Source organism: Streptomyces sp. NPDC000345 (assembly GCF_042898825.1).
Classification (GTDB): domain Bacteria; phylum Actinomycetota; class Actinomycetes; order Streptomycetales; family Streptomycetaceae; genus Streptomyces.
Genome location: NZ_JBIAZE010000002.1, coordinates 1 through 230,686, shown reverse-complemented (window position 1 = coordinate 230,686; position 230,686 = coordinate 1). Strand labels below are relative to the sequence as shown.

Annotated in this window: 165 protein-coding genes and 4 pseudogenes (1 of these 169 cut by a window edge); 89 read left to right on the top strand and 80 right to left on the bottom strand. The window is 72.7% G+C overall.

Annotation, left to right across the window (positions count from 1 at the left end; all coding sequences use genetic code 11):
* The 4 genes from ACFY30_RS05515 to ACFY30_RS05500 all read right to left on the bottom strand — a co-directional run.
* A protein-coding gene (locus ACFY30_RS05515) for an SNF2-related protein (protein WP_390843847.1) crosses the window boundary here: on the bottom strand, positions 1–2,768 show its 5' portion. The gene continues 73 nt to the left of window position 1, outside the view; only the first 2,768 of its 2,841 coding nucleotides appear in the window; its start codon is at positions 2,766–2,768; its stop codon lies off the left edge, out of view.
* An 85-nt stretch (positions 2,769–2,853) separates the two neighbouring features.
* Positions 2,854–3,447: a sugar kinase gene (locus ACFY30_RS05510; RefSeq protein WP_390843846.1), complete on the bottom strand. Its 594-nt coding sequence runs from the start codon at positions 3,445–3,447 to the stop codon at positions 2,854–2,856.
* A 97-nt stretch (positions 3,448–3,544) separates the two neighbouring features.
* Positions 3,545–4,693, bottom strand: coding sequence for an ROK family glucokinase (locus ACFY30_RS05505; protein ID WP_390658869.1), 1,149 nt, complete (start codon positions 4,691–4,693; stop codon positions 3,545–3,547).
* Positions 4,694–4,932: 239 nt separating this feature from the next.
* Positions 4,933–5,682, bottom strand: a complete 750-nt coding sequence (locus tag ACFY30_RS05500) for a GntR family transcriptional regulator (protein ID WP_390658995.1) — start codon at positions 5,680–5,682, stop codon at positions 4,933–4,935.
* Positions 5,683–5,799: 117 nt separating this feature from the next.
* Between ACFY30_RS05500 and ACFY30_RS05495 the strand changes: the two genes are divergently transcribed.
* Complete coding sequence (locus ACFY30_RS05495; protein WP_390843845.1) at positions 5,800–6,804, top strand: Gfo/Idh/MocA family oxidoreductase; 1,005 nt, start codon at positions 5,800–5,802, stop codon at positions 6,802–6,804.
* 322 nt (positions 6,805–7,126) lie between these two features.
* Here ACFY30_RS05495 and ACFY30_RS05490 read toward each other — a convergent pair whose 3' ends face one another.
* Together ACFY30_RS05490 and ACFY30_RS05485 are read right to left on the bottom strand one after the other, a co-directional pair.
* On the bottom strand, positions 7,127–7,798 hold the full coding sequence (locus ACFY30_RS05490; protein ID WP_390843844.1) for a response regulator: 672 nt from the start codon (positions 7,796–7,798) through the stop codon (positions 7,127–7,129).
* 89 nt (positions 7,799–7,887) lie between these two features.
* On the bottom strand, positions 7,888–9,165 hold the full coding sequence (locus ACFY30_RS05485; RefSeq protein ID WP_390843843.1) for a histidine kinase: 1,278 nt from the start codon (positions 9,163–9,165) through the stop codon (positions 7,888–7,890).
* A gap of 200 nt (positions 9,166–9,365) precedes the next feature.
* On the opposite strand from ACFY30_RS05485, the gene ACFY30_RS05480 reads away from it, so the two are divergent.
* Positions 9,366–9,566, top strand: a complete 201-nt coding sequence (locus tag ACFY30_RS05480; protein WP_390843842.1) for a hypothetical protein — start codon at positions 9,366–9,368, stop codon at positions 9,564–9,566.
* Between the two features lie 68 nt (positions 9,567–9,634).
* Here the strand turns inward: ACFY30_RS05480 and ACFY30_RS05475 are convergent, their stop codons facing one another.
* From ACFY30_RS05475 to allB, 5 genes are all read right to left on the bottom strand, one after another.
* Positions 9,635–10,021 (bottom strand): ribonuclease domain-containing protein, encoded by a 387-nt coding sequence (locus tag ACFY30_RS05475; RefSeq protein ID WP_390843841.1) that lies wholly within the window; start codon positions 10,019–10,021, stop codon positions 9,635–9,637.
* Between the two features lie 96 nt (positions 10,022–10,117).
* Positions 10,118–10,744, bottom strand: coding sequence for a dihydrofolate reductase family protein (locus tag ACFY30_RS05470; protein ID WP_390843840.1), 627 nt, complete (start codon positions 10,742–10,744; stop codon positions 10,118–10,120).
* An 83-nt stretch (positions 10,745–10,827) separates the two neighbouring features.
* Positions 10,828–11,649, bottom strand: a complete 822-nt coding sequence (locus ACFY30_RS05465) for an AIM24 family protein (RefSeq protein ID WP_390843839.1) — start codon at positions 11,647–11,649, stop codon at positions 10,828–10,830.
* Positions 11,650–11,747: 98 nt separating this feature from the next.
* Positions 11,748–12,863 (bottom strand): allantoicase, encoded by a 1,116-nt coding sequence (gene alc / locus ACFY30_RS05460; protein ID WP_390843838.1) that lies wholly within the window; start codon positions 12,861–12,863, stop codon positions 11,748–11,750.
* A gap of 49 nt (positions 12,864–12,912) precedes the next feature.
* Entirely contained in the window at positions 12,913–14,253 is a 1,341-nt protein-coding gene (allB, locus tag ACFY30_RS05455; RefSeq protein WP_390843837.1) for an allantoinase AllB, read from the bottom strand.
* Between the two features lie 278 nt (positions 14,254–14,531).
* Between allB and ACFY30_RS05450 the strand changes: the two genes are divergently transcribed.
* Positions 14,532–15,329, top strand: a complete 798-nt coding sequence (locus tag ACFY30_RS05450; protein ID WP_390843836.1) for an IclR family transcriptional regulator — start codon at positions 14,532–14,534, stop codon at positions 15,327–15,329.
* 183 nt (positions 15,330–15,512) lie between these two features.
* On the opposite strand, the gene ACFY30_RS05445 is transcribed toward ACFY30_RS05450, so the two are convergent.
* Positions 15,513–15,827, bottom strand: coding sequence for a DUF5955 family protein (locus ACFY30_RS05445; protein ID WP_390843835.1), 315 nt, complete (start codon positions 15,825–15,827; stop codon positions 15,513–15,515).
* A gap of 183 nt (positions 15,828–16,010) precedes the next feature.
* Here ACFY30_RS05445 and ACFY30_RS05440 point away from each other — a divergent pair, with 183 nt between their 5' ends.
* A complete protein-coding gene (locus ACFY30_RS05440; RefSeq protein WP_390843834.1) occupies positions 16,011–16,610 on the top strand; it encodes an NTP transferase domain-containing protein in 600 nt (199 codons plus the stop codon).
* Positions 16,611–16,781: 171 nt separating this feature from the next.
* A complete protein-coding gene (gene aceB, locus ACFY30_RS05435) occupies positions 16,782–18,407 on the top strand; it encodes a malate synthase A (RefSeq protein WP_390843833.1) in 1,626 nt (541 codons plus the stop codon).
* A 3-nt stretch (positions 18,408–18,410) separates the two neighbouring features.
* Here the strand turns inward: aceB and ACFY30_RS05430 are convergent, their stop codons facing one another.
* From ACFY30_RS05430 to ACFY30_RS05420, 3 genes are read right to left on the bottom strand one after another with little or no spacing between them, the layout of a single operon-like run.
* Positions 18,411–18,719: a SelT/SelW/SelH family protein gene (locus tag ACFY30_RS05430; RefSeq protein ID WP_390843832.1), complete on the bottom strand. Its 309-nt coding sequence runs from the start codon at positions 18,717–18,719 to the stop codon at positions 18,411–18,413.
* Positions 18,716–19,630: a HipA family kinase gene (locus ACFY30_RS05425; RefSeq protein ID WP_390843831.1), complete on the bottom strand. Its 915-nt coding sequence runs from the start codon at positions 19,628–19,630 to the stop codon at positions 18,716–18,718. The genes ACFY30_RS05430 and ACFY30_RS05425 overlap by 4 nt, the downstream gene beginning before the upstream one ends.
* 50 nt (positions 19,631–19,680) lie before the next feature.
* On the bottom strand, positions 19,681–21,321 hold the full coding sequence (locus tag ACFY30_RS05420; RefSeq protein WP_390844191.1) for an IucA/IucC family protein: 1,641 nt from the start codon (positions 21,319–21,321) through the stop codon (positions 19,681–19,683).
* 95 nt (positions 21,322–21,416) lie between these two features.
* Between ACFY30_RS05420 and ACFY30_RS05415 the strand changes: the two genes are divergently transcribed.
* Both ACFY30_RS05415 and ACFY30_RS05410 read left to right on the top strand, forming a co-directional pair.
* Positions 21,417–22,931, top strand: coding sequence for an IucA/IucC family protein (locus tag ACFY30_RS05415; RefSeq protein ID WP_390843830.1), 1,515 nt, complete (start codon positions 21,417–21,419; stop codon positions 22,929–22,931).
* Positions 22,932–23,006: 75 nt separating this feature from the next.
* Positions 23,007–23,252, top strand: a pseudogene (locus ACFY30_RS05410) (transposase family protein); the annotation flags it as partial.
* Between the two features lie 394 nt (positions 23,253–23,646).
* Here the strand turns inward: ACFY30_RS05410 and ACFY30_RS05405 are convergent.
* Positions 23,647–24,222, bottom strand: coding sequence for a response regulator transcription factor (locus ACFY30_RS05405; protein WP_390843829.1), 576 nt, complete (start codon positions 24,220–24,222; stop codon positions 23,647–23,649).
* Between the two features lie 290 nt (positions 24,223–24,512).
* Here ACFY30_RS05405 and ACFY30_RS05400 point away from each other — a divergent pair, with 290 nt between their 5' ends.
* Positions 24,513–25,028 carry a hypothetical protein gene (locus ACFY30_RS05400; RefSeq protein ID WP_390843827.1) on the top strand — a complete coding sequence of 172 codons (516 nt, stop codon included), beginning with the start codon at positions 24,513–24,515 and terminating at the stop codon, positions 25,026–25,028.
* 19 nt (positions 25,029–25,047) lie between these two features.
* On the opposite strand, the gene ACFY30_RS05395 is transcribed toward ACFY30_RS05400, so the two are convergent.
* The 7 genes and pseudogenes from ACFY30_RS05395 to ACFY30_RS05365 all read right to left on the bottom strand — a co-directional run bounded on the left by ACFY30_RS05395 (position 25,048) and on the right by ACFY30_RS05365 (position 63,687).
* On the bottom strand, positions 25,048–27,129 hold the full coding sequence (locus ACFY30_RS05395; RefSeq protein WP_390843826.1) for a HelD family protein: 2,082 nt from the start codon (positions 27,127–27,129) through the stop codon (positions 25,048–25,050).
* Positions 27,130–27,212: 83 nt separating this feature from the next.
* Positions 27,213–28,781, bottom strand: coding sequence for an MFS transporter (locus ACFY30_RS05390; RefSeq protein ID WP_390843825.1), 1,569 nt, complete (start codon positions 28,779–28,781; stop codon positions 27,213–27,215).
* A gap of 334 nt (positions 28,782–29,115) precedes the next feature.
* A pseudogene (locus ACFY30_RS05385) lies at positions 29,116–40,521 on the bottom strand (SDR family NAD(P)-dependent oxidoreductase); the annotation flags it as partial.
* Between the two features lie 17 nt (positions 40,522–40,538).
* Entirely contained in the window at positions 40,539–59,135 is an 18,597-nt protein-coding gene (locus ACFY30_RS05380; protein WP_390843824.1) for an SDR family NAD(P)-dependent oxidoreductase, read from the bottom strand.
* Positions 59,136–59,241: 106 nt separating this feature from the next.
* Complete coding sequence (locus tag ACFY30_RS05375) at positions 59,242–60,762, bottom strand: long-chain fatty acid--CoA ligase (RefSeq protein ID WP_390843823.1); 1,521 nt, start codon at positions 60,760–60,762, stop codon at positions 59,242–59,244.
* A 17-nt stretch (positions 60,763–60,779) separates the two neighbouring features.
* Positions 60,780–62,048, bottom strand: coding sequence for a 5-aminolevulinate synthase (hemA, locus tag ACFY30_RS05370; RefSeq protein ID WP_390843822.1), 1,269 nt, complete (start codon positions 62,046–62,048; stop codon positions 60,780–60,782).
* A 55-nt stretch (positions 62,049–62,103) separates the two neighbouring features.
* Positions 62,104–63,687, bottom strand: coding sequence for a class I adenylate-forming enzyme family protein (locus ACFY30_RS05365; protein ID WP_390843821.1), 1,584 nt, complete (start codon positions 63,685–63,687; stop codon positions 62,104–62,106).
* Between the two features lie 424 nt (positions 63,688–64,111).
* Here ACFY30_RS05365 and ACFY30_RS05360 point away from each other — a divergent pair, with 424 nt between their 5' ends.
* The gene (locus ACFY30_RS05360; protein WP_390843820.1) at positions 64,112–65,374 is read left to right on the top strand and encodes a VWA domain-containing protein; all 1,263 of its coding nucleotides are present in this window, start codon (positions 64,112–64,114) and stop codon (positions 65,372–65,374) included.
* Positions 65,374–66,177 carry a hypothetical protein gene (locus ACFY30_RS05355; RefSeq protein WP_390843819.1) on the top strand — a complete coding sequence of 268 codons (804 nt, stop codon included), beginning with the start codon at positions 65,374–65,376 and terminating at the stop codon, positions 66,175–66,177. The genes ACFY30_RS05360 and ACFY30_RS05355 overlap by 1 nt, the downstream gene beginning before the upstream one ends.
* A 60-nt stretch (positions 66,178–66,237) precedes the next feature.
* On the opposite strand, the gene ACFY30_RS05350 is transcribed toward ACFY30_RS05355, so the two are convergent.
* Positions 66,238–66,864 carry a winged helix-turn-helix transcriptional regulator gene (locus tag ACFY30_RS05350; RefSeq protein ID WP_390843818.1) on the bottom strand — a complete coding sequence of 209 codons (627 nt, stop codon included), beginning with the start codon at positions 66,862–66,864 and terminating at the stop codon, positions 66,238–66,240.
* 86 nt (positions 66,865–66,950) lie between these two features.
* Between ACFY30_RS05350 and ACFY30_RS05345 the strand changes: the two genes are divergently transcribed.
* The 4 genes from ACFY30_RS05345 to ACFY30_RS05330 all read left to right on the top strand — a co-directional run bounded on the left by ACFY30_RS05345 (position 66,951) and on the right by ACFY30_RS05330 (position 70,253).
* Positions 66,951–68,159, top strand: coding sequence for a pyridoxal phosphate-dependent aminotransferase (locus tag ACFY30_RS05345; protein WP_390843817.1), 1,209 nt, complete (start codon positions 66,951–66,953; stop codon positions 68,157–68,159).
* 229 nt (positions 68,160–68,388) lie between these two features.
* The gene (locus ACFY30_RS05340; protein ID WP_390843816.1) at positions 68,389–69,099 is read left to right on the top strand and encodes a hypothetical protein; all 711 of its coding nucleotides are present in this window, start codon (positions 68,389–68,391) and stop codon (positions 69,097–69,099) included.
* A 58-nt stretch (positions 69,100–69,157) separates the two neighbouring features.
* A complete protein-coding gene (locus ACFY30_RS05335; RefSeq protein WP_390843815.1) occupies positions 69,158–69,580 on the top strand; it encodes an acyl-CoA thioesterase in 423 nt (140 codons plus the stop codon).
* A gap of 73 nt (positions 69,581–69,653) precedes the next feature.
* Positions 69,654–70,253, top strand: a complete 600-nt coding sequence (locus ACFY30_RS05330) for an exonuclease (RefSeq protein WP_390843814.1) — start codon at positions 69,654–69,656, stop codon at positions 70,251–70,253.
* Positions 70,254–70,384: 131 nt separating this feature from the next.
* Here the strand turns inward: ACFY30_RS05330 and ACFY30_RS05325 are convergent, their stop codons facing one another.
* The 6 genes from ACFY30_RS05325 to ACFY30_RS05300 form a co-directional block, all read right to left on the bottom strand.
* Complete coding sequence (locus ACFY30_RS05325) at positions 70,385–71,758, bottom strand: 8-oxoguanine deaminase (protein ID WP_390843813.1); 1,374 nt, start codon at positions 71,756–71,758, stop codon at positions 70,385–70,387.
* A gap of 27 nt (positions 71,759–71,785) precedes the next feature.
* Positions 71,786–72,688: a factor-independent urate hydroxylase gene (pucL, locus tag ACFY30_RS05320; RefSeq protein ID WP_390843812.1), complete on the bottom strand. Its 903-nt coding sequence runs from the start codon at positions 72,686–72,688 to the stop codon at positions 71,786–71,788.
* A gap of 4 nt (positions 72,689–72,692) precedes the next feature.
* Complete coding sequence (gene uraH / locus ACFY30_RS05315; protein ID WP_390843811.1) at positions 72,693–73,088, bottom strand: hydroxyisourate hydrolase; 396 nt, start codon at positions 73,086–73,088, stop codon at positions 72,693–72,695.
* Between the two features lie 7 nt (positions 73,089–73,095).
* Positions 73,096–73,605: a 2-oxo-4-hydroxy-4-carboxy-5-ureidoimidazoline decarboxylase gene (uraD, locus tag ACFY30_RS05310; RefSeq protein ID WP_390843810.1), complete on the bottom strand. Its 510-nt coding sequence runs from the start codon at positions 73,603–73,605 to the stop codon at positions 73,096–73,098.
* A 144-nt stretch (positions 73,606–73,749) separates the two neighbouring features.
* On the bottom strand, positions 73,750–74,118 hold the full coding sequence (locus ACFY30_RS05305; RefSeq protein WP_390658906.1) for a helix-turn-helix domain-containing protein: 369 nt from the start codon (positions 74,116–74,118) through the stop codon (positions 73,750–73,752).
* The gene (locus ACFY30_RS05300; RefSeq protein ID WP_390843809.1) at positions 74,115–74,378 is read right to left on the bottom strand and encodes a hypothetical protein; all 264 of its coding nucleotides are present in this window, start codon (positions 74,376–74,378) and stop codon (positions 74,115–74,117) included. Before ACFY30_RS05300 ends, ACFY30_RS05305 begins: the two co-directional genes overlap by 4 nt.
* A gap of 279 nt (positions 74,379–74,657) precedes the next feature.
* Here ACFY30_RS05300 and ACFY30_RS05295 point away from each other — a divergent pair, with 279 nt between their 5' ends.
* From ACFY30_RS05295 to ACFY30_RS05280, 4 genes are all read left to right on the top strand, one after another.
* Positions 74,658–75,506, top strand: a complete 849-nt coding sequence (locus tag ACFY30_RS05295; RefSeq protein ID WP_390843808.1) for a TIM barrel protein — start codon at positions 74,658–74,660, stop codon at positions 75,504–75,506.
* Positions 75,503–76,396, top strand: a complete 894-nt coding sequence (locus ACFY30_RS05290) for a 2-hydroxy-3-oxopropionate reductase (RefSeq protein WP_390843807.1) — start codon at positions 75,503–75,505, stop codon at positions 76,394–76,396. The genes ACFY30_RS05295 and ACFY30_RS05290 overlap by 4 nt, the downstream gene beginning before the upstream one ends.
* Before the next feature lie 221 nt (positions 76,397–76,617).
* The gene (locus ACFY30_RS05285; RefSeq protein ID WP_390843806.1) at positions 76,618–76,863 is read left to right on the top strand and encodes a hypothetical protein; all 246 of its coding nucleotides are present in this window, start codon (positions 76,618–76,620) and stop codon (positions 76,861–76,863) included.
* A 133-nt stretch (positions 76,864–76,996) separates the two neighbouring features.
* Positions 76,997–77,632 carry a TIGR04222 domain-containing membrane protein gene (locus ACFY30_RS05280; RefSeq protein ID WP_390843805.1) on the top strand — a complete coding sequence of 212 codons (636 nt, stop codon included), beginning with the start codon at positions 76,997–76,999 and terminating at the stop codon, positions 77,630–77,632.
* 72 nt (positions 77,633–77,704) lie between these two features.
* On the opposite strand, the gene gcl is transcribed toward ACFY30_RS05280, so the two are convergent.
* Entirely contained in the window at positions 77,705–79,489 is a 1,785-nt protein-coding gene (gene gcl / locus ACFY30_RS05275) for a glyoxylate carboligase (RefSeq protein WP_390843804.1), read from the bottom strand.
* A 177-nt stretch (positions 79,490–79,666) separates the two neighbouring features.
* Between gcl and ACFY30_RS05270 the strand changes: the two genes are divergently transcribed.
* Positions 79,667–80,437, top strand: coding sequence for a hypothetical protein (locus tag ACFY30_RS05270; RefSeq protein WP_390843803.1), 771 nt, complete (start codon positions 79,667–79,669; stop codon positions 80,435–80,437).
* On the opposite strand, the gene ACFY30_RS05265 is transcribed toward ACFY30_RS05270, so the two are convergent.
* A complete protein-coding gene (locus ACFY30_RS05265) occupies positions 80,428–82,932 on the bottom strand; it encodes a SpoIIE family protein phosphatase (RefSeq protein WP_390843802.1) in 2,505 nt (834 codons plus the stop codon). The two genes, ACFY30_RS05270 and ACFY30_RS05265, sit on opposite strands and share 10 nt — an antisense overlap.
* A 237-nt stretch (positions 82,933–83,169) precedes the next feature.
* On the opposite strand from ACFY30_RS05265, the gene ACFY30_RS05260 reads away from it, so the two are divergent.
* The gene (locus ACFY30_RS05260) at positions 83,170–85,632 is read left to right on the top strand and encodes a SpoIIE family protein phosphatase (RefSeq protein ID WP_390843801.1); all 2,463 of its coding nucleotides are present in this window, start codon (positions 83,170–83,172) and stop codon (positions 85,630–85,632) included.
* Positions 85,633–85,708: 76 nt separating this feature from the next.
* Here ACFY30_RS05260 and ACFY30_RS05255 read toward each other — a convergent pair whose 3' ends face one another.
* Both ACFY30_RS05255 and ACFY30_RS05250 read right to left on the bottom strand, forming a co-directional pair.
* Positions 85,709–87,310, bottom strand: coding sequence for an AMP-binding protein (locus tag ACFY30_RS05255; RefSeq protein WP_390844190.1), 1,602 nt, complete (start codon positions 87,308–87,310; stop codon positions 85,709–85,711).
* 8 nt (positions 87,311–87,318) lie between these two features.
* Positions 87,319–88,989 (bottom strand): AMP-binding protein, encoded by a 1,671-nt coding sequence (locus tag ACFY30_RS05250; RefSeq protein ID WP_390843800.1) that lies wholly within the window; start codon positions 88,987–88,989, stop codon positions 87,319–87,321.
* A gap of 125 nt (positions 88,990–89,114) precedes the next feature.
* Here ACFY30_RS05250 and ACFY30_RS05245 point away from each other — a divergent pair, with 125 nt between their 5' ends.
* From ACFY30_RS05245 to ACFY30_RS05235, 3 genes are all read left to right on the top strand, one after another.
* Entirely contained in the window at positions 89,115–89,939 is an 825-nt protein-coding gene (locus ACFY30_RS05245; protein WP_390843799.1) for a response regulator transcription factor, read from the top strand.
* A gap of 270 nt (positions 89,940–90,209) precedes the next feature.
* The gene (locus tag ACFY30_RS05240; protein ID WP_390843798.1) at positions 90,210–93,026 is read left to right on the top strand and encodes an ATP-binding protein; all 2,817 of its coding nucleotides are present in this window, start codon (positions 90,210–90,212) and stop codon (positions 93,024–93,026) included.
* 237 nt (positions 93,027–93,263) lie between these two features.
* Positions 93,264–94,055: a S1 family peptidase gene (locus tag ACFY30_RS05235; protein ID WP_390658919.1), complete on the top strand. Its 792-nt coding sequence runs from the start codon at positions 93,264–93,266 to the stop codon at positions 94,053–94,055.
* A gap of 137 nt (positions 94,056–94,192) precedes the next feature.
* Here the strand turns inward: ACFY30_RS05235 and ACFY30_RS05230 are convergent, their stop codons facing one another.
* The gene (locus tag ACFY30_RS05230; protein WP_390843797.1) at positions 94,193–95,311 is read right to left on the bottom strand and encodes a winged helix DNA-binding domain-containing protein; all 1,119 of its coding nucleotides are present in this window, start codon (positions 95,309–95,311) and stop codon (positions 94,193–94,195) included.
* Positions 95,312–95,504: 193 nt separating this feature from the next.
* On the opposite strand from ACFY30_RS05230, the gene ACFY30_RS05225 reads away from it, so the two are divergent.
* The 22 genes from ACFY30_RS05225 to ACFY30_RS05120 all read left to right on the top strand — a co-directional run bounded on the left by ACFY30_RS05225 (position 95,505) and on the right by ACFY30_RS05120 (position 124,765).
* Positions 95,505–96,641 carry a magnesium and cobalt transport protein CorA gene (locus ACFY30_RS05225; protein WP_390843796.1) on the top strand — a complete coding sequence of 379 codons (1,137 nt, stop codon included), beginning with the start codon at positions 95,505–95,507 and terminating at the stop codon, positions 96,639–96,641.
* A gap of 522 nt (positions 96,642–97,163) precedes the next feature.
* Positions 97,164–98,642 carry a sugar transferase gene (locus tag ACFY30_RS05220; RefSeq protein WP_390843795.1) on the top strand — a complete coding sequence of 493 codons (1,479 nt, stop codon included), beginning with the start codon at positions 97,164–97,166 and terminating at the stop codon, positions 98,640–98,642.
* 73 nt (positions 98,643–98,715) lie between these two features.
* Positions 98,716–100,041, top strand: a complete 1,326-nt coding sequence (locus ACFY30_RS05215; RefSeq protein ID WP_390843794.1) for a nucleotide sugar dehydrogenase — start codon at positions 98,716–98,718, stop codon at positions 100,039–100,041.
* Position 100,042: 1 nt separating this feature from the next.
* Positions 100,043–101,299 (top strand): glycosyltransferase family 4 protein, encoded by a 1,257-nt coding sequence (locus ACFY30_RS05210; protein ID WP_390843793.1) that lies wholly within the window; start codon positions 100,043–100,045, stop codon positions 101,297–101,299.
* Positions 101,289–102,665: a Wzz/FepE/Etk N-terminal domain-containing protein gene (locus ACFY30_RS05205; RefSeq protein ID WP_390843792.1), complete on the top strand. Its 1,377-nt coding sequence runs from the start codon at positions 101,289–101,291 to the stop codon at positions 102,663–102,665. Before ACFY30_RS05210 ends, ACFY30_RS05205 begins: the two co-directional genes overlap by 11 nt.
* The gene (locus ACFY30_RS05200; protein WP_390843791.1) at positions 102,662–104,209 is read left to right on the top strand and encodes a Wzz/FepE/Etk N-terminal domain-containing protein; all 1,548 of its coding nucleotides are present in this window, start codon (positions 102,662–102,664) and stop codon (positions 104,207–104,209) included. The genes ACFY30_RS05205 and ACFY30_RS05200 overlap by 4 nt, the downstream gene beginning before the upstream one ends.
* Positions 104,210–104,212: 3 nt before the next feature.
* Positions 104,213–106,138, top strand: a complete 1,926-nt coding sequence (asnB, locus tag ACFY30_RS05195; RefSeq protein WP_390843790.1) for an asparagine synthase (glutamine-hydrolyzing) — start codon at positions 104,213–104,215, stop codon at positions 106,136–106,138.
* A 26-nt stretch (positions 106,139–106,164) separates the two neighbouring features.
* Entirely contained in the window at positions 106,165–108,360 is a 2,196-nt protein-coding gene (locus ACFY30_RS05190; RefSeq protein ID WP_390843789.1) for a bi-domain-containing oxidoreductase, read from the top strand.
* Entirely contained in the window at positions 108,360–110,336 is a 1,977-nt protein-coding gene (locus tag ACFY30_RS05185) for an alginate lyase family protein (RefSeq protein WP_390843788.1), read from the top strand. The genes ACFY30_RS05190 and ACFY30_RS05185 overlap by 1 nt, the downstream gene beginning before the upstream one ends.
* Positions 110,337–110,344: 8 nt before the next feature.
* Positions 110,345–111,871: a right-handed parallel beta-helix repeat-containing protein gene (locus ACFY30_RS05180; protein WP_390843787.1), complete on the top strand. Its 1,527-nt coding sequence runs from the start codon at positions 110,345–110,347 to the stop codon at positions 111,869–111,871.
* Positions 111,868–113,115, top strand: a complete 1,248-nt coding sequence (locus ACFY30_RS05175) for an O-antigen ligase domain-containing protein (RefSeq protein ID WP_390843786.1) — start codon at positions 111,868–111,870, stop codon at positions 113,113–113,115. Before ACFY30_RS05180 ends, ACFY30_RS05175 begins: the two co-directional genes overlap by 4 nt.
* 2 nt (positions 113,116–113,117) lie before the next feature.
* On the top strand, positions 113,118–114,368 hold the full coding sequence (locus ACFY30_RS05170) for a glycosyltransferase (protein ID WP_390843785.1): 1,251 nt from the start codon (positions 113,118–113,120) through the stop codon (positions 114,366–114,368).
* Positions 114,365–115,600, top strand: coding sequence for a methyltransferase domain-containing protein (locus ACFY30_RS05165; RefSeq protein ID WP_390843784.1), 1,236 nt, complete (start codon positions 114,365–114,367; stop codon positions 115,598–115,600). The genes ACFY30_RS05170 and ACFY30_RS05165 overlap by 4 nt, the downstream gene beginning before the upstream one ends.
* Positions 115,597–116,403: a glucose-1-phosphate cytidylyltransferase gene (locus ACFY30_RS05160; protein ID WP_390843783.1), complete on the top strand. Its 807-nt coding sequence runs from the start codon at positions 115,597–115,599 to the stop codon at positions 116,401–116,403. The genes ACFY30_RS05165 and ACFY30_RS05160 overlap by 4 nt, the downstream gene beginning before the upstream one ends.
* On the top strand, positions 116,400–117,047 hold the full coding sequence (locus ACFY30_RS05155) for a PIG-L deacetylase family protein (protein ID WP_390843782.1): 648 nt from the start codon (positions 116,400–116,402) through the stop codon (positions 117,045–117,047). Before ACFY30_RS05160 ends, ACFY30_RS05155 begins: the two co-directional genes overlap by 4 nt.
* A gap of 3 nt (positions 117,048–117,050) precedes the next feature.
* Positions 117,051–118,076 carry an NAD-dependent epimerase/dehydratase family protein gene (locus tag ACFY30_RS05150; RefSeq protein ID WP_390843781.1) on the top strand — a complete coding sequence of 342 codons (1,026 nt, stop codon included), beginning with the start codon at positions 117,051–117,053 and terminating at the stop codon, positions 118,074–118,076.
* Positions 118,064–119,347, top strand: coding sequence for a DUF4910 domain-containing protein (locus ACFY30_RS05145; protein ID WP_390843780.1), 1,284 nt, complete (start codon positions 118,064–118,066; stop codon positions 119,345–119,347). Before ACFY30_RS05150 ends, ACFY30_RS05145 begins: the two co-directional genes overlap by 13 nt.
* Positions 119,348–119,352: 5 nt before the next feature.
* Complete coding sequence (locus ACFY30_RS05140) at positions 119,353–120,663, top strand: hypothetical protein (RefSeq protein ID WP_390843779.1); 1,311 nt, start codon at positions 119,353–119,355, stop codon at positions 120,661–120,663.
* Entirely contained in the window at positions 120,660–121,616 is a 957-nt protein-coding gene (locus ACFY30_RS05135) for a glycosyltransferase family 2 protein (protein ID WP_390843778.1), read from the top strand. Before ACFY30_RS05140 ends, ACFY30_RS05135 begins: the two co-directional genes overlap by 4 nt.
* A complete protein-coding gene (locus ACFY30_RS05130; RefSeq protein ID WP_390843777.1) occupies positions 121,613–122,857 on the top strand; it encodes a polysaccharide pyruvyl transferase family protein in 1,245 nt (414 codons plus the stop codon). Before ACFY30_RS05135 ends, ACFY30_RS05130 begins: the two co-directional genes overlap by 4 nt.
* Positions 122,854–123,423 (top strand): dTDP-4-dehydrorhamnose 3,5-epimerase family protein, encoded by a 570-nt coding sequence (locus ACFY30_RS05125; protein WP_390843776.1) that lies wholly within the window; start codon positions 122,854–122,856, stop codon positions 123,421–123,423. Before ACFY30_RS05130 ends, ACFY30_RS05125 begins: the two co-directional genes overlap by 4 nt.
* Positions 123,424–123,430: 7 nt before the next feature.
* Positions 123,431–124,765 (top strand): glutamate-1-semialdehyde 2,1-aminomutase, encoded by a 1,335-nt coding sequence (locus ACFY30_RS05120; protein ID WP_390843775.1) that lies wholly within the window; start codon positions 123,431–123,433, stop codon positions 124,763–124,765.
* A gap of 7 nt (positions 124,766–124,772) precedes the next feature.
* Here ACFY30_RS05120 and ACFY30_RS05115 read toward each other — a convergent pair whose 3' ends face one another.
* From ACFY30_RS05115 to ACFY30_RS05105, 3 genes are all read right to left on the bottom strand, one after another.
* Positions 124,773–125,456: a phosphatase PAP2 family protein gene (locus ACFY30_RS05115; RefSeq protein WP_390844189.1), complete on the bottom strand. Its 684-nt coding sequence runs from the start codon at positions 125,454–125,456 to the stop codon at positions 124,773–124,775.
* Between the two features lie 259 nt (positions 125,457–125,715).
* Complete coding sequence (locus tag ACFY30_RS05110; RefSeq protein WP_390843774.1) at positions 125,716–126,183, bottom strand: hypothetical protein; 468 nt, start codon at positions 126,181–126,183, stop codon at positions 125,716–125,718.
* 97 nt (positions 126,184–126,280) lie between these two features.
* On the bottom strand, positions 126,281–126,643 hold the full coding sequence (locus ACFY30_RS05105) for an STAS domain-containing protein (RefSeq protein WP_390843773.1): 363 nt from the start codon (positions 126,641–126,643) through the stop codon (positions 126,281–126,283).
* A 240-nt stretch (positions 126,644–126,883) separates the two neighbouring features.
* Between ACFY30_RS05105 and ACFY30_RS05100 the strand changes: the two genes are divergently transcribed.
* Entirely contained in the window at positions 126,884–128,107 is a 1,224-nt protein-coding gene (locus tag ACFY30_RS05100) for a PP2C family protein-serine/threonine phosphatase (RefSeq protein WP_390843772.1), read from the top strand.
* 49 nt (positions 128,108–128,156) lie between these two features.
* Here the strand turns inward: ACFY30_RS05100 and ACFY30_RS05095 are convergent, their stop codons facing one another.
* The 3 genes from ACFY30_RS05095 to ACFY30_RS05085 form a co-directional block, all read right to left on the bottom strand.
* Positions 128,157–130,514, bottom strand: coding sequence for a S9 family peptidase (locus ACFY30_RS05095; RefSeq protein WP_390843771.1), 2,358 nt, complete (start codon positions 130,512–130,514; stop codon positions 128,157–128,159).
* Complete coding sequence (locus ACFY30_RS05090) at positions 130,511–132,295, bottom strand: N-acetylglutaminylglutamine amidotransferase (RefSeq protein WP_390843770.1); 1,785 nt, start codon at positions 132,293–132,295, stop codon at positions 130,511–130,513. The genes ACFY30_RS05095 and ACFY30_RS05090 overlap by 4 nt, the downstream gene beginning before the upstream one ends.
* Positions 132,296–132,392: 97 nt before the next feature.
* On the bottom strand, positions 132,393–133,577 hold the full coding sequence (locus tag ACFY30_RS05085; protein WP_390843769.1) for a glutamate--cysteine ligase: 1,185 nt from the start codon (positions 133,575–133,577) through the stop codon (positions 132,393–132,395).
* A 260-nt stretch (positions 133,578–133,837) separates the two neighbouring features.
* On the opposite strand from ACFY30_RS05085, the gene ACFY30_RS05080 reads away from it, so the two are divergent.
* On the top strand, positions 133,838–134,410 hold the full coding sequence (locus tag ACFY30_RS05080) for a MarR family winged helix-turn-helix transcriptional regulator (protein WP_390843768.1): 573 nt from the start codon (positions 133,838–133,840) through the stop codon (positions 134,408–134,410).
* Between the two features lie 82 nt (positions 134,411–134,492).
* Here the strand turns inward: ACFY30_RS05080 and ACFY30_RS05075 are convergent, their stop codons facing one another.
* From ACFY30_RS05075 to ACFY30_RS05050, 6 genes are all read right to left on the bottom strand, one after another.
* Positions 134,493–135,338 (bottom strand): fumarylacetoacetate hydrolase family protein, encoded by an 846-nt coding sequence (locus ACFY30_RS05075; RefSeq protein ID WP_390843767.1) that lies wholly within the window; start codon positions 135,336–135,338, stop codon positions 134,493–134,495.
* 11 nt (positions 135,339–135,349) lie between these two features.
* Positions 135,350–136,282: a 3,4-dihydroxyphenylacetate 2,3-dioxygenase gene (locus tag ACFY30_RS05070; protein ID WP_390843766.1), complete on the bottom strand. Its 933-nt coding sequence runs from the start codon at positions 136,280–136,282 to the stop codon at positions 135,350–135,352.
* Positions 136,275–137,735 carry an aldehyde dehydrogenase gene (locus ACFY30_RS05065; RefSeq protein WP_390843765.1) on the bottom strand — a complete coding sequence of 487 codons (1,461 nt, stop codon included), beginning with the start codon at positions 137,733–137,735 and terminating at the stop codon, positions 136,275–136,277. Before ACFY30_RS05065 ends, ACFY30_RS05070 begins: the two co-directional genes overlap by 8 nt.
* A 96-nt stretch (positions 137,736–137,831) precedes the next feature.
* Positions 137,832–138,644 (bottom strand): acetoacetate decarboxylase family protein, encoded by an 813-nt coding sequence (locus ACFY30_RS05060; RefSeq protein WP_390843764.1) that lies wholly within the window; start codon positions 138,642–138,644, stop codon positions 137,832–137,834.
* Between the two features lie 11 nt (positions 138,645–138,655).
* Positions 138,656–139,864: an NAD(P)/FAD-dependent oxidoreductase gene (locus ACFY30_RS05055; protein WP_390843763.1), complete on the bottom strand. Its 1,209-nt coding sequence runs from the start codon at positions 139,862–139,864 to the stop codon at positions 138,656–138,658.
* A 5-nt stretch (positions 139,865–139,869) separates the two neighbouring features.
* The gene (locus ACFY30_RS05050; RefSeq protein ID WP_390658956.1) at positions 139,870–140,058 is read right to left on the bottom strand and encodes a ferredoxin; all 189 of its coding nucleotides are present in this window, start codon (positions 140,056–140,058) and stop codon (positions 139,870–139,872) included.
* 292 nt (positions 140,059–140,350) lie between these two features.
* Here ACFY30_RS05050 and ACFY30_RS05045 point away from each other — a divergent pair, with 292 nt between their 5' ends.
* Together ACFY30_RS05045 and ACFY30_RS05040 are read left to right on the top strand one after the other, a co-directional pair.
* Positions 140,351–141,706, top strand: a complete 1,356-nt coding sequence (locus ACFY30_RS05045; protein WP_390843762.1) for a glutamine synthetase family protein — start codon at positions 140,351–140,353, stop codon at positions 141,704–141,706.
* Positions 141,707–141,762: 56 nt separating this feature from the next.
* Positions 141,763–143,070 carry a cytochrome P450 gene (locus tag ACFY30_RS05040; RefSeq protein ID WP_390843761.1) on the top strand — a complete coding sequence of 436 codons (1,308 nt, stop codon included), beginning with the start codon at positions 141,763–141,765 and terminating at the stop codon, positions 143,068–143,070.
* A gap of 70 nt (positions 143,071–143,140) precedes the next feature.
* Here ACFY30_RS05040 and ACFY30_RS05035 read toward each other — a convergent pair whose 3' ends face one another.
* Positions 143,141–143,941, bottom strand: a complete 801-nt coding sequence (locus tag ACFY30_RS05035; protein ID WP_390843760.1) for a VOC family protein — start codon at positions 143,939–143,941, stop codon at positions 143,141–143,143.
* Between the two features lie 73 nt (positions 143,942–144,014).
* The gene (locus ACFY30_RS05030) at positions 144,015–146,189 is read right to left on the bottom strand and encodes a SpoIIE family protein phosphatase (protein WP_390843759.1); all 2,175 of its coding nucleotides are present in this window, start codon (positions 146,187–146,189) and stop codon (positions 144,015–144,017) included.
* Positions 146,190–146,320: 131 nt separating this feature from the next.
* Between ACFY30_RS05030 and ACFY30_RS05025 the strand changes: the two genes are divergently transcribed.
* A complete protein-coding gene (locus ACFY30_RS05025; protein WP_390843758.1) occupies positions 146,321–147,001 on the top strand; it encodes a TetR/AcrR family transcriptional regulator in 681 nt (226 codons plus the stop codon).
* A 10-nt stretch (positions 147,002–147,011) separates the two neighbouring features.
* On the opposite strand, the gene ACFY30_RS05020 is transcribed toward ACFY30_RS05025, so the two are convergent.
* Both ACFY30_RS05020 and ACFY30_RS05015 read right to left on the bottom strand, forming a co-directional pair.
* The gene (locus ACFY30_RS05020; RefSeq protein ID WP_390843757.1) at positions 147,012–147,647 is read right to left on the bottom strand and encodes a TetR/AcrR family transcriptional regulator; all 636 of its coding nucleotides are present in this window, start codon (positions 147,645–147,647) and stop codon (positions 147,012–147,014) included.
* Positions 147,648–147,906: 259 nt separating this feature from the next.
* Positions 147,907–148,548: a superoxide dismutase gene (locus ACFY30_RS05015; protein WP_390843756.1), complete on the bottom strand. Its 642-nt coding sequence runs from the start codon at positions 148,546–148,548 to the stop codon at positions 147,907–147,909.
* Positions 148,549–148,649: 101 nt separating this feature from the next.
* On the opposite strand from ACFY30_RS05015, the gene ACFY30_RS05010 reads away from it, so the two are divergent.
* Positions 148,650–149,294 carry a precorrin-8X methylmutase gene (locus ACFY30_RS05010; RefSeq protein WP_390843755.1) on the top strand — a complete coding sequence of 215 codons (645 nt, stop codon included), beginning with the start codon at positions 148,650–148,652 and terminating at the stop codon, positions 149,292–149,294.
* A gap of 40 nt (positions 149,295–149,334) precedes the next feature.
* Here the strand turns inward: ACFY30_RS05010 and ACFY30_RS05005 are convergent, their stop codons facing one another.
* The 3 genes from ACFY30_RS05005 to ACFY30_RS04995 form a co-directional block, all read right to left on the bottom strand.
* Positions 149,335–150,111, bottom strand: coding sequence for a cobalt-precorrin-6A reductase (locus ACFY30_RS05005; protein ID WP_390843754.1), 777 nt, complete (start codon positions 150,109–150,111; stop codon positions 149,335–149,337).
* A gap of 233 nt (positions 150,112–150,344) precedes the next feature.
* Positions 150,345–150,800 carry a (2Fe-2S)-binding protein gene (locus ACFY30_RS05000; RefSeq protein ID WP_390843753.1) on the bottom strand — a complete coding sequence of 152 codons (456 nt, stop codon included), beginning with the start codon at positions 150,798–150,800 and terminating at the stop codon, positions 150,345–150,347.
* 68 nt (positions 150,801–150,868) lie between these two features.
* Positions 150,869–152,941, bottom strand: coding sequence for a molybdopterin cofactor-binding domain-containing protein (locus tag ACFY30_RS04995; RefSeq protein WP_390844188.1), 2,073 nt, complete (start codon positions 152,939–152,941; stop codon positions 150,869–150,871).
* 249 nt (positions 152,942–153,190) lie between these two features.
* Between ACFY30_RS04995 and ACFY30_RS04990 the strand changes: the two genes are divergently transcribed.
* The 4 genes from ACFY30_RS04990 (at position 153,191) to ACFY30_RS04975 (ending at position 157,633) form a co-directional block, all read left to right on the top strand.
* Positions 153,191–154,699, top strand: a complete 1,509-nt coding sequence (locus tag ACFY30_RS04990) for a family 43 glycosylhydrolase (RefSeq protein WP_390844187.1) — start codon at positions 153,191–153,193, stop codon at positions 154,697–154,699.
* A 41-nt stretch (positions 154,700–154,740) separates the two neighbouring features.
* Positions 154,741–156,189, top strand: coding sequence for a family 43 glycosylhydrolase (locus ACFY30_RS04985; protein ID WP_390843752.1), 1,449 nt, complete (start codon positions 154,741–154,743; stop codon positions 156,187–156,189).
* 63 nt (positions 156,190–156,252) lie between these two features.
* Positions 156,253–157,044, top strand: a complete 792-nt coding sequence (locus ACFY30_RS04980) for a polysaccharide deacetylase family protein (protein ID WP_390843751.1) — start codon at positions 156,253–156,255, stop codon at positions 157,042–157,044.
* 148 nt (positions 157,045–157,192) lie between these two features.
* Positions 157,193–157,633, top strand: a complete 441-nt coding sequence (locus tag ACFY30_RS04975; RefSeq protein WP_390843750.1) for an SRPBCC family protein — start codon at positions 157,193–157,195, stop codon at positions 157,631–157,633.
* Between the two features lie 23 nt (positions 157,634–157,656).
* On the opposite strand, the gene ACFY30_RS04970 is transcribed toward ACFY30_RS04975, so the two are convergent.
* The 5 genes from ACFY30_RS04970 to ACFY30_RS04950 all read right to left on the bottom strand — a co-directional run bounded on the left by ACFY30_RS04970 (position 157,657) and on the right by ACFY30_RS04950 (position 164,372).
* Complete coding sequence (locus tag ACFY30_RS04970) at positions 157,657–158,808, bottom strand: XdhC family protein (protein WP_390843749.1); 1,152 nt, start codon at positions 158,806–158,808, stop codon at positions 157,657–157,659.
* 51 nt (positions 158,809–158,859) lie between these two features.
* Complete coding sequence (locus ACFY30_RS04965) at positions 158,860–160,317, bottom strand: NCS2 family permease (protein ID WP_390843748.1); 1,458 nt, start codon at positions 160,315–160,317, stop codon at positions 158,860–158,862.
* Between the two features lie 181 nt (positions 160,318–160,498).
* Positions 160,499–162,907, bottom strand: coding sequence for a xanthine dehydrogenase family protein molybdopterin-binding subunit (locus ACFY30_RS04960; protein ID WP_390843747.1), 2,409 nt, complete (start codon positions 162,905–162,907; stop codon positions 160,499–160,501).
* A 5-nt stretch (positions 162,908–162,912) separates the two neighbouring features.
* Positions 162,913–163,482 (bottom strand): (2Fe-2S)-binding protein, encoded by a 570-nt coding sequence (locus tag ACFY30_RS04955; RefSeq protein ID WP_390843746.1) that lies wholly within the window; start codon positions 163,480–163,482, stop codon positions 162,913–162,915.
* The gene (locus ACFY30_RS04950; protein ID WP_390843745.1) at positions 163,482–164,372 is read right to left on the bottom strand and encodes an FAD binding domain-containing protein; all 891 of its coding nucleotides are present in this window, start codon (positions 164,370–164,372) and stop codon (positions 163,482–163,484) included. The genes ACFY30_RS04955 and ACFY30_RS04950 overlap by 1 nt, the downstream gene beginning before the upstream one ends.
* A gap of 301 nt (positions 164,373–164,673) precedes the next feature.
* Between ACFY30_RS04950 and ACFY30_RS04945 the strand changes: the two genes are divergently transcribed.
* The gene (locus tag ACFY30_RS04945; protein ID WP_390843744.1) at positions 164,674–166,365 is read left to right on the top strand and encodes a PucR family transcriptional regulator; all 1,692 of its coding nucleotides are present in this window, start codon (positions 164,674–164,676) and stop codon (positions 166,363–166,365) included.
* Between the two features lie 152 nt (positions 166,366–166,517).
* Positions 166,518–167,291 carry a hypothetical protein gene (locus ACFY30_RS04940; RefSeq protein ID WP_390843743.1) on the top strand — a complete coding sequence of 258 codons (774 nt, stop codon included), beginning with the start codon at positions 166,518–166,520 and terminating at the stop codon, positions 167,289–167,291.
* A gap of 1 nt (position 167,292) precedes the next feature.
* Here the strand turns inward: ACFY30_RS04940 and ACFY30_RS04935 are convergent, their stop codons facing one another.
* Both ACFY30_RS04935 and ACFY30_RS04930 read right to left on the bottom strand, forming a co-directional pair.
* Complete coding sequence (locus ACFY30_RS04935) at positions 167,293–168,129, bottom strand: hypothetical protein (protein WP_390843742.1); 837 nt, start codon at positions 168,127–168,129, stop codon at positions 167,293–167,295.
* A gap of 401 nt (positions 168,130–168,530) precedes the next feature.
* Positions 168,531–169,340, bottom strand: a complete 810-nt coding sequence (locus ACFY30_RS04930) for a GntR family transcriptional regulator (RefSeq protein WP_390843741.1) — start codon at positions 169,338–169,340, stop codon at positions 168,531–168,533.
* A 192-nt stretch (positions 169,341–169,532) separates the two neighbouring features.
* On the opposite strand from ACFY30_RS04930, the gene ACFY30_RS04925 reads away from it, so the two are divergent.
* Positions 169,533–170,381 (top strand): (2Fe-2S)-binding protein, encoded by an 849-nt coding sequence (locus ACFY30_RS04925; protein WP_390843740.1) that lies wholly within the window; start codon positions 169,533–169,535, stop codon positions 170,379–170,381.
* 313 nt (positions 170,382–170,694) lie between these two features.
* On the top strand, positions 170,695–171,759 hold the full coding sequence (locus ACFY30_RS04920) for a DUF2637 domain-containing protein (RefSeq protein WP_390843739.1): 1,065 nt from the start codon (positions 170,695–170,697) through the stop codon (positions 171,757–171,759).
* Between the two features lie 74 nt (positions 171,760–171,833).
* On the opposite strand, the gene ACFY30_RS04915 is transcribed toward ACFY30_RS04920, so the two are convergent.
* The 3 genes from ACFY30_RS04915 to ACFY30_RS04905 form a co-directional block, all read right to left on the bottom strand.
* Entirely contained in the window at positions 171,834–172,313 is a 480-nt protein-coding gene (locus ACFY30_RS04915; protein ID WP_390843738.1) for an ATP-binding protein, read from the bottom strand.
* A 459-nt stretch (positions 172,314–172,772) separates the two neighbouring features.
* Positions 172,773–174,515, bottom strand: a complete 1,743-nt coding sequence (locus ACFY30_RS04910) for a pyruvate dehydrogenase (protein ID WP_390843737.1) — start codon at positions 174,513–174,515, stop codon at positions 172,773–172,775.
* A 62-nt stretch (positions 174,516–174,577) separates the two neighbouring features.
* Complete coding sequence (locus ACFY30_RS04905; RefSeq protein ID WP_390843736.1) at positions 174,578–176,374, bottom strand: protein phosphatase 2C domain-containing protein; 1,797 nt, start codon at positions 176,372–176,374, stop codon at positions 174,578–174,580.
* 410 nt (positions 176,375–176,784) lie between these two features.
* Between ACFY30_RS04905 and ACFY30_RS04900 the strand changes: the two genes are divergently transcribed.
* Both ACFY30_RS04900 and ACFY30_RS04895 read left to right on the top strand, forming a co-directional pair.
* The gene (locus ACFY30_RS04900) at positions 176,785–177,768 is read left to right on the top strand and encodes a helix-turn-helix domain-containing protein (protein ID WP_390843735.1); all 984 of its coding nucleotides are present in this window, start codon (positions 176,785–176,787) and stop codon (positions 177,766–177,768) included.
* A 60-nt stretch (positions 177,769–177,828) separates the two neighbouring features.
* Positions 177,829–178,311: a DUF456 domain-containing protein gene (locus ACFY30_RS04895; protein ID WP_390843734.1), complete on the top strand. Its 483-nt coding sequence runs from the start codon at positions 177,829–177,831 to the stop codon at positions 178,309–178,311.
* Between the two features lie 138 nt (positions 178,312–178,449).
* Here ACFY30_RS04895 and ACFY30_RS04890 read toward each other — a convergent pair whose 3' ends face one another.
* The 6 genes from ACFY30_RS04890 to ACFY30_RS04865 form a co-directional block, all read right to left on the bottom strand.
* On the bottom strand, positions 178,450–179,187 hold the full coding sequence (locus ACFY30_RS04890; protein WP_390843733.1) for a class I SAM-dependent methyltransferase: 738 nt from the start codon (positions 179,185–179,187) through the stop codon (positions 178,450–178,452).
* Positions 179,188–179,402: 215 nt separating this feature from the next.
* A complete protein-coding gene (locus ACFY30_RS04885) occupies positions 179,403–179,912 on the bottom strand; it encodes a methylated-DNA--[protein]-cysteine S-methyltransferase (protein WP_390843732.1) in 510 nt (169 codons plus the stop codon).
* Positions 179,909–181,306, bottom strand: coding sequence for a DNA-3-methyladenine glycosylase 2 family protein (locus tag ACFY30_RS04880; protein ID WP_390843731.1), 1,398 nt, complete (start codon positions 181,304–181,306; stop codon positions 179,909–179,911). Before ACFY30_RS04880 ends, ACFY30_RS04885 begins: the two co-directional genes overlap by 4 nt.
* A 114-nt stretch (positions 181,307–181,420) precedes the next feature.
* Entirely contained in the window at positions 181,421–182,554 is a 1,134-nt protein-coding gene (rsgA, locus tag ACFY30_RS04875; RefSeq protein WP_390843730.1) for a ribosome small subunit-dependent GTPase A, read from the bottom strand.
* 544 nt (positions 182,555–183,098) lie between these two features.
* Positions 183,099–184,577 (bottom strand): cellulose-binding domain-containing protein, encoded by a 1,479-nt coding sequence (locus ACFY30_RS04870; RefSeq protein ID WP_390843729.1) that lies wholly within the window; start codon positions 184,575–184,577, stop codon positions 183,099–183,101.
* A 226-nt stretch (positions 184,578–184,803) separates the two neighbouring features.
* Entirely contained in the window at positions 184,804–186,123 is a 1,320-nt protein-coding gene (locus ACFY30_RS04865; RefSeq protein WP_390843728.1) for a radical SAM protein, read from the bottom strand.
* A gap of 170 nt (positions 186,124–186,293) precedes the next feature.
* Here ACFY30_RS04865 and ACFY30_RS04860 point away from each other — a divergent pair, with 170 nt between their 5' ends.
* The 10 genes from ACFY30_RS04860 to ACFY30_RS04815 all read left to right on the top strand — a co-directional run bounded on the left by ACFY30_RS04860 (position 186,294) and on the right by ACFY30_RS04815 (position 199,351).
* Positions 186,294–187,583, top strand: a complete 1,290-nt coding sequence (locus ACFY30_RS04860; RefSeq protein WP_390843727.1) for an FAD-binding protein — start codon at positions 186,294–186,296, stop codon at positions 187,581–187,583.
* A 135-nt stretch (positions 187,584–187,718) separates the two neighbouring features.
* Positions 187,719–188,966, top strand: coding sequence for an ROK family protein (locus tag ACFY30_RS04855; RefSeq protein WP_390843726.1), 1,248 nt, complete (start codon positions 187,719–187,721; stop codon positions 188,964–188,966).
* 531 nt (positions 188,967–189,497) lie between these two features.
* On the top strand, positions 189,498–190,757 hold the full coding sequence (locus tag ACFY30_RS04850) for an ABC transporter substrate-binding protein (RefSeq protein WP_390843725.1): 1,260 nt from the start codon (positions 189,498–189,500) through the stop codon (positions 190,755–190,757).
* Positions 190,758–190,777: 20 nt separating this feature from the next.
* Positions 190,778–191,743: a carbohydrate ABC transporter permease gene (locus ACFY30_RS04845; protein WP_390662507.1), complete on the top strand. Its 966-nt coding sequence runs from the start codon at positions 190,778–190,780 to the stop codon at positions 191,741–191,743.
* A 29-nt stretch (positions 191,744–191,772) separates the two neighbouring features.
* Positions 191,773–192,636: a carbohydrate ABC transporter permease gene (locus ACFY30_RS04840; RefSeq protein WP_390844185.1), complete on the top strand. Its 864-nt coding sequence runs from the start codon at positions 191,773–191,775 to the stop codon at positions 192,634–192,636.
* Positions 192,637–192,648: 12 nt separating this feature from the next.
* On the top strand, positions 192,649–195,534 hold the full coding sequence (locus ACFY30_RS04835) for a glycoside hydrolase family 2 TIM barrel-domain containing protein (protein ID WP_390843724.1): 2,886 nt from the start codon (positions 192,649–192,651) through the stop codon (positions 195,532–195,534).
* Positions 195,535–195,673: 139 nt separating this feature from the next.
* The gene (locus ACFY30_RS04830) at positions 195,674–196,669 is read left to right on the top strand and encodes an ATP-binding cassette domain-containing protein (RefSeq protein ID WP_390843723.1); all 996 of its coding nucleotides are present in this window, start codon (positions 195,674–195,676) and stop codon (positions 196,667–196,669) included.
* Positions 196,670–196,674: 5 nt separating this feature from the next.
* Complete coding sequence (locus ACFY30_RS04825; RefSeq protein WP_390844184.1) at positions 196,675–197,472, top strand: ABC transporter permease; 798 nt, start codon at positions 196,675–196,677, stop codon at positions 197,470–197,472.
* Position 197,473: 1 nt separating this feature from the next.
* The gene (locus tag ACFY30_RS04820) at positions 197,474–198,280 is read left to right on the top strand and encodes an ABC transporter permease (RefSeq protein WP_390843722.1); all 807 of its coding nucleotides are present in this window, start codon (positions 197,474–197,476) and stop codon (positions 198,278–198,280) included.
* A 480-nt stretch (positions 198,281–198,760) separates the two neighbouring features.
* Positions 198,761–199,351, top strand: coding sequence for a WHG domain-containing protein (locus ACFY30_RS04815; protein WP_390843721.1), 591 nt, complete (start codon positions 198,761–198,763; stop codon positions 199,349–199,351).
* Positions 199,352–199,429: 78 nt separating this feature from the next.
* Here ACFY30_RS04815 and ACFY30_RS04810 read toward each other — a convergent pair.
* Together ACFY30_RS04810 and ACFY30_RS04805 are read right to left on the bottom strand one after the other, a co-directional pair.
* Positions 199,430–199,770 (bottom strand): annotated as a pseudogene (locus ACFY30_RS04810) (isocitrate lyase/phosphoenolpyruvate mutase family protein); the annotation flags it as partial.
* Between the two features lie 111 nt (positions 199,771–199,881).
* Positions 199,882–200,262 carry a VOC family protein gene (locus ACFY30_RS04805; protein ID WP_390843720.1) on the bottom strand — a complete coding sequence of 127 codons (381 nt, stop codon included), beginning with the start codon at positions 200,260–200,262 and terminating at the stop codon, positions 199,882–199,884.
* Positions 200,263–200,392: 130 nt separating this feature from the next.
* On the opposite strand from ACFY30_RS04805, the gene ACFY30_RS04800 reads away from it, so the two are divergent.
* Positions 200,393–201,784 carry a hypothetical protein gene (locus tag ACFY30_RS04800; protein WP_390843719.1) on the top strand — a complete coding sequence of 464 codons (1,392 nt, stop codon included), beginning with the start codon at positions 200,393–200,395 and terminating at the stop codon, positions 201,782–201,784.
* 82 nt (positions 201,785–201,866) lie between these two features.
* On the opposite strand, the gene ACFY30_RS04795 is transcribed toward ACFY30_RS04800, so the two are convergent.
* The gene (locus tag ACFY30_RS04795; protein ID WP_390843718.1) at positions 201,867–203,642 is read right to left on the bottom strand and encodes a DUF2264 domain-containing protein; all 1,776 of its coding nucleotides are present in this window, start codon (positions 203,640–203,642) and stop codon (positions 201,867–201,869) included.
* 142 nt (positions 203,643–203,784) lie between these two features.
* Positions 203,785–204,834, bottom strand: a complete 1,050-nt coding sequence (locus ACFY30_RS04790) for a rhamnogalacturonan acetylesterase (protein ID WP_390843716.1) — start codon at positions 204,832–204,834, stop codon at positions 203,785–203,787.
* A 191-nt stretch (positions 204,835–205,025) separates the two neighbouring features.
* On the opposite strand from ACFY30_RS04790, the gene ACFY30_RS04785 reads away from it, so the two are divergent.
* Entirely contained in the window at positions 205,026–206,705 is a 1,680-nt protein-coding gene (locus ACFY30_RS04785; RefSeq protein ID WP_390843715.1) for a rhamnogalacturonan lyase B N-terminal domain-containing protein, read from the top strand.
* 7 nt (positions 206,706–206,712) lie between these two features.
* On the opposite strand, the gene ACFY30_RS04780 is transcribed toward ACFY30_RS04785, so the two are convergent.
* Complete coding sequence (locus tag ACFY30_RS04780; protein ID WP_390843714.1) at positions 206,713–208,125, bottom strand: RICIN domain-containing protein; 1,413 nt, start codon at positions 208,123–208,125, stop codon at positions 206,713–206,715.
* A 387-nt stretch (positions 208,126–208,512) separates the two neighbouring features.
* Here ACFY30_RS04780 and ACFY30_RS04775 point away from each other — a divergent pair, with 387 nt between their 5' ends.
* The gene (locus tag ACFY30_RS04775; protein ID WP_390843713.1) at positions 208,513–210,639 is read left to right on the top strand and encodes an autotransporter; all 2,127 of its coding nucleotides are present in this window, start codon (positions 208,513–208,515) and stop codon (positions 210,637–210,639) included.
* A gap of 139 nt (positions 210,640–210,778) precedes the next feature.
* Complete coding sequence (mmuM, locus tag ACFY30_RS04770; RefSeq protein WP_390843712.1) at positions 210,779–211,717, top strand: homocysteine S-methyltransferase; 939 nt, start codon at positions 210,779–210,781, stop codon at positions 211,715–211,717.
* A gap of 21 nt (positions 211,718–211,738) precedes the next feature.
* Here the strand turns inward: mmuM and ACFY30_RS04765 are convergent, their stop codons facing one another.
* Positions 211,739–213,439, bottom strand: coding sequence for a carboxylesterase/lipase family protein (locus tag ACFY30_RS04765; protein WP_390844183.1), 1,701 nt, complete (start codon positions 213,437–213,439; stop codon positions 211,739–211,741).
* A gap of 289 nt (positions 213,440–213,728) precedes the next feature.
* Between ACFY30_RS04765 and ACFY30_RS04760 the strand changes: the two genes are divergently transcribed.
* Together ACFY30_RS04760 and ACFY30_RS04755 are read left to right on the top strand one after the other, a co-directional pair.
* On the top strand, positions 213,729–214,742 hold the full coding sequence (locus ACFY30_RS04760; RefSeq protein ID WP_390843711.1) for a hydroxyacid dehydrogenase: 1,014 nt from the start codon (positions 213,729–213,731) through the stop codon (positions 214,740–214,742).
* A gap of 422 nt (positions 214,743–215,164) precedes the next feature.
* A complete protein-coding gene (locus ACFY30_RS04755; protein WP_390843709.1) occupies positions 215,165–216,208 on the top strand; it encodes a LacI family DNA-binding transcriptional regulator in 1,044 nt (347 codons plus the stop codon).
* Between the two features lie 96 nt (positions 216,209–216,304).
* Here ACFY30_RS04755 and ACFY30_RS04750 read toward each other — a convergent pair whose 3' ends face one another.
* Both ACFY30_RS04750 and ACFY30_RS04745 read right to left on the bottom strand, forming a co-directional pair.
* Positions 216,305–216,964: a ThuA domain-containing protein gene (locus ACFY30_RS04750; RefSeq protein WP_390843708.1), complete on the bottom strand. Its 660-nt coding sequence runs from the start codon at positions 216,962–216,964 to the stop codon at positions 216,305–216,307.
* A gap of 234 nt (positions 216,965–217,198) precedes the next feature.
* Positions 217,199–217,825, bottom strand: a complete 627-nt coding sequence (locus ACFY30_RS04745; RefSeq protein ID WP_390843707.1) for a hypothetical protein — start codon at positions 217,823–217,825, stop codon at positions 217,199–217,201.
* A gap of 72 nt (positions 217,826–217,897) precedes the next feature.
* Between ACFY30_RS04745 and ACFY30_RS04740 the strand changes: the two genes are divergently transcribed.
* Both ACFY30_RS04740 and ACFY30_RS04735 read left to right on the top strand, forming a co-directional pair.
* Positions 217,898–218,530, top strand: a complete 633-nt coding sequence (locus ACFY30_RS04740; protein ID WP_390843706.1) for a VOC family protein — start codon at positions 217,898–217,900, stop codon at positions 218,528–218,530.
* A gap of 97 nt (positions 218,531–218,627) precedes the next feature.
* A complete protein-coding gene (locus tag ACFY30_RS04735; RefSeq protein ID WP_390843705.1) occupies positions 218,628–219,026 on the top strand; it encodes a VOC family protein in 399 nt (132 codons plus the stop codon).
* On the opposite strand, the gene ACFY30_RS04730 is transcribed toward ACFY30_RS04735, so the two are convergent.
* Together ACFY30_RS04730 and ACFY30_RS04725 are read right to left on the bottom strand one after the other, a co-directional pair.
* Positions 219,012–219,689, bottom strand: a complete 678-nt coding sequence (locus tag ACFY30_RS04730) for a helix-turn-helix domain-containing protein (RefSeq protein WP_390843704.1) — start codon at positions 219,687–219,689, stop codon at positions 219,012–219,014. The genes ACFY30_RS04735 and ACFY30_RS04730 overlap by 15 nt on opposite strands.
* A gap of 622 nt (positions 219,690–220,311) precedes the next feature.
* Positions 220,312–221,490, bottom strand: a complete 1,179-nt coding sequence (locus ACFY30_RS04725; RefSeq protein ID WP_390843703.1) for a YihY/virulence factor BrkB family protein — start codon at positions 221,488–221,490, stop codon at positions 220,312–220,314.
* Between the two features lie 123 nt (positions 221,491–221,613).
* Between ACFY30_RS04725 and ACFY30_RS04720 the strand changes: the two genes are divergently transcribed.
* From ACFY30_RS04720 to ACFY30_RS04675, 10 genes and pseudogenes are all read left to right on the top strand, one after another.
* On the top strand, positions 221,614–223,248 hold the full coding sequence (locus tag ACFY30_RS04720; protein WP_390843702.1) for an acyl-CoA dehydrogenase family protein: 1,635 nt from the start codon (positions 221,614–221,616) through the stop codon (positions 223,246–223,248).
* A gap of 287 nt (positions 223,249–223,535) precedes the next feature.
* Positions 223,536–224,828 carry a GAF domain-containing protein gene (locus ACFY30_RS04715; RefSeq protein ID WP_390843701.1) on the top strand — a complete coding sequence of 431 codons (1,293 nt, stop codon included), beginning with the start codon at positions 223,536–223,538 and terminating at the stop codon, positions 224,826–224,828.
* A 223-nt stretch (positions 224,829–225,051) separates the two neighbouring features.
* Positions 225,052–226,347 (top strand): hypothetical protein, encoded by a 1,296-nt coding sequence (locus tag ACFY30_RS04710; protein ID WP_390843700.1) that lies wholly within the window; start codon positions 225,052–225,054, stop codon positions 226,345–226,347.
* Between the two features lie 72 nt (positions 226,348–226,419).
* Positions 226,420–226,992: a GNAT family N-acetyltransferase gene (locus ACFY30_RS04705; RefSeq protein WP_390843699.1), complete on the top strand. Its 573-nt coding sequence runs from the start codon at positions 226,420–226,422 to the stop codon at positions 226,990–226,992.
* A gap of 151 nt (positions 226,993–227,143) precedes the next feature.
* Entirely contained in the window at positions 227,144–227,227 is an 84-nt protein-coding gene (locus ACFY30_RS04700) for a putative leader peptide (RefSeq protein ID WP_309486338.1), read from the top strand.
* A gap of 168 nt (positions 227,228–227,395) precedes the next feature.
* Positions 227,396–229,093 (top strand): nitrite/sulfite reductase, encoded by a 1,698-nt coding sequence (locus ACFY30_RS04695; RefSeq protein WP_390843698.1) that lies wholly within the window; start codon positions 227,396–227,398, stop codon positions 229,091–229,093.
* Complete coding sequence (locus ACFY30_RS04690) at positions 229,090–229,269, top strand: hypothetical protein (RefSeq protein WP_390662536.1); 180 nt, start codon at positions 229,090–229,092, stop codon at positions 229,267–229,269. The genes ACFY30_RS04695 and ACFY30_RS04690 overlap by 4 nt, the downstream gene beginning before the upstream one ends.
* Positions 229,266–229,976 carry a phosphoadenylyl-sulfate reductase gene (locus tag ACFY30_RS04685; RefSeq protein WP_390843697.1) on the top strand — a complete coding sequence of 237 codons (711 nt, stop codon included), beginning with the start codon at positions 229,266–229,268 and terminating at the stop codon, positions 229,974–229,976. The genes ACFY30_RS04690 and ACFY30_RS04685 overlap by 4 nt, the downstream gene beginning before the upstream one ends.
* Before the next feature lie 29 nt (positions 229,977–230,005).
* Positions 230,006–230,542 carry an adenylyl-sulfate kinase gene (gene cysC, locus ACFY30_RS04680; protein WP_390662538.1) on the top strand — a complete coding sequence of 179 codons (537 nt, stop codon included), beginning with the start codon at positions 230,006–230,008 and terminating at the stop codon, positions 230,540–230,542.
* Positions 230,539–230,686 (top strand): annotated as a pseudogene (locus ACFY30_RS04675) (sulfate adenylyltransferase small subunit); the annotation flags it as partial. The gene cysC and the pseudogene ACFY30_RS04675, both read left to right, overlap by 4 nt.

The following is a 230,686-nucleotide window of genomic DNA, read 5'->3' as shown; positions in this document are numbered from 1 at the left end:
GATCCGAGGACGGCGTCGGCCAGGGCGCGCTTGGATTCCAGCATCTCGGCGATGCGGTCCTCGACCGTGCCCTCGGTGATGAGGCGGTGGACCTGGACGGGCTGGGTCTGGCCGATGCGGTAGGCGCGGTCGGTGGCCTGCTCCTCCACGGCCGGGTTCCACCAGCGGTCGAAGTGGACGACGTGGCCCGCGCGGGTGAGGTTCAGGCCGGTGCCGGCGGCCTTGAGGGAGAGGACGAGGACCGGGGTGGCACCGCTCTGGAAACGGTCCACCATCCGTTCGCGCTCCGGGACCGGTGTGCCGCCGTGCAGCAGGTCCACCGGGATCGCACGGGTGGCGAGATGGGCGGTGATCAGCCGGGCCATGCCGACGTACTGGGTGAAGACGAGCGCCGAGCCGTCCTCGGCGAGGAGGGTGTCCAACAGCTCGTCGAGAAGGGCGAGTTTGCCGGAGCGGGTGGCGAGCCGGTCGCCGACGGCGGCGGTCTCCTCCTTCAGGTACAGGGCGGGGTGGTCGCAGATCTGTTTCAGCGCGCCCAGCAGCTTCAGCACCAGGCCCCGGCGGGCGATGCCCTGCGCCGTCTCGATGGCGAGCAGCGACTCGCGCACCACCGCCTCGTAGAGGGCGGCCTGTTCACGGGTGAGCGGCACCGGATGGTCGGTCTCGGTCTTGGGCGGCAGTTCGGGCACGATACCGGGGTCCGACTTCCTGCGGCGCAACAGGAAGGGGCGGACCAGGCGGGCGAGGCGCTCCACCGCCTCGCCGTTCTCGACGTGCTCGCCGTTCTCCACGGCGCGCGCGTGGCGGGCGCGGAAGGACTTCAGCGGGCCGAGGAGTCCGGGGGTCGTCCAGTCCAGCAGGGCCCACAGTTCGGAGAGGTTGTTCTCGACGGGGGTGCCGGTCAGCGCCACGCGCGCGGGGGACGGGATCGTACGCAGCGCCTTCGCGGTCGCCGAGTAGGGGTTCTTCACGTGCTGGGCCTCGTCGGCGACGACCATGCCCCACGGCTGTGCGGCCAGCGTCGCCGCGGCGGAGCGCATGGTGCCGTACGTGGTGAGGACGAAACCGCCGGTCAGGCCGTCCAGGCTGCGGTCGGGGCCGTGGAAGCGGCGGACGGGGACGCCGGGCGCGAAGCGGGTGATCTCACGCTGCCAGTTGCCCAGGAGGGAGGCCGGGCAGACCACCAGGGTCGGTTCGGTGCGGGCCCGCTTGAGGTGGAGGGCGATGACGGTGATCGTCTTGCCGAGGCCCATGTCGTCGGCGAGGCAGCCGCCGAGGCCGAGCGAGGTCATGAGGTCCAGCCAGGCCAGGCCCCGGAGCTGGTAGTCGCGGAGGGTGGCCCGCAGGCCGGCGGGGGGTGCGGCGGGGCACACCCCGGCCGTGAGGCGGTCGCGCAGGGCGGCCAGGGCGCCGACGGGGACCGCCTCGACGGTCTCGCCGTCGACCTCGGCGGTGCCGGTGAGGGCGACGGACAGGGCGTCCACCGGGTCCAGCAGGCCCAGTTCGCGCTTGCGGGCCTTGCGGACCAGGGCCGGGTCGACGAGGACCCACTGGTCGCGCAGCCGCACCACCGGGCGGTGGGCCTCGGCCAGCGCGTCCATCTCGGCCTCGCTGAGCGGGTCGCCGCCGAGCGCCAACTGCCAGCGGAACTGCAGCAGTTCCTCGCTCTCGAAGAAGCCGGTGCCGTCGGTCGCCGAACCGGGGGCGGCCCGGACCACAGCGGTCGCGGTCAGGTCCTGCGCCAGGTCCCTGGGCCAGTGCACGGCGACTCCGGCCGCCGCGAGCCGGGTCGCCGCGACGCCGAGCAGGTCGCTCAGCTCGTCCTCGGACAGGGCCAGCACGTCGGGCGCGTCCTGTTCGGCGAGCCGGGCCAGCGGCGGCCACACGCGTGCCGCGCGCCGCACGGCGAGGGCCGCGTCCACCCGCGCGCGCGGGCCGAACGCCGCGTCCGCCTCGCCCGCCCACAGGGCCGCCGCGTCGGTCACCAGGGTGGGGTCGGCGAGGCTGTGCACCTGGACGATCGCGGCACCCGCGCCGCGCACCCGCCCGCCGTCGTCGGACACGTCGAACATGTCGAACGCCGACAGGTCGAGGCGGAGCGAGATCCGCACGCCCGCGTCCATGCCGGCGGCGACCTCCGCCGCCCAGTCGTGCCCGCCGGGCAGCCGCTGGGGGCGGCGGTCGGCGAAGGGCTTGCCGGCGGCGTACGGCGCGGCGGGGGTGCGCGGCAGCGTGTCCGCCACGGCGTCCAGGAAGGCGCGCATCAGGGCCTCCGGCCGGGGCAGCCGGAGCGGGCCTGGACCGGGCAGCGGGACGGCGTGTCCCTCGTGGGGCAGGGCGGCGGCGACCGCGCGCAGGTGCGCGATGTCCTCCGGGTCCAGGGGACCGGCCCGCCAGGCGTCGTGGCCGGACCGGGTCAGGCCGGGCAGCAGGCGGCCACGGGCGGTGAGCCCCAGCGCGTGCAGCGCGGCCGCGCCCCAGCAGGCGGTGGCGGGGTGGGCGGCGGGGTCGCGCCGGGCGCGCACGAGCAGCGGGAGCGCCCGGTCGAGGGGCAGCACGAGGGCGGGGGCCTGCCGACGGCGGACGGAGGCGCCGTGCGGGCGGACGACGGTCAGCTCCGTGGCCTCGGCGGCCGGCGGATCGGGGAGCGGGGCGTCCTGCGGGTCCCAGAAGGCGACGCGGCCCTCGCGCGGGACGGGGGCGGGCAGGAAGACGGCGGCGAGACGCAGCGGGACGCCCGCCTGTTCCACCGCGGCCCTGTCGCTCATACGTCCTGTCCACCTCCCGCCCGCATGCCGGATCAGTCGTCTTCGACTCTACGGGCGGGGTCTGACAATCGGTCCCGGCGGCCGGTCAGGGAACCGTGCGCGAGACGACGTAGACGAAGGGGTACGTCGGGTTGCCGTAGTTCACGACGACGTCCAGGGTCGGCGTCGGGTTCTTCTTCTCGCGCACGATGCCGGCGAACTCGCCCTCGCGGGAGCCGGGGCCCCTGAACCGCCAGCCCGTGACGTCCTGGTCGCGGGCGCTGATGGTGATGTCGCCCTTCCGCAGGTCGTCGCGGCTGACGCCGATCTGCGCGAGGAACTGGTCCAGGCCGGCGTGCGTGGTCTGGAACTGCACGTAGAGCCGGCTGGTCTTCCAGTTGTTGGTCTCGTAGTAGGCGACCTGGTTGGACGGGTGCGGGACCGGCACCTGGTAGAGGCGGCGCTGCACCTTCGAGGGCCAGCCCTCGGTCAGGCCGGTCGCCGAGTACTTCGCCTCCTTGTCCTTGCCGCTGTCGCGGCTCTGGTTGGCGGAGATCACCAGGTAGCCGGCCGGAACGCCGATGAGCAGCACGATGATCAGCAGGGTGAGCGCCCGGCGCCGGATCACATGACGGCGGTCCTCCGGCGGCCGGGGCGGCTCGTCGGGGGGTGCGGCCTGGCGGGGCAGCGAGGCGGTCATCCGGCGTCCCGGGCCGTGCGGAGCGGTGCGGTCATGCGGTGTCCCTGGTCGTGCGGGCCGTACTGGTCGTGCGGGGTGGTGCGGGGTGGTGCGGGGGTCATGCCGTGTCCTGGGTGCGGCGGGCCGCCTCGGTGAACCGCTCGAACCTCTCGAAGCGCTCGACACGGCGCCGCTTGGCGCGCCGGAAGCGGCGGGCGACCAGGCGGGCGAGGTCGGCGGCGCCGACCATGCCGGCCTCGGGGCCGAGCTGGGCGCGGACGATCCGGGCCTCGGGGCGGTAGCCGCGCCCGGTGAGCTGGCGCTTGAACGCGTCCCGCGCGGGGGCGATCAGCAGGTCGTCGGCGGCCGACACTCCGCCGCCGATCACGAAGCAGGACGGGTCGAGGGCGGCGGCGAGGTTGGCGATGCCGACGCCGAGCCACTGCCCGATGTCCTGGAGCAGCTCGATGCACATCGCGTCGCCCTCGCGGGCCAGCTCGGTGATCATCGGGCCGGTGATGTCACCGATCTGCCCCTTGACGTGCTCGATGATCCCGTACGCCACGGGGGAGTCGGCGGCGGCCAGCTCCTTGGCCTCCCTGACCAGGGCGTTTCCTGAGCTGTACTGCTCCCAGCAGCCGCGGTTGCCGCACGGGCAGCGGTGGCCGCCGGGCACCACCTGCATATGTCCGAACTCGCCCGCGACCCCGTACTTGCCACGCTTGACCTGGCCGTCCTCCAGGATCGCGCCGCCGATGCCGGTACCCAGCGTGATCATGACCAGGTGGTCCTCGCCGCGGCCCGCGCCGAAGCGCCACTCCGCCCAGGCGGCGGTGTTGGCGTCGTTGTCGACGAGGACGGGCACGGAGAGCCGGCCCGAGAGGCGGTCCCTGAGCGGCTCGTTGCGCCAGGACAGATGGGGCGCGAACAGGACGCGGTTGCGGTCGGCGTCCACCCAGCCGGCCGCGCCGATGCCGACGGCGTGCACGTCGTGCCGGTCGGACAGGTCCAGGACCAGCTCGACGATCGTGTCCTCGACGACCTTCGGGCTCTTGGACTTGTCCGGCGTCTCGGTGCGGACCTTCTCCAGGATGTTGCCGTCGGCGTCGACGACACCCGCCATCACCTTGGTGCCGCCGATGTCGATGCCCACCGTCGGCACGCGGGGTGCCGTGAGGTGCGAGCGGCGCTCCCTGGTGCCCACTGTCCGCAGGGCGGGGGCGCGCCGGGAGCCGATGGGGGCGCTGAAGTTGCCGTAGGTGCTCATCGCCGCCGATTCTGCCTCACCGCCGCGTCGTACGCCGAGCGGGGCATCAACGGGGCGGTTCCGGACCAATGCCGCCCGCGGGGGCGTCGGACGGGTCCCGCCCACGCGGCGGGGCCGCGGTCCGGCCCAGCCGCACGCCGCCGAGGGCGGCCGTGCCGTGGCGGAAATCGCACCCTTGTTTGTCCGCACAATACGACCGGAACGGCCGGGTCGGCAGCCCTCGGACCGTACGGCGGCCCTCAGGACCGTACGAGCAGCTGGAACTCGAACGAGTAGCGGGAGGGGCGGTAGATGTGGTCGCCGAATTCCACTGCCCGGCCGGTGTCGTCGAAGGTCGTGCGCTGCATCGTGAGCAGGGGGGCGCCCTCGTCCTCGGCGAGCCGCTCGGCCTCGGCGGGCGTGGCGGCGCGGGCGCCGATGGACTGGCGGGCGCTGTGCAGGGTGATCCCGGCGGCCCGCATCAGGCGGTACAGGCCGGTGGCCTCCAGCTGCCCGGTGTCCAGGTCGAGGAGGCCGGAGGGAAGGTGGTTGCACAGGTAGGCCATCGGCTCGCCGTGCGCGAGCCGCAGCCGCTCCACCCGGTGCACGTCACTGCCCTCGGCGACCGAGAGGGCGGCGGCGACCTCGGCGGACGCGGGGACGACCGTGTTGACCAGGACCGTCGTCGCGGGACGCTGCCCGGCCGCCTCCAGGTCGTCGTAGAGACTGCTCAGCTCCAGCGGACGCTTGACCTGGCTGTGCACGACCTGTGTGCCGACGCCCCGGCGGCGCACCAGCAGGCCCTTGTCGACGAGCGACTGGATCGCCTGGCGCACGGTCGGACGGGACAGACCGAGCCGCGCGGCGAGCTCGATCTCGTTGCCCAGGAGGCTGCCGGGGGTGAGCGATCCGTGCTCGATCGCGGCCTCCAGCTGCTGCGACAGCTGGAAGTACAACGGCACCGGGGAGCTGCGGTCCACACGGAGTTCGAGCTGCGCGGTCGGGTCCACTTCTGGTTTCGGCACCCGCCGAGCGTAGCTCCGTGCGCTGTTGACGGGAAGTTGTGTAGTTCGGTTGTCCGGACATACGCATTGACATCGTGCGGCCTGCGACGTCACTTTGTTTTCATGCGCATCGGGGTCATCGGGACGGGCCGCATAGGCACCATTCATGCGAACACACTCAGCCGTCACCGCGAGGTCGGATCCCTGATCCTGACGGACGCGGACCCCGCGCGGGCCCAGGAGCTCGCGCTGCGGCTGGGCGAGACGGCCGCCCCCGGGGTGGACGAGATCTTCCGCTGGGGCGTGGACGCGGTGGTGATCACCACGGCGACCTCGGCCCACGCCGAACTGATCGGTCGGGCAGCACGCTCGGGCCTTCCGGTCTTCTGCGAGAAACCCATCGCCCTGGACCTGGCGGGGACCTTACAGGCGATCGCCGAGGTCGAGGCCGCGGGAACGATCCTTCAGATGGGGTTCCAGCGCCGCTTCGACGCGGGCTACTCGGGGGCCCGGGAGGCCGTACGGTCCGGCCGGCTCGGGCGGCTGCACACCGTGCGGGCGCTGACCTCCGACCAGTCGCCGCCGCCCGCCGCCTGGCTGCCGGTGTCCGGCGGGATCTACCGGGACGCCCTCATCCACGACTTCGACTGCCTGCGCTGGGTGACCGGGCGCGAGGTGCGGGAGGTGTACGCCACCGGATCCGACGCCGGTCCCGCGATGTTCCGGGCGGCGGGGGACGTCGACACCGCGGCGGCGGTCCTCACCCTCGACGACGGCACCCTCGCCACCGCCACGGCGACCCGGCTGAACGGCGCCGGCTACGACGTCCGCATGGAGCTGGCCGGCGAGCTCGACCAGATCGTGGTCGGCCTGGACGACCGTACGCCGATCGCCTCCACCGAGCCCACCGGTCCCCCGGCCGCGGACAAGCCCTGGGGCGGCTTCCTGGAGCGCTTCGGGCCCGCGTACGAGGCGGAACTGGTCGCGTTCGTGGAAGTGGTCCGGGGCGAGCGCGCCAACCCCTGCGACGGACGCGAGGCGCTGCAGGCCTTCCGGATCGCGGAGGCGTGCGACATCTCGCGCCGGGAGCGCAGGGCGGTGTCGCTGGCGGAGATCCGGGGGGAGTGAGGCGCCACGACGCGACGTCACGGCACCACCGGGTCCGGCCGCGCCACCCGCGGCAGCGCCGCGACCCACCGGCGGCCCACGGGCCGTCCCCGTCGGCGGCCCGCGACGAGCTGCGGGACGCCGACGTGGTCCACGCCGGCGGCGACGCTCTCATACGGAACGTGATCCCGATCCGGCCGGCGTCCCTGGACGGCCGGGGGCCGGCGAGTGCGGCGCCGCGCCCGCGCGTACCCGAACTGCTCGTCCAGGGGGTGTCTCGGAAGTCCCGTGCGGTGCCCGGGGTGTCCGGTGCGTGCTGTGCGGGACTTTCGAGCCACCCCCCTTAGCGCCCGCCCTCGTCGAGAAGCCCCGCGTCGTACGCGAGAAGGGCGATCTGCACACGGTTGTTGAGGCCGAGCCGGGCCAGGACGCGGGAGACGTGGGCCTTGACGGTGGCGACGCTCATGAAGAGCGTGGCGGCGATCTCGGCGTTGGTCAGGCCCCGGCCGACGGCGACGGCGACCTCGCGTTCGCGCTCCCCCAGGGCGGCGAGCAGTTCGCGCGCGCGGGTGCGCCGGGTGTCGGCGGCCGAGCCCGCCGCGTGGTCCATCAGCTGCCGGGTGACGGCGGGCGACAGTACGGGGTCGCCCGCCGCGACCCGGCGCACCGCGTCCAGGATCTCGGCGGGCGGGGTGTCCTTGAGGACGAATCCGGCGGCGCCCGCGCGCAGGGCGCCCAGCACCTGCTCGTCGGCGTGGAAGGTGGTGAGGACCACGACCTGGGGGGCGTCCTGGCGGCGGCGCAGCCGCTCGGTGGCGGTCAGTCCGTCCACGGCCGGCATCCGGATGTCCATGAGGACGACGTCGGGGCGGGTGCGGTCGACGAGTGCCTCGGCCTGAGAGCCGTCGGCGGCCTCTCCGACGATCTCGATGTCGTCGGCGCCGCCCATCATGAGGGACAGACCGGCGCGCACCAGGGGATCGTCGTCGACGAGGAGGAGTCTGATCGCAGTCATGGCGTTACGTAATCACGCTCGTCGGTACGGGAGTTGTCCGAGGGGCGGCACGGCAGTCGTCCGGCCGGCGGCTCGGGGGCCGGCCGCCGTCAGGCCGTCGCGGGCCACGGCAGCCACCCCCGCACCTCGAACCCCCCGTCGTCCCGGGGACCGTGCTCCAGCCGTCCGCCCGCCAGGGACGCCCGTTCGGTCAGGCCGATGAGTCCCTGGCCGGAGCCGGGCACGGGCGGGACGTCACCCTCGGGGGCGGGGTTGCGCACGATCACGGTGAGGCCCTCGCCGGGGCCGCCCGCGACGGTCACCTCGGCCTCGGCGCCGGGTGCGTGCTTGCGGGCGTTGGTGAGGCACTCCTGGGTGATGCGGTAGGCGGTGCGGCCGACGGAGGCGGGCACGGCGGCCGGGTCGGTGACGCGCCGGTCGAGGGTCACCTTCATGCCGGCCTGGCGGGACTCGGCGACCAGCGTGTCCAGGGCGGCCAGCGTCGGCTGCGGGCGGCCGTCGTCGGGTTCGCCGGCCCGCAGGACACCGATGATCTCGCGCAGGTCCTGCAGGGCCTCGTGGGCGCTCTCCCGGATGACCCCGGCCGCCCGCGCGATCTCCTCGCGGGGCGCGTCCGGGCGGAACTCCAGTGCGCCGGCGTGCACGCTGAGCAGGGTCAGCCGGTGCGCGAGCACGTCGTGCATCTCGCGCGCGATGGCCTCGCGGGCCAGCCGCTGCGCCTGCTCGGCCCGCAGCCGCGCCTCCGTCTCGGCCCGCCGGGCCCGGTCGCGCAGGCTGAGCATCAACTGCCGCTTGGACCGCACGAACATGCCCCAGCCGATGACCGCGAGGGTGAGGAGCACGGTGAACAGCACGGCGGCCGGGTAGTCCAGGTCGGGTTCCGGGCGCAGCCAGAAGAACACGGGGACCAGTGCGAGGCCGATGCCGCCGGCCCAGGCCACGGAGCGGAAGGGCCGGTGCACGGCGAGAGTGAACAGGGCGACCAGGCCGGCCCCGCCCGCCGTGTTCGACAGGAAGCCGACGGGGATCATCGCCACGGCGAGCCCGAGCGGCCAGCGGCGGCGCAGCCAGACCGCGGCACAGGCGAGCGCGCCGAGGAACTGGTCGGCGACGGCGACCACGTGCGGGAGGTCCGGGTCGTCGCCCAGGCCGTCGGCGGCCACCAGACCGGTGACGACGGCCAGCAGGAAGCAGGTGAAGTCGACGACCCAGTCACGCGCGGTGCGCCGGGGCCGCCGCCCGGACCGCTCGGTGTCCGGGTCGAGCTCGGCGGCCAGCGCGGACGGCAGCAGCCACCGGCGGCGCACGACCCCGGGCGCGGTGTGGAGCGCGTCCGGGGTCCGTACCGCGCCGTCGTCTGCCCTCATGACCGGTCAATCTACGCAGCGCGGGGCCGGGCCGCCCCGTCCCCGGCAAGATCGGCTGCCGACGGATCGCAACCGCCTACGAAAGTCACGCCGCCGTCGACTTTCGGCGCACCCGGCCGGGCGTGGCCGAGCCTTCGGTCGGACGTGCCTCGCCCCGCGGCCGATGTGCGTGGGGGGTCCGCAGGGCGAGGGTCCTCATCATGAAGGAACTGCTGGAGGTACTCGGTTTCCTCGCCCTCGTGCAGGGCGTGCTGGGCCTGGTGCACGAGTTCGCCCACTGGCGGGTGGGACTCGTGCAGCGGATCGGCTTCCTCGACGGCTACGAGGTCTACGCGAGCGTCGCACTGGTGGTACTGGCGTTCGCGCTGTTCGCCGCCGCGGAGAGCCGGAAGTCCGGCTGAGCGCGGGCCGGACCTCCGGCAGGCCGCACCTTTCCTCGGTCGACCTGAACGTCGTGGGGGGGGACGACTCAGCAGTCGTAGTCGATCAGGTCGAAGGTGGCGTAGTGGTCGGCCGTGTAGTAGTCCTCGTCGGTCTGCCGGCCGGTGACCACGCGGCGGGCGCCGCGCGTGGAGGAGCCCGGCGTCTTCACGGTGTACTCGTGGTAATAGCCCGTGGACTGAGCGGGCAGGACGCCTTCCCGGTTCTGGAAGACGGCCCCGTCCTGCGAGTACGGGAACGGCCCGCCCTGCTCGATCAGCTCGAGCGTGTCGTACGCCTGGGAGGGCAGATCGCTGTAGCAGACGCTGCCGACCGCGGCGTGCGCCGTCGTGGCGGAGACGGTGCCGCCCACGAGCAGGGCGGACAGGACGGCGGCCGAAGCGCCGATGCGGGTGATCCGTGGGGGGAATCTCATGCCCTCATGATGACGCGCGTAGACCATGGCATGTCAATGACAACTCCGAGGATTTTCCCGTCAAGTCCGTTGAGTTTTCGGGAATTTAACCCGCCGCTAGCCGTTGTCCGGGAGCTCGTACGAGCCGTAGCGCGGACGGCCTTCCAGGGCGTACGTCTGGAGGGAGACGCCGGCCGCGGTGACCCGGCCGCCCGTGTGGCGGAAGGCGGTCGGCACGGCGCCGTCGGCGAAGAAGCGGCGGCCGGTGCCGAGCACCACCGGGAAGCTCAGCAGGTGGAGCGTGTCGACGAGGTCGAGGGCCAGCAGGGACTGGGCGAGAGCGCCGCTGCCGTGCATCTGGAGCTCGCCGTCGGTGCTCTCCTTCAGGGCGGTGACCTCCTTGGCGAGGTCACCGCCGACGACCGTGGTGCCGGCCCACCCCGGGTCGGTGAGGGTCGTGGAGGCGACGTACTTCGGCAGCGCGTTCAGCCTGCCGGCGACGGGGTCGCCGGGGTCGGTCACCTTCGGCCAGTACGAGGCGAAGATGTCGTACGTCCGGCGGCCGAGGAGGAACGCGCCGGCCCGGTCGAAGACCTCGGTGATGAAGGCGCCGAAGTCGTCGTCGCCGTACGGAAAGCTCCAGCCGCCGTGCTCGAAGCCGTCGCGGGTGTCCTCCTGGGGGCCGCCGGGCGCCTGGTAGACGCCGTCGAGGGTGACGAAGATCGTGGAGACGAGCTTGCCCATGGCGGGTGCCTGCTTTCTTGCGCGGGGTCCGTTGTCATCACCTCAGACCCCGCCGGCGCCCGCAACTCATCGGTGGGCCCGCCTCAGCCCACGTTCGTCGAGAACAGTCCGCCCGTCGGGCCCTGCTTGTCGCCGCCCTGGGCCTTCTTCAGGGCGTTGGCGAGGCTCTCGATGGTGAGCGACTGCAGGATGACCCGGCCGCTGCCCTCCAGGGTGGCGAGGGACAGACCCTCGCCGCCGAACACGGCGTTCATGATCCCCTGGCGGTTGAGGCCGCCGACCCGCTGGACGCCGTACCGGATGCCCTCCTCGAAGGCGACCACGCAACCGGTGTCGACCTCGATGCGGCCGCCGAAGTCCGCCGGATCGAGGTCGATGAAGTTGCCCGCGCCGGCGATGATGACCGTGCCGTGCCCGGTGAACTTCTCCAGGACGAAGCCCTCACCGCCCTTCATGCCGGTGCGGCCGCCCTGGAAGGCGATGCCGAACTCGACGGTGGACTCCGCGGCCACGAAAGCGTCCTTCTCGGCGAACCACGCGCGCGTGCCGTTCAGCTCCAGGGCGCGCATCTCGCCCGGGAGCACGCCCGCGAAGCCGACCGTGCCCTCGCCGCCCTGCGCGGTGAAGTACTGGAACGCCAGCGACTCGCCCGCGAGGGCGCGCTGGCCGACCTGCATGGCGGTGCCCATGGCCTGGCGCAGCATGCCGCCCATGCCGCCGCCACCGCCGCCGCCCTGGGGCTGCCGGCCACCGCCGTCCGACGGGCCGCCCAGCCGGGTCTCCATGGTCACGTTCGTCGTCTTGAACAGGAACTTCCCCGCCTCGCAGTACACGGTCTGGCCGGGGCCCAGGTTGACGACCGCCATCTGCATGGCGTTGCCGACGATTTCTTGCTGAAGGGTCACACGGGGAGAACGCGGGAGGTGGAGCGAAGAGTTCCGCCCGCCGGGCGCGAGTCGACCGAACGCCGCTCCTTCACCCACGGAGATCCATCAGAAGGGCCCTAACCGCCCAGTTCCTGGTGGCGGGCCGCCAGCCTCCTCGCCCCCTCCTCCGTCAGGGAGCCGTACAGACGCACGCGCGAGATGCCGCCGTCCGGGTAGATGTCCACGCGCGCGTGCGTGCCGACGGCCGGGGCGGGGAGGACGAAGCGGTGGTCGGTGTCGGGCTGGAGGCGGGTGGGCGGAAGGATCTGCGTCCACTCGCCCTCCTCGCCGTCGCGCACGGAGACCGAGGCCCAGCCCGCGCTGTTGCCCTTCAGATACGCCGTGTCGATCTCCAGGGCGCGGATGCGGGACTGGGCCACCAACCGGTAGCGGATCCAGTCGTTGCCCCGGTCGCGGCGCCGGCGGGTCTCCCAGCCGTCGTCCATCTGGCGGGACCGGCCGGGCCGAAGGGTGTTCGCCGGCGGTGAGTAGAAGCGGTCCGAGGCGTCCTCGGCCCGGCCGCCGTTCTCCAGGGCGACGACGTCGAAGGTGCCGAGCGCCTCCAGCCACTGCGGGTCCGGTACGACCTCGCCGTACACGCGCAGACGGGCGATCCCGCCGTCGGGGTGCTGGTTGAGGCGCAGGTGGGTGAAGCGCTGTTCGACGGCTATGGAGAAACCGTTCGCCGCGTGGCCGCCGACCGGGGTGGGCGCAACCAGCGTCGTCCACTTCACGTCGTCGCCCAGCAGTTCCTCAGGGGAGGGGGTGCCCGGGACGGACGTGCCCTCGACCGAGACGGCCTGCGGGTAGTTGCCCCGGAAGTGGGCGGTGTCGACCACGATCCCGCGGATCACGCCGGGGGCACCGAGGCGGACCAGCGCCCAGTCGTGGTCGTCGGCGGCCGGCCAGGGGTGGTCGGCGGAGACCCCGCGGCGGCGGCGGGTCTCCCAGCCGTCCATGATCTTGCCCTTGTGCCCGAAGTGCTCGGGGTCGAACTCGGCGCGATGGGGCAGCAGCAGGTTCTCGCGCTCGGCGAAGAACTCGTCGTTGGCGGCGATGACGGCGGCACCGAGCCGCCGGTCGGCGAGGTCGGCGTGGTGCGTGAACGGGAAGTCGGCGGTGCGGTAGTCCGCGTACGGGTCGCCGCCGCCGTAGGGGTTCGCGTCGCCGGTGAAGCCAGGTGTCGCTGCCACGGTGATCAGGTCTTCCTCTCGGGAGTCGGCCGGTGCGGGTGCGCGGGGATCAGGGGGTGCGCGTGAGGAGCGCGCCCTTCGGTTCGGTGAACTCGCCGTCCGCGACGACGCGTTCGCCGCGCAGCCAGGTGGACTTCACGACGCCGTGGAGGGTCCGGCCGGCGTACGCGGTGACGCGGTTGCGGTGCTGGAGGGCCGCCGGGTCGACGGTGAAGGTCTCGTCGGGGGCCAGGACGGCGAAGTCGGCGTCGCGGCCCGCCTCGATGGCGCCCTTGCGGGCGTCCAGGCCGACGAGTCGCGCCGTGTGCGTGGACATCCAGCGGACCACGTCCTCCAGGCCGTGGCCCCGCCTGCGGGCCTCCGTCCAGACGGCCGCCAGGCTCAGCTGGAGGCCGGAGATGCCACCCCAGGCGGTGGCGAAGTCGCCGGTCTTCAGGTCCGCGGTCGACGGTGAGTGGTCGGTCACCACACAGTCGATGGTGCCGTCGGCCAGCGCCTGCCAGAGCAGGTCCTGGTTGGCGGCCTCGCGGATGGGCGGGCAGCACTTGAACTCGCTGGCGCCGTCCGGGACCTCCTCGGCGGTGAGGGTGAGGTAGTGGGGGCAGGTCTCGACGGTGATGCGGACACCCTCCGCCTTGGCCGCCGCGATCAGGGGCAGCGCGTCGCTGGAGGAGAGGTGCAGGACGTGCACACGCGCGTGGAGCCGCTTCGCCTGGGCGACGAGCGCGGCGACGGCCGTGTCCTCGGCCAGCCGCGGACGGCTGGCGAGGAAGTCGGCGTACCGGGGGCCGCCCCGCTGCGGGGCCGCGTCGAGGTGGTGCGGGTCCTCGGCGTGCACGATCAGCAGCCCGTCGAAGCCGGCGATCTCCGCCAGGGACCGGGCCAGTCCGTCCTGGTCCAGGTGCGGGAACTCGTCCACGCCGGACGGGGAGAGGAACGCCTTGAAGCCGAAGACGCCGGCGTCGTGCAGCGGGCGCAGGTCCTTGACGTTGTCGGGCAGGGCGCCGCCCCAGAAGCCGACGTCGATGTGCGCCTTGCCGGCGGCGACCTCCTGTTTCGTCCTCAGGTGGGCGACGGTCGTGGTCGGCGGAAGGGAGTTGAGCGGCATGTCGACGAGGGTGGTGATGCCGCCGGCCGCCGCCGCGCGCGTGGCGGTCCAGAAGCCCTCCCAGTGCGTGCGGCCGGGGTCGTTGACGTGCACATGGGTGTCGACCAGGCCGGGCAGCAGGACGTGATCGCCGAGGTCCTCCAGGCGGGCGCCCGCGGGGACGGGGGCGTCGTGCGGCAGGACAGCGGTGATCCTCCCGGCGGACACGGCGACCGACGCGGCGCGTGTCCCTTCGGGAGTGATGACGCGCGTCGAGCGCAGCACCAGTTCAGCGTCGGACACCCGGACCCCTCTCTCGCCGTTCACTTCCGCGCAACGGGATTCGCTGCCGTGAAACTTCCACGTAACGGAATTCAACGTTCTGTTGAAGGAGTCTCACTCTCCCGGCTGACGTCCGTCAAGGCCACACCCCCAGGATGCGCCCCCGCCCGGCACTCTGGACGTTTCCACAGTACGGAATCGAGATTCCGAAATGCAGAACGTAGCTACGTACAAGCGAGGAGTCAACCGGCCCCCGGGTAGGCTTCAGCTCTTCCCGCCGGTTTCGAAAGGAACGCGCCGTGCCGACGTCGAGCGCCAGCACCCCCGACTCCGCCAAGTCCGCAGGCGGCGGGGTCCAGTCCCTCGAGCGCGCCTTCGACCTGCTCGAGCGGATGGCGGACGCGGGCGGCGAGGTCGGCCTCAGCGAGCTGTCCGCGAGCAGCGGGCTGCCGCTGCCCACCATCCACCGCCTGATGCGCACCCTGGTGGCCTGCGGGTACGTCCGCCAGCAGGCCAACCGCCGCTACGCGCTGGGACCGCGGCTGATCCGGCTCGGCGAGTCCGCGTCCCGGCTGCTGGGCACCTGGGCGCGGCCGTACCTGGCCCGGCTGGTCGAGGAGACCGGCGAGACGGCGAACATGGCGCTGCTCGACGGGGACGAGATCGTGTACGTGGCACAGGTGCCGTCCAAGCACTCGATGCGGATGTTCACCGAGGTCGGCCGCAGGGTGCTGCCGCACTCCACGGGCGTGGGCAAGGCGCTGCTCGCGGGCTTCCCGGACGCCGAGGTGCGCGCCCTGCTGGCGCGTACCGGCATGCCGGCCGCCACCGAGAAGACGATCACCACGCCGGAGGGCTTCCTCGCGGCGCTGGCGGACGTGCGGCGCGCGGGCTACGCGGTCGACGACAACGAGCAGGAGATCGGGGTGCGCTGCCTCGCGGTCTCCGTCCCCGGCTCCCCCACCGCGGCGGCCATCTCCATCTCCGGCCCGGCCGGCCGTGTCACCGACGCGGCGACGGAGAAGATCGTGCCCGTGCTCCAGCAGGTGGCGGGCGAACTGTCGGAGGCGCTGACCAGCTCGGGTCCGACGGCCTAGCCGGGACGAGCCGCTCACGCGGGGAGCGGGCCGGCGGCGGGTGCTCCGGACGGCCCCCACACGGTGCGACGCCGCACGGGAGCAAGGTCTGCGAACCGGTCCGCGAGCCCGGGAGGCCGGGAGTCGGCCCCCGGCGCGCGACGAGCGAGGGGGAGGGGGCTGCGCCGTCCGCGCGGCCGTGTCTCAGCGGTGCGGTGGTTCGCCGAACAGGTCCACCGCCTCGCGCACCTGCGACAGGCCTCGCGCCAGTGCGCTGACCGAGCCGATCGCCCCCGCGATCAGCAGCAGGGAGCGGCGCAGACGCGGTATCTCGGGCGTGCCCGCGGCGGCCATGGCGTCCAGGGCGGCCAGTTCCTCCTCCGCGATGTCCCGGTCCGGGAACTCCGCGGGGTGTGCGGCGAGTTCCCGGCGCAGACGGGACACGGCGGAGCGCAGCTCCACCACCCGCGAGTCCTTGTCGCTGCCGGTCACAGCCCTCTGCTCCACGCTCCGCAACACAGTCCTCCCCCTCGCACCCCGTTGTGCGCGTGCATGTTCCCGCGCCGGGCGTCGGTCGGGCGCCCGGTCGGTGCGGGCGCCCAGTTAACGCCACCTCGGACCGTGCGCGCCAGTCCGCTGCGTCACCGAGTTGCTGCGCAGCGTGATCCAGTCGCTGTCGGCGCCATGCGGTATGCAGGATCCATGACGCACAGGGAGGACGAGGTGGCCGGTCTGCTGCTCGCGGCCGGCGGCGGACGGCGGCTCGGCGGGCGGCCGAAGGCGCTGCTGACGCACCGGGGACGGCCGCTGGTGGAACACGCGGTGGGGGTGCTGCGGGCGGCGGGCTGCACGCGCGTGCACGTGGTCCTGGGGGCCGCCGCCGACGCCGTACGGGAGCGGGCGCGGCTCGACGGGTGCGTGGTCGTGGAGAACCCGGACTGGGAGGAGGGCATGGGCACCTCGCTGCGGGCCGGACTCGCCTCGCTCGCCGGGACGGGGGCGCGGGCGGCGCTCGTTTCGCTGGTCGACCAGCCGGGCATCGGCCCGGAGGCGGCGGCCCGCACACGTGCCGCCTTCGAGGACGAGGAGTCGCTCGCGGCCGCCTCCTACGACGGTGTCCGCGGACATCCGGTCCTGTTCGGCGCCGCCCACTGGGCGGGCGTCGCGGCGAGCGCGAGCGGTGACCAGGGGGCGCGCGCCTATCTGAAGGCACGCGCGGCCGCGCTCACCCTCGTCGAGTGCGGTGACGTGGCCCGGCCCTACGACATCGACACGGAGGCCGATCTGAGCCATCTGGAGTGAGGAGGAGCGCCGCGCGCCCCCCTTTCGCCTCGGTTACCCCGGCCGCCCCGCGACCGCCTCGACCCGGAGAATCTCGACATCAACAAAACATTGAACTTCCACGATGAGGAAACTAGTATCCAATTCCGCAAGGGCACCCGGTGCCACGCTCGCTGAAGGAAGTGACAGCTGATGTCCGCACCAGCGCCGTCCCCGCTGGCCGTCGTCGACGCCGAGCCCCTGCCGCGGCAGGAGGAGGTCCTCACCGAGGCCGCCCTCGCCTTCGTGGCCGAGCTGCACCGGCGGTTCACCCCCCGGCGTGACGAGCTCCTCGCCCGCCGCGCGGAGCGCCGCGCCGAGATCGCCCGCACCTCCTCGCTCGACTTCCTCCCGGAGACCGCCGCGATCCGCGCCGACGACTCCTGGAGGGTGGCCCCCTCCCCCGCGGCCCTGGACGACCGCCGGGTGGAGATCACCGGCCCCACCGACCGCAAGATGACCATCAACGCCCTCAACTCGGGCGCGAAGGTCTGGCTCGCGGACTTCGAGGACGCCTCGGCACCGACCTGGGAGAACGTGGTCCACGGTCAGCTCAACCTGATCGACGCGTACACCCGCAGCATCGACTTCACCGACCCGGGGTCCGGCAAGTCCTACGCCCTGCGCCCCGACGAGGAGCTGGCGACGGTCGTCATGCGGCCGCGCGGCTGGCACCTGAACGAGCGGCACCTGGTCGACGCCGACGGCACCCCCGTCCCGGGCGCCCTCGTCGACTTCGGCCTGTACTTCTTCCACAACGCCCGGCGGCTGCTGGAGCTCGGCAAGGGCCCGTACTTCTACCTCCCGAAGACGGAGTCGCACCTCGAGGCCCGCCTGTGGAACGACGTGTTCGTCTTCGCGCAGGACCACGTCGGCATCCCCCAGGGCACCGTCCGGGCGACCGTCCTGATCGAGACGATCACGGCCGCGTACGAGATGGAGGAGATCCTCTACGAACTCCGCGAGCACGCCTCGGGGCTGAACGCGGGCCGCTGGGACTACCTGTTCTCCATCGTGAAGAACTTCCGTGACGGCGGCCCCCGTTTCGTGCTGCCGGACCGCAACGCCGTGACGATGACCGCCCCGTTCATGCGCGCGTACACCGAACTCCTCGTCCGCACCTGCCACAAGCGCGGCGCGCACGCCATCGGCGGCATGGCGGCGTTCATCCCCTCCCGGCGGGACGCGGAGGTCAACAGGGTGGCCTTCGAGAAGGTCCGCGCCGACAAGGACCGGGAGGCGGGCGACGGTTTCGACGGCTCCTGGGTCGCCCACCCCGACCTGGTCCCCATCGCGATGGAGTCCTTCGACAAGGTGCTCGGCGACCGGCCGCACCAGAAGGACCGCCTCCGCGAGGACGTCCATGTCGAGGCGGCCGACCTGATCGCCGTCGACTCGCTGGACGCCAGGCCGACGTACCAGGGACTCGTCAACGCCGTACAGGTCGGCATCCGCTACATCGAGGCCTGGCTGCGCGGGCTCGGCGCGGTCGCCATCTTCAACCTGATGGAGGACGCGGCCACCGCCGAGATCTCCCGCTCGCAGATCTGGCAGTGGATCAACGCCGGCGTCGAGTTCGAGAACGGCGAGAAGGCGACCCCGGAACTGACCCGCAAGGTCGCCGCCGAGGAGCTGCGGAACATCCGCGCCGAGCTGGGCGAGGAGGCGTTCGCCGCCGGCCACTGGCAGCAGGCCCACGATCTGCTCCTGGAGGTCGCGCTCGACGAGGACTACGCCGACTTCCTCACCCTGCCCGCCTACGAGCAGCTCAGGGGCTGACGCTCACTCAGGCCTGTCCGAGTGGCCCAGGGACTTCCCCGGGGCCACCCGGTCGCGTACGAGGCGCTTGACCGCCGTCGGTTCCGGGAAGCCCTGCTCGCGACGGTCCCAGACCACCTCGTCGCCCACCCGGACGACGAACACCCCGCCCTTGCCGGGCTTCAGCGACAGCTCCGTCAGCTCGGCCTCGAAGGTCGTGAGCAGTTCCTGTGCCAGCCAGGCGGCACGCGGCAGCCAGCGGCACTGGGTGCAGTACTCGATCTCGACCCGCCGCGGGTCGCGCGCGTCGGCCGCCGACGAGGGCTCCGTCATCCGAGGTGCACCGACCAATCCTGTTCCGCGGCCGGCTTGCCGTGCAGGTCGGGGACCCGCTTGAGCCAGCTCGGCCGTCCTTGTTCCGTCCTCGCCGCGCGCAGGGCCTCCTCGGCGGCGAGCTCCTCCCGGCTGGGGAAGTCGGTGGGCAGCCAGGCCGCGGAGGCCGCCGCGCGCGCGTGGAGGTGGTCCACGTACGTCTCACGGACCGCGTCCGGCGTCGCGAAGCCCTCCTCGCCGGCCAGCCACGCGTCCGGGACCTCGGCCACGATGTCCCGCAGCAGTCCCCGTGTCACCTTCGGCGCCAGTTCCCCGTCGGCGGCGCGCACGTCCGGGCCGTAGTGGCCGAGGGCGTGGTGGCGGAAGTCGTAGGCCCTGGCGGGGTCGGCGCCGTCCCAGCGGTGGTGGAAGACGAGCGCGGCGCCGTGGTCGATGAGCCACAGCCGCGGCGGCACGGTCCCGAGGGTGGGCCAGATCATCAGGTTGGAGCTGTGGACCGTGCGGTCGACGTTCGCGGTCAGGGCGTCCAGCCAGACGATCTTCCCGGCCTCCAGCGGGTCCACCCGGAAGGACCGGGCCACCTCGGGCGTGAAGTCCTTCGCCCCCGGCAGCAAGTCCATGCCGAGGTTGAGGCCCGCGCTCGCGCTGTGCAGGTCCCGCACCTCCTGGTGCGGCTCGTGGTCGGCGACGGCCGGGTCGAAGTGCACGAACACCAGCTCGGGGAACCTCAGTCCGAGCGCACGGGCCAGCTCCCCGACGATCACCTCGGCGACCAGCGCCTTGCGGCCCTGCGCGGAGCCGGTGAACTTCACGACGTACGTGCCCAGGTCGTCGGCCTCGACGACCCCGGGGACGGAGCCGCCGGACCGCAGCGGGTTCACGTATCGGACGGCAGTCACTTCGCGCAGCACACCGGCCAGCGTAATTCAGATCATGTACGTACGGATCGCGCCCGGGCGGATCACGCCGGGGCGTCCCGTCCGCGGGCCAGCGGGTTCGGCAGCGGCAGGTAGCGGGCGTCGGCACCGTCCGCGCCGGTCCAGCGCAGCAGCAGGTTGGTCTTGCCGGGCAGGGCGGGCGCCGCGAGCAGGTCGCGCACCTCGGGCAGGTCGTGGCGGGCCAGTTCGCGGCGGGCGGCCGGCCAGGGGTCGAAGCCGGGGTGCCGTTCGGCGAGGACGGCGGCGATCTCGGTGAGGTGGTTGACGACCAGGCAGTACACCAGCCGCTCCCAGCCGGCGGCCCGCTCCACGTCCGCCGCGAGCTTCACGCCCTCGGCGTCCCGGAACACCGCCTGCACCGGCATGCCGTCCTCGTCGACGGCGACCAGCGTGTTCTGCAGATGCGCCTCGAGCACGACGCCGTGGTCGGCGAACACCGCGAGGACCGGAGGCACGACAGCCCTCAGATACGCCTCCCACCAGGCAGCCGGGTCCAGCGGACCCCCGGCCGCCGCACCACCCGTCGAGCGGACCGCCACGCCACTGGTCGCCCGGGCCGCCGCACCGCCCCCTGCCGGCCGCAGGGCCCCGTCGAGCGGGCTGCCCTCGAAGCCCTCCACCAGACCCGCGGCGAGCAGCGGGGTGGCACCGGGCAGGACATGGCCGTCGAGGCCGTCACGGACCAGGACGGCCAGTTCCTCGAACGCGAAGGACGCGGTGCGGTAGCCGCGGTCGCTGAGCCAGGCCGCCGGGCCGTCGAGCGCGGCGAATGCCCGGGTGACCGCCGCGTCGGTGCGGCGCAGTTTCAGCAGGTCGTGGCGCCACAGCCGGCGGACGTCGTTGGTGATGCGCACATCGAGGCTGAACTTCAGGAACAGGTCACGGCCGGGCGCGTACAGGGTGCGCACGGCGGCCGTGGGCCAGGCCGTGAAGCCTGCCGTGCCGAGCCGGACGAGACGGCCGTCGGCGAACGCCGGGGCCAGCGCCGGGGCAGCCAGGTCGAGCTGCCAGGGGTGGGCGGGCAGCAGCCGGTAGCCCGGCGGGGCCGCGCCCAGCGCGTCCAGCGCGGAGGTGTCGCCCTCCTCGACGACCAGGTCCTCGCGCACGCCCAGCAGGGCCGGCGGGAACGCGGCGTACGCCTCGGGGGCGTACGGCAGCCAGCCGGCTACGGGGCCGCCGCCGCGCGCCTTGGGGGCGGGGTGGTGCGGGTGGCCGGTGACGAGGGACTGCTCGGAGCGCCGGTAGCGGCCGGGGGGCGGGGTCGCACGCGCGCGTGCCGCGAGCAGCGCGGCGACCGCGTCCCTGCTGTCGATGATCTCGGCGGGCAGTTCGTGGTTGGACAGGCCGGTGTGGCGGCGCAGCTCCTCCGCGACCAGCTTGACCAGTTCGGTGTGGCCGAGCGGCTGCCAGACGCCGGACGAGCGGACCTCGGGCCCGGCGGGCCGCCGGGTGCCGCGCACCCGCAGCAGCCGCCCGGTACCGGGCAGCCGGTACTGCGCCCACCCGTCCGGCGCGGAGGCCCCCGGCAGCGGCTCGGCCACCTCCCGCAGGAGACAGTTGAGCAACGGCGCGACCGCGCAGGCGTCGGCCATGGCGTCGTCCACGGCTGCGTCGGCGGGCGTCGCGGTCTCGGCGGGCGGGGGGATGAGATCCACGCGATCCACTCGTTCCCTACGGTTCTTCTGGGCGGAGACGATCAGTATCGCTGTCGTCACGGCCCCTCCGTGACTGACGTACCCGCACCCCGAGGAGCCCACCCGTGCACCGACCCCCCAGCGCCGAGTCCGAGGTGGCGGCCGAACTGGCCGCGCTGCGCCCCGCTCTCGGACCCCGGTTCGCCGCCGCGCTGCCCGGCGCCCGGGCGGCCGTGCTGACCCGGCTGTGGCGGGCCCTCGCCCACGAACCGCTGCCCTGGATCGTCCGCCGGGAGTCCGGCCGGGAGGGCCTCACCCTGCGGCTGGCGGACGGCCGCCGGCTGCACGGCCCGCGGGCCGACCCGTACGCGACCGCGGGGTACGTGAGCGAGGTACGGCTGGACCGGGTGGCGTACGACGATCCGGCGCGGCTGATGACGGAGCTCGCGGTGCCGCACGGCGGGGGTTTCGCCGCCGAACTCGGGCACAGCGCAGCCTCGCTGGCGCTCTCCCGGGCCGCGCAGGAGCCCGTCTCCCCGGAGCCGGCGTGGCCGGCGCACGACTGGGAGTGGGAGCAGCGGGTCGTCGACGGGCACCCGTATCACCCCAACTGCCGTTCCCGGCCCGGCTTCTCGGTCGCCGAGCAGCTGGCGTACGGGCCGGAGCACCGCCCGTCGGTGCGGCTGGGACTCTTTCCGGTGCCGGCCGGGGAGTGCCTGGTGTCGGGCGCGTGGCCCGAGGACCTGCGGGACGGGGAGCGGCTGCTGATCCCGGTGCATCCGTGGCAGGCGGCGCATGTGCTGAAGCGGTCGTGCGAGCGGGGGGTGACGGCGCGTCCGCTGATGTCGCTGCGCACCCTGGCGATTCCCGGCGGACCGCATGTGAAGACCGCGCTGAGTGCCCGGCTGACGTCCTCGGTGCGGGACATCTCCGTGGCGTCCGTCGCCTCCTCGGCGGCCCTGTCGGACTTCGCGGAGACCCTCGCCGCGCGCACGGACGGTCTGCTGCACGTCACCCGCACCCTGGGCGCGGCGACCCCCGACTCGCCGGAGCTCGCGGCGGTGCTGCGGGAGTCGCCCGCGGTGTACGCGGGCCCGGGCGAGCACGTCGTCCCGGTGGCCGCCCTCGCCGGCACCGGCCTGCCCGGCTCCCCCGCCTGGTCGGCCGGGTTCGCGCGGCTCGCCCTGACCGTCGGCCTGCGTCTGCTGGAGCTGGGGGTGGCCCTGGAGGCGCACGGTCAGAACCTCCTCGTCGTCCTGTCGGCGTCGGGCACCCCGCTGCGGCTGGTCTACCGCGACCTCGCCGACATCCGTGTCGCCCCGTCCCGTCTGGCCCGGCACGGCGTGCCGCTGCCGGACGGCCTGCCGGCGCGCATCCTCACGGACGACGTGACGGCCCTGCGGCGCAAGCTGTACGGCTCGCTGGTGGCGGGGTCGCTGGCGGCCACCACGGGGAGCCGTACGGCGCTGCGGGCGGCGCTGGAGACGGCCGTACGGGAGCTGCCGCGCACCGCCGATCTGGCGGCACTGTGCGAGCGGCCGCTGCCGGCGAAGGCACTGACGCTGATGCGGCTGTCGCCCGGAGCGGCCGGGGACCAGTGGGCCGAACTGCCCAACCCGCTCGCGCCGGACGCGGACTGACGTCGCTTCCGCTGCGAGGCCGTCCAGGATCGGCGCGCACTCCTACACCTGGGTCGACAGGTGCCGGCCGCCGCACGAGGCGTCCCGATCCTCGCCGACCGGGCCTGCATCGGAGCCGGTTCGTGGGTGACGACACCCCTCAGACGCCCACCGGGTGTGAGCTCACGCCGACCCGGCGATGCGTCAACCGGGCACTGTTCCGCGACACGGGCACCGGTCGAGCGCGGCGTCGCACGGCTGAAGTCCTGGCTCGTCTTCCGCAGATCCCGGTGCAGCCCAGATCGAATGTCGTCAATTGCCGCGGCCGCCCTCACTCTGAAACCGAAGGAATGCCAACTGCGGAACCGGGCCGACAAGTCGGCCGAGCCGGAAGAGCAGTGGAGCGCGGACAGGATCAGTGGCGAAAGGTCGAGTATTGTTCGAGGTATTCGCCGCAATCCGGGTGCGGCCGACACGGAAGGGAAACAAGGCAGCCCGACCCCAGGAGGCTTATTCCCATCCGGAATCAATGACCCCAGGGGGAAATTCAGCACCGCAATTCACAGACTCAAGGGCTGGGGCATTCGCGAACACCCCAGCCCTCTGCAGCTCGCTCGTCAAGCAGGGGCAGGCCGAGACGGATAGAGGACAGCCCACCCCATGGCACAGTCGACCAAGAAGTTTAATTCTGGACCAGCTATGCCGACGGACAGAACTTCGCCAATCGGTCGACACCTCACATAACGAGGAGCCCCGACTCCATGGCCCGAACGACCGCAAGAGTCCGATTTGGGCAGTTGAGCTTGGCCAAAATGATCCCGACCGTGCGCTTGACTCCATGTTCGGAGATACTCAGCGATCGAGCGACTTGTCGGTTACTCAGCCCCTCGGCAATCAGGCGCAGCACCTGGTGTTCACGCGCCGTCAGTGAAATCATCGACGCGCGCTTCGAGGTGGTGTCATCACCGCCCTGGTCAGACGCCGTCACGGACCGTCGCGCCAGCGTCGCCGACACATGGAATCGTCCGGCCTTCACGTCGACGATCGCTTCACGCAGGGACGCGGGGCACAGATCCGCCCAGTCCAGGAAACCGCTTGCACGATCGGCCCAGGATTGCTCCACAACGTCTGCCGAATCCACCAGGATCAGTACACGCGCGTTCTGCATGCTCAGCTTTTCAGCGATCTCGCCAGGTACAGACTCCAAAGCATTGCTGTCTGAAATGACCAGCCGACCGTTGCAGAAGGTCGAGAGACCTTCGGCGTCCGTGACGGATTTAACTGTCAACTGGATGTCGAGCGAACGAAGCATTCCCTCGATACTGTACCGACGAATGTCGTCTTCGATTATCAGCGCTATCCCGGTCTGCGACAGGGATCGTCCAGCCCGCAGGGAGGCTCGTCCGCCAGATATGTCAGGCGCCAAGTCGCCTGTCCGACTGCCGTAGTTTTCATGACTTTCACCGCTAGAAACCGGTTGCCAAATTAACCTGTTTTTCACGCTGGCCATATCAGCGATCCCCCGTTACTCATATCAGGCCCCCCATTTCCTCACGTTGAAACCTGGAAGGTCCGCCCCCTGATAGATGAGCATGGCACGGAGTGACGGGAACTGTCCACCCCGGACCAGCCGCCACGCTCGATCGACAGGGCATCTCTGAAGAGAAATTTCAAGTAAAGATTCCGCCCAGGCCCGCGGAACTGTTTGCCGCGTTCGATGGCCCTGACCTGATCGCGTATGCCGGGTTCATCCCGACGATCCGGTCGAAGTACCGGCAGGCCCGGGCCCGGCAGACCGCGGAGGCGACGATCCGTAAGGAGGCCGTGGCGAAAATCCGGCCTGCCGGCCTGATCAATGACGTGCCGGAGAAGGTGGTGGCCGCCGGGCTGGAACATGAGCGCTGCCGAGCGGGCGGGGCTGCCGCGGCTACCGCGGCTGCCGGCCGAGCGCGACGGCGACGGCACGACGCGGTACGACCGGTTGAAGCAGGGCGACGCTTCGGTCCGCCCGAGGGCAACGACCCGAAGCTCGACGTCGGCTTCACCCTGGCGCGCGAAGGGGATCCGAACGTCGTCGGCTTGGAGCGGGCCGCGCGATGCCGGCGGCGCCCGCGGTGAGGACGCGGGCGCCGGGTCGTCAGGCGGGCTGGACGGTGATGGTGCAGAGGCGCTTGGTGGCCCGGGTCAGGGCCACGTACAAGTCCCGTTCCCCACCGGGGCGGGCCGTGATGATTTCCTCGGGGTTCACGACGACGACCCCGTCGAATTCCAGGCCTCGTGCTTCGGACGCCGGCAGGACGCGTGCGACCTGAGCGATGCCCTGGGCCGTCAGCTCGCTCACCCTGGTGTCCGCGCAGATCACTCCCAGCAGCTCGCCCGGGTGCGCGGTGCTCTGGGCGCGGAGTTCCTGGACGACGGCGGTGACCAAAGCGCCTGGAGGCGTGGTCACGGTGCGAGGGCTCTCACCGCTTCGCAGTGACCGTGTGGGCTTCTGGTCCGGAGCGATCCGCGTGAGCAGGTCCCGGACGCTCTCCAGGATCTCCTGCGTGGTGCGGTAACTGACGGTCAGGTTGTGCAGTTTGAACCGCGGTCCGACGTGGGGGCTCAGTGCTTCCTTCCAGTCGCGTGCTGTCGCGACCGGGCCTGACTGGGCGAAGTCACCCACCAGCGTCATCGCCCTTGCCGGGCAGCGGCGGACGATCATCCGCCACTGCATGGCGGTCAGTTCCTGCGCCTCGTCGACGACGACGTGCCCGTACGTCCGCCGAGGGGGGCCGTCGACCAGGCTCGCCGCCTCGTCCAGCAACGGCACGTCGGCATCGGTCCACGGGTCGTCCGGACCGCGCAGCAGAAGGGACCGCTCCTGCTCGGTCAGGCGGGGCAGGCGCTCGGCGAGAGCGCCGGCGTCCGTCAGGAGCGCCGTCACGAGGTCACCGGGTACCAGCCGCGGCCACAACACCTCGACGGCTCGGTCGACGGCGACGTCGTCGAGGAGATCGGCTCGGACGGCGTCCAGGTCCAGCTCGTGGACCGGCCCCGGGTCGGCCGCACCTTCGGCACGGCGCTGGGCGACTCCCGTGAACCGGTCGAGGTTCAGGCCCGTCATCCTTTCGGCATCGGCGTCGATCTGCTCCAGGAGGTCGCCCATGTCCCGTTGCATCGCGTCGGTGACGGCGTCGACCAAGAGCTCCTTGAACACCTGGCGCGCGGGGTTGTGCCCCGATACGGCTGCCAGGGCGGCATCGCGTGCCGTGGCGACTTCCTCGGCGGAAAGGTGAACGAGTTCCTGTCCGACCCGCACGGTGAAGTCACCGGCGGGGGCCTGGTGGACGCCCACCAGGCCGGCCAGGGCGTCGGCGAGGTCGGACCTGCCCTTGAGACGCGCCGTGTCGAACGGGCTGACCGCGTCCGTGGACACTCCGGCCAGTTCCTGGCAGGTCGCCAGAACGACGTCGTTCTCTCCGAGCGAGGGAAGGACCTGGGAGATGTAGTCGAGGAAGCGGGCGTTCGGGCCCACCACCAGGACACCCTCCTCCGTGGCGCGCGGGAACGCGTACAGGACATAGGCGGCCCGGTGCAGGGCGACCACCGTCTTGCCGGTGCCGGGCCCGCCCTGCACCACGGTCACCCCGCGGTGGGCGGAGCGGACGATCTCGTCCTGCTCGGCCTGCAGGGTCGCGACGGCCGCGTGCATCCTGCCCGTACGCCGTGCCGACAGAGCCTCGGTCAACGGGCCGTCCCCCACGACGTCCTCGTCGGTCGGGGCGGTCCCGTCCAGCACTTCGTCGCTCACCGAGACGACCGTGCGCTCCTCGAGGCGCAGGTGCCGGCGCCGCCGCAGGTCCATCGGGTGGACCGGTGTCGCCTCGTAGAAGGGCCGCGCCGCGTTCGCGCGCCAGTCCACGAGCAGAGGCAGGTCGTCCTCCTCCGTGTGCAGTCCGATCCGCCCGATGCGCAGGGCCGTGCCGTCCGTCCAGTCGATGCGCCCGAAGACCAGCCCCTTTTCGGCGCCCTCCAGCCGGCCGATTTCCTTGGCCAGACGCTCGGCGGCGTTTTCTCTCTCGTATGCCTCACCGGCGCTGTCCGCCGGGGCCTTCAGCACACTCGCCCGATGTGCTCGCGCCTCGGAAAGTCGCTCGGTGAGCAGCTCGTACAAGGAGGAGACATAATCCTGCTCCAATTCAACCGCACGCACACCGGGATCATTGGTTTTCGACAACAGGGGTCTCCTTCCTCATGGGCGAGCCCGCCCTTGGACGCCGGCGGCGATGTTTTGCCACGCGCGGAAAAAAATGGGGACGATCAGGCGACGCGAGCGGCGGGGGCCTCTTCGTGGTCCGGCTCCGGTGTCGGGCTCTTCTTCTTTCCGGCAGCAGGCAAGGTGATCAGCAGCACGGCCGCTCCGAGGAGTGCGATGGCCGCGATCCAGCCCGCGCCGACGTGCATGGCATGGATGAACGCGTCATCGGCGGCCCGCGCAAGAGAGGGCCGGTGCATGCTGGTGGCGACGTGGCGGGCCTGTTCGGCGGAGACTCGCGCCTGATCCTGCACCGGACCGGGTGCACCCTCCAGCGAGGGTTCGATCGCATGTCGGTACGTGATCGACATGATCGTGCCGCCCACCGCGATTCCGATCACGCTGCCGGTTTGTCGCACGGTGTTGGTGACGGCCGATCCGGCACCGGCCTGTTCCAACGGCAGGTCGCTGATCAATGCGGCCGTGACGGGGCCGATCACCATGCCGACCGAGAAACCCTGTATCAGCAACAGGATCTCGATCCCTACGAGAGGAGTGTCGAGTCCGAGCAACCCGTACCCGCCCATGGTCAGCGCGGCCACGGTCAGCGCCGGCACGGTGACGAGGCGCAGCGGCAGGCGGCGGACCAGGCGCGCGGCGAGGGGCGCCCCCGCGAGCGCGCCGACCGCGGTCGGGATATTGGCCAGCCCCGCCTTCATCGGCGAAAAGCCGAGCGCACCCTGCAGGTAGAACGCGTTGTAGAAGGTGATGGCGGCCACGCCGAAGAGCAGCAGTCCGAGCGCCACGTTGCCGCCACCGAACGCGCGTTGCGCGAACAGCCGCGGATCAAAGCTGGGCGCCTTGAGGCGCAGTTCGACGAGTACGAAGACGGCCAGCAGAACCAGACCGACGACGATCGGCGCCCACACGTCGGTACGGCTCCACTCCGCCACCTGCCCCGCCCGGATCAGCCCGTAGGCCAACGCCACGAGCCCACTGATCGACAGCGACATTCCAGCGGGGTCCAGCGGTCGCCGGGTGGGGCTGCGGAAATTCGGAACCAGCACGGCGAGCCCGATCAACGCCAAGGCCGCGACCGGAACATTGATCAGGAAGACCGAGCCCCACCAGAAATGATCGAGCAGGGACCCCGCCAGCACCGGGCCGGCAGCCATTCCGACACCGGCCGACGTCGAGAAGATGCCGATCGCGGCAGCGCGCGCGGGGCCGGTGAAGGTCCACATGAGGATGGCCATCATGGCGGGCGTGATCAGCGCGCTGCCCACCCCCATCGCAGCTCGAGCCGCGATCAGCCGGCCCGCGTCGCTCGCGTACGCCGCCCACAGCGAGGACCCGGCGAAGATCACCAACCCACTGGAGAACACAGTCCGGTGACCGAACCGATCGCCCAGCGCCCCTGCGGTGAACATCAATGTGGCGAAGGCCAGCGTGTACGCACCCGTCGCCCATTGCAGCTCACCGGGATCGGCCCCCAGACCACGGACCGGGTCCGCGAGGGTCTCCAGCGTGGTACTGAGAACGGTATTTTCTATCCAAATCAGCAGTGAGCACAGCATGAGAATGGCAAGAATCAACTGCTGCCTGGACTTGGGCAGCGTTGGGGGCGCGGTCATGAACACCTTCGGATATCGACGGGCGGGACCTTGACCGAGTGGAATATAAGCAAGCCCCACAACACTGTCAAGCTCGGAGTTCCTTGCCAAAAACTATTGCAGCCGAACGAACTATATGCCTCTGCCGGATTTGCAGACCGAGGAATTTTGTGCCTCTGGCGAATTTGCGATTCGACGGAATTTACTTCCGGAGGGTTGCGGCCGAGCGGATTTCCTGCCTCCAGTGAGCCGGCGCACCGCGTCGCCCGTGACAAGCCCGAGCGCGCCACGCGGGTGGCCGGGCTTGTCCAGGGCTGTCCTGTGTCCTCGCGCCTCGCGTCCGACGGTTCGCACATCAACGGCCGCTGAGCGAATCGAGCCAACGCCGGAGGTGCGCGGCGGTCTCTGCCGCCCGTTCCTCGATGATGGAGAAGTGATCGGCCTCGATGTACTCGGCCGGTCCACGGTGCAGCCAGTCGGGGACGGGGTCGACGTCCCCGAAGCTGCTCAGCGTCACGGTGGCCCGCAGATCCAGCGTCGGCGCGGCGATCGGCTCGGCCTCCCGCTCGGGATAGGTCCGCACGTAGCCGCCCATGGAGACCAGGCCGTGGTCGTCGACGGGGGTCAGTGCGTTGTCCCGGGACAGGATCTGCCCCAGCGCGTCGGTGAGCACGAGGCGGTTGAGTTCGTGCTCTTCCGGGGAGTAGGTGTCGATCATCGCGACGCCCGCGAGCTCGCCGCCGTCGGCTTCGATCCGCCGGGCGACCGCGTGGGCGAGCGCACCACCGGCCGAATAGCCGATGAGCGCCACCGGGCCTCGCTCGAGTTCCGTCGCGACGGCCGCGGCGAGGCTCTCGATCGCCGCCGCCCATGTCGCCGGCAGGTCGTCGCCCGCGCGCATGCCGGGCAGCCGCAACGCACCGACCTGCCGATCACCGCCCAGTTCGCGGGCCAGGCGGGCGAACTGGTGCGGGCCCGATCCCGCCAGGAACGAGGGGATGCAGACCAGTGCCGGTGCCGCGGCGCCGCGCGCCAGGAGCCGCACATCCGGGCGGTGTTCGGCGGCCTCACCGACGGAGTACGTGGTCATCAGAGCCGAGCTCGCGGTCAGCAGGGGCATCGCCCCTGCCAGCTCACCGCGGCGATGCGCCGCCGACACCAGGTCGGTGATCGTGCCGCGCACGCCGGCCGGTGCCTGCTCGACCAGGCCGGTGTCGGATTCCTCGGTCAGCGATCGCACCAGTTTCGCCACGTCGGCGGCGGTCGGGTGGTCGAAGACCAGCGTCGACGGCAGCGTCAGCCCGGTCAGCCGGGCGAGCCGGTTGCGGAATTCGACGGCAGCGAGGGAGTCGAAACCGAGCTCGGTGAACGGCGCGTCCGGGTCGATCGCGTCGCCGGACAGGTGGCCGAGGACCGCCGAGGCGACGTTGCGCACCTCGCGCAGGATCACATCGTCGCGGTCGGCGTCGGGCAGTGCGGCCAGCTGCCGCGCCAGGCCGACACCGGCACTCGCGGCGGCCGGGGGAACCCGGATCATGCCGCGCAGTACCGCGGGGAGTGTGCCGCCGCGCGCCAGGTCGGTGAGCGCCGCCGTGTCCAGCAGGGCCGTCGTCGGTGTCGCCCGGTCGGTCGCGAGCGCGTTGTCGAACAGCGCCGTCCCGGACTCCGGGTCGATCGGGATCAGGCCCAGCCTGGCCCGGATCTGGCGGGCGTACTGCTCGGCGCCGTCCCCGTCGAGTATCCCTGCCATGCCGACGGTCCACAGTCCCCAGGCCAGTGAGTGCGCGGGCAGGCCCCCGCTGCGCCGCACGCGTGCCAGCGCGTCCAGGACGCTGTTCGCGGCGGCGTAGTTGCCCTGCCCCTGTCCGCCGAGCAACGGTGCCGCGGACGAGAACAGCACGAACGCCGACAGATCCAGATCGCGGGTCAGCTCGTGCAGGTGCAGTGCCGCATCGGCCTTCGGTGCCAGCACCCGTGTCGTCTGCGCGGCGGTGAGGGTGTCGAGCGTGCCGTCGTCCAGGACACCCGCCGCATGGATGACGGCGGTCAGCGGGGCGTCGGTGTCGATGTCGGCCAGCAGGGCCTGGACCGCGGTGCGTTCGGTGACGTCGCACGCCACGACCCGGACGTGGGCGCCGAGGTCGGTCAGCTCGGCGACCAGTTCGGCGGCGCCGTCCGCGGCGGCACCGCGCCGCGATGCCAGCAGCAGCCGTCGTGCGTCGTGCGCCACGACCAGATGCCGGGCGACGATCGCGCCGATGCCGCCGGTGCCGCCGGTGATGAGCACCGTGCCGTGGTCGAACGCCGGCACGCCCGCATCGGTGGGGGGCAGCTGCTGCAGTCGCGGTGCCAGGAGCCGGCCCTCGCGAACCGCCAGGTGCGGTTCGTCCTGGGCCAGGGCGTCGGCGAGCGACTTGACCGGCAGGGCGTCGCCGTCGTGGTCGATGAGCAGGAACCGGCCCGGGTGCTCGGACTGTGCGCTGCGCACCAGGCCCGCCACGGCGGCTCCGACCAGATCGGGTTCCTCCCCGGGCAGTCCGGCGGCCGTGTGGGTCACGATCGCGAGCCGGCCGGGGTGTTCGTTGGCCATCCAGCCCTGCAACAGTGCGAGCGTCGTCAGCACGCCGGCGTGTACGTCCGCCGCGCCGGCACCGGTTCCGCGGGGCGCCGACCAGACCACCGTGTCGGGAACATCCCGCAGCACGGCGAGTTCGGCGAGATCGGCACAGCATGTCGGGGGCTCAGGGGCCTCGACGGCCGCCGGGTCGCCGAGCACGACGATGCGCCCGGTGTCCGCCCCGGGGACGGCTGGCACGGCGACCCACTCGAGGTCGAACAACGGTGCCGCGCCGCGCAGCCGGGCCAGCGCCCGCCGCTCGATCGGGCGGGACCGCACCGACTCCACGCTCAGCACGAGGGCACCGGTCGCGTCGACCGCCTCCACGCAGAAGGTGTCCGGTGCGACGCGGGCGATGCGGGCACGCAGGGCACCCACGCCGGACTGTGCCAGCTGGACGCCGTCGAAGGCGAAAGGCAGCGTCACCCGGCCGTCGGTCCCGCCCCCGGCGGGCCGGCCGACAGCCGCGTGGAACACGGCGTCCAGCAGTGCCGGATGCAGTCCGAAGGCGGTGGCGCGCGCCGCGGTGTCGGTGTCGAGCGCCAGGTCGGCGAAGACTTCCTCCCCACGCGACCACGCGGCGCGCACACCCTGGAACACCGGGCCGTATCCGAAGCCGAGGTCGCCGAGCGCGCGGTACACCTGCTGCCCGTCGACCGGATCGCCCGCAACCGGAGGCCACACCTGGGACCAGCCCGGCGTCGCGGTCGGCGCGGCGGGCGTGAGCAGGCCACGGGCATGCTGCACCCAGGCGTCGGCGGCACGGGCGTGGATGGCCACGGTCCGGTGCCCGTCGGCGTCGGGTTCGCCCACGGCGAGCTGAATGTCCGCGGCACCGTCGGCCGGGAGCACCAGCGGCTCCGCGAGCACCAGTTCCGCCAGGCGCGGCACGCCGAGCCGGGCGCCGGCGGCCAGAGCCAGTTCCACGAATCCGGTGCCGGGCATCAGGACCGCGCCGAAGACGGCGTGGTCGGCGAGCCATGGGTGTGTGCGCAGCGAGAGCCTGCCGGTGAACAGCCACTCGTCCCTGCCGGCGAGCTGCATCTGGGCGTGCAGCAGCGGATGGTCGGCGGAGTCGGCACCGGCGAGCGGCGCGGCCGGCTCCGCGGGCAGCAGCCAGAATCGTTCGTGCTGGAAGGGATAGGTGGGCAACGTGATCCGTGCCTGCGGTCGGGCTCCGAAGTAGTCCGCCCACCGCACCGGCCGGCCCGCGCAGTGCGCGGTGGCCAGGGCGGCGACCAGCTGCTCGGGTTCGGCGACTGTGCGACGGGACGCCGCGACCACCGATGCGCGCGCCGCGAGGTCCGTCGCCACGGTGGCGCGGGTCAGGGTCGTCAGCACCGCGTCCGGGCCCAGCTCGACGAACAGGCCCACACCCGAATCGAGCAGTGACTGCACCGCCGGGGCGAAGCGCACTGCCTCGCGCACCTGCCGTACCCAATACTCGGGCGTGCCCACCGAATCGTCGGCGAAGGCGCCGGTGACCGTGGAGCACAGAGGTATGCGTGGCTCGTGATACGTCAGGCCCGCGGCGATCTCCGCGAACTCGGTCAGCATCGGATCCATCAGGGCGGAGTGGAACGCGTGGCTCACCCGCAGCCTGCTGGTCTTGACGCCTTCGGCCACCCCTCTCGACTCGAGCGCCGAGACCGCCTCGGTGTCCCCGGAGAAGACCACCGCATCGGGAGCGTTCACCGCGGCCAGCGAGACCGCGGCGGCCGCCGGACCGGCGTTGACCGCGGCCAGCAGCTCCACGGCCCGCCCCTCCGGCACCGCGGCGGCCAGCATGCTGCCGCCTGTCGGCAGCGCCCCCATCAATCGGCCCCGGGCCGCAACGAGTGTGCACGCGTCCGACAACGACCACACACCGGCCGCATACGCCGCGGCGAGCTCGCCGATCGAATGCCCGGCCACCACATCCGGCGTCACGCCCAACGACTCGACGAGGCGATACATCGCCACCTCGAACGCGAACAACGCGGGCTGGGTGTACTCGGTGCGGTCCAGCAGAGTCTCGTCAGCCGCGCCGAACATCACATCCCGCAGCGAATGCCCCAGGTGTGCGTCGAATTCCGCGCACACCTCGTCGAGCGCGGCCGCGAAAGCCGGGAACGCCCGGTACAGCCCAGCGCCCATCCCGGTCCGCTGTGCGCCCTGACCGGTGAACAGGAACGCTGTCGTGCCCGTCTGTCCCGCGCCGTCGGCGATGCCCGGTCCCGGCTCGTCGGCTGCCAGGCGTGCCAAGGCCGCCAGCAGCGTCTCCCGGTCCGAGCCCACGACGGCGGCGCGCTGCTCGAGCCGCGCGCGGTGCAGTGCCAGCGTCACCGCGACGTCGGTCAGGTCGAGCTCCGGACGTTCGCTCAGCGTGTCGTACAGACGGCGCGCCTGGGTCCGCAGCGCGGCGGGCGTCCGCGCGGACAGCAGCAGCGGCAGGGCCGGCGGGCGCGGTGGACCGACCGGCCGCGGCGGGACCGCGGGCGCCTCTTCGAGGATCACGTGCGCGTTGGTCCCGCTGATCCCGAACGACGACACTCCCGCCCGGCGCGGGCGCTCCCCGGCCGGCCAGGGCTCGGCCTCGGTCAGGATCCGTACCGCGCCCGCCGACCACTCCACGTGCGGCGACGGCTCGTCGACATGCAGGGTGGGCGGCAACGTCTCGTGCCGCAGCGCCTGCACCATCTTGATCACACCGCCGACACCGGCAGCCGCCTGCGCGTGCCCGATGTTCGACTTCAACGACCCGATCCGCAGCGGCTCGGCGCGATCCTGTCCGTAGGCGTTGATCAGCGCCTGCGCCTCGATCGGGTCACCCAGCGTGGTGCCGGTGCCGTGCGCCTCCACCGCGTCCACCTCGGCCGCGGCCACCCCTGCGTTGACCAGTGCCTGCGCGATCACCCGCTCCTGGGACGGACCGTTCGGCGCGGTCAGGCCGTTGCTCGCGCCGTCCTGGTTGATGGCGCTGCCGCGGATCACGGCCAGCACCGGGCGCCCGTCGCGCTGCGCGTCGGACAACCGCTCGAGGGCGAGCACGCCGACGCCCTCGGCCCACGAGACACCGTCCGCGGCACTCGAGAACGCCTTGCAGCGCCCATCCGGTGACAGCGCCCGCTGCCGGGAGAACTCCTGGAACAGCATCGGAGTCGACATGACCGTCACCCCGCTGGCCAGGACCAGCGACGTCTCCCCGGCGCGCAGTGCCTGCACCGCCAGATGCAGGGCCACCAGCGACGACGAACATGCCGTGTCCACCGTCACCGCGGGCCCTTCCAGACCGAGGGCGTAGGACACCCGGCCGGAGACGACGCTGCCGCCCGATCCGGTCGCCAGATAGCCTTCCGCGGCACCGTCGGCGGCCTCGCGCGCCGTGTAGCCGTAGTCCTGGTACATGACGCCCGCGTACACCCCGGTGTCGCTGCCCCGCAGTGAGGTCGGATCGATACCGGCGTCCTCGAGCGCTTCCCAGGACGCCTCGAGCAGCAGCCGCTGCTGCGGGTCCATCGCCGCTGCCTCACGGGGGCCGATGCCGAAGAAGGCGGCATCGAAGTCACCCGCGGCATGCAGGAATCCGCCTTCTCGGGTGTAGATCTTGCCGGGTTTGCCGGGGTCGGTGTCGTACAGGTGGTCGACGTCCCAGCCGCGATCGCCCGGGATCGGGGTGATCGCGTCGACGCGCCCGGCGATCAGTTCCCAGAGCTGGTCGGGATTCTCGACGCCGCCGGGATACCGGCAGCTCATGCCGACGATCGCGATCGGCTCGTCGGCCCTGGCCCTGGCCCTGGACCTGGTCGCGGCGGGGCGCGACCGCGTCGGCGCCGAACCGTCGACCCGGGTACGCAGGAAGCCCGCGACGGCGGCGGTGGTCGGATAGTCGAACACCAGCGTGGACGGAAGCTGAACGCCGGTGGCGGCGGTCACCTTGTTGCGGAACTCGACTCCGCCGAGCGAGTCGAAGCCCAGTTCGGTGAACGGTGTTCCGGGGTCGACGGCGTCGGCGGACTCGTGGCCGAGGACCGCGGCGGCGATCGCGCGGACCTCGTCGCGGATCAGCGCCTCCCACCGGTCGGCGGGGGCGTCGAGCAACCGCCGGCGCAACGGGCTGTCGGCGATCCGGCCGCGCGACGGTACGTGGATCAGGCCGCGCAGCACCGCGGGCAGCGTGCCGAGCCGGCCCAGCGCGGTGAGGGCGGGTGTGTCGAGCAGCGCGGTCATCAGCATCGGTTCGCCGGTGGTCAACGCATCGTCGAACATCTGCATGCCGGTGTCCGGCTCGATCGGGGACAGACCGAGACGCGTGCGGATCTGACGTGCCAGATGTTCGGCACCCGGGTCGTTCAATGCCTCGGCCATGCCGCGCTTCCACAGCCCCCAGGCCAGCGAGTGCGCGGGCAGACCGGCGCTGCGGCGCACCTGGGCGAGCGCGTCCATCGCCGCGTTCGCGGCCGCGTAGTTGCCCTGGCCCTGCCCGCCGAGCAGCGGCCCGGCGGAGGAGAACAGCACGAACGCCGACAGGTCCATGTCGCGGGTGAGCTCGTGCAGATGCCAGGCGGCATCGGCCTTCGGGGCGAGCACCCGGTCCACCTGCTCGGCGGTCAGGGTTTCGACGGTGCCGTCGTCGACCACGCCCGCGGTGTGCACGACAGCGGTCACCGGTTCGTGCGCGGGTACGGATTCCAGCAGCGCCGCGACGTCGGCGCGATCGCCGACATCGCAGGCGGCGACGCGTACCTCGGCGCCCAGCGCGGTCAGTTCGGTGACCAGCTCCGCGACACCCGGCGCGGCGGAGCCGCGGCGCGAGACGAGCAGCAGTCTGCGCACCCCGTGCCGGGTGACCAGGTGGCGTGCGGTGACGGCGCCCAGTCCGCCCGCGCCGCCGGTGATCAGGACCGTGCCGTCGCCGAAGGGCTCGCCGGTCGGTTCGACGGTGGCCGCACGGATCAGCCGCGGTGCCACCGTGGCGCCGTCGCGGATCGCGAGCTGTGGTTCGTCCGTGGCGACTGCGGCGGCGATCCGCCGGTGCGGGTCCGCGGGGTCGTTGTCGTCGAGGTCGACGTTCACGATGCGCCCCGGATGTTCCGATTGAGCGCTGCGTACCAGGCCGCGGACGGCCGCTGCCGCGGGGTCCGGCGTCTCACCGGGCAGACCCGCTCCGTTGCGGGTCAGCACGATCAGCGTCGAGTCGGCGCAGCCCGGTTCGGCGAGCCAGTCGCGCAGCACCGCGAGGGCCTCGTGCACGGCGGTGCGGATGGTCGCGGGGACGTCGTCGCCGTGCGCCGGCGCCGTTTCGGGAGACCAGACGACAGCCGCGCCGGTGTGGCCCCCGCCTGCCGCGAACGCCGCGACGTCCTCGAACGTCTCCGCGCAGCCTGCGACGGGCCGCCCCAGTGCGACCAGTTGCCGGTCCGGCACCGCAGGCGCCGTCACCGGCGTCCAGTCGATCGCGTAGAGCGGGCTGCGGGCGCCGGCGAGGGCGCTCGCGTCCGCGGGGCGGGCGAGCACGGCGTCGATCGACAGCACCGCGGCGCCGGTGGCGTCGCAGGCGTCGACGCGCACCTTCCCGGAACCCGAACGGACGATGCGGGCGCGGACCGCGGTGGCGCCGCGCCGGAACACACGGAGGCCGCCGAAGGAGAACGGAAGCGGCAGCCTGCCGTCCGGGAGGTCGTCGGCGAGCACATCGATGGCGGCGTGGAAGGTCGCGTCCAGCAGCGCCGGATGGACCCCGAAGCCCGCCGCCCGGCCCGCTGTCGTCTCGTCCAGGATCACCTCGGCGAACACGTCGTCACCACTGGTCCAGGCGGCGCGCACGCCCTGGAAGCCCGGGCCGTAGCCGAATCCCAGGTCGGCGAGCCGGTCGTACAGACGCGTTCCTTCGATCGGCGTGCCGTCGGCCGGCGGCCAGTCGGGGTCGGTCCAGGCCGGCGTCACGCCGTCGGCGGGGGCGAGGGTGCCGGTGGCGTGCAGCGTCCAGTCCGGCTCGCCCGGATGGGACGGCGCGGTGCCGGTGACGGCGCGCGCGTGGATGGACAGGCGTCGACGGCCGGTGTGGTCGGGCTCGGCCACCGAGACCTGCACGTCCACGGCAGCGGCGCCGTCGAACAGCAGCGGCGTCTCCAGGACGAGTTCGTCCACGACGGGCAGTTCCAGGCGGCTGCCCGCGGCCAACGCGAGATCCACGAACCCGGTGCCGGGCAGAAGCACCGCTCCGAAGGCCGTGTGGTCGGCGATCCACGGCTGGTCGGTGGTGGAAAGCCTGCCGCTGAACAGCCATTCGTCGCGACCGGCGAGCGGCGCGGCGACGCGCAGCATCGGATGATCGAGCGCGGACAGGCCGGCACGGCCCATGTCACCGAGCGCATCGTCGTCGGGCCGCACCCAGTAGCGGCGATGCTGGAAGGCGTAGACCGGCAGGTCGAGGTGGGTGACCGGCCTTCCTGGTGACAGCGGCGCCCAGTCGACGGTGACGCCCGAGCAATGGGCGGCGGCGAGCAGCCGCAGGAACTGGTCGACCTCGTCGACGCCGCGCCGTGACGCGGCCGCGACCAGCGAGCGGGACGCCACCTCGTCGGTCAGTGTGTGGCGGGTCAGCGCCGCCAGCACCGCGTCCGGCCCCACCTCGACGAACCGGCGCACGCCGGAGTCGACGAGCGACTGCACGGCCGGGGCGAACCGCACGGCCTCGCGCACCTGCCGCACCCAGTACTGCGGCGTCAGCAGTTCGGGACCGGCCGGCGCGCCGGACACCGTGGAGCACACATCCATGCGTGGCTCCCGGTACGTCACCGATCCGGCGACCTGCTCGTACTCGGCAAGCATCGGCTCCATCAACGCCGAATGGAAGGCGTGACTGACCGTCAGCCGGGTCGTCTTCACGCCCTCGTCCGCCAGCCGGTCCTCCAGTGCGGCGATCGCCGCCGTCTCTCCCGAGAACACCACCGCCGCAGGCGCGTTCACGGCCGCCAACGAGACCGTCCCGGCCGCGAGCAGTTCCAGCGCCCGCTCCTCCGACACCGCGGCGGCGAGCATCGCTCCCCCGGTCGGCAGCGCGCCCATCAGCCGGCCACGGGCGGCGACGAGCCGGCACGCGTCGGCCAGCGACCACACCCCGGCCACATAGGCCGCGGCCAGCTCACCGATCGAATGCCCGACCACCACATCCGGGGTCACGCCGAACGACTCCAAGAGGCGGTACAGCGCCACCTCGAGCGCGAACAGCGCGGGCTGCGTGAACTCCGTCCGGTCGAGCAGGGCCATGCGCTCGGTGTCGCCGACGCCGTTCCCGGCACCACCGGTCTCGCCGAACATGACCTCGCGCAGCGACACCCCCAGCAGGGCGTCGAATTCCGCGCACACCTCGTCGAGGGCGGCGGCGAACTCGGGGAACGCGGCGGCCAGCCCGGCGCCCATGCCGATACGCTGGGCGCCCTGACCGGTGAACAGGAAGGCCGTCTCGCCGGCGGTGGCGACACCTGACACGACCTGCGGGGATGCCGAACCCGCGGCCAGGGCCGTGAGACCGGCGAGCAGAGCGGACCGGTCGGCGCCGAGCACCGCGCCGCGCCGGCCCAGCTGAGCGCGCGCGGTGGTCAGGACGGCGGCGACATCGGCGTCATCCGCCTCGGGGTGGTCGGCGAGCCAGGCCAGCAGCCGGCCCGCCTGTGCCTGGAGCGCGGTCTCCGACTTGGCCGACAGCAACCACGGTGCCGGCAGCGCCGGTCGGCCCGGCTCCGGCTGCTGTACATCGGCATCCGGTCCGGTCACCGGATGGGCGGCGCGGTCGCGCGGCGCCTCTTCGAGGATCACGTGGGCGTTGGTCCCGCTGATCCCGAAGGACGACACACCCGCCCGACGCGGACGATCGAGCTCCGGCCACCGCTGAGCCCGCGTCAGCAGTCTCACCGTGCCCGCCGACCAGTCGACCTCGGGGGTCGGCTCGTCCACGTGCAACGTCGAGGGCATGACCCCCTCGCGCATCGCCATGACCATCTTGATCACGCCCGCGACACCCGCCGCGGCCTGCGTGTGACCGATGTTCGACTTGACCGAACCCAACCACAACGGGTTGTCGTCCCCACGGGCCTGGCCGTAGGCGGACAGCAGCGCCCGCGCCTCGATCGGATCACCCAGTCGCGTACCCGTACCGTGCGCCTCCACGGCATCCACCTCGGACGCCGACAGCCGCGCGTTGGCCAGCGCGGCCCGTATGACCCGCTCCTGCGCAGGCCCGTTCGGCGCGGTCAGCTGGCTGCTCGCACCGTCCTGGTTCACCGCGGAGCCACGCATCACCGCCAGCACCCGATGCCCGCTGCGCTCGGCGTCCGACAGCCGCTCCAGCACCAGCACGCCGACGCCCTCGGCCCAGCCCGTGCCGTCCGCCGACGACGAGAACGCCTTGCACCGCCCGTCCGGCGACAACCCGCGCTGCCGGGAGAACTCCACGAACGTGCCGGGTGTCGCCATCACCGTCACACCACCGGCGAGCGCCATCGAGCACTCACCCTGACGCAGTGCCTGAGCGGCGAGGTGAAGCGCGACGAGCGAGGACGAACACGCGGTGTCGACCGTCACCGCCGGCCCCTCCAGGCCGAACGTGTAGGACAGACGACCCGACGCGACGCTGCCCGCGCTTCCGGTCAGCATGTAGCCCTCGAAGCCCTCGGGCGCGTTGGGGCGGGAGCCGTAGTCGTCGTACATGACGCCCATGTACACCCCGGTACGGGTGCCCCTCAGCCCGGTCGGGGCGATGCCCGCGTGTTCGAAGGCCTCCCAGCCGGTCTCCAGCAGCAACCGCTGCTGGGGGTCCATCGCCGCCGCCTCGCGAGGGCTGATGCCGAAGAACTCGGCGTCGAACCGGTCCGCCTCGTACAGGAAGCCGCCTTCGCGGATGTACGAGGTCCCCAGGTGGTCGGGGTCCGGGTGGTACAGGTTCTCCAGGTCCCAGCCGCGGCCGTCCGGGAAGGGACCGACCGCGTCACGTTCGGCGCTCAGCAGCTCCCACAGGTCGTCCGGGGAGGCGACACCGCCCGGGAGCCGGCATGCCATGCCCACGATCGCGATCGGCTCGTGTGCGCGCTCCTCCAGGTCCTGCACACGCTGACGGCTCTCCCGCAGATCGACCGTTGCCCGCTTGAGGTAGTCGCGAAGTTTCTGCTCGTTGTTCATGTCTACCTGCCGAGTTCGTTGTCAAGTGCTGCGAAGAGTTCGTCGTCGGTCGCCAGGTCGAGGTCGGCGCCGTCGGGGCCGCCGTCCACCGTCCGAAGCAGGCCGCGCAGTCGCGCGGCGTACGTTCCTGCCGGTCCGTCGCCGTCCGACGGGCCGGCGGCCGAGAGCGCGGCCTCAAGTGCGTCCAGGGCCGCCTGGACCGGGTCTGCCGCTTCGCCGACCAGCTCGCCCCGCAGGTGTTCGGCGACGGCCTGAGTGGTCGGGTGGTCGAAGACGAGCGTGCTGGGCAACCGCAGTTCGGTGACGGTGTTCAGCCTGTTGCGCAGTTCGACCGCGGTGAGGGAGTCGAAGCCCAGGTCCAGCAGTCCGCGCTGGACGTCGATCGTCCGCGGGGCCGGGTGGGCCAGGACGATGCCGACCTGTTCCCTGACGAGGTCGAGCAGCAGCTGCTGCTGCTCCTCCACGTCCAGGCCCGTGAGCCGCTGCGCCAGCGGGATCTCCGCCGGAGCGGAGGCACGCCGGCCGGCGCGGCCCTCGGTGCGCACCAGGCCCCGGTACAGCTCGGGCAGTGCGTCCCCGAGGCTCCGCAGTGCCGCGAGGTCGAGTGCCACCGGTGCGAGCACCGGTCGGGTCGCCGCCGCGACGTCCGCTCGTGACGCCTCGGCTCCGGCCAGGGCCGTGTCGAGGGCCGCGAGTGCCCGGTCGGCCGGCATCGGCAGGATCCCGTTGCGTGCGAGCCGGGCCCGGTCGGCGCGGTCGAGGTCGTTCGCCATGCCGTCCTGCCACATACCCCAGGCGAGGGACACGGCGGGCAGGCCCTCGGCGCGCCGGTGTTCGGCGAGGGCGTCCAGGAAGGTGTTGCCGGCGGCGTAGCCGGCCTGTCCGCCGTTGCCCACCAGGCCGGCGACGGACGAGAAGAGGACGAAGTCCGTCAGCTCCAGTCCGGCGGTCAGCTCGTGCAGGTTCCAGGCGGCTGCCACCTTCGGCCGCAGGACCCGGGAGAGGCTCTCCGGGCTGGTGGCCTCCAGCGTGGCGTCCTCGACGACTCCGGCCGCGTGCACGACCGCGGTGAGCGGGTGCTCCTCCGGGATCGAGGCGAGCAGCCCGGCCAGCGCGTCACGGTCGGCCGCGTCGCATGCCGCGACCCGTACGTCGGCGCCGAGCGCCGTCAGTTCGGCGACCAGGTCCTGCGCCCCGCCTCGCCGGCTGGTGAGCAGCAGGCGACGGGCGCCGCGGGCGGTCACCAGGTGCCGGGCGACCTGGGCTCCGAGGGCGCCGGTGCCACCGGTGATCAGCACCGTGTGCTCCGGGTCGAACGCGTCGTCGGCGTCCGGGGTCCGGACCGGGTACGGGACCTTGGCGAGCCGGGTCACGCAGGCCTGTCCCTCGTGCAGTTCGAGCTGCGGTCGGGGGTCGGCCAGGGCCGCGGCCAGCAGCTCGCGGCCGGCCGGCAGGCCGTCCGTGATCACGTGCTGGAAACGTCCCGGGTGTTCCGACGCGGCGGTCCGCATCAGCCCGGAGAGCGCGCTGTGCGCCAGTTCGCCGGTGCTGACCACGGCGAGCCGCGCTCCGGCCGACGCGTCGGCGGCGAGCCACTGCCGCAGTACCGCCAGCACCTCCTCCGTGACCCGGCCGGTCTCCTGCGGAGTGGCCGGGCGTACCGGAAGGACGACCACGTCGGGTGCGGCCGCGCCGTCCGCCGTCGAGGCGGCCAGGTCGGCGAGGTCGGCGTGGTGGTCGGCGACGAGTCCGAGGTCGGCCTCGCCGAGGACCACGATGGTCGTGTCGCCACCGGTGGCGAGTTCCACCGCGGCCCGCTCCACCGCGTACAGGTGCTGGTCGGAGGAGCGGGTCAGCGCGGTCCCCGCCGGCAGGGCCCGCAGAGCGAGCGATGCGACGCCGGCGACCGGCGCGCCCGTCTCGTCGGCGATGCCGACCGCGACCGTTCCGTCCGGGCCGGGCGACAGCTTGACCCGCAGGGTGCCGGTCCGGGACCCGGTCAGCTGGACGCCGCCGAAGGAGAAGGGCAGCCGTAGTTCGGCCGACTCCTCCAGGAGCAGTGCGTGCAGCGCGGCGTCGAACAGTGCCGGGTGCAGGGCGAATCCATCGGGGTCGACGGACAGCCGCACCTCGGCGTAGAGGTCCTCGCCCGAGCGCCATGCCGCCCGGAGGCCCTGGAAGGCGGGGCCGTAGCCGTAGCCCCGGTCGGCGAGGCGGTCGTACAGGTCCTCGACCGGCTGGGGTTCGGCGCCGGCCGGAGGCCAGGACGCGAGGTCGGGTTCGGGGCCGCCGGGAACGGCGGCCACCACGGTTCCGGTGGCGTGCCGGTTCCAGACGTCGCCTTCCCGGTCCCCGCGCGAGTGGACGGCGACGGGCCTGCGGCCGTCCGGGTCGGGGCCGCCGACGGTGATCTGGAGCTGGAGCGCGCCCTCGTCGGGAAGGACCAGGGGTGCCTGGAGGGCGAGTTCCTCCAGCCGCTCGCAGCCGAGCGCGGCGCCCGCGTGGAGGGCGAGCTCCACCAGGGCCGTGCCCGGGACCAGCAGGGTGCCGGCGACGGCATGGTCGGCGAACCAGGGGTGGCTGCGGGCCGAGATCCGCCCGGTGAACAGGACACCGTCGGAGTCGGCGAGCAAAACCGCGGCCCCGAGCAGCGGGTGCCGTGCGGAGTCGAGTCCGGCCGAGGCGACGTCGCCGCCGCCGGGCCCCTCCGCGAGCCAGTAGCGCCGACGCTGGAAGGGGTAGGTCGGCAGATCCGCGGCCGGTCCGGCGTTCTCGCCGAACAGTGCGCGCCAGTCCACCGGCACGCCCCGTACGTGGGCGTGGGCCAGGGCGGTGACGGCGGTGTGCGGCTCGGGGCGCCCGCCGCGCACCACCGGGACCAGGAGCGATCCCGCGTCGAGGAAGTCCTGCCCCATCGCGCTGAGCACGCCGTCCGGGCCGAGCTCCAGGAAGGTCCGTACGCCTTCGGCCTCCAGGGCGCGTGCCGCGTCCAGGAACCGCACGGGCCGGCGGACGTGCCGGACCCAGTACTCGGGCGTGGTCAGTTCTTCGGCGCCGGCCAACTGCCCGGTCAGGGTGGAGACGATCGGGAGGGTGGGCGCGGTGAACGTGAGCCCCTTCGCGACCGTCTGGAATTCGTCCAGCATCGCGTCCATGTGCGGGGAGTGGAAGGCATGGCTGACGCGCAGCCGCTTGGTCTTGCGTCCCTGGGCGGAGAGTTCGGCCCCGATGGCCTCGACGGCTTCCGCGTCGCCCGAGAGCACCACGGAGGTGGGGCCGTTGACGGCGGCGATGTCCAGCAGGTCCTCCCGTCCGGCGAGCAGCGGCAGCACCTCCTGCTCCGCGGCCTGCACGGCGAGCATCGCGCCGCCGCCGGGCAGTGCCTGCATCAGCCGGCCGCGGGCCGCGACGAGCTGCGCCGCGTCCGCCAGTGAGAGGACGCCGGCGACGTGCGCGGCGGCCAGCTCACCGATGGAGTGGCCCGCGAGGAAGTCCGGCCGTACGCCCCAGCTTTCGAGGAGCCGGAAGAGCGCGACCTCGGTCGCGAACAGGGCGGCCTGCGTGAAGCCGGTCCGGTCCAGCGGCGCCGGGTCAGCGCCGAAGAGGACGTCGAGCAGCGGCGCTTCCAGCCACGGGTCGAGCTCTTCGCATACGGCGTCCAGGGCCTCGGCATAGGCGGGGTAGGCGGTGTACAGCTCCCGGCCCATGCCGAGTCGCTGGCTGCCCTGACCGGTGAAGAGGAAGGCAGTACGGCCGTCCACGGGTGTGCCCCGCACGGTCAGTGCCGCGCATCCGTCGACCGCTTCGGTGGCGGTGGAGGCCACCACCACGGCGCGGTGCGGCAGTCCGGCTCGTCCGACGGCCAAGGTGCGGCCCGTCGATGCCAGGTCCGGCCGCGCGGTGCCGGCGAGGGCCGCCCCCACCTGGTCGGCCTGCGCCAGCAGGGCCGCGTCGTTGTGCGCGGACAGCAGCAGCGGAACGACCGGCATCGGCTCGGCCGGCGGGACCGTCCCCTCGGCCGGCGGCTGCTCCACGATGACGTGGGCGTTGGTACCGCTGATACCGAAGGAGGACACGCCTGCCCGGCGCGGCCGCTCGGACTCGGGCCACGGCACCGCCTCGGTGAGCAGTTCCACCTCGCCGGCGGACCAGTCCACGTGCGGGCTGGGCTCGTCGATGTGGAGGCTTCTGGGGAGCACCCCGTGCTGCATCGCCATGACCATCTTGATGACGCCGGCCACACCGGCGGCGGCCTGGGAGTGTCCGATGTTGGACTTCAGAGAGCCCATCAGGAGGGGCGACGTACGCTCCTGCCCGTAGGTGGCGAGCACGGCCCGGGCCTCGATCGGGTCGCCCAGCGTGGTGCCGGTGCCGTGGGCCTCCAGCGCGTCGACGTCCGCGGTGGTCAGGCCCGCGTTGGTCAGGGCTTGGCGGATCACCCGCTCCTGGGAAAGGCCGTTGGGGGCGGTGAGGCCGTTGCTCGCACCGTCCTGGTTGACGGCGGTTGCGCGGATCACACCGAGGATCCGGCGGCCGTTGCGCCGGGCGTCGGAGAGCCGCTCCAGCAGGAGGATTCCGGCGCCTTCGGCCCAGGCCGCCCCGTCCGCCTGCGCGGAGAAGGACTTGCACCGGCCGTCCGGTGCCAGGCCACGCTGCCGGCTGAACTCGACGAACAGGGTGGGCGCGGCCAGTACGGTCACACCGCCGGCCAGGGCCAGCCCGCATTCGCCGTTCCGCAGCGCCTGCGCGGCGAGGTGGACGGAGACGAGCGAGGAGGAGCAGGCGGTGTCGACGGTGATCGCCGGTCCCTGCAGGCCGAAGGTGTAGGCGACGCGGCCGGAGGCGACACTGACCGTGCTGCCGACCGCCAGGTAGCCCTCCAGGGCCTCGGGGGCGTCCTTCAGGCGTGCCGCGTAGTCGTTGGCCATGACACCGGCGAACACACCGGTCTGGCTGCCCTTGAGGGAGGTCGGGTCGATGCCCGCGCGCTCGAAGGCCTCCCAGCAGATTTCCAGCAGCAGGCGCTGCTGCGGGTCGATGGCGGTGGCCTCCCGGGCGCTCACCCCGAAGAGCTCGGGGTCGAACCGCGGAGCCTCGTAGAGGAATCCGCCGTGCCGGGTGTACGAGGTGCCCGCGTGGTCGGGGTCCGCGTCGAACAGGCCGTCCAGGTCCCAGCCGCGGTCGTCCGGGAACGGGCCGATGGCGTCCCGTTCGTCGGACAGCAGCGCCCACAGCTCCTCCGGGGAGCTGACCTCGCCCGGGTAGCGGCACGCCATCGCGACGATCGCGATCGGCTCGTCGGAGGCGCCGGCGACCGGTCCGGCCTCGGCCACCGCGGCGGCCGGGCCGAGCAGTTCGGTCCGCAGGAAGCCGGCCAGCTCGACCGTGCTCGGGTAGTCGAACACCAGCGTCGCGGGCAGCTTCAGACCTGCGGCCGCGTTCAGCCGGTTGCGCAGTTCCACCGCCTTGAGCGAGTCGAAGCCCAGCTCGCTGAAGGCCCGGTCGGGCGCGACCTGGTCGGCGTCGGTGTGCCCCAGTACGGAGGCCACCACGCCGCGGACCAGTTCCAGCAGCGCGCGCTCCTGGTCCTGGAGGGCCAGGGGCGCCAGGCGTTCCCGGAGGGAGTTCCCGCCCGCCCGCTCGCCGACGGCGGCGCGCCGCGCCGGGCGCACCAGGCCGTGGAAGAGCGCGGGCAGGGTGCCGTCCTCGCTCTGTGCGCGCAGTCCGGTGTAGTCGAGCAGCGCCGGAACGAGCACCGGCCGACGGGTCGCGAGGGCCGCGTCGAACAGCGCCAGCCCCTGCTCGCTGCCGATGGGGGCGATGCCGCCCCGGGACATGCGGGCGAGGTCGGCGTCGGTCAGGTGACCGGTCATCCCGCTGCCCTCGGCCCACAGGCCCCAGGCCAGCGACGTACCGGGCAGGCCCAGGGCCTGGCGGTGGTGCGCGAGGGCGTCCAGATAGGTGTTGGCCGCAGCGTAGTTGGCCTGTCCCGCGGTGCCGACCGTACCGGCCAGCGAGGAGAACAGGACGAACGCGTCCAGTTCCAGGTCGGCCGTCAGCTCGTGCAGGTGCCGGGCGGCATCGACCTTGGGGCTCAGTACGGTGTCGAGCTGCTCGGCCGTGAGGGCGTGCAGCGTGCCGTCGTCGAGGACGCCGGCGGTGTGCAGGACCGCGGTGAGCGGGTGCTCCGAGGGGATCGCGTCCAGCATCGCGGCGACCGCCCTGCGGTCGGCCGTGTCACAGGCGACCACGGACACGTCGGCTCCGTGGGCCGTGAGTTCGGCCTCCAGCGCCGGCATGCCCGCCGCGTCCCGGCCGCGGCGGCTCGCCAGCAGCAGGTGCCGTACGCCGTGTTCGGCGACGAGGTGGCGGGCGAACAGCCGGCCCAGGGTGCCGGTGGCGCCCGTGACGAGCACGGTGCCCTCGGGGTTCAGGGCGGGCACGGTGTCGCCCGCCGCCGTGGGCGACTTGACCAGCCGCGGTACGAGCAGTGCCCCGTCGCGCAGGCTCACCTGGGCGTCCGGTACGGCCAGCGCACGGCCGAGCTCGGCCTCGGAGACGTCCCAGTCCGTCAGGTCCAGCAGGCCGAACCGGTCGGGGTTCTCGGCCATGGCGGTACGCACCAGCCCCCAGACGGGAGCCGAGCCGAGTCCGGCCTCCGTGCGGGCGGTGATCGCGTCACGGGTCGCGAAGACCAGGCGTGAGTCGGCGAACCGTTCCTCGGCGAGCCACTCCTGGGCCAGCCGCAGAGCCCGGTGTGCCACGGCGCGGGGGCCGTCCTCGCCGGGGAAGGGGACCACGACGAGCGGCGGGGTTCCGACCATGCCGGCGAGGTCCGAGTAGCTGCCCAGAGGGGCGGGCAGACCGTGGCCGGCGTCGTCGAGGACGGCCCATCCGGCGGCCGGGGCGGCCTCCGGGGCGGTCGTCCACTCCATCTGGAGCAGCGGCCGGCGGGGGGTGCCCGAGCCGGCCAGCTGCGCGGGGTCCACGGCCCGCAGGCCGAGCGTCCCCACCGACGCGATCGGGGCGCCGCTCGCGTCGGCGAGGGACAGGGCGGCACCCGAGCCCTGCGGGGTGATCCGTACACGCAGCACGCTGGCGTTCACCGCGTGCAGCCGGACGCCGGTCCAGGCGAACGGCAGCGCCAGGCGGCCGTCCTCCGCGAGCGCCAGCGGGTGCAGGGCGGCGTCGAGGAGGGCCGGGTGGATCCCGAACTCGCCCGGGGGGACGTCCTTCGGGAGCGCGACCTCGGCGAACATCTCCCGGCCGGCGCGCCACAGCGCCCGCAGGCCCTGGAAGGCGGGTCCGTACTGGAAGCCCCGCTCGGCGAGCGTGTCGTACGCCGCCGTCAGGTCGACCGGCTCGGCGCCGGCCGGGGGCCAGGCGGTGTCGGCCGGTGCGGCCGCACGCCCTTCCGCGTGACCCAGTACGCCGGTGGCGTGCAGGGTCCACGGGTGGATCGCGGCGTCGTCGGACTCGGGTTCCGGGCGGGAGTGGACCGACAGCGCGCGCCGGCCCTCCTCGTCCGGAGCGTCGACCACGACCTGGAGCTGTACTCCGCCGCGGCCGGCCAGCACCAGCGGTGCCTGGAGGGTCAGCTCGTCGAGCTGGTCGAGGCGCGTGTGGTCACCCGCCCGGATGGCGAGGTCGACGAAGGCGGTGCCGGGGAGCAGCACGGTGCCGGCCACGGCGTGGTCCGCCAGCCAGGGCTGCGTGTTCAGGGCGATCCTGCCGCTGAGGACCAGCTTGTCCTGGTCGGCCGTCCAGAGCGCGGCGCCGATGAGCGGGTGCCGCTCGGCGGCCATGCCGAGCCCGCCAGCGTCCCCGGCCGTCGCCGGGCCCTCCAGCCAGTGGCGCCGGCGCTGGAAGGGGTAGGTCGGCAGGTCGACGACCGCACCGGGTCCGCCGACCACGGCGGTCCAGTCGAGTGGGGCGCCCGAGACGTGGGCCTGCGCCGCGGAGGCGAGGAAGTCGTCGAGTCCACCCTCGTCACGGTGGAGCGAGGGCACGGTGACGGCACTGTCGTACGACGTGTCGTCGATCGTCTCCTGGAGCGCGACGGTCAGCACCGGGTGGGCGCTGGCCTCGATGAAGACGCGGTGGCCCTGGTCGAGCAGGGTCCGGGTGGCCTCCTCCAGCTGGACGGTGCGGCGGAGGTTGCGGAACCAGTACGAGCCGTCGAGCTCCGTGCCGTCCAGCGGCTGCCCGGTGACGGTGGAGAGGAAGGGCACCTTGACGGCGCGCGGGGTGAGCGAGGACAGGGCGTCGAGAAGTTCGTCCCGCAGGCTTTCGACGTGCGCGGAGTGGGAGGCGTAGTCGACCGGGATGCGCTTGGCGCGCACGTTGTTGTCCTTGCAGTGGGCGACCAGCTCCTCGAGAGCGGTCCCCCCTCCGGCGACCACCACGGAACGCGGGCCGTTGTGTGCGGCGATGTCGATCGCGCCGTCCCAGCGGGTGATGAGCTTGCGGACCTCGTCGGCCGGCAGAGCCACCGACACCATCCCGCCCGTACCCGCCAGCTTCACGATCGCCCGGCTGCGCAACGCCACGACCTTCGCCGCGTCGTCCAGCGACAACGCCCCCGACACCACGGCCGCCGCGATCTCACCCTGCGAGTGACCGACCACCGCATCCGGCTCGACACCCACCGAACGCCACAGTGCCGCCAGCGACACCATCACCGCCCACAACGCCGGCTGCACCACATCCACCCGGTCGAAACCGGGCGCACCCTCCGCACCACGCAGGACCTCCAGCAGCGACCAGCGCGTGAACGGCACCAGCGCCCGCTCACACTCCACCAGCCGCGCGGCGAACACCGGAGAGGACTCGAACAGTTCCAGAGCCATGCCCTGCCACTGCGAACCCTGACCCGGGAACACGAACACCGTCTTACCCGCACCACCCGGGCCCGTGACCGCGCCCTGCACCAGGTTCGGCGCGGACCCGCCCGAGGCCAGCGCCTCGAGACCCGCCAACAGCTCGTCCCGGCCGGCGCCGGAAACCGTCGCCCGGAAGGGGAGGTGCGGGACCCGGGTCGCGAGAGCCGAAGCCACCCGCGCCGGGTCGGCGATCTCCGAGGCCAGCAGCTCGCGCAGCTGGCCGGCACGCGCCGCCAGGGCCGCCTCGCTCTTCGCCGAGACCACCAGCGGAAGCCCCGCCACCACCGGCTCACCGGCCACGACCGGCTCCGGGCCCTGCTCCAGGACCACATGCGCGTTCGTACCGCTGATACCGAACGAGGACACGGCCGCGCGACGCGGACGCGCCACCTCCGGCCACGGCCGACGCTCGGTGACCAGCTCCACCGCACCCGTCGACCAGTCGACGTGCGGTGTCGGCTCGTCCACGTGCAGCGTCGGCGGAAGCTCCCCGTTGCGCATCGCCATCAGCATCTTGATGATGCCCGCGACACCCGCGGCGGCCTGCGTGTGACCGATGTTCGACTTGATCGATCCCAGACGCAGCGGCTCTTCGCGGTCCTGGCCGTAGGTGGCCAGCAGCGCGTTGGCCTCGATCGGGTCACCGAGCCGGGTACCGGTGCCATGCGCCTCGACCGCGTCCACCTCGTGCGGAGCGAGGCGGGCGTTGGCGAGGGCCTGGCGGATGACGCGTTCCTGCGAGGGCCCGTTGGGGGCGGTGAGGCCGTTGCTCGCACCGTCCTGGTTGACCGCGGAACCACGGATCACACCAAGGATCTCGTGCCCGAGCCGCTGAGCGTCCGACAGCCGCTCCAGCACCAGCATGCCCGCGCCCTCGGCCCAGCCCGTGCCGTCCGCCGAAGCGGCGAACGACTTGCAGGTCCCGTCCGGCGACAGACCACGCTGACGCGAGAACTCGACGAAGGTCGTCGGCGTGGACATCACGGTGACACCGCCGGCCAGTGCCATCGAGCACTCGCCCTGGCGCAGCGCCTGAGCGGCCAGGTGCACCGCCACCAGCGACGAGGAACACGCCGTGTCCAGCGTCACCGCCGGCCCCTCGAAACCGAACGTGTAAGCCACCCGGCCCGACAGGACACTCGAGATCGTGCCCGTCAGCAGATGCCCCTCGAAGCCCTCCGGAGCACTCCCGAGCCGCGACCCGTAGTCGTTGTACATCACACCCGCGTAGACACCGGTCGAGGAGCCGCGCAGCGAGGCGGGGTCGACTCCCGCACGCTCCAGCGCCTCCCAGGCGACCTCCAGCAGCACACGCTGCTGCGGGTCGGTCGCGGTCGCCTCACGCGGACTGAGACCGAAGAACTCGGCATCGAACTCGGCGGCCTCGTAGAGGAATCCGCCCTTGCGCGTGTACGACTTGCCGGTCTTGTCGGGGTCCGGGTCGAAGAGGCCTTCCACGTCCCAGCCGCGGTCGGACGGGAACTCGTCGACCGCGTCCCGGCCCTCCGCCACGAGCCGCCACAGGCCCTCCGGCGAGGAGACCCCGCCCGGGTAGCGGCACCCCATACCGACCACGGCGATCGGCTCGTCCGGTCCCGGGGCGTGGGCGGCCACCGACGGGACGAGGGCCGTTCCGCTCGCGTCGAGCCGGTCCAGCAGGAAGTCCGCCACCGCCTGGGGCGACGGGTGGTCGAACACGAGGGTGGTGGGCAGGCGCAGCCCGGTCACCGAGTTGAGCCGGTTGCGCAGTTCGACACCCGTGAGGGAGTCGAAGCCGATGTCCATGAAGGCCTTGGCCGGGTCGATGCCGGCGTCGGCCCCGTGCCCGAGGACCAGCCCCACGCTCTCCCGTACGGTCCGGAGTACGGCCTGCGCCCGCTCCTCGGCGGCCAGCGCGATCAGCCCCTGGACCCACGACGAGTCGGCGCCGCGGGCGGCGCCGGCCGCCTGCCGTCGGCGGACGCGCACCAGACCGGTGAACAGCTCGGGGAGCGTGTTCTCCGCGGCCCGGGCGCGCAGGGCGCCCAGGTCGAGTTCGGCGGGGACCAGCAGCGGCTCCGCCGAGGCGAGCACCGCGTCGAACAGATCGAGACCCAGGTCCGCGGTCAGCGGGACGATTCCGCTCCGCTTCCACCGCGCGGCGTCGGCGTCGGCGAGGGTTGCGGCCATGCCGTCGGCGCTGTCCCACAGGCTCCACGCGAGGGAGGTGGCGGGCAGGTTCCGGGCGCGGCGGTGCTGCGCGAGGGCGTCGAGGAAGGTGTTCGCGGCCGCGTAGTTGGCCTGGCCGGCGTTGCCCATGAGACCCGCGATGGACGAGAACATGACGAACGAGGCGAGGCCGTGGGACTGGGTGAGGCGGTGGAGGTTCCAGGCCGCGTCCACCTTCGGACGCATCACCCGCTCCAGCTGACCGGCCGACAGCGAGGCGACCGTCGTGTCGTCCAGGACACCCGCCGTATGCACCACGGCAGTCAGCGGACGCTCGACCGCGACCTCGTCCAGCAGACCCGCCAGCGCGTCGAAGTCCGACACGTCGCAGGCCGCCACCCGAGCCCGCGCGCCCGACTCCGCCAGCTCCGCCACGAACTCGGCGGCCCCCGGGGTCTCACCACCGCGACGCGACACCAGCAGCAGGTGCCGCGCACCGTGATGCGTCACCAGCCGGCGCGCCACCAGACGGCCCAGCGTACCCAGAGCGCCGGTCACCAGGACCGTGCCCTCCGGATCCAGATCCTCCACCGCACCCGCCACGACACCCGCGGCGCGTGTCAGACGCGGCACGAGCAGCTCGCCGCCCCGCACCGCCACCTCAGGCTCACCCGATGCCAGCACGGCAGGAAGCAGCTCCAGACCGCCCTCGTCCACGTGGGCGAGGACCAGTCGGTCGGGCTGTTCGGTCTGCGCGGTACGGATCAGGCCCACGAGCGGGGCCGTGTGCAGCGCGCCGTCCGGGACGACGAGCACGAGGCGGCTGTCCGCGAACTGCGGGGCGGCCAGCCATTCCCGCACCGCCTCCAGCCCGCGCGCCGCCGTGGCGTGGGTCCGGTCGAGTACGTCACCGGTGGTGTCCTCGACGAGCTCCTGCTCGCCGATCACCACGAACTCCGGTACGGCGGATCCGGCGTCGAGCGCGGCGCCGAGCGCGGCGAGGTCGGCGTGGGGCGCCTCACCCAGCCGGACCCACCGCAGGCCGGCGACCGGCTCGGCCGCCGGGACGGGCTCCCAGGCCACCCGGTACAGGGACTCCACGGCCGGGCCGGCAACGGCGAGCTGATCGCGGGCGATCGGCCGCAGGGCGACCGACTCGACGGCCGCCACCGGAGCGCCGGCGCCGTCGGCGAGAGCGAGACGGGCGGTGTCCTGGCCGGTACGGGTCCAGCGGACGCGCAACACCGTGGCACCGACCGCGTGCAGCACGAAGCCCGAGAAGGAGAACGGCAGACGGATCGTGCCGTCGTCCAGCGCCGGGGCCGCGTCCTCCAGCACGAGCACGAGCGGGTGCAGAACCGCGTCGAGGACGGCGGGGTGCACACCGAAGCGCGCGGCTTCGGTGTGGAGCCGGTCGGGCAGGGCGACCTCGGCGAAGAGGTCGTCACCGGCGCGCCAGGCGGCGCGCAGGCCGTGGAAGGCCGGCCCGTAGCCGTAGCCCAGGTCGCCGAGGCGGTCGTAGACGCCCTCCAGCGGGATGGGGGTGCCACCGGCCGGGGGCCACTGGTCCAGGGAAACGCCCGGCGAGGGGACGGCGGACGTGAGCAGGCCGGCCGCGTGGGGGGTCCACTGCTCTTCGCCGGTCCGCGAGTACACGGTGAACCGACGATCGCCGCGCGCGTCGGCCCGGTCGACGGTCAGCCGCAGCTGAGCGCCCGTCTCCTCCGAGAGGAACAGGGGTGTCTGGAGGGTGAGTTCCTCGACGGTGGTGCAACCCAGCTGCTCGGCCGCGGTGCCCGCGAGCTCCAGGAACGCCGTCCCCGGGACCAGGACCGTCCCACCGATCGTGTGATCGGCCAGCCACGGATGCGAGGACAACGACACCGAAGCCGAGAACTGCACCGCATCACCATCGGGCTCCGTGATCACCGCAGCCAGCAACGGATGATCCACAGCCGTCAGCCCCAGACCCGCCGCGTCACCGGAACGCGGGGCATCCAGCCAGAAACGCTCCCGCTGGAAGGCGTACGTCGGCAGCTCCACCACACCGGAACCCGGCAGGACCCGCTCCCAGTCCACGGCCACACCCTGTGCGTGCACAGCGCCCAGGGCGGCGAGGAGGGAACGCTTCTCGGCACGGTCCTTGCGCAGCACCGGAACGACGACGACGCCGTCGGTGTCGGCCAGGCACTCGCCCGTCAGATGCGCGAGCGTCCCGTCGGGACCCAGCTCCACGAACGCCGTCACACCGAGGCCGGCCAGCGTGGCGATGCCGTCGGCGAAACGCACCGCCGAACGGGCCTGAACAGCCCAGTACTCGGCAGTGAACTCCTCGACCACCTCACCGGTGACATTCGAAACGACCGGGATCCGGGGAGCCGAGTGGGTCAGGGTCCGGGCGACCTCGGTGAGCTCCGCCAGCATTCCGTCCAGGTGCGCGGAGTGGAAAGCGTGGCTCACTTTCAGCCGCGTCGCCTTCACACCCTCCCCGCGAGCCAGCTCCAGGACGTCGAGCACTGCCGTCTCGTCACCCGAGATCACGGTGCCGGCAGGGCTGTTGTACCCGGCCACATCCACACCGGAACGGCCCTCGAGCCACCCGACGACGCGCGCTTCACCCGCGTTCAGGGCAACCATCGCCCCGCCCTCGGCAACACCCTCCATCAGACGCGCCCGCGCACACACCAGACGCGCGGCGTCCTCGAGCGACAGGACACCCGCCACATGGGCCGCCGCCAGCTCGCCCACCGAATGACCCACCAGATAGTCCGGGGTCACCCCGTAATGAGACAGCAGACGGAACAGGGCCACCTCGACCGCGAACAACGCCGGCTGGGTGAACACCGTCCGCTGGAGCAGCTCCGGCTCGCCCTCGATCACCCCGGCGAGCGAACGGTCCAAGTGGACGTCCAGCGCCCCGACAACCTCGTCGAACGCGGCCGCGAACACCGGCTCGGCCGCATGCAGCTCACGGCCCATGCCCACACGCTGACTGCCCTGCCCGGAGAACAGGAACGCCACCGGACCGGCCGAGACGGCCTCGCCCGGGGTCAGCGCCCGCAGAGCGTCGAGGAGTTCCTCACGGGTCTCCCCCACGACCACCGCACGGTGATCGAAACGGGCACGCGACACGGCCAGCGAACGGCCCACGGCCACGACGTCCAGCTCTGGCCGCTCCTCCAGGAACGACACCAGCCGATCCGCCTGCTCCGACAGAGCGGCCCCCGACCTGCCCGACACCACCCACGGCACCGGCCCCGGCACCGACAGCTCCGCCACCGGAGCTTCGATCTCCGTGACCTGCTCGACGATGAGGTGGGCGTTGGTACCGCTGATGCCGAAGGACGAGATGCCCGCCCGGCGCGGACGATCGAGCTCCGGCCACTGCTGGGCCTGCGTCAGCAGTTCCACCGCGCCGGCCGACCAATCGACGTGCGAGGTCGGCTCGTCCACGTGCAGTGTCGCCGGGAGCACCCCGTGACGCATGGCCATGACCATCTTGATCACGCCCGCGACACCCGCCGCGGCCTGCGTGTGACCGATGTTCGACTTCAGCGAGCCGAGCCGGAGCGGCTCCGCGCGGTCCTGGCCGTAGGTGGCCAGCAGCGCCTGCGCCTCGATCGGGTCGCCGAGCCTGGTGCCCGTGCCGTGCGCCTCCACCGCGTCCACCTCGGACGCCGACAGGCGGGCGTTGGCCAGCGCGGCGCGGATGACCCGCTCCTGCGAAGGCCCGTTCGGGGCCGCCAGACCGTTGCTCGCACCATCCTGGTTCACGGCGGACCCACGGATCACCGCGAGCACCTGGTGCCCGTTGCGCTCCGCGTCCGACAGCCGCTCCAGCACCAGCAGACCCACGCCCTCGGCCCAGCCCGTACCGTCCGCCGACGACGAGAACGCCTTGCAGCGCCCGTCCGGCGACAGCCCGCGCTGCCGGGAGAACTCCACGAACATGCCGGGCGTGGCCATGACGGTCACACCGCCGGCGACGGCCACGGAGGACTCGCCCTGGCGCAGCGACTGCGCGGCGAGGTGGAGCGCGACGAGCGAGGACGAACAGGCGGTGTCGACCGTGACCGCCGGGCCCTCGAGACCGAAGGTGTAGGCCAGTCGGCCCGAGGCCACACTGGCGGTGTTGCCCGTCAGCAGGTAGCCGTCGTATCCGCCGGACGGCTCGTGCAGCCGCGGCCCGTACTCCTGTGCCGTCGCGCCCACGTACACACCGGTGCGGGTGCCGCGCAGCGCGGCGGGGTCGATGCCCGCCTGCTCGAAGGCCTCCCAGGCCGTCTCCAGCAGCAGCCGCTGCTGGGGCTCCATCGCCGCCGCCTCGCGGGGACTGATGCCGAAGAACTCGGCATCGAACCGGTCCGCGTCGTGCAGGAAACCACCTTGGGTGGCGTAGGTCGTGCCGGGGCTGTCCGGATCGGGGGTGAAGAGCGCATCGAGGTCCCAGCCCCGGTTGGTCGGGAATCCGCCGACCGCGTCGGCCTCGCTGCTGACCAGACGCCACAGGTCCTCGGGAGAGGCGACCCCTCCCGGCAGCCGGCATGCCATGCCCACGATGGCGATCGGCTCGTCAACGGCTGTGGCCTCGTCGTCGTCGTCATCCCGGCCCTGGTCCAGGCCGAGGAGCTGACCACTGAGGTGTTCGGCGAGTACGGCCGGGGTCGGGTGGTTGAAAAGGAGGCCGGAGGGCAGCGACAGCCCGGTGGCCCTGTTCAGCGCGTTCCGGAGCTCGACGGAGGAGACGGAGTCGAAGCCCAGGTCCTTGAAGGTCGTGTCGATGTCCACGTCGCGCGCCGATCCGTGGCCGAGCACCGCTGCCACGTGCGCACGCACCAGCTCCAGCTCGTCGCCGCGCGGCGCGGACCGCTTCGGACCGCTCCGCTGCGCCGCGGCGGTCCGGACCTGGACCGGCCCGGTCGCCGGACCTTCCAGCCAGAAGCGCTCACGCTGGAAGGCGTACGTGGGCAGATCCACCAGACCGGAACCCGGCAGGAAGCGCTCCCAGTCCACCTCCACACCGCCTGCGTGCGCCTCTGCGACCGAGGTCAGGAAACGATCCTGTCCACCGTCGTCGCGCCGCAGCGATCCGACGACGACAGTGCCGCCGACGCCGGCCTCGTCGGCCGTGTCGCCGAGGGCCGAGGTGAGCACCGGGTGGGCACTGACCTCGATGAAGACGTGATGCCCGTCGCCGAGCAGAGCACGGGTGGCCTCTTCCAGCCGGACGGTCCGGCGGAGGTTGCGGAACCAGTACCCGCCGTCCAACTCCTCACCGTTCAGCGGCTGCCCGGTGACGGTGGAGAAGAACCTGATGTCACCGGTACGCGGCGTGACGTCGGCCAACAGCTCCCGCAGCTCGTCCTTCAGCAGGTCGACGTGGGCGGAGTGGGAGGCGTAGTCGACCGCAACGGCGCGGGCGCGGTATCCCTCGGCCTCACTGTGGGCGACGAGGTCGGCCAGGGCCTCCGGGTCGCCGGAAACGACCGTGCTCGCGGGGCCGTTGTGTGCGGCGATGTCGATCGCGCCGTCCCAGCGGGTGATGAGCTCGCGGACCTCGTCGGCCGGCAGAGCCACCGACACCATCCCGCCCGTACCCGCCAGCTTCACGATCGCCCGGCTGCGCAACGCCACGACCTTCGCCGCGTCGTCCAGCGACAACGCCCCCGACACCACGGCCGCCGCGATCTCACCCTGCGAGTGACCGACCACCGCATCCGGCTCGACACCCACCGAACGCCACAGTGCCGCCAGCGACACCATCACCGCCCACAACGCCGGCTGCACCACATCCACCCGGTCGAAACCGGGCGCACCCTCCGCACCACGCAGGACCTCCAGCAGCGACCAGCGCGTGAACGGCACCAGCGCCCGCTCACACTCCACCAGCCGCGCGGCGAACACCGGAGAGGACTCGAACAGTTCCAGAGCCATGCCCTGCCACTGCGAACCCTGACCCGGGAACACGAACACCGTCTTACCCGCACCACCCGGGCCCGCACGACCCGTCACCACACCAGCCGCAGGCACACCCGCGGCCAACGCCCGAACACCCGCCAGCAGTTCCTCGCGCGTCTCCCCCACAACCACGGCACGGTGATCGAAACGAGCACGGGACACCGCGAGCGAGCGACCCACCGCCGCGGCATCCAGCCCCGGCCGCTCCTCCAGGAACGACACGAGCCGCCCTGCCTGACCGGCCACAGCCTCAGCCGACCTGCCCGACACCACCCACGGCACCGCACCCGAGCCGGACGCGGCGCCAGGCGGCTCCTGCGCCGCGGCCGACTCGGTGCGCCAGTCCGACAGCACGACGTGGCAGTTCGTACCGCCCACACCGAAGGAGCTGACACCTGCGTAGAGCGGCTCGTCCGGCCGCGGCCATGCCTCGACGCCGCGCTGTACGGCGAGCTTCAACTCGTCGAACGGAATGTCCGGGTTGGGGGTTTCGAAGTTCAGGCTCGGCACGAGCTCGCGGTGACGGATGCAGAGCGCCGCCTTCAGCAGGCCCACGATGCCGGCGGCACCCTCGAGGTGTCCGACGTTGGTCTTCACCGATCCGACCCGCAGCTCGGCTCCGTCCACGCGGCCGTCACCGAGCACCGCGCCCAGAGCCGACGCCTCGATCGGGTCGCCCAGCCTGGTACCCGTGCCGTGCAGTTCGACGTACTGCACCTGCTCCGCGGGCACGTTGGCACGCTTGTACGCCTGCCGCAGGACATCGCGCTGGCCGGCCGGGCTCGGGACGGTGAGACCCTCGGTGGTCCCGTCGTTGTTCATCGCGCTGCCGCGCAGCACGCAGTAGACCGGGTCGCCGTCTGCCACGGCGGCGTGCAGCGGCTTGAGCACGACGAACGCGCCACCCTCACCGCGTACATATCCGTTCGCCCGCGCGTCGAAAGTGAAGCTGAGGCCGTCCGGTGACAGTGCGCCGAACCGTTCGGCGCTGGTGGTGCTGTCCGGCACCAGGTTGAGGTTGACACCGCCGGCGACGGCCATGGTGGACTCGCCGCGGCGCAGGCTCTCGACTGCCAGGTGCACGGCGACCAGTGAGGAGGACTGGCCGGTGTCCACGGCCGCACTCGGTCCGTGCAGGCCCAGGGTGTAGGAGATCCGGTTGGCAATGACGCCGCGGTTGAGACCGGTCAGGGTGTGGCGGGTGATGCCTTCGCCCCCGTGCCGGCGCGTGAGGGCGGCATAGTCGTCGGCGATGACGCCAACGAAGACACCGGTCCGGCTGTCGGCAAGATCGGAGGGGAGGATCCTGGCGTCCTCCAGTGCCTCCCAGGCGAGCTCGAGCATCAGCCGCTGCTGCGGATCCATCGACGACGCCTCACGCGGACTGATGCCGAAGAAGCCTGCGTCAAAGCCGCTGACGTCCTGGAGATAGCCTCCCGGCCGGGAGGGCAGTTCGGGGCGGCCTGCCGGGGGCGCGCCGATCGCACTGCGGCCGTCGCGCAGCAGCTGCCACAGGTGCGCGGGGTTCTCCGCGTGCGGCAGTCGGCAGGACATACCGACGATGGCGATCGCCTCGGTCGATATCGACGTGTCAGCTTGGAATTCAACCATGGTCGAGTACGCCCTACCTATTGTTACGTACGATGCCTGAGCGGGGGCATAGCACCCGCAGCCGTGCCGCGGGTGCTATGCCGATGTGATTCTGTTTCGGGTGCGGTTACGAGCTGACGGCCGGCTCGTATTTCGAGACGAGCATCCGTTTGAGAACTTTTCCGCTGGTTCCCAGTGGGAGAGCGTCGGTGAACTCGACTCGCCGGGGGTACTTATATGCGGCGAGACGCTGTTTGCCCCATTCGATGATCTCGTCATCCGATCCAGCGGTGACGTCCTCCGGCCGGGCAGGCACGACAATCGCCCAGACCTCCTCACCGAGTTCAGGGTGCGGAACACCGATGACCGCCACCTGCGCCACGGCCGGATGCCCGACGAGGATCTCCTCGATTTCGCGCGGATAGACGTTGTAGCCGCCGCGAAGAATCAAGTCCTTCTTACGGCCCACGACCGAAAGGTAGCCGTCGGCGTCCAGCCTGCCGAGATCGCCGGTGAGGAACCAGCCGTCGGTCAACACCTCGGCGGTGATGTCCGGGCGACCGAGATATCCGGCCATGACGTTCGGACCGCGCACCACGATCTCGCCCACCTCACCGGCCGGCAGGAGATCGATCCGGTCGGCATTCGGCCGGGCTATACCGACGGTGATGCCGGTGATCGGAACACCGACTGTTCCGGACCGAAAAGTCACGCCCGGATAGTGATATGCGACGCTGCAGGAGGTCTCGGTCATCCCGTAGCCCTCGTACACAGGACATCCGAACGTGCTGCGGACCTCTTCGAGGGTCCTGACCGGAAGCGCCGATCCCCCGCTGTACACGCGGTCGAGTCGAGGAACCTGCTCTCCCCGGGCCACGGCGTCGAGCAACTTGACATACATGGTCGGCACGCCCATGAACACCGTGCAGCGGTGTTCCGTCATCAGCGCCAGGGCCTCCCGCCCGGAGAACCTCGGCATCATGACGATGGATATACCGGCGCGGAAGCCGGTCAGCATGCCGCAGATCTGGCCGAAGCCGTGCGACAGCGGCAGACACCCGAGCAGTACGTCGTCACTCCGGAACATGTACGGAGTGGTGACCATCCTCTCGACGTTGTACAGAATGTTCCGGTGGGTGAGCATCACCCCTTTCGGCTCACCCGTCGTACCGGACGTGTAGAACACGACCGCGACGTCGTCGGGTTCCCGCACCGCGCAGTCGTCGATCGGCGCCGTGTCCTGTGCCGCGCTCTCCAGGTCGACAGTGCCCGCGGGGCCCGGGCCGACGGTGAGGAGCACCGTGCCGAGCGGCTCCGCCGCCTCTCTCGCCTGGGCGAGCAAGGAGGCGGCGCACACCAGAAATCGGGCGTCGGCGTCGGTCAGTACGTGATCGATCTCCGACGCGGTCGACATGACGTTCAGCGGGACCGCGACGGCGCCGGCCGCCAGCACGCCGAAGTACACGACGGGAAACCGCGGGGTGTCGACCAGGAGCATGGCGACCCGGTCTCCCGGCCGTACCCCGTTGGCTCGCAGCACGGCGGCGTAGCGACGTGCCTGTTCCCACAGCCACCCGTAGGTGACGTGCTCGGACTCGTGGATCACGGCCGAGTGGTCGGGTCGCCGCGCCGCCGTGTCGGCGAGCACGCCTGCAACGGACATGGTCATCCGGCGGTGCGGGCGCCGCGACCGCGGAGATCGGACGTGGACCGGTCCCGGGCGCTCGCGGTCGGGATGTTCAGTTCCTTCCAGATCCCGTGAAGGGCGTCGGCGAAGGTCTCGACATCCTTGTGGTCGTGCACGGCGGACGGAGCGATCCGCAGGATCTCCTCGCCGTGGGGCACGCTGGGGGCGTTGATGGACTGGACGTAGATCCCGTGCTGCTCGAACAGCAGCTGGGACGCCCGCTTGCACAGATCGTCATCACCGACGAAGGCCGCGACGATATGGGAGTCCGTCGAGATGAACGGGATGTCGGCCGCGGTCAGAAGGCTGTGCAGAAGCCGCGCGTTCTCCGAGAGAGCCTTTCGCTCGACATCCGAGGACCGCAGGTACTGAACCGACGCCAGCGCAGCGGCCGCGACCGCCGGCGGCGGCGAGGTGGTGAAGACGAACGAGCGCGAATAGGTCCGCACCGCGTCCACGAGGGCCGCCGGCCCCGCGATGTAGCCGCCGACCGTCCCGTACCCCTTCGCCAAGGTACCCATCACGACCGTGAACCGGTCGGCGATGCCTTCCCGCGCGGCGATGCCGGCGCCCTGCGGGCCGTACATGCCGACCGCGTGGACCTCGTCGATGAAGGTCGTGGCACCGTACTTGTCCGCGATGTCGGCAATCTCGGCGAGCGGCGCGACGTTGCCCGACATGGAATAGACCGATTCCACGACGATGAGCTTCGGGCAGTCGGCGGGAGCCGCCGCGATCAGTTCTTCCAGGTGGGCGACGTCGTTGTGCCTGAAGATGTGCTTCTTCGCGCCACTGTGCCGGAGACCGTCGATGATCGAGGCGTGGTTCTTCGCATCGGAAAACACGACGGTGTCTTTCGGCAGCCCCGCCAGCACGCTGAGGGATCCCTCGTTGGCCGTGTATCCCGATGTGAAAAGGAGAGCGGATTCCTTGCCGTGCAGATCCGCCAGCTCATTTTCGAGAAGGACGTGATAATGGTTGGTTCCACCGATGTTCCGGGAACCTCCGGAGCCTACGCCATGGGTATCTATCGCGGCTTGCATGGCCGCGATGGCCTGACGGTTCTGGCCCATTCCCAGATAGTCGTTGCTGCACCAGACGCTCACTTCCGAATCCACCCCGTCGCGCCGCGCAGTGGCCATGGGGTAATCACCGGAACGACGGCCGATCTCCAGGAACTCACGCCTGCTTCCAGCAAGATCGTCAGCGGATGTCCCACTCAGGTACGATGCCAGGTGAACGTTCATTCACTCGCCTTCTCGACGTAGCAGTTGGATTGACCTGCGAACCGAAAGGTCCACGCTAGGAATATTGCGACCTCAGAAGCACCTTGTCGGGCTTGCCGTTGCTGTTCATCGGCAGGGCGCTCAGGACGTGTATCTTCTCGGGAACGTGAATCGGAGAAAGCGCCTCGGCGATCCTCGCGCGGATGCCTTCCACTTCGACCACCTCAGCCGGATCGCATTCGATCGCGGCGTGGATGTGATCGCTTCCATCCTCGTCCTGCACGCCGTAGACGGCGGCGTGCAGGACACCCGGGTGGGAAAGAATTTCCGCCTCGAGAACGATGGGATGAACCTTGACGCCGCCGACCTTGATGACGTGGGCCACCCGGCCCAGGAGAGTCAGATAACCTCGCTCGTCGAGACGACCGATGTCTCCGGTGAAATACCAGCCGTCACGAAGAACTTGTGCGGTCAATTCCGGGTTGCCGTTGTAGCCGTCCATCATCTGAGGCGAGCGGACCCGAACCTCGCCGATCTCCCCCGCCGCCAACTGCGCGCCCGAATTCGAGTTGCAGACGACGACCTCCACCTCGGGGAAGGGCCGACCGACAGTGGCCGCGAGTTCTGGGTCGCCGTGCTCCTGAGGCGTCAGGATCGTGATCCGACCGCTCTCACTCGTGGCATATCCCTGCGCCAGAACAGGGCCGAAAAGCTGAAAAGCCTGTGCGATTCTCGCGGGTGCCGCGGGGCTTCCGCCGTAGACGATCCGCTTCAGCGAGGACAGGCCCGCGGCTTCCACAGCGGCAGTGTCACGGATTCCTCGGCCGGCCAGATGGTCGATGAGTTGGAACACGTGATTCGTTGCCATGAACGTCCACGAGACCTCCTTCTCCGCGGAGACGGTGTCCACGAATTTCTCCGCATCGAAGCTCTCATGGAGATGGAGCGCTCCGCCCAGGGCGAAGACTGCGTCCACCATCGCGGCAACGCCATGGCTCAGAGGGGTCGACACCAGGATCGACGCACAGTCGTATTCACGGCCGACGCCCATCCATGCACGCATCGTGGCTTCCCACGCGCGGCCCGACAACCGGATGCCCTTGGGCCGGCCCGTGCTGCCGCTCGTGAAGCCGATGAAGGCCAGCGCCTGCGGATCCCATGACACGGCGTCCGGGGCATCGGCGCCATCGACCCGGCCGACCTCACTGCGTTCCCCATCCTGACCTCGCGTCACGGGGATCCCGCTGCCATCGGCGAGCTCTGTCGCGCGCTCCGAACTCTCGGCATCGGCATAGACGGTCACGGCTTCGGTTTCGCGCAGGATCTGAATCTGGTGATCCAGCGGAAGGACCGTTGTCCTGGTACCAGGATTGGTGGTTCGCAGATAGCACACGGCGCCGCCGAGCAGATGTGTCGCGTACCGCACGGTCAGCATCTCAGGACTGTTGGGCGCGACGAGAATCGCCACCACATCCCCCTTGCCCACTCCGCGGTTGCGCAGCGCAAGGAATGCCTCCGTCACGGACCGGATCAGGTCGCCACCTGAGAAGGCTTCGCCACGCCAATGAACGACATCCCGATCCGGCGTGGCTGCGAGCAGCGAGAGGATCTCCGAGACATAGCTTCGACTTGCGCTCCACCAATGCTCAGGCAGGCTCATGGGACCTTCCTTCGACCTTGCCAACTATCACGACGTCATCCAATTGGGCATTCAATCTTCACCATGCGATTGCAGTAGGCGGTAGATCGTTCGACTGGCTACAACGGAGTGTCGGAAGGCATCCCGATCGGGGTAGCCGTTCGGGGCACGCACCGGAGGGCCGCCCAGGGCGTCGGCGTTCTCGATGGGGTGACCGTGTGCGGGGTGGCCGTCCGCACGGTGTCGGTGTCGCGCCCCTCCCCACCATGAGCTGTGGACGCCTGCGGTGTGTCGTCACCTGGCTCGCCCAGCAGCGGCCCGAAGCAGTGGGGGGATGCCGGAGTCCGGGTGGGTGGGCTTCAAGGGGGCGGGGTCCGCGGGCCGTTCGCCGTCCGTTGCCCACCCCGTTTTGTGGCGGGACACCCCTGATCAATAGGATCCGCCGATGATCAGAACACAACGGCTGGCGGCGGGCGTCTGCGCCCTGCTCGCCGCGTTCACGGCCGGGCTCGCGTTCCCGGCCGGGGCGGTCGCCGACGAGACCACCGCCCTCGCGCCCAAGGTCGACCTGGTCCTCGACGTCAGCGGCTCGATGCGGACGAAGGACATCGACGGCGGGACGCGCATGGCCGCGGCCAAGCAGGCGTTCAACGAGGTGCTGGACGCGACCCCGGAGAACGTCCTCCTCGGCATCCGCACCCTCGGCGCCGACTACCCCGGCGACGACCAGAAGACGGGCTGCAAGGACACCGCGCAGCTCTACCCGGTCGGCCCGCTGGACCGCACCGAGGCCAAGACGGCCGTGGCGACCCTGTCCCCCACCGGCTGGACCCCGATCGGCCCCGCCCTGCTGAAGGCGGCCGACGACCTCGACGGCGGCACCGGCTCCAAGCGGATCGTGCTGATCAGCGACGGCGAGGACACCTGCGCGCCGCTCGACCCGTGCGAGGTGGCCCGGGAGATAGCCGCCAAGGGCATCGGCCTGACCATCGACACCCTCGGCCTGGTGCCCAACACGAAGATGCGGCAGCAGCTGAGCTGCATCGCCGAGGCGACCGGCGGGACGTACACCTCGGTCGAGCACACGGAGGAACTCACCGACAAGGTCAACCAGTTGGTGGACCGCGCGGCCGACCCGGTGGTGACGCCGGTCGCCACGGACGGTGCGGACTCCTGCGCGAAGGCGCCCACCCTCAAGTCGGGCCTGTACACCGACCGCGAGGAGTTCGGCCAGGAGCGCTGGTACCGGGTGGACGTCGAGCCGGGCCAGGAGCTGCGGGCTTCGGTGAGCGTGGCGGCGGACCGGACGATGAACCCCGACTACGGGGTGCTGCTCCGGGCGGTCACGGTGCACGGCCGGGAGATCGTGCGCGGCGAGTCGGCGGGCAACGGCCGCACCGACGTCATCTCGACCGGTCTGCGCTACCCGAAGGCGGAGAGCGACGACGAGGAGGCACCGGCCGAGACCGTCTGCCTCCAGGTGACGAACGCGTTCTCGGCGGCCTCCGGGGTGAAGACCACGCCGGGCATGCCCGTGGAGCTGACCGTGGACGTGGTCGACGGTCCGTCGCAGGCGAGCGACGTGGCCTCCTTCGGCCTCGGGCGCGGCTGGTGGCTGCTCGGCCTCCTGGTGCTGGCCGGTTTCCTCGCGGGTCTGGTCTGGGGCTGGCTGTCGCGCTGGCGTGTCGCGGTCTGGAGGACCAACTGATGCGGATCACACGAGTGTTGAGCACCGCGCTGCTGGCGCTGGGCCTTGCGGCCGGACCGGCCGCCGCCGACTCCTCGCCCTCCGCGAGTCCGTCCGGGGACAGCTCCGCGCCGACCTCCGCGGGCACGTCGTTCCGTACGGCGGTGGAGGTCGAGCAGGGGCGGACGGCGACGGCGAGCGCCTCCACGGGTGACTATCTGTACTGGTCGTTCCCGGCCGACACCGGCCAGCGGCCCACCGTCAGGACGACGGTGAAGCTGCCCGGCGCGCACGCGGCGCAGACGTGGCAGATCGACGTGTACGACGGCCTGCGGCGCCGTCAGGCCTGCCAGTACGGCGCCCAGACCCGCACCGCCGCCCAGGGCGCCTCCTCCGTGGAGCTGGCCTGTGTGCTGCGCACGGTCCGCGCCTGGTCCGAGCCGTGGGCGAACGACCCCCTGCCGGGCACGTACTACGTCCGGCTGACGGCCACCGGCCTCGGCGCCGCCGACCTGGGTCAGCCGGTGAGCGCGGAACTGCGGGTGGACTCCAAGGACATCGGCGGCTCGGCGGCGGTGGACGGCTCGCTGGCGAAGCCGCTCGTCCCCGGGATCGCGGTCACGTCGGAGGCGGAGGACGACGACACGTCGGCGTCGGCCGTGCTGTCGAGCATCGAGCCGGACGACGGCTGGGCGTCCGGCTGGTGGTCCGACCGCTGGGTGTGGAGCGCGTTCGGCGCGGTGCTGGCGGCGCTGGCCGGGATCGGCGGTTACACGCTGACGCGCGGGTCGGGACGTCCGCGGCAGGTGCCACCGGGCGCCTGACCCTCCCCGACGCCCCGTCACAAGGCCCACCACCGCCCGGTGGTGGGCCTTGCGTGTGGGTCACGCCTCGCGCAGTGCCTTCGCGAGCGTCCCGTCGCCGCTGACGTCGATCCGCCCGGCGCGCACCGCGTCCGCCACGCTCAGCTCCCCCCGGGACAGGGCCGCGCTGGTGCCGGCGTCCAGTGCGAGCCGCGCGTCGGGTTCCCGGGGGGCGGGGCCGTCGCCGTAGACCGGCCCGTCCTGCGCGCCGACCAGGACATGGAAGTGCCCTTCTTCCAGGCGGACTTCGACGAGGCCCTCGCCCTCCAGCGCGCGCAGCAACGGCAGCGCGAACCAGTGGGCGCGGACGGCGTCGGTGGGGCGGCGCTCGCCGAGCTCGCCCTCGCCCCACCTGCCCAGCGCCTGCAGCACCGGCAGCAACTCCCGCCCGCGTCGGGTGAGTTCGTAGACGTAGGCCGCGCCCGGCGGAGGCATGCGCCGCCGGGTGGCCAGCCCGTCCCGCTCCATGTCCCTCAGCCGCCCGGCGAGTACATCCGTGCTGACGCCCGGCAGGTCGGCGTGCAGGTCCGTGTAGCGGCGCGGGCCCGCGAGCAGTTCCCGGACGATCAGCAGGGTCCAGCGGTCCCCGACGGCGTCGAGCGCGCGAGCGGCGGAGCAGTACTGGTCGTAGCTTCGACGAGGTGACATGCGACGCAGTCTAGACATGTCGTTGGACTTTCCAAGCTTGAACTTGGTAAAACCAAGCAACACCACAACCGGAGGGGCGAGCGCGCATGGAGTTCCGGCAGTCGAACAAGCTCAGCGAGGTCTGCTACGAGATCCGCGGGCCGGTGGTCGAGCATGCGAACGCGCTCGAGAAGGCGGGCCACAGCGTGCTGCGCCTGAACACCGGCAACCCGGCGCTCTTCGGCTTCGAGGCCCCGGAGGAGATCCTCCAGGACATGATCCGGATGCTGCCGCAGGCGCACGGCTACACCGACTCGCGCGGCATCCTCTCCGCCCGCCGTGCCGTGGCCCAGCGCTACCAGACCCTGGGCCTGGAGGTCGGCGTGGACGACGTCTTCCTCGGCAACGGCATCTCCGAGCTGATCTCGATGGCCGTGCAGGCCCTGGTCGAGGACGGCGACGAGATCCTGATCCCCGCTCCCGACTTCCCCCTCTGGACGGCGGTGACCACCCTCGCGGGCGGCAAGGCGGTGCACTACCTCTGCGACGAGCAGGCGGACTGGTATCCCGACCTGGACGACATGGCCTCGAAGATCACGGACCGCACCAAGGCCGTCGTGATCATCAACCCGAACAACCCCACGGGCGCGGTGTACCCGAAGGAGATCGTCGAGGGCATCCTCGACCTGGCCCGCCGGCACGGTCTGATGGTCTTCGCCGACGAGATCTACGACCAGATCCTGTACGACGACGCCGTGCACCACTCGGCCGCCGCGCTCGCCCCCGATCTGGTGGTCCTGACCTTCTGCGGGCTGTCGAAGACGTACCGGGTGGCGGGCTTCCGCTCCGGCTGGCTGGTCGTGACCGGTCCGAAGCAGCACGCGAAGGACTACCTGGAGGGCCTCACCATGCTGGCCTCCATGCGGCTGTGCGCCAACGCGCCCGCCCAGTACGCCATCCAGGCCGCGCTCGGCGGCCGCCAGTCCATCCGGGACCTCACCGCACCGGGCGGCAGGCTCCACGAGCAGCGCGACGTGGCCTGGGAGAAGCTCAACGAGATCCCGGGCGTGTCCTGCGTGAAGCCCAAGGGCGCGCTGTACGCGTTCCCCCGCATCGATCCCAAGGTGCACCCGATCCACGACGACGAGAAGTTCGTCCTGGACCTGCTGCTGCGCGAGAAGATCCAGGTCGTCCAGGGCACCGGCTTCAACTGGCCCGCCCCCGACCACTTCCGCATCCTCACGCTCCCCCACGCGGACGACCTGGAGGCGGCGATCGGGCGCATCGGGCGGTTCCTGAGCGGATACCGGCAGTAGTCGTCCCGGCCTGCGGTGGGGGTGCCCCGCCGGGCCGGGGTCGACGCCGCGCTCCGCGACACCGACGGGTGCGGGGTGCCGGCGGCTCGGCGGGAGCGCTGTTCCAGCTCGCCACGGGCCCCCTGGGCCGGCTGCGCACCGAGCACGGACGACCGGTGATCGCCGCCCGGAATGTCAGACCCGGGTCGTAGCCTTCGAGTGGGCCGGCACCACTCGGAGGGAGCACGCAGTGACACGACCGCCCACCGCCGCGCAGCGGCGGGTGATCGACGCCGCCGAACCCGTCACCGGGCGGCTCAGGGGCACCGAGGCGCAGCTCGCGGCGCTGGTGAAGCGGGGGCTCGCGTTCCGCCATCCGCGGCCGCCGCACGACCACTTCCTGACACCGGCGGGGCACCGGATACGGGAGGCGGAGGCGCGGGCGGAGCCCGAGGCCGCGCCCGCGCCCGAGCCGCCCGGGGGGAGGAGCGACGCCGGGGTGTTCGCCGCGCGGGTCGGCGGCGAGGAGGACGCCGGCGCGGGCGGGCCCGCCCGTGCGCGTGAGGTGCACAGTGCCTGGCAGGGGCTGCTGGAGCTGCGCCGGATGACCAATCCGGACGGCTCCGTGGACCGGCCGTGCGGCTGGGAGCGCACGCACCTCGTACAGGCCGCCGCGCTGGCCCTGGAAGCGGCGGGACACCGTCCGGCGGGCCCGGACACGGCGGCCTTCGGGCCGGGCGCCGGGACCTCGGGAGCGGGGAGCGCGGGTCGCGGGCCGGACCCCGGCGGTTACCGGGTGCGGGCGACCCCGCAGCCGGAGGCGGTCGCCGTGCGCGGGCCGGACGACGCGACGCTGCGGGCCTGTGCGGCGACACTGGAGAAGGCGGGCTGGCAGGTGGGCGAGCACACCGATCCCCGGACCAGAGCGCGCTATCTGCTGGCTTCCCCACGCCGGGTGTGAGGACATGCCAAGATCGGTGCCCGGGGCATCGTTCCCTCGTCGTCGAGAAGGGGAAGCAGTGAGCGAGCCGTTTTCCGTCCGGGTCACCGTCCGCGGGTACGAGACGGACGTGCAGGGCCACGTCAACCAGAGCGTGTACATCAACTACGCGGAGCACGCCCGCTGGTCGCTGCTGCACGCGGCGGGCATCACCCAGAGCGGCCTCAACGCCCGCGGGGTGGGCCCGGTCGCCCTGGAGACGACCATCCGCTACCGACGTGAGCTGGTCGCCGGCGACGAGGTCGACGTGACGTGCGTCTTCGAGTGGGGCGGCGGCAAGACGTTCCGGATCGAGCAGACCATCAGCAAGACGGACGGCACGGTCGCGGCCGAGCTGACGGCGATCGGCGGACTGCTGGACCTCAAGGAGCGGCGGATGGTGGCGAACCCCCAGGACTGGTTCAAGGAACTGGCCTCGGACCCCAGCCTGTTCGGGCTGTAGTCACACCGCTTCGGTCGCACGGAGGCCGAATTCGGATGCGGAGCGCACCGCGGACCTGCGATGCTGCGGCCCCATGGCCACCCGACGCATCCGACCCAGCCTCTACATCTCCGTGGACGTCGAGGCCGACGGACCGATCCCCGGACCGTACTCCCTGCTGAGCCTGGGCGCGGCGGTGGCCGGCCGGCAGGACGCCGACGGGTTCACCGCTGCGGACCCCGCCCGGCACACCTTCTACCGTGAGCTGCGGCCGATCAGCGAGGACTTCGTCCCCGAGGCACTGGCCGTGAGCGGGCTCGACCGGCGGCGACTGGCGGAGGAGGGACTCGACCCCGCCCTGGCGCTGGCGCAGTTCAGCCGCTGGGTACGCGAGGTCAGCGGCGACGCCCAGCCGGTGATGTGCGGCTATCCGGCGTCGTACGACTGGATGTTCCTCTACTGGTACCTGATCCGCTTCACCGGCGGGAGCCCGTTCGGCCACTCGGGCTGTCTGGACATGAAGACGCTGTACGCCGGCAAGGCGGGCGTCCCGCTGCGGGCGGTCGGAAAGCGCTCGATGCCGCCCGAGCTGCTGCCCGGCCGCCGCCACACGCACCACGCCCTCGACGACGCGGTGGAGCAGGCCGAACTGTTCGCCAACCTCATGCGGTGGCCGGGACCCGGGTCGGTCTGACCCGGTCGGGAGCCTTGGGCCTCACCGGGGCACGCGGGTGCGGTGCGTGCCCCGGTGACGGTCGCCATGAGCCCCGCCGGGGTCATGGCTCCGGCCGAGGGCCGTCCCCCTCGGCCGGAGGTCCGGGCGGGTCAGCTCAGTCCGGCGATCCGGGCGAGCCGCCGGGCCTCCTCCCGTGTCGAGCGCGCGATCGCGTCCTCGTCCGCGGTCAGCAGGCGGCCGTCCCGCACGATCTGACGGCCGTTCACGAAGGAGGCGGTGACCGGGGCGGCCGCGCCGAAGACCAGGGCGGTGACCGGGTCGGCGATGGAGGCGTGGGCCAGGGTGTCCAGCCGCCACAGCACCAGGTCGGCGAGCTTGCCCGGCTCCAGCGAGCCGATCTCGCGGGCCCGGCCCAGGACCTGGGCGCCGCCGAACGTGCCCAGCCGCAGTGCCTGACGGGCGTTCAGGGCGGCCTCGCGGTGGGCGCCGAGGCGGTTGACGAGCAGCGCGTTGCGCAGTTCGGTGTGCAGCTCGCCGGACTCGTTGGACGCCGTGCCGTCCACGCCGAGGCCGACCGGGACACCGGCCGCCAGCATGTCGGGGACGCGGGCGATGCCGGCGGCCAGACGGGCGTTGGAGGACGGGCAGTGGGCGACGCCCGTCCTCGTACGGGCGAAGGCCTCGATGTCGGAGTCGCTCATGTGGACGCAGTGCGCCATCCACACGTCCTCCCCGAGCCAGCCGGTGGACTCGAAGTAGTCGGTCGGGCCCATGCCGAACAGCTCGTGGCAGAACTTCTCCTCCTCCACCGTCTCCGAGCCGTGGGTGTGCAGGCGCACCCCGAGCCGACGCGCCAGTTCCGCGCCCTCCCGCATGAGTTCGGTGGAGACGGAGAACGGCGAGCAGGGGGCGACGGCCACCTGGGTCATCGCGTCGAAGGAGCTGTCGTGATGTCGCCCGACGGTCTCCTCGGTGGCGGCGAGCGCGTCGTCGAGGGTCTCGACCGCGAAGTCCGGCGGCAGACCACCGTCCTTCTCGCTGCGGTCCATCGAGCCACGGGCCAGGGTGAAGCGGACACCCATGTCGCGGGCGGCGCCGATGATCGCGCCGGAGAGGTCACCGGACCCCTCGGGGAAGACGTAGTGGTGGTCCATGGCGGTGGTGACACCGCCCCGGGCCATCATCGCGAGCGAGCCCTGGGCGGCCGCCCGGACCATGGGTTCGTCGATGCGCGCCCAGGTCGGGTAGAGCGCGACGAGCCAGTCGAAGAGGTTGTGGTCGGTGGCCAGGCCGCGGGTGATCCACTGGTAGAAGTGGTGGTGGGTGTTGACCAGGCCGGGGGTGACCAGGTGCCCGGTGGCGTCGACGCGCCGGACGACGTCCTCGAGTCCCTCCGGCGCCGTGCCCGCGCCGACCGCCTCGATGCGGTTGCCGGCGAGGACGACGTACCCTCGGGCGTACTCGGTGTCCCGCGCGTCCACGGTCGCGATCGCCGCGTTCTCGATGACGATGCGCTGGGTCATGGTGGGTCCTTCGCTTTCGTGTCCGCGTCAGAGGTTGCTGAGGTCGACCGGGATCCTCGCCTCGCAGCCGTCCCGCAGGATCGTGGCCTCGATCAGCCCGTAGGGGCGGTCGGCGGCGTAGTAGACGGCCCCGTCGGGGGTGGCGTTCTTCAGCCCGAACGGCTCCAGGTCGACGAGGAAGTGGTGCTTGTTGGGGAGCGAGAAGCGGACCTCGTCGATCTCGCCGCGGTGGTCGATGATCCGCGAACCCATCTGGTACAGCGTCTGCTGCAGCGACAGCGAGTACGTCTCGGCGAACGCCTGGAGCGTGTGCCTGCGCGTCTGCGCGTAGGACTCGTCCCAGTCGGGCGTCTCCTGGGCGTCGTCGGACCAGTTGAAGCGCCAGCGGCCGGAGACCTGCGTGGCGAGGATGCGGTCGTACGCCTCGGGGAGCGTCGTGTACTTGTCCTTGACGTAGCCCCAGAACTCGGAGTCGGTGGAGTTCATCACGACCAGGTCCTTGAGACCGGAGACCACCTCCCACGACGTGCCGTCGAAGGTGATCTGCGCCAGGCGGGTCTCCTGGCCCGCGCGGACGAACGAGTGCGCGCCCTCCCCGGAGTGCTCGATGCGCTCCCAGGCGTACTCCTCGATGCGGATGCGGGCCCGGTGGATGGCGTCCTGGCTGGTGACGAAGTGCCGGGCGAGGTGGATGCCGAACTGCTCGGCGGACTCGATGCCGTGCTCCTTGGCGAACGCGTACACCGTGTTCTTGGTGGTGTCGGTCGGCAGGACGCTGGCGTTGGAGCCGGAGTAGTGGACCTCGTCCATGTCGCCGCTCAGCGACACCGACACGTTGAGGTCCTTGATGTGGTGGGTGGCGCCGTCCCGCGTGATCTTCACGACTCGGTTCTCGGCCTTGCCGTACTGGTTCTGTCCCAGGATGGGCATGGAGCTAGCTCCCTCGGTATACGGAGTAGCCGAACGGGTTGAGCAGCAGCGGTACGTGGTAGTGCTCGCCCGGTACGACGGCGAACGTGACCGCCACCTCCGGGAAGAACACCCCGGGACCGCCGTCCCGGTTCGCGGGGGCGTCCTGCCGCGCCTCGGCTCGCTCGTTCTCGAAGTACGCCTCGACCGCGAAGTCGAGCCGTACGTGGGTGGTCCCCTCCGGCAGCGCCGGGAGGTCCTTGCACCGGCCGTCCGCGTCGGTCGCGGAGCCGCCGAGCGCCCGCCAGTCCGCGTCCCGGCCGGGGCGGGCCGCGAGCCGGACGGCGACGCCCGGGGCGGGGCGGCCGACGCTGGTGTCCAGGATGTGGGTGGACACGGAAGCGGTGGTGCTGGTGTGCATGCTGCTCTCAGTCCTCTTCGACGAGCCGGGCCAGACGGATACGGTTGATCTTGCCGAGCTCGGTGCGGACGATCTCCCGTTCCCGCTCCGGCGCGTTGCCGAGTCGTTCCTTCACGGCGTCGCGCATCTGCTCGCCGGTGCGGCCGGTGGCGCAGATCAGGAAGACATGACCGAACTTCTCCTGGTAGGCCAGGTTGAGTTCGAGCATCTCCGCCCTGAGCTCCTCGGGGGCGCCGGCCATGCCGCGCTGCTCGCGGGCCGAGACCGGGTCGCCGGGCCGGGGGCGGCCGATCGGCGGATGCCCGGCCACCGCCTCGTCCAGGTCGGCCTCGCTCAGCCCGGCCAGGGCGGCGTCACCGGCGGTGTACAGCTCGTCGGCGGTGGCGTACGGACGGGCCGCGAGCAGCCGGTTCGCCCAGGTCGTGGAGGCGCACGCGTCGAGGAGGGCGGCGCGGGCCGCGGACTCCTCGAGCTGGTTGAACCGGGCCAGGCCCGGGGACGGGGAAGTCGAAGTCACGGGAGCCTCCGTGGCCGCGGGAACGGCCGTCATGCCGAACGGACTGCGCTCAGCTAACGCCTCCTCGCAACATCACGTCAACACTTTGTTGAAAATTCCGGGTTACGAAGCCCCGGCCGGCCCCACCCGCGCCCCGAGGGCCGGTCAGGCCTCTTTCTCCCGGTTGAGATAGTTGTAGACCGTGAAGCGGCTGACCCCGAGCGCGCTCGCGACGGTCTCCACGCCGTGCCGTACGGAGAAGGCGCCGCGCGCCTCGAGTATCCGGACGACCTCCTGCTTGGCCTTGCGGTCCAGATCGGCGAGCGGCTTGCCCTTCTTGCGCTCCATGGCGGCCAGGATGTGGTCGAGGGAGTCGGCGAGCTGGGGCAGGCGTACGGCGACGACGTCGGCGCCCTCCCAGGCGAGGACCACGTCGTCGGGTCCGGCCTCGTCGGGCGGGACCATCTCGCCGCCCATCGCGTCGACCAGCGGCTTCACTGCCGCGATGAAGGGCTCGTCGCCGGTGCCGGTCACGCCCCCTCCCCCGTGCCGCCGTCGCCGACGACGTTGACCTGGAGGGAGATCCGGGTGGCGCCCGCACCGAGGGACTTGCGCAGCAGGGCGTCCACGGCGGCGAGCACCTCGTCCGCGCGCCCCTCCGCGGTGTTGCCGAACGGCCCGACGTCGACCGAGTCCAGGTCGGCCGCCTCGATCACCTCACGGGCCACCAGCGCGTGCGGGGGCGCCTCGTCCAGGTCGAAGGGCTCGGTGGTGAACTCCACTTTCAGTCGCATCGCGCCCCACACCTCTCCGACCCGCACAGTGTCACGGCCCTCGACGGGAGGGCGAGCCGGGCACCCGGCACCCGGGACCCCGACCCTAACGGACCGCGGGGGCGAGCAGCAGGGCCTCACGGACACCACGGGACACCCCCCGCCCCCGCTCCGCACCTCCCGGCGCCCCTCCACCCTTGACAAGCCGCGACCGCGACGACAATCTTCCAACAAGCAGAAAATAACTTCCACAATGCGGAATGCCGTAACGCACTCGACGCGGAAGGGAGCGCGGCACCCATGGGATTCGAAGACCGGCGCTTCGACGTCAACCTGTCGATCCTCTTCACGGAACTCCCGCTCCTGGAGCGCCCGGCGGCCGCCGCCGCGGCCGGCTTCACCGCGGTCGAGCTGTGGTGGCCGTGGACCGACACGCCCACCCCCGAGCGGTCCGCGCTGCACGCCCTGAAGCGCGCGATCGAGGACGCGGGCGTACGGCTCACGGGCCTGAACTTCTACGCCGGAGAGCTCCCCGGCCCGGACCGCGGCGCCCTGTCGCTGCCCGGCGAGGAGTCGCGGCGGTTCCGCGCCAACGTCGACGTGGCCGCCGGCTTCGCCGCGTCCCTGGGCTGCACGGCGCTCAACGCCCTCTACGGCAACCGCGTCGACGGCGTCGACCCGGCCGAGCAGGACGCGCTGGCGCTGGAGAACCTGGTGCTCGCGGCCCGTGCCGCCGACCGGATCGGCGCGGTCCTGCTGATCGAGGCGCTGAACAAGGCCGAGTCGCCGCGGTATCCCCTGGTGAGCGCGCCCGCGGCGGTCGGGATCGCCGACCGGGTCAACGCGGCGACAGGACTCGGCAACGCGCGGTTCCTGATGGACCTCTACCACCTGTCGATGAACGGCGAGGACCTGCCGCGGGTGATCGAGACCTACGCGGCGAGGACCGGCCACGTCCAGATCGCCGACAACCCCGGCCGCGGCGCGCCCGGCACGGGCTCGCTGCCGCTGGAGGACCTGCTCGACCGGCTGCGCGAGGCCGGATACGACGGCTGGGTCGGCCTGGAGTACCGGCCGGGCGACCGTCCGAGCGCCGAGGCCTTCGACTGGCTGCCCCGCCGACCCCCGTACCGAGAGGCACCCCGATGACCCACACGCGTCCCAGGATCGCCTGGATAGGCCTCGGCATCATGGGCTCCCCCATGTCCGAGAACCTGCTCGAGGCGGGATACGACGTCACCGGCCACACCCTGGAGCAGGCCAAGCTGGACCGGCTGGCCGCCGCCGGCGGCACCGCGGCCGGGTCCGTCGCGGAGGCGGTCGCCGGTGCCGACGTGATCATCACGATGGTGCCCGCCTCCCCGCAGGTCGAGGCGATCGCGTACGGCCCGGACGGCATCCTGGACAACGCCCGCTCCGGCGCCCTGCTGATCGACATGTCCTCGATCACCCCGCAGACCTCGATCGACCTGGCGAGGGCGGGCCGGGACCGGGGCATCCGGGTCCTGGACGCGCCGGTGTCCGGCGGTGAGGCCGGGGCCGTCGAGGCCGTGCTGTCCATCATGGTCGGCGGCGAGCAGGCCGACTTCGACGCCGCGAGGCCGCTCTTCGAGGTGCTCGGCAAGACCGTCGTACGGTGCGGGCCGCACGGCTCCGGCCAGACGGTGAAGGCCGCCAACCAGCTCGTCGTCGCCCTGAACATCCAGGCGTGCGCCGAGGCCGTGGTCTTCCTGGAGAAGTCGGGCGTGGACCTCGAAGCCGCGCTGGACGTCCTCGGCGGCGGCCTGGCGGGCTCGACGGTCCTGGCACGGAAGAAGGAAAACTTCCTGCGGCGCGACTTCGCGCCGGGCTTCCGCGTCGACCTGCACCACAAGGACCTGGGCATCGTCACGGACGCCGCCCGCGCCGTCGGCGCGGCCCTGCCGGCCGGTGCCGTGGTGGCGCAGCTGGTCGCGTCCCTGCGCGCCCAGGGCGACGGCGGCCTGGACCACTCGGCGCTGCTGCGGGCGGTGGAGCGCCTCTCGGGCGCCCGGGTCTGACCCCCGATACCCCAGGCGGCGCCGTCGCTGACATCTCCGTCGCGCCCGGAGCGACGGCGCCGCCCGGCCCCGCGACCTCCTGAACGGCCCGCGACCTCCTGAACGGCCCACGGCGGCCGGACGGCCCCGGGCGGCCCTTCCCGACGTGAGGGAAGGCCCGTCCGGCCCGTCGCGTCCGCCCTCGGCATGCGGACGGGGCCCGGCGGCAGGACGCTGAAGGCATGGCACATCCAACGGAGCATCCGCACGTCGTGGTGCATCCGCCGGCTCTCGACGGATCCCGCCGGGTCACCGAGGGCGACGAGACCCTGGGCATCGCCACGCACGCGGACGACGTCAGCGAGATCCTGCGGCTGGCCGACCTGTACGTGACCGACCTCGCGGAGAGCGACTTCATCGAGTGGCAGGGGGGCGGGCCGGACGACTGGCCGGGGCTGTCGGAGCAGCACGGACAGCAGGAGGCGTAGGCGGGGTACGCCAACCTCAAATCAACCTCTGAACATGGTGCAGCAGGCTTCGACCGGGGCCGGGCCAGGGCACATTGTGGTCACGCGGGGCCCGTCGGCACGGGGGCGGCGGGCCCCGCCACAGGGGGTCGCCATGGGAGTGGACGGATCGGTCCCGCTGCAGCCGTACGAGATCGCACTGCTGCGCGGCGGCCCTCGCGCCGCCGTCACGGTGGCCGTCGTCGACCTGCATCTGCGGGGCGTCGTGGAAGCGGGCCGGCCCGGCAGACTGCGGACCTCGGGAGCGTCCGAGGACGCTCCCGGGCAGGGCGGCCCGCCTCCCCGGTCCGGGGAGAGCGCCCTGGCGCCCCTGGCCGAGGCGGTCCGCGCGGAACTGGTCCGGCCCGCCGGCCCGGCGGAGCTGATGAACCGGCCGGCGGTGCGCCGGGCCCTCGCCGACCTGGCGGCCGCTCTGCGGTCCGCCCGTCTCCTGCGGGCCCTTCCGCCGCACCGGAGCCGGGCCGGGCGGCGGGCACTGCAGACCCTGCTCGCCGGGCACCCGCTCCCGGCGAGCGGGAAGGGCGTTGCGGCGGACGAGGCGGTGCTGGCCGTGGCCCTGCACGGCGAGGCGGCGCTGAGCCTGCTCGTGCCGCGGTTCGCGCTGCGGGCGGGGCTGGTCCCCGGCACCGAGGTGACGGACCAGGGGTTCCACCGCAACGCTCCGCGCGGGGGCGGCACGGGCGGGTACTTCCACTGCGGTGGAGCCGCCTCCTGCGGCGGCTCGTACTGAACACGCGGCTCGTACCGAACACGCCGAAGGGGCGGCCCGTCCCCGGACGGACCGCCCCGCGCCCGGGCCGGGTCAGACCTTCAGCGCCCTGATCGACGTCGGCGCGTGCCCCGGTTCGGTGGCGACGTCCTCGAACTCCACGACGGCGCCGATGTCGTTGGTGACGCTCATCGCGATGTCGGTGACGCGTTCCAGGATCGCCTCGACGACGACCGGCACCCGGAACTCGGCGGCGAGTTTCCTGGCCTCCTCGAAGGCGGCGCCGAGCGCGTTCGGGTCGGTCACCCGGATCGCCTTGCAGCCGAGGCCTTCGGCGACCTTGACGTGGTCGACGCCGTAGCCGCCCAGTTCCGGCGCGTTGATGTTCTCGAAGTCCAGCCCGACCTGGAAGTCGATGCCGAACGCCCGCTGCGCCTGGCGGATCAGGCCCAGGTAGGAGTTGTTGACGAGGACATGGATGTACGGGATCTTGTGCTGCGCGCCGACCGCCAGTTCCTCGATCATGAACTGGAAGTCGTAGTCGCCGGAGAGGGCGACGACCTGCGCCTGCGGGTCGGCGCTGGCGACGCCGAGCGCCGCCGGGATCGTCCAGCCCAGCGGACCGGCCTGACCGCAGTTGATCCAGTGGCGTGGCCGGTGGACGTGCAGCAGCTGAGCGCCGGCGATCTGCGAGAGGCCGATGGCGGTGACGTACCGGGTCTCGGGGCCGAAGGCCCTGTTCATCTCCTCGTACACCCGCTGCGGCTTGATCGGGATGTCGTCGAAGTGCGTACGGCGCTGGAGGGTGGCCCGCTTCTCCTGGGTGGCCGCCGCCCAGGCGGAACGGTCGGGGAGCCCGCCGTCCGCCGTGCGCTCCCTGGCCACCTCGACGAACAGTTCCAGGGCCGCCCTGGCGTCCGAGGCGATGCCGTAGTCGGGGGCGAAGATCCTGCCGATCTGGGTGGGCTCGATGTCGACGTGCACGAAGGTGCGGCCCTTCGTGTAGACGTCGAGGCGGCCGGTGTGGCGGTTGGCCCAGCGGTTGCCGATGCCGAGGACGAAGTCGGACTCCAGGAAGGTGGCGTTGCCGTAGCGGTGCGAGGTCTGCAGGCCGACCATGCCGGCGTTCAGCTCGTGGCCGTCGGGGATCGCGCCCCAGCCCATCAGGGTCGGGACGACCGGAGTCCCCGTCAGCTCGGCGAACTCCACGAGGAGGCGGCAGGCGTCGGCGCCGATGACACCGCCGCCCGCCACGATCAGCGGGCGCTCGGCGGCGGCCAGCATGCCGAACGCCTTCTCGATCTGGGCGCGGGTCGCCGCGGGCTTGTGGACGGGCAGGGGGGCGTACGTGTCCGGGTCGAACTCGATCTCCGTCAGCTGGACGTCGACCGGCAGGTCGATCAGCACCGGGCCCGGCCGGCCCGAGCGCATCAGATGGAAGGCCTGCTGGAAGACACCGGGGACCTGGGCCGCCTCCAGGACGGTGACCGCCATCTTCGTCACCGGCCTGGCGATCGAGGCGATGTCGACGGCCTGGAAGTCCTCCTTGTGGATCACGGCGGTCGGTGCCTGGCCCGTGATGCACAGGATCGGGACGGAGTCGCCGATGGCGGAGTACAGCCCGGTGATCATGTCGGTGCCGGCCGGACCGGACGTGCCGACGCAGACCCCGATGTTGCCCGGACGGGTGCGGGTGTAGCCCTCGGCCATGTGCGAGGCGCCCTCGACATGGCGGGCGAGGGTGTGGTGGATGCCGCCGGAGGCCTTGAGCGCCGCGTAGAACGGGTTGATCGCCGCGCCGGGGACCCCGAACGCGGCGCTGACGCCCTCGCGCCTGAGGATCTCAACTGCCGCGCGGGCAGAGGTCATTCGAGCCATCGAGTACTCCTGCTCCGACTGTCGGATTCGCTCTCCCGGCGCGCCCCGCGGCGAGAACTGCTTCCCTGAACTTCCGTATTGTGGAAAGTTTTTTCTGCTATCTGGAAGCAATGTAAGAGGGTGCGCGAAGGTCGTCAAGAGACGGACAAGCGGGGGCCGAAGGAGGACGATGGGGCCATGTCCGAGAGCGTGCCGGTGCGCTGCCCGGCCTGCCGGTCCGAGCGCCGCTACACCGCGCCGTCCTACCTGTGCGCGTGCGGCGCACCCGTCGCACCCTCGCTCGACCCGGGGGCGGCGCCCACGGCCGTCGTGCACCGGACCTGGGACGAGGACTGGGTCACCCTGCGCTGCGGGACCTGCGGCCGCCACGGCCAGTGGCCGCACCCGGAGCTCGGCTGCCCCTGCGGGACCGTGCTGCGGCTCCCGGTGGCCGGGCCGCCGGATCGCGCCCGCGCGCCGGAAGGGTCCGCGAAGCCGCTCACGGGCACGGCACCGGCAGAGCCACCGGCGCCCCCACCGGCGCCGGCCTCGGCACCCGCCCCGACGGCCGGCCGCCCCGCCTTCCGGTCCGTGGCCGTGCGTACCGCGCTGGACGCGGTCACCGCCGCCGCGCTCTATCTGCGCTGGCTCGGCTACGGCGACGTCCGCAGGGCCGATCAGCGCCCCACCTCCGGCATCGGTCTCGCCGCCCGCGGACTGCTGGCGCAGGTGGACCCGAGCGTGCGCCCGGCCGCACTGCGGGACGTGGAGTGCCTGTGGCTGACGGCGATGACGCACTGCGCGGACTGCGCGTACTTCTCCCTCGCCGGGTACGGCGAGGAGGCCCGCGCCGGTGCCGAGCGGCTGCGGGTCCCGTTGTTCGTACTGGACCTCACGGGCATCCCGCGGCCGGTGAACGCGGCGGCCGCCGCCCTCGACGCCGAGGGCGCCGTGGATCGTCAGGCATGACGCGGGTGCGCCCGGCCGGCGCGTGAGGCGGGCACACCGATCATGAGCAGGGTCACGTCGTCGTCATGGGCGGCCGGGTCCGGAATGAGGGTGCCGATCAGCCGGGCCGCCGCCCGGTCGAGGAGCGCGGGGTCGGCGGGGGCGTCCTTCAGCACGACGTCGAGGGTGTCCGTGAGGACGTCGATCTGGGCGTCGATGTCGGTGCCGGGCCTTTCGACCAGCCCGTCGGTGTAGAGGACGAGGGTGCTGCCCGGCGGCAGCGGGTGGGTCGTCTCCTCGAACGGCACCTGGGCGCCGTGCGGGTCGTTGACGCCCAGCGGCACGGCGACCGGTGCCCGCAACCGGCCGGCGGGTCCGTCGGGGGGCCGGACGATGACGGGCGGGTGCCCGGCCGAGCACAGGGTGACCTCGTACGCGTCCTGGTCGATCACCAGGTAGACGCAGGTGACGAGCTGGTCCGCCAGGTCGGCGACGAACACGTCCAGCCCCGCCATGAGCCGGCCGGGCGTCGCGCCCGTGCGGGCCAGCGCGTGCGAGGCGGCACGCAGCTGCCCCATGACGGCCGCCGCCTCCAGCCCCCGTCCCATCACGTCGCCGATGACGACGCCGGTGCGGCGCCCGCCGAGAGGGATGACGTCGAACCAGTCGCCGCCGACCCCCGGGTCCTGGACGGAGGCCAGGTACCGGTGGGCGCTGGGCAGGTACGGGAGGAGGGGCGGCTCGCCCATGAGGCTGTGCTGCAGGGTGTAGGCGATGCGCCGTTGCTGCTCGTAGCGCTCGGCGCGTTCGGCCTCGGCCCGTCTGCGGTCGGTGATGTCCCGGACGGTCAGGAACACGAGGGTTTCCTCCTCGGCCCGCAGGCTGCTGACGCTCACCTCGACGGGGAACTCACCGCCGTCGCACCGCAGTCCGTACAGGTTCCTGTCCAGGACCGTCGGCTTCGGCTCGGGCAGGCGCAGGTAGGCGTCGAGCAGGGCGCCGTGCCGCCGGCGCCGGGCGGCGGGCACCAGGTCGACGACCCCGGTGCCGACGAGGCCACCCGGCGCACACCCGAACAGTCGCTCGACCTGCGCGTTGGCCATGACGATGACACCGCGGCCGTCCGTGATCAGGGTGGCGTCGGGTGCGGATTCCAGCAGCGCGAGGAACCGCCGATGGGCCCGCCGGACCTCACGCTCGGCCGCGACCCGTTCGGTGACGTCGAGGACCACGCCGCACACGGCGTAGGGCCTGCCGTGCCCGTCGTTGAGCGGGAACAGGCTGCTGAGCACGTCCCGGGGACCTCCCGGCAGGGCGAGGATCTCCTCCTGCCTCTGCACCGGGGTGCCGGCCGCCAGCATGGCGAGGTCGGCGGCCCGCGCCTGACGCGCGAGGCCGGGAGGCATGACGTCCTGGTCGCGGCGGCCCAGCACCCTTTCACGGGACAGCCCCGTGATCTCCTCGAACGTCGTGTTGACCGCCAGGAAGCGTCCGTCCAGGTCCTTGATGAAGACCACCGCGGGCGTGTGGTCCATGAAGGCCTGCACCAGTTCGTTCTGCCGCACCTGCCATTCGGCACGGGCATGCGCCACCTCGACATGGCGGCCCACGGCGAGGGTGGTGAAGACGACCCCGGTGAACACCGCCACGTGCCCGAAGACCAGCAGCGCGGTGCCCAGCCGCGACCCGAACAGCCCCGCGTCCTCGCCCGCCAGGACGCCCCAGCCCAGCAGCGGTGGCACGACCACCACGGTGGCGATCAGCCAACGGCCCAGCGCGCCCGTGGTGCCCGCGTTCAGCAGCAGTCCCGCGGGACCTTCGCCCGGCCGGGCCAGGAAGGCGGCCGTGCCCAGCAGCACCAGAGCGAGCGCGGTGTGCAGGGCCATACCCGTGTAGGCGCCGAACCGCTCCAGTTGGGGCACCGCGTAGGCGGCCCCGTACAGCCGCAGCATCCCGAGGGCCCCGACGGCCAGGGCGGGGATCTGGCTGATCCAGGCAGGGACGCGGGACGAACTGGCGCACAGCGACGCCAGGGCCCCGAGCGTCAGTGCCGCGGCCGTGTTGGGGGCCATCAGTCCGGGCGTTCCCGTCGCCCTTGCGGCGGTGTCGTCGACGAAGAGGAGCTCGTCGATGCCCAGACCCGCCCCGGTCGCGTACTCCACGAGGGCGAGCCCGCCGATCAGGAGGGCCAGGGCCGCCGCCGCACGGGCCGCGACGACCGTCCGGGGACGGACCCGGCCGGCGCCCGCCACGCACAGGGAGAGCCCCAGCGCCACCACGGCCACGGCGGTGTTCGGTTTCATGGCCACCGGATCACCGGGCAGCACGCTCTTCAGCGCGTCGACGTCGAGGATCCATCCGGACAGGCTCACCGCGCCCAGCAGGGCGGCCAGCAGGGCCGCGGTCCTGGCCGCCGCGCGGGCGGCGGCCAGGACCGGCACGTGGAACGGCAGGCCCTCGGCCTGCACCGCTCCCCGTGCGCCAGGCAGCCCGGGCGCCTGCGGCTCTGTCGTCACCGCGTTCTCATCCTTGTCGACCAGCATTGTTCGGCACTTTTCAGCTTAAGTGCGGTGAAAGGTACATGTCCGGGCAGGCGTGCCCCCTGGACGCCTCCGCGTCCAGGACGCGCGATCGCGGCCGAAGAACGGTAGAAGTGGTGTGGAGGGGGTCGACGGGGCGAGACCGGTCGCTTCGGACGACCCGGCCCCGGTGTCGTCCACCCGGGCCGCGGTGTCCCCCAGGCAGAACGGGCGATGATCGACATGCACCATGCCACCCCGCTCGACAGCGACTCCGGCGCCCCGGATCCGGCGGCGACGGCCACGGCCGTCATCGACGCCCAGGGGATGGTGACGGGGTGGAGCACGGGTGCCGAGCGCCTGCTCGGCTACCCCCGTCAGGAGGCGGTCGGGAGCCCCGTCGCCCGCCTGCTCGGCGCGGACGCGAGCGGCGAGGGAGGCTTTGGCGCTGCTCTCGGCGGGCGGAGCGCGACGACCCTGCTCCGGCACCGGGACGGCCGCCACGTGGAGGTGCGGCTGCGGGCGTATCCGTGGCTGGACGGTGAAGGCAACGCTCAGCAACTCGTCGTGGCGACGCCGCCGGAGCGTCCGCGTCCCGGCCGGGCGACGCCGCCGGCGCACCCGGGCACCGACCCGGCCACCGATCGGGAGGCCTTCGCGCAGTGCCATCTGCCCGTGATGGTGTACGACGCCGGGCTTCGGGCCGTACGGGCGAGCGCCGGCGCCGAACGCGAGCTCGGCCTGCGCGAGGAGCAGATGAGCGGCCGGCGGGTCACCGACCTCCTGCCGCCCCACATCTGCCACGCGGTCGAGGACGGCATGAGCCGCGTGTTCGCGACGGGCGAGACCGAGCAGTTCCTCGTGCGGGGCAGGTCGCGGCCCGCGGCCCCCGAGAGGGTCTGGTCCATCACCGTGTCCCCGCTCCGGAGCCGGGCCGGGCAGGTGGGGCACCTGGAGCTGTCCGCACTCGACGTCACCGAGCAGTACCTGGCCCGGGAGCGGCTCGCACTGCTCAACGACGTCAGCGCGCAGGTGGGCAGCACCCTGGACGTGATGCGCACGGCCCAGGAGATGGCCGACGCGACGGTGGGCCGGCTCGCCGACTTCGTCACCATCGACCTGCTGGACTCCCTGTTCCGCGGTGTCGAGCCGACGCCGTCCCCGACGGGCGCCGTCACCCTGCGCCGGGCGGCACAGCAGTCCGTCCTGCCGGGGGTGCCCGAGGCGTTGATCCGGCCCGGCGACGCGGACGACTACCCCGAGTCGACGCCCCCCGCCCGCTGTCTGGCCACGGGCAGATCCTCGCTGCACCGCACGACGGACGAAACGGTGAGGGCCTGGCGGCAGGCCGACCCCGGGCGGGCGGAAGTGGTCCGGGCGTTCGGAATCCACTCGGTGATGGCCATTCCGCTGCGCGCCCGCGGCATCACCCTCGGCGTGGCGGTCCTCGTCAGGCACCGGCGCGAGGAGCCCTTCACCCGGGACGACCTGCTGCTGGCCGAGGAGATCGCCGCGCGAGCCGCCGTGGCCGTGGACAACGCCCGCCGCTACACCCTCGAACGGGACACCGCGCTGGCCCTGCAACGCAGCCTGCTGCCCCGCCGGCCCGCCGCCCAGCAGGCGGTCGAGGTGGCTCATCGCTATCTGCCGGCCCGCACCCGGGCGGGACTGGGGGGCGACTGGTTCGACGTGATCCCCCTGTCGGGCGCCAGGGTCGCGCTCGTCGTGGGCGACGTGGTGGGCCACGGGCTGCGGGCCTCGGCCACCATGGGACGTCTGCGGACCGCGGTGCGCACCCTGGCCGACGTGGATCTTCCCGCCGACGAACTCCTCACCCAGCTCGACGACCTGGTCACCCACCTGGCGGCCGAGGAGGAGGCCCCCGGAGCGCACGAGCCCGATCTCGAGGTCTCCACCGACGTCGTCGCCACCTGCCTGTACGTGGTCTACGATCCCGTCTCGCGCCGGTGCACGGCCGCCACCGCGGGCCACCCGCCGCCCGCCGTCGTCAGGCCCGACGGGACGGTGGACTTCGCCGGCGTTCCTCCCGGCCCTCCGCTGGGTGTGGGCGGGCTGCCCTTCGAGACCCTGGAGTGGGAACTGCCCGCGGGCAGCATCCTCGCCCTGTACACGGACGGTCTCGTCCAGGGCGAGGAGCACGATCTGGGCGGTGGCCTCGCGCTGCTGCGCCGGTGCCTGGAGCGGCCCGCCCGGTCGCTGGAGGCCACCTGCGACGATCTGGTCCGGACGCTGCTCCCCGCGCAGCCCCAGGACGACATCGCCCTGCTCCTGGCCCGCACCCGGGCCCTCGACGCGCGCCACGTCGCCACCTGGGACCTGCCCTCCGACCCCGCCGCGGTGGCCGACGCCCGCGCGGAGGTGCTGGCCCGGCTGACCGCGTGGCAGCTGCACGAGGTGGCCTTCACGGCCGAACTGGTGGTGAGCGAACTCGTCACGAACGCGATCCGTTACGGGCAACCGCCCGTACGGCTGCGGCTGATCCGCGGGGCCGCGCTCATCTGCGAGGTGTCCGACAGCAGCAGCACCGCCCCGCACATGCGACGGGCCCGCACCTTCGACGAGGGCGGACGCGGTCTGCTGCTCGTCGCCCAGTTCGCGCAGCGCTGGGGCGCCCGCCATCACGCCGACGGGAAGACCATCTGGGCGGAGATCGAACTTCCCGGCCCCCGGGCATGAACGTCTCCCGGGGACCGGCGGGGTGGGGGGAATCAGCCCTCGCGGTCATCACCGGAGAGCGCCGGCACGGGTGTCCTCAAGCGCCGTACCTCTCCCGCAGCTCGATCTTGCGCACCTTCCCGGAGACCGTCATCGGGAACGCCTCCAGCACCTGGAGCCTGCTGGGGATCTTGTAGTGCGCGAGCCGCCCCTCGCAGTGAGCGCGCAGTTCCTCCAGCGTGAGCGGGTCCGCCGCGTCGCGCGGGATCACACAGGCGAGGACCTCCTCGCCGTACCGCTCGTGCGGGACGCCGACGACCTGGACGTCCTGGATCTTGGGGTGGCCGTGGAGGAACTCCTCGACCTCGCGCGGGTAGACGTTCTCCCCGCCCCGGATGATCACGTCCTTGATACGGCCGACGATCTCCAGGTATCCGTCCTCGCGCATCACCGCCAGGTCCCCGGTGTGCATCCAGCGTCCCGCGTCGATCGCCTCGGCGGTCCTCTCCGGCTCGTTCCAGTAGCCGAGCATCACGCTGTAGCCGCGGGTGCACAGCTCGCCCGCGGCGCCCCGGGGCCGGGTCACCCCGGTCACCGGGTCGACGATCTTCACCTCGATGTGCGGCAGCACCCGCCCGACCGTGGCCGTGCGGTGCTCCAGGTCGTCGTCGCGGCGGGTCTGGGTGGAGACCGGCGAGGTCTCGGTCATGCCGTAACAGATCGACACCTCGGCCATGTTCATCTCGGCGACGACCCGCTTCATCACCTCCACCGGGCAGGGCGAGCCCGCCATGATGCCGGTGCGCAGGGAGGAGAGGTCGTACGTCGCGAAGTCCGGCAGGTTCAGCTCCGCGATGAACATGGTCGGCACGCCGTACAGGGACGTGCACCGCTCCTGCTGCACCGCCTCCAGCGTGGCCCTCGGCTCGAAGGAGGGGGCCGGGATCACCATGCAGGCGCCGTGGGAGGTGGCCGCGAGGTTGCCCATCACCATGCCGAAACAGTGGTAGAAGGGCACCGGGATGCAGATCCGGTCCTGCTCGCTGTAGGCGATCATCTCGCCCACGAAGTAGCCGTTGTTGAGGACGTTGTGGTGGGAGAGGGTCGCGCCCTTGGGGAAGCCCGTGGTGCCCGAGGTGTACTGGATGTTGATCGGGTCGTCACAGGACAACTCGGCCGCGCGCAGCCGCAGTTCCTCCCGCAGTCCGGGGATGGCGCGCGCGACCAGCGCGTCCCAGCTCGGGTCGCCGATGAACACGGTCTCCCGCAACCGGGGGCAGGAGCCGCGCACTTGGGCGACCATCGCCCGGTAGTCGCTCGTCTTGTGGCCGGCCGAGGCGAACAGGACGGAGATCCCCGCCTGGTTGAGGACGTACTCCACCTCGTGGGTGCGGTACGCCGGGTTGATGTTCACCATGATCGCGCCGATGCGGGCGGTGGCGTACTGGACGAGCACCCACTCGGCGCAGTTGACGGCCCAGATGCCCACCCGGTCGCCCTTGGCGACCCCGCTCGCGAGCAGCGCGCCCGCCAACCGGTCGACGTCCTCGACGAGTTCGGCGTACGTCCAGCGTCTGCCGGACGGTACGTCGACGAGCGCCTCACGGCCCGGCCAGAGCCCCGCCGCCCGGTCCAGGTTGGTGCCGATGGTGTCGCCGAGCAGCGGGGTCTCGCTCGTGCCGTGCGTGTAGGAGTTCACCGGAGCGATCACCGGAAGTCCTCCTCGCGGTACTCGTCCGCCGAACCCGCCGCCGTGGCCTCGCGCAGCTCGATCCGGCGGATCTTGCCGGAGACGGTCTTGGGCAGCGGGGCGAACTCCAGCCGCCGGATCCGCTTGTACGGCGCCAGGACCTGGCGGGAGTGCTCGAACAGCACCTTCGCCGTGTCCGCACCCGGCTCCCAGCCCCGCGCCAGCACCACATACGCCTTGGGCACCGCGAGGCGCAGCTCGTCCGGTGCGGGCACCACGGCCGCCTCGGCCACCGCCTCGTGCTCCAGCAGCGCGCTCTCCAGCTCGAACGGGCTGATCTTGTAGTCGGAGGCCTTGAAGACGTCGTCGGCGCGGCCGACGTAGGTGAGGTAGCCGTCCTCGTCGCGGGAGCCGATGTCGCCGGTGCGGTAGTAGCCGCCGGCCATCGCCTCCGCCGTACGGTCGGCGTCCCCGTGGTAGCCGGCCATCAGCCCCACCGGCCGCACCGACAGATCCAGCGCGATCTCCCCCTCCCGCGCGCCCGGCGCGCCCGAGACCGGGTCCAGCAGCTCCACCCGGTACCCCGGGCTCGGCCGCCCCATCGAACCGCTCTTCAGCGGCTGCCCGGGGCTGTTGGAGACCTGCACGGCCGTCTCCGTCTGTCCGAAGCCGTCCCGGATGGTCACCCCCCACGCGCGCCGGACCTGCTCGATCACCTCGGGATTCAGCGGCTCCCCCGCCGCGACGACCTCCCTCGGCGGGACGCGCAGCTGGGTCAGGTCGGCCTGGATGAGCATCCGCCACACCGTCGGCGGCGCGCAGAAGGAGGTGACACCCGCCCGGTCCATCTCCGCCATCAGCCGCCCCGCGTCGAAGCGCGTGTAGTTGTGGATGAACACGGTCGCCTCCGCGTTCCACGGCGCGAACAGGTTCGACCAGGCGTGCTTGGCCCAGCCCGGCGAGGAGATGTTCAGATGCACGTCCCCCGGCCTCAGCCCGATCCAGTACATCGTCGCCAGGTGCCCGACCGGGTACGACGTGTGGGTGTGCTCGACCAGCTTGGGACGGGCGGTCGTGCCGGAGGTGAAGTAGAGCATCAGGGGGTCGTCGGCGACGGTGGGGCCGTCGGGGGTGAAGCCGGCGGGCGCGTCGCGCGCGTCCTCGTAGCGCTGCCAGCCCCCGGGCGCCCCGCCCACCGCGATCCGGGTGTAGTCGCCGGGGACCTCCGCGAACTTGCCGGCGTCCTCGGACCGCACGAGGACGTGCCGGACCCGGCCGCGCTCCACGCGGTCGTGCAGGTCGGCGGGGCCGAGCAGCGGGGTGGCGGGGATGACCACGGCGCGCAGCTTCATCGCGGCCAGGGCGGTCTCCCACAGCTCGGCCTGGTTGCCGAGCATGACGAGGATCCGGTCCTCGGCGGCCACGCCGCGCTCGCGCAGCCAGTTCGCGACGCGGTCGGAGCGCTCGGAGAGCTCGGCGAAGGTCAGCCGGGTCTGCGAGCCGTCCTCCTCCACGATGTGCAGCGCCGTGCGCTCGTTCCCGTCGGCGATGGCGTCGAACCAGTCGAGGGCCCAGTTGAAGTGGTCGGGGCGGGGCCACTCGAAGCCCTCGTAGGCGGCCGTGTAGTCCTCACGGTGTTCCAGCAGGAAGTCCCGGGCCCTGCGGAACAGCTCCGTCGCCGTCGTCATCTGCGTCCTCCTCGGTGCCGGACCATTGCCGGGCGGCTCTCTGACATCGTGTAATCCGTGATGCAGGTCTCACTACCCCCGAACGGGGGGAGTGCGGGCACCCGGCCACCGGAAAGGGCGAGGACGTGGCAGCAGATCCTGCCGGGACGGCGGAGATTCGCGGTGCGCTGGCGCGGCTGCGGCGTGCGACGGGGCTGCCGGTCGTCTTCGGCGGCCTGGTGGAGCCGGGGCGGGCCCGGATGCGGATCAGCGAGTTCAGCGGCGCGGCCACCCTCGCGCTCAGCGGGCTCACGGTGACCTCGGGCAACGGCCTCGGCGGCAAGGCGGTCGCGTTGGGCCGCCCGTGCGCGGTGACCGACTACTCCCTCTCCCGGCAGATCAGCCACGAGTACGACGCGGCCGTCGCCGAGGAGGGTCTGCGCTCGGTGCTGGCGATCCCGGTGGTGGTGCGGCGCCGGGTGCGCGGTGTGCTCTACGGCGCCCTGCGCACCGCGCAGCCGCTGGGCGACCGTACGCTGAACGCGGCCGTGGACGTGGCGCGGGACGTGGAGCAGGCGCTGGTCGTCGAGGACGAGGCGCGCGGCCTGCTGTCGGCGCGGCCCGCCCGCGAACCCGGCCCCGGGCCCGGCTGGGAGCAGGTGCGCGAGGCGCACGCCGCCCTGCGGGCGCTGGCCACGAGGATCGGGGATCCGGTGTTGCGCGCGGAGCTGCTGGAGGCCTGCGGCATGCTGACCCCGGCTCCCGCGCAGCCGCGGGTCACGCTCGCGCCGCGGGAGCTGGACGTGCTGGCGTGCGTGGCGGCGGGGGCGACGAACGCGGTGGCGGCCGAGCGGCTGGGCCTGCGCCCGGAGACGGTCAAGGGGTACCTGCGGTCGGCGATGCGCAGACTGGGCGCGCACACCCGCGGGGAGGCGGTGGCGGCGGCCCGCCGGGCGGGATTGCTGCCGTGAGCGGACGCGAGACGGTTCCTGTCGGTAACACGACCGTGGAAAAGTACTCGCACGCCCGTCGCGACGCCCGCCGCGGCACCGGGCGCGGCGGGCGGAGGGACCGCTCGGATCCAGCCAGGGAGGGGCCACCACGACAACCAGCCATTCATCCGCCGCCGCAATGAATTTGCCTATGCATCAGGTTGTTATATCCCTCACCACGCCGTCCCTCCGAATTTCAAAGGGACATTGCCTAGAATTTGGCCCGGACACGACACTTGGAGGGGAGCGGTGACCGTGCGACGGGACTTCAAGGAGCCTGCCAGATGCCGCCCCGACCTGGTCATCGGCAGGGAGGAGCTGTTCGGCTCGGCCCGTGACCAGCTGGTCCGCGGCGGCAGTGTGCTGCTCCACGGCCCCGCCGGAATAGGAAAGTCGACCGTGCTGCGGGCATTGGCCGCGGATTACGGCGACGCGGCGCGCACCGTGTTGCGCTGCTCGGCGACCGAGTCCGAATCCCACCTCCCCTTCCTGGCCCTGGCCGACCTGTTCGGTCTGGTCCTGGACGAGATCTCGGACAAGCTGCCGACGGCCCAGCGCACGGCCCTGGAGTCGGCGCTCACAGGCCGCGGCGAGTCGACCCTGCAGCGCGACGGTCTCGCCCTGCGCCTCGCCGTGCTGTCCGCCCTGCGCGCGCTGGCCGCCTCCGGCCCCGTCCTGCTCGTCGCCGACGACCTCCAGTGGCTGGACTCGGCCAGCGCCGAGCTCCTCGGCTTCGCCGCCCGCCGCCTCGGTGACACCCCCGTGCAGCTGCTGTGCGCGGTCCGCACCGAGGGCCAGGAGTACGACCGCCATCTACGCGCGTCCCCGCCGGACACCCTCGCCGTCCGGCTGAACCCGCTCTCCCGCGCCCAGGTCTCCGTGCTGCTCGACCACCGCGGCTACACGGACCTGCCCCGCTCCACGGTCCGGGAGATCCACCGCACCAGCGGCGGCAACCCGCTGTTCGCCCTGGAGATCGGGCGCGCCCTCGGCGAGAACCCGACCCCGCCGCGCCCCGGCGAGCCGCTGCCGGTGCCGACCTCGCTGCGCGCCCTGGTGCTCAGCCGCCTCGACATGCTCTCCGACGAGGCCCGCCGCACCCTCCTGGTGGCCAGCGCGGGCGCCCGCCCCACGCTGGCCCTGCTGCACGCGGCCGGCCGGGAGAACGCCGAGGCCGAGACCGCCCAGGCCGCCGAGCTCGGGCTGCTGGCGACCGAGCCCGAGGGTCCCGCCGTACGGTTCGCGCATCCGCTGATCTCGGCGGCTCTGTACGCGGAGGCGCCCGCCCAGGAGCGGCGGGCCGCGCACGCCGCGCTGTCCACCGCGGCCTCCGACCCGATCGAACGGGCCCGCAACCTCGCCCTGGCGACCACCGGAACCGACCCGGAGGTGGCCGCCCGGCTCGCCGAGGCCGCGGCCCTCGCCCGCGACCGCGGCGCCCCCTCCGTCGCCGCCGCGCTCGGGCTGCTCGCCGCCCGGCACACCCCGCCGGACGGCATCCCCGCCCCGGACGAGCACCGTCTGCAGGCCGCCGAGGACGCGATCACCGCCGGTGAGGTGGACCTCGCCCGGGACATCGCGCGCGAGGTGCTGACCCGGGCCACCGTGCCCGCCGACCGGATCCGTGCCTGGGAGGTGGTCATCGAGGCCGCCGGGCAGGCCCTCGGCGACGTCGACGCCGTCTTCCCGCAGGCCCTCGCCGACGCCGGCGACGACCCCCGGCTGCTCGCCCTGGTCCACTACCACCTCGCCTGGCGCAAGCTGATCGTCGAGGGCGACTTCTCCGAGGCCCGCCAGGAGGCCGCGCACGCGGCGGAGCTGGCCGCCCGCGGCGGCGACCGGCGCACCGAGCTGATGGCGCTCTCCTTCCAGGCCTCCACCGAGACCCTGATGGGCCATCCGAACGCGCCCACCACCATCAAGCGGGCCCTGAAGGAGCCTCAGGACCCGTATGTGGCATGCCATCACAACGGCGTCGGGGCGGCCCGGTTCCGCTGGCTGCTGATGAGCGACCAGCTGCCGGAGGCCCGTGCCACCATCACCGCGCTGCTGCGCGAGGTGCGCCGGCGCGGCATGGTCGAGAGCGAGGTGCACTTCCAGCGCTTCCTCGCCGAGACCGAACTGCGCTCCGGGCACTGCGGGCGCGCCCTCGACCTGGCCCGGGAGAGCCTGCGGCTGGCCCGCGACTCCGGCATCGGTCTCGGCGCCTCCGCGATGCTCGCCTCCCTCGCCGAGGCCTCCGGCGGTGACGTGGACCGGGCCCTGGCCCTCGCCCGGGAGGCGGCGGAACGCGCCGAGGAGGACGGCGACCAGATGTACCTCTCGCGGGCGCTGGCCGCGCTGGGCCACGCCCAGCTGGTGGCCGGGGACGCCGCGGGCGCGGTCGGCTCGCTGCGCCGGGTGCGGGAGCTGGAGGTGGGCCTGCGCATCACCGACCCCGCGCGCGGCCGCTGGCACGGCGACCTCGCCGAGGCCCTGGTCCGGGTGGGCGAGCCCGGCGAGGCGCAGGACGTCATCGACGTCGCCCGTGCGCACGCGCTGCGGCTCGGCCGGGAGAGCGTGCTCGCCGTACTGGACCGGGCGGAGGCCCTGGTCCGGGCGGCGCACGGCGACCAGGAGGGGGCGCTTGCCCGGCTGACGTCCGTTCAGGACCGGCTGGCCAAACTGGGGTACGGCCTGGAGGAGGCGCGGGCCGCGTTCGCGCTGGCCCGGCTGCGCACCGGACGGCCCGGTCCCACGTCGTACGACGAGGCGGCGCGGCTGTTCCGGCGGTGCCGGGCGCTGCCCTGGCTGCGGCAGGTCGACGCGGCGGCCGCCGAAGGTGCCGCCGGGCCGGCCCCGGTCGCCGCGCAGGCTCCCGTGTCCGACGCCCTGGAGGGCCTGGCCTCGATGGAGCGTCAGGTCGCCGCGCTGGTCATGGAGGGCGCGACCAACCGGGAGATCGCCGCACGGCTGTTCATCAGCGTCAAGACGGTCGAGGCGACCCTCACCCGTGTCTACCGCAAGCTGGGGATCCGCTCCCGGGTGGACATCGTCCGCCTGGCGGCGGGGCGCCACGCGAAGTGAGCCAAGCGGGGGTTAACTGCCGTACGCGGGTTGACGGAGGGCCCGCCGCGGGTTGACCGAGGGTTTTCCCTGCCCCAACGCCCCTAGGGGGTTCCCTCATTGGGAGGTGGGTGTTCCCGCACCTAGCGTTTGGGATGTGCCGCTCGCCCGGGCACACGGGGGTCGGTCCCGCGACCCCCGTGCACAACCCCCCACACCCGCGCGACCCCCCACCGGCAAATCCCCACGAGGAGACGCATGTTCGGGCTCAACCGTGCCAAGAAGGCCGCGGCCGTCGTCGCGGCCACCGCTGCCGCGGCGGCGACGGCTCTGCTCAGCGCCCCCACCGCTGTCGCAGCACCGCAGCCCATCGTCGGCGGCACGACGACCACCACGACCTCCTACCCGTTCATGATGCAGATCACGGACGCCTCGCAGAACCAGTTCTGCGGCGGCACCCTCGTCTCGGCGACCAAGGTGGTCACGGCGGCCCACTGCATGGTCGGAGAGACCACCAGCAGTGTGCGGGTCGTCGGCGGCCGCACCTACCTGAACGGCACCAACGGCACGGTCAGCCGGGTGAGCAAGATCTGGATCAACCCGGACTACACGGACGCCACCAACGGTGACGACGTGGCCGTCCTGACCCTGGCGACCTCGATGCCGTACACCACGGCGTCGTACGTCTCCTCGTCCCAGACCAGCGTGTACGCGGCCGGCACCACGGCCCGCATCCTCGGCTGGGGCACCACCTCGGAGAACGGCAGCTCCTCCAACCAGCTGCGGACCGCGACCGTCCCGATCGTGTCCGACTCCAGCTGCAAGAGCTCCTACGGTTCGGACTTCGTCCAGACCGACATGGTTTGCGCCGGATACACGTCCGGTGGCGTAGACACCTGCCAGGGCGACAGCGGCGGTCCCCTGCTCATCGGGGGCGTCCTGGCAGGGATCACTTCCTGGGGGGAGGGATGCGCGGAGGCCGGTTACCCGGGTGTGTACACCCGGCTGACCACCTTCTCCTCCCTCGTGACCGCGCAGGTCAACTCGTAGTGACCGCGTGACCCGTCAGAAGTCCTGAGCACCCCTCAGGTGAAGAACCAGGGGGCGCTGCGAGCCTCCACGAGCGGCCCGCAGCGCCCCCTTTCCACGTCCCGCGGCCGTCCGGCGGCGTCTGCCGCCGGACGGCCTCACGGCGTCTGCCGCCGTACGACGGTGCCGAACCGGATGTCGTACGACGCGCCCGGGTGCATCGCGCGCAGCATCCGCTCCCCCTCCGCGGCCACGTCCTCCCGCCGCTCCTCGGTGAGGCGGTCGAAGGGCTCGACGACGAGCGTGTCCTCCTCCAGTTTCCACACGCCCGCCAGGAAGCCGTCGACGAGGAGGGTGCGGCGGGCCTGGTTGCCCTGCCAGGCGCGGCCCCGGTACGCGGGCGGCACGAGGCGGGTGCGGTCGGCGTGGGAGAGGAGGAGGTTGTCGAACTCCGGCAGGAAGCGCGGCGGGGCCGGCGTCGCGGGGTCGGGGCGCGGGGCGTCGGGGAGGTCGAAGAGTTCGGTGCCGTGCTCGTCCCGGAAGGTGAGGAGTCCGGGGCGCAGGCGCTCGAAGGCCTCGCGCAGCCGGGTGAGTCCGGCCCAGGTCTGCATGTCCCGCACGGAGGCCGGTCCGAAGGCGGCGAGGTAGCGCAGGACGACGGCGTCCGGGGCGGGGGCCGGTTCCGCGGGCCGGCCGAGCCAGTGCTCGGCGGTGGTGAGGGCGACCTGTCCGCTCCTCCCCCACAGCCCGCGCGGGGTGACCTGGACCAGGGGCAGCCGGCACCGCGCGGCCACGGCCAGGGACTGCGGGTCGGCGTCGGGCCACTCGGCGGACAGTGCCTCGCGCAGCTGCTTCATGGTGCGCGGCTCGGCCTCCACGAGGTCCCGGGCGAGGGCGGCGAGCCGGTCGAGGTCGACGCCGGCGAGCCCGGCGCGGAAGAGCGTCAGCTCACGGTCACGGGCGGGCTGCACGAGCGGCCGCAGGACGAGGCAGTCGTCGGCGGTGTGGGTGTGGATGGTGGAGCGCATCGTGACGATCCGGACCGCCTCGCGGTCCGCCATCAGCGTCGACAACCGCTCGGGCACGAAGCCGTCGAGGCGGGCGGCGAGCGCGTAGTAGGGCGGTTTGACGTTCTGGGCCTGCAGTCCCAGCAGGTGCTCCACCGCCGCCTTCACCGGCAGCGCGGCGGGCCTGAGGAGCAGCTGCCGGTCGAGGGTCGCGCGGTTGAGGGCGCGGGGGGAGAGCACGGGGGTGGCCGCGGACGTCGTCTTCGTCATGGAGGGCAACCTAGTGCCGCGACAGGCACCGTTCGCCCCGTCGCGGCCCTGGCGAGTGACCAGGACGGGTTCCTTCCGCCACCGGCACGGGGCCATCGGTGAGGCGGCCACTCAGGAGGCGGTGGGGCCGGGATGTCCCGCGTCGTGATCACACGGACGTAGGCTCGGACCACGAGACCGAGAGGCAGCCGCGATGCCCGATCACCCCCGTTCCCGGAAGTCCGTCTGGCGCCGCACCGCGCCCCCGCCGGAGCAGGCCCGCCCCGGCGCCTCCGCACCGGCACCGGAGCCGGCCGGGGCCGGCGAGGTCGCGAGCGTCGTCCAGGCGGTGCTGTACCGCGACGGCGTCCGCGTCTACACCCCGTCCGGCCTCGCGGAGACCTACCGGGCGCTGCGCGAGCGGCCGGACGGTATGGCGTGGATCGGCCTGGCCCGCCCCACCGAGGGCGAACTGCACTCCCTGGCCGCCGAGTTCGACCTGCATCCGCTGGCCGTCGAGGACGCGAAGGAGGCCCACCAGCGCCCCAAGCTGGAACGTTACGGCGACACGCTCTTCGTCGTGCTGCGCGCCGCCCGCTACCTCGACGCGCCCGAGGAGATCGACTTCGGCGAGCTGCACGTGTTCGTGGGGCCCGACTTCGTCATCACGGTCCGCCACGGCGCGGCACCGGACCTGTCGGCGGTCCGCCGCCGTATGGAGGACAGCCCGGACCTGCTGAAGCTCGGCCCCGAGGCGGTCCTGTACGCCATCCTCGACGCGGTCGTCGACGGCTACCTGCCGGTCGTCTCGGGTGTCCAGAACGACATCGACGAGATCGAGACGGAGGTCTTCCGCGGGGACCCCGAGGTCTCCCGCCGCATCTACGAACTCTCCCGCGAGATGGTCGAGTTCCAGCGTGCCACCCGCCCCCTGGTCGGCATGCTGCACGGTCTGATGGCCGGTTTCTCCAAGTACGGCACGGACGAGGAACTCCAGCGCTACCTGCGCGACGTCGCCGACCACGTCACCCACACCAGCGAGCGCGTCGACGGTTTCCGCCAGGCCCTCACCGAGATCCTCACCGTGAACGCGACCCTGGTCACCCAGCAGCAGAACGCGGAGATGCGGGCGCTGGCGGAGGCGGGGTTCCAGCAGAACGAGGAGATCAAGAAGATCTCCTCCTGGGCGGCGATCCTGTTCGCTCCGACGCTGGTCGGGACGATCTACGGGATGAACTTCGTGCACATGCCCGAGTTGCACTGGGTGTTCGGATACCCCTTCGCCATCGCCCTCATGGCCGTGGTGTGCACCAGCCTGTACTTCATCTTCAAGCGGCGGGACTGGCTCTGAGCACGGCCGGCAGAAGCGGGTGCCGGGGACCGGAAGCGGCGGCCGCGGGCGCCCGGCCCAGGGCGGGGCGATCACGAACAGGTGGATCCAGCCGAAAAAAAGCTTGAGCACAAATTACACACAATCCTCTCTTCATACCGGCCCTGATGGTCTAGATTGACCATGCTTCAGCTGAGGCGACCAGTAATCATCTATAGGTCCGGTGCTGCGGAACGCCAGCAGTCGCGTCTCCGACGCCGGGCGTGGGGGTGATCAGTTCTTGGAGCCCGGGGGGGCCTTGGGTGCGGGGAGCATCCGAGGTTGTGACGGGTTCCGGCGCTCCTCGAGTGTCCGGCAGGACGTACGAGTCCATTGCCGCCAGGGCGGGTTCTTCCAGCAGCCCTGAAACAGCCGGGATGTCATGCGCGGGAGGCGGGGGCCTGCCGCAGGGAGGAACAGCGCGGCGCGGGGGGCGGGGGCCTCCCGAGGGGAGGAACAGTGTTGGGCGAACACGTCGAACCACTGGGGAACCTGGGGGGTTCTGTGCGGCAAGGGGGACTGGTCAGCACGTTTTTCTCGGCGCCCGAGCATCTGGCAAACGGCGCGGGCGGCCGGCCCGCGATCGACTGGGAGCAGCGGTACCGACGTGCCGTGATCACCAGCGACACCGTGGCAACCGCCTTCGTGGTGGCGGGGATCGGCAACTTCTTCGGGGCCCGGGACGCGGCCAACTGGCATGAGAAGTGGGGCATTCTCGCGTTCGGCACCGAGCTGCTGGTGCTGGGGGCACTCGCGGTGAGCCGGTCGTGGGCTCCGGCCGTGCTCGGCCAGGGCGCCGAGGAGTTCCGCCGGCTCGGACGCTCGCTGTTCACGGCGACCGTCGTCCTGGCCCTCGGCGGGATCGCCCTCACCTCGCGCAACATCAAGCTCTGGATCTTCGTCGCGATCCCCGCGATCGCGGTCGTCACCATGACCGTGCGGTATCTGCTGCGGCTCTCGCTGCACAAACAGCGCAAGGACGGACAGTGTCTGCGACCGGTGCTCGCCGCCGGCAGCCCGGACACCGTGCAGGACCTGATCACCCGTACCCGCAAGTTCCCGCACCTCGGCTGGCGGGTGGACGCGGTGTGCACGACGGACGGTCCCGGGCTCGACGGTGACCTGCTGGACGGGGTGCCGGTCGTCGGCCGGCTGTCGGACGTCGCCAAGCACGTCCACGGCGACGGCTACCGTGTCGTCGCGGTCACACCGGACGCGCACTGGTCACCGGAGCGGCTGCAACGGCTGGCCTGGAACCTCGAAGGCACCGACACCGAGATGGTCGTGGCACCCGTGCTGATGGAGGTGGCCGGCCCGCGGCTGCACGTCGACGCGGTGCTCGGGATCCCGCTGCTGCGGGTCAGCATGCCGACCTTCACCGGGGGCCGCCGGGCGGTCAAAGGGGTCGTCGACCGGACGGGAGCAGCGATCCTGCTGATGCTGTTCGCGCCGCTGATGGTGCTGGTCGGGCTGCTCGTCCTGGTGGACAGCCGGGGCGGGGCGTTCTACCGCCAGCGCAGGGTCGGCAAGGACGGCCGCGAGTTCACCATGCTCAAGTTCCGCACCATGGTCGCCGGGGCCGACCGGGCACGTGCCGAGCTGGCCGACCGCAACGAGGGCGCCGGCCCGCTGTTCAAGCTGCGCCGGGATCCGCGGGTGACCCGCGTGGGATCGGTGCTGCGCCGGTACTCGCTCGACGAACTCCCGCAGCTTTTCAACGTGCTCACCGGATCGATGTCGCTCGTCGGTCCGCGGCCTCCGCTGCCGGAGGAGTGCGCCGCGTACGGCCCGGACATCCGGCGGCGGCTGCTGGTCAAGCCCGGACTCACCGGCCTGTGGCAGATCAGCGGACGCAGCGACCTGTCGTGGGAGGAGGCGGTCCGGCTGGACCTGCGGTACGTCGAGGACTGGTCGCTCGCCCTGGACACAGTGATCTTGTGGAAGACGCTGCGTGCGGTGCTCTACGGGCAGGGCGCCTACTGATGCGCGGGGGGCGTCGCCCGGCCGGGCGCGCGGACCGCAGGCCACAAGGCCTGCCTGGGGGGAGGAACGGGTCATGAGAGTCAGCGTTTTCGGGCTCGGCTACGTGGGCTGCGTGTCGGCCGCGTGCCTGGCCAGCATGGGCCACGAGGTCGTCGGCGTCGACGTGAACCAGGTGAAGGTCGACCTGGTCAACGACGGCAAGGCCCCGGTGGTCGAGGAGCGGATCGGCGAGCTCATCGCCGAGGTCGTGCGGAGCGGAGCGTTGCGGGCGACCGCCGACGTCCGCGAGGCGGTCATGGACAGCGAGATCTCGCTGGTCTGCGTGGGCACGCCCTCGGAGCCCAACGGCAGCCTGTGCACCACGTACCTGGAGCGGGTCACCGAGCAGATCGGCGCCGTGCTGGCCGAGGGGGCCAAGCAGGGGGGCCGGCACACCGTCGTGTTCCGCAGCACCATGCTTCCCGGCACCTGTCTGAACCTGCTGGTGCCGATCCTGGAGAAGTACGTCGGCGGCATGGCCGGGGTGGATGTCGGCGTCGCGGTCAACCCGGAGTTCCTGCGCGAGGGCACGAGCGTGCGGGACTTCTTCGACCCGCCCAAGACCGTTATCGGCGAACTCGACCCGGCGAGCGGCGACGCGGTGTCGGCGCTGTACGAGGGCCTGCCCGGCGAGGTGTTCCGGGTGCCGGTCCCGACGGCCGAGGCGATCAAGTACGCGGACAACGCGTTCCACGGTCTCAAGATCGGCTTCGCGAACGAGCTGGGCGCGGTGTGCCAGGCGCTCGGGGTCGACTCGCACCAGGTGATCGACGTGTTCCTGGCCGACCGCAAACTGAACATCAGCCCCGCCTACCTGCGGCCCGGCTTCGCCTTCGGCGGCTCCTGCCTGCCCAAGGACCTGCGCAGCCTCGTCCACGCGGCGCAGCGGGCCGACGTCTCGGTCCCCATCCTCGCCCACGTGCTGCCCTCCAACGCCGACCATCTGCAGCGGGCGGTGGAGCTGGTCGAACGCGCGGGCAGACGCCGGGTGGGAATGTTCGGGCTGTCGTTCAAGCCCGGCACCGACGACCTCCGGGAGAGCCCGCTCGTCGAGCTGGCGGAGAGGCTCTTCGGCAAGGGCTACGACCTGAAGATCTACGACGCCAACGTGAGCCTGTCCCGGCTGCTCGGCGCGAACCGCGAGTACATCGAGACACGGCTGCCGCACCTCGCGCAGCTGCTCGCGGAGTCCGTCGAGGAGGTCCTCGAGCACGCCGAGGTGTGCCTGGTCGGCACCAGGGACCCGGCCGTGCTGTCGGCGCTGCCCCATGGCGACGGCCCGGTCATCGTCGACCTCGTCCACCTCCCCGACGCCGAGGCGCGCCGGGCCGAACCGGGATACGTGGGCCTTGCCTGGTGACATGAGCGGCGACGGCCGGGGCCGGCGCGCGCTGATCCTGGTGGAGAACCTGTCGGTGCCGTTCGACCGGCGGGTGTGGCAGGAGTGCACGACGCTGCGCGACGCGGGCTGGGAGGTGCACGTCGTCTGCCCGCGGGGGAGCAAGCGGGACACGGAGCCGGAGGCGGTGATCGACGGGGTGCGGATCCACCGCTACCCGTTGCGCGCGGCCACCGGAGGGCCGGCCGGCTACCTGCGGGAGTACGGAACGGCGTTGTGGCACACGGCCCGGCTGGCCCGCAAGGTCGGCCCGGTCGACGTGGTCCACGCCTGCAACCCGCCCGACCTGCTGTTCCTGCCGGCGCTGTGGCTGAAGCGGCGCGGCGCGCGGTTCGTCTTCGACCAGCACGACCTGGTGCCCGAGCTGTACCTCTCCCGGTTCGGCCGCGGCAAGGACGTGCTGTACCGCGCCGTGTGCGCGCTGGAACGGCTGACCTACCGGGCCGCCGACGTCGTGCTCGCCACGAACGAGAGCTACCGGGACGTCGCGGTGCGCCGTGGCGGCCGGCGGCCACAGGACGTCTTCGTGGTGCGCAGCGCGCCCGACACCGAACGGTTCCACCCCGTGCCGCCCGAGCCGGAGCTGAAGCGCGGCAAGCCTCATCTGCTGTGCTATCTCGGCGTGATGGGCCCGCAGGACGGCGTCGACTACGCCTTGCGGGCCCTCGCGAAGCTGCGCGACGAGTTCGGGCGGACCGACTGGCACGCGGTGTTCGTCGGCGCAGGCGACACCTTCGACGCGATGGTGGAACTGTCCCGGCGGCTCGGGCTCGCGGACCAGGTGCAGTTCACCGGGCGCGTCCCGGACGCCGACCTGGTGCGCTACCTGTCCACCGCGGACGTGTGCCTCTCCCCCGACCCGCACAATCCGCTCAACGACGTGTCGACCATGAACAAGGTCCTGGAGTACATGGTGATGGGCCGGCCGATCGTCTCGTTCGACCTCCGGGAGGCGCGCGTCTCCGCCGGTGACGCCGCGCTGTACGCGCCCGCCGACGACGAGAGCGAGTTCGCCCGTCTGGTCGCGCTGCTGCTGGACGATCCCGAGCAGCGGGCCCACATGGGCAAGATCGGCCAGGAGCGGGTCAACGGGCCGCTCTCCTGGCGGAACTCCCAGCGATCACTGCTCGCCGCCTACGCCGCCGCCTGCCGTGACCGGGCTCCGGCGCCCGCGCGCGACCCGGACCCGGCAGGGGAAGGTCGCACCATTGAGCGATGACACGATACGCCTGGTCACGATCGGGCGGATTATCCGTCGGCGCTGGCGGCTGCTCACCCTCCTCGCTTTGGTGGGTGCGCTCGTCGGCTACGGCGCCTCCCTGCTGTTCCCGCCGCGCTACACGACCTCGGCGTCGGTGCTGCTGCCCGGGACGTGGGAGGAGCGCGAGCTGCTGACCCAGACGGAGGTGGCGACCAGTTCGGTGGTGGTCGACCGCGCGGCCGCCACGCTCGACTGGGCCGGGGTGAGCGGCAGCGACCTGCGGGATCAGGTCAGTGCCAAGGCCACCGACGGGAACATCATCAAGATCTCCGGCACGGCGGACACCCCGGAGCGCGCACAGCGGCTCTCCGACCAGGTGGCCAAGGAGTTCGTCTCCTACGCCACGCGGATCGCGAACGAGAGCGCCGACCCCGAGGCGGCGGCGGAGCTCGACGCGCTCCAGCAGTCCGTGGAGGACACCAGCCGCCGCATCAGCGAGCTGGCCGACGCCGCCGATCCCGGGCAGACCGTGGAGAGCGTGCAGACCCGCACCGAGCTGGAGAAGCTGCGCACCGCGCTGCGGGAGGCCATCAACACGCTGGAGCAGGCCGACCCGTCCGACGAAGAGGCGAAGAACATGGTCGTCATGGGGTCGGCGGCCCGGCCCACCGGCGAGGCACCTCCGACGCGGACGCAGCTCATCGCCGGCGGAGCGCTGCTGTTCTTCCTGTTCGCGGTCATCGGCCATCTCACCGCCGCGCGGATGAGCCGCCGGCTGCGCGGTGAGCCGGAGATCGCCGAGGCGCTGGGCTCGGTGCTGCTGGGTACGGTCGACGTACCCGTCGAACGGCCCACGCACCGGCCGGAAGGCCGCGGCCCGCGGGCCTGGGTCCGCCGGCTGCTCGGCCTCGACGTCCGGTGGGACATCCCGGCCCCGCAGACGTCCGGCGACGAGGCCAGCCGGCAGATCCGCTACCGGCGGGTGTGCTCCCGTCTCCGGGACCGGCTGCCGGCCCCGCGGCGGCTGCTGGTCGTCTTCCCCGAGGGGGACGAGATCGCCCGCCGGGCCGCCGAGCAGCTCGTCGTCGAGGCCGGGAGCGATCCGCCGGCGCGGGCGGTGGCGGTCTCGGTGTCCCGGCCGATGGTGCCCGACAGCGGCCACGAGTCCGGTGCCCTGGTCGTGCTCAGCGCCGGCAGCTGGACCGCGGGGGAGCTCGCCGGCATCGCCGAGGCGTGTGCGGACGCCCAGCACGCGGTGGTCGGCATCGTCGTCGCCGGTCCGGTCCGTGCGACGCGGCCGGCCGGCCGCCGTCGGCAGGCCGCCGTACCGGCGCTCGCGGAGTTCGACGGCGAGCTGGACGACGCGACGGGGGTCACAGGGTGACGACGAGTACGGCTCCGGAGCCGTCGGCCGCTCCGCTGCTGGATCTGCAGGCCCTGGTGGCGGCGGTGCGCAGACGGCGCCGCCTGTGGTGCTCCCTCGCGCTGCTGGGGCTGCTCGTCGGCGCGGCGGCGGCGTTCCTGCTGCCGCAGCCGCCGACCGCGGTGACCAAGGTGCTGGTCGCGCACGAGGAGGACCAGCCGAACGACCCCGGAACGCTGATCCGCACCGACGTCGCGCTGCTGCAGACCACACGGATCGCCGAAAAGGCCCTGAAGTCCCTCGAGTCCCGGGAAGAAGCCGAGGACTTCATGCAGGACTACAGCGGTACCGGTGTCACCAACAACGTGCTGCTGATCACCGTGACCGGTGACAGCGACGCGGAAGCGGTGGCCCGCGCCAAGGCGTTGGCCGACGCGTTCGTCACGGACCATGTGCGGCGGATACGGGAGGCCGCGGACGCCGAGGCCAAGGCCCTGCTCGACCAGCGTGACCAGCTGAAGGGCCAGCTGGCCCGGGTCAACAAGGCGATCGGGGACGGAACGCGGGCGAGCGGGCCGCAGTCGTCGGCGGACCTGGAGTCGCTCTACGCCCGCCGGGCCGAACTCACCTCGCAGATCACCGATTTCAGCCAGCGCGCCGCGGAGGCGAGCATCGGCACGCCCCGGCTCGTCGCCGGCACGCAGATCGTGGACGCCCCGCACACGGTGCGGCACTCCCTGCCCAGGGCCGCCGCCACCGACGCCGCGATCGGGCTCTTCCTCGGGCTCTTCCTCGGGCTCGCGGTGGCCGCGGTCGGCGCGGTGGTGGCGGACCGTCCCGTGCTGCGCCGGGAGATCGCCGCGAACCTCGGCGCCTCGGTCATCGCGGAGCTGCCCCACCGGTCGGCCGGGCGATGGCAGCGCCGCCGGGTCCGGGCGGCACGCGAACGGCTCACCACGTCCCTGGCCCGGGCCGTGCGCGGCTCCGCGGAACCCGTGTCGCTGCTGGAACTGGGCTGTGCGCGCCACACGAGCGTGATCGCCCTGGACCTCGCCAGGGCCCTGGCGGCGGAGGGGCCGGTGGTCGTCGTCGACTCTCTGCCCGGCCGGCAGCTCACCGGCCGCCGCCCGAAGCCGGGGGACCCGGCCGTGGTCACCGGCGAGGATGCCGCGGCCGTGTCGCACCAGGAGCGCCGGCTCGGCGTCGGTTCGGTGGCGCCCGGCACGGCGTGGACCGACCTCCAGTACCTCGGCACCCGGACCGTGCTCGTCGTGCGCGCCGGGCACGGCAACGGCGCATGGCTGCACACCGTGGCGCGGCAGCTCGCGGACCAGCACATTCCGGTGATCGGTGTGGTGCTGATCGACCCCGATCCGCGGGACCGGACCGACGGCACGCTGTGGGACGGGCCGGGCACGGCGCTGCGCGGCCGAAGCGAGCGGCCGGCCCGGCAGAACGACGGTGGTACCTCCCACGCCGTTCAGGCAGGTGGGGAGGGCCGGCGGTGGGAGCGGCTGCCGATGTGGGCGGCACGAGTCCCGGACAGCGACCAGGAGGCGCGGTAGCACATGTGTGGCATCGCAGGCACGTACCGATGGCCGGACGGGAAGGTCGTGACCGACCGGCTCACCGATGCCCTCGCCCACCGCGGTCCGGACGGGGCGGGCCGGTACGGCCACCCCGCCGGTGACGGCGAAGTGCATCTCGGGCACCGCAGGCTCGCCATCATCGACCTGTCCGAGACCGGCGCCCAGCCGATGGTCTCCGGCGGCCTCGTCCTGACGTACAACGGCGAGCTGTACAACGCGCCCGAGCTGCGGGCCGAGCTGGCGGCGGCCGGGGTGCGGTTCCGCGGTACCTCCGACACCGAGGTGCTGCTGGAGGCCTGGCGGCGCTGGGGCACGGACTGCCTGCCCCGGCTGCGCGGCATGTTCGCGTTCGGGATCTTCGACGAGCGGACCGGTGAGCTGGTGCTCGCGCGCGACCAGCTCGGCATCAAGCCGCTGTTCCTGCTCCGGCGCGGCGAGGGTCTGATGTTCGCCTCCGAGCTGAAGGCGCTCGCCGCCGTGAGCGGCGGGTCGCTGGAGGTGGACCGTGCGGCGCTGGTGGCCTCGCTGCTGTACTACTGGGTGCCGGACTCACGGTGCGCGTACCGCGAGGCGGAGAAGCTGCCGCCGGGGAGCTGGCTGCGGTGCCGGCCGGACGGCCGGACGGAGCGCGGCCGGTTCTGGAACCTGCGGGACGTCGCCGCCGAGGGCGGGGAGCGGGCCCGCAGCGGCGAGCTGCCGGATGTCGCCGCCGTCGTCGAGGAGTCGGCCCGCCGCCACCTGCTCTCCGACGTGCCCGTGGCGACCTTCCTCTCCGGCGGGCTGGACTCCAGCTATCTGACCGCGCTGGCGGCCCGCGACCGGCCCGGGATCTCCGCCTACACGATCGGGTTCCGCGCCGAGGACGCCCGGTTCGAGGCGATGCCGGACGACCTGCGCTATGCCCGGCAGGTGGCCGAGCGGTTCGGCGTCGACCTGCACGAGATCGAGATCGCTCCGAACGTGCTCGACCTGCTGCCGCAGATGACACACCATCTGGACGAGCCGATCGGCGACCCCGCCGCGATCAACACGTTCCTGATCTGTTCGGCCGCCCGGGAGGCCGGGGTCAAGGTGATGCTCTCGGGGATGGGCGCCGACGAGTTGTTCGCCGGGTACCGCAAGCACCTGGCCAACCTGCTGGCGCTGCGCTACCAGCGCGTGCCGCGGCCCCTGCGGCGCGGCCTGTCCGGGGCCGTGGACCGGCTGCCGGTCGCGACGAGCCGCCGGGGCTACCGGTCGGTGCGCTTCGCGAAGCGGTTCCTCTCCTTCGCCGAGCTGCCGGAGGAGACCGCGTTCCGGCGCAGCTACACCATGTACGACCGCGGCGAGCTGCTCGCCCTGATCGACCCGGACCTGGCCGGGACGGTCGACGACGTGCTGACCGAGCATGCCGACGTCTACCGGGACAACGACCTCGACGACTTCGTCAACCGCATGTGCCTGGGCGACGCCCGGATGTTCCTGCCGGGCCTGAACCTCGCCTACACGGACCGGTCCAGCATGGCCGCCTCGACCGAGGTGCGGGTGCCGTACGTGGACGTCGAGGTGGTCAGGGCGGCGTTCGCCGTGCCCGGCAACCGCAAGATCGCCGGACGGCAGGGCAAGGCCGTCCTCAAGGAGGCGGCGGCCTCGGTCCTGCCCCGGGAGATCGTGTACCGGCCCAAGGGCCTGTTCAGCGCCCCGCTGCGGGCCTGGATGAGCCGGGATCTGGCTCCGCTGGTGCGCGAGGTGGTCAACGACGGCGAGCTCGTCCGTTCCGGGTTCCTGCGCCGTGACGCGCTGGCGCGCATGGTCGCCGAGGACGCCGCCGGGCAGCAGGACTTCTCCAAGCATCTGTGGCATGTGCTGACCCTCGAGTACTGGTATCGCGGCGCGACCTCCGGGTCCGGCCGGAACGCTCCCTGAACGGCGTAGAGACAAGAGGACTTCGGGTGAAACAGGTCGTGCAGAACTACAAGAGCGGTGAGCTGGCGCTGCTGGACGTGCCGGTGCCGGGGTGCAAGCCGGGCGGGGTGCTGGTCCGCACCGCCTACTCGCTGATATCCACCGGGACCGAGCTGATGAAGGTGTCCGAGGCCGGCATGTCGATGCTCGGCAAGGCCCGCTCCCGGCCCGACCAGGTGGCCAAGGTCGTGCAGAGCGTGGCCACCAACGGGGTGCCCGCCACCTACCGCAAGGTGATGGGCAAGCTGGACTCCTACACGCCGCTGGGCTACTCGCTGTGCGGGGTGGTCGAGCAGGTCGGCGCCGGCGTCGACGACGTGAAGGCCGGCGACCTCGTGGCCTGCGCCGGCAACGAGCACGCGTTGCACGCCGAGCTCAACTGGGTGCCGAAGAACCTCTACGCCCCGGTGCCGGACGGCCTCGCGCCGCGGCACGCGGCCTTCGGCACCGTCGGGTCGATCGCGCTGCAGGGCGTCCGCCAGGGCCAGTCGCAGCTCGGCGAGGTGGCGCTGGTCATCGGCCTCGGGCTGATCGGGCAGCTGGTGGTGCAGCTGCTGGCCGCCTCGGGGGTCCGTGTCGTCGGGGCCGACCCCGACCCGGTGCGCTGTGAGCTCGCCGGGCGTCTGGGCGCGGCGGCCTGCGGCGATCCCGCCTCGGCGGCCGTGGAGAGCGCCGTCGCCGAACTCACCGGCGGTCATGGCGCGGACCAGGTGTACCTGGCCGCCGGCGGCGGCAGCAACCAGCCCGTCGAGCTGGCCGCCCGGCTGAGCCGGGACCGCGGCCGGGTCGTCGACATCGGCAAGTGCCGCCTGGACCTGCCGTGGAACGCGTACTACGAGAAGGAGCTCGACGTCCGCTTCTCCCGCTCCTACGGCCCCGGGCGCTACGACCCGCAGTACGAGCTGGAGGGGCGGGACTACCCGATCGGCTACGTGCGCTGGACCGAGCGCCGCAACCTGGCGTGCTTCCTCGACCTCGTCGCCCGCGGCCGCGTCGACGTGGAGCCCCTGGTCTCGCACATCGCCGACTTCGATGACGCCGTCGAGACGTATCAGAGCCTGAAGGACGGCGGCCTGAAGGCCGTGGCCGTGCTGTTCCGGTACCCCGGGCAGAAAGAGGAGGCAGGGGAGGAAGCCGAGGCGGAGGCGCCGGCGGTGGCCGTGCCCGCGGTGCGGCGCGGCGGCACGGGGCCGGTCCAGGGCCGGGCCGCCGGGACACCGGTGCGGCTGGCGTTCGTCGGCGCGGGGAACTACGCGACGTCGATGCTGCTGCCGCACCTGGCACAGCGCGACGGCGTCGAACTGTCCACGGTCGTCACCACGACGGCGCTGTCCGCGGCCAACGCGCAGCGGAAGTTCGGCTTCGCCGCGGCGACCACGGATCTCGACGCCGTGCTCGGCGACAAGTCCGTCGACGCGGTGTTCGTGGTCACCCGGCACAGCTCGCACGCCGAACTGACCCGGAAGGCGCTGCTGGCCGGCAAGGCGGTGTTCGTGGAGAAGCCGCTGGCGCTCACCGGGGACGAGCTGGCCGGGGTGCTCGCGGCGGTGGAGGAGTCCGGCAACGACCGGCTCCAGGTGGGCTTCAACCGCCGGTTCGCGCCGCTGCTGCAGGAGGCCAGGAAACAGTTCGGCCGCCGGACCGGTCCGGCGAACCTCCGCTACCTGGTCAACGCGGGCCGGCTGGACCACGGCAGCTGGTACCTCCGGCAGAGCACCGAGGGCTCGCGGTTCGCCGGCGAGGGCGGACACTTCATCGACACGGCGAGCTGGCTGCTCGACGCGGACCCGGTCTCGGTGTACGCGACCGCCACGTCCGGCAACGAGGACCTGCAGGTCGTGCTGCGCTACCCGGACGGTTCCACCGCCACCATCAGTTACGTGACCACCGGCCCGTCCGGCTTCCCCAAGGAGACGCTGGACCTGGTCGCGGACGGCCGCGCGCTGCGACTCGACGACTTCGTGCGTGCCTCGGTGTACGGCCGTAAGAAGTGGGTCAGTTCGCGGCTGCCCAAGGCGCGGGACAAGGGCCAGAACGCCGAACTGGCAGCGTTCATCAAGGCGGTTCGGACCGGCGGGCCGATGCCGGTGCCGCTGGAGTCGCTGGTCGCCACCACGGCGGCCACCCTCGCCGTGCAGGCCGGCCTGGCCGGTGGCGTGCCGGTGACGTTGGCGAGGTCCTGATGACCATGAGCGTGGGCTGGTACCCCCGGCGGCTGTCCCGGATGGGGCCGCAGGAGGTCGCGGGCCGGGTGGGCGACACGGTGCGCAGACGGCGCTGGCGGTCGGCGCCGCCCGACTGCCCGAGCGTGACCGGCGCCCGGTTCACCGCCGTACTGCCCGCAGGGACGATCGCCGCCGTACCCGCCGACGCCGCGAAACGCCTCATCGCCGAGGCGGACCGGCTGATGGACGGGCACGCCGAGTTCTTCGGGGTGGTCCGCGACGACCTGGCCGACCCGGACTGGTGGCGCGACCCGAAGACCGGGCGCCGGGCCCCCTCGGGCTACGCCTTCGACGTGCCGTACCGCAGCGAGGACGCGGTCGGGGACATCAAGCAGATCTGGGAGCCGTCCCGGCACCAGTACCTCACCCGGCTCGCGGCCGCCTACGCGATCACCGGGAACGAGCGGTACGCCGAGCGGGTGGCCGAGCACCTGCGGTCGTGGTGGTCGGCCAACCCGCCGCTGCGCGGCGTCCATTGGATCAGCGGCATCGAGCTGGGCATCCGGCTGCTGTCCTGGGTGTGGATCCGCCGGCTGCTCGACGGCTGGCCGGGCGCGGCCGGGCTGTTCGAGGGCAACCCGGTGGCGGTGAACCAGATCTGGCACCACCAGCGCTGGCTGGCCGCCTTCCCCAGCCGGGGCTCTTCGGCGAACAACCACGTCATCGCCGAGGCCTCCGGTCAGTTCGCCGCGGCCTGCGCGTTCGACTGGTTCCCCTCCTCGGCGCGCTGGCGGGCCGAGGCGCTGCGCTCGCTGGATCGTCATCTGCGCGGCAACACCTTCCTCTCCGGCCTCAACCGCGAGCTGGCCACCGAGTACCACGGACTGGTCCTGGAGCTAGGCCTGGCCGCGCTGGCCGAGGCGGACGCCGCCGGGGTGCCGGTCCCCGCGACGGTCCGGCTGGTGCTGCTGCGGATGACCGACGCGCTCGCGGCCGTCGTGGACAGCCGGCTCCGGCCGCCGCGGCAGGGGGACGCGGACGACGGGCACGGTCTGGTCGTGGACGGCGCGGGCACCGACCGCTGGGCCTCGCTGCTGGCCACCGGGGACGCCGTGTTCGGCCGGCTCGCCTGGTGGCCGGAGGTGACCGGCACCGATGTGCGCACCCCGCTGCTGGCCGCGCTCGTCCGGCCGTACGCGCACGACGCAACCGCGCCGGCCGTGTCCCGCCCGGCGGACCGGCCGGCCCATTTCGCCGACGCGGGCATGACCATCCTGCGGAGTCCGCGGGACGGGGCGGAGATCTGGTGCCGCTGCGACGCCGGTCCGCACGGCTTCCTGTCCATCGCCGCGCACGCCCACGCGGACGCGCTGTCCGTGGAGGTCCGGCACGACGGGGTCGACGTGCTCGCCGACCCGGGGACGTACTGCTACCACGGGCAGCCCGAGTGGCGACGGTACTTCCGGTCGACCCTCGGCCACAACACCCTGCGGCTGGACGGCGCCGACCAGTCCGTCTCCGGCGGCCCGTTCCTGTGGACCCGGCATGCCCGCAGCCGCGTCCTGGTCGCGGACACGTCCGGCGCCCCCGGCGGGGGGACGGCCCGCTGGTGCGCCGAGCACGACGGATACCGGCCCTCCGTGCACCGCCGCCGGGTGGAACTGACGGCCGCGAGTCGGGAGCTGAGGGTGGTCGACGAGGTGCGCGGCCCTCGCCGGGCCGTGCAGCTGGCGTTCCACCTCGGCCCGGCCATCGCCGCGGACCTGGTGGGGAACCGGGCCGTGCTCACCTGGGCCCGGGACGGAGAGGACCGCTCCGCGTCGCTCGACCTGCCCGGGCAGCTGAGCTGGCGGGCGCATCGCGGCGAGAGCGACCCGCCCCTGGGCTGGTACTCCGCCGGCTTCGGCCGCAAGGAACCCACCACCACGCTGATCGGCACCGGCTTCGCCGACGGCACGCAGGGGTTCACCACCGTACTCAGGTTCCACGGCTAGGAGGGTGTGTGGGGAGCAAGTGGCGGCACCGGGCATGGCCGGCGGCACCGCTGGCGCTGGTCCTGCTGGCGGCGACCGGCTGTGACAGCGCGCCGGGCCCGCGGCCGGGGCCGACCGCCGCGCCGTCCACGGCCGTGGCCCGGGTGTGCGCCGAGCCCGCGGCCGGGCCGGCGAAGGCACCGGCGGGCGCGGTGACGGTCGACCCGGCGGTGCCCGGCGACCTGGCCGCGAAGACCGAGAGCAGCCCCCCGCACACCACCTTCTGGCTCCGGCCGGGCACGCACACGCTCATGTCGGACCGCTACGACCAGGTGATCCCCAAGGAGGGGGACGTCTACCTCGGCGCGCCGGGCGCGGTGCTCGACGGCCGCAAGAGCAACCAGTACGCGTTCGGCGGCACCGCCCGCGACGTCACGATCCGCCATCTGACCGTGCAGCGCTTCGTCGCGCCCAGGGACGAGGGCGTGGTCAACCACGACTCGGCCGACGGGTGGGTGATCGAGCACGCGACGATCCAGGACAACTCCGGCGCCGGGCTGATGGCCGGCGCCCGCCAGCAGGTCCGCGCCAGCTGTCTGCGCGACAACGGCCAGTACGGCATGAACGCGTACAAGGCCGCCGACGGCATCAGGGGCCTGGTGGTCGAGGGCAACGAGATCGTGGGCAACAACACGGACGACTGGGAGCGGCGGCGGCCGGACTGCGGGTGCAGCGGAGGCGTCAAGTTCTGGGCCGTCGACGGCGCCGACGTACGCGGCAACTGGGTGCACGACAACCGCGGAGCCGGGTTGTGGGCGGACACCAACAACAACGACTTCCTCATCGAGGACAACCTCATCGAGGACAACGACGGGGCCGCGCTGATCTACGAGATCAGCTACAACGCGGTCGTCCGGAAGAACACGATCCGCCGGAACAACTGGGTGGAGGCCCGCGGTGACGCCGCCGACGGCGACAGCTTCCCGTTCGCGACCGTCTACCTCTCCGAGTCCGGCGGCGAACCGCGGATCCGGGCCCGCACGGACAAGATCGAGATCTACCGGAACGTGCTGGAGAACAACTGGTCCGGGATCACCCTGTGGGAGAACGCCGACCGGTTCTGCAACAGCCCGGCCAACACCTCGTCCGGTGACTGCACGTTGCTGGTGAAGAACACCGACCGCTGCGCGCAGCCGGCCATCGCCGACGCACCGCTCTACTCCGACTGCCGGTGGAAGACCCAGCGGGTGGACATCCACGACAACCGCTTCGTGCTGGACAAGTCCGTCGTCGACTGCACGGTGATGTGCGACCGGATGGCGGTGCTGTCCAACTACGGCACCTATCCGGACTGGTCGCCGTACCAGGGCGAGCGGGTGGCCGAGGCGATCACCGGCGGGCAGCACAACCGCTGGCACCACAACGTCTACGTCGGACCGTGGACCTTCGTCGTCCACGACGCGAGCCGGACGGTCGGCTTCAAGCAGTGGCGGGACACGCCGTACCGGCAGGACGCGGGCAGCACCTTCCGTGCGAAGGGCGGGTGGTTGAGATGAGGTCCGCGGACACCGACACGGACCACACGTCGAAGATCGTCGGGACGGTCTGGGGGCTGCTCGTCCTCAACACCCTCGGCTCCGCCGGGGCGAGGACCATCGTCCCGCTGCCCCGCTCCCTCATCCAGATGGTCACCATGGGCTCGCTGGTCGCCGCGTTCGCGCTGGCGCTCGTGGTCAACCCCCGGGTGCGCATCCGGGCCAGCGCCTACGTGTTCCTGCTCACCCTGCTGCTGGTGCCGAGCCTGATCTCCAGCGTGGACCAGGGGGCCGGGCTCGGCGCGCTGTTCCGCTGCGCCCGGCTGGCTCTCTTCACCGGCACGCTGTGGCTGCTCAGCCGCTGGTGGGACGGCGGCACGACATTCGTCCGGCACCACATCCGGATGTACTTCGCGGTGCTCGGGTCGGTGGCCGCCGGCCTGGTCGTCTCACCGGGCGCCGCCCTGCCCGACCTCTACGGCGGGCGGCTGGTCGGCGCGTTGTGGCCGCTCACCCCGCCGCAGATCGGACAGTACGCCGCGGTGATCATCGGGCTCACCGTGCTGCTCCTCCTGGGCCGCCGGACCGACCGGAGAAGCGCGGCGGTGGTCATCGTGCCCTCCCTGGTCCTGCTCGCGCTGACCCATACCCGGACGGCCACGCTCGGTCTGATCATCGCGCTGGTGCTGGCGATCACCTCCCTCGTCCTGACCAGCGCCGCCGCCCGCAGGGTCTTCGCCTGGGCGGTGCTGTGCGCCGCGGTGGCCGCGGTGGGCTTCAGCTCCGCGCTCCAGGCGTGGTTCCTGCGCGGGCAGAGCCAGGAGAACTTCGCGAGCCTCACCGGCCGGGCCAAGGTCTGGCACGCCCTGCTGGCGGCACCCCGGACGACCTCGGAGCATCTGTTCGGCACGGGCCTGGGCGACAAGTCGTTCGGCGGGCTGCCGATCGACAACAGCTGGCTGGCCGTCTACAACGAGCAGGGCATGACCGGCATCGCCCTGGTGGCGGCGATCATCATCGTGCTGGGCGGCGTCGCGTTGCTGCGCCCGCCGTCGCTGTCGAGGGCCTGCGCGATCTTCCTGATCAGCTACTGCGCGATCGCGTCGTACACCGAGGCCGGACTGGGCGACGCCTCGCCGTATCTGCTGCACCTGGCCGTGGCCGCCTCGCTGCTGGCGGCACCCGCGGCGGCCGCTCCCCCCTCGACGCCCGAAGTCCCTCGACGGCCCGTCCCGCGATGGGCCCGGAGATCGGAGGTGGCCTGAGCATGGACGGTGTTCACGTCCTGGTGGTGCACAACCGCTACGCCTCGGCGCAGCCGAGCGGGGAGAACAAGGTCGTCGACCAGGAGGTGGAGCTGCTGCGCGGGGCCGGCCACCGGGTCGGGGTGTTCGAGCGGCGCAGCGACGACATCGCCGCCCGGTCCCTGCTGGGCAAGGCGACGGTCCCGCTGCTGGTGCCCTGGAACCCGGGGGTCCGCGCGGAGCTCGCCGCCCGGCTCCGCGCCGAGCGGCCGGACGTGGTGCACGTCCACAACGTCTTCCCGCTCCTGTCGCCGGCGGTGCTGGCCGCCTGCGCCGACGCCGGCGTGCCCGTCGTCGCCACGCTGCACAACTACACCCAGGTCTGTCCGCCCGGCACACTGCAGCGGGACGGCCGGCCGTGCACCGAGTGCGTCGGGTCGACGCCGCTGCCCGCCGTCCGGCACGGCTGCTACCGGAACTCCCGGCTGGCGACGGTGCCGCTCGCGGTCAGCCTGTCGGTCAACCGGCGGCGGTGGTGGTCCGGCGTGGAGCGGTTCTTCTGCATCTCCGCGGCGCAGCGCGAGGTCCTGGTGCGGTCCGGCATGCCGGCCGAGCGGCTGGCGGTCAAGCACAACTTCGTACCCGAGCCGGGCGAACGCCGAGCGGGGGCCGGAGAGCATCTGCTCTATCTCGGCCGGCTGGCGGAGGCCAAGGGGGTGCGGCTGCTCATGGCCGCGTGGGACGAGATCGCCGCCGTCGGCGGGGTGGGCGTGCCGCTCGTGATCGCCGGCACGGGGCCGCTGGAGCGGGAGGTGACCGCCTGGGCGGCGGGCCGCGACGACGTCCGGTACGTCGGCCTGCTGGACCCGGCGGAGTGCCGGAAGGCCATCGCGCGGTCGGTCGCCGTGGTGGCTCCCTCGACGTGGCTGGAGGCGTTCGGCCTAGTGGTCGTGGAGGCGATGGCGGCCGGGGTCCCGACCGTCGCCGCCGGTCACGGCGCCTTCGTCGAACTCGTCGAGGACGGGGTGACCGGGCTGCTGCACCGGCCGGGCGAGCCCGCCTCGCTCGCGGCCTGCATACGCCGGATCGCGGGCGAGCCGGCCCGCAACCGGGAGATGGGCCAGGAGGCCCGGCGCCGTTACGAGCGGGGTTTCAGCCCGGCCGTCGGCCTGGAGCGCCTGGTGGAGGGGTACCGCACCGCGATCGCGGGTCGGTCAGCACTGGCTCGCGGCGGGGACACCCGCGCGAGCGGGGGGGATGGGGACAGCAGATGACACGATGCCGACTCTGCGGCTCGGAAGCGATGGCGAGCGTCGTCGATCTCGGGGCGACGCCGCCATGCGAGAGCTTTCTCGCCGCGGACCAACTGGACCGGCCGGAACCGGCGTACCCGCTGCACCTGCGGGTCTGCACCGACTGCTGGCTGGCGCAGATCCCGCCGCTGATCACACCGGAGGAGACGTTCAAGGAGTACGCGTACTTCTCCTCCTACTCGACCTCCTGGGTGGAGCACGCGCGCACGTTCGTCGACGGCGCCGTACGGCGCCTCGGTCTCGGCGCCGACGCCTTCGTGGTCGAGGTCGCGAGCAACGACGGGTATCTGCTGAGGCACGTGGTGGACCGCGGGATCCGCTGCCTCGGCATCGAGCCGTCGGTGAACGTCGGCGCCGCGGCACGGGAGGCGGGGGTGCCCACGCTCACGGAGTTCCTGTCCCCGGACACCGGCTCGGCCGTCCGCGCCGAGCACGGCCCGGCGGACCTGGTCGTGGCCAACAACGTGTACGCGCACATCCCCGACGTGGTCGGGTTCACCCAGGGGCTGCGCGCCCTGGTCGCCGACGACGGCTGGGTCTCCATCGAGGTGCAGCACCTGCTGACCCTGATCGAGGAGAACCAGTACGACACGATCTACCACGAGCACTTCCAGTACTACACGGTCGCGTCGGCGATCCGGGCGCTGGCCAGCGGCGGCCTCGCGCTCGTGGACGTCGAACTGCTGCCCACGCACGGCGGCTCCATCCGGCTGTGGGCCCGGCCGGCCGAGGTGGCCGGCGAGCCCAGCGCGCGGGTGGCCGAGGTGCTGGACCGGGAGAAGGCCGCCGGGCTGCGGGAGCTGTCCGGGTACACCGAGTTCTCCGCCCGGGTGGCCAAGGTGCGCCGGGACCTCCTCAAGTTCCTGATCGAGGCGGCCGAGCGCGGCGAGACGGTCGTCGGCTACGGCGCCCCGGGCAAGGGCAACACCCTGCTCAACCACTGCGGCATCCGGCCCGACCTGCTCCCGTACACGGTCGACCGCAACCCCTACAAGCACGGCAGGTTCACCCCCGGCACCCGCATCCCGGTCCTGCCGCCCGAGCGGATAGCCGCCGACCGACCGGACTACGTCCTCGTCCTCCCGTGGAACCTGCGGGCCGAGCTGGTCGAGCAGCTGTCCTTCGTGCACGAGTGGGGCGGCCGGCTGGTCTTTCCCATACCGGAACTGAGCATCGTCGAGGTCACGTCATGAAGGTCGTACTGTTCTGCGGCGGTTACGGGATGCGGATGCGGAGCGGTGCCGCAGACGACGTGCCCAAGCCGATGGCGATGGTCGGCCCGCGGCCGCTGATCTGGCACGTCATGCGCTACTACGCGCACTTCGGGCACACGGAGTTCATCCTGTGCCTCGGGTACGGGGCCCACCACATCAAGGACTTCTTCCTCAACTACGAGGAGACGACGTCCAACGACTTCGTCCTGCGGGGCGGGCGGACCGAGCTGCTGTCCACCGACATCTCGGACTGGACGATCACGTTCGCGCAGACCGGCATCGAGTCACCGATCGGGGAGCGGCTGCGCCGGGTGCGGCACCACCTGGACGGCGACGAGATGTTCCTCGCCAACTACGCCGACGTCCTCACCGACGCCCCGCTGCCGGAGATGATCGAACGGTTCGCCCGGCGCGACGCGGGTGCGTCGATGATGGTGGTGCCGCCGCAGTCGTCGTTCCACTGCGTGGAGTTGGGCGAGGACGGCCTGGTGGGCGGCATCACCGCGGTGAGCGAACTGCCGTTGTGGGAGAACGGTGGCTACTTCGTGCTCCGCCAGGAGGTCTTCGACCACATCCCGGAGAACGGGGACCTGGTCGCCGACGGATGCGCCCGTCTGGCCAAGCAGGGGCGGCTGGTGGCGCACCAGCACCGCGGCTTCTGGAAACCGACCGACACCGTGAAGGAGCGGGCCGCGCTCGACGACGCCTACGCCCGGGGCGACCGCCCGTGGGCCGTGTGGGAACGGGACGGCGCGGGGTCGAACGCCGGGGTGAGCGCATGATCCAGCTCAGCGCCAAAAGCCTGGACCGGCTGGTCGCGGTGGGCGCGCACTGCGACGACATCGCCATCGGCGCCGGCGGCACGCTGCTGACGCTGTGCCGCGCGCGGCCGGGTGTGCGCGTCGACGCGCTGGTGCTCTCCGGCGGGGGCGGCGAGCGCGAGCAGGAGGAGCGGGCCGCGCTCGCCGCCTTCTGCCCGGACGCCGACCTGCGGCTGACCGTCCACAAGCTGCCGGACGGACGGCTGCCCGCGCACTGGGACGAGGCCAAGGCCGCCGTCGAGGAGCTGCGCGCGCAGACCGAGCCCGCTCTGGTGCTGGCCCCGCGTACCGATGACGCGCACCAGGACCACCGCGGTCTGGCGAAGCTGGTGACCACCGCGTTCCGCGACCACCTCGTGCTCGGCTACGAGATCGTCAAGTGGGACGGCGATCTCGGCCGCCTCGCCGCGTACCAGCCGCTGTCGCCGGAGATCGCCGAACAGAAGGTGCGGCTGCTGCAGGAGCACTACCCCTCGCAGCGGCACCGGCCCTGGTACGACCGGGAGGCCTTCCTGGGCCTCGCGAGGATCCGCGGCATCGAATGCCACGCGCGCTACGCCGAGGCGTTCGCCGTCACCAAACTCACTCTCAACCTGGGGGGTTGAACCTTGCGCGTACTACTGACCGGACACCAGGGCTATCTGGGCACCGTGATGGCCCCGGTCCTCGCGGCCGCCGGGCACGAGGTCGTCGGCCTGGACGCCGGCCTGTTCGCCGACTGCGTCCTCGGCCCGGTGCCCGCGGACCCCCCGGGGCACCGGGTGGACCTGCGCGACGTCACGCCCGACCACGTGGCCGGCGTCGACGCCGTGATCCACCTGGCGGCGCTGTCCAACGACCCGCTGGGATCGCTGGCGCCGGAGCTCACCTACGACATCAACCACCACGCGTCCGTGCGGCTGGCCCGGCTGGCCCGCGACGCCGGAGTGCGGCGCTTCCTGTACGCGTCGACCTGCTCGGTCTACGGTGCCGCCGGCGGCGACGAGCTGGTGGCCGAGGACGCCCCGCTGCGGCCGGTGACGCCGTACGCGGAGTCCAAGGTGCGGGTGGAGGACGACCTGCACGCGCTGGCCGACGGCGACTTCAGCCCGGTGTACATGCGCAACGCCACCGCCTTCGGCCACTCCCCCCGGCTGCGCGCCGACATCGTGCTGAACAACCTCGTGGGCCACGCGCTGCTGTCCGGCGAGGTCCTCGTCCTCTCCGACGGCACCCCCTGGCGCCCGCTGGTGCACGCCGCCGACATCGCACGGGCCTTCACGGCCGCGCTGACCGCGCCGCGCGAAGCGGTGCACGACCGGGCGTTCAACATCGGCAGCGAGACCAACAACGTCACGGTCGCCGAGATCGCCGGGCAGGTCGCCGAGGCGGTGTCCGGCGCGAAGGTGGTGATCACCGGGGAGAACGGTGCCGATCCGCGGTCGTACCGGGTGGACTTCTCCCGGTTCCGCGCCGCGATTCCCGGCTTCGACTGCGAGTGGACGGTGAAGCAGGGCGCGCTCGAACTCGCCGACGCCTACCGCGAACACGGGCTGACCCGGGAGGACTTCGAGCGACGCTTCACCCGGCTGGCCGTGCTGCGCGCGGCGACCGACGCGGGCGCCGTCGACGACACCCTGCGGTGGCGCCGATGACCACGGCCGGCGAGGAGATGTACGCGCTGGTGGAGCGGTTGTACCCGCTGTGCCGGAGCATCACCGGCGACGGGGTGCGCGCCACCCTGGACATCGTCGGCGAGTACGTCCCGCTGCGGGTGCACGAGGTGCCGACCGGGACCCAGGTGCTCGACTGGACGGTGCCGCAGGAGTGGAACATCCGGGACGCGTACATCGCCGACGCCGCCGGCCGGCGGGTCGTCGACTTCGCCGCGTCCAGCCTGCACGTGCTCGGCTACAGCGTGCCCGTGTCGGCGACCATGCCGCTGGCCGAGCTGCGCGGACATCTGCACACCCTGCCGGACCACCCCAGCTGGGTTCCGTACCGCACGAGTTACTACAAGCCGGAGTGGGGGTTCTGCCTGGCCCAGGAGACCCTGGACGCGCTCCCGGACGGCGAGTACGAGGTGCGCATCGACTCCACGCTCGCCGACGGCCACCTCACCTACGCCGAGCACGTGGTCCCCGGGCAGGTCACCGACGAGGTGATCGTCTCCTGCCACGTCTGCCACCCCTCGCTGGCCAACGACAACCTGGCCGGCATCGCGGTGGCGGTGTTCCTGGCCCGGGCGCTGGCGGAGCGGACGCCGTACTACACCTACCGGTTCCTGTTCGCGCCCGGCACCATCGGCGCGATCACCTGGCTGGCCCGCAACGCGGAGCGGGTCGACCGGGTCAAGCACGGGCTGGTGCTGGCCTGCGCCGGCGACCCGGGCCGGCTGACGTACAAGCGGAGCAGGCGCGGCGACGCGGAGATCGACCGGGTGATGCGGCACGTGCTGGCCGCCTCCGAACGCCCGCACCACATCACCGAGTTCACCCCGTACGGCTACGACGAGCGGCAGTTCTGCTCACCCGGGTTCGATCTCGGGGTGGGCTCGCTCAGCCGGACCCCGTACGCCGGCTACCCCGAGTACCACACCTCGGCGGACGACCTGGACTTCGTCTCCCCGGAGGCGATGGCGGACACGCTCGCCGTCTGCCGCGAGGCGTTCGCCGTCCTCGACCGCAACCGGCGGTACGTCAACCTCAGCCCCTACGGCGAGCCACAGCTGGGCCGGCGCGGGCTGTACGACTCGCTCGGGGGCCGCAGCGACGCGAAGCAGGCCCAGATGGCCATGCTCTGGGTGCTCAGCCTCTCCGACGGCGAGCACAGTCTGCTGGACGTCGCCGAGCGGGCGGGGCTGCCGTTCGACACCGTCGCGGCGGCGGCCGGTGCCCTGCACGGCGCCGAGCTGATCAAGGCCTGACGCGCATGACCACCGAGGGGGAGAGGACGACGGCAGCGGCGGCCCCGGGCGGGCAGGCCCGGCGGAGCGGCAAGCGGGCCATGGCCGGCCGGCTGTCCTGGGGTCTGGCCGACCAGGCGGCCTCCAGCATCAGCAACTTCGCGGTGGGGATCTACGTGGCGCGCTCGCTGGGGGTGACCGCCTTCGGCGTGTTCAGCCTGGCCTGGGTGACCTACGGCGTGGTGCTCAACGTCTCCCGCGGGCTGGCCAGCGACCCGCTCGTGGTGCGCTTCAGCGGCGTGCCGGAGGCGTCCTGGCGCGGGGCGGTGGCCCGGGCGTCGGGTACCGCGCTCGGCGTGGGGACGGTCATCGGCGCGGCGTGCCTGGTGATCGGCCTCGCTCTCGGCGGCCGGCTGGGGCCCGCGTTCGCCTGCCTCGGCGTCCTGCTGCCGGGGCTGCTGCTGCAGGACGCCTGGCGGTTCTCGTTCTTCGCCGCCGGTGCCGGGCGCAAGGCGTTCGTCAACGACCTCGTGTGGTGCGTCGCGCTCGTCCCGGCCATGGTGGTGGCGGCCCGCGTGGGCAGCGTGGCCGCCTTCGTGCTCGCCTGGGGCGCGTCCGCCGCGGTGGCCGCGGCGTACGGCTGCCTCCAGTCCGGCATCCGGCCCCGGGTGACCGAGGCCCGCGGGTGGCTGCGCGAGCAGCGCGACCTCGGCTACCGGTACCTGGTCGAGAACGTCAGCCTCAGCGGCGCGAGCCAGCTGCGGGCGTACGGGCTCGGCGCGATCGCCGGGGTCGGCGCGGTGGGCGCGGTGCGGGGCGCCGAGCTCCTGATGGGCCCGTTCCTCGCCGTACTGATGGGACTGTCCCTGGTCACCGTCCCGGAGGCGGCACGGGTGCTGCGGCAGGCCCCGCAGCGGCTCGGGACGTTCTGCCTCCTCCTCGGCGGCGGGCAGGCCGCCGCCGCCCTGCTCTGGGGCGGGGCGCTGCTGCTGCTGCCCGACCGGCTCGGGAAGTTCACGCTCGGCGGGGTCTGGCACTCCGCCGCCGAGCTCATCGTGCCGATCACCCTCGGTGTCGCGGGCGCGGGCCTCGGCACCGGCGCGGCGGCCGGGCTGCGCGCGCTCGGCGCGGCCCGGCGCAGCCTGCGCTGCCAGCTGTTCGCCTCCGCCTGCTACGTCGGCGGCGGGCTCGGCGGGGCGGCCGCCGCCGGCACGGTCGGCTCGGCCTGGGGCGTCGCCGCCGCGACCGTCAGCGGCTCGGCCGTGTGGTGGCTGCAACTGCGGTCCGCCCTGCGCGAGCACCGCCGCCATCCCATCCCCGAAGTGAGGACCTCATGACCGACCGCCCCAGGCTGAGCATCGGCCTGCCCGTGTACAACGGCGAGGAGTACCTGGCCGAATCGCTCGACGCCCTGCTCGGCCAGACCTACGAGGACTTCGAGCTGGTCGTCTCCGACAACGCCTCGACCGACGGGACCCAGGACATCTGCCGCCGGTACGCCGCGAAGGACGCGCGCATCCGGTACATCCGGCTGCCCCGGAACATCGGCGCGACACCGAACCACAACCATGTGCTCGCCGAGTCCCGCGGCGAGCTGTTCAAGTGGGCCTCGCACGACGACCTGTACGGGAGGGACCTGCTGAAGCGCTGTGTGGAGGCACTGGACGAGCGGCCGGAGATGATCCTCGCGCACACCGGCCAGGCGGTCGTCGACGGCGACGGCAAGGTGAAGGTCCCCTACGAGTACACGCTCGCCACCGACTCGCCGCACGCGCCGGAGCGCTTCCGCAGTCTGCTGTTCGAGCCGGGCGGCGACGACTTCTACGGGGTGATGCGGGCCGATGTGCTGCGCCGGGTGAAGCCGATGGACAGCTACCACCACGCGGACCGCACCTACGTCGCCGAGATCACCCTGCACGGGCCCTTCCACCAGGTGCCGGAGCTGCTGTACTTCCGCCGCGACCACCCCACCCGCGCCGAGCGGGCGAACCCGTCCAAGCGTTCCCGGTGCGTCAACCTGGACCCGCGCCGGGCCGGCCCGCTGCACCCGACGCCCCGGCTGCTCGCCGAGTACGTCTGGGGCTTCGTCTCGGCGATCCGGCGGGCGCCGTTGTCCGCGGCCGACCGGCGCGCGTGCTACCGCCACCTGGCCGCGTGGATGACCAGCCGGGTCCGGCCGGGCGCCGGCGAGCGGGTCGAGGACCGCGCCCCGGTGGACCCGGACCGGCTCACCGTCTCCGTCGACGCCCTGGTCGCCGGCCGTGAGGGTCGTACCGGGGGGCAGGCATGACGTCCGCGCACGGGAACCCGGTGCGCGTCGGGGTGTTCGGTCTGCTCGGCTCCGGCAACCTCGGCAACGACGGGTCGCTGGAGGCCGTGCTCGGGTACCTCCGCGCCGAGCACCCGGAGGCGGTCGTGGACGCGCTGTGCGGCGGACCCGAGGCCGTCGCGGCCCGGTACGGGATCCCCGCGACGCGGCTGCACTGGTACCGCGGGGAGTACCGGACCGCCTCGCGTGCGGGCGCGATCGCGGCCAAGGGTCTGGGCAAACTGGTCGACGTCTTCCGCACCGCCGCCTGGGTGCGCCGGCACGACGTGGTGATCGTGCCGGGCATGGGCGTCCTGGAGGCCACGCTGCCGCTGCGGCCGTGGGGCTTCCCGTACTCGCTGTTCCTGCTCTGCGCGAGTGGCCGGCTGCTGCGCACCCGGGTCGCGCTGGTCAGCGTCGGCGCCGCGGTGATCGGCAACCGGCCGACCCGGGCCCTGGTGCGCTGGTCGGCTCGGCTGGCCGCCTACCGGTCCTACCGGGACGCGCAGTCCCGGGACGCGATGCGGGCGATGGGCGTGGACACCGCGCGCGACGAGGTCTACCCGGACCTCGCGTTCGCCCTTCCGACGCCGCCGGCGGGCGCGCCCTCGGGGCCGCCGGGCCTGGTCTGCGTCGGTGTCATGGCCTTCCACGGCGGCGACGACGACCGGGCCCGGGCCGAGGAGATCCACCGGCGCTATCTCGACGGGACGATCCGCTTCGTCCGGGCGCTGGCCGAGGACGGCAGGCCGATCCGGCTGCTCACCGGCGACGGCGTCGACGCGCCGGTGGTCGCCGCGATCCTCGACGCGGTGGACTCACCGCTGGTCACCGCGGCCGAGGCGGCCTCACTGGCCGACCTGATGAAGGAGATGGCGGCTGCCGACACCGTGGTGGCGATCCGCTACCACAACCTGATCTGCGCGCTGAAGACCGGGACGCCGGTGCTCGCACTCAGCTACGCGGCGAAGAGCGACGCGCTCATGGACCGGATGGGGCTCGCCGCGTACTGCCACCCGGCGCGCGAGGTCGACGCCGACCGGCTGCTGGAGCAGTTCCGGGCGCTGGAGAGGCGTTCGGCGGAACTGCGGCAGACGCTCGTCGAGCGGAACCGGGACGCCGCGCGGCAACTCGATCTGCAGTTCGCCGCCTTGACCGCGGCCCTGTTCCCGGCGGCCGACCACACCCACGCCCACGGACACGCCCGCCAGGAGACGCCATGAAAGCGACCGAAGTCCCCGAGATCGCCGGCGCGTACCTGTTCGAGCCGACGCCGTACACCGACGAACGCGGCTTCTTCTGCCGCACCTTCGACGCCGACGTGGTCCGCTCGGTGGGCCTCGACCCGGACGCCTTCGTCCAGGACAGCCTGTCCCGTTCGGTCCGGGGCGTGCTGCGCGGCCTGCACCTGCGCTCCGGCGCCGGCGAGGCCAAGCTGGTGCGCTGCTCGTACGGGAGGATCTTCGACGTCGTCGTGGATCTGCGGCCGGGCTCGCCGACCTACCGGGGCCGGGCCTTCTTCGAGCTGTCCGGCGAGACGCAGGTGACCCTGTACATCCCGGCGGGGTGCGCGCACGGCTTCCAGGCGCTGACCGGGACCGCCGACACCTCGTACCGGATCGACCGCCCGCACGATCCGTCCGAGGACGTGACGATCGCCTTCGACGACCCGGAGCTCGCCATTCCCTGGCCGCTCCCGGTCACCTCGATGTCCCCGCGGGACCGGGAGGCGCCGAGCCTCGCCGAGGTCCTGAAGCACCAAGAACGTCAGGAACGTCAGGAAAGCTGAGGTCGACGTGGACACCGAAGACACCGCAGAGCTCCCTCTGCCCCGCTCGCGGGCGGCGAACGAGCGGCTGCACGCCATGATCCCCGGGGGTGCGCACACCTACGCCAAGGGGGACGACCAGTACCCCGAGCACCTGGCCCCGGTCATCAGCCACGGCCGCGGCGCCCATGTGTGGGACGTCGACGGCAACCGCTACGTCGAGTACGGCTCCGGCCTGCGGTCGGTCAGTCTCGGGCACGCCCACCCCCGCGTGACCGAGGCGGTGCGGCGGGAGCTCGAGCGCGGCAGCAACTTCGTCCGGCCGTCCGTCGTGGAGGTCGACGCCGCGGAACGCTTCCTGGCCACGGTACCGACCGCCGAGATGGTGAAGTTCGCGAAGAACGGCTCCGACGCCACCACCGCGGCGGTGCGCCTCGCCCGCGCCGCCACCGGCCGCCCGCGGGTGGCCCTCTGCGCCGACCACCCGTTCTTCTCCGTGGACGACTGGTTCATCGGCACCACGCCGATGTCCGCCGGCGTTCCGGCGGCGACCGACGAGCTCACCGTGACGTTCCCCTACGGGGACCTGGCCGCCACGGAGGAGCTGCTCACCCGGTACGAGAACGAGGTCGCGTGTCTGATCCTCGAACCCGCCACCCAGACCGAGCCGCCGCCCGGGTACCTGGCCGGCCTGCGCGAGCTGGCCGACCGGCACGGCTGCGTGCTGGTCTTCGATGAGATGATCACCGGCTTCCGCTGGTCCGAGGCGGGCGCCCAGGGCCTGTACGGCGTGGTCCCCGACCTCTCCACGTTCGGCAAGGCGCTGGGCAACGGATGCGCCGTCTCCGCGCTGGCCGGGCGCCGTGAGCTGATGGAGCGGGGCGGGCTGCGTCACCCTGGTGACCGGGTGTTCCTGCTGTCCACCACGCACGGTGCGGAGACGCACTCCCTGGCGGCCGCGATGGCCGTGCTCACCACCTACGTCGAGGAGGGTGTCACCGCACGGCTGCACGCCCTCGGCGAGCGGTTGGCCGCCGGGGTCCGCGACGCCGCGGCGAGCATGGGCGTCGGCGACCACCTCGTCGTCCGGGGCCGGGCCAGCAACCTGGTCTTCGCCACCCTCGACGAGCGGGGGCAGCCCTCGCAGCGGTACCGCACCCTGTTCCTGCGCCGGCTCCTCACGGGCGGGGTGCTGGCCCCGTCGTTCGTGGTGAGCAGCGCGCTCGACGACGCCGACATCGATCACACGGTCGACGTGGTGGCCGAGGCCTGTGCGGTGTACCGGAAGGCACTGGACGCCGCCGACCCCACCCCCTGGATGGGCGGGCGGCCGGTGAAGCCCGTGTTCCGGCGCCTGGCGTGACGTGACGTCAGGGACGCTCCCGCAGGACGGCGTCGGCCGGCCGGGCGGCCGGCCGGTCAGCCGTCCGGTCGACCAGCCACGCGGTGGGAGGTGTCACCGCCAGCGCGGTGCACCAGCCGCCGAGGACGTCGGTCGGGTAGTGCGCGCCCAGGGCGACCTGCGCCCAGCCCATGGCGGCGCCGGCGACCAGCGCCGCGGCGAGCACGAGTGACGCGCCGGCCGTCCTGCCGAGGCCGAGCCGGTCCGTCGCGAGCAGCGCCACCACGAGGGCGAGCGCGGTGAGGAAGGCGGTGTGCCCGCTCGGGTAGGACAGGTTCCCGTCGCCGTGGATGGTGCGTCCCGCCAGGTGCTTGAGCAGCGTCGCCGTCCCCACGGTCGTGCCCGCGCCGGCCACGACGAGCACCGCCGCACGAGGACGCCGAAGCAGCAGACAGCCCGTCACGGTGGCGATGACCAGCGTCGCCGCTCCCCCGGGCTCCCCCAGGAAGTCCGTGGCCAGAGCGATGTCCCGCCACGGCGGCCCCACGCCGTCCGCCGCCGCCCCGATCCGCGCGTCCACCCTGCCGGGCTCGCTGTCGCCGGCGTACAGGACCCCGAGCACGACGACCACCAGCGCGGCGAGGGCCGACGTCAGCCCGGCCCACCCGCGCAGCGACGGGGGCAGCACCGCGGGCGCCGCTCCTCCTCTGATCGGCACGCGTGAGCCCGACGCCCTCAAGAGACCGTGCCCTTCGCCGGTGTCACGCGGCGTGCCTGCGGTCCGGGGAGGATCCGGGACGTCTCGACGGTGCTGGAGAGTGCATGGGGAGAACCTAACGCGGCACGGTCCTCGACGTGGGTGAAAGGCTCGTCTGCGCAGGTCGGAGGCGCCTGGAAGGGCGGCGCCGTCCCCTGCGCACGGCGGGTCGGGTCCCCGGGGACGGGAAGTCGTGGAAGCGACCGCCCCGCCGTCAGCCGCCGGCGGCGGCCAGGGCGGTGGACCGGACGTGGGAGCAGGTCCCGTGCACGGGCGCCCTGCGGATGCGCATCCGGCGCAGCAGATCGCGGGTGAAGCGGGTCTCGAGGGTGGTGCGCCAGGTGACGCCGGGGTACCGGGAACGCAGGTGCGACAGCGCCCTCGTGCCCAGCCCGCAGTCGCGGAACGGTTCGTCCAGGACGACCTCGGTGATCACGCCCTCGGCGCACTCGTCGCACGCCCGGTAGGTGACCCGTCCGACCACTTTGCGGATGTGCACCAGCAGCAGACATTCCTCGCCCGCGCCCTGCGGGGAGGAGGACGGCAGCAGCTCGACGTCGCGGTAGGCCAGGAGCCTGCGATGCCAGCGTCCTCCTCGTCGTCCGGTGCGCCGATGCCTTCCCTCGGCCCGGCGGGGTGAGGCGGCCGACCGGAGTCCGGGCCGTCCGTGCGCGTCGCTCATGGCATGCGTCTGGTTTCCCTGCATGCCGTCGCGGGTGCCCTGTACGGCGGACCCCATGTCCCTGCGCCGGCACGCGTCACCCGCGCGTGCTCCGCGCTCAGCCGGCCAGGGCCTCTTCGACGGTCGCGCGGCAGGGGACGAGGGTGTCGACGCCCACGAGCTCCAGGACGTGCCGGACGGAGTCCCGCACGCCGGCCAGGCGCAGCCAGCCCCCGGCGTCCTCGGCCGCCCGGTGGGCGGCGATGAGCACGTTGATGCCGCTGGAGTCCATGAACTCGACCCCGCGGAAGTCGGCCACGGTCCGCGGCGCCGCCTTCCCCGCCGGCGGGAGCAGCGCCGCTCTCAGGCTGTCACGGGTGTCGTGGTCGATCTCGCCACGCAGCACGACGACCCGGACGTCGTCGACAGCCTCGTGGCCGATCGTCAGACCGGGCCGTGCTGGTTCAGGGGTGTCTGTCACGACGTCCTCGGCTGTGCTCGCTGACTGGGGATCTCCGATCCTGGCACACCGGGCCCGGTCGTCCCGCCCCGGTACCGGCCCGAGCGTGTGGGGCCACCGGATGACCGGCCGGGTCGTACGCTGGGCGTGACAGTGGTTCGGACTTCTCGCCGTCGCCGGCCGAGCACCCCTCCGCGGCCGCCCGGAGGGTCGGGCTGGGGCAGGCGGACGCGGGCCGTCCCCGGCCGACAGGTGACCGGCATGGCTACGCTCGAGGACTGCGCCCGCATGTTCGGCGCTCTGTTGCGGGCCAGCCACCTGTGCGCGTTCGAGGAACTGCCGGCCCTGGTGGCGCGGCACGCGGGCGAGGCCGGGTTGCACCGGGCGCGCTTCTACGTGGCGGACCTCCAGGAGCTGGTGCTGCGGGAGGCGACCGGGCGGGGGCCGGACGCCGGAGCGGGCGGCCAGGAGCTGCGGGTCGACGCGACGCTGGCGGGCCGGGTCTTCAGCAGCGCGCAGCCCCACTCCGTGCCCGCCGACGGCCGCGTGCAGCACTGGCTGCCCGTCCTGGACGGCACCGAACGCCTGGGCACCCTGCGGGTCGAGACCGACCGCGAACCGGATGCGCAGACGCGGGCCGCGATGGAGGGGCTGGCGTCGCTGGTGGGCCTGCTGCTGGTCTCCAAGCGCCATCACAGCGACTCCTACGCCCGTCTCACCCGGGTGCGCCCGATGTCGGTGTCCGCGGAGATGCAGTGGACGCTGATGCCGCCGCGTACGTTCGCCGACCGGAGGGTGACCCTCGCCGCGGCGATGGAGCCGGCCTACGCCACCGCGGGCGACGCCTTCGACTACGCCCTGGTCGGCGACACGGCCCACCTGGCGGTGTTCGACGCCATGGGCCACGACACCTCGGCAGGCCTGACCGCCAACCTCGCCCTGGCCACCTGCCGCAACCAGCGCCGCCGGGGCAAAGGCCTCGCCCAGGTCCGCGACGCCATCGAGACCACCCTGCTGGAACAGTTCGCCCGGTCCCGCTACACGACCGCGGTCCTGGCCGACCTCGACCTGGAATCGGGCCTGCTGACCTGGATCAACTGCGGCCACCCGCTCCCCGTCCTGATCCGCGGCAGACGCTGGACCACCCACCTCGGCTGCGTCCCCACCCATCCGATGGGCACCGACCTGGGCCTCCCCGTGACCCTGTGCCGGGAACAGATGGAGCCCGGCGACCAGCTCCTGCTGTACACCGACGGCATCACCGAAGCCCGTGACGCCGACGGACACGAGTTCGGCCGCGACCACTTCGTCGACTTCGTCATCCGTCACCAGGCCGACGGCCTGGCCGCTCCCGAAACGCTGCGCGGGCTGATCCGCGCCGTCCTGGAGCACCACGACGGGCACCTCAACGACGACGCCACCGTCCTGCTGTGCGCATGGCACGGCGGCTCCGGGACGGCCTCGGCGCCGCAGCACCCCCGGTGACGAACGCCGCCGCGGGCGCCGGGGCTGCTGCGGGGGCCCTCGCCGTACCTCAGCCGGTCAGGTGGCGCTCCAGCCAGTCCGCGGCCGCCAGGCGGAACAGCCGCCGGTTGTCCGCGCGCAGGAAGTCATGGCCCTCTTCGCGCAGGGTGAGGAGCTCGGCGGGGACGCCGCGTTCACGCGCGGCCCGCACGAACTGCTCGGACTCGCCCGGCGGCACGTTGGTGTCGTGTTCGCCGTGGACGGCGAGCACGGGGACGCGCAGGGCGTCGATGCGGGTCATCGGCGAGAGCGCGCGCAGCAGTTCGCGGTCGCGCTCGGGGTGGCCGTACTTGTGGGCCGCCGACTCCGCGAGCCAGGGCTCCGTACCGGCGAAGAAGGTCGAGAAGTCGGACATGCCGCAGACGGCGACCCCGGTACGGAACAGGTCCGGGTGCCGTACGAGGGAGGCGAAGGTCAGGTATCCGCCGTACGAGCGCCCCATGACCGCCAGCCGGGTCGGATCGGCGGGGCCCGCCGGTACCGCGTGGGCCGCGCAGTCCGCGACGTCGTCCAGCGCGGCGAAGCGGCCGGTGCCGAGGTCGGCGTCGACGAACGTCCGGCCGTGCCCCGAGGAGCCTCGGACGTCGGGGGCGAAGACGTCCAGGCCGCGCCCGGCCAGTTCGTGGTAGAGCGGGTTGAAGACGGGGCGTTCCTGTTCCTCCGGGCCACCGTGCAGGTGGATCACGCAGGGCGCCGGCTCGCCCGGAGCCCGGCCCGGCGCCCTGTAGTACCAGCCGCTCAGGGGCAGCCCGTCACGGGCGGTGAGCCGCTGGAGGACGGGGCGCACGGGCGGCCGGCCGGGCGGGGCGGCGTCCTCGTCGCGGGAGGACCAGGGGGTGCGCAGCAGGGACCCGCCCGCGGAGGCCCACCACACCCCGGGCCGGCGCTGCGACCCCGACAGTGCCGACAGCAGTCGCCGGGGGCCGGCCGCCACGACGCGTGTGACGACCTCGTGGGGCAGGGGAACGGGCGTGGCCGGCAGGGGGCCGCCGTGCGCCTCGGGCGCCGGGACGGTGTCGGCGAGTTCGAGCCGGCTCGCGCCCCGTGCGTTCCAGGACAGCGCGGCCGTGCGGCCGTCGTGCGACAGCTCCAGGAGATCGAGGTCGCTGTCCCGGCGCTCCGCCGCGACGGACACGCCCTGCGGCCGGCCGTCGGAGTCGAGGGCGACGGCGAGGAGCGCCGCGTACTCGCGGCCGGCGTCGCTGCGCAGCCACAGCGTCCGCCCGTCGGGCGAGAACCGTCCGATCCACGGATCACCGTCGGCGACCGGAAACGTGCACGTCGTCGCCGAGTCGGCGGTGCGCCGGACGACCGCCTCCCGCCGTCCGCGCGGGCCCCGGCGCAGCAGCACGAGTCCGCCGTCGCGGCTCATGTCGCACACCCGCAGGGTCGCGGCGTGCGTCTCGGTGGCGAGCAGGACGGGGGACGCCAGGCCGTCGGGATCGATCAGGTAGGCCGACAGACCGCCGTCGGCCCGCACCGCCGGCACACCGGCAGCCACGGCACCGACCGCCCCCGCCTGACGCTGCCCGGCCCCGCCCGGGGGCTGCCCCGCCCCCGCCGGGGGCTCCCCCGTCGCCACCAAGGACTGCCCCACCCCCGCCTGACGCTGTCCCGTCCCCGCCAGGGACTCCCCCGCCGCGACCGAGGGCTCCCCCGCCAGGGGCTGCCCGGTCGTCGTCGCCGACTCGTACGGGGTTCCGCCCAGCAGGGTCGCGTGGCCGTCGCGGCCGGCCCAGGACGACGGCGGAACGCCGTCGCCGTGCGCCGGGCCCGCCCCGTCCGTGAGCGGAGGGGCGGCCGGTGCGGACAGGGTGACGGCGACGGCGGAACCGTCGTGCGCCCAGCGGCCGAGGTGGGCGGTGCTGCCCGGGTCGGCACCGGCGAGGACGCGGCGGCCGGTGCCGTCGGGCCGTACGCACAGCACGCGCGTGTGCTCGCCGCCGCCCGGTGCGGTGGTGTAGGCGATCCAGCGGCCGTCGGGGGACCAGGCCACCTCCTTGACGGGATCCGGGCGGGAGTCGAGCAGGCGCACCTCGGCGCCGTCCAGGGGCCCGGCCCACAGCTGGGGAACGCCGCCCCGGTCGCAGATGAAGGCGACCTCGGAACCGTCGGCGTCGGCGGAGGGATACCAGCAGCCGTGAACCCGCAGACGGGTCACGGCGTCCCGCGGACCGCTCGCCTCCGGCAGGGGGACCGGCGCGGGGGCCGGGGCGGCCGCGGGGGCAGGGGCGTGCGCGTCCGCCGGCCGGGTGCCGGGGGGCGGCGGAGCGAGCGGGGCGATGCCTGGCCGGGGGTGGGCGTCGGGGAACGGCGGGCTGGACGCCGCGCCGGACGGGGCGGCCGGGGTGCTCCGCGCGTCGGTCATGTGATCCCGTGCGTCTGCAGCCATATCTCCAACAACGCTACCTGCCACAGGGCGTTCGCTCCCCGTTTGGTGCGGTGCTGATCGGGCGCCGCGAGGAGTTCGGACACGTAGGACTCCTGGAAGAGGCCGCGCCGCCTCGCCTCGGGCGCCTCGAGGGCCTCCCGCACCCTCTTCAGGACCGGACCCGCCATGTTCTTGACGGCCGGCACCGGGAAGTAGCCCTTGGGGCGGTCGACGACCTCGCGGGGCAGCAGCCCGCGGCCCGCCGCCTTCAGCACGCCCTTGCCGCCGTCGGCCAGTTTGAGTCCGGGCGGGCAGGCCGCCGCCAGCTCGACCAGTTCGTGGTCGAGGAACGGCACCCGGGCCTCCAGCCCCCAGGCCATGGTCATGTTGTCGACCCGCTTGACCGGGTCGTCGACGAGCATCACGTGCGTGTCCAGACGCAGGGCCGCGTCCAGGGCCGTCTCGGCCCCCGGGGCGGCCATGTGCTCCCGGACGAATCGGCCCGAGACGTCGGTGCCGGGCAGCATGCCGGGCTCCAGGATCCGGGCGAGGTCGGCATGCGGCCGGTCGAAGTACGTCTCGGCGTACCGCCCGGCGGCGTCCGCGCGGGCGACCTCGGCGAGCCGCGGGTACCAGTGGTAGCCCGCGAGCACCTCGTCGGCGCCCTGTCCGCTCTGCACGACCTTCACCTCCTTGGACACCTGCTCGGACAGCAGATAGAAGGCGACCACGTCGTGGCTGGTCATCGGTTCGCTCATCGCCGCGACGGCACCGTCCACGGCCGTCGACACCCGGTCGGAGGGAATCATCAGGCGACGGTGGTCGGTGCCGAACTCCCGGGCCACCACGTCCGAGTACCGGAACTCGTCGCCCTCCTCCCCGCCCTCCGACTCGAACCCCACGCTGAACGTCATCAGGTCCCGCTGTCCCTGCTGCGCCAGCAGCGCGACGATCAGGCTGGAGTCGAGGCCGCCGGAGAGCAGGACACCGACCGGGACGTCGGAGACCATGCGCCGGCGCACCGCCGTGCGCAGTGCCTCCAGCAGGGCGTCCCGCCATGCGTGCGCGTCCATCCGCGCGTACTCGGCCCGGCGTGTGTACGACGGCTGCCAGTAGCGGTGGTCGTGGTGGGTGCCGTCGGGTTCGACGACCCGCACGGTGGCCGGCGGGAGCTTGCGCACGCCGGCCAGGACGGTGCGCGGGGCCGCGACGGTGGCGTGCCAGCTCAGGTACTGGTGGAGGGCCACCGGATCGAGTGAGGTGTCGACGTCCCCGGCCGCGAGCAGGGCGGGGAGGGAGGACGCGAACCGGAGGCGGCCCGGCGTCCCGGCCAGGTACAGGGGCTTGATGCCGAGCCGGTCACGGCCCAGCACCACGCGCCCGGACCGGTGCTCGACCAGGGCGAAGGCGAACATGCCGCGGAAGCGCTCCACGCAGGCGGGGCCCCACTGCCGGTAGGCCTTCAGCACCACCTCGGTGTCGGACGTCGACGTGAAGCGGTGTCCGAGGCGCCGCAGTTCCTCGCGCAGCTCCCGGTAGTTGTACACACAGCCGTTGAAGACTCCGGTGATCCCGCCGCGGGGGTCGGTCATCGGCTGTGCTCCGAGGTCCGACAGGTCGATGATCTTCAGTCGCCGGTGCCCCAGCGCCACCGCGCCCCGCGTCCAGGTCCCCCTGCCGTCGGGGCCGCGGTCCGCGAGCCGGTCGTTCATGCGCTCGACGGCCGCGAGATCGGGCCTGCGACCGTCGAAGCGGATCTCCCCGCTCAGACCGCACATGCCGTGTCGCCTCCCTTCCGTTCGGCGTGGCCCGGCCGCCTCGGCGCGGGGGCTTCGTCATCTGCGTGGGGGGACAGAATGTCGGTACCCATGGCGGTCACCTGCGGGTCAGGGGTCGCACGGACCGGGTCGCGGAGCCTGGCGCGCCGGCCGTGGGCGGAAGGTCCTTGCGCCGGGCGGGGGCCGTGCGGCGTGCGCGTTCCCCCCGGGTCTCGGCGATCAGCAGGTCCGCACAGGCGAGCAGGTCCTCCTCCTGGGCGATCCGGCGCATGCGGCGGGCCGCGCTGCCCTCGGCGAGGGCCGCCTCCGCCAGCGCGCCGACGGTCTGCCGGTCGCCGTGCGCCTCCAGGGCGGGACGCAGTCGCGTGAGCAGCTTGCGCACGACCTGCCCGGCGGGCGCCTCCCGGTGGGTCTCGGGGTCCACCAGGCCGCCTTCGAGCCCGGACCGTGCGGCCCGCCAGGAGGCGCCGCGCAGCCATTCGTGCCGGCCCGCGCAGCCCCGGGCCCCGCCCGTCCCCAGCCGCTCGCAGGCCTCGGTCACCAGGGCGCGGAACAGTCCGGCGACGAGCACGACGGTCTCGGCGCGCGGGCAGGAGTCGCAGATGCGCAGTTCCAGCGTCTTGAGGTGCGCGGACGGGCGGAGGTCGTAGTAGATCATCCCCGCGTCGCTGATGATCCCGGTCTGTACGAGGTCGCGGACCGTGGCGTCGTACTCGTCCGCGTCCGCGAAGCAGCCGACCGGGCCCGCGGTGGGCCAGCGCTGCCAGAGCATGGTGCGCCAGCTCGCGTAGCCGGTGTCGGCCCCCTGCCAGAACGGCGAGCTCGCGGAGAGGGCGAGGAGCACGGGCAGCCAGGGCGAGACCGCGCACATGACCCGGACCGCCGTGTCGCGGTCGGGTATGTCGACATGGACCTGGGCGCCGCAGATGAGCTGCTCGTCGGCGACCGTGCGGTAGTCCTCGACCATGTGGCGGTAGCGCGCACCGGCGGTGGGGTGCGCGGCCGCGGCGGCCGCGAGCGGCGCCGTCCCGGCGGCCACGACCGCGAGGCCCAGTGAGGAGGCGGCCGCGTCGAGCCGCCGTCTCGTTCCGGCGAGGTCGGCGTAGAGATCGTCGAGGGACGCGTGCACCTCGCTGTTGGTCTCCACGGTGGACTGGTGCAGTTCCGTCGTGAAGGTACGGCGCGGGAGGCGTCGCAGGAGGGGGTCGGCGCGCGGCACGAGCAGCCCGCTCTCCACCTCCAGGACGTGAAACTCCTCCTCCACTCCGATACGAACGCTCACGGTCACTCCTCGGGGCGATGCGGAACGGCTGCCCGCCGTCATGGTGGAACGGCGCCTCACCGGCGGGCAGGACCGCGGGTGAGGACATCCGAGTCACCAGGACGCCGTTTTCCAACCCCACGCCGCCCACGTGACACAGGCGACACTCGGATGAGCGCCCAGCGCGCGGGGTGCGGACCCGGCGCCGGCCGCGGACCGGGCCGGGGCCCCGGCCGGGCGTCTCCTATAATTTGGCTCCGAACGATCGAAGGAGCGTGCCTGTGCCCGGCCACCGGTCCATCACCGAAGCGGAGAAGCTGGCAGCGGCGAAGCTCGGCGGGATACCGATCCGGCGCGAGCAGATGGCGGTCGTCGCCAACATCTACCGCGCCGCCTCGGCCGTCCGGCAGCACCTGGAGAACTCGGTGCTGCGCGGCGCCGATCTCACCTGGACGGCGTTCGTGGTGCTGTGGGTGGTGTGGGTCTGGGGCGAGTCGGAGACCCGGCACGTCGCCGAGGAGGCGGGGATCTCCAAGGGGACGCTCACCGGGGTGGCGCGGACGCTGGAGGGGCGGGGGCTGCTCCGGCGGGCCGGTCACCCCTCGGACGGCAGGCTCGTGCTGCTGAGCCTCACCGACGAGGGGGAGGCGCTGATGCGGCGGCTGTTCCCGGAGTTCAACCAGGAGGAGGCGTTCGTCGCCGCCCGGCTCAGCGACGAGGAGTGCCGGAGCGTCGCGGAGGGGCTGCGGCAGGTCGTGCGGCAGGTCGAGGAGCGGGGCGAGGAGCGCCGGCTGACCCTCCTCGACGGAGCCGAGCCGGCCCCGCGCCGCAGTGGCCGACGGCCGAAGGGCTGAAGGCCCGCCGCCCGCACCGCGGCGCCGCACCGGGCGACCTCCTGGGTCGTTCCGGTGCGGCGCCGCGGTGCGGGGCGGGGGGTCAGCGCCGGGGCGGGCGGATGCCGCGGAACTCCCAGTCGCCGCCGAGGGCGGTGGAGAGGACTTCCTCGGACTCGGTGGGCTGGGCGCCGACGTCGGCGCGGATCGGGGCGGGACCGGTGACGATGTGGTTGGTGAGCCTGCCGAGGCCCTCGACCTCGACCTCGACGACGTCACCGGGCCGGACGGGGCGGGAGTTGGCGGGGGTGCCCGAGAGCAGGACGTCGCCGGGGTAGAGGGTGATGGTGCGGGCGATGTCGGCGACGAGGTAGTGCATGTCCCACTTCATCTCGTCGGTCGAGCCGTCCTGCACCACACGGCCGTTGACGTACGTGCGCAGGCTCTTGCCGTGGAAGTCCCAGTCGGTGACCAGGCCGGGGCCCAGGGGGCACAGGGTGTCGGAGCCCTTGACCCGGAGCATCGAGCCGGCGTCGGTGTCGCGGAAGTCGTGCAGGCCGTAGTCGTTGGCGATCGTGTAGCCGGCGATGTACTCCCCCGCCTCCTGCGGGGAGACGTTCCGCGCGGTCCTGCCGATGACGATGGCGACCTCGCCCTCGTAGTTGAGCCACGAGCAGCCCTCGGGGCGGACGATCGCGCCCCGGTGGGAGTTGAGGGCGGAGGTCGGCTTGTGGAAGTAGGTGGGCGTGTCGGGCAGGTCGATCCCGAACTCGTCGACGCGGCTCCGGTGGTTGAGGTGGACGGCGATCACCTTGGACGGGACGACCGGGGGCAGGTGCTGCGCCTCCTCGGTCTTCACGCGGCGGCCGTCCCCGGCGACGAGTTCGTCCCCGTCGACGGTGACCTGGACGGCGGCGCCGTCGAGGAGGATGCGGCGGTACTCGGGCATGGCAGGTCTTCCTAGGGTCGGCGGTGGGGGTGGTGCGGGGCGGAGAGGGGGACGCCGGTTCCGGTCCAGCCGCCGGCCGGGCGGTCGAACCACAGATGGACCTGGCCGGTGCCGATGGAGTTCTCGTACTCCCCGTACTGGCGGGCCCCGGCCACACAGGCCTGTTCGCCGAGGGCACCGGCCATCATCAGGTAGTGGAAGAACCTCGCCTCGGGCTTGTACTTCCAGAACTCGTCCATGGTGTCGAGGACCTTGTCGTGGCGGCCCTCCCTGAACCAGGCGATGCGCTCCAGGTCGGCCTCGCGGGCCTGCGGCGTGAAGATGTGCGCCGGGTCGCTGGCCTCGTGGTCGCGCAGTTCGCGCAGCGGCCAGAAGGTGTGCGAGAGGGCTCCGGAGGCGATGAGCAGGACCCGGCGGCCGGGGGTGGCGGCGATGCCGTCCGCGAGGGCGCGGCCGAGCCGCAGATGGTCCTCCATGTCCCCGGTCTGGCAGACGCCGATGGTCACCCAGCGCTTGTCGGGCAGGCCCTCGCCGAGGAACTTCCACAGGTTGATCGTGGCGTAGTAGACCGGCAGGTACGCGTCGTCGATCGCGGTGATCCAGGTGCCGTGCCGGTCGGCGAACGAGGCGATGTTGTGGGCGAGTTCGGGGTCGCCGGGGAAGTCGTAGGGCATGCGGCACATGCCGCGCGGCAGTTCCTCGGAGGTGAACAGGCCCGCCCGGCGGTCCTGCGCGGTGACGACGAACTCGACGGTGGTCGCCCAGTGGGAGTCCAGGACGACGACGGTGTCGTAGTCGTCCCGCTCGAAGACGTCCGCGCGGAGCTGGTGGAGGCCGGTGACGAGGGTGATCTCCCGGCCCTCGTTCAGCTCCAGCCGCTCCGCCTCCGGCAGCACGATGGTGGGGACGTGGGCGAGCAGGCCCGCCCCGACGATCTCACCCATGGTCCTTCCATCCCTTCGGGGCGGTCACGGTGTTCTTGACGTCGCAGTAGAAGTCGAAGCTCCAGGTGCCGCCCTCGCGGCCGACACCGGACTGGCGGGCGCCGCCGAAGGGCGCTTGCAGGTCCCGCACGAAGAAGCAGTTGACCCAGACCGTGCCGGCCACCAGCCGCGCGGTGACCCGGGAGGCGCGCCCGGGGTCGCCGGTGACGACGGTGGCGGCCAGGCCGAAGCGGGTGTCGTTGGCGAGGCGGACGGCCTCCTCCTCGGTGCGGAACGTCTGGAGGGTCAGGACGGGGCCGAAGACCTCCTCCTGCACGATCTCCGCGTCCTGCGCGACGTCGGTGAGCAGGGTCGGCGCGTAGTACCGGCCGTCCGCGAGGTGGCCGCCGACGACCGCGCGCGCCCCCGCAGCGAGCGCCCGCCGCACGAACCCGTCGATCTTCTCCAGCTGGCGGGGGTGGACGGTGGGGCCGATGTCGGTGTCCTCGTCGCGCGGGTCACCCTGCCGCAAGGCGGTGGCCTTCTGGACGAAGCGGCGCGTGAACTCCTCGGCGACCGGCTCCTCGACGAGGAGGCGGGTGGCGGCGAGGCAGACCTGCCCGGCGTTGTCGTACTGCTCCACCGCGAGGTCGACCGCCAGGTCCAGGTCGGCGTCGGCGAAGACCAGCAGCGGGGACTTGCCCCCGAGTTCGAGGCTGAGCGGGGTGAGGTGGGCGGCGGCCGACGCGGCGATCCGCCGGGCCGTGGGGACCGAGCCGGTGAAGCTGATCCGGCGTACGTCCGGGTGCGAGGTGAGGGTGTCGCCGATCTCGGAGCCGTAGCCCTGGACCACGTTCAGCACCCCGGCGGGCAGCCCGGCCTCGGCGGCGATGTCGGCGAGCAGGGAGGCGGTCAGCGGGGACCACTCGGCGGGCTTGAGGACGACGGTGTTGCCCGCCGCCAGCGCCGGGGCGACCTTCCAGGTGGCGAGCATCAGCGGGGCGTTCCAGGGGGTGATCAGCACGCAGGGGCCCGCCGGGTCCCAGGAGACGTGGTTCGTGTGTCCCCGGGTCTCGAAGTCCTCGTGGTCCAGCTTCAGCAGCCAGTCCGCGAAGAAGCGGAAGTTGTGCGCCACCCGGGGCATCACACCGCGGCGGTGGGAGCGCAGCAGGGCGCCGTTGTCGGCGGTCTCGACCTGGGCGAGGTCTTCGAGCCGCTTCTCCACGCCGTCGGCGACGGCGTGCAGGACCCGGGCGCGTTCGGCGCGGGAGGTGGCCGCCCAGGCGGGGAAGGCCGCTCGGGCGGCGGCCACCGCCGCGGCGGCCTCCGTCGCGGTACCCCGCGCGATCTCGCCGAGGACGCTTCCGTCGATCGGCGAGACATCGGTGAACGTGTCGGCGGAGGCGACACGCTCGCCGCCGATCCAGTGCCGGGTGTCGACGGGGACTCCGGCAACGATGATCTTGTCAGTCATGAGAACGGCTCCTGGGGAACGAGGGAACGGCGGCCCGCCTGGGGGCGCGGGGAAGGGGGCGGGCGGCCGCGTACCGCCCGCACGTCGACGACGGCGTCACCCGGCCTCCGCCCCCGAGGTTCCGGCCTCCAGCAGCCGCCCCCCGTCCCACACGACGCCGACCTGCCGGTAGTACGCGGCGATCGGCTCCCGGATCTCCAGCCGGGCCAGCTCCTCCGTGGGCGCCTCGAAGAGCTCCAGCTCCGCCTCTCCGACCCAGGGCTGCCCGCCCTCGAAGGAGGCCGCCCCCGTCTCGATCAGCTCGTCCAGCGCCAGCCCCTTGCCCTTCTCGACGGAGGGCAGCCACCGGTGGTGGGCCATGGGGTGGGCGTTGACGAACCCGTTGGTCGCGGCCGGTTCCCGCAGGGTGACCACGGCCTGGGCGAGACGCCGGTCAGCGGCGGCCAGCGTGGCGCCGAACCGCGCCCCCGCCTCGATCCGCGGAGCGGGCCCGAAGGGATGCGGACGCGTCTGGTGGATCGACCCGAGCTTCTTCGGGTAGCCCTGGTGCAGCCCGCGCGCGACGGCGAAGTCCTTGTCGACCCAGATGTAGACGCACCGCGAGTAGGTGCGCCCCCGGAACTTGCAGCGGACGACCGCGAACGCCTCCTTGTACTGGGAGAGCACGGGGTCGAGGAGCTCCTCGCCGGAGCCGGAGCAGGACTGCCAGTCGGCCCAGATCAGCGCGACCGCGCCGGGGTCGTCGTCCGCCGGCTCCAGCGGCTCGGGGAGCAGTTCGCGCACCCGTGCGGGGTCGGTCCGGTACTCGACGGTGAGCAGGTCACCCGAGTACCGCCACGGGGGCGACGGAATCAGCGAGGAGGCACCACTCGCCGTCTTGGGATGGAAGTAACCACGGACAGGGGGCATGACGGGCTTCCTTACGCGGTGGGAGCGGGCGACTTGAGCAACTGGGCGCGATATCCGACGGCGCCTCGCGCGGCGGCCTGGCCGCCGAGCGCGACCACGCCGACGAGCCGGCCGTCGCGGTGGTGGCCGACCAGGACGTCACCGTCCGGGTCGCCGTCGAGGACCCGGACGTCCCCGAGGCCGAGGACGGGCGCGCCGAACGACTGCAGCCGGAAGTCGTGCTGGTCGCTCCAGAAGGTGGGCAGCGGGGAGAAGGGCGCCTGGTCGGCCTCGGCACCGGTCAGACGAGCGGTGAGCGTGCGCGCGGCGTGCCGGGCGGTGTCGGTGGGGATGGACCAGTGCTCGACCCGGCGCGGGACGCCGTCGTAGCGGGAGTTGGGGAAGCGGGCGACGTCGCCGACCGCGACCACGTCCGGCCGTCCGCCGGCCCGCAGCTGCTCGTCGGTGAGCACCCCGTCGGACAGGTCGAGCCCGTTGCCCTCCAGCCACTCGACGTTGGCGACCGAGCCGACGGACTCCACGACCACGTCGGCCGCGAGGACGGTCCCGTCGTCGAGAACGACGCCGGTCACCCGGTCGTCACCGGCGAACCCGGCGACTCCCGCGCCGAGCGCGAAGCGCACCCCGCGCTCCTCGTGCCGCTTCAGCAGCGCGCGGCCCAGCAGCTCGCCGAGCGGCCGGACCATGGGCAGCGGCAGCGGATCGACGACGGTCACCTCACGGACGCCGAGTCCCACGGCGGTGGCGGCGACCTCGCAGCCGATGAATCCGGCGCCCACCACGACCACCCGGACGCCCGGCCGGGTCAGTGCGTCACGCAGGCCCTGGGCGTCGGCGAGGGTGCGGACCGTGTGGCGGCCGGCGAGCGGGCCGGGGCAGCGCAGCCTGCGGGGGCGCATGCCGGTGGCGACGACCAGTCCGTCGTACCGGAGCTCCGTCCCGTCGTCGAGTGCGACGGTCCGTTCGCCGAGGCGCGCCGAGACGACCCTGGTGCCCAGCCGCCACTCCACGTCGGCGGCGGCCGGCTTCGGGGTGAGGGCGAGCGACGCGAAGGGGGCCTTGCCGGCCAGGACCTCCTTGGACAGCGGAGGCCGGTTGTAGGGCATGTGCGGCTCGTCGCCGACGACCGTGATCGCCCCGGTCCAGCCCGCAGCACGCAGCTGCTCGGCGGCGCGCAGACCGCCCATCGAGGCGCCCGCGACCACTACGCGTCCCGTCATGGAGCTCAGCCCTCGATCCGGATGGCCTGCAGCGGGCACACGTCGGCGGCCTCCTCGACCTCGTCGCGCAGCGCGTCGTCGGGGTCGGGGACGAAGGCCAGGCGGCCGTCGTCGTCCATCGAGAAGACGTCCGGGGCCGCGAAGACGCACTGGCCGTGGTCCTGGCACTTGTTCATGTCGACGACGACCTTCATGGCCGGTCCTCCTGAGGGGTGAGGGCGTCGGAGCGGTGGAGAGAGGGGAGAAGGACCGGCCCGGATGCGACCGGGCCGGCCCCTCGGCCAAAGGGGTGCGGAGAACCGCACCCCCAACTCGTTTGGCGTCAAACAACATAGGAAGCCGCCAGGCCCTGGTCAATACCTGTCCACATGGATAAGTTTTTTGCCCCACCCCCTTGCGGGGCGACGACTCCTGTTCATACCGTTCGGGGCCAAACGACCAGCTGCTCCGGGGGAGCCCCCGCCCGTTCCGCTCAAGGAGACATCGGTGAGCGCATCCGACAGCCCAGACATCCACCGGCACAGGGAGCGGCTCGCCGCCGAGGGCGTCGACGTGGTCCGGGTGATCTACCCCGACCTCATCGGCACCGACCGCGCCCGGGACGTCCTGCTGGACCACCTGCCCTCGGCCTGCGAGCACGGCCTGGCCTTCTGCCGCGCCGTCTACCACACCACCCCCGGGGGCGACGTGGTCCCGGTCGCGGGCGGCCTCGACGCCGGCCTGCCGGACGTGTCCGTGCGCCCCGACCTGTCCACGGCGGCCCTCCTCCCCTGGGAGCCGGGCGTCGCCACCTGTCTCGGCGAGGTCGTCGACCCGGCGACCGGTGCCCCCGCCCCCGAGTCCCCGCGCGACCTGCTGCGCTCCGTCCTGGCCCGGTGCGCCGAGCAGGGGCTGCGGCCCGTCGTCGGCCCCGAGCTGGAGTACTTCCTGCTGGAGCCCGCCCCCGGCACCCCCGCCGGCTGGCGGCGCTCACCCGAGGCCACGGGCGCCGTGTACACCGCCGGGCTGCGCGCCGACCCGGAGAACCACCTGCTGCGCACCCTGCGCCTGCTGCGCGACCTCGGTCTCGGCGTCGTCACCGGCAACCACGAGTTCGACGGCGGCCAGTACGAGATCAACCTGACCCACTCCGGCGCCCTCGACGCCGCCGACCGCGCCTTCCGCTTCAAGGCGGCCGTCAAGGAGGTGGCGCGCCGGGAGGGCAAGCTGGCCACCTTCATGGCCAAGCCGTTCGGCGACGCCGGCGGCTCCGGCTTCCACCTCCATCTGTCCTGCGAGAACACCGAGGGCGGCAACGCCTTCGACGACCCGTCCGGCGCCCACGGCCTGTCCGCCACCGCCCGGCACGCCGTCGCCGGCATCGTCGCCCACGCCCCCGCGCTCGCGGCGCTGGCCAACCCGACCGTGAACTCGTACAAGCGCTTCGGCCCGGACACCCTCGCCCCCTGGCTGATCGACTGGGGGCTGGACAACCGCAGCGCCATGCTCCGCATCCCGCCCGAGCGCGGCTCCGGCGCCCGCCTGGAGCTGCGGCTCGGCGACGCGAGCGCCAACCCGTACCTGCTGATCGCGGGAACCCTCGCCGCCGCCCTGCTCGGCGTCCGGGCGGGCGAGGAGCCCCCCGCCCCGCTGGAGGGCTACGGCTACGACACCGCCCGGTCCGCCCTGCTGCCCCGGAGCCTGGCCGCCGCGCTCGACGCGCTGGAGGCGGACACCGCCCTGACCGATCTGCTCGGCAAGGACTTCACCACCGCCTTCCTCACCTACAAGCGGGACGAGGTCGAGCGCTTCGGCCGGCACGTCACCGACTGGGAGTTCACCGAGTACGCCTACCACCTGTGAGTGAGTCCGCAGGACGCCCCGCACCCTCGCCGCCCCCGCCCAGGAGAACCACGACCATGACCAGCCCCGCCGTCCCCACCACCCGGGACGAACTGCGCGCCGCCCTCGACGAGCCCCTGCCGCTGGAGCGGGTGGACCTCGCCGACCTCGACCACTTCGCCGACGGCGTCACGCCCTGGCGGATGTTCCACACCCTGCGCCACGAGGACCCGGTGCACTGGCAGCCGGAGCAGGCCCCGAACTCCGGTTTCTGGGCGGTGACCCGGCATGCCGACATCGCCCGCGTCGACCGGGACGCGGAGACCTTCACCTCCACGCGGTTCGTCAACCTCGAGGAGCTCGACGACGACCAGATCAAGAAGCGGGCCTCCATCCTGGAACTGGACGGCGTCCGCCACCGCGCGCTGCGCAGCGTGATCCAGCGTCAGTTCGGTGCCGGTGTCATCGCCAGCTACACCGACTTCCTGCGCGGCCTGACCGCCAGGACCCTCGACGCGGCCCTCGCCAAGGGCACCTTCGACTTCGTCGCCGACGTCTCCGCCGACTTCCCCATCAACGTGCTGGCCCGGCTGCTCGACGTGCCGCCGGAGGACAACCAGCAGCTCATCGACTGGGGCAACCGCATCATCGGCAACACCGACCCCGACTACGCGGACGTGCTCCTGCACAGCGAGGAGAGCGAGAAGTACCGCGACCTGCCGTTCCGCTCCCCCGCGTCCGTCGAGGTCTTCGAGTACGGCCGTGAGCTGGCCCGGCAGCGGCGCGGGGGCGACGGCACGGACCTGGTCTCCCGGCTCGTCAACACCACGCCGCGCGACGGCGTCCCGCTCTCCGCCCAGGACTTCGACAACTACTTCCTGCTCCTGGTCGTCGCCGGCAACGAGACCACCCGCCACACCATCTCCCACTCGATGCTGGCCCTCCTCCAGCACCCCGAGCAGCTGGCCCGCCTCAAGGACGACCCGTCCCTGATCCCCGCGGCGGTCGAGGAGTTCCTGCGCTGGGCCTCCCCCGTCTACCACTTCCGCCGCACCGCCACCCGCGACGTCGACCTGGGCGGCAAGCGGATCAGGGAGGGCGACAAGGTCGTCATGTGGTACGCCTCCGGCAACCGCGACGAGGAGGTCTTCGGCAACCCCTACGACTTCGACGTCACCCGGCGGGACAACGACCACGTCACCTTCGGCAAGGGCAGCCCGCACCTGTGCCTGGGCAACCTGCTCGCCCGCACCGAGATCCGCATCATGTTCGAGGAGCTGATCCCGCGGATCGCCGGCATCAGACTGGCCGGCGACGTCCCGCGTGTGCGCTCCAACTTCGTCAACGGCATCAAGAAGCTGCCGGTGGAGGTCACGCTCGCCTGACGGGCCTGACGGGCCTGACGGGCCCGGCGGGCCGGCCGGCCCGCCGCCGCACCTCACCCCGGCCCGTGGCTCAGCTCCGGGCCGGGGTGAGCACCACGAAGTCCGCGTCGGACGGGTCGAGGCAGACGGCCAGCCGGCCGACGCCCTCGGCGTCCATCGGCCCCATCTGCACCCGGCCGCCGTTGCCCTCGACCCGGGCGACGGAGGCGTCGCAGTCGGCCACGGCGAACACCGGGTGCCAGTACGGGTGTCCGCCGGCCAGGGCGAGATCCTCCTTGCCGACCTCCATGAGACCGCCCTGCATGCGCTCCTCGGGCTGCCCGGCGGGGGTGATCAGGACGTAGGTGCCCCCGCCGCCGGGGAGTTCCATGTCGCCGAACCGCCAGCCGAAGACAGCGCCGTAGAACTCCCTGGCGGCCGCCGCGTCGCTCGTGTACAGCTCGGTCCAGGACAGCGAGCCCGGCTCGTCCACCAGCTCGAAGCCCGAATTGCTCCCCGGCTGCCAGGCGGCGAACTGGCCGCCGAGCGGGTCGCTGAACTGCGCCATCCGGCCCCATTCGCCGAGGTCCCGCGGCGCCACCCGCACCGTGCCGCCCGCGCGCTCCACGGCCTGGGCGGCGGCGTCCGCGTCGGTGACGGTGTAGTAGATCATCCAGGCCGAGCGCGCGCCCTCCTCGGTGAGCCTGCCGAGCCCGGCGACGATCTTGCCGTCCTTCCGGAACATCCCGCCTTCCATGTCCTCCCCCTCGCCGCCCATGGACTCGTACTCCCAGCCGAGCACGGCGCCGTAGAAGTCCGCGGCGGCCCGCACGTCGGGGGCACCGAGGTCGAGCCAACAGGGGGCGCCGGGGGTGAGGTCGGTGGTGATCACGGCATCTTCCCTTCTGCGGGTCCTGGTGATGTCAGCGTGACACCCGGCGCGGAAGGCCGCGCGGCGGCCGCATCTAGGCGAACGCGGGGAAGCCGGTCGTCTCGTTCAGTTCCGCCCAGACCGTCTTGCCGTGCCGGGCGTGACGGGTGCCCCAGTGTTCGGCGAGCCGGGCGACCAGGAGCAGGCCGCGGCCGCCCTCGTCGTGGGCGCGGGCGCGGCGCTGGTGCGGGGTGGTGCTGCTGCCGTCGGAGACCTCGCACAGGAGGCTGCGGACGGGGGCACCTGCCGGCCCGTCCGGGCTCTGGGGGCGGATGAGGCGCAGCCGGATGGGGGGCCGTCCGTAGCGGATGGCGTTGGTGACCAGTTCGCTGACCACCAGTTCGGCGGTGAAGTCGAGGTCGTCCAGGCCCCAGGTGCTCAGCTGCCGGGAGACGCTGGAGCGGACCCGGGAGACGGCGGCCGGGTCGGGCTCCAGGTCCCAGCCGGCGACCCGGGCGTCCCCGAGGGAGCGGGTGCGGGCCACGAGGAGGGCCACGTCGTCGTCGGGTCGGGCCGGCAGCAGGGTGTCGAGGACGGTGTCGCAGACGGCCTCCAGGGAGGGGGCGGGCCGGGCGAGGACCTGGCGGAGCAGGGCGAGCCCGGTCTCGGCGTCGTGGTCGCGGGCTTCGATCAGGCCGTTGGTGTAGAGGGCGAGGAGGCTGCCCTCGGGGAGGGTGACCTCCGTCGTCTCGAACGGCAGGCCCCCCAGGCCGAGCGGCGGGCCGGCCGGCAGGTCGAGGGTGTGGACGGTGCCCTCCCCGGTCGTCACGGCGGGCGGCGGATGGCCGGCGCGGGCGAGGGTGCAGCAGCCGCCGACGGGGTCGTAGACCGCGTACAGGCAGGTGGCGCCGAGTTCTTCGTCGGCCTCCCGGTCCGGGTCGGCGGCGGCTTCGGCGGACAGGCGCAGCACGACGTCGTCCAGGTGGGTGAGGAGTTCGTCGGGCGGCAGGTCGATGTCGGCGAGGGTGCGTACGGCGGTCCGCAGCCGGCCCATGGTGGCGGCGGCGTGGATGCCGTGCCCGACGACGTCGCCCACCACGAGGGCGACCCGGGCGCCGGACAGCGGGATGACGTCGTACCAGTCGCCGCCGACCCCGAGCCGGTCACCGGCGGGCAGGTAGCGGCAGGCGACCTCCACGGCGGTCTGCGGTGGGGTGTGCGACGGGAGCAGGCTGCGCTGGAGACTGAGGGCGGTGGCGCGGGCGTGGGTGTAGCGGCGCGCGTTGTCGACGGCGACGGCCGCTCTGGCGGCGATCTCCTGGGCGAGGAGCAGGTCCTCGTCGTCGTAGCGGTCGGGGGTGCGGTCCCGGCAGAACCGGGCGACGCCCAGGGTGGCACCGCGGGCGCGCAGGGGCACGACCAGCGTCGAGTGGACCGCGGCCGGGTCGCTCGCGCGACCGGGGCCGGGGCCGGGCGGGCCGTCCGGCTGGTGGCGCGAGGGCCGGCCGGTGGTCAGGGCGCGGGCCGGCGGTGAGTCGTCCGGGTAGGTGTGGAGCTGCCCCGGCGCCGGTTCCCGGCCGTCGCCGGACGCCGGCCGCAGGGCGGTCCGGCGCAGGGCGAGCGGTTGATCCGGCGGGGAGTCGGGTTCGTGGAGCGCGGAGTCGAGCAGGTCGACGGTGGCCAGGTCGGCGAAGTGCTCGATGGCGAGGTCGGCCAGTTCCTGGCTGGTGCGGGCGATGTCCAGGGTGGTGCCGATGCGCATGCCCGCCTCGTTGACCATCGACAGCCGCCACCGCAGTCTGCGGTCCCGCTCCTCCTGGAACGCCGTGACGCCCTGCTGGGACGCGCGGTCCACGTATCCGGCCGTCGTCGCGGCGAGCATGCGTGCCGCCGCGCTGATCAGCTCGGGGTCGCTCGTCAGGCGGGGGAGCTGGGCGAGCAGCCGGTCGAGGGTGATGCCCTGGGCGAGGCGGTGCGCGCGCAGCATCGCCGTGACGGCGATCCCGTGGCGGGCCAGCCGTCGGGCGCGATCGGCGTCGGCGGCGGGGGGAACGATCAGGCTCGGATCGACGCCGTGCTCGAGCCCGGCCAGACCGCCCACCAGGTGCTCGGTGATGTTGCGCGAGGTGATGCCGGCGATGTCCGGGTCCTCCCAGAGCTCGGGCAGCTCGTCGCGCAGGCACCGCTCCACCTCGGCGATCAGCCCGTCCGCACCGCGGCCGAGCTCTTGCGCGGCGCGGGCGACGAGGGTGTCCGCGGTGACGTCCACAGTGTCGACGGTACGCCGAACGGGCCGGTGCGCCCTGCCGACGGTCGTGTCCCCGGTGACCTGCGGGCTGGCTTATTGCTCACTAGTGTGCAATTATCGGGACAGTCCTCCCCGTCGAACGGAGGTCCGACATGACCGGCCCGCACATCCCGGGCGGCGGGCGCCGCGGGACACAGCTCACCCGGGCCCGCATCCTCGAAGCGGCACGTCGGGAACTCGGCCGTGACCCCGAGAGCAGTCTCGGTAACATCGCCGAGGCCGCCGGCGTGGTGCGGCGCACCGTGTACGGGCACTTCGGCGGCCGGTCCGCGCTGGTCGAGGGGCTCGTCACGGACGCCGCGGAGGCCCTGCGGCGCGCCCTGGCGACCGTACGGATCCCCGAACACGACGCCGTCGAGGCGCTGACGTGCTTCACCCTGGCGCTGTGGCCCGTCGGCGACCGCTACCGGACGCTGCTGAGACTCGCGCCCCAGGACCTGGGCCGCGAGCGGGTGGACGACGTGCTCGCCCCCGCCCGGGACACGGCCAGAACGATCATCGAGCGGGGGCAGCGGCAGGGCGTCTTCCACAGCGCTCTCCCGCCCGAGCCGCTCAGCCGGACGGTCGAAGGACTGCTGCTGGCGCTCCTGGACTGCGTGAACACCGGGATCTGGGCCGACGACGGCACCCGCGCCGCGACCGCCGCCCTGATCGCGGTGGGCGTGGACGGCGACCTCGCCACCGCCCGGGTCCGGGCACTCGGCCACCCCGACCGCGTCAGCGCCTGCAGCGGTGCGGCGGCCACCTTCCGCCCGGACGCGTCGTCCGCCTGAGGCAGGCCGGTCAGCCGAGGTCGGGCAGCGGACGGCGGGCGACGTCGTGGGCTTCCCCGGGCGGGACGCCCAGCATGCGCAGCACCATCTCCGCCAGACGCGAGGCGGCCTCGTCACCGTCCAGGTCGGGCCGGGTGAACCTCAGCTCCACCAGGGACAGCAGTGTGCCCCCGAGGGCGGAGAGCGCGACGACGGGGTCGAGGGCGGCGAAGCGGCCGGAGGCGACGCCGGCCTCCAGGTCGCGCACGGCCCGGGGGGCGAGGCCGGACGCCGAGTGGATGCAGCCGAGTCCGCGGCGGCGCAGCACCTGCATGAGCTCCGGGTGAGAGCCGGCCATGCGGGCGCTGAGCCGGAAGCCGGCCGCGACCAGTTCCGCCGGGTCGTCGATCCCGGCCAGGCGGTCGTCCAAGGCCTGCCCGAACTCCTCCAGCGCGTCGACCACCGCCGTGTCGAACAACTCCGCCTTCGACTCGAAGTGGTTGTAGAACGATCCGAAGCCGACGTCCGCCCGTTCGGCGATCGCCTGGATGCTGGCGCCGGCGTCCCCGCTCTCGGCGAGGATCTGCCGCGCCGCACGGACCAGTGCCCGACGGGTCTCGGCGCGGCGCCGCTCGAAGCGGTTGCGGGGCGGGGCCGACGAGGACATGCCCGGAGTCTAGCCGCCCGTCCACATACATCAGCAATTCTGATGGATCCATCATTTCCAAAAGCGCGGGCGGGGGGTGCGCGACCGGCACGCCACGACCGCGGAAGGGCTCCCGCGAGGACGTCTCGCGGGAGCCCTCCGTGCCGCCTGCCGGTGAACGGTGAGAAGACGATCACGAGCAGGACGCCTGTGCGGACGCGGGCGGGGACACGGACCGGCACGCGGATGCGCGCGCGGGCACGGCCATCGCGTCAGGGCGTCACGGGGCGAGCAGCAGGGCGTCGCCGCGCCCCTTGGCGGCGGAGTACCGCCGGGCCACGTCCTGCCAGTTCACGACCTGCCACATCGCCTCGACGAAGTCGGCCTTCTGGTTCCTGTACTGCAGGTAGAAGGCGTGCTCCCAGGCGTCGAAGACGAGGATCGGGGTGGAGCCCTGACCGACGTTGCCCTGGTGGTCGTAGACCTGCTCGACGATCAGCCGGCCGGAGAGCGGCTCGTGGGCGAGGACACCCCAGCCGGAACCCTGAGTGGTGGCCGACGCCTTGGACAACTGCGCCTTGAAGCCCGCGAACGAGCCGAAGGACTCGGCGATCGCGTCCGCGAGCTCGCCCACGCCGTCCTGCTCCAGCGGCTCGCCGCCGCCGTCGCCGGTCATGTTGTGCCAGTAGACGCTGTGCAGGATGTGCCCGGACAGATGAAAGGCCAGGTTCTTCTCCAGGCCGTTGACCGCACCCCACGCCTCCTTGTCCCGCGCCTCCGCGAGTTGCTGCAGGGCGTCGTTCGCCCCCTTCACGTACGCCGCGTGGTGCTTGTCGTGGTGCAGTTCGATGATCTCGGGGCTGATCACCGGGGCGAGCGCCGCGTAGTCGTACGGGAGCTCCGGGAGCGTGTACACCGCCATGTCCGTCCCACACCTTCCACCTTATTGCGAGTAGTATGCAACTACAAGCTAGCAGCAAGAGTGCTTCTCGGCGATCAGGCCGCGTGGGTATGCTCACGGCCATGCCGAACACCGTGACCAGCTACGACTACGAGAAGGACGGCGCGGCGATCTACCGCCAGTCCTTCGCCACCATCCGCGCGGAGGCCGACCTCACGGGCCTGCCCGCCGACGTCGCCCAGGTCGCGGTCCGGATGATCCACGCCTGCGGAATGGTGGACCTCGTACAGGACCTCGCCTACACGCCCGGGGTGGTGGCGCGTGCCCGACAGGCCCTGCGCGGCGGAGCGCCGATCCTCACCGACGTCCAGATGGTGGCCAGCGGCGTGACCCGCAGACGGCTGCCCGCCGGCAACGACGTGCTGTGCACGCTCTCCGACCCGGCCGTCCCGGAGCTGGCGGCCGAACTGGGGACGACGCGCAGCGCCGCCGCGCTGGAGCTGTGGCGCGACCGGCTGGCGGGCGCGGTCGTGGCCGTCGGCAACGCGCCCACCGCGCTCTTCCGTCTGCTGGAGATGATCGAGGCGGGCGCCCCGCGGCCCGCCGCCGTGATCGGTGTGCCGGTCGGCTTCGTCGGTGCCGCCGAGTCGAAGGAGGCCCTGGCGTCCGGCACGTCCGGTCTGGAGTACCTGGTGGTGCGGGGCCGCCGGGGCGGCAGCGCGATCGCCGCCGCCGCGCTCAACGCGATCGCCAGCGAGGAGGAGTAGCGGGCGGGCGCCGGGCAGGACCGGCGGGTTCCGCGCCGGGTCAGTCGGCGCGCCGGGAAGCGCGGCGCGGTGCGCGCCGGTCGCGGTGCTCCCCGACCCAGCGGACCGCCCGCTCCGGGTCGGCCGCGACGGGAACGCCCACGGGCACCGGCGGCCGGCGGATCACGACCACCGGCAGGCCGGCCTCACGGGCGGCCGTCAGCTTCGGCGCCGTGGCGGCTCCCCCGCTGTCCTTGGTCACCACGACATCGACGCGATGGCGGCGCAGCACCTCGCGCTCGCCGTCGAGGCTGAACGGGCCGCGCTCCAGCAGCGTCTCCATACGGGCCGGGCGCGGGCCCTCGGGCGCGTCCACGGATCGTACGAGGAACCACAGGTCGTCCAGACCCGCGAACGCGGCGAGGCCCATCCGGCCGGTCGTGAGGAACACACGCCTCCCCAGCGCGGGCAGCAGCGCCGCGGCCTCCTCCGGCGAGCCGGCCTCGTGCCAGTCGTCGCCCTCGACGGGAACCCAGCCGGGGCGGCGCAGGGCCAGCAGGGGTACGCCGGTCGCGGCGGCGGCCGCCGCCGCGTGGAAACTCATGGTCCCGGCGAAGGGGTGGGTGGCGTCGACGAGTACGTCCACGGGGTGCGCGCGCAGCCACGCCGTCAGGCCCTCGGGGCCGCCGAAGCCCCCGACACGCACCTCGCCCGGCGGCAGCCGGGGGCTCGCCACCCGCCCGGCGAGGGAGGTGGTCACCGCCACGCCGGGCATGCCGTGGAGCAGCTCGGCGAGCCGGCGGGCCTCCGTGGTCCCGCCGAGTATCAGTACGTGCATGGGGGTCCGGGTCCGTTCATGAGCGGCGAGCCGAAGGGCGGTCGCGGGTGTCCCACTGGGCCCACCACTCAAGCACAACGGTCGAGCACACCGCTCCCGCACACCGGTGGTGTTCCCCGCATGCACACCACCGCCCGCACCCTCCGCCCGGCTGATCCCGCCTCCTCCTCACGCGTCGGACGCGCGGGCCGTTCAGTTCCCGGCGTGCGCCGGCAGCGTGGGCGCACGTCCCGTCAGCCGTGCGCCGAGGCCTTCTTGATCGCCTCACGGATCCGGGAGTACGTGCCGCAGCGGCACACGTTCTCGATGCGGTCGATGTCGGCGTCGGTCGGCCGGGCCGTCCGCTTCAGCAGGGCCGCCGCGGCCATGATCTGGCCGGGCTGGCAGAAGCCGCACTGGGCCACGTCGCACTCCATCCAGGCCTGCTGAACGGGATGCAGCCGGTCGCCGTCGGCCAGGCCCTCGATGGTGGTGACCTCCCGGCCGGCGCAGTCCTCGACCGGCACGACACAGGGCTGGACCTCCGAGCCGTCCAGGTGGCTGGTGCAGGCGCGGCAGACCCCGACCCCGCAGCCGTACTTGGGCCCGGTGACGTTCAGCAGGTCCCGCAGCACCCACAGCAGCGGCATGTCGGCGGGTGCCTCGACGGTGACCGGCTTCCCGTTGAGGACGAAGGAGTAGGACGGCATCGGCACCTTCCAGGCGTCGCGTTGAGGAGTGGCGCGTTCAGAAGTGGTCGCGGCAGAAGTGGTTGCGTTCAGAAGTTGAGAGGGAAGCGTCGGGGCCTGGTGCCGGTGGCCCGGGCGTAGGCGTTGGCGACGGCGCCTGCCGCGGCCGGGACGCCGAGTTCGCCGGCGCCGCCCGGTTCCCCGCGCGAGGGCATGATGTGCGCCTCGAAGCGGAGCGGGGCGTCCCGCTGGCGGGCGTAGTGGAAGTCGGCGTAGCTGCTCTCGCGGACGGCGCCGCGGTCGATGTGCAGACCGGCCGTGAGGACGGTGGAGATGCCGTCGACGGCGGTGCCCATGAGCTGGGCCTCCAGGCCGCGCGGGTTGACGGCGGTGCCGACGTCGGCGGCCATCACCACCCTGGTCACCCGGGGGTGGTGCGGGTCGGTCGCGTCGATCTCCGCCAGGCAGGCCACGCAGGAGCCGTACTCCTCGTGCACGGCGACGCCCTGCGCCCGGCCGGCCGGCAGGGCACGGCCCCAGTGACCGGCGGCGGCCGCCTTGTCGAGCACCGCTCTGACGGCCCTGTTCCGCAAGGTCGTGCGCCGGAAGGCGACCGGGTCCTTCCCCAGCCGGGCGGCGATCTCGTCGACGACGATCTCCTCCGCCGTCCGCACGGTCCCCGAGTCCACCGACCGCCAGGCGCCGAGCGGTATCGCCAGCTCCACAGAGCCCGAGTCCCCGGACAGACGGCCGAAGTTGTACAGGCCGCTGTCGCTGGGCAGCGGCCCGGCCGCCGACGCGAAGGACGCCGGACGCACGGCCCCCGCCCCCTCGTAGGCCTGGCTCACCGAGGCCGTCGCGTGGGCGAAGGCCACCACCCGGCCGCGCGCGAGGCTGGCGCGGACGTGGTGGTGGCCGGCCGGGCGCATCCGGCCGTGCCGGATGTCGTCGGCGCGGCTCCACATCAGCTTGACCGGCCGGCGGGCCGCCTTGGAGATCAGGGCCGCCTCCAGGGCGGCGTCGGAGTCGAGCCGGCGGCCGAACGAGCCGCCGCCGCGCAGGACGTGGACCTTCACCTTCGACGCGGGCAGCCCGACCGCCGAGGCGATGCTGTCGCGCGCGTCCATCGGGGTCTGGGAGGAGAACCAGATCTCGGCCCGGGTGGCCCGGACGTCCGCCACCGCGGTCAGCACCTCCATCGGCGCATGGCCGACGAACGCGAACTCGAACTCGGCCTCCACCTGGGCCGATCCGCTCGGCGGGGCGCCGAGGCGGGGTACGGCGGCCCGCAGCCGCCGGCGGATCCCGGCGTCGGACAGCCCCACGAGCGGCCCGGGCGCCCAGGTGATCTCCAGGGCGTCCCGGGCCTTGAAGGCGTGGTGGAACGACTCCGCCACCACGGCGACCCCGCCCGCGACCCGCACCACGGCGTGCACGCCGGGCATCGCCCGCGCCGCCCGGTCGTCGACGGACACCACCGTGCCGCCGAGCGTGGGCGGGCGGGCCACGACCGTCGGCTTCGCCCCGGCGACCGCCAGGTCCCCGGCGTACTTCGCCGCGCCGGTGACGATGTCCCGGGCGTCGATCCGGTTCGTGGGCCGCCCGATCACCCGGTGCCGGGAGGCCGGCTTGGGTGCGGCCGACACCGCGGGCACCCGGATCGCTGCGGCGTATCCGGTCAGGTAGCCGAAGGTGACCGAGCGGCCGTCCGGCGCGTACACCTTGGTGTCCTTGGTGCGCAGGGCACGCGCGGGGACGTGCCAGAGCCGGGCCGCCGCGGTGACCAGCCTGGCCCGGGCGGTGGCGGCCAGTTCGCGGGCCGGACCGTACAGGGAGCGGACCGAGCTGGAACCGCCGGTGTACTGGTTGCCCTTGGTCCGGGCGTCGGCGAGGGGGATGTCGATGTCGGCGAGCCGGGCGTCCAGTTCCTCGGCGATCATCATCGCGACCGCGGTGGTGACGCCCTGTCCGACCTCGACCCGCGGCAGCCGTACGACGATCCGGTTGGCCTCGGTGACCTCGAGGACCAGCATCTCCTCGTCGGTGCCGGTCACCAGGACGTCGGAGGAGCGGCGGGCGGGCTCGGCGCCCTCCGCGGAGGAGGAGTCGCAGGCGAGGGGAGCCGCGACGATCAGGGTGGACGCCGCGATGGTGTGGACCATGAACCTGCGGCGGGACAGCTGACGGGCCACCGGGCACTCCTGTTCGGGTTCCGTGGGGTTCGTCTCGTAGGAGGGGCCGGCGCCCCGCGAGGTTGCCTGCGCGGGGCGAAGTGACGCCTCGCCACCCGGTGCGGGGGGCGGCCGCATCGGTCGAAAGCATTGACGGGGACATGCACGCCCCCTATCTTCTGGCCGAAGTTACGAACTGCGTTCGAAATTACGGACAAGGGACGGTCCTGTATGCCTCGGATGTTTCGTCTGCGCCCCGGTGTGCCGGCAGCGCGCCGCAGACCCCTGCTCGTCTGCGTGCTGGCACTCCTCGTGGCCCTGGTGGCCGCGACCCAGCCGGTGTCCGCGGCGGACGGCCGCCCGTACACCAACCCGCTGAAGTCGGCCAAGGGCGCGGATCCCTGGCTGGAGTACTACGACGGCAACTACTACCTGATCACGACGACGTTCACCGGCATCCTCGGCATGCGCAAGGCGCCGACCCTGGCGGGTCTCGCCACCGCGCCCAATGTGCAGGTGTGGTCGGACACCACCTCCACCCGCAACACCAACATCTGGGCGCCGGAGATCCACCAGTTCAACGGCCACTGGTATCTGTACTACTCGGCCGGCCAGAGCGGCGTCTCCTGCTGCGACTCCCAGCGCACCCATGTCCTGGAGAGCGCGGGCACCGACCCCCTCGGCCCCTACACCTACAAGGGCTCGCTCACCGGCTCCAACCTCACCCCCGGCGGCTGGCTGATCGACGCGAGCGTGCTCCAGGTGAACAGCAGGCTGTATCTCGTCGGCAGCGGCTTCATCAACGGAAGCAGGCAGAGCCTGGTCATCGCGCCGATGAGCAACCCGTACACGCTGTCCAGCAACACCTTCACGGTCATCTCCAGCCCCACCCTGAGCTGGGAGACCTCGGGCGCGGCGGTGAACGAGGGCCCCGAGCCGCTCTACCACGGCGGCCGTACGTTCCTCACGTTCTCCGCGAGTTACTGCACCACGGCCGACTACAAGCTGGGTCTGCTCGAACTCACCGGCTCCGACCCGCTGAGCGCGTCCTCCTGGACGAAGACCCAGACCCCCGTCTTCCAGCGCAGTGACGCCAACGGGGTCTACGGCCCCGGCCACAACGGCTTCTTCAGCTCGCCGGACGGCACGGAGAACTGGATCGTCTACCACGCCAACTCCTCCTCCAGCGGCGGCTGCGGCAACGGCCGTACGACCCGGGCCCAGAAGTTCACCTGGAAAGCCGACGGCACTCCGGACTTCGGCACACCGGTCGCGCTCGGCACGACCCTGCCCGGCCCGTCCGGGGAGACGGCGGCGACCCCGACGGCGTACACCCTCGTCAACCGCAACAGCGGCAAGTGCCTCGATCTCAACGGCGGTTCCGCGGCCGACGGCACCAACGTCCTCCAGTGGACCTGCAACGGCGGGGCCAACCAGAAGTGGAAGGTGGAGGACCTCGGCGACGACACCAGCCGTCTGGTGAACGTCGCGTCCGGCGGCGTGATGGACACCGCCGACTGCTCCACCGCCGACGGCGCCGACCTGCGCCAGTGGTCCTGGCTGAACAACAAGTGCCAGCGGTTCCGCCTGGTGTTCACCGCGACCGGCGACTACGTCCGGATCGTGAACGAGAACAGCGGAAAGGTCGCCGACGTGGCCGACTGCGGAACGGCGAACGGCACCGACGTGCGGCAGTGGACCTGGCTGAACAACACCTGCCAGCAGTGGCGCCTGGTGCCCACCACCTGACCCCCACCCCCCGCAGTACTCCCCCTCATTGGAGAACCCCCTTGAGACGCAGCGCCGTACGGCTGCTCCTGGCCGTCCTCGTCGCCCTCGCGGCCGTCCTCACCGGCCCGGGCGCGCCCGCCCGGGCCGCCGTGCCCGACTCCCCCGCCGTGACGTACACCAACCCGGTCGCGGAGAAGCGGGCCGACCCGCACATCTTCAAACACACCGACGGCTACTACTACTTCACCGCCACCGTGCCCGAGTACGACCGGATCGTGCTGCGCCGGGCGACGACCATCCAGGGCCTGTCAACGGCCCAGGAGGTCACCATCTGGACCAAGCACAGCAGCGGGGTCATGGGCGCGCACATCTGGGCGCCGGAGATCCACTTCATCGACGGCAAGTGGTACGTGTACTTCGCGGCCGGGTCGACGTCCGACGTGTGGGCGATCCGGATGTACGTCCTGGAAGGCACCGGCGCCAACCCGCTGACCGCGACCTGGACCGAGAAGGGCCAGATCAAGACCACCTGGGAGAGCTTCTCCCTGGACTCCACCACCTTCGTGGTGAACGGCGTCCGCTACCTCGCGTGGGCGCAGCACAACCCGTCCGAGGACAACAACACCAGCCTGTTCATCGCGAAGATGGCCAACCCCTGGACGATCTCCGGGACTCCCGCGGAGATCTCGCAGCCGACGCTGTCCTGGGAGACGGTGGGCTACAAGGTCAACGAGGGCCCGGCGGTGATCCAGCACGGCGGCAAGGTCTTCATGACCTACTCGGCGAGCGCCACCGACGCCAACTACTGCCTGGGGATGCTGACCGCGTCCGCGACGGCGGACCTGACCAGCCCGGCGTCCTGGACGAAGGGTTCACAGCCCGTCTTCAAGTCGAGTGACGCGACCTCGCAGTACGGGCCGGGCCACAACTCGTTCACCGTCTCCGAGGACGGCAAGTCCGACATCCTCGTGTACCACGACCGCAGCTACAAGGACATCTCCGGCGACCCGCTGAACGACCCCAACCGGCGCACCCGGGTGCAGAAGGTGTACTGGAAGGCGGACGGCACCCCGGACTTCGGCATCCCGGTGGCGGACGGGGTCACCCCGCAGCGGTTCTCCTCCTCCAACTACGCGGACCGGTTCGTCCGCCACTGGGAGTACCGCGCGAAGATCGAGGCGAACGTCAGCCCGCTCGCGGACTCGCAGTTCCGGGTGGTGACCGGGCTCGCGGGGACGGGCACCGTCTCGCTGGAGTCGGCCAACTTCCCCGGCTACTACCTGCGGCACAAGAACTTCGAGGTGTGGCTGGAGAAGAACGACGGCACGTCGGCGTTCGCGTCCGACGCCAGCTTCTTCCAGCGGGCCGGGCTCGCCGACTCGGCGGGGGTCTCGTACGAGTCGTACAACTATCCGGGCCGTTACGTCCGGCACTACAACTACCTGCTGTACGTGCAGACACCGAGCACGGCGACGGACCGGGGGGACGCCACTTTCTACGCCCAGTGAGGGTCTGAGGGCACCAGACCGCGACTATACATAGGGTGTATACGCTCTATGTATAGTCGCGGCATGGCTTCTCTGACCAGGAAGATGAAGAACACGGGGGCCGGGTTGCGTGCCGTCGCCGTCTCGGCGGCGGTCACCTGCCTGGCGGTCGTCCTCAGCGGCTGCGGCGGTCTCGACACCACCGCTCCGAGCAGCGCCCGCGCCCGTCCCGCGGCGAGCGCCCAGGCCGCCGCCCGCCTGGGCGCGGTCGACTGCCGTGAGGTGAAGTGCATCGCGCTCACCTTCGACGCCGGCCCCAGCGAGAACTCCGCCCGCCTGCTGGACATCCTGAAGGAGAGACAGGTCCCCGCGACCTTCTTCCTGCTGGGGAAACGGCACATCGAGAAGTACCCGGAACTCGTCCGCCGCATGGCCGACGAGGGGCACGAGGTGGCCAGCCACACCTGGGACCACCGGATCCTGACGCGGATCGAGCCGGACGAGATACGGGAGGAACTCCGGCGCCCCAACGACGAGATAGAGCGCCTCACCGGCCACCGGCCCACCCTGATGCGTCCGCCGCAGGGCCGTACGAACGACACCGTGCACGAGATCTCCCGCGAGCTGGGACTCGCGGAGGTGCTGTGGACGGTGACGGCCAAGGACTACGCGACGACCGACTCCGCACTGATCCGCGAGCGCGTCCTCGCCCAGGCCGACCGGGACGGCATCATCCTGCTGCACGACCTCTACGACGGCACCGTGCCGGCCGTGCCCGGGATCATCGACGCGCTGAAGGAGCGGGGCTACGTGTTCGTCACCGTGCCGCAGTTGCTGGCACCGGGCACGGCGGAGCCGGGCGAGGTCTACCGCTGACGCACCGGGCGGGGCGCGGCAGGTGGGGGGCCGGATCGGGCTCACGGTGCCGTACGGGCGTACGACGGGCGGAGGGCGCGGGTGACGCCGTCCTGTGAGCCGTGGCGGAACGCGCCGCCGCCCCGCCCGGACTCCCTACGATCAACGCGTGGTCATCTTCCAGCTCGAACGCACCGCCCCGCTCTCCCTCGACGAGGCCTGGCGCCGGCTCACCGAGTGGCACCGGCACGGCGAGGTGGTTCCCCTGACCCGCGTCACCGTGGTCACTCCCCCGCCGGCCGGCGAGGGCACCGTGTTCGTGGCGCGCTCGGGGCTCGGCCCGTTCGCCTTCGACGACCGGATGGAGGTCACCGTGTGGCATCCGCCGGCCGACGACGAGCCGGGCCGGTGCCGGCTGGAGAAACGCGGCCGGCTGGTCCGGGGCTGGGCCGAGATCGAGGTGTGGCCGGGCCCCGGCGGCCGGACGCGGGTCGTGTGGCGCGAGGAACTGCGGATCCGCTTCCTCCCCTCGCCCTTCGACCCGCTCGTGCGCACCACGGCCCGCTCGGTGTTCGGCCGTGCGGTGAACCGGCTGTTGCGCGGGCGGTGAGGGCCCCGGCACCGGCGGGACCCTCAGGCCACCGAGCCGATCCGTCCCGTGGGGGCCGGCGCCGTGTCGTGGTGGATCGGCGTGTGGGCGCCGGTCAGCGGGATTCCGCTGCCACCGCGTCGGGCCGCGACGATCTCGGCGGCGATCGACAGGGCCGTCTCCTCGGGGGTCCGGGCGCCCAGGTCGAGGCCGATGGGTGAGCGCAGCCGGGCCAGCTCGAGTTCCGTGACCCCCGCCGCCCGCAGCCGGGCGTTGCGGTCCAGGTGGGTCCGGCGGGAGCCCATCGCGCCGACATAGGCGACCGGGAGGCGCAGCGCCACCTGGAGCAGGGGCACGTCGAACTTGGCGTCGTGGGTCAGCACGCACAGCACCGTCCGGGCGTCCACCTCCGTGCGCTCCAGGTATTCGTGCGGCCACTCGACGACGATCTCGTCCGCCTCCGGGAAGCGGGCCCCGGTCGCGAAGACGGGCCGGGCGTCGCACACCGTCACATGGTGGCCGAGGAACTTGCCGACCCGCACCAGCGCCGACGCGAAGTCGATCGCGCCGAACACGATCATGCGGGGCGGCGGGACCGACGACTCGACCAGGACGGTCAGCGGGGTCCCGCAGCGGGAGCCCTGCTCACCGAGTTCCAGGGTGCCGGTGCGGCCGGCCTCCAGGAAGGCGCCGGCCTCGGCGGCCACCGTGCGGTCCAGTTCGGGACGGCCGCCGAAGCCACCCGTGCACGACCCGTCGGGGCGGACGAGCAGCGCGCGGCCGACGAGGTCGGCCGGCCCCTCGACGATACGGGCCAGCGCCGACGCCTCGCCGCTCGCGGCGGCGGCCAGCGCGGCCTCGGCCACCGGGCGCACCGGGTCACCGGCCCGCACCGGGGTGACGAGGACGTCGATGACACCGCCGCAGGTGAGGCCCACGGCGAAGGCGTCGTCGTCGCTGTAGCCGAAGCGTTCCAGGACCGGTGCGCCGTCCGCCAGCGCCTGTCGGCACAGGTCGTACACCGCGCTCTCCACACAGCCGCCGGAGACCGAGCCGACCGCCGTGCCGTCGGCGTCCACCGCGAGGGCGGCGCCCGGCCGGCGGGGCGCGCTGCCGCCGACGGCCACCACGGTGGCGACGGCGAAGTCACGGCCCTGCCCGGCCCACCGGTTCAGCTCTTCGGCGATGTCCAGCATGTCTCGGTCTCCTCGAACGGCGGTCGGGTGGAATGCGGTCGCGCGTGCCCCCTAGTGCACGCCCAGCCAGCTCTCAAGGGGATGGAGGGCGAAATAGACCAGGAAGATGCCTGACAGACCCCACATGAAGGCACCGATGTCCCGGAACCTGCCCTGAGCCGCCTTGATGGCCGTGTACGAGATGACGCCGGCGGCGACGCCGGTGGTGATGGTGTACGTGAACGGCATCAGGACGACGGTCAGGAACACCGGGATCGCGGTGGCCCTGTCGGTCCAGTCGACGTGCCGGGCGTTGGTCAGCATCATCGCGCCGATGACGACCAGCGCGGCGGAGGCGACCTCCTGGGGGACGAGCGCGGTGAGCGGGGTGAAGAACAGGCACGCGGCGAAGAACAGGCCGGTGACGACCGAGGCGAGACCGGTACGGGCGCCCTCGCCCACACCGGTCGCCGACTCGATGAAGACCGTCTGGCCGGAGCCGCCCGCCACGCCGCCGATCGCACCGCCGGCGCCGTCGATGAACAACGCCTTCGACAGACCCGGCATCCGGCCCTCGTCGTCGGCGAGCTTCGCCTCGGTGCCGACGCCGATGATGGTGGCCATCGCGTCGAAGAAGCCCGCGAGGACGAGCGTGAAGACGATCACGCCCACGGTCATCGCGCCGACCTCGCCCCAGCCGCCGAACTCCACGTTCCCGAAGAGCGAGAAGTCGGGCGTCGACACGGCGCTGCCGTGCAGCTCGGGGGCGCCGGCCGCCCACTGCTTCGCGTCGACGACCCCGGCGGCGTTGAGGACCGCCGCGACGACCGTGCCGCCGGCGATGCCGATGAGAATGGCGCCGGGGACGTTCCGGGCCTGGAGCATGAAGATGAGAAGCAGCGTGCCGGCGAACAACAGCACCGGCCAGCCCGCCAGTTCGCCCGCCGGGCCGAGGGTGACCGGGGTCGCCTCGCCCTGGTGCACGAAGCCGGACTTGTAGAAGCCGATGAGGGCGATGAACAGGCCGATGCCCATCGTGATGCCGTGCTTGAGCGCGAGCGGTATCGCGTTCATGATCATCTCGCGCAGACCGGTGACGACGAGCAGCATGATGACCACGCCGTACAGCACGCACATGCCCATCGCCTGCGGCCAGGTCATCTGCGGGGAGACCTGGGAGGACAGGACACCGGAGACCGAGAGACCGGCGGCGAGGGCGAGGGGCACCTTGCCGAAGAGGCCCATCAGCAGTGTCGTGCAGGCCGCCGCGAGCGCGGTCGCGGTGATCAGCGCCTGCCGGCCGAGGGTGTCCCCGGCCACGTCCTTTCCGGACAGGATCAGGGGGTTGAGCAGAAGGATGTACGCCATCGCCATGAAGGTGGTGACGCCGCCGCGCACTTCGCGCGCGACCGTGGATCCACGCCGGGAGATCTGGAAGTACCGGTCGAGCCGGGACCGTTCGGCCGGGACGCGGGTGCCGTCACCCGCGTCGTCGTCCGTGGTCCCGGGATCCAGTGACTGCTGGGTCATGTGGGCCTACTCCCAAGGTTCACAGGGGCACCCGCGGCAACCGCACCGGCTGCCGCGGGATTTGGGAAGGTGGTGCGGCCGCACGACCCGGGGGACGGCCCGAGACGAACGAGCTGAGTGCCGGTGCCGCGGCAGGCGGCGTTCGCCCCGTCGGGCACACGTCGCCTGCCGCGGCAGCGGGTCACGCGGTGCCGGTGAGGTGCTCCGGACGCACCGGCGTGCGGTCGAGCGCGAGCCCGGTCGCGTTCCGGATGGCCGCGAGGACCGCCGGAGTGGACGACAGGGTCGGGGCCTCACCGACACCGCGCAGCCCGTACGGGGCGTGGTCGTCGGCGAGTTCGAGCACGTCGACCGGGATGGTCGGCGTGTCGAGGATCGTGGGGATGAGGTAGTCGGTGAAGGAGGGGTTCTTCACCTTCGCCGTCTTCGGGTCGACGACGATCTCCTCCATCACCGCCACGCCCAGGCCCTGAGTCGTGCCGCCCTGGATCTGGCCGAGGACGGACAGCGGGTTGAGCGCCTTGCCGACGTCCTGGGCGCAGGCCAGCTCGATCACCTTGACCAGGCCGAGCTCGGTGTCGACCTCGACGACCGCCCGGTGCGCGGCGAAACTGTACTGCACATGGCCGTTGCCCTGTCCGGTGCGCAGGTCGAAGGGCTCGGTGGGGCGGTGCCGCCACTCCTCCTCGGCCTCGACGGCCTCCTCGCCGAGGAGGTCCACCAGGTCGGCGAGCACCTCGCCGCCGTCGGTGACCACCTTGCCGCCCTCCAGGAGCAGTTCGGCGGTGGCCCAGGCGGGGTGGTGGGAGCCGAACTTGCGGCGCCCGATCTCCAGGACCTTCTCGCGGACGATCTCACAGGCGTTCTTCACGGCGCCGCCGGTGACGTAGGTCTGCCGCGAGGCCGACGTCGAACCGGCGCTGCCCACCCCGGTGTCGGCCGGGTTGATCGTCACCTGGCCGACGCCCAGCTCGGTGCGGGCGATCTGCGCGTGGACGGTGACACCGCCCTGGCCGACCTCCGCCATCGCGGTGTGCACGGTGGCCACGGGCTCGCCGGCGACGACCTCCACGCGGACCCGGGCGGTGGAGTAGTCGTCGAAGCCCTCGGAGAAGCCGACGTTCTTGATGCCGACCGCGTAGCCGATGCCGCGTACGACGCCCTCGCCGTGGGTGGTGTTGGAGAGGCCGCCGGGCAGCTGCCGTACGTCGGCGCCCTCGCTGCTCTCCCACTGGCGCTCGGGCGGCAGCGGCATCGCCTTGACCCGGCGCAGGAGTTCGGCGACGGGGGCCGGGGAGTCGACCGGCTGCCCGGTCGGCATGAGGGTGCCCTGTTCCATGGCGTTGAGCTGCCGGAACTCCACCGGGTCCATGCCCAGTTCCTTCGCCACCTTGTCCATCTGCGCCTCGTAGGCGAAGCACGCCTGGACCGCGCCGAAGCCGCGCATCGCGCCGCAGGGCGGGTTGTTGGTGTAGAGGGCGACGGCCTCGATGTCGACGGCGTCGACGGAGTACGGGCCGGCGCCCAGCGAGGCGGCGTTGCCGACGACCGCCGGGGAGGAGGAGGCGTACGCGCCGCCGTCCAGGACGATGCGCGCCGTGATGTGGGTGAGCCTGCCGTCCCTGGTGGCGCCGTGCTCGTAGCGCAGTTTCGCCGGGTGGCGGTGGACGTGCCCGAAGAAGGACTCGAAACGGTTGTAGACGATCTTGACGGGTTTTCCGGTGCGCAGGGCCAGCAGACAGGCGTGGATCTGCATCGAGAGATCCTCGCGGCCGCCGAACGCGCCGCCCACCCCGGACAGGGTCATACGGACCTTGTCCTCGGGCAGGCCGAGCACGGGGGCGATCTGGCGCAGGTCGGCGTGCAGCCACTGGGTGGCGATGTAGAGGTGGACGCCGCCGTCCTCCTCGGGCACGGCGAGGCCGGACTCGGGGCCGAGAAACGCCTGGTCCTGCATGCCGAAGGTGTACTCGCCCTCGACGATCACGTCGGCCCGCTCCCGGGCGGCGACGACGTCACCGCGGACGATCGGCTGCCGGTGCACGATGTTCGGGTGCGGGACGTGGCCCGTGCGGTTCTCGTGGACGAGGACGGCGTCCGGGGCGGTCGCGGAGGCCTCGTCGGTGATCACCGGCAGCTCGCGGTATTCCACCCTGATCTTCGCGGCGGCGCGGCGGGCGGTCTCCGGGTGGTCGGCGGCGACGATCGCGACCGGCTCGCCGTGGTGGCGTACCTTGCCGTGGGCGAGGACGGGGGTGTCCTGGATCTCCAGGCCGTAGGTGCGTACGTCGGTCGGCAGGTCGTCGTAGGTCATGACGGCGTACACGCCGGGCGTGGCGAGGGCCTCGGCGGTGTCGATCGAGACGATCTCGGCGTGGGCGACCGGGGAGCGCAGGATCTGGCCCCAGAGCATGTCCTCGTGCCACAGGTCGGACGAGTACGCGAACTCGCCGGTGACCTTGAGGATGCCGTCCGGGCGGAGGGTCGACTCGCCGATGCCGCCACGGGTCTGCGAGCCCTGGGTGATCTTGGTGGGGGTGCCGACGGGGGCATTTCCCGCCCGAGCGGAGCCGGGAGTGGGGGAGGGCATCGGGATCAGACCGCCTCTGACTGCCGGGCGGCCGCGAGGCGGACCGCGTCCATGATCTTCTCATAGCCGGTGCAGCGGCACAGGTTGCCCGACAGCGCCTCGCGGATGTCCGCGTCGGTCGGGTTCGGGGTGCGCTCCAGCATCTCGTCGGCGGCGACCAGCAGCCCGGGGGTGCAGAAGCCGCACTGGACCGCGCCGGCGTCGATGAACGCCTGCTGGACCGGGGAGAGTGCCGTGCCCGCGCCGGCCTGGGAGTCGGCGCCCTTGGCCTGCCATCCCCTGGCCTCGTCGAGCGGGGTCCCGCTCGAGTCGCCGCAGGACCGCTGCTTGGCGTACTCGGCGAGCCCTTCGACGGTCACGACCTCACGGCCTTCCGCCTGGCCCGCCGCGACCAGGCACGCGCACACCGGTACGCCGTCCAGCCGGACCGTGCACGAGCCGCACTCGCCCTGCTCGCAGGCGTTCTTCGAGCCGGGCAGTCCGAGCCGCTCCCGCAGCACGTACAGCAGGGACTCGCCCTCCCACACGTCGTCGGCCTCCTGCGGACGTCCGTTGACGGTGAAGTTGACGCGCATCACGCAGCTCCCTCGGTGTGGCGGCGGGCGCCGCGGTACGACTCCCAGGTCCAGGTCAGCGTGCGGCGGGCCATGACGCCGATCGCGTGGCGGCGGTAGCTCGCGGTGCCCCGGACGTCGTCGATCGGGTTGCAGGCGGCGGAGCACAGGTCCGCGAACCGCCGGGCGACCGACGGGGTGATGATCTTTCCGTTGTCCCAGAACCCGCCCTCCTCCAGGGCCGCGTCGAGGAATTCCTCGGCGGTCTTCGCCCGGACGGGGGTGGGGGCGGCCGAGCCGATGCCGGTACGGACGGTGCGGGTCTCGGGGTGCAGGGCGAGACCGAAGGCGCAGACGGCGATGACCATGGCGTTGCGGGTGCCCACCTTGGAGTACTGCTGCGGGCCGTCGGCCTTCTTGACGTGGACCGCGCGGATCAGTTCGTCCGGGGCGAGCGCGTTGCGCTTCACGCCGGTGTAGAACGCGTCGATGGGGATGCGGCGGCTGCCGCGCACGGACTCGGCCTCGACCTCGGCGCCGGCCGCGAGGAGGGCGGGGTGGGCGTCGCCGGCCGGGGAGGCGGTGCCGAGGTTGCCGCCGACGCCGCCGCGGTTGCGGATCTGCGGGGAGGCCACCGTGTGCGAGGCGAGGGCCAGGCCCGGCAGCTCGGCCCGCAGGTTCTCCATGATCTTGGTGTAGGGCACGGAGGCGCCCAGCCGCACACTGTCCTCGCCGACCTCCCACTCGTAGAGGTCACCGACCCGGGTGAGGTCGAGGAGGTGCTCGGGCCGCCGGTGGTCGAAGTTGATCTCCACCATCACATCGGTGCCGCCCGCGATCGGCACGGCGGTGGGGTGCTCGGCCTTGGCGGCGAGCGCCTCCTCCCAGCTGGCGGGGCGAAGGAAGTCCATGACCGGCTCTCTTCTTCGTCTTCGTCGTGGGGTCCTGAATGAGCCAGATCGGTGCGGCGGGCCCGGCTCGTTGATGTGCTGTTCACACGGAACGGGGCCAGTACACAGCGCTGTACTCCGAGCGGGTCAGTCACGGAAACCATGAAGGAGTTGGCTGGCCAGCACGGGCATCTTGTAGATTCGTATGAACGGAGGCCACCGGAAACCTCCTCGTTTTCCTCTGGAAACACCACAGGGCCCCGCCCCATCGGTCCCTCAGAGATTCATCGTAGTTTCGAGACAGAAGAACGGCGGCGACGAGATGCGGCTGCGCGCACTGCTGGACACCGATGCGCTGGGGCTGCGGCTGCTCGGCGGCGAGGACGAACTCGACCGCGCCGTGCGCGGTGTGATGACCACCGACCTGCGGGACCCCAGCCGCTACCTCTCCGGCGGTGAGCTGGTGCTGACCGGCCTGGCCTGGCGCCGGAGCGCCGCCGACTCCGAGCCGTTCGTACGGATCCTGGTGCAGGCCGGCGTGGCCGCGCTGGCGGCCGGCGAGGCCGAGCTGGGGGACGTGCCCGACGATCTGGTGGTGGCCTGCGCCCGGCACCGGCTGCCGCTGTTCGCGGTGCACGAGTCGGTGGCGTTCGCGACGATCACCGAGCATGTCGTACGGCAGGTCAGCGGCGAGCGGGCCGGGGACCTCGCGGCCGTGGTCGACCGGCACCGGCGGATGATGACCGCGGGCCCGGCGGGCGGCGGCCCGGACGTGGTCCTGGACCTGCTCGGCTCCGACCTGGACCTGCGGGCCTGGGTCCTCTCCCCCGCCGGCCGGCTGATCGCGGGCTCGAAGGTGGCGGGCCCCGCGCTGCCGGCCGAGGTGTGCGCGCGGCTCGCCGGGGAGCATCTGGCGGCCGTCCGCACCGGCCGGCGCGGACCGTACCGGGTGGCGGTCGGCGGGACGACGTACTCGCTGTTCCCGATCCGCAGCAGCGGGCGGGCGGCGCAGGGCCCGCGGGGTGCGCGGGATGTGCGCGAGAGCCTGCTGTCGGACTGGCTGCTGGCCGTGGAGGCGGACGCCGGGGACTGGCCGGGGGAACGGCTGGACCTGCTGCAGGGGGTCACCCAGCTGATCGCGGTGGAGCGCGACCGGCGGGACGCGGCGCGCACGGTGCGCCGGCGGCTCGCGCAGGAGGTGCTGGAGCTGGTGCAGACGGGCGCGGCCCCGGCGGAGATCGCGGCCCGGCTGCGGGTGGCCGCGCCGGTGCTGCTGCCGGGCCTCGGGGCCGCCCCGCACTGGCAGGTGGTCGTGGCACGCGTCGAGTGGGACCACACCGACGGCGAGGCCCCGAAGGCCGGTCCGCTCACCCAGTCCCTGCTGGAGGAGATCCTGGTCGACCCCCTCGCGACCGGCCCGGAGCCGTCCGACCGGATCGCCGTGGCGCACACCGGTGACGAGGCCGTCGCCCTCGTCCCGCTGCCGGCGGTCTCCAGTGAGCACGACGGCTCCGAGGCGGGCGTCCTCGCCGACACGCTGCTGGCGGCCGTACGGGATCCGCTGTCGGCGGGCCTCGACGGCGACGGGCGGCTCACGCTCGGCGTCAGCGCGGCCGTGCACTCGGCGGAGGGGCTGCGCGGGGCGCTGGAGGAGGCGCGGCACGCGCGGCGGGTGGCGGCGGCGCGCCCCGGCCGGGTCTGCGCGGCGGGCCACCAGGAACTCGCCTCGCACGTGCTGCTGCTCCCGTTCGTGCCGGACGACGTGCGCAGGGCGTTCACGGCCCGGCTGCTGGATCCGCTGCGCGACTACGACCGGCGGCACCGCGCCGAGCTGATCCCGACGCTGGAGGCGTTCCTGGACTGCGACGGCTCGTGGACGCGCTGCGCCTCCCGGCTGCACCTGCACGTCAACACGCTGCGCTACCGGGTCGGCCGGATCGAGCAGTTGACGAGTCGTGATCTGTCGCGGCTGGAGGACAAGCTGGATTTCTTCCTGGCACTGCGCATGAGCTGACCGGGGTCACCGCGCGGTCGAAACCCCGGGGGGCGGACAGTCCCACGACTTTGTGAAATCCTTCACCCGCCCCCTTGGCCCGGCGCCGCGATTCGTGCTGAGATGCGGCCACCACTCACTCAAGGCTCGACGGCGCGCTCGGGGAGGGCAACGTGGCGTACTCCGCCATGTCTGGTACCGGAACGACCGCAGGTGACGACCCTCTCCAGACCGCGGTGTGGCGGTTGCGCTCGCGGGCCTGCTGGGCGGACGCGGCGGCCCTGCTGCCGCGGGACACGGCGGCGGGCGCGATCCAGCGGGCCGCGCTGCTCGTCGAGCGCTGTCTCTACACCGAACAGGGCTGGCAGGACGCCGAGGACGCGCTGCGCATGGCGGAGGCGCTGGCGCACGGCGACGAGGAGCGGGGGGCGGCCGCCTGCGAACGGGGGCAACTCGCCTACGCGGCCACGCTGCACGGGGTGCGCGACCGGGTCGACGAGGCGCGGGCGGCACTGGGCCGGGCGGCGGCGCTGATCCCGCCGGACGCGGCCGGGCGGGGGCTGCTGGACTTCCGGCGGGGGCTGCTCGCCGAGAACATCGCGCGGTCCCCGCAGGCGGCGCGGGCCGCGTACCGGCGCGCCCACACGGCGGCCGCGGCCCACTCGGACGCGCTGCTGCTGTCGTTCACCTGGCGCCATCTCGCCGGACTGGCCCTGCGGGACGGGGAGGTGGCGGAGGCGCGGCACGGCTTCGCCGAATCCCTGCGGATCCGGGAGGAGTTGGGCTATCTCGTGGGCACGGCTCCGGCACTCGCCTCCCTCGCGGACGCCGAAGTCGAACCGGAGGCCTCGCGGTTGCGGGAGGAGGCGCGCCGGCTGTTCCGGCTGCTGGGCGGCGTACCGACCTGGCTGGCCCGGCAGCTGGCACCACCGGCCGCCACCGCCTAGGTCAACTTCCCTCCGGTACCGCGACCTTGGCGTACCTGTCGTTCGGCCGCACCTCCACCGCGTCGGCCGGCACGGGAGCGGCGATCTCGCCGGGGCAGCCCTGCGGCGGGCGGTCCGGCAGCCCGGTGATCCGGTAGAACGAGCAGACCAGCCGGTACTCGCCCGGCCCCCAGGACCCGCCGCCGTACGGCATCATGTGCGCACCGCAGACGGGGCACGTCACCCGGGGGCGCACCAGCACCCTGGGCTCGGTGAAGACGTGCGGCAGGCGGCGGTCGAGGATCGCCTGCCGGGGCAGGGTGAGCCCGTAGTGGTCGCCGACGATCCGGTAGACGTCCGTGATCGTGACGTCGCCCGCGTCGTCGGCCAGGTGGACGGTGTGGGGCGCGTCGACGAAGCGCGCCTCGGCGACCAGGCGGCGGGTCAGCGGGTGGTCCCGGTCGTCGGTGCGGAACTCGGTGAGTGTCCAGTCGTGCCGGCCGTCCACGTTGACGTGGATCATCGGCGGGTCCTGGGTGCTGTCCCAGATGGTGACGACGGTGTGCGTCGCCCAGAGGTCCCGGCCCGGTCCGAGCCGGTCGGAGCGGTGGGTGGCCCCCGTCGGCTCGACGGCGAACGCCCAGCCGGTGCCGGTGTCGCCCACCATGGCGAGGTCCGGCAGGTTCCACGGGCCCCGGGCCCGGTCCACCAGCTCCGCGGCGGTGTCGGCGTCCATGAGCGTCCCCGGCCGCGCGCCGAGGCGCAGGGCGAGCTCCTCCGGCCCGATCCCCTCGACCAGGGTGATCGAGAAGCCCATCAGGTCGAACAGGCCGTCGATCCAGGCGATTCCGTCTGTCATGACCGGGAGGATAGGGCCTGCCGCGCGAGCGGCGCCGTCGCCCGGAAGGGGCGGTCGCGCGGCGTCGCGGGGGCCTGCCGCGCGCGAGGCCGAGGGTGGAGGAGCCCGCTCTCGGCGCGCCGCCCGCAACCCACCGCGCCGGCCCGGTCGGGGCGCCCGCGCACCACCGTCGACGGGCAGTGGCCGTGGGCGGCCCGGCCGCACCGCGGCGGCGGACGGTTCCCCGGCCGGCGAGGCGGCGGGGGAAGCCCGCGTGCCGGGGGCACTCGGGCTCGCGGGCGGTGCGGCGAGCGGAGGTACCTCCCACGCCCTGAGGCAGTGGGGGTCGTGCCGGGCGTCGCGCGGCGGCGCCCCTTCCGCACCGGGCCCCGGCGGGCGGGTGTGACAGCCGGCCGTGCCGCTCAGGCCGCGCCCGCGACGTGCCGGCGCACCAGCGCCCGCACGGTGTCCGGCTCGCCGGCCGACAGGGCGTCCAGCAGCGCGGTGTGCTGCCTCGCGTCGGCGAGGAGGTCGGCACGCCCCGCGGAGGCGGGCCCGCCGACCAGCGGCCACTGGGCGCGCCGGTGCAGGTCCTCGGCGATGGCGACCAGCTGCTCGTTGCCGGCCAGGGCGAGCAGGGCGCGGTGGAAGAGGCGGTCCGCCTCGGCGTACGTCGCCCGGCAGCCGGACGCCGCAGCCCGCACCGTCGCCTCCGCCAGGGGCCGCAGCTCCGCCCAGCGCTCGGGCGGCACCGTGCGGGCCAGCCGCAGCAGCACCGGCACCTCGATCAGCGCCCGCACCTCGGCCAGCTCGGCGAGCTCCCGCGCGCCCCGCTCGACCACCCGGAACCCCCGGTTGGGCACGACCTCGACGGCGCCCTCCATCGCGAGCTGCTGCATCGCCTCGCGCACCGGGGTCGCCGACACACCGAAGCGCTCGCCGAGGACCGGCGCCGAGTACACCTCGCCCGGCCGCAGCTCGCCGGAGACCAGCGCGGTGCGCAGCGCGTCGAGGATCTGTCCGCGGACGGAGGCCCGCTGGACGACGGTCCGTGGCCGGGGGACCGGTGTCTCGCTGTGGGTGTGCTCCCCGCGTGCGGCACCCCGCGGCCCGCACCGCTCCTCTTCGAGTTCCTGGGAGGAGACGGCCCGCTGCTGCTCCGGCACCCGGGCCCGGGCCGGGTCCTCCCGGGGGATTCCCGTCCCGGCGGAGCCCTGCGTGCCCTGCTTCACGGGTCCTCCTGGCGGACGTGTCGGTACTTGGGGAGATTACGGCGGGTTGTTACTCGCCCGTCAAGCACCTTAGGCGTAGTGGCCGTCAGTTCAAATCCACGCGACAGCGGGTAAGGTTAGGCTTACCTTCGATCGAGGGCCCTTTCGCTCCCTCGGCGCTTCTTCCGTCACTCCCGAAACGGTGGTCCCGGCATGCCCTCAGCCCCGTCGGTCACAGCCGAGTCGTACGCCCGCCTCATGGAGGCCTTCCCGGGCCTGACGGTCCTGGAGCTGGCACCGGGCGTACCGGCTCCGCGGGGCGGCGGCTGGGTCGCCGCGACGGACCTCGCCGCGGGCGGGGCGACCCTGGACGCCTTCCTGGCCTGGGACGACGCCCAGGTCGTACGGGACTACGGGCAGAAGGCGCGCCCGGACGTCACAGCGAGCTTCGGACTGCACCGCTACGCCTGGCCGGCCTGCCTGCTGATCACCGTGCCCTGGTTCCTGCACCGCCGGGTGCCGCGCTATCCGGTGACGCACGTCTCGTACGACCGCACCGGCGCGGGCATGCGGATGGCCGTACGCCCGCCGTCGTCGTTCGCCTGTCTGCCGGGCGATCCGGCGGCGGCCCTGCCCGGCGCCCGGGTGGTCCCGGACGAGGAGGCGCTGCGGGCCGAGGTGCGGGCGGCGGTGGCCGAGCACCACGAGCCGGTGCTCGCCGGCTTCGGGCCACGCGCACGGCGGCGCGGGCGCGCCCTGTGGGGCATGGTCACCGACGAGATCGTCGAGGGTCTCTGGTATGTCGCGCACCTGTTCGGCGAGGGCGAGCAGGATCGGGCACGGCACGAACTGGAACTGCTGCTGCCGGGCGCCACGAAGCCGTACGTCGGCTCGGCGGCCTTCCGTGAACTGACGGGTCCGGACGGCCAGTCGCTGCCCACCCGGGACCGGGCGAGCTGCTGCATGTTCTACACGGTCCGCCCCGAGGACACCTGCGCCACCTGCCCGCGCACCTGCGACGCCGACCGGGTCGGCAAGCTCACGGCGGCCGCCGCCAGTTGAGTCCCCCTCAGACACCCCCGGCGACCGGACAGCCGTAGGGATCACGTAAGATCGCCCGGACGGGACTCCCCCTACGGTTACAGCTGTTTCACATATTCCTCACTCGTCACGGGAACTTTCCGTGGAACCACCCGTACGGGTAGTCTTATTCGAACTCAACTCCCGCCCCTCAAGCGGCAGTTCGAGCAGAACGTCGCCCTGGGCATCCCCTTGCACTTCCTTGGCGGCCTCTTGCCCCGAAACCCCCTGAGGGACGGCGGGATTGGGCCACTATGGCGGGCGTTACGCCCTATCCCAATGCAAGGGACCCCAGATGAGACTGACCGACATATCGCTGAACTGGCTGCTTCCGGGCGCCGTACTGCTCCTGGGCATGCTGGCGGCGGTGGCGGTGCTCGCGCGCGGCAAGCGCTCCTCCGGGGAGAACGCGAGCGCGGACGACTCGTGGGAGCGCAGCGAGGAGCGCCGCAGGCGCAAGGAGGCCATATACGGCACCGCCTCCTACGTCCTTCTGTTCTGCTGTGCGGCCGTCGCCGCCGCGCTCTCCTTCCACGGCCTGGTCGGCTTCGGCGAACAGAACCTCGGCCTCTCCGGCGGCTGGGAGTACCTGGTGCCGTTCGGCCTGGACGGGGCGGCGATGTTCTGTTCCGTCCTCGCGGTGCGCGAGGCGTCCCACGGTGACGCGGCACTCGGCTCCCGGATACTCGTGTGGACCTTCGCCGGTGCCGCCGCGTGGTTCAACTGGGTGCACGCGCCCAGGGGTCTGGGCCACGCGGGCGCCCCGCACTTCTTCGCCGGCATGTCCCTGTCGGCGGCCGTGCTGTTCGACCGGGCCCTGAAGCAGACCCGCCGCGCCGCGCTGCGCGAGCAGGGCCTGGTGCCCCGTCCGCTGCCGCAGATCCGCGTGGTGCGCTGGGTGCGGGCCCCCCGTGAGACCTACAGGGCGTGGTCGCTGATGCTCCTGGAGGGTGTGCGCAGCCTGGACGAGGCCGTCGAGGAGGTCCGTGAGGACAAGGCCCGCAAGGAGGAGACCAAGCTGCGCCGCCGCGAGCAGCAGCGGGTCGAGCGGGCCCAGCTGAAGGCGATCAGCCGCGGCCACGGCCGCTTCCCCGGCCGGGGCGGCGGCGGTGGCGGTGGCCGTCAGGTGGAGGCCCAGGCGGCCCTGGAGCGGGCGACCGCCGAGCGTGTTTCCGCGGAGCCTGCCATAGCGAACTCGGCGGAGCAGCTGCCGGTGCGCTCACGGCCGTCCCTGCAGCCCGTTCGCCAGTCCTCCGAGTCGCACACCGTCGACCTCACCGCTGAGGACGACACCATGGCCCTGCCGCGGCTCGACTCCCTGGAGCGCAAGCTCAAGGACCTGGAGCAGCAGTTCGGCTGACAGCCGGCCGGTGACATCACGGGAAGGGGGCGCGACCGCCGAGGTCGCGCCCCCTTCCCGTGTCCGTTCCCGGTTCAGGCCGCTCCGGCGGCCAGTTCGAACCAGACGACCTTTCCGGCCCCCTGCACCCGCACCCCCCAGGAGTCCGCGAGGGACTGCACCAGGACCAGGCCCCGCCCGTGCGTGCCGTCGCCCGTGTTCGGCACGCGCGGCCGCGGCCGGCCCGGCACCGAGTCCCGCACCTCCACCCTGAGGCCTGCCGGTGACACGGTGGCCGTCAGGAGCGCGTCGTCGTCGGTGTGCACGAGCGCGTTGGTGACGAGCTCGCTGGTGAGCAGTTCCGCCGTCTCGGAGCGGCCGGGCTTGCCCCAGCCCCGCAACAGCTCGCGCAGCGCTCGGCGCGCCTCGGGCACCGCCCGCAGGTCCGCCCGTCCGAGTCTGCGGCTGAGCTGTGCGTCTACGGTGTCGTCCCCCTCCGCGGTCTCCGTGTTCCGCTCTGCCGCCGAGGTGCCCGCGATCGCCGTCGGACCGCTGCCTCGTGCCTGCCTCTTCATGACCCCCGCCCGCGTGCCGATGTCGGTTTCCCTCCTGCTCGAACACGTTCACGGGGATCCATGCCCGATGGGCACGGCGCCAGTCATCCCCGCTCGCCCACGCCCGGGTGTTCGGCCATGTTCGGCGGGCCCTCGGGGGCGCACCCGGGGGCCTGTACGGGTCGCGCGGCACGGTCCGGAACGGCGAGGAGGGCGTCCGCGCCACGTCCGTACCCCGCCGGACACCGGTACGAAGCCCATGGCGCGACCGCGGCGCCCGTCCCGGACCCGATTCCGGCCGGAGGCGCGGCTGTTCGACGGCACGGACGCCCGTCGAAGGGGCGTGCGCCCGCGCACCTGCGTCATCCGGCGAAGTTGGCCGGAATCCGGTGGGTCATGGCGGTGTCCCGGCCCCTGGTCCTCCGCCGCCGAGCGCCGCCGGCGGACCACCGCGCTCCTGGTACGCCTCCGCGGGTGACCCTAGGGACGCGGCACGTTGCGGAGGTTGGAGCGGGCCATCTGGAGCATCCGGCCGACGCCGCCGTCCAGGACGATCTTCGAGGCGGACAGGGCGAACCCCGTCACCATCTCGGCGCTGATCTTCGGCGGGATGGACAGGGCGTTGGGGTCGGTGACGACGTCGACGAGAGCCGGACCCTTGTGCCGGAAGGCGGACTTCAGCGCGCCGGCGAGGTGCTTGGGCTTCTCCACGCGCAGCGCGAAGACGCCGCAGGCGCGGGCGACCTCGGCGAAGTCCGGGTTCTTGTTGGTGATGCCGTACGAGGGCAGTCCCGCGACCAGCATCTCCAACTCGACCATGCTCAGGGCGGAGTTGTTGAACAGGACGACCTTCACCGGCAGGTCGTACTGCACCAGCGTCAGGAAGTCGCCCATCAGCATGGTGAAACCGCCGTCGCCGGACATCGACACGACCTGCCGACGGCGGTCGGTGAACTGGGCACCGATCGCCATGGGCAGCGCGTTCGCCATGGAGCCGTGGGAGAACGAACCGATCACCCGCCGACGCCCGTTGGGGGTGAGGTAGCGGGCCGCCCAGACGTTGCACATCCCGGTGTCGACGGTGAACACCGCGTCGTCGTCGGCGAGTTCGTCGAGGACGGCGGCGACGTACTCGGGATGCAGGGGAACGTGCTTCTCGACCTTCCGCGTGTACGCCCTCACCACCCCCTCCAGCGCGTCCGCGTGCTTCCTCAGCATCCGGTCGAGGAACCGCCGGTCGTCCTTGGGCCGCACCCGCGGGATGAGACAGCGCAGCGTCTCGCGCACGTCGCCCCACACGGCGAGGTCCAGCCGGGAGCGGCGGCCCAGGTGTTCGGGCCGGACGTCGACCTGGGCGATCCGTACGTCGTCGGGAAGGAAGGCGTTGTACGGGAAGTCGGTGCCGAGCAGGATCAGCAGGTCGCACTCGTGGGTCGCCTCGTAGGCGGCGCCGTACCCGAGGAGACCGCTCATCCCGACGTCGTACGGGTTGTCGTACTGAATGAACTCCTTGCCGCGCAGGGCGTGCCCCACCGGCGACTTGATCTTCCCGGCGAACTCCATGACCTCGGCGTGCGCGCCGGCCGTGCCGCTGCCGCAGAACAGGGTGACCCTTCCGGCCTCGTCGATCATCCGGACCAGTGCGTCGATCTCGGCGTCGCCGGGGCGCACGGTGGGCCGGGTGGTGACGAGAGCGGACTTGGCGGCCTTCTCGGGCGCGGGTGCGGCGGCGATGTCACCGGGGAGGGAGACCACGCTGACGCCGCCACGGCCGACCGCGTTCTGGATGGCGGTGTGCAGCAGCCGCGGCATCTGCTTGGGGCTGGAGATCAGTTCGCAGTAGTGGCTGCACTCGCGGAACAGCTGGTCGGGATGGGTCTCCTGGAAGTAGCCCAGGCCGATCTCGGCGGAGGGGATGTGGGAGGCGAGGGCGAGGACCGGGGCCATGGAACGGTGGGCGTCGTAGAGACCGTTGATGAGGTGCAGGTTGCCGGGGCCGCAGGAGCCCGCGCAGGCCGCCAGCCGGCCGGTGATCTGCGCCTCGGCGCCGGCCGCGAAGGCGGCGGTCTCCTCGTGGCGTACCTGGATCCACTCGACGGCGGAGTTGCGGCGCACCGCGTCCACCACGGGGTTGAGGCTGTCCCCGACCACGCCGTACAGACGTCTGACCCCGGCGCGGGCGAGGATGTCCACGAACTGTTCGGCGATGGTCTGCTTGGCCATGGATGGACGCACCCCTTCGGTCTCCTCGGGTCCATCCCTCCACAGTGGCCGCGGTGGTGCGGTTACGCCTCCCAGACGGCCGCCGCCGTGCGGTCGTCGGCGTAGCCCTTGACCCGCACCTGGGTGTCGGCGAGGAACGCGGCCAGACCGGGCGGGGTGGGGTCCGACCAGCGTTCCCCGAGGTGGGCGGAGAGTTCGGGCTCGCCGCGCAGCGGGTCGGCGAGGCCGCCCGTGCACATCAGCAGGGTGTCACCCGGCCGGGCTACGGAGGCGCGGAAGCGGAAGGGGGCGCGGGGCGGCTCGGGCGGCGGGTCGTAGGGGCTCGGCGGGGTAGGGATGCCGAGGTCCATGGTGAGCCGGTCGCCCCCGGGCGTCTCGGCGGGCAGCCCCCCGAACCCCACGACGGGCTCCCCGGCGATCTCACCGGCCTGCGGCTCGATGTCCTGCCACTCGCCGCCGCGCAGCCGGAACAGCCCGCCCTCGCCCACCCCGAAGAAGACGCGCGTACGGCACTCGGGGTCGGCGGGCAGCAGCAGACAGCGCAGGCTGGCCGTGTATTCCTCGGGTTCCAGGCCCTGTTCGGCGGCGCTGGCCCGGAGCCGGCCGAGGCTGCGGTCGGTCAGGCGGTGCAGGCCGGACTTCAGGTCGCCGCGCCGGGCGGCCCTGATGTCCTGCGCGAGCCGGACGTGACTGCGGCCCACGGCCCCCCCGATCCACTGACACGCCTCGGCGGCCGCCCGGTGCGCGCCCTGCGTCGCCCGCGCGCCGGTCGCCATCGCGACCAGCAGCAGCGCGTCTTCCCCCGTGCCGAAACGGGCGGTGAGCAGGGCGTCCCGGCGCGGCTCGCCCCGGTACCGCGCGGAATCGCCCCGCACGGACGCGGCACGCAGCGCGCAGGCCCCGTACCGGGCCCCGTCCAGCACGGTGTCGGCGACCAGGTCGTCCAGTCGGTCCGGGTCGGCGGGCGGGAGGGCGGTGGGCTCGGCGTCGTAGGTGGGCGGCCGGGAGCCGACGTAGGCCCCGTCCGGCAGGGCGGGGAGGCCGGGGGCGGCACCGGTCCGGGCCGCGCGGGGCGTGGGGGACGCGAGGGGGGCCGCCGGGGAGGCGGCGGAGGCGGACGGTCCGTCGGCCGACGGTGACTTGGGCGGGGGGCCCGCGGGGGGCTGGTGCGTGAAGCCCTGGGGCAGCGGGCCGGGCGGGACGGTCGTGGGTACGGGGGGTGTGCCGGGCGGGAAAGTCCTGGCTGCGGGGGGTGTGCCGGGCGGGGGCTCCGCGGGGGCACCGGGGCGGATCGGCCGGTCGGGGGCGGGAGTCGGTGCGGCGCCGGGGGGTGAGGTGGACTGCGTGGGCTCGACGGACGGCGCGGGATCGGCGGACGGCGCGGGCCCGGTACGAGAGGTGGGGGAAGCCGACGCGGGATCGGCAGTCGGCGCGGGCCCGGAAGCCCGCGCGGGAGAGGAAGCCGACGCGGGATCGGCGGACGGCTTGGGCGGGAAGGCCGGCGTCGGACCGGTGGACGGTGGGTTCGCGGGGGCCGGGTCCGTGTCGTGAGCGGGGGCCGCCGCGGCCGGGGTGCCGTTGCGCGGCGGGGGAACCGCGGCCCGGGGCGGTGGGGGCGACGGCGCCGGATCCTCGGGCAGCCACCAGTCCTCCCGCCCGTCCCGTACCACGTCCTCCGTACGGGACTCCGGCACCCTGTCCACCGGCCCCTCGGACCGCACCGCCCCCGCCGCCGAGGCGAAGCGGTCGTCGAGGGAGTCGGCGGTGGGCGCGGGGCCCGTGTCCGCGGTGGAGTCGTCGTACAGCTGCCCCCACCAGTCGTCCTCGGGACCGGTGGGCCTTCCCCCCTGCTGGCTCATGCCCTTGATTGTCCACCGCGCGGGCCGTGTGAAAACGGGGCATCCGGAAAATGCACCACCGTCGCACATGCGTACGGGGCGCCGCGGCGCCGATCGCCGGGCGGTTCCACCCCCCACGGGAGAACCGCCCGGCGACCTCCAGGTGACCCGGACTCAGTTCCCCTGAGCGCCCCTGCGCGTCATGAGCCCGGACCACGTCCGGGCCGGAGCACGGCCCGGCGCCGGAGTGTGCACGGCGTCCCCGCGGATCTCCCGCGGATCTCCCGGGGATCCCCATGGATGATCACGTCTTCCCGCCGTGGCCACACCTTGGCAGAGTGATCCGCGGTACGGCGATGATGTACGGCGGCGGGTTTACGCCGTGGCCGTTTCCCGCCATCCCTGGATTGCCGGAGAAGGGACCGCACCCGATGCTGGGAGCGATTGGACTCGACGGGACGCACGAGTCGGCGTACCGGGCGCTGGTGTCGGTGGGCGCCGCCGACGTACCCGATCTGGCCCGCCGGCTGGCCCTCGGCGAGTACGACACCGAGCGTGCCCTGCGTCGTCTGGAGCGGCACGGTCTGGTGGCGCAGTCCCCGGGCCGGCCCGGCCGCTGGGTCGCCGCGCCGCCGGGTGTCGCGCTGGGCGCGCTGCTCACCCAGCACCGGCACGAGCTGGAACAGGCGGAGCTGGCGGCCGCGCTGCTCGCCGAGGAGTACCGGGCGGCGGCCGCCGAACCGTCCGTGCACGACCTGGTCGAGGTGGTGACGGGTGCGGCGGCGGTCTCCCAGCGGTTCCTGCAGATCCAGCTGGGGGCGAGCGACGAGGTGTGCGCGCTGGTCACCGGCACCCCGGTGGCCGTGACCGGGGCGGAGAACGACGCGGAGGAGCGGGCGGCCGAGCGCGGGGTGCGCTACCGCGTCGTCCTCGAACGGGAGGTGCTCCACCAGCCGCACGGCCTCACGGAACTGGCCGCCGCGCTCGGCCGCGACGAACAGGTGCGGGTGGTGGACCGGGTGCCGACGAAACTGGTCGTGGCCGACCGGTCACTCGCCCTCGTCCCGCTGACCGGCCGCTCGGCGGAGCCCGCCGCGCTGGTGGTGCACGCCAGCGGACTCCTCGAACTCCTGTCGGGCCTGTTCGAGTCGGTGTGGCGGGAGGCCCTGCCGCTGGGGCTCGGCGCGGACGGGGTGATGGCGCGGGAACCGCACGGGCCCGACGCCACCGACCTGGAGATCCTGTCCCTGCTGCTGGCCGGGCTGACCGACGCGAGCGTCGCCAAACAGCTGGACCTGGGGCTGCGGACCGTACAGCGCCGGGTGAAGGGCCTGATGGAACTGACGGGGGTGTCGACCCGGCTCCAGCTGGGCTGGGTCGCGCACGAGCGCGGCTGGGTGACCCGAGAGCGGTAGCCCCCGCGCCCGCGTACCGCTTGACCTGCGTGTTCCCCGGGACTCCGGCACTCTGAACAGATGGGAGCGTGGGAACTCCTGCTGGTCGGTCTGGTCCTGCTGCTCGGCCTGTGCGGAGTGCTGGTGCCCGGTGTGCCGGGGTCGTGGCTGGTGTGGTCCGCGGTCCTGTGGTGGGCGCTGAAGGATCCGCAGCCGGTCGCCTGGTGGGTGCTCGTGGGCGCCACGGCCGCGCTGATGCTGAGCCAGGTGGTCCGCTGGGCGCTCCCGCCCCGCCGTCTGCGGGAGAGCGGCGCGACGCCCCGGATGGCGGTGTACGCCGGGGTCGGCGCGTTCCTCGGGTTCTTCCTGCTGCCCGTGGTCGGCACGATCCCCGGCTTCCTGGGCGGTGTCTACCTCTGCGAGCGGCTCCGCCTGGGCCGCGGCGGCGAGGCCCGCGCGGCGCTGCGCCGGGCCATGCGCTCGGGCGGCTGGAGCGTCCTGGCGGAACTGTTCACCTGCCTGCTGATCACGGGGGCGTGGCTGGGGGCGGTGCTGTGGGGGTGATTCCCTTTCCGGCTCCTGCGGCCGGGCTGCGCACCCCACCGGTCGGCCGGTCGCTCGGCCGGCCTGTCTGTCGGCCGGTCGGCCACTCGGCCACTCGGCCACTCGGCGTCCGGGCGTCCGGGCGTCCCGTCCTGTCGGCTACTCGGGACGGCGGAACAGGGCCGTCCACAGAAAGGGCTCGCCGAAGTGCGGGGACCCGGGGGGCTCGTCGCGCATCGGGCGGAGCTCGATCTCGGTCAGGCCGGAGAAGATCCGCCGCAGTGACCGAGGTGTGTAGGCGAGGCCGCCGTGGAGGCGGGACTGGTGGTAGAAGGCCTCGTCGGGGAGTTCCGAGCCCATCCGTCCGGCGGCGAAGCAGGTGAGGGAGAGGTGGCCGCCCGGGGCCAGGGAGCGGTCGAGCAGGGCGAGGTAGCTGATGCGGCGGTGCGGTGGCAGGTGGTGGAAGCAGCCGGAGTCGTGGATCAGGTCGTACGGGCCGCCGGGGCCGGCCCCGTCCGGGGTGAGGGCGAACGCGTCGCCGCAGTGGAACCGGATGTCGGCCGCCGCCTCACGGGCCCGGTCCCGCGCCCAGGCGATGGCGGCCGGGGAGAGGTCCACCGCGTCCACCTCGAAGCCCCGGGAGGCGAGATGGAGGGCGTTGCGGCCCGGTCCGCAGCCCAGGTCGAGGGCGCGGCCCGGGGAGATGAGCCCCCGGTCGAGGTGGGAGACCAGGTTCTCGTCCGGCTTCGCCGCGAAGAACGGCACCGGCCTGTCGCGGTCCGCGTAGAAGCCGTCCCACCAGGAGGCCGCGCCGCTCGTCCAGCGGTCGGCCTCCGGCGCGAACAGGCCGTCCAGCAGCCTCAACACGTCGTCCACCGTGCGGATGTGACGCTCCATGCCGTTCCCCCTTCTGCCCGCGGCGATGGGGAAAACCTAGGCGCAGAAGACACGAAAGGCCAGCTCAGACGGGGTGGCGGGCGGGCGCCCTCGCGGGTCTGGCGGCCCCCGGCGCGGCGCGGGGACCCGGTGGCCGCCGGGGCCGCGGACGGGGTTCCGCGGCCCCGCCGAGGGCCGTCAGGCGGCCTGTTGCGCGACCGCCGACGGCACTTTTCTCACCACCGCGCCACCCCTTCGAGCTCGAGGAGCCGGATCTTGCGCTCCAGGCCGCCGGCGTAGCCCGTGAGGGAGCCGTCGGCGCCGATCACCCGGTGGCAGGGGCGCAGAATGAGCACGGGGTTCGCGCCGATCGCCCCGCCGACGGCCCGGACGGCCGCCCTGGAGGCGCCGACGCGGGCGGCGATCTCGCCGTACGTCGTGGTCGCCCCGTAGGGGACGGTGTCGAGGGCCGCCCACACCCGCTCGCGGAACTCCGTGCCCTCGGCCCGCAGCTCCAGACGGAACTCCTTCAGCTCGGCGGCGAAGTAGGCGGCGAGCTGTTCCTCGGCGGCGCGGAAGGGGCCCGGGTCGTGCCGCCAGTCGTCCAGGACGGTGCGTCCGCCCTTCTGTCCGGGCACGGAGAGCGAGGTCAGCGCGCCGTCGGGGCCGGCGGTCAGGAGCAGGGTGCCGAGCGGGCTGGCGACGCCGGTCCAGTACACGGGTGCGTTCTCCGGCTTGCGGGTCATGGGGTCTCCTCCGCTGCACGCAGGTGGTGAAGGGCGTACGTCCGCCAGGGACGCCAGCTGTCGGGTACGTCCGCGCCGGGCGGCGCGACGTCGGGGTCGCCGAGGGCGCGGGCCCTGATCGCCGCCACGGTACGGGCGTCCAGGCCGGGCACGGCGAGCAGGGCGGCCTCGGCGTCGTCCCGGTCGGTGCCCGGGTCGAGGCGGACGGTGCCGTCCGCGAGGGCGACGGCGAGCGGGCCGACCGCCGCCGTCAGGGCGGCCGGTTCCGGGAACAGATGGGTGAGGGTGCCGCAGGACGCGTCCAGGGCCTTGCCGTGCGCGCGGACCAGCCGCTCGGCCCCGGCCCGGCCGACCAGGGCCCGTACGGCGTACTCCTCCGGGTCGGCCGCTCCCGGGGCGCGCAGTCCGGGCCGGGCGGCGACCAGGGGGGCGAGCCGCGGATCGGCGCCGAGGCGGGCGTCGACGGCGTACGGGTCGGCGTCGAGGTCGAACAGCCGGCGCAGCCGCTGGACGGCGGTGGTGAGGTCGCGCGGGTCGGTGAGGTGCAGCCGGGCGTCGAGCCAGCCGCCGGGGTGGAGGGCCGAGGCGCGGCCCGGATCGCCCGGCCGCTCGTCGACGGCGGCGATCCCGGTGCCGTAGGGCAGGCGGAGCGTACGGCGGTATGTGCGCCCGCCGGCCGGGCCGCTCACCTCCTCCACCCCGGCCACGGCCTCCCGCTGCAGCAGGTCGAACACGGAGGCCGCGTGGTAGGGGCCGCGGTGGGCGAGCCGCAGCGGGATCCCGGCGGACGGGGTGGCCGTACGCCGGGAGGTGCGGACGGCGGCGCGCAGCCCGGTCGGGGTCGCCGCGTACACGGCGCGGATCGTGTCGTTGAACTGGCGCACACTGGCGAACCCGGAGGCGAACGCGATCTCGGTGACCGGCAGGCCGGTGGTCTGGAGCAGGACCCGCGCGGTGTGGGCGCGCTGGGCGCGGGCGAGGGCGACGGGGCCGGCGCCGAGTTCGGCGGTCAGCTGGCGCTGCACCTGGCGGGCGCTGTAGCCGAGCCGTACGGCGAGACCGGCGACGCCCTCGCGGTCCACGACCCCGTCGCCGATCAGCCGCATGGCGCGGCCGACGACGTCGGCGCGCACGTTCCAGTCGGCCGAGCCGGGCACGGCGTCCGGGCGGCACCGCCGGCAGGCCCGGAAGCCCGAGCCCTGCGCGGCGGCGGCCGTCGGGAAGAAGCGCACGTTGTGCCGCTTCGGGGTGACGGCGGGGCAGCTGGGCCGGCAGTAGATGCCGGTCGTCGCGACGGCGAAGAAGAACTCCCCGTCGAACCGGGCGTCCCGGCTGCGCACCGCCTCGTACCTGGTGTCGTACGGCGTGCCGTATCCGATGTCCTGGCCCGTCATGGGTCCCAGTCTTCGCCCGCGACGGGAACCCCGCTAGCGGAAATCGGACGTGACGGTGGCAGGGGAACGGCGACCGGCGGGGGTGCGCCGGTCACCGGACGCGCCGGCCGCCGGTCAGCGGGGAGGGGCGGGCCGCCACGGGCTCCGGCCCCGCTTGGCGTCCCCCGCCGCCCGGCCCTCCGCCTGCTTGCGTTTCCAGTCCTGGCGGACGTCGGCCCGTACCCGGGCGTCGGATTTCGCGACGATCCACTGGTTCTCGCGCACGAGCTTGCGGTAGCTCTCCAGCCGCCGCGGGGGCAGTTCCCCGTCCTCGACGGCGGCGCGCACCGCGCACCCCGGTTCGGACGCGTGCGCGCAGTCGTGGAACCGGCAGCCGCGGGCCAGTTCCTCGATCTCCGCGAAGACCTGCCCGACCCCGCCGCCGGCGTCCCACAGCCCGACCCCGCGCAGTCCGGGCGTGTCGATGAGGACGCCCCCGCCGGGCAGCGGCAGCAGATTGCGGGTGGTCGTGGTGTGCCGTCCCTTGCCGTCCTGGTCGCGGGTGGCCCGCACGTCCATCACGTCCACCCCGGCGAGCGCGTTCGCCAGCGTGGACTTGCCCGCGCCGGACGCCCCGAGCAGCACGGCCGTGCCCCGCCCGAGCAGCCCGGCGAGCTCCTCGACGCCCTCGCCGTCGCGGGCGCAGACGGTGAGCACCGGCACGCCGGGCGCGCTGGTCTCGACGTCCTGGACGAGGTGCGCCAGCGTGACCGGGTCGGGTACCAGGTCGGCCTTGGTGAGCACGACGACGGGCTGCGCGCCGGACTCCCAGGCGAGCGCCAGGAACCGTTCGACGCGGCCGAGGTCGAGTTCGACGGCCAGGGACATCGCCACCAGGGCGTGGTCGACGTTGGCGGCGAGGATCTGCCCCTCGGACCGCTTGGAGGAGGTGGAGCGGACGAAGGCGGTGCGACGGGGCAGCAGGGTCCGCACGTACCGAGGATCGGCGCTCTCGGGGTCGAGGGCGACCCAGTCCCCGGTGCAGACGACCTTCAGCGGGTCACGGGGGACGACGAACTCGGTGTCGGCACGGACGGTGCCGGCCGCGGTGACGACGTCGCACAGCCCGCGGTCGACCCGCACGACACGACCGGGCAGGAGACCCTGCTCGGCATGGGGAGCGAACTCGGCTTCCCAGCCCGCGTCCCAGCCGTGGGCGACGAGAGCGTGCGACGAAGCCGAAGTTTGCGGAAAAGAGGAGTGATGCAAGGGAAACCCTTCACAGGGCGGCCCCGGCGGCGCGCTCACGGGCGCGCGAACGTGTCCGAGTGGTCAGCCGGAGACCGCGGGGGTGGGATGGATGAACTTCTGGGTCCGGGGAGCACCCGGCGCAACGACGGTCATCACGGTCCTCACCTCCTGTTCTGCGCGAGCTCACGCTCACTCGACGGCTTGCGGTGCAGAGCGTAGGGGACAGGGGCGCCGCGATGCCAACGCTTTTTTCCGCGAAGGGGTTTCGGCGGGCCCGGGTCGCCGGCTCAGATGCCGATGTCCAAGTGGCCGCAAATGTCCGGGACGACAACAGCTTCCATGTCGCCCCCGACCGGCACCTCGTCCGTGCTGACCCGGGTATGCCCCTCTCGACAGATCGACAAGCGCCGGGCAGGTCACCGTCCAGGGCGTGGGCGGCGTGGAGGACGTGGCGGGTCTCCCGCTCCGTCGTCGCACCGGGTGTCGCGCAGGCTTCGGTTCCGGCAACCGGACACCCCGGCGTCGTCGTGCCGTCCGCGAGCCCGTCCCAGGTGGCCGGGCGTCAGGAGCCCGTGCACTCCTGCCCGTTGAGGGTGATGCCGGACGGTGCCGTGTTGGTGTCCTGCCAGGAGGCGAGGAAGCCGAAGGAGAGGGTGCCGTTCGCGGGGACGGAACGGTTGTAGTCGGCGGCGGTCGCGGTGACCCGGGAGCCGTTCTGGGCGACGCTCGCGTCCCACATCTGGTCGACCCGCTGCCCGTCCTCGAAGGACCAGGCGACCCGCCAGGAGTCCAGGGCGGTGGGGGAGGTGACCGTCACGGTGGCCTGGAAGCCGTCGGGCCACTGGTTGACGAGGTCGTAGTGGACCTCGCACACGGCCGCGTCCTGGCTTTCGCCCGGGCCGGCGGTGGACGAGGTGGTGCCCTGGGGTTCGGGGTCGGGCTTCTCGTCGTCGGTCGCGCTCGGCGAGGCACTGCCGGAGGGCGCCGGGGACGCGGAGGACGGCGCGGCGGAGGTCGCGGGAGCGGTGGACGGCCGTGCGGAGCCGGCCACCGGGGTGGTGTCGGTGGGGACGCCCTGCGCGCCGGTCTCCATGTCGCCGTCGCCGCCGAACGGCATCAGCGACACGGCGAGCGCCGCTCCGGAGACCAGTACGGCGGCCAGGAGCAGGCCGTTGCGCCTGAGCCGTGCCTTGCCCGCGGCGGCCCGCTCCGCCTCGCCCTGCGGGTCCGGCGCGTCGGGGCGCCCGGCGCCCAGGCGGACCTCGGCGGCCCGGCGGCGGCGCTCCAGGTAGGCGAGGCCGCCCCAGCCGATGACCCCGCCGGCGAGGGCGGCGGGCAGCCCGCCGCCGTGCAGCCGCAGACAGGCGGCGGCCTCGGCGCACTCCACGCAGGTGGCGAGGTGCCGGGAGAGGTCGTCGGGGGTCTCGGCGCCGGGCGAGCGGGTGACGGCGTCGAGCAGCCGGACGTACGAGCGGCACTCCGCGCTCATCGGCGTGTCGAGGTGGTTGCGGTGGCAGCGGTCCCGGAACAGGCCTCGGACCTGGTTCAGTTCCTCGACGGAGGCGTCCGGGTCCAGCCCCTGGCGGCGGACGACGGAACGCAGCGGCAGCGCCTCCACCTCCGCCAGCCACAGCAGGGTGGCGTCCGCCTCCCCCATGTCGCGCAGTCCGCGCAGGGCGATGGGGCGGCTCAGGGGCGGGCCGGTGTAGCGCCACGCCTTGTCCGAGTTGAGCCACAGGCGCAGGTCGGGGTCGAGTTTGTGGCCCTGTCCCTCGGCCTCCCAGGCGGCCGCCGTGTTGCGTACGGCGGTCAGCAGCATGGGGATCCGGGGCAGCCGGGAGGAGCGGCGGCCGGCGTTGCGCGCGGTACCGTCCTCGGCGGCGCGGGCCTCGCGTATGCCGAGCGCGAACGCCTCGCGGGCCAGCTGGTTGGCCGCGGTCGAACCGGACGTGCACAGGTCCGCGTACGACAGGACGGCGTCCCAGCACTCGGAGAACAGCGCGGCCTCCGCGGCGTCCTTCGGGGTCGGCAGGTCGGGCATGGGTCTCCTGCATCGAAATGCGAGGTCAACTCACCATGGCGGCAATGGAGTTGGGGGGAACCTCGCGGCAGGGACCGAGGATTTCACGTTTCTCACACAACTGACAAGCGCCCTGTTCAGATGTCATGTAAGGACGTCCGTACAGGGGTTCGGCACGCGGCCGCGTCCACTGCTGCGCCGAGTAGTACGGACGCGGACCGCTCTGTGCTCAACGGCGGTGCCGGGACTATACGGCCGCCGTCTCCTGTGCCGGAAGACTGTCCATGAAGGAACTCACGGAGAACACCGCGCGGCCGGGTCCGGGCGGGCCGTAGCCGGGGGGCGAGGACAGTCCGAAGTCGTCCATCGTGGCCCGGTAGGCCTCGAGGAGACGGATGTGGTACTCCAGCGGCGCGCCCTGGGGGTTGGCCTTGCCGAGCGGGGTCGTCGGCTCGGGGCACCAGGTGGTGAAACGGGGCGTGATGCCGTGCGACATGAAGAAGCGCAGGCCCTCGGTGGTCGACGCGATCGCCTCGTCGACGGTGGTGAAACCGAACGGCTCGGCCATCTCCACGCCCGCCACGAAGTTGGGGATGACGTTGCGCGCGCCGAACACCTCGGCGGAGTCGAGGATCCGCTTGTGCCACTCGTCGCGGCCGACGTAGCGCTCCTTGCCCGGGCAGTACAGCTCGAACAGCCGGCGGTCCCACACCTCGTAGTTGGGGTGGTAGATCTGCACGCCGTGGTCCTTGAACCGCTGCACGTCGTCGCGCGGCAGCGCCTGGGCCACGACCTTGCCGATCCAGCGGCCCGGGAAGCGCTCCTCGATGGCCTTGGCGTAGTGGCCGTAGAAGTCGGCCTCGTCGCGCCCGGCGACCGTCTTGGTGATGGCCCCGCCGGTGAGGGTGTAGGCGGTGGACGCCTTCGCGGTGTCGTACCGGTCGATGATCTCCAGGGCCTCCAGCACCTCCTCGACGTCCTTGACGCCGGTGTAGGGCCGGCCGGCCGCCTTGTGCTGCCGCCAGTTGTGGTTGATGTCGCAGTACTGGCACTCCTCCTTGGCGCCGAAGTACTGGCAGACCCGGAAGACGGTCAGGTAGATCAGGTAGCCCCACTGGATGGTCGGGGCCACCTCCATCACGGACTTCCCGTTGGACAGGGTGTGCCGGTAGTACTCGGGCATGGGCGGCACGCCGACGTCCGCGATGCGGCTGCCGTCGAGGTAGAGCCCGAGGAGCCCCTCGTCGTCCGCCGCCACCCGGTACGGCGAGGACGGGTTCACCCGCACGGACACGACGGTCCGCCGCAGGCCGTACGGCCCGCCGGTGAGGATGATCTCCTCCGGCGGGCGGCGCAGCGCGGCCTCGCCCAGTTCGGGCAGGGTGCCGTGGTCGAAGGAGAAGATGAAGTACGACTTCGGCTTGACCTCACCCGACTCGTTGTCACTGAGGGCGGAGGCGTCGAAGGCCACTCCCCCGCGCAGCAGGTCCTCCTTGAAGACGGCCTCCCGCGGAACATGCGGAAACCGCTCCATCAGATCCTCGACCAGCGCGGTACGGCTGCCCATCCGTCTCTCCTCCCGGCTCAGGCGTACGACTCCTCACGGTATGCCCCCGGCGGCACGGGGGTGGGGGCGGGGGGCCTCGTGTTGCCGGCAAGGTAGGTTCGACCTGGGAATTCCCCGGTTCGCGGGAAGGTCCTGGTTCTCGGTTCTCCTCGGGAAGGGCGGGCAGTCGCATGGGCGGGACCGTGGCGGACGGGGTGGGGCGCGGCGGGGCGGCGCAGGGCCGGCCGTGGCGCAACTGGGCGGGCAACATCACCTTCGCCGCCGGGGAGCCGCACCGCCCGGACTCGTCGGACGCGTTGCGCGCGCTCGTGGCGGGGAGCGGGCGGGTGCGGGTGCTGGGCAGCGGGCACTCGTTCAACACGATCGCCGAGCCGGGCGCCGACGGGGTGCTGCTGTCGCTGGACGCCCTGCCGGCCGAGGCCGAGGTGGACACGGCGGCACGGACCGTGCGGGTCGGCGGCGGGGTGCGGTACGCGGAACTGGCCCGGCGGGTGCACGCGCACGGTCTCGCCCTGCCGAACATGGCGTCCCTCCCGCACATCTCCGTGGCCGGTTCGGTGGCGACCGGCACCCACGGGTCGGGGGTGCGCAACGGGTCGCTGGCCTCGGCCGTGCGGGAGGTGGAGATCGTCACGGCGGACGGCTCGACCGTCGTCCTGGCGCGCGGCGACCGGCGCTTCGGCGGGGCCGTCACCTCCCTGGGCGCGCTCGGCGTGGTCACCGCGCTCACCCTGGACCTGGAGCCGGCCTACGAGGTCGAACAGCATGTGTTCACCGAACTTCCCCTGGACGGGCTGGACTTCGAGGCGGCGGCGGGGGCCGCGTACAGCGTGAGCCTGTTCACCGACTGGGCTGCGCCCGGCTTTCGGCAGGTGTGGCTGAAGCGGCGCACCGATCAGCCCCTCTCCGGTTTCCCGTGGGCCGCGCCCGCCACCGAGGCGCTGCATCCGGTGCCGGGGATGCCGGCGGTCCACTGCACCGAGCAGTTCGGGGTGCCGGGACCGTGGCACGAGCGGCTGCCGCACTTCCGGGCGGAGTTCACCCCGAGCAGCGGGAAGGAGCTGCAGAGCGAGTATCTGCTGCCCCGGTCGGCCGCCGACGGGATGCTGTATGCGATCGACGGAATCCGGGAGACGGTCGCCCGTGTCCTGCAGACCTGCGAGGTGCGTACGGTCGCCGCCGACGAGCAGTGGCTGAGTCCCGCCTTCGGCCGGGACACGGTGGCGGTGCACTTCACCTGGGTGGCGGACCCGGCGGTCGTGCTGCCGGTGGTGCGGGAGGTGGAGGCGGCGCTGGAGCCCTTCTCGCCGCGGCCGCACTGGGGGAAGGTGTTCGGGATCCCGGCAGCCGAGGTCCGCGGACGGTATCCCCGGCTCGCGGAGTTCGCGGCGCTGGTACGGGAGCTCGATCCCGCCGGGAAGTTCACCAACGCCTTCGTGCGGGACATCCTGGGGAGCTGAACGCGCCACGGCCCCGACGGACTTTATAAAGCCCCTTTCCTAACCCCTTGTCGAACGCCGTGGCACGCCATAGCCTGACGCCGCGCCGGTGCCGTCGCCGTACCGGCGACAGTGCCGGGGGTCGAAGGGAGCTCGATGAAGCGCGGCACATCACGGGACATCCGCACCGCGAACCGCTACGAGGTGCTGCGCCAGATCGTCGCCGCCTCGCCCACCTCACGGCAGGAGCTGGCGGCCGCGACCGGGCTCTCCCTGGCCACGGTCGCCACCCTCGTCGGCGAGCTGCTCGACCTCCGCATGATCACGGAGGTCGGGTTCGAGGACTCGGCGGGCGGCCGTCCCCGGGGCCTCGTGGCCGTCAACGCGTCGGGGGGCGCGTTGATCGGCGTCGACATCGCGGAGACGTACGTCCATGTCGAGCTGTTCGACCTCGCGCTGAACGTGCTGGCCCGCGCGGAGGAGGACATGCGCCCCGGCGAGAGCCGGCCGGAGCAGGTGGTCGGCCATGTCGCCGCGGCCGTCGGCTCGGTGGTGGCGCAGGCCGGGATCGAGGCGGCCCGGGTGCTCGGCGTCGGGGTGAGCGTACCGGGGCAGGTGGACCGGGACACGGGTGTCGCCGAGTACGCGCCCAACTGGGACTGGCACGACGTGCCGTTGCTCGACCTGCTCTCCGAGCACATCGCCTATCCCCTGTACCTGGACAATCCGCTGCGCGCCGGCGCGGTCGCCGAGCTGTGGTTCGGGGCGGCGCGCGGCCACGGCAACGCGGTCGTGGTCAACCTCGGCACGGGCGTCGGGGCCGGACTCGTCCTGGGCGGCGCACTGCACCGCGGGGTCAGCAACAGCGCCGGCGAATGGGGGCACACCACCCTCGTGCTCGACGGCCGGCTGTGCCGGTGCGGCAACCACGGCTGTGTGGAGACGTACGTGGGCGCGCCCGGCATCATGCAGAACCTGCGTGAAATCGCCCCGCGGAGCCCCCTGTTGCATCCCGAGGACCAGACCGCCACCGTCGACGCCCTGGCGGACGCGGTCGCCGCGAACGACCCGGTCGCCGTCAAGGTCGTACGGGACACGGCCCGTTACCTCGGGGCCGGCATCGCCAACCTGGTCAACGTGCTCAACCCCGAGGTGGTCGTGCTGAGCAGCTGGGTCGCCGCCCGGCTCGGCGTGCCCCTCCTTCAGGAGGTGCGCGAGGCCGTCGCCCGGCACGCGCTGAAACGGCCGCTGGCCGCCAACCGGATCGTCCTCTCCCCGATCCCCACCGACCCGGCGTGTCTGGGCGCGGCGACGTTCGCGCTCGAGGGGGCGCTGCAGTCCGTGGGGCAGCGGACCGCGAAGCGTCCGGCCGCGGCGAGGAGCCGTACCGCGCCGGCCTCGTGAACCGGCGAACCGCACCGCCTTCACGCCGACGAAGGGATGCAGTGGTGAACGTGCACCGGCGGGGCCGCCCGGACGGCGTTCGCGGCCGAACGCGCCCGCACCGGGGCCCTGTTCACCGCCCCGTCCGCGAGCGCCGCCCACCGGCCGCGCCGGCCGGGTGATCCGCCGGGCGATCCGCCCCCGCCGCACGGGTGGCACCGAACAGGCCCGGCCGCACCCGTGACCGCCCCCTGAGCCGAGGGCCGCCGGACCTGACCCGGCGGCCCTCACCCCGGCGTCCCGAGCCGCCTCGCGGGCTGCCTCAACCGCCCTTCTCCGCGCCCGCGTTACCCACACCTGCGGCGCTCCACACCCCTCCCCGCACCCCGGTCGGTTCGCTATCCCGAACCGATCACAACGCTTCGAACAGGCTTCGTCCAACCCCTTGCCGAAGCCTTAGCCGAAGGTTAACGTCCCGCTCCGCGACAGGAATCGAGCCACCTGGCGCCGGTGCACAGAGCCGTAGCCGCACTTCGAGACAAGGACGTCAGCATGTCGGCAATGAGCAACAACTGGTCCCGCCGTTCTCTCTTCCGGGCCGCCGCGGGCATGGCCGCGGCCGGCACGCTGGCCGCCTGCGGCAGCAACAACGGCCGAGGGGGGAGCGGTTCGGGCAAGGGCCTGGTGCAGTACTTCCACGCGTACGGCGAGGCGGGCACCGAGCAGGCGATCAAGCGGTACGCGAAGGCCTACAAGGACGCGAACGTGACCACGCAGTGGATCACGGGCTCGAACTTCGAGAGCAAGCTCTTCGCGGCTCTGCTCACCGACCAGGCGCCCGACCTGTTCGAGTTCCACCCGCAGTACCAGCTCATCGAGAGCGGCCAGGTGGCCGACCTGACCGACCTCATCGAGCCGGTCAAGGACGACTTCAACCAGGCCGACATCGCCTCGCACACGGTGGACGGGAAGACGTACGGCATCCGTATGATCGACGACCCGCAGTTCTTCTTCTACCGCAAGTCGATGCTGGAGAAGGCGGGCGTCGAGCCGCCGACCACGCTGGACGAGCTGATGGAGGCCGCCGCCAAGCTCACCACCAGCAAGGTGAAGGGCCTGTTCCTCGGCAACGACCTGCACGCCGTCATCCAGCCCCTGATCTACGGGGCCGGTGCCGACACCCTCGACGACAAGAACCAGATCGCGTACCACACGGACGGCGTCGTCGAGGGCCTGAAGGCGATGCGCAAGATATTCACCAGCGGCGACCTGCTGCTGGACGCGCCGGCCGACTTCTGGGACCCTTCCGCGCTCAACCAGGGCCTGTGCGCCATCCAGTGGTGCGGGATGTGGGCGATGCCGCAGTTCCAGAAGGCGCTCGGTGACGACCTCGGCATCATGCCCTTCCCGAAGGTCGGCTCCGCCGGCAGGCCGGCCGTCTACAACGGCGGCTGGTCGATGTTCGTCAACGCCAAGGGCAAGAACGTCGACGCGGCCAAGGAGTACGTCAAGTGGCTGTGGATCGACCAGAAGGAGTACCAGGAGGACTGGGCCCTGTCCTACGGCTTCCACATCCCGCCGCGCACCTCCATCGCCGCCGGCGCGGACAAGCTGAAGTCGGGCCTGCCGGCCGAGGGCGTGAAGCTGTTCAACGAGTTCGGGCACTTCGACAGGATCGGCTGGACGCAGGCGATGATCACGGCCACGGAGGACGTCTTCGCCAACTGCGTCCGCAAGAACGGCGATCCGGAGGCCGCGCTCGACCAGTGCGACAAGAAGGTCGACGCCGAACTGAAGAAGCTCTTCGGATAGGCCGCCGGACGGATCGCGTCATGTCTGCCATCGCCAAGCGCGACCTCGCGCGCCCCGCCCCGGCCAAGGTCTCCAAGGCCCGGCCGCGGCGGGGGCTGCGGGGCAACCGCACCTTCAACTTCTGGCTCTTCACCAGCCCGTTCCTGGTCGGGCTGCTGATCTTCGTCTACGTCCCCATCGGCTGGAGCATCTACCTCAGCTTCTTCGAGGCCCGCTTCACCGTCACACCGAGCGAGTTCGTCGGCTTCGCCAACTACCGCGAGATGCTGGGCAACGACGACTTCATGGGGTCGCTCGTCACCTTCACCGTCTTCGCCGCCATCATCGTGCCCACCACGTGGGCGCTGTCGCTGGGCCTGGCGCTCCTGGTGAACCGGCTGCGGTTCATGCGGGCGTTCTTCCGGTCGGTGTTCTTCCTCCCGACCGCGTGCTCCTATGTCGCCGCCTCGTTGATCTGGAAGATGTCCATCTTCAACGGCGTCCGCTTCGGCCTGGCGAACACGGTGCTCGGCTGGTTCGGCGTCGAGAACATCGCCTGGCTCGCCAACCCCGACCCGCCCTGGTACTGGCTGGTCATCGTCACCGCCCGGCTGTGGCTGCAGTCCGGCTTCTACATGATCCTCTTCCTGGCCGCGCTGCAGAACATCCCGAGCGAGCTGTACGAGGCCGCCGCCATCGACGGCGCCAGGCCGGGCTGGCAGACCTTCCGGTACATCACGCTGCCGCAGCTGCGCGCGACCTCCACGGCCGTGATCCTGCTGCTGCTCGTCGCCGCCTACCAGGCCTTCGACGAGTTCTTCAACCTGCTGGCGCGCACCACCTGGGGCCGGCCGCCCCTCGTCGAGCTGTACTACGTCGCCCTGGGCCAGGAGCAGGACTACGGCCGGGGCAGCTCCGGTGCCGTGATCCTGACCCTGCTGATCTGCGTCGTGACCCTCCTCCAGGGCAGGATCATGGGCTTCGGAAGGGGTGAGGAGTCCAAGTGAGCACGATCGCACCCGAGGTGAAGGACGCGATGCCCCCGGCCCCCCGGCCACACCGCAGGCGGCGCGGCAGCTCGGTCATGGGCTCCGCCGGCCTGTACCTCGCCACCGGCGTCGCCGCGCTGTTCTTCCTGATCCCGTTCTACCTGCTGGTCCGCAACTCCCTGTCCACCGACCCCGAGATCACCGGCGAGAACTGGAAGTTCTTCCCCACGGACATCCAGTGGGGCAACATCACCGAGCCGTTCGAGGACACCACGGTCGACTTCAGCCAGTCGATGGTGAACTCGCTGATCGTGGGCATCCTGCACACCGTCGGCATCCTGTTCGTGTGCTCCCTCGCCGGTTACGGCCTGGCACGCATCCCCTACCGGCACGCCAACAAGGTGTTCTACGCCGTCCTGTTCACCCTGATGGTTCCCACCGCCGTCACCTTCGTCCCCAGCTTCGTGCTGGTGTCGTCCCTCGGCTGGGTGGACAGTTACCGGGGTCTCATCATCCCGGGCCTGTTCAGTGGTTTCACCTGCTTCCTCTTCCGGCAGTACTTCCTGGGCTTCCCGAAGGAGCTCGAGGAGGCGGCGCGGGTGGACGGACTCGGCTACTGGGGCGCGTACTGGCGCGTGGTCGTCCCCAACTCGCTCAACTTCTTCGCGGCCATGGCCACGATCACGTTCATCAACGGCTGGAACTCCTTCCTGTGGCCGCTGGTCATCGGCCAGGACCCCAGCGCCTGGACGGTCCAGGTCGCGCTGTCGTCGTACATGACCAACCAGACCGTCAACTACCACCTGATCTTCATGGCCACGGCGATTTCCATCCTGCCCCTGTTGTTGGTGTTCCTCTTCCTCCAGCGCTGGCTGGTGCAGGGGATCGCACAGACCGGCATCAAGGGCTGAACTAGGAGACAGATGTCCTTCCGCACCACCAGCAGGACCACGGCCGTCGACTACGTCGAGGACGTCTCACCGGGCAGCGGGGCGCTTGCGCCCCGCGCCTGGTACGCCTCCTCCGACGCGAAGTCATTCTCTCTGAACGGAAGTTGGCGCTTCCGCCTGTCACCGACGGCGGACGCCGAGGACGATTCCTTCGCCGAAGGCGGCGACGAGTGCGGGGACTGGGCCGAGGTCACGGTCCCCGGCCACTGGGTCCTGCAGGGCGACGGCGCCTTCGGATCACCGATCTACACCAACCATCTCTACCCCTTCCCGGTCGACCCGCCGCGGGTGCCGACCGAGAACCCGACCGGTGACCATCTGCGGGTCTTCGACCTGCCGGCGGACTGGCCCGGTCGGTCGGAAGGCGGCGCCGTCCTGCGCTTCGACGGCGTCGAGTCCTGCGCCCGGGTGTGGCTGAACGGGACGGACCTCGGCGAGTTCAAGGGCTCCCGGCTGGCGCACGAGTTCGCCGTCGGACATCTGCTGAAGCCGTCGGGCAACGTCCTGGCGGTCCGGGTGCACCAGTGGTCCGCGGGCTCCTACCTGGAGGACCAGGACCAGTGGTGGCTGCCGGGCATCTTCCGTGACGTGACGCTGCTGCACCGGCCGGCGGGCAGCGTGCTCGACTTCTTCGTGCACGCCTCCTACGACCATGTCACGGGCGAGGGCACCCTGCGCGTCGACTCCGACGTCGACGGGAGGGTGACCGTGCCCGCCCTGGACATCGATGTCGAGACCGGGGAGACGGTCACCGTCCCTGTGCTGCCCTGGACGGCCGAGACCCCTCGGCTCTACGACGGCGTCCTCGCCACCGAGGGCGAGCGGGTGCCGCTGCGGATCGGCTTCCGGACCGTGGAGCTCGCCGACGGCCTGATCAAGGTCAACGGCAGGCCGGTCCTGTTCAAGGGCGTCAACCGGCACGAGTGGCACCCGGAACGGGGCCGCGCCCTGGACCCGGAGACGATGCGCCAGGACGTGCTGCTGATGAAGCGGCACAACATCAACGCCGTCCGCACCTCCCACTACCCGCCCCACCCCGCCTTCCTCGACCTGTGCGACGAGTACGGGCTGTGGGTGATCGACGAGTGCGACCTGGAGACCCACGGATTCGTCGAGCAGGACTGGCGGGACAACCCCGTCGACGACGACCGCTGGACCCCCGCCCTGCTGGACCGCGCCGCCCGTATGGTCGAGCGGGACAAGAACCACCCGTCGGTGGTGATCTGGTCGCTCGGCAACGAGGCCGGCACCGGCCGCGGCCTGACCGCGATGGCCGAGTGGATCCACGCCCGCGACACCTCACGGCTGGTGCACTACGAGGGTGACGTCGACTGCCGCGACACCGACATGTACTCGCGCATGTACGCCTTCCACGAGGAGGTCGAGCGCATCGGCCGCCGCCTGGACGGCGGCACCCTCAAGCGGCGCGGGCTCCCCTTCGTCCTGTGCGAGTACGCCCACGCCATGGGCAACGGGCCGGGCGGACTCGCCGACTACCAGCGGATCTTCGAGGCGCACGAGCGGGTCCAGGGCGGCTTCGTCTGGGAGTGGATCGACCACGGCATCCGCCACCCCGGGCTCGGCTACGCCTACGGCGGCGACTTCGGGGAGGAGCTGCACGACGGGAACTTCGTCTGCGACGGCCTGCTCCTCCCCGACCGCACCCCCTCCCCCGGCCTGGTCGAGTTCACGAAGGTGATCGAGCCGGTCGCCCTGGAGGGCTCGGGCGACGGCACCGTGCGGGTCACCAACAAGCAGGACTTCGCCGATCTGTCGGCGCTGACCTTCACCTGGGCGTTCGAGGCCGACGGCGAGACGGTCGGCTCGGGTGTCCTGCCGGTGCCCGCGCTCGGGGCGGGCCGGTCGGCGGACGTGAAGCTGCCGCAGCCCCCGGCGGACGTGCCGGCCGGCGCGGAGACGTACTGGACGGTGCGGGCCGTGCTCGCCGAGGACACGGCGTGGGCACCGGCCGGCCATGTGGTGGCGTGGGGCCAGGTGCCCGGCACGGCCCGGGCCGTGCCGTCGGTCGCCGCCACGAGCGGCCCGGTGGCCGACGGGCGCCTCATCACCCTCGGCCCGGCCGCCTTCGACGCGCGTACGGGCGCACTGCGCGGCATCGGCTCGGTGGAGGTGACCGGCCTGCGCCTGGACGTGTGGCGGGCGACCACCGACAACGACGACGGCGCGCCCTGGCAGTCGGACGTCCGGCACGGCGTGCTCTGGCGCAGGCTGGGCCTGCACCGGATGCGGCACCGCCTCGACGCGGTGGAGCTCGCGGACGACGCGCTGACGGTGCGGACCCGGGTGGCGCCGGCCGCCTGGGAGGTGGGGCTGTCGACGGTGTACCGGTGGACGTCGGACGGAGACCGGATACAGCTGACCGTGTCCGTCACTCCGGAGGGCGACTGGACGGTTCCGCTCCCCCGGCTCGGCGTGCGCTTCGGCCTGTCCGAGGCCGACACGGTGACCTGGTTCGGCGGCGGTCCCGGCGAGGCGTATCCGGACAGCAGGACGGCGTCGGCGGTCGGCCGCTGGCGGTCGACGGTGGATCGTATGCAGACTCCGTACGTCCGTCCGCAGGAGAACGGCGCCCGGGCCGACGTCCGGTGGGCGGAGCTCGGCGGACTGCGCGTCGAGGGCGCCCCGGAGTTCTGGTTCACCGCCCGGCGCTGGACGAGCGAGCAGCTGGACGCCGCCCGGCACCGTACCGATCTGACGCCGGGCGACACGGTGTGGGTCAACCTCGACCACGGTCAGCACGGTGTGGGCTCGCAGTCGTGCGGCCCGGGCCCGCTGCCGCAGTACTTCCTGGACGTGGCACCCGCCGAGTTCTCGTTCGTGTTCACGGCCACCCGCTGACCGCGTGGCCGTCGGCCGACCGCGCCCGGGTCGATTAATCGATTGACCGGTTGATCGACGGTCCGACACGGTGAGTACCTCTCCCGCGGCCGTGCCGGCCCTCCAGCCGGCCGGCCGCATTTCACTGGAGGTTGAACGAGTGAGGGGCACCATCCAGGTGCGCGGTCTGTCCCGCACCTTCCACACCACCGTCCGGCGACCCGGCTTATCCGGAGCCCTGCGCTCCCTGGTCAACCCCGAGCGCGTGGCCAAGCACGCGGTCAGTGACATCACCTTCGACGTGGCCGCGGGCGAACTCCTCGCGCTGCTCGGCCCGAACGGTGCCGGCAAGTCGACCACCATCAAGATGCTGACCGGCATCCTCACCCCCACCTCCGGCGAGGCACGTGTCGCGGGTGTCGTGCCGTACCGCGAGCGCGAGCGCAACGCCCGTAACATCGGCGCGGTGTTCGGGCAGCGCACCCAGCTGTGGTGGGACCTCCCGGTGCGCGAGTCGTTCGCGATCCTCAGGGACATCTACGAGGTTCCGGCGGCCGAACACAGCGCCCGTCTGCGGGAGTTCGACGACCTGCTGGCCCTGTCCTCCTTCTGGGACACCCGGGTGCGTCATCTCTCCCTCGGTCAGCGGGTGCGCTGCGACCTGGCGGCAGCGCTGCTGCACGACCCGCCCGTCGTCTTCCTCGACGAACCGACCATCGGCATGGACGTGGTGGTCAAGGAGCAGGTCCGCGAGTTCCTCCGGTACCAGGTCGAACAGCGGGGCCGTACGGTCCTGTTGACCACACACGACATGACGGAGGTCGAGCGGCTCGCCGAGCGCGTGGTGCTGGTCAACCACGGCCGGCTGGTGCTGGACGGCACGCTCGACGAGATCCGCCGCACGTTCGGCTCCACCTGGCAGGTGCGGGTCACGCTCGCCGACCTGCACTCCGAGGTCGCGGCGCTGCCGGGGATCGCGGTGGTCCGGCACGAGGGCGCGCGGGTGGTGTTCGGTCCGGACGGGTCCGCCGCGCCGACCGTGCACCAGGCCCTGAAGGCGGTCGTCGAGCGGTACGAGGTCACCGACGTCGCGCTGGACGAGGCGGACCTCGAGGACGTGATGCGGGCCGCGTACGTCTCCACGGAGGCGCTGTGACGGCGATGGTGCACGCGTGGCGCGCCGCCCGTGTCACTCCGCTGGGCGAGCTGCACGCCCCGCCCCGGATGACCGCCGTGCTGCTCCGGCTGGCGGTTCAGGTGGTACTGGTGGCCTCCCTGTGGCACGGCCTGTACTCGCGCACCGGCACCTCCGCCGGACTCGACGAGGGACAGGCGGTCACCTACGCCGTCCTGGCCGTACTCGCCTCCCGTCTGCGGGAGTTGGACCAGTACGCGGGCCGGGACACCGTGATCCAGCACATGCACTACGGCACCATCGTGTACTGGTACCTGCGCCCGCTGCCGCCCCGGCGCTACTACGCCCTGCGCGCCCTCGGTGAGCAGGTGTACGGGTTCGCGTGGGCGCTGGGCGGATACGCGGTGTGTCTGGCGGCCGGAGTGATCGAGCCGCCCGGATCGGCGGCCGTGGCAGGGGTGTTCGCGCTCAGTCTGCTGCTCGGCCAGTGGGTCCTGTACTACGTGATGCTCGTCCTGGACCAGTTGTGCTTCTTCACCATCCGCAACAACTCCGCGATGCTCATCCTGATCTTCGCGCAGAACCTGCTGTCCGGCGTGTACGCGCCCCTGTGGTTCTTCCCGGACTGGTTCGTCAGGCTGAGCGGTTTCCTGCCGTTCCAGGCGACGCTGAACGTGCCGCTGTCGATCTACATCGGCCGGATCCGGCTGTCCGACGCGGGAGTCCAGTTGGCCGTGCAGGCGGCCTGGGTCGTCGTGCTGGCGCTGTTCACCCGGTGGGTGTGGCGGCAGGCCGCGCGGCGCGTGATCTCACAGGGGGGCTGAGGTGTCGGTGAAGGCCGTGCGCATCATGTGGCGCATCACGCTGCTCAACATCCGTGCCTCGATGGAGTACCGCACCGAGTTCCTGCTGAACATCGCGGCCGGCGCGATCTGGCAGGTGGCGGTGATCGTGTTCGCAACCGTGCTGCTGTCCCGGTTCACCGGGATGGGCGGCTGGGACAGCTCGGAGGTGCTGCTGATCCCGGCGACGCGGATGCTCGCGCACGGTCTGATGGTGCTGCTGCTGGGGCGGATGCACTTCATCGGCCGGCAGATCCAGGAAGGGAAGATCGACGTCTATCTGCTGCGCCCCATGCCGGTGCACCGCCAGGTCCAGCTCGCCTTCTTCCCCGCCAACGCGATCGGCGACCTGACCGTGGCGGCGGGCCTGATGGTGGGCGCGATCAGCCGCAGTCACCTGGACTGGACGGCGGGCCGCGTCTCGTACCTGGTCGCGGCGGTCGTCGGCGGCATGCTGCTGGAGGCGGCGCTCTTCACCGCGGTGGCCGCCGCCTCCCTGCGTTTCCCGGCCGCCGACTACTGGAGCCGCTGGCTGGAGGAACTCCTCGGGACCTTCGGCAGCTACCCGCTGAACGTGCTCCCGCGCGCGGTCGGCGGACTGCTGACCTACGGCCTTCCGCTCGCGTTCGTCGCCTACCTGCCGGCCGCCGTCCTCACCGGCCACGGTCACGACACCGGCGTCCCCTACTGGCTGGCGGCGGCCTCCCCCCTGCTGGGCGCGCTGGCGTACCTGGGCTCGCGCCTGCTGTGGCGCTGGAGCCTCGGGCGCTACACCGGCGTGAACGGCTGACCACGGCCGGGGTGCGACGGTTCGCCCTGCTGACCCCGGTCCGCGGGGTGGGACGGAGGTGACGGTCCCGGAACGCTGGCGCCGCCCGCCGCCCGGGCCACGGGGGCGGTCCCGTGGCGTTCCGCCGTCCAGGTCAGGACGGTCGCGCCGACCGGGGCCGCCGTGTGGGGGCGGGTCCAGAAGGCGGAGGTGACGCGGCCGAGCAGCGGCTCGGGGTCACCTCCTGGCGCAGGGACGTCGAGCGGGTGCCGGCGACGGCGACGCAGGCCACCAAGACGGCGGCGAGGGCACCGACCGGCACGTCCTGTGCCCGGCCCGGGCCCGCGACGGCGGCGCCGTGCTCACCGCGACCGCCGCCGTCCCGGCCGGGCCGAAGCCGGGCCTGCGGCGCACCCGGGCCACGAGCAGGATCCGGTGATGCCGGCCGCCCTTAGGATTCCCCTGATCTGTCAAGGCCCGAGTCCACCAAGGCGGTTCCGCATGCCCCGCGCCGGCCTCACCACCGACCGTCTCGTCGCGGCCGCCGCCGAGCTGGCCGACGAGGCCGGGGCCGACGGCGTCACCATCTCGGCGCTGGCCCGGCGCTTCGGCGTCAAGGACGCGAGCCTGTACTCCCACGTCAAGAACCTCAGGGATCTGCGGACGCGGCTCGCGCTGTTCGTGGGCGGCGAGATGATCGACCGTATCGCCGTGGCCGTCGCCGGGCTGGCCGGCAGGGACGCGCTCGCCGCCTTCGCCGGCGCCTACCGGGAGTACGCCCTCCAGCACCCGGGACGGTACGCGGCCGGGCAGATCCGTATCGACCGGGAACTCCTCGCCGAGCCGGAGCCCGCCGCCCTGCGCCGCACCGCCGAGATCACCTACGGCATGCTGCGCGCCTACGGCCTCGCCGAGCCCGACCTCACCGACGCCGTCCGCCTGCTGCGCAGCACCTTCCACGGGTACTGCGCCCTGGAGGCCGGCGGGTCGTTCGGCGCGCCCCGGGACGTACAGCGGTCGTGGGAGAAGGCGATCGACGCGCTGCACGTGGCCCTGACCCACTGGCCCCGCGAAAACGTCCCGGAGGACTGACCTCAGCCGGCGGTCGCGCCGGGGGCGAGTGCCTGGACGTCGCCGTACACCGGTGTCGGCCCTTGTGGCGTCCGGCTGCCGGACGGCCGGACCTCGCCCGTCCTCCAGGTTGATGCCGACCGCCCCGGCGTCGAGCAGACGCGCGAACTCCCCCTCCTCGTCAGGGCCTTGACTCAATCCGTCCTCCGCGTCCACGGAGAGGAGAAAGGGAGCGGACCGAGAAGAAGGGCGAGGCCGAGGGTCGCGTCACGGGTCGCCGACGCCCCGTCGGGCACTCCGGCGGCCGCCACCACGGCCAGGCTCGTCGTGCCGATCGCCGGGAAGCCCTGTCCGGCCAGCGCCGGCGCGGAGGCGTGGTCCCAGGCGTTGGGCAGCAGAAGCGGCGCGTCCGCGTGGTGCGGGGCGGCGAACGGGGTCACGGGCCCGGCGCCTCCCCGCTCCCCCGGCCTGTGCCGACCGCTGTCCGCGCACGCTGGACGCCCAGCCCTTCGGCGCAGGCCGAACCGTCGTCGGCACCGCGCGCCCGCCGCTCAGCGCGACGCGGTGGCCGTCCGCTCCGCCTCGCCGCGCTCCACACAGAACTCGTTGCCCTCCGGGTCCGCGAGGACGACCCAGCCGGTGCCGTCGGGCCTGCGCCGGTCGTCGACCAGTTCGGCCCCGAGGGCGAGCAGCCGCTCCACCTCCTCGTCCCGCGTCCGGCCCTGCGGCTGGAGGTCGAAGTGGACGCGGTTCTTGACGGTCTTCGGCTCCGGGACGGTGACGAAGAGCAGGCCCGCCCCCTCGATCAGCGCCTCCTCGTCGCCGGGCTTGTCGTCCTCGTGCAGGGGCCGGCCGAGCACCTCGGACCAGAAGCTGCCGAGGGCGTAGGCGTCGGAGCAGTCGACCGTCACATGGCGGATGGCAGAAGTCATGCCGGGATTGTTGTGCACGCCCTTCACGGGCGGCAACGCCGAATTCCCGCCCCGGCGCGCTCTGTTCACCCGTCCCGGAAATCCCACCCGGCACGGCAACCCTTCTCCGTCCCGGCGGCAACCACAGGCCATGACATCTGCACGACGCACCACGCGCCACCGCCGCATCCGCGCGGCCCGAAAGCCGGCGATCGGCGCCCTCGCCGCCGCCGGGGTGCTCGCCGGCGCGTGGTACGCCACCGCCGGGGCCGCGACGACCACCGCCGCGCCGAACCTCACCCCCACCACCACCGCCGTGGCCCTCGGCGCCAAGTTCCCCTATCTCTCGGCCGGTTACAACAACACGCGCGAGTGGACGCGGACGGCGACCGCGGTGGCCCCCGACGGCACGCTGCGGGTGGCCTGGCCCGCCGCGGACGGCGTCCATGTCACCCCGCTGACCGCCGCCGGGAAGCGCTCGGGCGCGGACACGGTGGTCAAGGGCGCCAAGGAGGTCGGCGGCCTGGTCGCGCACGACGACGGGTTCGCGCTGCTCACCCGCGTCCCGGACACCAACAAGTGGAAGGAGACGGCGGCGGCGATCGTCCGCTACACCAACGGCAAGCAGACCTTCCGCACGAAACTCACCGGCACCGCCTCCCACGACACGGCTCCGCTGCTCGACGGCCAGCTCACCTGGAACGGCTCCAAGTACGGTGCCTACTTCGTCGTGCACGGCGCGGGCGGCTTCGCCGACGGGCACTACGGCGACAAGCTGACGTACCTCAGCGCCAAGGGGACGAAGCTCAGCGGCGGCTGGAGCTGGGGGTGCAGCCACAACGAGGGCATCGCGCTGCACGCCGAGACCTCCGGCGCCTTCACCTCCCTCTGCTTCGACGACTGGCGCTCGGGCCTGTTCGTCACCACGGGGATCGGCGCCCCGGACACCGCTCCGGTCGTGCAGCGCGAGCAGTGCTGGGCGGGCTACTGCGGCGGCACCTTCCCCGGCCGTACGGGTGACCTCGTGAAGTCCTCCACCGGTCGCTACGCCACCGCGTTCGCCTCGCGCGGGGCCGCCTCCGCCAAGAAGAACCCGGACGACTCCAGCGGCCGCGGCTGGACCGTCAAGCCGAAGACCAGCACCCATCAGGTCGCCGTCGCCTTCATGAAGAACCGCACCTCCGGCCCCGGCAAGGCGGTCCGTCTGACCAAGGCGGCCGGTACCGAGAACGTCAACGTCCACCTCGCCCCCTACGGCAAGGACCGGCTCCTGCTGTCCTGGGAGTCCCTGAAGAACGCCAAGTGCGCCGAGGGCACCTGCACCGGCACGTTCACTGGCACCCATCTGCGTCTCATCGACTGGAACGGCACGTTCCGGAGCGCGGACAGGGTGGTGAGCACCCGCATCACGGGCGACCTCGCGGTCCTCAAGGACGGCACCCTGACCTGGGCGTACGCCCCCGTGACCCCGACGTACACCAAGGCGCTCACCGGAGCCTCGCCGACCACGACGACCCTGCGGATCGCCCGCCTCAAGCCGTGACAACCCCGGCGTCCGGCGCCGTGTGAAACCCCGGCGTCCGGCCGTGGTGAAGCCCGGGGTCGCCGTGGAACGTGCGGGGCGGTCAGCCGTCCGCCCCGACGGCGGGCGGCCCGACCCGTACGGCGTCCCCGGAGAGGCTCGCCCGGACCTCGGTCCCCTCGCTCCAGCGCACGAGGATCCCGTCCGGTCCCTCCACCCGGACGGAGACCGTGTCCTCCAGCGGGGCCGGTTGCGGCTCGGCGGTGAGCCGGGCGAGCGCGACGAACAGGGTGGCGCCCTCCCCTGTAGTACCTGTGAGGGATGCGGGGGAGCCGGCGGAACCGGGTGAGCCGGGGACGCCGTCCAGACCGGAGACCGGGGTGAGCTGCGTGCCCACCCCCTCCGGGGCCGCCCACCCCGTCACCCGCACCGGGGTCCCGGGCTCCGCCCCCGTCACCAGATGGGCCCGCACCTCCGTCGCGCCCCGCGCCAGCAGGACGCTGGTGACCCGTACCCCGGCTCCGCCCACGGTGTGCCGGGACGCCGCCCAGCCGTCCCCCGCGCCCAGCGGCTCGATACCCGTACGACTCGGGTCGCCCCCGACGATCACACTGTTGTCGTACGCCGCGGAGGAGGAGGACGACGGGGAGGCCGGCGGGGAGGGGGCCGTCACCGTCGAGTACGCCAGCCGGGTGTAGTACGGGTCGTAGCGGACGTCCTCGCTGCCGTGGTTGTGCAGCCGGACCAGCCCGTCGGCCCGGGTCGACTGCAGGAGCCAGTTGGGCGCGGCGACCGGTGTCACCGCGTCCTCCCGCTCCGCCGGACCCGGCTCCTCCGGTGCCGTCCACACCTCGTGCTCCGGGGGCAGCAGCAGGCCGAGGAAACCCTTGCTCGCCCAGTAGGGGGAGGCGGGACCCGAGTAGCCCTGGAGGACGCAGGGGTCGGGGCCGTGCCAGCCGAGGGTGAGCAGACCGCGCTCGTCGACGGCGTCCCGCTCCAGGAAGTACTTCAGCGCGCCCGAGGCCAGTCTGCGCGTCTCGCCGGGCGGCAGCGGGGTGTGGCCGGTGAGGGCGCCCAGCCACAGGGGCGCGGTCGTGGCGAAGCGGTAGGTGAGCGAGCGGCCCTGATGCAGGGGGGCGCCGTCGCCGCCGAACAGGCGGGCGTAGTCGGCGAGATGGGCCCGGAGACGGCCGCCGTACACGGTCAGCAGTGGGCTGTCGCCGGCGAGATGGGCGTGCAGCACCGGGTACAGGTGCATGGCCCAGCCGTTGTAGTAGTCGTATTTCCGGCCGTCGCCGTCCGTGTACCAGCCGCCGCCGACGTACCAGTTCTCGATCCGCTCCAGCCCCCGGTCGATCGCCTTGCCGGCCGCCTCGGGCCGGTAGCCGATCTCCTGGAGGAAGCCGCCGACCGTGACGGGGAACAACTCCCAGTTGCACGGCCAGGGTTCGGCGGTCAGCGCATCGCCGAGCCAGGCGGCCGCGCGGTGCCGTACGGAGTCGTCGAGACGGTCCCAGAGGAGGGGCCGGGTCAGCCGCAGCGCGAGGGCGATCGACGCGGCCTCGACGAGCGGCTGGCTCCGGTCCTCGATACGGGGCCACACCCCGAGGACGCCGGCCGCGAGTCCGTCCGCGTACCGCTGAAGTGCCGTCTCGTCGCGGCGGAAGGCGGCGAGGAGCAGGGTGCGGGCGTACCCCTCCAGCCCGTCGGAGAGACGGCCCGACCAGCTCTCCCGGTCGCCGGGGAAGTGGTAGAGGGCGCGGTCCTCGGTGGCGTACGGCTCCACCGCGGCCAGCAGGGCGTCGGCGGCCGCCTCCCAGTGGGCGCGGGTGTAGCCGGTGCGGGGGCTGAGGGCGGGGTCGGGCGGGGGCAGGTGCATCGGCGGGTTCTCTCTCGGCATGCGGCCGGTACGGGTGCCGGCGGCCTCGGCCCCGTACGGGTCGGGGCCGGGAAGACCCCGGCTCCCCTCGGGAGGCGGGACCTGGGGGCGTCCCGGTTCCGGTCGGGGCGCCCCCAGGGGTTCATCCCACCCGCACGGTGCCCCTCGGCACCAGGTGCTGGGCGACGAGCTCGTCGCGGACCAGGCCCGCGTAGACCGTGGCTCCGTGCACGGAGGTGTGGGTGTTGTCGCGTTTTTCGTTGTAGAGGTAGAGCGCCTTGGAGCCCTCGACGCCCAGGGACTCCACCAGCGCCTTCGTCCTGGCCGTCAGGTCGATCAGCGGTACGTCCCGCGCGGCGGCGACCGAGCGGATCACCGCCGGGTGGTCGACGCCGAGTCCGTTGACCAGCAGGGCCGTTCCGTTGTTGAGCGTGCCGTCGGAGTTGAACCAGCGGCGCACGATGGGTGTGACGAGGACCGGTTCGCCGCCCTTGTCACGCACTCCTGCCACCAGTGTCTCCAGATTCGTGCGGTACGTCACCTCGTCGGTCGTCTTGTCGTTGTGCGCGAGCTGGATCAGGACCAGGTCGCCCGGGCGGATCAGCGGCCGGACGGTGGCCCACAGCTGCGGGTTCTGCAGGTAGGTGACCGTACTCTCCCCGGAGTCCGCGTGGTTGGCGACCGACACGCCCTTGCGCAGGTACTGCGGGAGTTCCTGGCCCCAGCCGGTGTAGGGGTCGCCGGGCTGGTCGCAGACGGTGGAGTCGCCGACGAGGAAGATCTGGCGGGCGTGCCGGGCGGGGGTGACCCGGATGCCGGCGAGGGCGGGCGCCGAGCCGCCGAGTACCAGGTCCAGGCCGGGAGTTCCCTCCGCGCCGGTCGGTTCGCCCTCAGGTGTACGGACGTCGACGGTGAAGCTGCGGGCTACGCGTTCGCCGGCCGCGGCGGTGGTCTCGGGCAGCAGCGCGCGCCGGGTCTCGCCGCTGACGCTCGTGCCGGAGGCGGCGTCACCGCCGACCAGGACCCTGACGTCGTACGTGCCGGGCGGGACGTCGAAGTGGCAGGCGGTGGCGGTGCAGTGGTCGATGCCGAGGGGGGCGGGGCGTTCGTGCGCCCCGGCGGTGGCGGGGACGGCGGTGAGCACGGCGGTCAGGGTCAGCGTCGCCGACGCGGCGATGGTGAAACGTCTCACTTGCGGCTCCTCCGTCACGGCTGCAGTCCTGGCGGCTGGACCGTACCGCCTCCGGCAAGCGCTTTCTAGACCTTGGACCGATTTCACGAGATCGCCAACCTCCAAGGAGCGAAAGCCCTTTCGCGAAATCGATTCAACTGTCACTCTCTCCCACACCCGCACACCCCACACCTCCCGAAGGAGGCACCCCCATGTCCGGATCCGACAGCCACTCGGTCCGACGCCGCACCTTCGTCCTCGGCACCGCGGCCGCCGCCGGTTCGGCCGCCCTCGCCGGCCCGCTCGCCGCCCCCGCGTCCGCCGCGGGCTTCGGCTGGAGCGACGACGGCTCCCACTACGTCGTCGACACCGGCGCCAGCCTGGTCTTCAAGGTCAGCAAGACCAACGGCGACCTGACCTCGCTGGTCTACAAGGGCACCGAGTACCAGGGCTACGACGGCAAGAACTCGCACATCGAATCCGGCCTGGGCACCTCGACGGTGACGATCGGTCAGTCCGGTTCGACGATCCTGGTCTCGGTCACGTACGGCACGCTCAAGCACTACTACGCGGCCCGCAGCGGCGAGAACAACATCTACCTGTGGACCAACAAGGCCGACACATCGGTCTCGGCGACCCGCTACATCCTGCGCGTGAAGAAGGGCCTGTTCCTCAACGACGAGCCCGACTCCTACACCTACACGTCCTCCACCGTCGAGGCCTCGGACGTGTTCGCGAAGTCCGACGGCCAGACCCGCTCCAAGCACTACGCGAAGCTGCGGGTGACGGACTACGACTACATCGGCTGGACGACGGGATCCGTCGGACTGTGGATCGTGCGCAGCAACCACGAGAAGGCCTCGGGCGGGCCCTTCTACCGCTCCCTGCTGCGCCACCAGAGCGCCGACGGCGGCGGCCTGTACGAGATCCTGTACTACGGCGAGAACCAGACCGAGGCCCAGCGCTTCGGCCTCCAGGGCCCCTACGTCATCGCCCTCACGGACGGCGGGGCGCCCTCCTCGTCGCTCTTCCCCGGGACGCTCACCACGTCCTGGGCGGACTCGCTCGGCATCTCCGGGTACGTCGGAGCGGGCGGCCGGGGCCGGGTCGCGGGCGTCGGCATCACGGGGCGGAACACGGCGTACGCCTACACGGTCGGGCTCGCCAACTCGGCCGCGCAGTACTGGGGGCCGGCGCGGGCCTCGGACGGCTACTTCTCCATCGGCGGGGTGCTGCCGGGAACGTACACACTGACCGTCTACAAGGGCGAGTTGGCTGTATACAGTACACAGGCAACCGTGTCCGCCGGCGCTACGACCACCCTGAACACGATCGCCGTCCCGTCCTCGAACGACCCGGGCAACGCGAGCGCGATCTGGCGGATCGGCGACTGGAACGGCACGCCCGGCGGTTTCAAGAACGCCGAGCTGATGACGTACGCGCATCCGTCCGACGTGCGGGCCGCCTCCTGGACCGGGAACGTGGTGATCGGCAGCGGCAACGAGACGTCCGCCTTCCCCTGCTATCTGTGGAAGGACGTCAACAGCGGCATCATCGTCTACTTCCGGCTGACCGCCGCCCAGGCCGCCGCCGCGCACACCCTGCGCATCGGCGTGACGACGGCCTACGCCAACGGCCGTCCGCAGATCACCGTCAACGACACCTGGACGTCGGCCGTCCCCTCCCCGCCCACCCAGCCGAGCACCCGGTCGCTGACCGTGGGCTCCTACCGGGGCAACAACCACACGTTCACCTACAGCGTGCCGGCGTCCGCCTGGCTGACGGACACCAGCGCCTACAACCAGCTGAGGATCTACGTGGCGAGCGGCTCGGGGACGACGTCCTTCCTCAGTGCGGGCACGTCGATCGACGCGATCGACCTGCTCACCTGACGTCACCTCATGTTCCCTGCGTCCACTGCTGGTTCGTGCCGCCGTTGCACGTGTACGTGATGATCGCGGCCGAGTTGGCGGTGGACGCGCCGCTCACGTCCAGGCACTTGCCGCCGGCCCGGGACTTGACGGTCACATAGCCGCCACTGGTGCTGAGGGACCACTGCTGGGTGGTGGCCGAGGCGTCGCAGTTCTCCTGGGTGACGGTGCTCGCGTTCTCCTGCACACACAGGGAGCTGTTGCGGACGACCAGCTGATAGTAACCGCTTCCCACCGACTTGAACCAGTACTTCTGGTTGTTGCCGCCGTTGCAGGTGTACTGCTTGATCTGGACCCCCTGCCACAGCGACTGGCTGGTCACGTCGGCGCACTTGGAGCTGTGCCGGGCGACCAGCGTGTTGTACGTGGCACTGCTACCGGTCACCGTCCCGGCGGCGGTGTCGACGGTGACCTCCGGGGACCAGGACAGGGACAGGGAGGTCGAGGACGGGAAGGTCAGCGGCAGCCACACGTAGCGGGAGTCGTTGACGGTGCCGCCGAAGGAGTTGCCCCAGCGGTCGCCCATGTACAGGTACGAGGTGCCCGAGGTGCCCTGGACCGGGAGGACGTACGCGGTCTGCGAACCGTAGGCGGTGGAGTCGCCGACGTTCGTCATCGACGACCAGGGGCCCGACAGGCTGGTCGCGGTGGCGTACTGCTGCTGGTTGGGGTTCCAGCCGGTCGCGCCCGAGGTCAGCATGAAGTAGACACCGCCCCGCTTGAACAGGGCCGGGGCCTCGCGGTGGCCGCCCGCCCAGGGGTTGGCGACCAGGCTGTCGACGGCCGTGTAGTCGGCGGTGAGCCGGTAGATGTGCAGGTCGTAGTTCTCGTTGGCGGCGGAGACCATGTATCCGGTTCCGTCGGTGTCGACGAAGGTGGTGATGTCGCGGGACATGTACGCGCCGAGGGGGCGGAAGCTGCCCCGGTAGGTGTAGCTGCCGTCGACGGTGTCGGAGACGGCGACGGCCGCGCGGGCCTCGCTGTAGTCGGTGCCGTTCTCCTTGTGCATCCACATCACGAACTTGCCGGTGGAGGCGTTGTAGACGACCTTGGGCCGCTCGATGTAGGCGGTGCCGAGCTCGGCGGCGCTGGACTGGGTCAGGACATGGTTCCTGAACTCCCAGTTCTTCAGGTCGGTGGAGCGGTAGGCGTCCACGTACCGGAAGGTGTTGTCCGCGTTGCGGTCCTCGCCGAACCAGTAGTAGTAGCTGCCGACCTTGATGACACCGCCGCCGTGCGCGTGCACGACGTTGCCGGAGGTGTCGGTGAACTGGACTCCGTTGGGGACGGTCAGGGCCGCCGCCCGGGCGGGCCCGGCGGTGGCGAGGGCACCGAGCAACGCCAGACAGAGGGCGAGCAGGGTGGCGTACGCACGTCTCATCTACGCACTCTCCTTCACGGTCTCGGCGACGGGGGCGCCGAAGTCGGGGGTGCCGTCCGGTCTCCGGCCGAAGGTCTGGATCCGGGTGTGGCGGTCGGGGTCGTCCAGCGGTTCGCCGTCGGTGTGCCGGTGGGTCCGGGGGCCGGCGCGTGCAGGACGAGCGGGTCGGGGCGCACGCGGCAGCCTCTCCAGCGAGGGGTGTTCGTAACTGCGAACGACATGTGGAATGACGAACGCCGAAAAGGTAAGGGTGTGTTACGAGCAGGTCAACGGGTCGCGCGAGACTTGGTAGAAAACCTTTTCTGGAGGATTCCGGCGGGCCCCGGGGGTTTCCGGCGCGGCAGCGAATTTCTGTTATCGGCGGCGGCCCCGCACCGTCTCCGAGCCGTGCGCAGTTCTCTCCACACCTCAGCAGCGGCCACCGGCGCCCTCGCGGCCGTCGCCGCCCTCCTGGCCACCGCTCCCCCGGCCGTGGCCGCCGGCGCCCGGGACGTCACCGCCGACGTACTGGCCGGCCGGGACGTCACGCTCACCGGGGACACGGTCGTCACCGTGCCGTCCGGGACGACGACGTACGACGGTGTCTTCCGCGGCGAGGGAACGCTCACCGTGCGTGGCGGCGGGACGCTGGTCCTCACCCGGGACAGCGACTTCACCCTGCCGAAGGCGCGGCAGCGGCAGGTGGTGCGCACCCAGGGCGGCAACCACCCCTACACGACGGTCACCCACCCCGACCCGCCCGCCGTCACGGTCGAACGCGGGACGACGCTGCAGTACGGCACCGGCGGCGGCACCGGTCTCATCGGCCACTTCCCGTACGACACCCCGGGCTACCGGCTCAACCAGCTCAACGTGCGCGTCGACGGCACGCTCCGTCTGTCGCTGACCCGCACCTTCAACATCGGCACGATCAGCGGCTCCGGCCTCGTCACCCAGCCCCGCAGCACCTGGGGCACCCTCGACCTGGCGGGCACGCATCCCTTCTCCGGGGTCCTCGACAACGGCACCGGCATGGCCGTCGGCCGCCCCGAGTACCCCGTGTCGCTGCCCGCCGCCCGCGCGATCCTCAACCAGGGCTCCTGGATCATCGACACCCCGCTGTACCAGACGATCACCCTGCGCCAGGACTTCTACCAGCGCGCGTACGGCAGCGACGTCAACGTCCACACCCGCCCCGGCAGCAAGGTCGTCCTCACCGGCCAGTACAGCTACAGCGACCAGGGCGGCGACACCCATCCGTCGCTCAGCGACCCGGGCCTCAACTGGCGTGCCCTCCCTCATCAGTCGAACAAGCGCGGCACCAACATCGAGGGGGCGGACGTGCGGTGGGGCGACGGCACCACGCACCGGATCTTCATGCCGGGCACGAAGGACACCGTCTACATCAACCTGCACGAGCGCAGCGGGCGGCGGTCCCGGCTGACGTTCGACTACGACGGGCCGGTGACGCTGGGCGCGCCGATCGGCGGCGGTGTGTACCACGACACCCTCGCCGCGCCCGGCGCCGGGGACGTCGTCGTCGCCGGCACCGAGGGGAACGACGTCACCTTCGCGGCCGCCCAGTACTACGACGGCTCCACGACCGTGGAGAAGGGCGCGGTGCTGCGGCTGGGGTCGGGGACGGCGGGCGGCGACGGTTCCCTGCTCACCGGCACGACACGGCGGCGGATCGTGAACGACGGAACCCTCGTCGTGCGCAACACCCGGACACCGGTCTCCCTCTCGGGGATCGGCGGGAGCGGCGCGCTCGTCCAGTCCGGGACCGCGACCACGACCCTCACCGGATCCGCGGTGACGTACACCGGCACGACCACGGTCCGGAAGGGCACCCTCGCCCTGCGCGCCGGGGCCGGCCTCGCCAACAGCCGTGCGATCCGGCTCACTTCGGCGGGCGCGCGGCTGGACACGGGCGGCTCGGCGCTGCGGGTGACGAGCACGCTCGGCGGCAAGGGCACGGTCGAGGGGGCCGTGACCAACGAGGGCGTGGTCACCGGCGGGCTGACGGTGAGCGGAGACTACACCCAGCAGGACCGGGGTCAACTCGTGCTGGGAACGGCGCCGTTGAGGGTGAGCGGCCGGGTGCGGCTGGGCGGCGGACTCGATCTGTCGGCGGCCGGGGCGGCCGCGGAGGGCTCCGGGCGGGACGAGCGGCGGCGGGAGATCACCGTCCTCGACCACTCCGGGCACGGCGCGGTGGCCGGCACCTTCGACGGGCTGCGGGAGGGCGCGCGGGTGAAGCTCGCCGACACCGTGTACCGGATCAGCTACCGGGGCGGCGACGGCAACGACGTGGTCCTCACGGCCGGCGCCGTGAACGCGTCGCCGTCCGCCCGGAAGCCGGCCTCCGCCGGAGCGGCCGCGGCGCGCACCCGCAGCGCGAACACCGGTATGGACTCGGGGATGGGGTGGTGGCCGTACGTCCTCGCCGCGGGGCTGCTCGCGGGGCTCGGGATGCCGATGACCCTGCGCCGGCGGGCCCGGCCCCGCCGCGGTGGCGGGCGGCACGCTGCGTAGGACGCCAGGCGGCCTCAGGACGTCTCGGGACGCCGCTCGGGGCACCGAGGCCGGCCGGACCGCTCTCCACATGGTGGGCGATTTGTTCACGAAGTGGACGCGGACGTCTCTCCGCCGCCCGTTCGACTAGCGTCGTGACATGACCAGCGACACTCCTCCCCCGCCCGGCGCACCGCTCGCCGAAGCCCTTGCCGCAGGAACCGTCGTCCTCGACGGGGGCATGTCCAACCAGCTCGAGTCCGCCGGGCACGACCTGAGCGACGAGCTGTGGTCCGCGCGGCTGCTGGCCGAGCGCCCCGAGGCGATCACCGAGGCGCACCTCGCCTATTTCGAGGCCGGCGCGAACGTGGCGATCACCTCCAGCTACCAGGCGACGTTCGAGGGCTTCGGGCAGCGCGGGATCCCCCGCGAGGAGGCCGCCCGGCTGCTGGCGCTGAGCGTGGAACTGGCCCGGGACGCCGCCCGCCAGGCCCGGGACAAGGGGGTCGCCCGCCCGCTGTGGGTGGCGGCGTCGGTGGGTCCGTACGGTGCGATGCTCGCGGACGGTTCCGAGTACCGGGGCCGCTACGGGCTGGGCGTCGAGGAGCTGGAACGCTTCCACCGGCCCCGGCTGGAGGTCCTGGCCGCCGCCGCGCCCGACGTACTGGCGCTGGAGACGGTTCCCGACGCCGACGAGGCCGAGGCACTGCTGCGGGCGGTGCGCGGACTCGGGGTGCCGGCCTGGCTTTCGTATACGGTCGACGGTGCACGGACGCGGGCCGGCCAGCCTCTGGACGAGGCGTTCGCCCTGGCCGCCGACGCGGACGAGGTGATCGCGGTCGGGGTGAACTGCTGCGCCCCCGAGGACGTCGACGCGGCCGTGCAGACGGCGGCGCGGGTGACCGGCAAGCCGGTCGTCGTCTACCCGAACAGCGGAGAGGCCTGGGACGCCCGGGCCCGGGCGTGGAACGGCCGCTCCACCTTCACCCCCGAACAGGTCCTGGGCTGGCGGGAGTCGGGTGCCCGCCTGATCGGCGGCTGCTGCCGGGTGGGGCCGGAGGCCGTCGCGTCGATCGCGCGGACGCTGGGAGCGTCGTAGATCCGCGCCCCCGCACCGGGGTCAGTCCTGTCGCGCCCCTCCGGCGCGGCGCAGTCGGCGCACGGCCGATCTGAGCTCCGTGCGGCGGATGATCCGGCCGCCTGCGAGGGGATCCAGAGTCGTGGCCGGTGCGCCGGGTGCGGCCGGTGGGGCGGGCGGGGCCGGGTCGGCTGCGGTCGCCCAGAGGGCGAGCTCACGATCCCGTAGCCCGTATGCGGTATACGATCCACCGGCGCTTGTATGCGAAAGGTCGCCGTCCGTACACGCCGACGCGTCGTCCGCGGGCGAAGGATCACCGAAGACCCGCACCGGATGCCTGGCGTCCCACGGCTCCCACCCCGGGTCGCTCGTCGCCGCGAACCGCACCCAGGCGGCGTGCAGGTCGTCGGCCAGGTCCTGCGGGGCGCCCTCTCCGGCGAGTTTCGCCGACTCGGGCGTGCGGCCGGTGTCGAAGACGAAGCCGAGTTCGAGGGCGTGGCAGGCGCCGAGGCCCGGGCGGCGTGACGGCCAGGCGAACTCGTACACGTACGACGTTCCGGGGCGGGCGTCGGCCAGGCGCTGCAGGGGCAGGCGCAGCAGGTGGTCGGTGACCATCTGGCCCACGATCTCGGCGGTGCCGGATTCCGGGTGCAGGGCACGGTAGCCGCGCGGCACCTCGTGGCCGCAGCGGCAGCGGGCCATGGCCCCGGCCAGCGCGACGGCGCCGAGCCGGTCGACGCGTTCCAGCAGGCCGCCCGGTACGAGCCAGAGCCGGTACTCGTCACGGGTCCAGCCCAGGAGGAGGTCGGCTCCGGTGGCCGCGTCGCCGTCGACGAGGGCCTGGAGCGGGTCGCGCGGGACCAGGTCGCCGTCGACGACGATGCCGAAGGCCGGCCCGCCGAGGACGGGGCTGCTGAGTCTGCCGACCTCGGCCTGGGTGCGCAGCAGCAGATCGCGGTCGACGGCGGCGAAGGCCTCGGCCGTGGCGGGGATCTTCAGCCGGGTCGCCATCCGGCGCACCATGCGGCGCACCTTGTCGCGTTCCAGGGCTTCCGGCGGCCCGCTCTGCAGGACGGCCCGCCGGAACAGGCCCTGGGCCTGGGGGGCGGCGATGAGCGCACCGGTACTGATGGCGCCGGCGGACTGCCCGGCCAGGGTGACCCTGTCGGGGTCGCCCCCGAAGGCCCTGATGGACCGGTGGACCCACTGCAGCGCGGCGAGCTGGTCGCGCAGGCCGGGGTTGGCGGGGGCGTCCGGGAAGAGCCCGTAGCCCTCCACGCCGAGCCGGTAGTTGATCGAGACGAAAACGATGCCGTCGCGGGCGAAGTGCCGTCCGTCGTAGACCGGCACCGCCGAGGAACCCCTGGTCAGCGCGCCGCCGTGCAGCCAGACCAGGACGGGGAGGCGGGCGCCGGGGCCCGGGTCGGGGGTCCAGACGTTGAGGTTGAGACAGTCGTCGCCGGGCACGACCGGGTCGGACAGGTACTGGGCGAAGGCGTCGGAGTACGGCGGTTTCGGCGAGGTCGGCCCGAAGGCGCCGGCGTCGCGCACCCCGTCCCAGGGCTCGGGCGGCTCGGGCGGCCTGAACCTGCGGGGCCCGAAGGGGGGCGCCGCGTAGGGGATGCCCCGGAAGACCGCGATGCCGTGCTCGTACCGTCCCCGTACGGCCCCGTAGGGGGTTCCGACGACCGGGGCGGGGTCGCTCCGGCCCTCGGCCACGGGGTTCGTCTGGTCCGCCGTCATCTGCCACCAGCCCTTCGCCGCGCTGTGCACCGGTAGTACCAGAGCATCACACCGGCGCGCGGTATTCCGGCGCACGAGCCTGCGGCAGGGCTGTTCGGCGTACACGAGGGTGCCGACACCGAGCCGGTCGCGGCCGCCGCCGGTGGACCCGCCCGCGCCTTGGGGGCGGGGACCACGGGAGACGTACTCTCCGGCCGGGCGATCCATCCGGCCGATTGACCACGTCTGTGAGCGGACCTACGGTGGAGGACGCTCACAGAAAACGTTTCCTACGCACCCCGGGAGAGTCATGCCCAGCGCCCAGCCGCCGAGGGCCGTGTTCGCCATGGATCCGGTGCACCTTCCCCTGCTGTTCCCCGCCCCGCTGCTGGCCCGGTTGCGGCGGACTGCCGAGGTCGATCCCGCCCTCGTCGTGCGGGACTTCGCCGACCCCGCCGCGGCCCCGGCGCTGGCCGCCGCCGATGTCCTCATCACCGGCTGGGGATGTCCGCACCTCGACGGGGACGCGCTCAAGGCGGTGCCCCGGCTGCGCGCGGTGCTTCATGCGGCGGGCTCCGTGCGCCCGCTGGCCGGCGAGGCCCTGTGGCAGCATGGGGTAACCGTTTCCAGCGCGGTGACCGCAAACGCCGTACCGGTGGCCGAGTACACGCTCGCGATGATCCTGCTCGCCGGGAAGGACGTGTTCACCCACCGCGAGCGCTATCGCCGTACACACAGCGGGCCCACCCCGGCCGAGACCGCCGCCCTCGGCAACGTCGGCCGCCGGATCGGCGTCATCGGGGCCTCCCGGGTCGGCCGCCGCCTGCTGGAACTGCTGCGCCCCCACGACGTCGAGGTCCTTCTGCACGACCCGTACGTCGACGCGGCCGAGGCAGCGGAACTCGGCGCCCGGCTCTTCTCCCTGGAGGATCTGCTGCGGCACAGCGACATCGTCAGCCTGCACGCGCCCGACATCCCCGAGACCCACCACATGCTGGACCGTGCCCGCCTCGCCCTGGTCCGCGACGGCGGCGTACTGATCAACACCTCCCGCGGCGCCCTCGTCGACCACGCGGCACTCACCGACGAGCTGGTCTCCGGGCGGCTGCACGCCGTCCTGGACGTCACCGACCCCGAGCCGCTGCCCGCCGGCTCACCCCTGTACCGGCTCCCCAACGTCTTCCTCACCCCGCACATCGCGGGCTCCCTCGGCAACGAACTGGAGCGGCTCGGCCGTGTCGTCGTCGAGGAACTGGAGCGTCTGGCGAGCGGCCTGCCGCCGGCGCACGAGGTCCGGCACGCGGACCTGGCCCGGGTGGCCTGACGGGGGTGGCCCGACGCGAGAGGCCTGGCCCGGCTGGACTGACGCGGGTGGCCCGACGCGGGCGCGAGCCCTACCCCCCGTCCGCCTCCCCTGCCTCGCTGCTCCCCCGCCCTCCTGCCGGTCTTCCGGCTCGCCGGCCGGCCCCCAACAGGTCGGCACACGCCGGCGAGGAGACATGCCGCGCGCCCGCCCGCCGCAGCCTCCCGTCGCCGCCGTCGCCGCCGTCGCCGCCGTCCGGCCGGTGACGGCCCTTTCGAAAGCGTCCGGCGCCCAAGATCCCGCGATTCCCGGCGTCTTCACGTCTCGCTGAGCCACCCCTAGGATAGCAAGCGCTTTCTGCGAGCCGTCTGTCCGGATCGGCTCCGAAAGGGCGCTGGTCGAGCTTTCGCTGGCCCTCGGGCGGGCCGGAGAGGTGGTTCCGCATGGTGCGCACGGCGAGTGCGAGCGCGACGGCCGGTCCGACACTGGCGGTCGTGGCCCGCGAGGCGGGGGTGTCCGTACCCACCGCCTCCAAGGTGGTCAACGGCCGGGAGGACGTGGCCCCCGAGACCAGACGCCGGGTCACGGAGGCGCTGGACCGGCTCGGGTATGTGCGCAGACCGCGCTTCGACGCGACGAAGCCGCCCCGGCTGGTGGATCTGGTCGTGCACTCGCTGGAGAGCTCCTGGTCGGGGGCGGTGCTGCACGGGGTGGAGGAGGCGGCGCACGACGCCGGTCTGGACGTGGTGGTCTCGGCCGCCCTGTCCCGTACCCGGGCCGGCCGTCCGCAGCGCGGCTGGCTGGACAAGCTGACCCTGCGCGGGTCCGCCGGAGTGCTGTTCAACCTGGCGGAGTTGACGGCCTCTCAGTACGCGTGGCTGGAGCAGCACCGCACGCCGTTCGTGCTGATCGACCCGGTGGTGGAGCCGCCGCCGGGCGTGGTGTCGGTGGGTGCCGCGAACTGGCAGGGCGGGGTGACCGCGACGGAACATCTGCTGGCGCTCGGTCACGAGCGCATCGCCGTGGTGGCCGGGCCGCGCCGCAAGATCTGCAGCAGCGCCCGGGTGGCCGGTTACCGATCGGCGCTCGCGTCGGCCGGGCTGCCGCACCGACCCGAGTATGTGCGCGACGGCGGCTTCGAGGAGGTGGTGGCCCACCGCCGGATGTGCGAACTCCTCGACCTTCCCGAGCCGCCGACGGCCGTGTTCGTCTGCTCCGACAGCATGGCGCTGGGGGTCTACCGGGCCGTGCTGGAGCGGGGGTTGAGGATCCCGTACGACGTCAGCGTGGTCGGTTTCGACGATCTGCCCGAGTCCCGCTGGGCCAGCCCCGCCCTGACCACCGTCCGCCAGCCGCTGGCGGAGATGGCGGCGACGGCGCTGCGGCTGCTGGTGCGGATGATGGACGGCGAGCATCCGGAGGGCACCCGGACGGAGTTGTCGACTCGGCTGGTGGAACGGGCGAGCACGGCTGAGCCCAGGCGCTGAGTCGCACCGCGGCCGCGGGCCCTGGAGTCCGGTGTCCGGTGCGGGCCGGCCTGCCGGCAACGGAAGCGGAGCGAGGGGTGGTTGACGTCCACGTCGTCACCCTGCCTCGGGGCCGGAGCGGGCCGCCCAGGCGATCCCTCCCCGCAGATGGGCCAGGAAGTCCGGGTCCCGGTAGGCCTCGGAGGCGTGCCCGAGCGCGGTGTAGAAGACGCGGCCCTCGCCCTCCTCGCGGCACCACACCAGGGGGTGGTCGGCGCCCATCCCGCCGCCTTCGTACGAGGCCTCGTCGGCGCCGGCGAGGACATGGACCCGTCCGCGGGGACTGACGCGGAAGTCGTACCACTCGTCGGTGACGTCCCAGACGGCCGGGAGATGCCGGGTGGCGGGGTGGTCGTGGTCCTCGATCACCGCCTTGCCGGGCTGGTACGCGGGGTGCCGGTCGAAGCGGGCGCCGAGGAGTTCGCCGTAGTACGGCCAGTCGTACTCGGTGCAGGCCGCCGCGTGCACCCCGACGAAGCCGCCGCCCGAGCCCACGTACGCGGCGAGGCGTTCGCGCCCGGCGGGAGTGAGGACCTCGCCGCTGGTGGAGAGGAAGACCACGGCCGCGTATCCGTCGAGCGGGGCCTCCAGGGCGCCCGGCTCCTCGCTGTGGTCGACGGTGAAACCCTCCAGGGCGCGTACGGCGGTGACGGCGTCCGGGATGGAGTCGTGGCGGTAGGCGGTCGTGCGGGTGTACACGAGCAGGCGGGCGGTCATACGGCCGAGCCTATGACCGGGACGGAGCGGGTCCCAGGGAGATCGTCGGGGCGAAATTTTCGGGGGCCGGCCTCCGGCGTCGTCCCCGCTCTCACCTCCCCCGCTCGTCCCCTGCCCCACTCCTCCCCTGACACTCCTCCGCTGCCCGCGTCATCGTCCCCGCCGCGTTCTCAGCCGGCCCTTCTCCGGGGCGGCCGCGTTCTCAGCCGGCCCTCTTCTCGGCCGGCCGACTCGTCATCCGCCCACACCGACGTCGTTGTCGGGCGCGCCGTCGCCCTCCGGCGGCAGGTCGCCGCGCTCCACCGGTTCGCCGCCCGCGGGGGCGGAGGGCAGGAGGGTGTCGAGTTCGGCGGCGGTGGGGCGATGGGCGTTCTCGGCGGCCTCGCGCAGGTCGTCGCGGGGCACCCCGTCGCCGCTGATCCGGATGACCAGGTCCTTCTTCGGTACGGCGTACTCACTGCTGCCGTCGGTGGTGCGGTACCAGGTGTCGCCGTCGCGTTCACAGGCGGTGGAGGTGCCGTCGGTGCCGGCGACCGGCTGGCCGGAACAGTTGGCGGCAGTCAACGTGCCACGGTCGACGGCCAGTTGGAAGAACTTCCCGCTCTTCCGGGAGAAGTAGGCCGCGGAGAAGCCGTCGTCGCCGTACACGCCGACGGACTGCTGGGCGAGGGTGTAGCCCTCGACGTCCGTGGTGTACACGAGTTCCGGGGCGATGCCCAACGGCTGTGCCCTGTCGGCCAGTTCGGTCGGATCAGCGGCCGCGCCGGGCCGCTCGTCACCGCAGGCCGTGAGCAGCAGGGGCAGCAGGGGCAGCAGGGGCAGCAGCGACAGTGCCGGCAGGGCACGCAGGGCACGGATCATGGGGTCATCCTGCCGGACAGGTGTTCCACAGGCGCGGCCTTTTCGGTGGCGTGGCGCGTAGGCTCGGGCGGGATGGACACGATTCCCGCACGTCTCGACCACATCGTTCTCGCAACGCCCGATCTGGCGGCGACGGTCGCAGAGTTCACCCGGCGCACGGGAGTGGTTCCCGCGCCGGGCGGGGCGCACATCGGGCACGGCACCCGCAACCATCTGGTGGGACTGGGCGGCCGCGCCTACCTGGAGATCCTCGGCCCCGATCCGGAGCAGCCCGAACCGACGGGTCCGCGCCCCTTCGGCGTGGACGGCCTCGACGCCCCACGGACCATCACCTGGGCGATCAGCCCTCCGGACCTGGACGCGACGGTCGCCGGCGCCCGCGCACAGGGCTACGACCCCGGTGACGTACGGGACATGAGCCGGCGCCGTCCCGACGGCACCCTGCTGCGGTGGCGGCTGACCGACGGGGGCTCCCCGCACCCGTCCGGGCTGGTGCCCTTTCTCATCGACTGGGGGACGAGCCCGCACCCCTCCGCGTCCGGGCTGCCCGTGACCCCGCTGCGGGAGATGACCGCCACGGCCCCCGCCCCGGACGAGATCCGCCCGCTGCTGGCGGCCCTGGGCACCGGTCTCTCCCTCACCGAGGGCCCGGCCGCCTTCTCCTTCACGGTGGACACCGCGAACGGCCCGGTCACCTTCACCTGAGCCCCCCGGCCGTGGGCGCCACGCTTCGCGCGGCCGCGCCGGGCCGGTGTCCGTTTCCTTCAAGACCGGACGCTCGGGCCCTGCCTAGCCTGACCGCATGAGTACACGTTTCGATGCCATCGGACTGGTCGTCTCCGACATGGCAGCCTCCGTCGCCTTCTACCGCCGGCTCGGGTTCGCGTTCCCCGACGGGGCCGAGCGGGAGCCCCACAGCGAGGCAGCGCTGCCGGGCGGGCTGCGGCTGCTGCTGGACACCGAGGAGACCGTCCGTTCCTTCCATCCGGGCTGGCGCCCGCCGTCCGGGGGCGGCCGGGCCTCGCTCGCGCTGCGCTGCGACGGACCGGCGGACGTGGACGCGGTGTTCGAGGAGCTGGTCGGCGCCGGTCATCACGGCGAACTCAAGCCGTGGGACGCCTTCTGGGGCCAGCGGTACGCGGTCGTCCACGACCCGGACGGCAACGGCGTCGACCTGTTCGCACCGCTACCGCCGCAGTAGGTCGCTCAGTGTCGTCCCGGTGAACTCCCTGACGTCACGCGCGAGATGGGCCTGGTCGGCGTATCCGGCCCGGGCCGCCGTGTCCGCGTACGGCACGCCCGCCCGGGCCAGGCCGAGGGCCCGCTGCAGACGCAGGATGCGGGCCAGTGTCTTGGGTCCGTAGCCGAAGGCGGTGAGGGAGCGGCGGTGCAACCGGCGTGCGCCGAGGCCGAGTTCGTCGGCCGTGGTGGAGACCGGGCGGCCCGCGGCGAGCGCGGTGACCAGCCGGCGCAGTGCGGGGTCGGGCGGGGCCGCCCGCTCCAGCGCCACCTCTTCCAGTGCCGTGACAGGATGGGCCGCCGCGGCGATCCGGCCGGTCAGGCGTCGCACCCAGGCCGCGGGCCACAGATCGGCCAGCTCCACGCGGCGGTCACGCAGTTCGTGGGCCGGTACGCCGAGGAGGGCGGGTGCGGTGCCGGGGAAGAAGCGGACACCGGCCCAGGCGGTGGGCGGGCCGCCGGGGACGTACGCGTGGGTGTCGGGGCCCGCCACGAGCAGGCGGCCGTCGTTCCACAGCAGGTCCATGCAGCCGTCGGGCAGGACGGGCCGCGCGCCGGGTCCCGGCACGGGGGCGTTCGTCCAGACCACCGCCCCGGCCAGCCGGGAGGGCCGCTCCTCGTACACGTGGGCCAGGCTACGCCTCCACCCCGGCACCGGTGGCCGTGGCGGACGGTCGCGCGGGGCGCGTCGTGCTGCGTGTCCGGGGAGGGTACGGGGGGGTCACGGATCGTCGCGGGTGGTCACGACGCTCGCGTCCGGCCCCCCGCCCGGAACCCGGCCGACGAACGGAGCAGCCCGCGCGCAAGACACCCGACGCCCCGGACACCCACCCAGAACCCCACCGACAACCGGCACACCCCGCGCGCAAGACACCCGACGCCCCGGACACCCACCCAGAACCCCACCGACAACCGGCACACCCCGTGTCCCCGCCGCCTCGGCCGTCAGCTCCCGCAGCTGCCGTGCGGCTGCCCGCGCTGCCTCCCGCGCGGCCTCCCAGCGGTGCCCGTCCGCCACCGTCGGCCCGAGCCGGCTCGTCGCCGGGCGCGGGGCGTGGGGCGCAAGACGCCGGGCGCCGGGCGGGCAGCAGTTCGGTGAGCCGGGGCTCGTAGCGCGGCGGCGACGATGGCCCGGGGCAGTCCGGGCCCGGCCTGGTATCGAGCCGGTAAGCGCGGTGACCAGGGTGGTGATGCGGGGCTCCCCGCCGCCGGAGATCGTACGGAGGGGCGCCCCCGCACGATCCCGCTCACTTCTCCGGCGCAGGCGGTTCCTCGCCGTTCGTTCCGGTGACGCCGTTCGGCTTGGGGGTGCTCTTCGCGTGGGTGCGCAGCCGGGCCGTGACGTCGTCCGGCGGAAGGAAGCGCGACCAGCGTTCGGGGAACTCGGAGGGCATGTCCGGGTCGTCGGGGTCGTCGTGGGAGCGGGCCGCCGTCATGCGGGCGACGTACTCGGCGGCCTCCTCCTCGCGCAGCCGTTCGTTGGCGGCGCGGGCGGCGGCCGTCGCGGCGGCGGGCCAGACACGGTCGATGGCGGCGTTGACGGCGGCGCCGACCAGGACGGCGAAGGCGGACACACCGATCCACAGCAGGACGGCGACGGCGGCGGCGAGGGAGCCGTAGATCGTGGCGCCCTCGATGGTGCTGGTGAGGTAGATGCGCAGCAGGAAGCTGCCGAGGACCCACATGGCGAGGGCGACCAGGGCGCCGGGAACGTCCTCGATCCACGGGGAGCGCACCGGCACGGACACGTGGTAGAGCGTCGTCAGGAAGGCGATGGACAGGACGATCACGACCGGCCAGTACAGGACCTGGACGACGGTGGTGGACCAGGGCACGATCCGCACCACGGCGTCGGGGCCGGCGACCATGAGGGGCAGCGCGACCGAGCCGATCAGCAGGGCCGCGATGAACAGCAGGAACGCCACCAGCCGGGTCTTGACGATGCCGCGTACGCCGTCGAGGCCGTACATGACGGTGATGGTGTCGATGAAGACGTTGACGGCCCGCGATCCCGACCACAGGGCGAACAGGAAGCCTATCGAGATGACGTCGGGCCGGCCGCCCTTCATCACGTCGTCCAGGATGGGCTGGGCGATCTCGGTGACGCCCTTGTCGGACAGGACCGTGCGGGAGGCCTCCAGGAGGTTGCTCTCCAGGCTGCTGATGGAGTCGGTGCCGGTCCAGTCGTCGACGTAGCCGAGCAGGCCGATGAGACTGAGCAGCAGCGGCGGCACGGACAGCAGGGTGAAGAACGCGGCCTCGGCGGCGAGACCGAGGATGCGGTACTCGATGCAGGAGTTGACGGTGTCCTTCAACAGCAGCCAGGCAGTCCGCCGCTTGGAGACGTTCCGGTAGAGGGCACGCGCCCGGTGGAGGCGTCCCGTGGGGCCTCCCGGTGGCTCGGGTGACTGTCTTGCTGGCTGCACGCCCTAAAGGTATCCGCCGTTCGGGTCTGCACTCACCTCCGGCGAGGCGGCGTCGCCGGGCCGGGACGCGGCACGCGGGCTCCGGGCGGTCATGACGGGCGTACCCGGGGGTAGGTTCGCGGTATGGCAGGCAGCACGCACACCGTGAGCAACCAGCCCCCTCCGCTGAGCGGGTACGACGTGTACGGCAGCGACCGGGCCCTGGTGTCCGCCGTGGAGCGGCACCTCGATCCCGCTCTGCTGGAGGAGGCGCGCGGCGAGCTGTCCGCGCTGGGGCGGGCCGCCGGGTCGGCCCAGTTGCAGGAGTGGGCGGTGCAGGCGAACGAGCATCCGCCGACCCTGCGCGCGTACGACCGTTTCGGCCACCGGGTCGACGAGGTCGATTTCCATCCGGCGTGGCACCGGCTGCTCGGCAAGGGGGTCGGCGCCGGTCTGACGGCGGCCTGGGCGCGGCCGGGCGGGCATGTGCGGCGGGCGGCGGGGTTCGTGGTGTGGACGCAGGTCGAGGCGGGCAACGGCTGTCCGCTGTCGATGACGCACGCCGCGGTGCCCGCGCTGCGCGCCGACCCGGAGCTGGCCGCCGAGTGGGAGCCCCGGCTGACGTCCACGATCTACGACCGTGAGCTGCGGCCCGCCCGGCTGAAGGCGGGGGCGCTGTTCGGGATGGGGATGACGGAGAAGCAGGGCGGCAGCGACGTGCGGGCCTGCACGACGGCGGCCGAGCCGCTGGCCGAGGCCGGGACGTACACGCTGACCGGGCACAAGTGGTTCTGTTCGGCGCCGATGTCGGACGGGTTCCTGGTGCTGGCGCAGGCCCCGGAGGGGCTGACGTGTTTCCTGGTGCCGCGGGTGCTCGAGGACGGCACGCGCAACCCGTTCCGTCTGCAGCGGCTCAAGGACAAGCTGGGCAACCGGTCGAACGCGTCGGCCGAGGTGGAGTTCGACGGGACGTGGGCACGCCGGGTCGGGGCGGAGGGGCGCGGGGTGCGCACCATCATCGACATGGTGGCGGCGACCCGGGTGGACTGCGTGCTGGGGTCGGCGGGGCTGATGCGGCAGGCGGTCGCGCAGGCCGTGCACCACTGTTCGTACCGTGCGGCGTTCGGCGGGAAGCTCGTCGACAAGCCGTTGATGCGCAACGTGCTGGCCGATCTGGCGCTGGAGTCGGAGGCGGCGACGACGCTGGGGCTGCGGCTCGCGGCGGCCTACGACGACGGCGGTGAGCAGGAGCGGGCGTTTCTGCGGATCGCGGTTCCGGCCGCCAAGTACTGGGTGACCAAGCGCTGCACGCCGATGGTGGTGGAGGCGGCGGAGTGTCTGGGGGGAAACGGTTACGTCGAGGAGTCGGGGATGCCGCGGCTGGTGCGCGAGTCGCCGCTGAACTCGGTCTGTGAGGGCGCGGGCAATGTGCAGGCCCTCGATGTGCTGCGGGCCCTGCGGAGCGAGCCGCGGGCGCTGAACGCGTATCTGCGGGAGGTGGGGCTGGCGCGCGGGGCCGATCACCGGCTGGACGCGGCGGTCAAGGGGCTGTTGGCGGAGCTGGCCGATCTGGAGGGGGTGGAGGCGCGGGCGCGGCGGCTGGCGGAGCGGTTCGCGCTGGTGCTCCAGGGGGCGCTGCTCGTACGGTTCGCGCCGCCGGAGGTGGCGGACGCGTTCTGTGCGTCCCGGCTCGGCGGGGACGGCGGCGCGGCCTTCGGCACACTGCCGCACAGTCTTGATCTGGCGGGTCTGGTGGAGCGGGCCGCTCCCGGGGTCTGAGCAGCGCGGACAGGGAGCGGGGGTGGTGCTGCGCCGACACGGCACCACCCCCGCAGCTTGGGCCCTGCGAGGCCACGATCGCCGCTCGGGACGGCGTGGCTCAAGTTTCGGACACGGTGTGGATGTTCACCAGGGTTGCAGGGGGTTGCAACTTGTCGGTGGTTGTGACCGGAGTGCGCCCCTCCGGCCGAGGTGGACGGCAAGATGGGGCCTTCAGCACGACTGGAAACAGTCGCTGCGGGAACTTGACATCCGGTCGTCTCTTGCGTGTCTCCCGGGAGGCTCTTGTGGCCCACTCGCCGATGAACGTGCCGCAGCTCGCGGCCGTCGACGCCGCGCGGGCGGCGCGGGTGCTCAACGAGGTGCGTGACGCGCGGCTGGCCGGCCGGCGGGCGCGGGTGGCGCCGCGCCCGGTGATCGAGCAGTCCTGGGAGCGGATGCTGCGCAGCGGGCTGGATCCCGAGAACGGTTTCTCCGCCGGTCTGCTGAGCGCCGACGAAGTGCGGCGCCGCCGGGAGGAGTCGCCGCTGCGGGAGGTGCTGCCCGTGCTGCGGGAGGGGCTGTTGTCGGTGGCGGACGTCGCGCAGCACATCATGGTCGTCGCCGACGAGGAGGGCCGGGTGCTGTGGCGGGAGGGCTGTTCTCCCGTGCTGCGCAAGGCCGACGGGCTGGGCTTCGAGCTGGGCGCGGACTGGGGGGAGGGCGTGGTCGGCACCAACGGGGTGGGCACGCCGGCGGTGGTGCGGCGGCCGGTGCAGGTGTTCGCCGGTGAGCACTTCGTGCGTGCGCACGGCACCTGGACGTGTGCGGGTGCCCCGATCTCGGATCCGCGCAACGGCCGGCTGCTAGGTGTGGTCGACGTGAGCGGGCCGTTGGAGACGATGCATCCGGCCACGCTGGCCTGGGTCGACTCGGTGGCCAAGCTCGCCGAGGCCAGACTGCGGGAGTTGCACGTGGGTTCGCTGGAGCGGCTGCGGGCGGTGGCGGCGCCGGTGCTGGCCCGGCTGGGCGGCCGGGCGGCGGTGGTGGACGGGGAGGGCTGGACGGCGGCGGTGACCGGGATGCCGTATGCCGGCCGGATCACGCTGCCCAAGTCGCCGTCGGCGGGGCGGCGGTGGCTGCCGGCGCTGGGGCTGTGCGCGCTGGAACCGCTGGCCGGGGGCTGGCTGGTGCGGCCGGTGGACGAGCCGGGCGAGCGGTCGCCGAGCGGGGCCGCCCACATCGTGCTGGATCTGAGCCGGTCGCGCCGCTGGTCGGTGACGGTGTCGGGCGGGGCCGGCTCCTGGTCGCGCGAACTCAGTCCGCGGCATGCCGAGTTGCTCTATCTGCTCGCGGTGCACCGGGGCGGGCGCAGCGCGTCGGGCCTGGCCGAGGACATGTTCGGCGACCCGGCGCGCACGGTGACGGTGCGGGCCGAGATGTCGCGGGTACGGCGGTATCTGGGGGGACTCCTGGAGCATCGGCCGTATCGTTTCTGCGAGGAGGCGGAGGTCGAGGTGCTCCTCCCGGCCGACCCGGCGGACCTGTTGCCCCGGACGACGGCGCCCGCGGTGCTGCGGGGCCGGGTTCGCACACCGTAGCGACGGACGGAGGGGCGCCGCCGCGACGGCGGACCCACTTGCCGTAGTGAACGAATCGCGCACCGTAGCAGGAATGCTGCACCCGGTGGCATCTTCCGCATATTTGCGCAGTCTTCGTCCGGGAAGGCGGCCGACTGCCGTAGCATCCTCTACGGGTCACCCCACCTGCTCCTCGGTCAACGTACGGATCATCAGGCGCAGTTGGCCCGCCTCGGGAGGACGAATGAGACATCGCGGCCGACACCGCCGGCGCAGGCGGGGCAGGGCAGTACGCGCCTTCCTGGCCGGAACCGCTCTCGCGCTCACCGCCGCCGCCACCATGATCAGCGCCTCCCAGGCCACGGTCACCGACGACGGCCCCGGCGCCCTGAAGCCGCTCTCCGTGTCCGCGGCGGCGCAGGGCACGGTCCTGACGGAGGACCGGGTCCCGCAGGCCGATCTGGACCGGCTCGCCGCCGGGATGGGCCGGCCGGTCGGTGTGGGCGCGGTGCTGGCGGGCGCGGACCGCACCCTGCGCAACGCCGGCGACTGTTCGGCGGCCGAGCGCGGGGACCTGCCGGTCTCCCCCGCGGCCAGGCGCGCGTACTGCTGGAACACCGACGACACCGAGGGCTGGCGGGCGGGCGCGGTCACCACATCCGGGGACGCGGACGACGACGGTTTCTGGGGCAGCAACCGGGTCATCCTCTCCGGCTGGTCGCGCACCGGCGGCACGGCGGCCGACCGGGGGCTGGCCCGCGTCGCCTTCGTCGACGCCGACGATTTGGACCACCTCTCGTACACCTGGGTGCTGCTGGCCGTCCCGGTGGACGGCGGCCGCGACTACCGGGGCCTGGCCTCCCATGTCTCCGGGATGGTCTGGTACCAGGACAAGCTGCTGGTCACCGCCGACGACGGGGACGTGTCCGCGCTGTACGTGTACGACATGAACCGCGTCCAGCGCGCCGATGTCACCGGCGAGGCGGTCGGCCGGGTGGCCGGCGGCTGGTCGGCGCACGGCTACCGGTTCGTCCTGCCTGCCGTGGGCTCCTACCGGCTCGACGGCGGCGCGGACTCCCCTCGGCCCACCACCGTCTCCCTCGACCGCAGCACGGCGCCGGACAGCCTGGTGGCCGGCGAGTGGACCCTCGACGGCGGCGACCGGACGGCCCGGCTGTGGCGCTACCCGTTCAGCACGGCCGGCGGCCAGGAGGGCCTGCTCGCCGCGGACGCCGACGGGCGGGTGCGTGCGTCGGAGGCGTACAAGACGAAGCTCACCGGTGTGCGGGGTGTGCTGTCGTACGACGGCGAGTGGTACGTCAGCCGGGCGGCCGCGGCGCGGGAGCGGCACGGCGTGCTGTGGCGGCAGACCACCGAGGGGGCGAAGGCCGCGAAGTGCGGCGCCGCCGGGTCGCACGCCTGCTGGAGCGGGCTCACCGAGTCCCTCTCCTACTGGGCGGAGACGGGAGAGGTCTGGACGCAGTCGGGACGGGTGCTGTTCGCCACACCGCTGGGCTCGATCGGCGGATCGGACCGGTAGTCCCGGCGGCCGGACGGCCCGGTTCGTGGACCGCGATCGACAGATCCTCGGCTCCGATGATTCCCTGACCGCATGACCCACATCCCCGTGACCACCTGGTCCCTGGAGCAGACCGCCCCGACCGATCTCCTCCCGGCCGCCGCGCCGGACGGTGACGTCCGGATCGTCCGCTCCGAGGTGCCCTCGCCCGAGTTCAGCCGTTTCCTGTACGCCTCAGTGGGCGGGGACATCCGCTGGATCGACCGGCTGAGCTGGCCGTACGCGCGCTGGGCGGAGCACCTGGCGCGTCCGGGGGTCGAGACCTGGGCCGCCTACGACCGGGGCACGCCGGCCGGGTACGTGGAGCTGGAGCCGCAGGACGACGGGGTCGTGGAGATCGTGTACTTCGGGCTGATCCCGGCCTTCCGCGGGCGGCGGATCGGCGGGCACCTGCTGTCGTACGGGGCGGCCCGCGCCTGGGACCTCGGGGACCGCTGGCCGGGGCTGCCGGAGACCAAGCGGGTGTGGCTGCACACGTGCAGCCTGGACGGCGAGCACGCCATGGCCAACTACCAGCGCCGGGGCTTCAAGCTGTTCGACACCAAGGTGGAGGAGCAGCCGCAGGTGTCCGCGCCGGGCCCCTGGCCGGGCGCGCACCCCGCCTGACGAGGGCTCGCCTAGCCGTTCTGGCCTGCGTGGACAAGGGTTCGCGCGGGTCATGTGATCGAGGACACCTTCGTCTCGCATCTCGGGACAAGGGTGTCCACATGGCGGATAAAGCTGGACTGTGTCCAGATCGCCGTGACACGCTTCCGTCATGTCTGGAACTGGAATTGCCTTGGTGAGTCGGCGGCACGTCGACCTCGGCCGCATGTCCAGCGCCATCTGTCCGGCGAGCTGAGCAGTCCAGCAGCGCCGACGTCTCCTGATCCAGCCTCCCCCGCGCAACGACGCGCACGCATGCCTCCATGCGCCCGTACGCGCAGGTGAAGGCCTCCTGCCCGCCACCCCTCACGGACGGCGCTACGCGCCGGCCCCATCCGTCGCTGTCCCGAAGGACGTATTCACCATGGCCGCCACCCCGCAGAACCCTGCCGCCTCCGCGCCCCGCCGCAAGGTGAGCCGTCACCGCGGTGAGGGTCAGTGGGCAGTGGGTCACTTCACCCCGCTCAACGGCAACGAACAGTTCAAGAAGGACGACGACGGTCTCAATGTGCGGACACGTATTGAGACGATCTACTCCAAGCGCGGCTTCGACTCGATCGACCCCAACGACCTGCGCGGCCGGATGCGCTGGTGGGGCCTGTACACCCAGCGCAAGCCCGGGATCGACGGCGGCAAGACCGCGATCCTCGAGCCGGAGGAGCTGGACGACGAGTACTTCATGCTGCGCGTCCGCATCGACGGCGGCCGGCTGACCACCGAACAGCTGCGGGTGATCGGGGAGATCTCGCAGGAGTTCGCGCGTGGCACCGCGGACATCACCGACCGGCAGAACGTCCAGTACCACTGGATCCGCATCGAGGACGTTCCGGAGATCTGGAACCGCCTGGAGGCGGTCGGCCTGTCCACCACCGAGGCCTGCGGCGACACGCCCCGCGTGATCATCGGCTCGCCGGTGGCCGGCATCGCCGAGGACGAGATCATCGACGGCTCCCCGGCGATCGAGGAGATCCAGCGCCGGATCATCGGCAACAAGGCGTTCTCGAACCTGCCCCGCAAGTTCAAGTCCGCGATCTCCGGCTCGCCGCTGCTGGACGTGGCGCACGAGATCAACGACGTCGCGTTCGTCGGTGTCGAGCACCCCGAGCACGGCCCCGGCTTCGACCTCTGGGTCGGCGGCGGCCTGTCCACCAACCCCAAGATCGGCGTCCGGCTCGGCGCCTGGGTCCCGCTGGACGAGGTCCCGGACGTCTACGAGGGCGTCATCTCCATCTTCCGCGACTACGGTTACCGGCGGCTGCGCACCCGCGCCCGCCTGAAGTTCCTGGTCGCCGACTGGGGCGCGGAGAAGTTCCGCCAGGTGCTGGAGGACGAGTACCTGGGACGCAGGCTGACCGACGGCCCCGCGCCCGCGCAGCCGGTGGAGCGCTGGCGCGACCACGTCGGCGTGCACCGCCAGAAGGACGGCCGTTTCTACGTCGGTTTCGCACCGCGTGTCGGCCGGGTCGACGGCGCGACGCTGTCGAAGATCGCCGACCTCGCCGAGGCGCACGGCTCGGGCCGGGTCCGTACCACGGTCGAGCAGAAGATGATCGTCCTCGATGTCGAGGAGACGCAGGTCCAGTCGCTGGTCGACGCCCTGGAGGCGCTGGACCTGACCGCCAAGCCGTCGCCCTTCCGGCGCGGCACGATGGCCTGCACCGGCATCGAGTACTGCAAGCTCGCCATCGTCGAGACGAAGGCGCGCGGCTCCTCGCTGATCGACGAACTGGAGCGCCGTATCCCGGACTTCGACGAGCCGATCACCATCAACATCAACGGCTGCCCGAACGCCTGCGCCCGTATCCAGGTGGCGGACATCGGTCTCAAGGGACAGCTGGTCCTCGACACGAACGGCGAGCAGGTCGAGGGCTACCAGGTCCACCTCGGCGGCGCGCTCGGTCTCGAGGCGGGCTTCGGCCGCAAGGTCCGTGGCCTGAAGGTCACCGCGGAGGAACTGCCGGACTACGTGGAGCGCGTGCTGAAGCGGTTCCAGGAGGAGCGCGAGGACGGCGAGCGGTTCGCCGCCTGGGCCGCGCGCGCCAGTGAGGAGGCCCTCTCATGAGCGAGCGGGCCGCCCCCTTCTACTGCCCCTACTGCGGCGACGAGGACCTGCGACCGAACGAGCAGAGCCACGGCGCCTGGGAATGCGTGGCCTGCAACCGCGCTTTCCAGCTGAAGTTCCTCGGGCTGCTGGCCCGGGGCGTTCAGCGCACCGAAACGGGAGGGGAACGGATATGACGACGGTTCAGGAAGGCCGTACGACCGAGGAGTTGAAGGCGCTCGCCGAGCAGGCGGGCCGCGAACTGGAGGACGCCTCCGCCCTGGAGATCCTCCAGTGGGCGGTGGACACCTTCGGCAAGAGCTTCTGCGTGACCTCCTCCATGGAGGACGCGGTCGTCGCCCACCTCGCGTCCCGGGTCCTCAAGGGCGTGGACGTGGTGTTCCTCGACACCGGCTACCACTTCCCCGAGACCATCGGCACCCGGGACGCGGTCGAGGCCGTGATGGACGTCAACGTCATCACGCTCACCCCGCGCCAGACGGTCGCCGAGCAGGACGCCCAGTACGGGCCGAAGTTGCACGACCGCGATCCCGACCTGTGCTGCAAGCTGCGCAAGGTGCAGCCGTTGGAGGAGGGGCTGAAGGGGTACCGGGCCTGGGCCACCGGCCTGCGGCGCGACGAGTCCCCGACCCGGGCGAACACCCCGGTCGTCGGCTGGGACGAGAAGCGGCAGAAGGTCAAGATCTCGCCAATCGCCCGCTGGACCCAGGACGACGTCGATGCGTACATCACCGAGCACGGCGTACTGTCCAACCCCCTGTTGATGGACGGCTACACCTCCGTGGGCTGTGCCCCCTGCACCCGCCGGGTCCTCGAGGGCGAGGACGCACGCGCCGGACGCTGGGCGGGGCGCGCCAAGACCGAGTGCGGACTGCACGGCTGACCCCCATGACACAGACATTGGAGAACCACGTGACGACCGGAGCCACCGTCTGGCTCACGGGTCTGCCGAGTGCCGGCAAGACCACCATCGCGTACGAGCTGGCCGGCCGGCTGCGCGAAGAGGGCCACCGCGTCGAGGTGCTCGACGGCGACGAGATCCGCGAGTTCATCTCGGCGGGCCTCGGCTTCAGCCGCGAGGACCGGCACACCAACGTGCAGCGCATCGGCTTCCTCGCCGAACTGCTCGCCCGTAACGGTGTGAAGGCGCTCGTGCCGGTGATCGCGCCGTACGCGGACAGCCGGGAGGCGGTACGCAAGCGCCACCAGGAAAACGGTTCCGCCTACCTGGAGGTGCATGTGGCGACTCCGGTCGAGGTGTGCTCCGTACGTGATGTGAAGGGCCTGTACGCCAAGCAGGCGGCGGGCGAGCTGACCGGGCTGACCGGCGTCGACGACCCGTACGAGGCGCCCGAGTCGCCCGATCTGCGGATCGAGTCCCAGGATCAGACCGTGCAGGAGTCCGCGGCGTCGGTGTACGCCCTGCTCAGCGAAAGGGGACTGGCGTGACAACCGTCGCCACGGCTCAGGAGGGCACGGCCGGACCGTACACCCTCAGCCATCTGGACGCGCTGGAGTCCGAGGCGGTGCACATCTTCCGCGAGGTGGCGGGCGAGTTCGAGAACCCGGTGATCCTGTTCTCCGGCGGCAAGG

Excerpts from the sequence above, each read along its gene's own strand:
- ACFY30_RS05510 (WP_390843846.1), bottom strand. The coding sequence starts at position 3,447 with ATGACCGCCTCGCTGCCCCGCCAGGCCGCACCCCCCGACGAGCCGCCC.
- ACFY30_RS05505 (WP_390658869.1), bottom strand. The coding sequence starts at position 4,693 with ATGAGCACCTACGGCAACTTCAGCGCCCCCATCGGCTCCCGGCGCGCC.
- ACFY30_RS05495 (WP_390843845.1), top strand. The coding sequence starts at position 5,800 with ATGCGCATCGGGGTCATCGGGACGGGCCGCATAGGCACCATTCATGCG.
- ACFY30_RS05490 (WP_390843844.1), bottom strand. The coding sequence starts at position 7,798 with ATGACTGCGATCAGACTCCTCCTCGTCGACGACGATCCCCTGGTGCGC.
- ACFY30_RS05485 (WP_390843843.1), bottom strand. The coding sequence starts at position 9,165 with ATGAGGGCAGACGACGGCGCGGTACGGACCCCGGACGCGCTCCACACC.
- ACFY30_RS05480 (WP_390843842.1), top strand. The coding sequence starts at position 9,366 with ATGAAGGAACTGCTGGAGGTACTCGGTTTCCTCGCCCTCGTGCAGGGC.
- ACFY30_RS05475 (WP_390843841.1), bottom strand. The coding sequence starts at position 10,021 with ATGAGATTCCCCCCACGGATCACCCGCATCGGCGCTTCGGCCGCCGTC.
- ACFY30_RS05470 (WP_390843840.1), bottom strand. The coding sequence starts at position 10,744 with ATGGGCAAGCTCGTCTCCACGATCTTCGTCACCCTCGACGGCGTCTAC.
- ACFY30_RS05440 (WP_390843834.1), top strand. The coding sequence starts at position 16,011 with ATGACGCACAGGGAGGACGAGGTGGCCGGTCTGCTGCTCGCGGCCGGC.
- aceB (WP_390843833.1), top strand. The coding sequence starts at position 16,782 with ATGTCCGCACCAGCGCCGTCCCCGCTGGCCGTCGTCGACGCCGAGCCC.
- ACFY30_RS05430 (WP_390843832.1), bottom strand. The coding sequence starts at position 18,719 with ATGACGGAGCCCTCGTCGGCGGCCGACGCGCGCGACCCGCGGCGGGTC.
- ACFY30_RS05405 (WP_390843829.1), bottom strand. The coding sequence starts at position 24,222 with ATGCTTCGTTCGCTCGACATCCAGTTGACAGTTAAATCCGTCACGGAC.
- ACFY30_RS05390 (WP_390843825.1), bottom strand. The coding sequence starts at position 28,781 with ATGACCGCGCCCCCAACGCTGCCCAAGTCCAGGCAGCAGTTGATTCTT.
- ACFY30_RS05380 (WP_390843824.1), bottom strand. The coding sequence starts at position 59,135 with ATGGTTGAATTCCAAGCTGACACGTCGATATCGACCGAGGCGATCGCC.
- hemA (WP_390843822.1), bottom strand. The coding sequence starts at position 62,048 with ATGAACGTTCACCTGGCATCGTACCTGAGTGGGACATCCGCTGACGAT.
- ACFY30_RS05365 (WP_390843821.1), bottom strand. The coding sequence starts at position 63,687 with ATGAGCCTGCCTGAGCATTGGTGGAGCGCAAGTCGAAGCTATGTCTCG.
- ACFY30_RS05360 (WP_390843820.1), top strand. The coding sequence starts at position 64,112 with ATGATCAGAACACAACGGCTGGCGGCGGGCGTCTGCGCCCTGCTCGCC.
- ACFY30_RS05355 (WP_390843819.1), top strand. The coding sequence starts at position 65,374 with ATGCGGATCACACGAGTGTTGAGCACCGCGCTGCTGGCGCTGGGCCTT.
- ACFY30_RS05350 (WP_390843818.1), bottom strand. The coding sequence starts at position 66,864 with ATGTCACCTCGTCGAAGCTACGACCAGTACTGCTCCGCCGCTCGCGCG.
- ACFY30_RS05345 (WP_390843817.1), top strand. The coding sequence starts at position 66,951 with ATGGAGTTCCGGCAGTCGAACAAGCTCAGCGAGGTCTGCTACGAGATC.
- ACFY30_RS05330 (WP_390843814.1), top strand. The coding sequence starts at position 69,654 with ATGGCCACCCGACGCATCCGACCCAGCCTCTACATCTCCGTGGACGTC.
- ACFY30_RS05325 (WP_390843813.1), bottom strand. The coding sequence starts at position 71,758 with ATGACCCAGCGCATCGTCATCGAGAACGCGGCGATCGCGACCGTGGAC.
- pucL (WP_390843812.1), bottom strand. The coding sequence starts at position 72,688 with ATGCCCATCCTGGGACAGAACCAGTACGGCAAGGCCGAGAACCGAGTC.
- uraH (WP_390843811.1), bottom strand. The coding sequence starts at position 73,088 with ATGCACACCAGCACCACCGCTTCCGTGTCCACCCACATCCTGGACACC.
- ACFY30_RS05300 (WP_390843809.1), bottom strand. The coding sequence starts at position 74,378 with ATGCGACTGAAAGTGGAGTTCACCACCGAGCCCTTCGACCTGGACGAG.
- ACFY30_RS05295 (WP_390843808.1), top strand. The coding sequence starts at position 74,658 with ATGGGATTCGAAGACCGGCGCTTCGACGTCAACCTGTCGATCCTCTTC.
- ACFY30_RS05290 (WP_390843807.1), top strand. The coding sequence starts at position 75,503 with ATGACCCACACGCGTCCCAGGATCGCCTGGATAGGCCTCGGCATCATG.
- ACFY30_RS05285 (WP_390843806.1), top strand. The coding sequence starts at position 76,618 with ATGGCACATCCAACGGAGCATCCGCACGTCGTGGTGCATCCGCCGGCT.
- ACFY30_RS05280 (WP_390843805.1), top strand. The coding sequence starts at position 76,997 with ATGGGAGTGGACGGATCGGTCCCGCTGCAGCCGTACGAGATCGCACTG.
- gcl (WP_390843804.1), bottom strand. The coding sequence starts at position 79,489 with ATGGCTCGAATGACCTCTGCCCGCGCGGCAGTTGAGATCCTCAGGCGC.
- ACFY30_RS05270 (WP_390843803.1), top strand. The coding sequence starts at position 79,667 with ATGTCCGAGAGCGTGCCGGTGCGCTGCCCGGCCTGCCGGTCCGAGCGC.
- ACFY30_RS05260 (WP_390843801.1), top strand. The coding sequence starts at position 83,170 with ATGATCGACATGCACCATGCCACCCCGCTCGACAGCGACTCCGGCGCC.
- ACFY30_RS05250 (WP_390843800.1), bottom strand. The coding sequence starts at position 88,989 with ATGACGACGGCGACGGAGCTGTTCCGCAGGGCCCGGGACTTCCTGCTG.
- ACFY30_RS05235 (WP_390658919.1), top strand. The coding sequence starts at position 93,264 with ATGTTCGGGCTCAACCGTGCCAAGAAGGCCGCGGCCGTCGTCGCGGCC.
- ACFY30_RS05230 (WP_390843797.1), bottom strand. The coding sequence starts at position 95,311 with ATGACGAAGACGACGTCCGCGGCCACCCCCGTGCTCTCCCCCCGCGCC.
- ACFY30_RS05225 (WP_390843796.1), top strand. The coding sequence starts at position 95,505 with ATGCCCGATCACCCCCGTTCCCGGAAGTCCGTCTGGCGCCGCACCGCG.
- ACFY30_RS05215 (WP_390843794.1), top strand. The coding sequence starts at position 98,716 with ATGAGAGTCAGCGTTTTCGGGCTCGGCTACGTGGGCTGCGTGTCGGCC.
- ACFY30_RS05210 (WP_390843793.1), top strand. The coding sequence starts at position 100,043 with ATGAGCGGCGACGGCCGGGGCCGGCGCGCGCTGATCCTGGTGGAGAAC.
- asnB (WP_390843790.1), top strand. The coding sequence starts at position 104,213 with ATGTGTGGCATCGCAGGCACGTACCGATGGCCGGACGGGAAGGTCGTG.
- ACFY30_RS05185 (WP_390843788.1), top strand. The coding sequence starts at position 108,360 with ATGACCATGAGCGTGGGCTGGTACCCCCGGCGGCTGTCCCGGATGGGG.
- ACFY30_RS05175 (WP_390843786.1), top strand. The coding sequence starts at position 111,868 with ATGAGGTCCGCGGACACCGACACGGACCACACGTCGAAGATCGTCGGG.
- ACFY30_RS05170 (WP_390843785.1), top strand. The coding sequence starts at position 113,118 with ATGGACGGTGTTCACGTCCTGGTGGTGCACAACCGCTACGCCTCGGCG.
- ACFY30_RS05165 (WP_390843784.1), top strand. The coding sequence starts at position 114,365 with ATGACACGATGCCGACTCTGCGGCTCGGAAGCGATGGCGAGCGTCGTC.
- ACFY30_RS05160 (WP_390843783.1), top strand. The coding sequence starts at position 115,597 with ATGAAGGTCGTACTGTTCTGCGGCGGTTACGGGATGCGGATGCGGAGC.
- ACFY30_RS05155 (WP_390843782.1), top strand. The coding sequence starts at position 116,400 with ATGATCCAGCTCAGCGCCAAAAGCCTGGACCGGCTGGTCGCGGTGGGC.
- ACFY30_RS05140 (WP_390843779.1), top strand. The coding sequence starts at position 119,353 with ATGACCACCGAGGGGGAGAGGACGACGGCAGCGGCGGCCCCGGGCGGG.
- ACFY30_RS05135 (WP_390843778.1), top strand. The coding sequence starts at position 120,660 with ATGACCGACCGCCCCAGGCTGAGCATCGGCCTGCCCGTGTACAACGGC.
- ACFY30_RS05130 (WP_390843777.1), top strand. The coding sequence starts at position 121,613 with ATGACGTCCGCGCACGGGAACCCGGTGCGCGTCGGGGTGTTCGGTCTG.
- ACFY30_RS05125 (WP_390843776.1), top strand. The coding sequence starts at position 122,854 with ATGAAAGCGACCGAAGTCCCCGAGATCGCCGGCGCGTACCTGTTCGAG.
- ACFY30_RS05110 (WP_390843774.1), bottom strand. The coding sequence starts at position 126,183 with ATGAGCGACGCGCACGGACGGCCCGGACTCCGGTCGGCCGCCTCACCC.
- ACFY30_RS05100 (WP_390843772.1), top strand. The coding sequence starts at position 126,884 with ATGGCTACGCTCGAGGACTGCGCCCGCATGTTCGGCGCTCTGTTGCGG.
- ACFY30_RS05095 (WP_390843771.1), bottom strand. The coding sequence starts at position 130,514 with ATGACCGACGCGCGGAGCACCCCGGCCGCCCCGTCCGGCGCGGCGTCC.
- ACFY30_RS05090 (WP_390843770.1), bottom strand. The coding sequence starts at position 132,295 with ATGTGCGGTCTGAGCGGGGAGATCCGCTTCGACGGTCGCAGGCCCGAT.
- ACFY30_RS05075 (WP_390843767.1), bottom strand. The coding sequence starts at position 135,338 with ATGCCCGAGTACCGCCGCATCCTCCTCGACGGCGCCGCCGTCCAGGTC.
- ACFY30_RS05070 (WP_390843766.1), bottom strand. The coding sequence starts at position 136,282 with ATGGGTGAGATCGTCGGGGCGGGCCTGCTCGCCCACGTCCCCACCATC.
- ACFY30_RS05065 (WP_390843765.1), bottom strand. The coding sequence starts at position 137,735 with ATGACTGACAAGATCATCGTTGCCGGAGTCCCCGTCGACACCCGGCAC.
- ACFY30_RS05060 (WP_390843764.1), bottom strand. The coding sequence starts at position 138,644 with ATGCCCCCTGTCCGTGGTTACTTCCATCCCAAGACGGCGAGTGGTGCC.
- ACFY30_RS05055 (WP_390843763.1), bottom strand. The coding sequence starts at position 139,864 with ATGACGGGACGCGTAGTGGTCGCGGGCGCCTCGATGGGCGGTCTGCGC.
- ACFY30_RS05050 (WP_390658956.1), bottom strand. The coding sequence starts at position 140,058 with ATGAAGGTCGTCGTCGACATGAACAAGTGCCAGGACCACGGCCAGTGC.
- ACFY30_RS05040 (WP_390843761.1), top strand. The coding sequence starts at position 141,763 with ATGACCAGCCCCGCCGTCCCCACCACCCGGGACGAACTGCGCGCCGCC.
- ACFY30_RS05025 (WP_390843758.1), top strand. The coding sequence starts at position 146,321 with ATGACCGGCCCGCACATCCCGGGCGGCGGGCGCCGCGGGACACAGCTC.
- ACFY30_RS05020 (WP_390843757.1), bottom strand. The coding sequence starts at position 147,647 with ATGTCCTCGTCGGCCCCGCCCCGCAACCGCTTCGAGCGGCGCCGCGCC.
- ACFY30_RS05015 (WP_390843756.1), bottom strand. The coding sequence starts at position 148,548 with ATGGCGGTGTACACGCTCCCGGAGCTCCCGTACGACTACGCGGCGCTC.
- ACFY30_RS05010 (WP_390843755.1), top strand. The coding sequence starts at position 148,650 with ATGCCGAACACCGTGACCAGCTACGACTACGAGAAGGACGGCGCGGCG.
- ACFY30_RS05005 (WP_390843754.1), bottom strand. The coding sequence starts at position 150,111 with ATGCACGTACTGATACTCGGCGGGACCACGGAGGCCCGCCGGCTCGCC.
- ACFY30_RS05000 (WP_390843753.1), bottom strand. The coding sequence starts at position 150,800 with ATGCCGTCCTACTCCTTCGTCCTCAACGGGAAGCCGGTCACCGTCGAG.
- ACFY30_RS04995 (WP_390844188.1), bottom strand. The coding sequence starts at position 152,941 with ATGGTCCACACCATCGCGGCGTCCACCCTGATCGTCGCGGCTCCCCTC.
- ACFY30_RS04990 (WP_390844187.1), top strand. The coding sequence starts at position 153,191 with ATGTTTCGTCTGCGCCCCGGTGTGCCGGCAGCGCGCCGCAGACCCCTG.
- ACFY30_RS04980 (WP_390843751.1), top strand. The coding sequence starts at position 156,253 with ATGGCTTCTCTGACCAGGAAGATGAAGAACACGGGGGCCGGGTTGCGT.
- ACFY30_RS04970 (WP_390843749.1), bottom strand. The coding sequence starts at position 158,808 with ATGCTGGACATCGCCGAAGAGCTGAACCGGTGGGCCGGGCAGGGCCGT.
- ACFY30_RS04965 (WP_390843748.1), bottom strand. The coding sequence starts at position 160,317 with ATGACCCAGCAGTCACTGGATCCCGGGACCACGGACGACGACGCGGGT.
- ACFY30_RS04960 (WP_390843747.1), bottom strand. The coding sequence starts at position 162,907 with ATGCCCTCCCCCACTCCCGGCTCCGCTCGGGCGGGAAATGCCCCCGTC.
- ACFY30_RS04955 (WP_390843746.1), bottom strand. The coding sequence starts at position 163,482 with ATGCGCGTCAACTTCACCGTCAACGGACGTCCGCAGGAGGCCGACGAC.
- ACFY30_RS04950 (WP_390843745.1), bottom strand. The coding sequence starts at position 164,372 with ATGGACTTCCTTCGCCCCGCCAGCTGGGAGGAGGCGCTCGCCGCCAAG.
- ACFY30_RS04945 (WP_390843744.1), top strand. The coding sequence starts at position 164,674 with ATGCGGCTGCGCGCACTGCTGGACACCGATGCGCTGGGGCTGCGGCTG.
- ACFY30_RS04935 (WP_390843742.1), bottom strand. The coding sequence starts at position 168,129 with ATGACAGACGGAATCGCCTGGATCGACGGCCTGTTCGACCTGATGGGC.
- ACFY30_RS04925 (WP_390843740.1), top strand. The coding sequence starts at position 169,533 with ATGCCCTCAGCCCCGTCGGTCACAGCCGAGTCGTACGCCCGCCTCATG.
- ACFY30_RS04920 (WP_390843739.1), top strand. The coding sequence starts at position 170,695 with ATGAGACTGACCGACATATCGCTGAACTGGCTGCTTCCGGGCGCCGTA.
- ACFY30_RS04915 (WP_390843738.1), bottom strand. The coding sequence starts at position 172,313 with ATGAAGAGGCAGGCACGAGGCAGCGGTCCGACGGCGATCGCGGGCACC.
- ACFY30_RS04910 (WP_390843737.1), bottom strand. The coding sequence starts at position 174,515 with ATGGCCAAGCAGACCATCGCCGAACAGTTCGTGGACATCCTCGCCCGC.
- ACFY30_RS04905 (WP_390843736.1), bottom strand. The coding sequence starts at position 176,374 with ATGAGCCAGCAGGGGGGAAGGCCCACCGGTCCCGAGGACGACTGGTGG.
- ACFY30_RS04900 (WP_390843735.1), top strand. The coding sequence starts at position 176,785 with ATGCTGGGAGCGATTGGACTCGACGGGACGCACGAGTCGGCGTACCGG.
- ACFY30_RS04895 (WP_390843734.1), top strand. The coding sequence starts at position 177,829 with ATGGGAGCGTGGGAACTCCTGCTGGTCGGTCTGGTCCTGCTGCTCGGC.
- ACFY30_RS04890 (WP_390843733.1), bottom strand. The coding sequence starts at position 179,187 with ATGGAGCGTCACATCCGCACGGTGGACGACGTGTTGAGGCTGCTGGAC.
- ACFY30_RS04885 (WP_390843732.1), bottom strand. The coding sequence starts at position 179,912 with ATGACCCGCAAGCCGGAGAACGCACCCGTGTACTGGACCGGCGTCGCC.
- ACFY30_RS04880 (WP_390843731.1), bottom strand. The coding sequence starts at position 181,306 with ATGACGGGCCAGGACATCGGATACGGCACGCCGTACGACACCAGGTAC.
- ACFY30_RS04870 (WP_390843729.1), bottom strand. The coding sequence starts at position 184,577 with ATGCCCGACCTGCCGACCCCGAAGGACGCCGCGGAGGCCGCGCTGTTC.
- ACFY30_RS04865 (WP_390843728.1), bottom strand. The coding sequence starts at position 186,123 with ATGGGCAGCCGTACCGCGCTGGTCGAGGATCTGATGGAGCGGTTTCCG.
- ACFY30_RS04860 (WP_390843727.1), top strand. The coding sequence starts at position 186,294 with ATGGGCGGGACCGTGGCGGACGGGGTGGGGCGCGGCGGGGCGGCGCAG.
- ACFY30_RS04855 (WP_390843726.1), top strand. The coding sequence starts at position 187,719 with ATGAAGCGCGGCACATCACGGGACATCCGCACCGCGAACCGCTACGAG.
- ACFY30_RS04850 (WP_390843725.1), top strand. The coding sequence starts at position 189,498 with ATGTCGGCAATGAGCAACAACTGGTCCCGCCGTTCTCTCTTCCGGGCC.
- ACFY30_RS04845 (WP_390662507.1), top strand. The coding sequence starts at position 190,778 with ATGTCTGCCATCGCCAAGCGCGACCTCGCGCGCCCCGCCCCGGCCAAG.
- ACFY30_RS04840 (WP_390844185.1), top strand. The coding sequence starts at position 191,773 with ATGCCCCCGGCCCCCCGGCCACACCGCAGGCGGCGCGGCAGCTCGGTC.
- ACFY30_RS04835 (WP_390843724.1), top strand. The coding sequence starts at position 192,649 with ATGTCCTTCCGCACCACCAGCAGGACCACGGCCGTCGACTACGTCGAG.
- ACFY30_RS04825 (WP_390844184.1), top strand. The coding sequence starts at position 196,675 with ATGGTGCACGCGTGGCGCGCCGCCCGTGTCACTCCGCTGGGCGAGCTG.
- ACFY30_RS04815 (WP_390843721.1), top strand. The coding sequence starts at position 198,761 with ATGCCCCGCGCCGGCCTCACCACCGACCGTCTCGTCGCGGCCGCCGCC.
- ACFY30_RS04805 (WP_390843720.1), bottom strand. The coding sequence starts at position 200,262 with ATGACTTCTGCCATCCGCCATGTGACGGTCGACTGCTCCGACGCCTAC.
- ACFY30_RS04800 (WP_390843719.1), top strand. The coding sequence starts at position 200,393 with ATGACATCTGCACGACGCACCACGCGCCACCGCCGCATCCGCGCGGCC.
- ACFY30_RS04795 (WP_390843718.1), bottom strand. The coding sequence starts at position 203,642 with ATGCACCTGCCCCCGCCCGACCCCGCCCTCAGCCCCCGCACCGGCTAC.
- ACFY30_RS04785 (WP_390843715.1), top strand. The coding sequence starts at position 205,026 with ATGTCCGGATCCGACAGCCACTCGGTCCGACGCCGCACCTTCGTCCTC.
- ACFY30_RS04780 (WP_390843714.1), bottom strand. The coding sequence starts at position 208,125 with ATGAGACGTGCGTACGCCACCCTGCTCGCCCTCTGTCTGGCGTTGCTC.
- mmuM (WP_390843712.1), top strand. The coding sequence starts at position 210,779 with ATGACCAGCGACACTCCTCCCCCGCCCGGCGCACCGCTCGCCGAAGCC.
- ACFY30_RS04765 (WP_390844183.1), bottom strand. The coding sequence starts at position 213,439 with ATGACGGCGGACCAGACGAACCCCGTGGCCGAGGGCCGGAGCGACCCC.
- ACFY30_RS04760 (WP_390843711.1), top strand. The coding sequence starts at position 213,729 with ATGCCCAGCGCCCAGCCGCCGAGGGCCGTGTTCGCCATGGATCCGGTG.
- ACFY30_RS04755 (WP_390843709.1), top strand. The coding sequence starts at position 215,165 with ATGGTGCGCACGGCGAGTGCGAGCGCGACGGCCGGTCCGACACTGGCG.
- ACFY30_RS04750 (WP_390843708.1), bottom strand. The coding sequence starts at position 216,964 with ATGACCGCCCGCCTGCTCGTGTACACCCGCACGACCGCCTACCGCCAC.
- ACFY30_RS04745 (WP_390843707.1), bottom strand. The coding sequence starts at position 217,825 with ATGATCCGTGCCCTGCGTGCCCTGCCGGCACTGTCGCTGCTGCCCCTG.
- ACFY30_RS04740 (WP_390843706.1), top strand. The coding sequence starts at position 217,898 with ATGGACACGATTCCCGCACGTCTCGACCACATCGTTCTCGCAACGCCC.
- ACFY30_RS04735 (WP_390843705.1), top strand. The coding sequence starts at position 218,628 with ATGAGTACACGTTTCGATGCCATCGGACTGGTCGTCTCCGACATGGCA.
- ACFY30_RS04720 (WP_390843702.1), top strand. The coding sequence starts at position 221,614 with ATGGCAGGCAGCACGCACACCGTGAGCAACCAGCCCCCTCCGCTGAGC.
- ACFY30_RS04710 (WP_390843700.1), top strand. The coding sequence starts at position 225,052 with ATGAGACATCGCGGCCGACACCGCCGGCGCAGGCGGGGCAGGGCAGTA.
- ACFY30_RS04705 (WP_390843699.1), top strand. The coding sequence starts at position 226,420 with ATGACCCACATCCCCGTGACCACCTGGTCCCTGGAGCAGACCGCCCCG.
- ACFY30_RS04700 (WP_309486338.1), top strand. The coding sequence starts at position 227,144 with ATGTCTGGAACTGGAATTGCCTTGGTGAGTCGGCGGCACGTCGACCTC.
- ACFY30_RS04695 (WP_390843698.1), top strand. The coding sequence starts at position 227,396 with ATGGCCGCCACCCCGCAGAACCCTGCCGCCTCCGCGCCCCGCCGCAAG.
- ACFY30_RS04690 (WP_390662536.1), top strand. The coding sequence starts at position 229,090 with ATGAGCGAGCGGGCCGCCCCCTTCTACTGCCCCTACTGCGGCGACGAG.
- ACFY30_RS04685 (WP_390843697.1), top strand. The coding sequence starts at position 229,266 with ATGACGACGGTTCAGGAAGGCCGTACGACCGAGGAGTTGAAGGCGCTC.